Below are 230686 nucleotides of genomic sequence, written 5' to 3'. Positions count from 1 at the left end.
ACACGATGTTCTTCCGTCTGTTAACCGCGTGCTGGGTGCTTCAGCTTTTGTCTATTGGAGGGACCCGTATTTTATCTAGAGTATTAAACGAAAGCATCAGGAAAAAACGCTGCGCCTCGTCCCGCGCGCTGATTATCGGGGCGGGCTCAGGTGGGACTCTGATGGTCAGGCAGCTGCTTTCGAAAGATGAACCTGATATCATACCTGTCGCTTTTATTGATGACGACCAAACGAAGCATAAATTAGAAATTATGGGACTGCCCGTAATCGGCGGTAAAGAAAGTATCATGCCTGCGGTGCAAAAGCTCAAAATTAATTATATTATTATTGCCATTCCTTCACTCCGCACCCATGAGCTTCAGGTGTTATATAAAGAATGTGTGCGAACCGGAGTAAGCATTAAAATTATGCCTCATTTTGATGAAATGCTGCTTGGCACACGAACTGCCGGACAAATCAGAGATGTAAAAGCTGAGGACTTGCTCGGCAGAAAGCCGGTAACCCTCGACACTAGCGAAATTTCGAACCGCATCAAAGGAAAAACAGTTCTCGTCACGGGAGCGGGCGGATCCATCGGCTCGGAAATCTGCCGTCAGATAAGCGCGTTTCAGCCTAAGGAAATTATTCTGCTCGGCCATGGGGAAAACAGCATTCATTCGATTTATACAGAGCTGAATGGACGATTCGGCAAACACATTGTGTTCCATACGGAAATCGCTGATGTGCAGGACCGCGATAAAATGTTTACCTTGATGAAAAAATACGAGCCGCATGTTGTCTATCATGCAGCTGCCCATAAGCATGTGCCTTTAATGGAACACAATCCAGAAGAGGCGGTCAAAAACAATATTATCGGAACAAAAAATGTCGCGGAAGCAGCCGATATGTCGGGAACTGAGACATTCGTGCTGATTTCATCGGACAAAGCGGTGAACCCAGCCAATGTAATGGGGGCGACAAAACGATTCGCAGAGATGATTATTATGAATCTTGGGAAAGTCAGCAGAACCAAATTTGTCGCTGTTCGCTTCGGCAATGTACTCGGGAGCCGCGGCAGCGTCATTCCAATTTTTAAAAAACAAATTGAAAAAGGCGGCCCAGTCACAGTAACACATCCGGCAATGACTCGCTATTTCATGACGATTCCCGAGGCATCAAGGCTTGTGATTCAGGCTGGGGCACTGGCGAAAGGGCGCCAGATTTTCGTTCTCGATATGGGAGAGCCCGTAAAGATTGTAGATCTTGCCAAAAACCTCATTCATTTGTCCGGCTACACGACTGAGCAGGTTCCAATCGAATTCACAGGCATTCGTCCGGGCGAAAAAATGTATGAGGAATTACTGAACAAAAATGAAGTCCACGCTGAACAAATCTTTCCAAAAATTCACATCGGTAAAGCGGTGGACGGCGATTGGCCGGTGCTGATGCGCTTTATCGAGGATTTTCATGAGCTGCCGGAAGCCGACCTGAGAGCGAGGCTGTTTGCTGCAATCAATACATCAGAAGAAATGACGGCTGCCAGCGTTCATTAGGGGGAGTGAAAATGACGAAAAAGATATTGTTTTGCGCGACTGTTGATTATCATTTTAAGGCCTTTCACCTCCCTTATTTTAAATGGTTCAAGCAAATGGGCTGGGAGGTTCATGTCGCCGCGAACGGACAAACCAAGCTGCCGTATGTGGATGAGAAATTCTCCATCCCGATTCGCAGGTCACCTTTTGACCCTCAGAACCTGGCCGTTTATAGGCAGCTGAAGAAAGTGATTGACACCTATGAATACGACATTGTCCATTGCCATACACCGGTCGGCGGCGTTCTCGCCAGACTGGCGGCGAGGCAGGCACGGCGGCACGGAACAAAGGTGCTGTACACAGCGCACGGATTTCACTTCTGCAAAGGGGCACCGATGAAAAATTGGCTTCTTTACTATCCGGTTGAGAAATGGCTTTCAGCATATACAGACTGCCTGATTACGATTAATGAAGAGGATTACATACGGGCGAAAGGACTTCAAAGGCCGGGCGGAAGGACGCAGAAAATTCACGGCATTGGCGTCAATACCGAGCGTTTCCGGCCTGTCAGTCCGATAGAGCAGCAAAGACTCAGAGAAAAGCACGGGTTCCGTGAAGATGATTTTATATTGGTTTATCCGGCTGAGCTCAATCTGAACAAAAACCAGAAGCAGTTAATTGAAGCCGCAGCCTTGCTAAAAGAAAAAATTCCCTCACTCCGCCTTGTGTTTGCCGGGGAAGGGGCAATGGAACATACGTATCAAACGTTAGCTGAAAAGCTTGGTGCCTCCGCCAATGTCTGTTTTTACGGCTTTTGCAGCGACATACATGAGTTGATTCAGCTTGCGGATGTATCTGTCGCATCCAGCATTAGAGAAGGCCTCGGTATGAATGTGCTTGAGGGAATGGCGGCAGAAAAACCGGCGATCGCCACAGATAATCGCGGGCATCGGGAAATCATCCGCGACGGAGAAAACGGTTTTCTGATCAAAATCGGTGACAGTGCTGCTTTTGCCCGCCGGATTGAACAGCTTTACCATAAGCCGGAGCTCTGCCGAAAGCTGGGACAGGAAGGCCGAAAAACAGCCTTGCGCTTCTCGGAGGCGCGAACGGTGGAAGAAATGGCAGATATTTATTCCGCGTACATGGATATGGATACAAAGGAGAAAAGCGTATGAACTCAGGACCGAAAGTTTCTGTCATTATGGGCATTTATAATTGCGAACGCACTTTGGCAGAAAGCATAGAATCCATACTCAGCCAATCCTATAAAAATTGGGAGCTGATTTTGTGCGATGATGCGTCAACAGACGGCACGCTCCGCATCGCGAAGCAGTATGCCGCTCATTACAGCGACCGCATCAAACTGATTCAAAACAAAACAAATAAGCGGCTTGCCGCATCATTAAATCATTGTCTTTCGCATGCGACAGGAGATTATATCGCACGTCAGGACGGAGATGATCTTTCGTTCCCGCGCCGCCTGGAAAAGCAGGTCGCGTTTTTAGAAAAGCACCGACACTATCAGGTGGTTGGCACCGGCATGCTTGTGTTTGATGAATTTGGCGTAAGAGGCACCCGCATTCTGCCTTCTGTTCCGGAGCCGGGCATCATGGCAAAAGGGACTCCATTTTGCCACGGCACGATTATGATGAGAGCGAGTGCCTACCGCACGCTGAAAGGCTACCGGTCGGTGCGGCGGACGAGACGAATGGAAGATATTGATTTGTGGCTTCGCTTTTTTGAAGAGGGCTTCAGGGGCTATAATCTCCAGGAAGCCTTGTATAAAGTGAGGGAAGACAGCGATGCATTCAAACGGCGGTCATTTACGTATTCAATCGACAATGCCATTCTTGTCTATCAGGCGTGCAGACGCTTGAAGCTTCCTTTATCTGATTACATATATATCGCAAAACCGTTAATCCGCGCGTTTATGCCTGCAGCCGTGATGAATCGCTACCACAAAAAAAGAGTGATGAACCAAAAGGAAGGGCTTGTCAAGCATGAATAGCAGCCAAAAACGCGTGCTCCATGTTCTCAGCGGCATGAACAGGGGCGGCGCGGAAACCATGGTGATGAATTTATATCGGAAAATGGACAAAAGCAAAGTGCAATTTGACTTTTTAACGTATCGAAATGATCCGTGCGCTTACGATGAAGAGATTTTATCTTTAGGCGGGCGGCTTTTTTATGTCCCGAGCATTGGGCAAAGCAATCCCCTTACATTTGTGAGGAATGTGAGAAACGCGATAAAAGAAAACGGGCCGTTCAGCGCCGTTCATGCGCACACGGATTTCCAAACAGGCTTTATCGCCCTTGCGGCAAGGCTCGCCGGAGTGCCGGTCAGGGTATGCCATTCCCACAATACGTCTTGGAAGACCGGCTTCAATTGGAAGGATCGCTTGCAGCTGCTGGTGTTCAGGCGGCTCATCTTGGCGAATGCGACAGCGCTGTGTGCCTGCGGAGAGGATGCGGGCAGGTTTTTATTTGGACAGTCCAACATGGAGCGGGAGCGTGTTCACCTTCTTCCGAATGGGATTGACCTTGAGTTGTTCGCCCCAAATGGGCAGGCGGCTGATGAAGAAAAAGCAGCACGCGGCATTGCAGCCGACCGGCTCATCATTGGCCATGTGGCCCGGTTTCATGAAGTGAAAAACCACGCGTTCCTGCTGAAACTTGCCGCACATCTCAAAGAAAGAGGCGTTCGCTTTCAGCTCGTTCTGGCGGGAGACGGGCCGTTGCGCGGGGAGATAGAGGAGGAGGCGCGGCAGCAGAATTTGCTATCAGACGTCCTCTTTTTAGGCACGGAAGAACGGATCCATGAACTGATGCGAACATTCGATGTATTTGTCATGCCGTCTCTGTACGAAGGCTTGCCGGTTGTGCTTGTGGAAGCGCAGGCGTCGGGGCTTCCATGCATCATTTCAGACAGCATTACAGAAAAAGTCGACGCCGGTCTCGGGCTTGTCACAAGATTAAGTCTTTCTGAGCCGTTCAGCGTCTGGGCTGAAACCATTGCAAGGGCGGCCGCCGCAGGCAGGCCGAAGCGTGAGTTCATCAAAGAAACACTCGCTCAACTTGGCTACGATGCACAGCAAAATGTAGGAGCGCTGCTGAATGTATACAACATCAGCACGGAAAAGGACCATGACCGATGATTGTATATGCCGTCAATATGGGGATTGTATTTATTTGGTCTTGGTTCGCTAAAATGTGCGGCGGCCGTGACGATTCGCTTGCCACGGGGTATCGGCCGAATAAGCTTTTGATCTGGATTCCGCTCGCTTCACTTGTGCTCGTGTCAGGTCTCCGCTATCGAGTCGGCACGGATTTTCAGACGTACACGCTGCTGTACGAATTGGCGGGCGATTATCAAAATGTGTGGCAGATATTCGGTTTCGGCACTGCGAAAACAGCGACAGATCCGGGGTTTACCGCACTCCTTTGGCTGATGAATTTCATCACGGAAGATCCTCAAATCATGTATTTTACGGTGGCGGTCGTGACCTACAGCTTTATTATGAAGACACTCGCCGACTATGGCAGGCCGTTTGAGCTGAGTGTCTTTTTGTTTTTGGGAACCTTTCATTACTACGCGTCTTTTAACGGCATCAGGCAATACATGGTCGCAGCTGCTTTGTTTTGGGCGATCCGTTATATCATCAGCGGGAACTGGAAGCGATATTTCCTGATTGTGCTGGTCAGCTCGCTCTTTCATTCGTCGGCGCTGATTATGATTCCAGTGTACTTTATTGTCAGAAGAAAAGCCTGGTCACCGGCGATATTCGGCCTATCCGCTTTATTTCTCGGCATGACATTTTTATATCAAAAATTTATTTCTGTGTTTGTCGTTGTACTTGAAAACAGCTCATACAGCCATTATGAAAAATGGCTCATGACGAACACAAATGGAATGAATGTGATCAAAATCGCTGTTTTGGTTCTGCCGCTGTTCCTTGCATTTTGCTATAAAGAACGATTGCGGAGTCTGTGGCCGCAAATTGATATTGTCGTCAATTTGTGCCTGCTAGGTTTTTTGTTCGGCCTTTTGGCCACAAAGGATGTGATTTTTGCCAGATTCAATATTTATTTCGGTCTGTATCAAATGATCCTAGTCCCTTATTTCGTCAGGATATTTGATGAAAAATCGAACGCCCTTATCTATATCGCTATCGTTGTTTGTTATTTTCTTTACAGTTATTTGCTTATGCCGGTCGATTCATCGGTTCTGCCTTACAGAACGATTTTTTCCCGGTAATTTATGCACGAGGAGCCGGTCATTATGGAAACACCTGCGGTTAGTCTGTTAGTCGCTGTTTATAACACAGAAACATATATCAGAACGTGTCTCGAATCACTGCGGAACCAGACAGTGGACAATATTGAAATCATCATTGTCAATGACGGTTCAGCTGACGCCAGCCCGGATATCGCAGAAGAATACGCCAAAATGGACAACAGGTTCAAGGTGATTCATCAGGAAAACCAGGGACTCGGTGCGGTTCGGAATAAAGGCATTGAAGCGGCACGCGGCGAATTTATCGCGTTTATCGATTCAGACGATTGGATTGAGCCTGATTATTGCGAGCAGATGCTCCGGGCAGCAGGCGATGAAACTGATCTGGTCATTTGCAATTACGCCGCAGAGTTTGAGGACACTGGCAAAACCATGGACTCAGACATTGCCCAAACCTATCAGGATCAGCCGAAGGAGCACTATATCAAGGCGTTATTCGAAGGGAAGGTCAGAGGGTTTTCATGGAACAAACTGTACAGAAGAAGCATGATTGAAGCCCATCGGCTGTCGTTTCCGCTCCGAGGCGAGCTGGAGCATGTCGAGGATCAGTTTTTCAGCTTCAGGGCTCACTTTTTCGCCCGCTCAGTATCCTACGTAAAAACGCCGCTCTATCATTATCGAATTCACCTTTCCTCCATTGTGCAGCGCTATCAGAAAAAATTGTTTGAATCAGGACTTGCGCTGTATGAGGCGAATGCGGCGTTTTTACAGGAGAACAACAAACTGGAGGAGTATCGCAAGGAGCTTGATACCTTTATCGTTCTTCACAGCAGCATCTGCATGCTGAATGAATGGAAAACGAGCGGCAGCCGCCGGCTGTTTGAAAAGCTTAGAAATGTTGGCGTGATATGCGCGGACCCGGTGTTTCAAGAAAGTCTTTCAAAAACGGGTACCGCTCCTTTTGACGCAAAACGGTCATGCCTGCTTCTGATGGCGAAATACAGAATGATTCCGTTCGTCGCTATGGCATCGGCTGTGTATCAGCGGGTGATCGAGTACAAAATGAGAAACAGAGGGTGAGGACATGTCGTTACAATCGTTGAAAATCAATTTTGCAGAATGGCTGCTGCTAAAGGTCAAATACCCGTCCCAATATTGGCTGGGAGCGGCAGATCAACCGGTAAAGGCCGCAGCACATCAGAAAAAAATCATACTGACCCTGCTGCCGTCCCATGACAATTTGGGAGATCACGCAATTGCTTATGCCAGCAAGGCATTTCTTGAGCAAGAATACCCGGACTTTGACATCGTCGAGGTTGATATGAAGGACATTTACAAATCAGCAAAAAGCCTGATCCGCTCGCGCCATCCGGAGGATATGGTCTTTATCATCGGCGGCGGAAACATGGGGGATTTATACCGTTATGAGGAGTGGACGCGCCGCTTCATCATTAAAACATTCCGTGACTATCGGGTTGTCCAGCTTCCGGCAACGGCTCATTTTTCTGACACGAAAAAGGGGCGCAAAGAGCTGAAACGGGCACAGAAAATTTATAATTCGCACCCCGGCCTGTTGCTGATGGCACGGGATGAAACAACGTATCAATTTATGAAACAGCATTTTCAAGAAAAAATAATTTTGAAACAGCCGGACATGGTGCTGTATTTAGACAGAAGCAAGACCCCCGCAGAACGCGAAGGGGTTTATATGTGTTTGCGCGAGGATCAGGAAAGCGTGCTTCAGGAGGACCAGAGGAACCGGGTCAAGGCTGCGCTATTTGAGGAATTCGGCGAGATCAAATCCTTTACGACAACGATCGGCCGCCGGGTCAGCCGCGATACACGCGAACATGAACTTGAAGCACTGTGGTCTAAGCTGCAAAGCGCAGAAGCCGTCGTCACTGACAGGCTTCATGGCATGATTTTTTGCGCGCTGACAGGAACGCCGTGTGTTGTCATTCGCTCCTTTGACCATAAGGTAATGGAGGGCTATCAATGGCTTAAAGACATCCCGTTCATGAAGCTGATAGAACATCCGGAGCCAGAGCGCGTAACAGCCGCAGTCAATGAGCTTTTAACAAAAGAAACACCCCGTGCAGGCTTTCCGAGAGATGTGTATTTTAAAGGTCTGCGTGACAAAATCAGCGGTGAAGCGCAATGATCCCGCTCGTCAGCATTATTGTCCCGATGTATAATGTTGAACCATTTATAGAAGAGTGCATTGATTCTTTGCTTCGTCAAACGCTTTCTGATATTGAAATCATCCTCGTGAATGACGGAACACCGGATCGTTCAGGCGAAATTGCAGAGGACTATGCAAAACGGGATGCGAGAATCCGGGTCATTCATCAGGCAAATGGCGGGCTTAGTTCAGCGCGAAATACGGGAATACAGGCCGCGCGGGGCACTTACATCGGCTTTGTAGACGGAGACGATTATGTATCATCCGCCATGTTCCAGAGGCTGGCTGAAGAAGCGGAGCAAAATCGGCTCGACATCGTCGGCTGCGGTTTTTACAAACAGTCATCGGACAGGCGGACATATGTGCCGCCGCAGCTTGAGGCAAACCGCGTGCTGACAAAACGAGAAATGACTGAACGGCTTAAACATGCTCACGAAACGAGATTTATCTGGTATGTATGGCGTTATCTTTACCGTCGTGAGCTTTTTGAAAGGGCGAATCTGTTGTTTGATGAAAACATCCGTTTTGCTGAAGACTCTCCCTTCAATTTGTCCGCTTTTTGCGAAGCGGAGCGGGTGAAAATGCTGGATGAAGGATTGTACATTTATCGTGAAAATCCGAACAGCCTGACAGAAATCCCTTATAAGCCGGCGATGGATGAACATCTTCAAAAACAATATCAAGCTAAAATCGCATTCTACAATCACTATGGCTTAGCAGGCGCATGCCAAGAAGATTTGAATGTGTACATTTGCAGGCACCAGCTTCCGATGCTTTTGGCAAATGCCTGTGCTTCTCCGAATTCGCCGAAAGACATCAAAAAGAAGATCAGACAGATTTTATCCTATGACATGGTGCGGCAGGCTGTCAGACATACACCGTTTCAGCATGAGAAATTATTAAGAGGAGAGCGCTTGGTATTAGCACTGTGTAAATGGCGGCTCACTTTTCTCATCAAGCTGTTTTTCGAGCATCGGGGGATAATGAAAGGCAGTGCGAAGCAAGCATGAAATTCACAATAAACTTCAGCGCTAATCTCACGGCTTTTCTCTTGTCCGTTTTCCTATCGGTTTGGATGACGCCTTTTATTGTCAAAACGCTCGGTGTGGAAGCGTTTGGCTTTGTTCACTTGACACAAAATGTGATTAATTACTTTTCGATTATTACCGTGGCGCTCAGCTCGGTTGTCGTTCGATTCTTTTCTGTTGCTGCCCACAGGGGAGAGCGGGAGAAAGCAAATGCGTATATCAGCAATTATTTAGCGGCCTCTGTTTTGATTTCATTGCTGCTCTTGCTGCCGCTTGCGGGTTCGGCTTTTTTTATTGACCGCGTCATGAATGTGCCGCAAGCGCTTTTGGCTGATGTGCGTTTGTCGATTTTAATCGGCAGTTTGCTGTTTATTTTAACGTTTCTGATGGCGGGCTTCGGCGCTGCACCATTTTATGCCAACCGCCTTTATATCACCAGTTCCATTCAGGCGGTGCAAATGCTTATACGGGTGCTGTCTGTGCTGCTCCTGTTTGCATGCTTTGCGCCGAAAATCTGGCAGATCCAGCTTGCAGCTTTAGCTGGTGCTGTTATTGCGTCTGTGCTGTCTTTCTATTTCTTCAAAAAGCTGATTCCGTGGTTTTCGTTTCGTATGAAGGATCTTTCATTCCGTACAAGCAAGGAGCTGTTTCAAGCGGGCGCATGGAGCTCCGTCAATCAAATCGGCGTCCTGCTTTTTTTGCAGATTGATCTGTTAACCGCCAATTTGATGCTGGGGGCGTCTGCATCCGGGAAATACGCGGCGATTATCCAGTTTCCGCTGCTTTTGCGCAGCTTGGCCGGAACGGTCGCATCCCTGTTTGCGCCCATCATGACTTCATATTATTCAAAAGGCGATATGGAAGGATTGATGAATTACGCCAATAAGGCAGTAAGGCTCAATGGTCTTTTGCTTGCACTTCCTGCTGCCTTATTGGGCGGATTGGCGGGACCTTTTCTGACAATCTGGCTCGGACCGTCCTTTTCAACGATAGCACCGCTTTTATTTATTCATGCCGGATACTTGGTTGTCAGCCTCGCCTTTATGCCGCTGTTTTATATATGGACCGCTTTTAATCAACAAAAAACACCGGCGATTGTTACCCTGCTGTTAGGTGCGGTGAATGTGGTGCTGGCGGTCACGCTGAGCGGGCCGGCTCATCTCGGTCTGTACGGCATAACATTGGCAGGGGCCATTTCTCTTATTTTAAAAAATGCCATCTTTACGCCGCTTTACGTATCCCGCATTACAGGCTACAAAAAGCACGTGTTCTTTAAAGGCATAATCGGGCCTCTTTCAGCCGCTGTATTTGCCTGGACGGTCTGTAAGGCAATTCAGTTCATTGTGAAGATTGACAGCTGGCCGTCATTGATAGCGACGGGAGTGACAGTCAGCTTTTTCTACGCTGTTTTCGCTTTTATGCTCGTTTGTACAAAAGAGGAAAGACAGCTGGTATTAAAACGGTTTCGAAAAACGAAAGGAGCTGTGAATCTTTGATCCTGAAACGACTTTTTGATCTGACGGCCGCCATTTTTTTGTTGTGCTGTACGAGTGTGATCATTCTGTTCACCATCGCCGTTGTCAGGCTGAAAATAGGATCACCTGTCTTCTTTAAGCAAGTAAGGCCAGGCCTGCACGGCAAACCGTTCACCCTATATAAGTTCCGGACAATGACGGATGAACGGGACAGTGAGGGAAATCTGCTGCCAGATGAAGTCCGGCTGACGAAAACGGGCAGGCTGATCAGAAAGCTGAGCATTGATGAGCTTCCGCAGCTCCTGAATGTCCTGAAGGGCGATCTTAGCCTTGTCGGGCCACGGCCGCTTTTGATGGACTATCTGCCTCTTTATACAGAAAAACAGGCACGGCGCCATGAGGTGAAGCCGGGTATCACAGGCTGGGCGCAAATCAATGGCAGAAACGCGATTTCCTGGGAAAAGAAATTTGAATTAGATGTATGGTACGTTGACAACCGGTCATTTTTTCTCGATTTGAAAATTTTATGTTTGACGGTGCGAAAGGTCCTTGTTTCAGAAGGGATTCAGCAAACCAATCATGTGACCGCAGAACGGTTTACCGGAAGCGGAGATGTGTCCTCATGAAAAACGTGGCCATTGTGGGTGACGGCGGACACGGAAAGGTGATCAGAGAGCTGATAAACGCCCGCTCAGATACGCGCTTAGCCGCGGTGCTGGATGATAAATTCAAAACGTTCGAAGGCGGAAAAGAATGGTACACAGGACCGCCGGAAGCCGTTACTGAACTGCGCAGGCTCATTCCTGATGTGCTGTTTCTGATTGCTGTTGGGAAGAACAGTGTCAGAAAACAGCTGGCGGAGCGACTGGGACTGAGGAAAGATGATTTTATTACATTGATTCACCCGTCAGCCATCGTCAGCAAGTCGGCTGTCATCGGGGAAGGGACAGTGATTATGGCGGGCGCGATCATTCAGGCGGATGCGCGCATCGGCGCTCATTGCATCATCAATACGGGTGCAGTGGCAGAGCACGACAATCAAATCAGCGATTACGTTCATCTGTCCCCGCGTGTCACGCTGTCAGGAGCGGTTTCCGTTCAGGAAGGCGCTCACGTCGGAACTGGTGCATCCGTCATACCGCAGATCACAATCGGGGCTTGGAGCATTGTCGGCGCCGGCTCCGCGGTGATCCATCCCATACCGGACAGGGTAACGGCGGCCGGTGCTCCGGCACGCATCATTTCTTCCATTCAAACATCAAACAAAGGATGATTCTATGCATAAAAAAATCTACTTATCTCCCCCTCATATGAGCGGCAGGGAGCAGCACTATATTTCAGAAGCCTTTCGCTCAAACTGGATCGCGCCGCTTGGGCCGCTCGTGAATTCATTTGAAGAACAGCTGGCAGAACGAGTCGGTGTAAAAGCAGCAGCTGCGGTCGGCTCAGGAACGGCGGCGATTCATCTCGCCCTGCGTTTGCTTGAGGTAAAAGAAGGTGACAGCGTGTTTTGCCAGTCCTTCACATTTGTAGCAACCGCCAATCCGATTTTATATGAAAAAGCGGTGCCCGTTTTTATTGATTCTGAGCCTGATACGTGGAATATGTCGCCGACAGCCCTTGAAAGAGCATTGGAGGAAGCGAAAAGAAATGGAACACTGCCAAAAGCGGTTATTGCCGTCAATCTATATGGGCAGAGCGCGAAAATGGATGAAATCGTAAGCCTGTGCGATGCATACGGAGTTCCTGTCATTGAGGACGCAGCCGAATCTCTCGGAACAGTCTATAAAGGGAAGCAAAGCGGAACATTCGGGCGCTTCGGCATTTTTTCATTTAACGGGAACAAAATCATTACCACATCAGGGGGAGGGATGCTCGTTTCAAATGATGAAGCCGCAATTGAAAAAGCAAGATTTCTCGCTTCGCAGGCACGAGAGCCGGCTGTTCATTATCAGCACAGTCAAATTGGACATAATTACAGGCTGAGCAATATCTTAGCCGGCGTCGGCATTGCCCAGCTTGAGGTGCTGGATGAGCGAGTGGAGAAAAGAAGGACCATTTTCACGAGATACAAAAATGCGCTCGGTCACTTAGACGGCGTCCGCTTTATGCCAGAGTACGCAGCAGGCGTATCCAATCGCTGGCTCACCACGCTCACACTTGATAACGGGCTCAGCCCATATGACATAGTTCAACGTCTTGCTGAAGAAAACATTGAAGCCCGTCCGCTGTGGAAGCCGCTCCATACCCAGCCGCTGTTCAATCCGGCTTTATTTTATTCTCATGAAGATACAGGAAGCGTATGCGAAGATTTGTTCAAGCGAGGAATCTGTCTCCCATCGGGGTCCAATATGACAGAAGATGAGCAAGGCCGGGTCATTGAAGTGCTACTGCACTTATTCCAAACTGCCGAGGTGAAGAAATGGACAGCAAGCATTCGATGATCAGCCTGAAACAGAAACTGTCCGGGCTGCTCGACGTCATTCCGAAACAATCAGAGATTATATATGCTGACTATCCTCTATATGGGAATGTAGGGGATTTATTTATTATGAAAGGAACAGAAGCCTTCTTTAAAGAACACGGGATTCGGGTCAGAAAACGCTGGAATCCTGACAATTTCCCAATCGGGCGAAAGCTTGATCCGAATCTCATCATCGTCTGCCAGGGAGGCGGAAACTTCGGGGATCTGTATCCGTACTATCAAGGCTTTAGAGAGAAAATCGTTCAAACCTATCCGAACCACAAAATTGTGATCCTGCCGCAATCGATTTATTTTCAAAACAAAGACAACCTCAAACGGACGGCAGAGATATTTTCTAAGCATGCGAACCTTCACATCATGACAAGGGAAAAAGCCTCCTATGCTACGGCACAGGCCTATTTTACAACAAATCACATTCAGCTTCTGCCTGATATGGCTCATCAGCTGTTTCCCGTCATTCCCACGCAGCAGCCGTCCAATCAAAAGCTGAGATTTATCCGAACAGATCATGAAGCAAACCAGGCGCTTCAGGAACACGCAGAAGCGGAAAGCTACGACTGGCGCACGGTGCTGTCAGCTTCAGACCGCCGGACGATTGCTTTTCTCCAAACGCTGAACGTCTTGAATAAAAAAGCAGGCAACCCTTTGCCCATTGCGTATATATGGGAAAAATACTCGGATTATATCGTCCAAAAAGCGATTCGGTTTTTCAGCCGTTACGAATCGGTGGAAACATCAAGGCTGCACGGCCACATCCTGTCTTCTCTTCTTCAAAAAGAAAACACGGTCATTGATAATTCCTACGGGAAAAACGCCAATTACTTTCATACCTGGATGGAAGGCGTGCCAAGCACCCGTCTCATCCAGCACACCTCAAAGAAGGAAAACCTTCCTGCTCACATGTGAGCGGAAGGTTTATTTTGATTCTCCACGTTTGACTTTGTTGTATGCTTCATCTAAATGCTGAATCCGTTTCAGGACAACTGCGTTTTTCGTCAGCTGGTCCTGCACTAGTGTTGAGACGACGGAACGGTAGTAGCTGTTCATCGCGTGGATTTTATCCTCAGACTGATTCATTTCAATATGCTGTTTTAAATTCTCAATAAAATAAGGGACGGAAAAAAGTTCAGACATTTCTTTGGCAGCTCCTTTTTCATAAATGTATACGGTGTGATCTCAATCATGTACAATGAAGAAAGGGGAGTGAGCAAGATGGATATGAAACTTCAGCAAGTACAAGTATTAAAGCCTCAACTGACACAGGAGCTCAGGCAGGCCATCACGCTGCTTGGCTATCATTCGGCAGAACTCGCCGAGTACATTGATGAGCTCTCACTGGAAAACCCTCTTATTGAACGAAAGGAAACAGACACACCGCCACTATCTTACCATAAAACAAACAAAAACAGGATGAATGCACAGGAAGCGGGCCTTCAATTAAGTAATCCGCAAAAAACATTGCAGGATGCGTTAAAACAGCAGTCACTCGATATGAATCTGACCAACACTGAAAAAAAGATTTTTAATTATCTGATTCATTCGCTTGATTCAAACGGGTACTTGGAAGAAGATGTGGAGGAGGCAGCACGGCGCCTATCTGTATCGGCTAAGGAAGCGGAGGCTGTTTTGGCAAAACTCCAGTCATTAGAACCGGCTGGAATCGGTGCGAGATCTTTGCAGGAATGCATCCTTCTTCAATTACAGCGGCTGCCGAACAGAAATGAACAAGCGGAAATGCTGATTTCAGCTCATTTTGATGCTTTTGCGCAAAAAAAATGGAAAGCGCTTTCAGTAGAGACGGGAATTCCGCTCCATACCATTCAAGATATCTCAGATGATATCGCGGCTCTTCATCCTAGACCTGGCCTTCTGTTTGCCCGGCCAGAGCAAGATGTGTATATTGAGCCTGACATTTTTATCACCGTAAAAAACGGGCACATTGCAGCGGAACTGAATACCCGCTCGTTTCCCGAGATCGATCTGCATCCGCAGTACAGAACGCTTTTATCATCCGGCTCCTGTCAGGATACTGTCTCCTATTTATCTGCGAAATATCAGGAGTGGCGCTGGCTGAGCCGCGCGCTGCGGCAGCGAAAACAGACAATCACGAGAATTATCAATGAACTGATCACACGCCAAAAGGATTTCTTTCTGAAAGGGCGAAGCGCAATGAAGCCGCTGACTCTCAGAGAGGTGGCGGACTGTCTAAGCCTTCATGAATCAACTGTGAGCCGGGCCATTAAAGGGAAAACAATACAAACGCCTTACGGGCTGTTTGAGATGAAACTCTTTTTCTCAGCAAAAGCCGAGGCTTCAGGAGAGGGAGATGCGTCGAATTATGCAGTCAAAATGCATCTTGAAGACCTGATCAATCAAGAGGACAAAACAAAACCGCTTTCAGATCAAAAGCTTGTCGATTTGCTGTATGAACAACACGGCATCCAAATCTCGAGACGCACCGTGGCAAAATATCGCGATCAAATGAATATTCCTTCATCGGCAGCGAGAAAGCGATATAAATAAAATCCTCCCTAGACGGGAGGATTTTTTTAAGGAATCATCCAGCTGAATACGTGATGCTGCAAAAAGGTGATGATACAAACGAGCAGCAGCAAAAACAGACTGTGTTTAATGGTAAAGCGGAAAAGATCTGATTCCTTTCCGGCGAGTCCTACCGCGGCGCACGCCACCGCTATCGACTGCGGCGAAATCATTTTTCCTGTGACACCGCCTGAAGAGTTGGCGGCGACAGACAGAACAGGGTCCATACCGACCGATAACGCGGTGACTTTCTGCAGGTTGCCGAACAGCAGGTTGGCGGAAGTATCCGAGCCGGTAATGAAGACGCCGAGCCAGCCGAGGACGGGCGAAAAGAAGGTAAACATCGAACCTGTCAGCGCGAGTGTCATCCCGAGTGTCGTGCTCATTCCCGAGGAGTTGGTGACATAGGCAAAACCAACGACAGAAGCAATGGTCAAAATCGGAAGCTTCAATTCTTGGACTGTTTCTTTAAAAACGGTTCCCCAGTCTTTCCATGAAATCGCCGTGATGAACTTTGACAGCACTGCGGCAATCAATATCGCGGTGCCGGCTGAACCAAGCACCTCCAGCTTGTAAACCGCTTCAATCGGCGTACCGTCAGCATTGACAATCTGATTGTTCAAAAAAGGCACACCGGGGGCAAAAGTCAGTTTTTCTCCAACTGCATTGAGCCACTTCAAGAACACCGCAGAGCCTTCATAATGCCCGGTCAGTGCAGATTTGACAGATGGAATGCCCCATACGGAAATCATCGCCGTCAGCAGCAGAAATGGCGACCAAGCCTTAAAAATCTGTCCGCTGCTGTACGCAGGCGCCGCCGGATTTGTGCGCGCCGTTTCAATTGAGGCGGCCGACTCTTGTTCACCGGCAAACCGGAATGTTGTTTTCGGCTTCCACCATTTCAAAAACACAGCAAGTGCAGCCATTGAAACAAGAGCTGACAAAACATCGGGCAGCTCAGGTCCTAAAAAATTGGAACTGAGATATTGAACAACGGCAAAGGAAACACCGGATACGAGAATCGCCGGCCAGACCTCCAAGGCTCTCCTGAAACCGCTCATGATGATGATTAAATAAAGAGGAATAAATACGGATAAAAACGGCAGCTGCCGCCCGACCATTTGCGAAATCTCCATCGCCGGAATCCCTGTCGGCCCTTCTACGGCTGTAATTGGAATCCCAATCGCCCCAAAGGCAACCGGCGCCGTATTGGCGATCAAACAGATCCCCGCAGCATAAAGAGGATTAAAGCCGAGACCGACCAGCAGCGCGGCAGAAATGGCGACCGGCGCTCCGAAGCCTGCTGCCCCTTCTAAAAAAGCCCCGAATGAAAAAGCGATCAAGAGAGCTTGAAGCCGTCGGTCATCAGTAATTGAGAGAACAGAGCTGCGAATGATATCAAACTGTCCCGTTTTCACAGTGATTTTATACAAAAAAACAGACGTCACAATGATCCAGCCGATCGGCAACAATCCGTATACGGCTCCTTGTGTCGCGGACATCAGCGCTTTTTCCGCCGGCATCCGATAAACCAATACAGCAATGATAAGGGCGATCCCCAATGTGGCCAAGCCTGCTGTATACCCCTTCATCCGTTTAATCGCGAGTGCCCAAAAAAAGAAAATAATCGGTACAAGTGCGGCAAGCGCTGATAATAGCAAATTTCCCCCTATAGGCGTATATGCCTGTGTCCATTGCATCCCAAACCCCTCCTTGAAACATAAACTGGCGCTATATGTAAGCGGTTTCTATAGATGATATGATCATCTGATGACTGGGTAATAAGACCAGTTACCTAGCATTATATTTTGAAAAAAATCAAAGTACAAGACTTTTTGACAAAATAGTCAAAATCTTTTGGCGCCCCACAAAACAGAGTATAATAGATCGTAAACAGCCAGACCTACAAGTTACGGGGTGAATTGCATTGAAATACAAACAGATTAAAACAAAAAAAATATATGAAGAAGTAGCGGATGCCCTATTAGATATGATCAAAAACGGCGAATTGAAGCCGGGGGATAAACTGGACTCTGTTCAGGCGCTTGCTGAGAGCTTTCAAGTCAGCCGTTCAGCGGTTCGCGAAGCACTTTCTGCGCTAAAAGCGATGGGACTTGTCGAAATGAAACAGGGAGAAGGCACGTACCTGAAGGAATTTGAGCTCAATCAAATTTCTCAGCCGCTCTCAGCCGCCCTTCTGATGAAAAAAGAGGACGTCAAGCAGCTGCTTGAGGTCAGAAAACTGCTTGAAATCGGCGTGGCTTCACTAGCGGCTGAAAAAAGGACAGAAGCAGATCTCGAAAGAATTCAGGATGCACTAAAGGAAATGGGCAGCATTGAAGCGGACGGGGAGCTGGGAGAGAAAGCAGACTTTGCATTTCATCTTGCGCTTGCGGACGCTTCTCAAAATGAACTTCTTAAACACTTGATGAATCACGTGTCATCATTGCTGCTGGAAACAATGAGGGAAACGAGGAAAATCTGGCTGTTTTCCAAGAAGACCTCCGTTCAGCGGCTGTATGAGGAGCACGAACGGATTTACAATGCTGTGGCTGCCGGGAACGGTGCACAGGCGGAAGCCGCCATGCTGGCGCATTTGACGAATGTGGAAGATGTGCTTTCGGGATATTTCGAGGAAAATGTGCAATAACCAACTCATTTCCCGGGCAATTCCGCCGGTTCCGAATGGCACGAACAACTGAGACTGAGCCGCAAATGGTTCAGTCTTTTTACATGAGGCAGCCAGAGGGCTTTGTGCACTTGACATTTGCGAAAAAGAAAGTAAAATATTTTACTAAAACAATGCGAGCTGAATAATGGAGGCAGATGCAATGGCGACAATTAAAGATATCGCGCAGGAAGCGGGATTTTCAATCTCGACCGTTTCCCGCGTTTTAAATAACGATGAAAGCCTTTCTGTTCCTGATGAAACACGGGAGAAAATCTATGAAGCGGCGGAAAAGCTCAATTACCGCAAAAAAACAGTAAGGCCGCTGGTGAAACATATTGCGTTTTTATATTGGCTGACAGATAAAGAAGAATTAGAAGATGTCTATTTTAAAACGATGAGATTAGAAGTAGAGAAACTGGCGAAAGCATTCAATGTCGATATGACCACTTATAAAATAGCGGATGGAATCGAGAGCATTCCTGAACATACGGAAGGGTTTATTGCCGTCGGCACATTTTCAGATGAAGAGCTGGCTTTCCTCAGAAATCTCACTGAAAACGGCGTGTTCATCGATTCAACTCCTGATCCCGATCATTTTGACTCGGTAAGGCCCGATTTGGCACAAATGACAAGGAAGACGGTAAACATCCTGACTGAGAAGGGGCATAAGAGCATCGGTTTTATCGGCGGCACTTACAAAAATCCGAATACCAATCAGGATGAAATGGACATCCGTGAACAAACCTTCAGATCCTATATGAGGGAAAAAGCCATGCTGGACGAGCGCTATATTTTCTGTCATCGCGGATTCTCTGTAGAAAACGGCTACCGCCTGATGTCAGCAGCGATCGACACATTAGGCGATCAGCTTCCGACTGCTTTTATGATTGCAGCGGACCCGATTGCAGTGGGCTGTCTGCAAGCCCTGAACGAAAAAGGAATTGCCATACCAAACAGGGTAAGCATTGTAAGTATCAACAACATCAGCTTCGCGAAGTATGTCTCGCCTCCTCTGACGACGTTTCATATTGATATACATGAATTATGTAAAAATGCTGTTCAATTACTGCTTGAACAAGTGCAGGACAAGAGAAGAACGGTAAAAACATTATATGTGGGCGCGGAATTAATCGTCAGGAAGAGTATGAATTAAGAATGACTTAGGACACTAAGTCATTTTTTATTTAAGTAAAAAAATTTACTCTATAAGGTAAATAGTTTGTTTACACATTTTCTCAGGCGTGCTATATTATCTTTAAAGCGCTTTCATTCCTACCGAAAGGGTGACAATCAATGAAAATGGCAAAAAAGTGTTCCGTATTCATGCTCTGCGCAGCTGTCAGTTTATCCTTGGCGGCTTGCGGCCCAAAGGAAAGCAGCAGCGCCAAATCGAGTTCAAAAGGGTCAGAGCTTGTTGTATGGGAGGATAAAGAAAAGAGCAACGGCATTAAAGACGCTGTGGCTGCATTTGAAAAAGAGCATGATGTGAAGGTCAAAGTCGTTGAAAAACCGTATGCCAAGCAGATTGAAGATTTGCGAATGGATGGACCGGCCGGCACAGGCCCTGACGTGTTAACAATGCCAGGGGACCAAATCGGAACCGCTGTCACGGAAGGATTACTCAAGGAATTACATGTCAAAAAAGACGTTCAATCACTTTATACTGACGCTTCCATTCAGTCTCAAATGGTAGATCAAAAGCTTTATGGACTGCCAAAAGCGGTCGAAACGACTGTGCTTTTTTACAACAAAGATCTCATCACAGAAAAGGAATTGCCCAAAACGCTGGAAGAGTGGTACGACTATTCCAAAAAGACTGCTGACGGCAGCAAATTTGGCTTTTTAGCCCTATTCGATCAAATTTATTATGCAGAAAGTGTGATGAGCGGATATGGCGGATACATTTTTGGAAAGGCCAAAGATGGGAGCTATAATCCGTCAGACATTGGAATCAATAATGAAGGAGCTGTCAAAGGTGCGGCGCTGATTCAGAAGTTTTACAAAGATGGCCTGTTCCCAGCTGGCATTATTGGAGAACAAGGGATTAACGTATTGGAATCGCTGTTCACAGAAGGAAAAGCCGCCGCAATTATTTCTGGTCCATGGAATGTAGAAGCTTTTTCGAAAGCAGGAATCAATTATGGCATTACGAAACTGCCGAAGCTGGAAAATGGGAAAAACATGAGCTCCTTTATCGGCGTCAAAAGCTACAACGTTAGTGCATTTACAAAGAATGAAGAACTGGCGCAAGAATTAGCCGTTTTCCTGGCAAATGAAAAAAATTCTAAAACACGATATGAAGAAACGAAAGAAGTTCCTGCTGTGAAATCCCTAGCCAATGACCCGGCTATTATGAAAAGCGAGGCGGCACGGGCTGTTACTGAACAATCCCGTTTCTCAGAGCCAACACCAAATATTCCGGAAATGAATGAAATATGGACGCCGGCTGATTCAGCATTACAGACGGTTGCAACAGGGAAGGCGGATCCGAAACAAGCATTGGATCAAGCTGCTGAAACCGCCAAAGGACAAATTAAGGCAAAGCACAGCGGAAAATAAAGAGGAAGCTAGATTTGTATTGTAAGAGAGGTGAAAACGGTGCAGCATCGTCAAGTCGCTTTGTTGCTTTCTATCATCCCGGGGCTCGGGCAATTTTATAACAAGCAATGGATAAAAGGTATTGTCTTTCTTTTCTTAGGCGCATCGTTTTTTGCGGTCTTTGGAGATCTGCTCAATATGGGGTTTTGGGGAATCTTTACACTGGGAACAGAAGTGCCGCGGGATAATTCCGTTTTTCTGCTGGCGGAAGGAATTATCGCTGTCATCGTGACCTGCTTTGGCCTTGCGGTGTATTATGTGAATCTTCGCGATGCGTTCCAAAGCGGAAAACAGCGTGATGAAAATAAGCCATTAAGTTCCTTAAAGGAACAATACCAACATATCATTTCTGAGGGCTATCCTTATGTCGTCAGCGGCCCCTCTTTGTTTATTTTAATTTTCGCCGTGATCTTTCCTATCTTATTCAGCTTTGCATTAGCGTTTACAAACTATGATTTGTATCATTCTCCTCCTGCAAAATTAATTGATTGGGTCGGTTTTCAAACGTTCGCAAATATTTTCACAGTTGATATTTGGAGGTCGACTTTTTTTGATGTACTGGCTTGGACGGTGGTTTGGACACTTGCTGCATCCACACTGCAAGTCAGCTTGGGGATTTTTCTCGCGATCATTGTTAACCAGAAAGACCTTCGGTTTAAACGTTTTTTTCGGACGATTCTGATTTTGCCATGGGCCGTTCCCGGTTTTGTGACGATTTTAATTTTTGCGGGACTGTTTAATGATAGCTTCGGTGCGATGAATCACGACATCTTGGCTTTCTTCGGGATAGATCCGCTTCCGTGGATGACAGATGCCAATTGGTCGAGGCTTGCGTTGATTCTCATGCAGGGCTGGCTCGGATTTCCGTACATCTTTCTCGTCTCAACAGGCGTATTGCAATCCATCCCGGACGATCTGTATGAAGCAGCTACGATTGATGGCGCTTCTGTCTTTTCAAAGCTGAGATACATCACGCTTCCGATGGTGTTCATTGCAATGGCTCCGATTATCATTACCCAGTTTACGTTTAACTTTAATAACTTTAATATTATCTATCTATTCAATGGCGGAGGTCCGGCTGTAACCGGATCAACAGCCGGCGGGACAGATATCCTCGTTTCATGGATTTATAAATTGACAATGCAGTCCAGCCAATATTCTCTTGCTGCGGCTTTAACCATTTTATTATCTGTATTTGTTATCTCCATCGCATTGTGGCAATTCAGACAGACAAAGTCTTTTAAAGAGGGGGCATAAGGTATGCTGGCAGATATGAAAGTCAGAAAATATATCCGTCTCCTTTTCTCTTACTTGTTGCTAGCCTTTATGGCGGTCATCATTGTGTATCCTCTCCTTTGGACGGCAGGCGCAAGCTTTAACCCTGGCAACAGCTTAATCAGTACATCCATCATTCCGAAGCATCCGACATTCGACCATTACAAGGAATTATTTGCGGGCAAAGAAAGCCTTCAATATGTGCAGTGGTATGTCAACTCAATGAAGATCAGCCTGTTTACAATGGCAGGGTCTTTGCTCTGTGTGACATTTACAGCCTATGCGTTTTCGCGCTTTCGCTTCAAAGGCAGGAAATACGCTTTAACGCTCTTTTTATTGCTGCAGATGATTCCTCAGTTTTCAGCTTTAATTGCCTTGTTTGTGCTGGCGCAAATCTTGGGAATGATCAATAGCCATTGGCTGCTAATCTTGCTTTATATCGGCGGCCTGATCCCGATGAATACGTATTTGATGAAAGGGTACATGGATTCCATTCCGATGGATTTAGACGAAAGCGCCAAGATTGACGGAGCCAGCAGCACCAGAATTTTCTTCCAGATCATTCTGCCATTATCAAAACCGATGGCGGCAGTCGTGGCCATGAACGGCTTTACCGGTCCGCTCGGAGATTTTGTGCTGTCCTCAACCATATTGAGAACGCCTGAATCATATACATTGCCCGTCGGTCTATTCAATTTAGTGAATGATGTCATGGGGGCCAGCTATACGACATTTGCGGCCGGAGCCCTGCTTATCAGCATACCGGTGGCCATCATCTTTATCATGCTGCAAAAGAATTTTGTGTCCGGACTAACCGCAGGCGGAACGAAGGGCTAAGAGAAAAAGGAGGAGAATGTGATGTCAAAGCTTGAAAAAACGCACGTAACAAAAGCGAAATTTATGCTCCATGGGGGAGACTACAACCCCGATCAGTGGCTGGATCGGCCCGATATTTTAGCTGACGATATCAAACTGATGAAGCTTTCTCATACGAATACGTTTTCTGTCGGTATTTTTGCATGGAGCGCACTTGAGCCGGAGGAGGGCGTATATCAATTTGAATGGCTGGATGATATTTTTGAGCGGATTCACAGTATAGGCGGCCGGGTCATATTAGCAACGCCGAGCGGAGCCCGTCCGGCCTGGCTGTCGCAAACCTATCCGGAAGTTTTGCGCGTCAATGCCTCCCGCGTCAAACAGCTGCACGGCGGAAGGCACAACCACTGCCTCACATCTAAAGTCTACCGAGAAAAAACACGGCACATCAACCGCTTATTAGCAGAACGATACGGGCATCACCCGGCGCTGTTAATGTGGCACATTTCAAACGAATACGGGGGAGATTGCCACTGTGATTTATGCCAGCATGCTTTCCGGGAGTGGCTGAAATCGAAATATGACAACAGCCTCAAGGCATTGAACCATGCGTGGTGGACTCCTTTTTGGAGCCATACGTTCAATGACTGGTCACAAATTGAAAGCCCTTCGCCGATCGGTGAAAATGGCTTGCATGGCCTGAATTTAGATTGGCGCCGCTTCGTCACCGATCAAACGATTTCGTTTTATAAAAATGAAATCATTCCGCTGAAAGAACTGACGCCTGATATCCCTATCACAACGAATTTTATGGCTGACACAGCGGATTTGATCCCGTACCAGGGCCTCGACTACAGCAAATTTGCAAAGCATGTCGATGTCATCAGCTGGGACGCTTATCCTGTCTGGCACAATGACTGGGAAAGCACAGCTGATTTGGCGATGAAGGTCGGTTTTATCAACGATCTGTACCGAAGCTTGAAGCAGCAGTCTTTCTTATTAATGGAGTGTACGCCAAGCGCGGTCAATTGGCATAACGTCAACAAGGCAAAGCGCCCGGGCATGAATCTGCTGTCGTCCATGCAAATGATTGCCCACGGTTCGGACAGCGTTCTCTATTTCCAATACCGCAAATCACGGGGGTCATCAGAAAAATTACACGGAGCGGTTGTGGATCATGACAATAGCCCGAAGAACCGCGTCTTTCAAGAAGTGGCCAAGGTAGGCGAGACATTGGAACGGCTGTCCGAAGTTGTCGGAACGAAGAGGCCGGCTCAAACCGCAATTTTATATGACTGGGAAAATCATTGGGCGCTCGAGGATGCTCAGGGGTTTGCGAAGGCGACAAAACGTTATCCGCAAACGCTTCAGCAGCATTACCGCACATTCTGGGAACACGATATCCCTGTCGACGTCATTACGAAAGAACAAGACTTTTCACCATATAAACTGCTGATCGTCCCGATGCTGTATTTAATCAGCGAGGACACCATTTCCCGTTTGAAAGCGTTTACAGCTGACGGCGGCATCTTAGTCATGACGTATATCAGCGGGATTGTGAATGAGCATGACTTAACATACACAGGCGGATGGCATCCGGACCTTCAAGCTATATTTGGAGTTGAGCCTCTTGAAACGGACACCCTGTATCCGAAGGATCGAAACGCTGTCAGCTACCGCAGCCAAATATATGAAATGAAGGATTATGCAACCGTGATTGATGTAAAGACAGCTTCAGTGGAAGCGGTGTATCAAGAAGATTTTTATGCGCGCACGCCAGCGGTCACAAGCCATGAGTACCAGCAGGGCAAGGCGTATTTTATCGGCGCGCGTATGGAGGATCAATTTCAGCGTGATTTCTATGAGGGTCTGATCACAGACCTGTCTCTTTCTCCAGTTTTTCCGGTTCGGCACGGAAAAGGCGTCTCCGTACAAGCGAGGCAGGATCAGGACAATGATTATATTTTTGTCATGAATTTCACGGAAGAAAAACAGCTGGTCACGTTTGACCAGAGTGTGAAGGACATGATGACAGGAGACATATTGTCAGGCGACCTGACGATGGAAAAGTATGAAGTGAGAATTATCGTAAACACACATTAGGCTGATGCTCCGCTCGATATGGGCGGATTCTTTTTTCTATAGAATGAAACCGCTTACTAAGTCTTTGGGGGATGAAATCATGAAAAGCAAAGTGAAAATGTTCTTTGCGGCTGCCATCGTGTGGATTGCATGTAGTTCAACAGGATATGCCGCTGCCATTGAGAAGGAGAAGCACGTGTCAGAGCTTCGGGCAGAGGATCTTTTTGTTAAAAAAGTAGAGGGGATGAACAAGGATTTTATCAAAGGGGCAGATGTATCCAGCGTTATTGCTTTGGAAAACAGCGGTGTCATCTTTTATAATACAAGCGGAAAACGCCAGGACATCTTTACAACCTTAAAACAGGCTGGCGTCAACTATGTTCGCGTCCGCATCTGGAATCACCCGTATGATTCAAATGGCAATGGGTATGGCGGGGGAAACAATGATGTTCAAAAAGCCATCGAAATCGGAAAAAGAGCGACAGCGAACGGAATGAAGGTGCTGGCCGACTTTCACTACTCTGATTTCTGGGCCGATCCAGCGAAACAAAAGGTGCCCAAAGCCTGGGTGAATCTCAGCTTTGAAGCAAAAAAAGCAAAGCTCTATGAGTATACGAAACAAAGCCTGCAAAAGATGATCAAGGAAGGCGTTGACATCGGCATGGTCCAGGTCGGAAATGAAACAACAGGAGGATTTGCCGGTGAGACTGATTGGACGAAGATGTGCCAATTATTTAATGAAGGAAGCCGAGCGGTCAGGGAGACAAATTCAAATATTTTGGTCGCCCTGCATTTTACCAATCCTGAAACGGCTGGAAGGTATTCATTTATTGCGGAAACACTCAGCAAAAACAAAGTGGATTATGATGTGTTTGCGAGCTCCTATTATCCTTTCTGGCATGGCACATTACAAAATTTGACCTCCGTGCTGAAGGCTGTTGCCAATACGTACGGTAAAAAAGTCATGGTGGCGGAGACATCGTACACCTATACCGCTGAGGATGGAGATGGGCATGGAAATACAGCACCAAAAAGCGGGCAGACGCTGCCATATCCAATTTCTGTTCAAGGCCAGGCAACTGCAGTAAGAGATGTAATGGAGGCAGTGGCGAATACGGGCAAAGCAGGACTTGGTGTTTTCTACTGGGAGCCGGCGTGGATTCCAGTCGGACCGAAGACACAGATAGAGAAAAACAAAGTGTTATGGGAAACATACGGGTCAGGGTGGGCGTCCAGCTATGCTGCTGAATACGACCCTGAAGACGCCGGGAAGTGGTATGGGGGAAGTGCTGTAGATAATCAAGCTTTATTTGATTTTCATGGACACCCGCTGCCTTCCTTGCAGGTGTTTCAATATGCGGAGTCAGGACATATTCCAAAGAAACGCTGAAACAAAAAAATCCATGAGATGTAACAAATCATTGTTATGTCTCATGGATCATTTTATTTTACATCAACTAATATAAAACATTCGTCATCACTCTTATGATGAGCTTCCTTTTGATGCTGCAGTGATGTAAGGATTTTCTCCTTCAGGTCAGCGATCGGCGAAGCAGCCGGAAAGTAATATAAAGTTCAATAGATCTATCATAACACTCGGATGGTTTGAAGAGTGTATCTTTCTATGAATGTCACAGCAGTTTAAAAGAAAGAGGACATGGGAGATAGAAAAGATGGATGAATTGGAAGATGCAGGAGGAGGATTGCCTAGACACCGGGGTGAGAAAAAAATGACATTTGTCACTCCATCATCATGACACCCCATACTAACATCGTCTTCTCCGTCATTTTACAATCAATGTAAACGATCAGGAGGTGCTCATGTGATGAAAGAAGCAGTAACAGTAAGCAACGTGACAAAACATTTCCAGCGAAAAACCGCTGTAAACCACATCAGCTTCAGTATTGAAAAAGGAGAAATTGCAGCCATTCTCGGGCCAAATGGGGCAGGGAAGACGACCGTCGTCTCGATGATATTAGGATTGCTGAAACCGAGTGAGGGAGAAATCAAACTATTTAACCGGGTTCCCGATGATCAACAGGTTCGTGAAAAAATAGGTGTAATGCTTCAGGAAGTAAGTGTCATGCCGGGCCTTAAGGTGGATGAAATCCTTGAACTCTTCCGGAGCTATTATCCGAATCCATTGTCCATGAAAGAACTCGTTTCGTTAACAGCACTCACCAAAGAAGATTTGAAAACAAGAGCAGAAAAATTATCCGGCGGACAAAAACGCCGTTTGAGCTTTGCTTTGGCTCTTGCCGGGAACCCGGAGCTGCTTATACTTGATGAACCGACAGTCGGCATGGACACTTCATCAAGACACCGATTCTGGCAGACCATTCACGGACTGTCGGACCAAGGAAAAACGATTATTTTTTCAACTCATTATTTACAGGAAGCAGATGATGCCGCACAGCGAATCCTATTTTTTACTGAAGGACAGCTTGTTGCAGACGGCTCACCAATGCAAATCCGCTCAAGAATTCAAAAACAGTCTGTTTCCTTTACGCTTCATTCAAGTGAATCATTGGAAAGGCTGTCTTGTCACCCGGAAGTCGAGAGAGTGATCCACGAGCATGAGAGAACCATCATCCAGACATCAAATACAGACAAAGTGTTGGCGCTGATCTTTCAAGAAAACATACATGCACGGGATATTCGAATTGAGCAAGCAACGCTCGATGAGGCATTTCGCCAGCTGGCTGACGGCAACAGGGAGGCGATGTGAGTGAACGTGCTGCAAAAGCAAAGCATCGCTGAAATGAAAAGGGTGCTTAGGAACAAGTACTTTGTGCTTTGGTCTCTGATCATGCCGATTGCCTTTTATTATTTCTTTACAAATGTAGTGAATACCAACGTCCCTGATCAACGTGCATGGGAAGCCCATTACCTGATGTCGATGACAGTCTTCAGCGTGATGGGTTCCTCTATCATGACGCTTGGCATCCGAATGGTACAAGAACGGTCACAAGGCTGGGCCGCCTTTATCCGCCTTACGCCTCTTCCGGATCATATCTATTTATCAGCTCAGATGATCGGCCAAAGTGTCATTCACGTTTTATCAATTACCGTCATATTTCTGTTCGGCGCAATCATCAATGATATTGCCTTGTCACCGTTTGAATGGATGATGAGCGGACTGTGGATTTTGTTTGGCGCATTGCCTTTTTTAGCATTAGGCACACTAATCGGCCTCATGAGAAAAGTAGAAACAGCGGCCGGAATCAGTAATGTGCTTTATATGCTGCTGGCTTTAGGCGGAGGGATGTGGATGCCGTTTGAGGTCATGCCTGACATGATGCAGAGCATTGGCCAGTGGCTTCCGTCTTATCATTTCGGGAGCGGAGCGTGGGAACTTGTCCGGGGTGGGAGTCCGACTTGGAAAAATATTCTGATATTAATCGCTTATATGATGCTCTTCATGCTACTATCTAAATATATAAGAAGAAAACAAGAAGCGGTGTAATACATGAAAAAGGCAATATCTATTTTCCCGAAGGAATTCGGGTTTTTCCCTTATATCTTTCTGGTGTATACGATTATGCCGTTCCTCTCTTTATTAAAAGAATCAGGGGTCAAACAGGGGATCGGATATGGTATGCTGCTCCTTTTTGTAGCGGCATATCGCCAGTTATTCTGCAGCGTGGGCAAAGCTTCGTTTACATATTGGCTTATCGTGCAAATGGCGGTTATTTTGATGTATAGTGTGTTTTACAATATCACCTATATATACTTAGGTTTTTTTCCGGCAAACTTTGTTGGTTATTACAAAGAGAAAACGAATTTTAACCGTGCGTTCTGCGCTTTAATCTTTATACTGCTTTTTCCATGCCTATACCAATTTATCGCGAATTCGGTCTCGCTTCGGGAGCTTTTTTCTGTTCTCCCGTTTCTCGTCATTATGCTCATTTCTCCATTCGGCATTCGTTCTATGTTTCGGAGGATTGAGCTTGAAAATAAGCTTGCACAAGCCAACGAACAGATAAAAGAACTCTCTAAAAGAGAGGAGCGTGTTCGAATCGCCCGTGATCTTCACGATACCCTTGGCCACACCCTGTCGCTGCTTACATTAAAAAGCCAGCTCATTCAGCGGCTGGCTGCATCTGATCCAGAACGGACCAAGCTTGAGGCAAAAGAAATGGAAACCAGCTCACGCTCCGCACTCAAGCAAGTTCGAGAGCTGGTTTCTGATATGAGGACGGTCACGATAACAGAGGAGCTCGTAAACATTCAGCACATATTAAGAGCGGGGAACATTACCTTTCAATACGAAGGAGCCGACGACTTTTCAGCGATATCTCCCGTCACTCAAAATATTATCAGTATGTGTATGCGGGAAGCCGTGACTAACATTATCAAGCACAGCAAAGCAACCCACTGTGCCATCACCATTTCTCAATTTGCTGACAAAATGAGGATCGTAATACGGGATGACGGAAAGGGAGCGCCGAAGGAGAAAATGTTTGGGAATGGCCTGTGGGGAATGGAAGAACGGCTCATGCTCATTGAAGGGGGATTAACGGTTTCAGATCATAACGGAACGGTTGTGGCACTGACGATTCCGCTTATTAAAAAAGCAGAATGATTGGAGGACGAAAAGAATGATTCGTCTGTTTATTGCTGAGGACCAGCGCATGCTTTTAGGCGCTTTGGGATCTTTGCTTGATTTAGAAGAGGATATGACAGTCATCGGACAAGCATTAAACGGGGAAGAGGCGCTACATGCTATTTTGAAGCTGGAGCCGGATGTATGCATTATGGACATTGAAATGCCGGTTCGAAGCGGGCTGGATGTGGCAGAGGAATTAATGAAAAAAGGCTGCGTCAGCAAGGTCATTATTTTAACCACCTTTGCTCGCCCCGGATATTTTGAACGCGCCGTAAAGGCCGGTGCACATGGCTATCTGCTGAAAGACGGCGAAATTGACGATCTGGCCGATGCCATTCGAAAATGTGTAAAGGGAAAACGTGTCTTCAGCCCTGAGTTGACGTTTAATATGATGCGAGACGAAAATCCGCTAACCGTTAGAGAGCAAGAAATTCTGAGGCTTGCGGCTTTAGGCAAGACAACAAAAGACATTACGCTGGAGCTCTATTTATCTCAAGGCACAGTTCGAAACTATATCTCAGAAATCATCCAAAAGCTTAATGCGAAAAATCGGACAGAAGCCGCCAGCATCGCTGAGGAAAAAGGCTGGATCTAACCATATACTGCACTCCTGGGAGATCGGGAGTGTTTTTATATGCCACAAATGAAAATATCCCTAGAAAACCCTTCCCTTCCATTGTCAGAATAGTGTACGATATTCATATAGTTATTTTAACTCAGGTCATCAGATGACCTGATCATATATTGGGGATGAGAGAGGGGTTCATCATGAAAGTCTCACTTTTTGTCACTTGTCTTGTTGATATGTTTCAAACAAATGTCGGAAAAGCAACGGTTGAGCTGCTGGAGCGGCTTGGGTGTGAGGTTGATTTTCCGGAAGGGCAGATTTGCTGCGGGCAGCCGGCTTACAACAGCGGCTATGTAAATGACGCCAAAAAAGCAATGAAACGGATGATCGAAACGTTTCAGGATTCCGAATATGTTGTCAGTCCTTCCGGTTCCTGCACAACGATGTTCCGGGAGTATCCGCACCTGTTTCAGGATGATCCGAAATGGGCCGATAAAGCGCAAAAGCTGGCGGATAAAACGTATGAATTGACAGATTTTATTGTGAACGTACTTGGAGTAGAGGATGTCGGCGCGACCCTTCATACAAAAGCGACCTTACATACGTCGTGCCATATGACAAGGCTGCTGGGTGTTCGGGAGGAGCCGATGAAGCTGTTGAGCCATGTGAAGGGCCTGCAGTTTACAGAGCTTCCGGGCAAACATAACTGCTGCGGATTCGGAGGAACGTTCTCCGTCAAGATGGCGCAGATTTCTGAGCAGATGGTCGATGAAAAAGTCGAATGTGTGGAGGAAACGGGAGCAGAGGTGCTGATCGGTGCTGACTGCGGCTGTTTGATGAATATCGGGGGACGGCTTGGCCGAAAAGATAAGAATGTCAAAGTGATGCACATCGCCGAAGTGCTCAACAGCAGATAAAACTGGATTCAGAGGGGGAAAGGATCATGGCGATGAAAATTGGTACTGACGCTTTTAAAGAGCGGGTATCACAGGGGATTGATAATGAATTTATGAGAGGCGCTGTTTCGGGTGCACAGGAGCGTCTGCGGACGCGGCGCCTAGAGGCAGCAGAAGAACTGGGAAACTGGGAGGAGTGGCGCTCATTATCAGAGGAAATCAGGCAGCATGTCCTTGAAAACCTTGATTTCTATCTCGGACAGCTTGCCGAAAATGTGGCGAAAAGAGGCGGACATGTCTATTTCGCGGAAACAGCGGAAGAGGCGTCTTCCTATATTCGGGATGTCATTCAAAAGAAGAACGGGAAGAAAATTGTGAAATCTAAATCAATGGTCACAGAGGAAATCAATCTGAATGAGGTGCTGGAGAAGGAAGGCTGTGAAGTCGTAGAAACCGATCTCGGGGAGTATATTTTGCAGATTGATGATCACGATCCGCCGTCACATATCGTAGCGCCCGCCCTTCATAAAAATAAAGAGCAGATACGCGATGTGTTTAAAGAAAGACTGGACTATCAACATACAGAAAAACCGGAAGAGCTGGTGATGCATGCGCGCGCCATTCTCCGGAAAAAGTTTCTGGAAGCGGATATCGGCATTACCGGTTGTAACTTCGCCATCGCTGACACGGGTTCCGTCAGCCTTGTGACCAATGAAGGAAATGGACGGCTTGTGAGCACCTTGCCGAAAACACAAATTACCGTCATGGGAATGGAGCGGATTGTCCCGTCATTTTCTGAATTTGAAGTGCTAGTCAGCATGCTGACAAGAAGTGCTGTCGGACAGCGGCTGACAAGCTATATTACAGCTTTGACGGGTCCGAAGCTGGAAGGTGAAGTGGACGGTCCGGAAGAATTCCATCTTGTCATCGTTGACAATGGACGATCCAATATCCTTGGAACGGAATTCCAGTCTGTGCTGCAATGTATCCGCTGTGCCGCCTGTATCAATGTCTGTCCTGTGTACCGCCATGTCGGCGGACATTCATACGGCTCAATCTACTCGGGGCCGATCGGAGCGGTTTTATCGCCGTTGCTCGGCGGTTATGACGATTATAAGGAGCTGCCGTACGCATCTTCACTGTGCGCTGCTTGTTCAGAAGCCTGCCCGGTCAAAATCCCGCTTCATGAGCTGCTACTCAAGCATCGTCAGAATATCGTCGAAAAAGAAGGCAGGGCGCCGATCAGTGAAAAGCTTGCAATGAAAGCATTCGGACTTGGCGCATCCTCCTTATCGCTTTACAAAATGGGCTCAAAATGGGCGCCGGCCGCCATGACGCCTTTTACAGAGGACGAAAAAATTTCGAAGGGGCCCGGCCCGCTTAAAAATTGGACCCAGATCCGCGACTTCCCGGCACCGCATAAATCGAGATTCAGAGACTGGTTTGCGGACAGAGAAACAAGTGAACGCACGAAGGAGGAGCAGTGATGACGAAGGGAACCATTCAGAATCAAGAGAGCTTTTTAAACCGAATCGTATCCAGCCTGGGCCGTGAACGAAGAACAGGAGGCGTGGCAGTCCCTGAATGGGCGCATCAGCCGCAATATAAAACACTTGAAGGTTATTCAGCGGATGACTTAGTCACAGTGCTCAAAAACCATTGTGTCAAAATCCATACAGAGCTGATTGAAACGGATTCAACCGGCCTTTACGATGCCCTGCGCGAGCAAGTCAGCCGCTTTTCCGGAGGCCCTGTCATCATTCCGAAGGATCCCCGCTTTGAAGAATACGGACTGAAAAGCCTGCTCACCAAGGAATGGCCGAGTGAAGGAACGCCGGTCTGGGAGTGGGATGCTGACAAAGGCGAGGAAAATATCAAAAAAGCGGAGCAAGCCAATGTAGGGATTACATTCAGCGAAATTACATTGGCTGAGTCGGGGACGGTTGTCCTCTTCTCCTCAAAAGACATCGGCCGATCTGTCAGCCTTCTGCCGACGACTTATATTGCGATCGTGCCGAAATCAAGCATTGTACCGAGAATGACACAAGCCAGTGATATCATCCGCCAAAACATTGCGAACGGTGACACTGTTCCTTCATGTATCAACTACATTACCGGACCGAGCAACTCAGCAGACATTGAAATGGATTTAGTTGTGGGAGTGCACGGACCTGTAAAGGCAGCATATATTCTCGTCTCTGACCGCTGAACTCAGGAAGCCCGGCAGGCATATGCCGGGCTTTTTGCTTGAAAAAACTTCAACTTCCAATTTTTTGGCCGATGAGAAGAGTATGACTTGATACAGGAGGAAATGCGATGAAAAAATGGCTGATCATAGCGGTTTCACTGGCGATTGCGATTGTTCTGTTTATGTATACAAAAGGAGAAGCGAAGGCAGCCGGAATGACACTAGGCTACACGACTGGGGATACGGCTTCATACAATTCTCTTACGAAATATCATACATACATGAATGCCATCGCAACCGATACATTTGCGTTTGAAAAAAACGGACGAATCATTGGCGATGCCCCAAGCAAGCAGCTGACATATGCGAAAAAGAAAAAAATCAAGACATGGGCTGTCATTTCAAACTATAATGATGCCATTTATGATTTTGACGGAGATTTAGCGAGTCGAGTCATGAGTAATAAAACAGCGAAAAAACGATTCACAGATCAGTTAATTACACTGGCCAAAAAGCACTCATATTACGGAATTAATATCGATTTTGAAGCAGTAAATCCAGAAGACCGCGCTGCATACTCGAACTTCATTCAATATGTATCACAGGCTTTGAACAAGAAACATATTAAAACAATGGTATCCGTTCCGGCCAAAAGCGCCGATGATAAAAATGATGACTGGAGCTGGCCGTATGATTATGCGAAAATCGGCAAATATGCAGACTTCGTACAAGTCATGACCTACGACGAACATGGCATTTGGGGTGAGCCGGGGTCAGTGGCAAGCACAAACTGGATCAAAAGCTCTCTGCAGTTTTCAGTCAAAAAGATCAAAGCCAATAAAGTCATCATGGGAATCCCTGCGTACGGCTATGACTGGGATGTAAAAGACGGAAGTACCAGCACAATAAGGGAATGGAATGAGCTCAAATCCCTCATCAAAAAACAAAAAGCAAAGCCGGCATTCAACAAAAAATCAGGCTCGATGACATTTTCTTATGTTGACAAAAAGAAGCATAAACATGTCGTGTGGTATGAAAACGAAAAAACCGTTCAAACGAAAAGCCATCTGGCAAAGCAATATAAAATAGCAGGTGTTTCAGTTTACGCATTAGGAAACGAGTCAGAATCCTTTTGGAAAGCCATTCGAAAAGGGACAAAATAACAGTTTCTTTTTTCTCTGAAGTTATTGACAGTTAAATGAGAAGCACGTATATTATGTTAATATATTCAGATCATAAAATTTGAGTTTTTCAGAAAACTAAAACACATAGATTGGGAGCAGTAAAAGAAAGTGGTCAGAACAGAGAGCTGCGGGGTGGTGCGACGCAGCCTGATTCTTCTTTGAACTCGCCCGGGAGTGGTAAGACGGAACGGAATAGATTGAATATTCCCTATGTTTTAACGGCTAACCTTCGTTACAGGTCAAAAGCAGGATTCTTCATGAAGAATCAACAAGAGTGGTACCGCGGTCAGCCGAAGGCTCGTCGTCTCTTTATCTATTAGATTAGGTAGGAGACGGCGGGCTTTTTTGTTTTTGAAAACGAGAAGGAGAGGTAGAAGAGGATGAAAAACGACAATCAAACGTTAAAACGCACGATGACGTCCCGCCATATTATGATGATGGCGCTGGGCGGAGCAATCGGCGCAGGTTTATTTAAGGGGAGCAGCTCAGCGATCGATGTGGCAGGGCCATCTGTCATTATCGCATATCTGCTCGGCGGGATTATTTTGCTGTTTATTATGCAGGGGCTGGCGGAAATGGCTGTTCGAAACCGTAACGCCAGAACCTTCCGTGATCTTGTCCAGCAGGTATTGGGAAATTACGCCGCTTACTTTTTGGACTGGATCTACTGGAAAATGTGGGTGCTTAACATTGCGGCTGAAGCTGTTGTAGCTGCGATTTTCATTCAATATTGGCTGCCGGGCTGCCCGATCTGGGTATTGGCATTAGGAATTTCTCTTATCGTCACGATTGTAAACTTGCTTTCTGTTAAAATCTTCGCCGAAACTGAATATTGGCTGGCAATGATCAAGATTACCGTTATTATTATCTTTATTATTCTGGGATTGCTGCTCTTATTTGTATCATTCGGTGATCATACAGCATCCGGATTTTCCAACCTGACAGACCACGGCGGATTTTTCCCGCACGGCGGCACAGGGCTGATCACGGCGATGCTTGTCGTCATCTACTCTTACGGCGGTACAGAAATTATCGGTGTAACGCTTGCAGAGACAAAAAATCCGGAAAAGGTTGTCCCGAAAGCTGTCCGCAGCACACTGACACGGATTGTCGCGTTTTACCTGCTGCCGTTTTTCATCATCGTCAGCCTGATTCCATGGAACCAAGTCAATTCCGTTCCGGAAAGTCCTTTCGTGATGGTCTTTAAAATGGTAGGCATTCCGGGCGCGGATCATATCATGAATGCAGTCATCCTGCTGGCGATCATTTCTTCTATGAATTCAGGTTTATACGGATCATCACGCATTTTGTATACACAGGCAAGTGACGGAAGGCTTCCAAAGGTCTTCTCGAAGCTTTCATCGAAAAACGTACCGATGTTTGCGATTCTGATGTGCACTTCTTCTCTCTATATTGGCGTATTGATTTCTCTGTTCGCAGGAAGCCAAACATTTAATTATTTAATGGGATCATTGGGATATACCGTTTTATTCATTTGGCTGATCATCGGATTCGCTCATTTAAAATCGAGAAAACAGCAAACGGAAACACCGGCCTATTATGTAAAATGGTTCCCGTACACGACATGGTTTGCGATTGTGGCATTACTCGCCATTCTGATCGGGGTCATCATGACAACATCAATTGTCATTACCGGCATTACTGCGGCGATCTACCTTTTGATTACAGTTGCATATTTGGTCAAAGGACGCAAGCATCAGTAAATAAGAAACCCTCTTGCCGCATCCGGCAAGAGGGTTTTTATTATTGTGCAGCTTTCTCGTTTATACCAATCGCCGCAGCTTTCTGCGCTTTTGATTTTGTATTCACGAGACAGATGCTCGTGACAATCAGCAGCAGCCCTGCCAAGAGGCTAAGGGTGAGCGGTTCATGCAGGAAAATGGAGCTGGCCACGATTGATATGAGCGGAATCAAAAAAGTATAAGATGCGACCTTGCTTGCTTCGCCTGAACCGACAAGCGTAAAAAAGACAAGCCAGCCGAGCGCGATAACGAATACGGAGATGAACAGCAGGCTCGTGATAAACGGAGCTGTCCATTGGATCGCCGAAAAACTTTCTGTCCAAAAGCCGGATATAAGCAGAAACACGCTTCCGATCGTCAGCTGCAGAGCGACCATCCAGATGGAATCGACGCGGCTGCCTGTTTTTTTCATATATACCGTCCCGAGCGCCCAGCTGACTGCGGAGCCGAGAGCCAGCAGAACCCCAATGACAGAAATATGCCCGCCAAAGCCCGCAGCACTAATGACGGCTACTCCCGCAAAACCGAGGATGAGTCCGATCACTTTCATTACAAACATGGATTCGCCGAGCCACAGCCAAGAAAATACACCCATCAGAACAGGCTGGAAGAAGACGATTGCAGAAAACAGGCCGGCCGGAAGATAATTTAGCCCGATCGTTTGCAGGCCGTAGAATAACGTAATATTTAAAAGAGCAGAAACAAGATAAATCGGCCACGTTTCTTTTAAGCGTAATTTATGAATACGCGGCAGTGCGACAATGACTAATAAAAGCCCGCCGATCAGCGTTCGGATGCCCGCGAACAATAATGGCGGAGAATAGGCGAGCGCGGCTTTGGACAGCGGCCAATTGACGCCCCACATGATGACGAGAAATGCGAGCAGGAGAGCTGTCCGCGTTTTTGAGAGCTGCTTCATTGTTCATTCACTCCTTGTAGAACTTTTCCATCATATGATACGGTAGAACATAAGATAAATAAAATGAATCTTTTTTATAAGGAGCATAAGTAAATTGTTATGACCATTACACAATTAAAGGTTTTTGTGAAAATAGCTGAAACGGGAAGCTTTACAAAAGCGGGTCAGGCGCTGAACATGACACAGCCGGCTGTCAGCCATGCGATTTCTGCGATCGAAGCTGAGCTTGATGTAAAGCTGATCATTCGTGACCGCCGCAATGGCCTGATGCTGACGGATACGGGAAAACAGATCTTAGTACACATTAGAGAAGTCTTAAAAGGCATTGAAAAAGTTGAGCAGGTAGCAGCAGCAGAAAAAGGGCTTGAACTGGGAACGATCCATATCGGCACATTCTCAACTGCCTCGGCTTATTTTATGCCGAAGCTGATCAGTGCATTTAAACAAAAATATCCGAAACTTGAGCTCGTGCTGCACGAGGGAACTGTAAATGAAGTCAAGGAGTGGCTTCATACGCGGATGATAGATGTCGGGATTCTTCTGTATCCAACAGAGGAGATGGAGTACATTCATTTGAAAAAAGACAAAATGGCTGTCGTGCTCAGGGACGATCACCCGCTTGCCAGTCATTCGGCCATTACGCTGAAAGATCTTGACCATGAACCGATGATCGTCTGTGACGGAGGCTATGAATCACCATTTGTCGATATGTTCAGGCAGGCGGGCGCTACGCTGCACCCAGCTTTCACGGTCTATAACATCAACACCTCGATCAGTATGATCAGAGAAGGACTGGGCCTGGCCATTTTATCAGAAATGTCCATGTCGGGGATGCCGCTGCCGGAGCATGTGGTGACCCGGGAATTGGACCCGCAGGTATACCGTGATGTGCAGCTTGCTGTTCCGTCGCTAAAGGAGGCTTCTCTGGCGGCTAAGCTCTTTATTGAGATGGCTAAGGAGTTGTTTGGAGCAGAATAATGTTCCAAACCGTTCGTTTTATATTGTTCGAATTTCATCGAATCAAATTCTTTTATTCCTGAATGCAGTTGTGTTATGGTGTGATAGAAGTTCTTTCAATCATGACCTGACAGCTTTGGGCTGTTTACTGATAACACATTTGCAAAGGAGAACAATATGTCTAACAACCAACGCAAAGATACCTTGCTTTCTGTCTTGAATTTATCTCCGGTTGTTCAGGGAGGAACGATTGCAGAATCATTCCGAAACAGTATGGACTTGGCGCGCCGGGCAGAGGAATGGGGCTATCACCGTTACTGGCTTGCTGAACATCATAATATAGAAGGTGTTGCAAGCTCTGCCACCGCAGTTTTGATTGGCCATATTGCCGGAGGCACGAAGAAAATCCGCGTCGGTTCCGGCGGCATTATGCTCCCGAACCACTCTTCATTAGTCATTGCTGAACAATTCGGCACACTGGAAACACTGTATCCCGGGCGGATTGATCTGGGGCTTGGACGTGCGCCGGGAACAGACCAGTTGACAGCCAGAGCACTCCGCAGAAACATCAACAGCGGGGAGGATTTTCCAGAACAATTAGAGGAACTGCGCAATTATTTTAAACCGTCAGGAAATGTGCGCAATCAAGTTCGCGCCATTCCCGGAGAGGGCATAGATGTGCCGATTTGGCTGCTGGGCTCAAGCGGCTTCAGCGCCCGTCTGGCAGGTGAATTAGGTCTTCCGTTTGCCTTTGCCGCTCATTTCTCACCGGCGAATACGGTTCCCGCTTTGGAGCTGTACCGCAATTCCTTCACGCCGTCAGACGTGCTCGACGAACCGTATGCGATGGTCGGTGTCACCATTATCGCGGCAGATACAAACGAGAAAGCGCAGCACCTTGCGACTTCGCATTATCAAAGGTTTCTTGATCTTGTCCGCGGTACGCCGAACCAGCTTAAACCGCCTGTTGAGGATATGGACCAAATCTGGAGCCCGTATGAAAAAGCGATGGTCAATGAGCAGCTGAGCTCCACGATTGTCGGAGGTCCGGAAGAAGTGAAGGCGAAGCTTGAAGATTTCGTCAAAACGACACAGGCTGACGAAATTATGGTTAACTCAGAAACCTTTGAACACGCAGACAGAATGCGTTCGTTTGAAATCATCGCTGACGTTTGGAAAAACAGATAACAGCTATAAAAAAAGCAATGTAGCGGGGAGACCCATACATTGCTTTTTTTATTCATTCAGTTTTCGTGCGGACTGGCGAATGATCAACTCAGGCTCAAATATGACATCCTCTTGCTTCGGCTTTTTATGCTCTAAGCAGTCAATGACATATTTGGCGGCTGCTTTTCCAAGCACTGATTTCGGATGTTTGACAGAGGTTAGTTTCACTTCTGAGATTTGGGCGAAATGTGAATCATCATACCCGACGATAGACATATCTTCCGGCACTTTAAGATCCATCTCCCTCAGCATATCAATCACCTTCAGCGCAATTTCATCGTTATAACAAAGAATGGCTGTCGGCATGTGCTTGCTGTTTTTCTCCAGTGTGGCTTTTACTTTCTCCAGAAGTTTTGATTCTTTTTCTTCCGTTGTAAATGTCACGATCATATCCGGAGAAGGAAACAACTCACGCTCCCGGTGCGCCTGTATAAATCCGTTCATCCGTTTCACGCCTTGTGTGTCATCAGCTTTAAAAATACCCATCATATGCGTGTGGCCGAGAGAAAGCAAATGCTCCGCCGCCATCATCCCGCCTTTCACATCATCCAAGGTAAAACTTGGCGCGGCAAGCTCGGCATATGACGCGTTAATCATCGCAAAAGGAATGCCGTTTTTCTCCAAGTTCAGATAATAGCCGATGTTTGGGGTTTGAAGGGCGCTTTTTGTCGGTTCTACGATGAGTCCGTCAATATGCTGGGACAGCAGGTTTTCTAAGCCTCTTCTTTCGTTGTCCGGGTTGTTGTTCGTGCTTGTCAAAAGCATAGAATACCCCTGCTCGCTTAAATAGGACTCGATTCCTCTGATGATGCTCGGGAAAATATAGTCTGATATGTAGGTTGTCAAAACACCGATCGTTTTATTGGAATGCAGCGCTGACTTAGCAGAGCGTGAAGCGACAAAGGTGCCTCCGCCTTGCACGCTGTACAGCAGACCTTGTGATACGAGGTCTCCGATCGCTTTGCGGATGGTATGCCGGCTGACGCCGAATTGCTGCATTAATTCGTTTTCGGTAGGGATTTTTTGATCGGGCAGTATTTTGCCTTGATTAATCCAAGAACTGATTTCTTCTTTTACTTGCGCGTATTTTGGTAACATATCCATTCCTCCAAAATGTATACGGACAAATTCCAGTATATCACAGCGTTCTTTGTAAGAAAACATTGACAGAAAATGCAAACAAGATTATTCTATATTTGTACGTACTAATTAAATGTAATTTTCGTTAAATTTTAATATAAGTACGTACAATTAAAAAGTATAATGTAAACGCTTTACTCAACATTCGGGAGGGCAGGGAAATGAAGAATACTCCAACTCAATTAGAACCAAATGTTCCTGTAACACGAAGCCATTCAATGGGATTTGTCATTTTGATCTCATGTGCGGCGGGGCTTGGCGGCTTATTGTATGGCTATGACACGGCAGTGATTTCTGGCGCCATCGGTTTTCTGAAAGATTTATACAGCCTGAGTCCGTTTATGGAGGGACTTGTCATTTCAAGCATTATGATTGGAGGAGTTGTGGGCGTCGGGATATCCGGATTTTTAAGTGACAGATTCGGCCGGAGAAAAATTTTAATGACAGCCGCTTTGTTATTTGCGATATCAGCAATCGTTTCAGCGCTTTCTCAAGACGTGTCCACCTTAATCATTGCAAGGATTATCGGGGGGCTGGGAATCGGGATGGGCTCATCGCTCTCTGTTACGTATATTACAGAAGCGGCACCGCCCGCCATACGCGGAAGTTTATCTTCCTTATATCAGCTCTTTACGATACTGGGGATTTCCGCAACATACTTTATTAATCTAGCTGTGCAGCGGTCCGGAACATACGAATGGGGTGTGCACACCGGCTGGAGATGGATGCTTGCTTATGGAATGGTGCCGTCCGTCATTTTTTTCCTTGTCCTGCTCGTCGTCCCGGAAAGTCCGAGATGGCTGGCGAAAGCGGGCAAAACAAATGAAGCTTTAAAGATACTGACACGTATTAATGGAGAAACTGTTGCAAAAGAAGAATTAAAGAACATTGAGAACTCTTTAAAAATAGAACAAATGGGGTCGCTCTCCCAGCTGTTTAAGCCGGGGCTCAGAAAGGCGCTTGTCATTGGAATCCTGCTGGCGCTGTTTAACCAAGTCATCGGCATGAACGCGATTACTTACTACGGGCCGGAAATCTTTAAAATGATGGGATTCGGGCAAAACGCCGGATTTGTGACGACTTGTATCGTCGGGGTTGTAGAAGTTATTTTTACCGTTATTGCGGTGTTGCTGATTGATAAAGTCGGACGAAAAAAACTGATGTCCATCGGTTCTGCTTTTATGGCTATTTTTATGATTTTAATCGGGACGTCGTTTTATTTTGAGTTAACAAGCGGGATCATGATGATCGTCCTTATATTAGGTTTTGTCGCTGCTTTCTGTGTCTCGGTCGGACCGATCACATGGATTATGATTTCTGAAATCTTCCCGAACCATCTGCGTGCGCGGGCCGCGGGCATTGCGACCATCTTTTTATGGGGAGCAAACTGGGCGATCGGACAGTTTGTGCCAATGATGATTGATTCTTTCGGGCTCGCCTATACATTTTGGATCTTTGCGGTGATTAACATCCTTTGTTTCCTGTTTGTCGTTACGATCTGTCCGGAAACGAAGAACAAATCGCTAGAAGAAATTGAAAAGCTTTGGATAAAATGAAAACGCTTTAATGAAACAGCCCTTTCTACGGGAAGGGCTGTTTATATTGGGATGCACCATTTGGCGCTTTCTGTATAAGATAAAGATATATAGGATAAAATATTGCTGGATAAAACGACGCGGCATGAAAACTCTGCGAATATTGTCGATGAATTGGCTCTTAACAGTTGAATAAACAATTCCACCCTGTTAAAATAATTAAAGAAAGCAGAAATGATTTTTTTTGGCTATGACGGGACGTTTTTTGTCATAGCGGGACATATAATGTCCAGCAAAAAAGGAAGGAACGTTTGAGTCATGAACCAGTTAATACAAGCTCAAAAAAAATTATTGCCTGATCTTCTGCTCGTTATGCAAAAGAGGTTTGAAATCTTGCAGTATATCAGGCTGACAGAACCCATCGGGCGAAGAAGCCTGTCTGCCAGTCTCGGAATCAGCGAGCGTGTGCTGAGGGGCGAGGTTCAGTTTTTAAAGGAACAGAACCTGGTCGATATTAAGACAAACGGCATGACATTGACAGAAGAGGGCTATGAACTGCTTTCTGTTTTGGAAGATACGATGAAAGATGTTTTAGGTTTGACTCTTTTGGAAAAGACATTAAAAGAACGTTTAAATCTAAAGGATGCCATTATCGTATCCGGAGACAGCGATCAATCCCCATGGGTCAAAAAAGAAATGGGAAGAGCGGCTGTCGCATGTATGAAAAAAAGATTTTCAGGCAAAAATATCGTCGCTGTAACTGGCGGTACGACAATTGAAGCTGTCGCCGAAATGATGACGCCGGATTCTAAAAACCGCGAGCTTTTGTTTGTGCCTGCAAGAGGCGGTTTAGGCGAAGACGTGAAAAACCAGGCGAACACCATATGCGCGCATATGGCGGAGAAGGCTTCAGGCACTTACCGGCTTTTGTTTGTTCCGGGACAGCTGTCACAAGGCGCCTATTCATCTATTATTGAAGAGCCTTCTGTCAAAGAGGTGCTGAACACCATTAAATCAGCGAGTATGCTGGTTCACGGAATCGGCGAAGCTAAAACTATGGCTCAGCGCAGAAACACGCCTTTAGAAGACTTAAAGAAAATAGATGATAACGACGCGGTGACGGAAGCGTTCGGCTACTATTTTAACGCGGACGGCGAAGTGGTTCACAAAGTGCATTCTGTCGGAATGCAGCTGGATGACATAGATGCCATTCCCGATATTATTGCGGTAGCGGGCGGATCATCAAAAGCCGAGGCGATCGAGGCTTACTTTAAAAAGCCACGCAACACGGTTCTCGTCACAGACGAAGGAGCCGCAAAGAAGTTATTAAGGGATGAATAATCCCTCAATATAAATATCTCTCACTTATTTAAAGGAGGAAACAATCATGGCAGTAAAAGTCGGTATTAACGGTTTTGGTCGTATTGGACGTAACGTATTCCGCGCAGCATTAAACAATCCTGAAGTTGAGGTAGTAGCGGTTAACGATTTAACAGATGCTAACATGCTGGCTCACCTTTTACAATATGATTCTGTACACGGAAAATTAGACGCTGAAGTTTCAGTTGACGGTAACAACCTTGTTGTTAACGGCAAAACAATTGAAGTTTCTGCAGAACGCGATCCTGCTAAACTTAGCTGGGGCAAACAAGGCGTTGAAATCGTAGTTGAATCTACTGGTTTCTTCACAAAACGCGCAGACGCTGCGAAACACTTAGAAGCTGGCGCGAAAAAAGTAATCATCTCTGCTCCTGCTAACGAAGAAGATATCACAATCGTTATGGGTGTTAACGAAGATAAATACGATGCGGCTAACCACGATGTTATCTCTAACGCATCTTGCACAACAAACTGCCTTGCGCCGTTTGCAAAAGTACTTAACGATAAATTCGGCATCAAACGCGGTATGATGACAACTGTTCACTCTTACACAAACGATCAGCAAATCCTTGATCTTCCGCACAAAGACTACCGTCGTGCGCGTGCAGCAGCTGAAAACATCATCCCAACATCAACTGGTGCTGCTAAAGCAGTTTCTCTAGTTCTTCCTGAACTAAAAGGCAAACTGAACGGTGGAGCAATGCGTGTTCCAACTCCAAACGTTTCTCTAGTTGACTTGGTTGCTGAACTGAACCAAGAAGTAACAGCTGAAGAAGTAAACGCAGCTCTTAAAGAAGCGGCTGAAGGCGACCTTAAAGGAATCCTTGGCTACAGCGAAGAGCCATTAGTTTCTGGCGACTACAACGGAAACAAAAACTCTTCTACAATCGATGCTCTTTCTACAATGGTTATGGAAGGCAGCATGGTAAAAGTAATCTCTTGGTACGATAACGAAAGCGGCTACTCTAACCGCGTTGTTGACCTTGCAGCTTACATCGCAAAAAAAGGTCTTTAATTTATAGCTGAAAAAGGACCTGACTTGGTTCTTTCGAATAGAAGCGCTATAATGAAAGCGGACAAGGGAAGGGGACGGACTCCCTTTCCCTTTTTCCATGAAGACCGGCTTTCAGAAAACGCTCTGTGATAGAGAAACGACCGCGTTTTAAGCAGCTTTGCCGGCGCTTTCGCCTAAGGCCGCTGCCCTGGCTTTTAGACGAACTGCCCTGTGCCGAAAAAGACTGCGATCTGCCCTAGCGGAGTTATCGCTTGAACAGACGGTTTCACGTTTTTCGTGCTGTATGCAAACCATTTTGAAGGAGGATCTCCTAGGCATGAATAAAAAAACTCTCAAAGACATCGACGTAAAAGGCAAAGTTGTATTCTGCCGCGTTGACTTTAACGTTCCAATGAAAGACGGGGAAGTAACAGACGATACACGTATCCGTGCTGCGCTTCCAACAATCAAACACCTTGCAGACCAAGGCGCAAAAGTCCTTCTTGCGAGCCACTTAGGCCGCCCGAAAGGCGAAGTGGTTGAGGAGCTTCGTTTAACTCCTGTCGCTGCACGTCTCGGCGAACTGCTTGGCAAAGAAGTGAAAAAAGCGGATGAAGCATACGGCGATGCTGTAAAAGCACAAATTTCTGAGATGAAGGACGGAGACGTTCTTGTATTGGAAAACGTACGTTTCTATCCTGGTGAAGAGAAAAATGACCCTGAGCTTGCAAAAGCATTTGCTGAGCTTGCAGATGTATATGTAAATGACGCATTCGGTGCTGCCCACCGTGCTCACGCATCTACAGCTGGAATTGCCGAGCATCTGCCAGCAGTTGCAGGTTTCTTAATGGAAAAAGAGCTTGATGTACTTGGAAAAGCGGTTTCCAATCCTGACCGCCCGTTCACAGCGATCATCGGCGGAGCGAAAGTAAAAGACAAAATCGGTGTAATCGAAAGTCTTCTTGATAAAGTAGACAACCTGATCATCGGCGGAGGTCTTGCTTATACTTTCGTAAAAGCGCTTGGCTATGAAGTCGGGAAATCTCTTCTTGAAGAGGATAAAATCGAGCTTGCGAAATCATTTATGGACCGCGCTAAAGAAAAAGGCGTTAACTTCTACATGCCTGAAGATGTACTCGTTGCAGATGATTTCTCTAACGATGCAAACGTGAAAATTGTGCCGATCTCTGAAATCCCTAGTGATTTAGAAGCAATCGACATTGGTACGAAAACACGCGAAACGTATGCTGACGTCATCAAAAACAGCAAACTTGTCGTGTGGAACGGACCAATGGGCGTATTCGAAATCGACTTGTTCGCTCAAGGAACAAAAGCGGTTGCGGAAGCATTGGCAGAGGCGAAAGATACATACTCTGTCATCGGCGGAGGAGACTCTGCGGCAGCGGTTGAAAAATTCGGCCTTGCTGACAAAATGAGCCACATCTCAACAGGCGGCGGCGCATCCCTTGAGTTTATGGAAGGCAAAGAGCTTCCAGGGGTAGCTGCACTGAACGATAAATAATCTCAAAACTGCTATAAGGAAGTGGAACAGATGAGAAAACCAATTATCGCCGGTAACTGGAAAATGAACAAAACACTCGGCGAAGCTGTCAGCTTCGTTGAAGAAGTGAAATCTTCCATTCCAGCAGCAGACAAAGCTGAAGCTGTTGTTTGCGCGCCAGCGCTTTTCTTAGAAAAGCTTGCTTCTGCTGTGAAAGGCACTGACCTAAAAGTCGGCGCTCAAAACATGCACTTCGAAGAAAGCGGCGCGTTCACAGGCGAAATCAGCCCGGTTGCTCTGAAAGACCTTGGCGTTGACTACTGCGTCATCGGCCACTCTGAGCGCCGTGAAATGTTCGCTGAAACTGATGAAACAGTTAACAAAAAAGCACACGCAGCTTTCAAACACGGCATTGTGCCGATCATCTGTGTAGGTGAAACGCTTGAAGAGCGTGAAGCCGGCAAAACAAATGATCTTGTTGCTGACCAAGTGAAAAAAGGCCTTGCTGGTCTTTCTGAAGAACAAGTTGCTGCTTCTGTTATTGCGTATGAGCCAATCTGGGCAATCGGAACAGGCAAATCTTCTACAGCGAAAGATGCGAATGACGTGTGTGCGCATATCCGTAAAACCGTCGCTGAAAGCTTCAGCCAAGAAGCTGCAGACAAGCTTCGCATCCAATATGGCGGAAGCGTAAAGCCTGCAAACATTAAAGAATATATGGCAGAGTCCGATATTGACGGTGCTTTGGTCGGCGGCGCGAGCCTTGAGCCACAGTCATTCGTTCAATTATTGGAGGAAGGTCAATATGAGTAAAAAACCAGCTGCACTCATCATTCTTGATGGGTTCGGATTACGTAACGAAACAGTAGGGAACGCAGTCGCTTTAGCGAAAAAACCGAATTTTGACCGCTATTGGAACCAGTATCCTCATCAAACATTGACTGCTTCAGGCGAGGCTGTAGGTCTTCCTGAAGGGCAAATGGGGAACTCCGAAGTAGGTCACTTAAATATCGGTGCGGGACGTATTGTGTACCAAAGCTTAACACGCGTAAATGTTGCCATTCGCGAAGGAGAGTTCGAACGCAATCAAACATTCCTTGACGCGATCAGCAACGCGAAAGAAAACAACAAAGCCTTGCACCTGTTCGGTCTTTTATCTGACGGAGGCGTGCACAGCCATATCAATCATTTATTCGCACTGTTAAAGCTTGCGAAAAAAGAAGGGCTGACAGAGGTTTATATCCATGGCTTCCTTGACGGTCGTGATGTAGGTCCGCAGACAGCGAAAACGTACATCAACCAGTTGAACGATCAAATCAAGGAAATCGGTGTAGGTGAAATCGCCAGCATTTCCGGACGTTACTACTCTATGGACCGCGACAAACGCTGGGACCGTGTAGAAAAAGCGTACCGCGCAATGGCGTACGGCGAAGGCCCATCTTACCGCAGCGCCCTGGATGTTGTTGATGATTCATATGCAAATGGTATCTACGATGAATTCGTGATTCCATCTGTCATCACAAAAGAAAACGGTGAGCCTGTTGCGAAAATCCAAGACGGCGATTCTGTGATTTTCTATAATTTCAGACCGGACCGCGCCATCCAGATTTCCAACACGTTCACAAACAAAGACTTCCGTGACTTCGACCGCGGCGAGAATTATCCAAAGAACCTGTATTTCGTCTGCCTGACTCACTTCAGTGAAACAGTTGACGGCTATGTAGCGTTTAAACCGATAAATCTTGATAACACAGTCGGAGAAGTATTATCTCAGCACGGGTTAAAACAGCTTCGAATTGCAGAAACTGAAAAGTATCCGCACGTCACGTTCTTTATGAGCGGAGGCCGTGAAGCTGAATTCCCGGGTGAAGAGCGTATTCTCATCAACTCGCCTAAAGTTGCAACGTATGACTTGAAGCCTGAAATGAGTGCGTATGAAGTGAAAGACGCGCTTGTCAAAGAAATTGAAGCTGACAAGCATGACGCGATCATTCTTAACTTCGCAAACCCTGATATGGTCGGCCACTCCGGAATGGTTGAACCAACAATTAAAGCAATTGAAGCAGTGGACGAATGCTTGGGCGAAGTCGTTGACGCGATTCTTGCTAAAGGCGGACATGCCATCATTACCGCTGATCACGGTAATGCTGACATTCTGATTACAGAATCAGGCGAACCGCACACTGCGCATACAACAAACCCAGTCCCTGTGATTGTAACGAAAGAAGGCATTACGCTGCGTGAAGGCGGAATCCTAGGCGACCTTGCACCAACGTTATTAGACCTTCTTGGTGTTGAAAAACCGAAAGAAATGACAGGAACATCTTTAATTCAAAAATAATTTGAAAATCAAAAGGAGAGACAAAACTCATGCCATACATTGTTGATGTTTATGCACGCGAAGTATTAGACTCCCGCGGCAACCCAACAGTTGAAGTTGAAGTATATACAGAAACAGGAGCTTTCGGCCGCGCATTAGTGCCAAGCGGAGCTTCTACAGGTGAATACGAAGCGGTTGAGCTTCGTGACGGCGACAAAGACCGTTACCTTGGAAAAGGCGTGTTAACAGCTGTTAACAACGTAAACGAAATCATTGCTCCAGAGCTTCTTGGCTTTGATGTAACTGAACAAAACGCAATCGATCAGCTTTTAATCGAGCTTGACGGTACTGAAAACAAAGGCAAACTTGGTGCGAACGCAATCCTTGGCGTATCTATGGCTTGTGCGCGGGCTGCTGCTGATTTCTTACAGATTCCTCTTTACCAATACCTTGGAGGATTCAACTCAAAAACGCTTCCTGTACCGATGATGAACATCGTAAACGGCGGAGAGCATGCTGATAACAACGTGGATATTCAAGAATTCATGATCATGCCTGTAGGTGCTCCTAACTTCCGTGAAGCACTTCGCATGGGCGCTCAAATCTTCCACAGCCTGAAATCAGTATTAAGCGCAAAAGGCTTAAACACTGCTGTAGGTGACGAAGGCGGATTCGCTCCAAACCTTGGTTCTAACGAAGAAGCGCTTCAAACAATCGTTGAAGCAATCGAAAAAGCCGGTTTCAAACCTGGCGAAGAAGTTAAACTTGCTATGGATGCTGCATCTTCTGAGTTCTACAACAAAGAAGACGGCAAATACCATCTGTCTGGCGAAGGCGTTGTGAAAACATCTGCTGAAATGGTTGACTGGTATGAAGAGCTTGTTTCTAAATACCCAATCATCTCTATCGAAGACGGACTTGACGAAAACGACTGGGAAGGCCACAAGCTTCTTACTGAGCGTCTTGGCAAAAAAGTTCAGCTTGTTGGTGACGACCTCTTCGTTACAAACACGAAAAAACTTTCTGAAGGTATTAAAAACGGCGTAGGCAACTCTATCCTGATCAAAGTAAACCAAATCGGTACATTGACTGAAACATTCGATGCGATCGAAATGGCGAAACGCGCAGGCTACACAGCTGTTATCTCTCACCGTTCTGGTGAAACTGAAGACAGCACAATCGCTGACATCGCTGTGGCAACAAACGCAGGACAAATCAAAACAGGTGCTCCGTCTCGTACGGACCGTGTTGCGAAATACAACCAGCTTCTTCGCATCGAAGATCAGTTGGCTGAAACTGCTCAATACCACGGTATCAACTCTTTCTACAACTTAAACAAGTAATAAAAAAACCGCCGAGATAAATCTCGGCGGGTTTTTTTATGCTTTCAGAGATCCAAATAAAGCCTCACCATATCACGGCATTGAATGCCGTTTTCAAAAATCTCCTCGTCGTAGTGTCTGATAAAAAAATCATGGTCGATCGCTTGAAGGCGAAATCCGCATTTTTGATATAGAGACAATTGATGGATGCTTGAATTTCCAGTACCTATTTCAATCACCTTTGCTCCCATGTGTTTCGCTTTTTCAATGGCGTCGAGGATAAGAAGCTTGCCAATGCCCTGTTTTTGCATTGTTTGTTTTACTGCGATGTTAACGATTTCTACCGTTTGTGGCCTAGTTGTGATGATCACGTATACACCAGCTAATTCGCCTGATATATAACCTGTGTAGCATTCTCCTCTGACCAAGTAGTCATCAACAATTTCTTTTGACGGATCGGCGAGCAGCAGAAGCTCATACAGCGGTTGATCAAAGTTTGTTGCTTTTTGAATGGTGAGGTGTTGCATTATCATTCCACCTTTTCATAGTTTATAGAGATATTTTCATGATTTTCTCCAATTTCTTACCATTCTATTATAAAATATGTAACATAGGAAATAAGCACAAAATATAGCGGGTAACAAACAGGAGGAAAGCCACATGTTTTGTAAGGAATGCGGTCAAAAAAATAATGAAGGATCCAAGTTTTGTAAACAATGCGGCACCCCGATCGGAGGGGGCAGCAAACAGGCAAATCAAGAAACAGCTAGCACTGCAGAAACGAGGCAGGCTCCGCGAAAACCGATCCCTAAGAAAACCATCATTTTATGGAGCAGCATTGCCGCGGCGTGCGTTATATTATTCGCCGCATATAAAACCGGAGCGTATTTTACTTCAAAGGATAGGTTAGTAGACAAGTTTGAACAGGCCGTAAATGATGGGGATCAGGACCAAATCGCGACTCTCCTTACACCGGTAAATGACAATCTTAAACTCACTAAAAATAATGTAAAACCGTTTCTTACATATTTGAAGGATCATCCAGACAAAAAAGATGAACTTTTTGCATCGCTGCGTGATGAAACAGCCCAGAAGGATATCGTATATGCGGAAAAAGACGGGAAAAGCCTGCTGGTATTTGACCATTATGACTTAAAGGTAGCACCTGTTTATTTTGAAGTGAGCAGCAATTATAAAAATACCGATCTATATGTCAATAAAGAGGAAGCCGGATCTGTAAAGAAAGCAGATCAAGCACAAACCCTCGGTCCGTACATTCCCGGCGAATATACAGTCTCAGCCAAACTGAAAAACGATGTCGTTGACCTTGTGAAAAAGGAAGACATTCAGGCGATTGGCGATAGCAGCTTTCGTGTTGATCTCTCATTGGAAGCAGACGATGTGACATTCAGCTTAGCGGATGACATCAAGAGCGGGAAGGGAGATTTGCTGATTAACGGTAAATCAATTCATAAAGATCCGTTCAAATCCGTAACATATGGTCCGCTGCTGACAGATGGATCAATGACAGCTTCAGTCGAGGCAGAATTTCCGTGGGGAAAAACAAAAACTGCCGGCGTTCCGATCGATGATAAAGAAATGGAGTTAACGTTAATTCCTGATCAAGATACACAGGAACAGATTATGAACACAATTGTCAAAACAACAAAACAATACTCCAAAGCTCTATCTGATGGGAATACAGCCCAGATGACAGAGGCAAGTGCCAATTGGAAGGCGGAGACGAAGGACACCGTCGATTCTATGAAAAGCGCGGATTCATACTTAAAAGATAGATACTTGGAAACTGATTTTGACCTGGACACATTTGCCCTCTCTCAGAAAAACGACGGAACGTGGCAGGTATCGGTAACAGGAAAAGAACTTCACCAGTCTTCTTCGTATAACGACTATACAAAATCTGAAATGACTGACGAAAGTCCGAGTTATGAATATCTTCTTTCATATGATAAAAAACAGAAAAAGTGGATTTTCGAAGATGCAGAATCAACATTCCAATCTGCAGGCACAAATATAAAGAAAATCAAAAATGATAAACCAGAGACATACACTTCCGCCTGGGCTGGCTCGAAAAACAAAGGCAGTGAAAGCTCTGCAAGCGGCGATGTTACAGATGAACAAGTGACATTATTTATGGGCAGTTATCTGCAAAGTCAGGCAGATGCCGTGAATCAAAATAATTTCTCACTGATGGAAGACAGCCTTGAAAAAGGCAGTTCCCTTTATTCCGACCAGCAGCATCTCGTGTCGAAATTAAATAAAGAGGGGACAACAGAAGACTTTAATAACTATGAAGTGAAAAGCTGGAGCCAAAATGGGTCGGCTATCACGATTAAGACGTATGAAGAATTCTATATCACAAAATCAGGCGGCAGTCCAAAGCTCAGAACATATAACTGGACCTACACCGGCGTAGTGAAGAACGGAAGAATTTACTTAACGTCTATTCAATAAAACAACCCCATCACCAGCAGGTGATGGGGTTGTTTTTAAAAGAGCATATAACGGAAAATTTCTTTGACATAGTGTTCGATAATAAGCTGAAATGTAACGCAGATGATCAGATAAATCACAATCGTTAAGTAAATGACATCAATTTTCCCTTTATATGAATGCTGGTAACTGCTCAGCATCGCAGGAGGAATGGCGAAGAATGCACCGATTAAACCAACGGCTAATATGGTAAAGCAAATGTCTGTATGTAATAAAAAGAAGAAAAGGGCAAGAATCAAAATAGCCGTAAACGGTATGAGAAACGCTCCGAATCTTGAGAATGAATCCTTGAAAGATACTTGGTTTCCCGCGATTTTCAGGGCGAAAAAGATGCATGCATGCAGGCCAAATAGAAATAAAATAAAATAAATGGTTGGCTCTAAGAAGATTGCTGTAAAGCTTACGCTTCCGGGACCGTCTGAAAAAAGAATATAAAACATCAAAGGGGTCAGCAAACTGAAAAGAACCATCGTAATGATTGCGCTGATCAGCTGTTCTCCGCCTGTTGTTTTACATTCCTGAAAAGGGCGTTTCAGGACGGATAAGACAAATGAACCGAACTGTTTTGCTGCTTGCTTTGCAGCGGCTCCAGTTTGAGCTGCATGCTGGTAGCCTGATTGACCGGGGAGCGGTGATCCGCATTTCTCACAAAAATTTCCGCCATCTGTTTGATGGCCGCATTGAGGACAATACATAAAATAACTCCTTTATCTGTAATATAGGGAAAATAGACTAATAGTTTTATTATAAAAGAAAAAAGTTGTAAAGTAATCAATATTCATACAAAAAAAGACACGTGCCCGATAGCAGCTGTGTCTTTTTTTTATGCTAGTTATTAATATATTTCTCAAATACATCTCCAAAATCCTTAATATGATACTGCGAGCGAACGGATGTCAGCCAAGTGAATCCGAATTCGGTCAGTTCTTTATATTGCGTTTCAATATTGACGTGCTCAGGGCGGGTATGGTGAAGAATCGTCACTGCTTTATCTAAGCTTTGCTCCGCTTGATTGATTAAAATGTCATTTTCATAGGTTGTTTCAGCGATGCGAAGCAGTGCTTTATAAAGGTCTTTTAACTTTTCAATCTGGTCTTTGTGGACATCAATGTCGAATTGTTCTCCGCCTAGCTTAAACTTTATTTCAACATCCAAATCCACTTTTCCGGCAGTTTCAAGAAAAACGTCAGAGATTTTATATTGCGAATAAGGATAGCGTTTCAACGTTCGTTTCGAGGAAGTGGCGCGTTCGCCGTCTACATGGATCAGGGCCAGGTTCGTAAAGCAATACTCGTCTGCTTTTGTTTTAATCAAGAAATAAATTTTCTCATTATCTTCATGCATGACATAATCATCTGCGTCTGTTTTGTCATAGTCCTGAGGTTCGATAATTTTTCCGATATCAGATAAGCCCAAGGCATCTGCCGCAATTTTTTTGAACATCTGTATACGTCCTTCCTATTCAATTTGTCACTTCATTGTAGCATGGCGCGTTTCTGACAGGCTATAAAGGTTTACCGGGAAATCGCCTCCGGGTAAAAGGGTGGAGAATCATTCTATTTCCTGTGCAGAGACTATCAACAAGGAGGTATATGATGTTCTCATTCATCGTTCACGTCTTCATTTCTTTATTCGCAGTATCGAATCCGATCGGAAACGTACCGATATTTCTGACGCTGACAGAAGGCTATACTGCAGCGGAAAGAAAAGCGATTGCCCGGAAGGCAGCTATTTTATCCTTTTTTATTCTCGCGGCTTTTTTGGTTTTCGGCCATCTTATCTTTAAACTGTTTGATATCAACATTCACGCGCTCCGAGTGGCGGGCGGCATATTCATTTTCGGCATTGCCTATAATCTATTGAATGCGAAAGAATCACACGTGCAATCTCTTCACCATGATGAACATAAGGAAAGCAAGGAAAAAGCGGATATATCAGTCACACCTTTATCCATTCCGATCATTGCTGGGCCCGGAACGATTGCAACAGTAATGAGCCTTTCCGCCGGTCATAGCGGCATTGGTCATTATGCGGCTGTCACGATCAGCATAGCCGCCGTTATTGCCCTGACCTTTCTCTTTTTCCACTATTCTGCTTTTATCAGCAGCAAACTCGGAAAAACCGAGATGAATGTGATTACCAGACTGATGGGATTAATCTTAGCCGTGGTTGCGGTCGGGATGATTGGTGCGGGGCTGAAAGGCATGTTTCCGATCTTAACCTCATGATGCAAAAAGCAGCTCCCTTATTTTAGAGAGCTGCTTTCTTTTGTTTTTGGCACATACCGAAAGACTTCCTCACTCTCAAAAAATTCAATCAACCTGCTCAGCCAATCATAGTAATGAAGCCATTCTTTTAATTCATTCAGCAGCTGATTGACTTTCTCTTCCGCTTCCGGGGTAAGCCCGTCCCTTTGTAAAAGATCACTCAGCTCCCGGTTTAATTTTTTATACAGCACTTTGTTTTTGCTCACGACCTTTGTCCAATTCGCCGCGAATAAAGAAATGAAGGTTTGATAATAATCCTGCTCGACGTCATAAAGGTCTTTTCGTACGCCTTTTTCAAACACCTTTTCGGCGATATTGGCATCGATCATTTCCCGGACAACCTGGCTCATCCGTGTTTTGCTCATGCCCGTTGCCTCAGAGAGCTCGCTTAAGGTCATTGGTTTTCGATTCATATAAATAATTCCGAGCACACGTCCGACAGTTGAAGGCATTCCAAACGTATGCATATTTTCGGCAATCTTCTCAATGAGATGCTCTTCAGCATGTTCAATGATGTCGAGAGCGGTTTTTTTCACAGCTGATCATCCCTTCAAATGGCAATTGATGGTGTCAATATATCATATTTCTTCCTAGTGTTGAAAATAGCTGAATGCAGAGGAAGTGGGAGGTATCCGGCGTAATTGTAAGAACACCCTTTCCGTCTCGGTCATAACAATAAATAATCTATAAATAACATATAATTTCAACACATTGTAAACTTTTTATTTTACAAAGTTCAAACTATAATAAGGATTATACTTTTCAGAAAATTTAAAGGAAACCTGCGGAGGTGCACGGATTGCTGAAATTGGAACAAGTGTCAAAAGTATATAAAGGCGGCAAAAAAGCTGTGAACAGCATTGATTTAGATATTGCCAAAGGTGAATTTATCTGTTTTATCGGCCCGAGCGGCTGTGGAAAAACGACGACGATGAAGATGATCAACAGGCTGATAGAACCATCGTCTGGAAGGATCTTTATCGACGGAGAAAATATTATGGAACAGGACCCGGTTGAGCTGAGAAGAAAAATCGGCTATGTGATTCAGCAGATTGGTTTGTTCCCCCATATGACCATCCAGCAGAACATCTCACTCGTACCAAAGCTGCTGAAATGGCCTGAGGAAAAACGGAAAGAACGGGCGCGCGAGCTGTTAAAGCTTGTGGATATGGGCCCAGAGTATTTAGACCGTTATCCGCATGAGCTCAGCGGCGGACAGCAGCAGAGAATCGGCGTGCTGCGCGCCCTGGCAGCGGAACCCCCTCTCATTTTAATGGATGAACCGTTCGGAGCGCTTGATCCGATTACGCGTGATTCCCTTCAGGAAGAATTCAAAAAACTGCAGAGAACCTTAAACAAAACGATTGTGTTTGTAACCCACGATATGGATGAAGCGATTAAGCTTGCTGACAGGATTGTGATATTAAAAGCGGGAGAAATCGTTCAAGTCGGCACACCTGATGAGATTCTTCGAAACCCGGCAAATGAGTTTGTTGAAGAATTTATCGGGAAAGAGCGCCTGATTCAGTCAAGACCGGATATCGAGCGGGTAGAGCAAATGATGAACAGAACGCCGGTGACGGTATCTGCGGACAAAACGCTTTCTCAGGCGATTCAGCTGATGAGAGAAAAACGTGTTGACTCGCTGCTCGTTGTGGACCGGCAAAACGTGCTGAAGGGCTATGTTGATGTGGAAATGATTGATCAAAACCGCAAAAAAGCGAGCATCGTTGGCGACGTATACCGTTCAGATATATATACCGTTCAAAAAGGGGCGCTTCTTCGCGATACAGTCCGAAAAATTTTGAAGCAGGGGATCAAGTATGTTCCGGTCGTCGATGAACAGAACCATTTAGCAGGGATTGTAACAAGAGCGAGCCTCGTTGATATCGTATACGATTCCATTTGGGGCGACGAGGAAAACCAGCTCATGACGATCTGACCAGGGGAGGAGCTCTTTTAAGATGAATCAAATGATGACTTTTTTGCAAACAAACGGCGGAGAGCTGCTGTATAAAACAGGAGAGCATTTATATATTTCACTCATAGCCGTTGTATTGGGCATTATCGTTGCAGTGCCGCTCGGCGTTGCTCTTACCAGAATGAAAAAAGGCGCAGGTGCGGTTATCGGTTTCGTAAACATTGTGCAAACCCTGCCGAGTCTGGCGATTTTAGCCTTTTTTATTCCGCTTCTCGGCGTAGGAAAAGTGCCTGCGATTGTCGCTTTATTTTTCTATTCGGTACTGCCGATCCTGCGCAATACGTATACCGGCATCAAAGGTGTAAATAAAAACCTCCTGGAATCGGGGAAAGGGATTGGCATGACCGGCTGGGAGCAGATTCGGCTCGTTGAAATTCCGCTGGCGATTCCCATCATCATGGCGGGGATCCGCACATCAACGATCTACCTAATTGGCTGGGCGACACTTGCGTCGTTTATCGGGGGAGGCGGCCTCGGGGACTATATTTTTATCGGACTGAACCTATACCAGCCTGAATATATCATTGGCGGTGCCGTGCCTGTCACAATTCTGGCAATTATTATTGATTATGTGCTGGCTGTGACAGAACGAAAGGTGACGCCGAAAGGCTTGCAAGGGATGAAGGAAGTTTCGTAAGGAGTTGGCACTGTTGAAAATGACAAAAATCAAATGGCTTGGCGCGTTTGCTCTCGTCTTTGTCATGCTGCTAGGCGGCTGCTCTCTGCCGGGTCTCGGCGGCGCTTCTGACGATACGATCAAAATCGGGGCGCAGAGCATGACAGAATCAGAAATTGTAGCGAATATGATCGCGCAGCTTATTGAACATGATACAGATTTGAATACTGCTTTAGTGAAAAACCTCGGCTCAAACTATGTTCAGCACCAAGCGATGCTGGGCGGTGACATTGATATTTCAGCCACGCGCTATTCCGGAACAGATTTAACAAGCACCCTCGGCAAGGAAGCGGAGAAAGATCCGAAAAAAGCGCTGAACATTGTGCAGAACGAGTTTCAAAAGCGCTTTTCTTATAAATGGTTTGATTCCTACGGCTTTGATAACACATATGCCTTCACCGTAACAAAAAAGTTTGCGGAAAAGGAGCATATTAACACCGTGTCTGACCTGAAGAAAAATGCCTCCCAATATAAATTAGGCGTCGACAATGCTTGGCTGAAACGAAAAGGCGACGGGTATAAAGGCTTTGTCAGCACATATGGCTTTGAGTTCGGCACAACTTATCCAATGCAGATCGGGCTTGTCTATGACGCAGTCAAAAACGGGAAAATGGATGCGGTTTTGGCTTATTCAACGGATGGACGGATTAAAGCATATGATCTGAAAATCTTAAAAGATGATAAGCGTTTCTTCCCGCCGTATGACTGTTCACCGGTGATTCCGGAAAAGGTGCTTAAGGCGCATCCGGAACTTGAGGGTGTGATCAATAAGCTGATTGGGCAAATCGACACGGAAACGATGCAGGAACTTAATTATGAGGTGGATGGCAAGCTGAAGGAGCCGTCTGTCGTAGCAAAGGAATTTTTAGAGAAACATCATTATTTTGACTAAGAAAAGAGGTGGATCATATGGAAGTACTACAGCAGCTTGGCACATACTATTCGCAAAACGGCGGTTACGTGATGCAGGAATTTTACCGCCATTTTCTGATGTCGGTATACGGCGTTTTATTTGCCGCCATTGTTGGAATTCCGCTCGGCATCCTGATAGCCAGATACAGAAGATTAAGCGGATGGGTTTTTGCGGTCACGAACGTCATTCAGACGATCCCGGCTCTCGCCATGCTTGCCGTGCTGATGCTTGTCATGGGGCTGGGCGCTAATACGGTGATATTGTCATTATTTCTGTATTCTCTTCTGCCGATTATCAGAAATACGTATACAGGGATTATCAGTATTGAGCACGCCTATCTTGAATCCGGAAAAGCAATGGGGATGACAAAATTTCAAGTGCTGAGGATGGTCGAGCTTCCGCTTGCGCTTTCGGTCATAATGGCCGGCCTGCGCACCGCGCTTGTCATTGCCATCGGCATTACGGCCATCGGGACATTTGTCGGTGCAGGCGGTCTCGGGGACATCATCGTCAGGGGATCAAACGCCACAAACGGAACCGCGATTATATTAGCGGGAGCGATCCCCACAGCTTTGATGGCGGTGATTGCCGATTTGGTCATGGGCTGGCTTGAACGAGCATTAAGCCCGATTAAAAAGAGAAAGAAGAAAAACTTGGCAGGTGCCGCATAAGAAAAAACGCCTTGTAATGACAGGGCGTTTTTTACGGCTTCGGCACATATTTAAAAATTTCTTCGCTCTCAAAAAACTCAATCAAACGGCTGAGCCAATTATAATAATCAAGCCATTCCTTTAATTCTTTCAGCAGTTCATTCACTTTTTCTTCCGCTTCAGGAGTAAGCTCTTCATCCAACACGCTAAGCAGTTCCCGATTGAGTTTTTTATGCATCATTTTGTTTTTGCTGACGACTTTGCTCCAGGTGGCTGAAAACAGCGTGATAAATGTTTGATAGTAGTCCTGCTCAACCTCATATAAATCTTTTCGCACGCCTTTTTCGAATACCTTCTCGGCAATGTTGGCATCAAGCATTTCCCGCACTACCTGGCTCATGCGTGTTTTACTCATGCCGGTGGCCTCAGATAATTCCGTAAGCGTCATCGGTTTTCGATTCATATAAATAATGCCCAGCACTCGTCCGACGGTAGAGGGCATTCCGAATGCATGCATGTTTTCCGCGATTCTTTCTATAAAATGGTCCTCGGCTTGTTCAATGATCGTTAACGGATCTTTCTCCAACGGTTTCATCCTTTCAGCTAACAATTCCGATGTCAATATACCACATTTTTGATACGGCGAAAATGCTGTCAAAAGAGAATTTGGCAGGAAATTGGAGCAATAAGGAGATCAACACACGTCAATGCGGGTAAATCAGCGTTTACACATACTTTATAAATAATATGAACAAATTGTAAACTTTTTATTTTATAAACTTTATTCTATAATGGGAAGCATTCAATTGTCTGAAAAATTAAATTTAAACTGAACAAATTGAATAAACTTAACTTTGGAGGTGCGATGTTTGCTGACATTAGAAAATGTCTCAAAAACATACAAGGGCGGCAAAAAAGCCGTGAACAACGTAAATCTTAAGATTGCAAAAGGCGAATTTATCTGCTTTATCGGGCCGAGCGGCTGCGGAAAAACGACAACAATGAAAATGATTAACCGATTAATTGAGCCTTCCGCCGGGAAGATTTTCATTGACGGCGAAAACATCATGGACCAGGATCCTGTAGAGCTCAGGCGCAAAATTGGCTATGTGATTCAGCAGATCGGCCTGTTTCCCCATATGACCATTCAGCAGAATATCTCACTCGTCCCAAAACTGCTGAAATGGCAGGAGCAACAGCGGAAAGAGCGGGCGCGTGAGCTTTTAAAATTGGTCGATATGGGGCCTGAATATTTAGACCGTTACCCTCATGAATTAAGCGGGGGGCAGCAGCAGCGAATTGGTGTATTACGGGCACTTGCCGCGGAGCCGCCGCTTATCTTAATGGATGAACCGTTTGGGGCACTCGACCCGATTACGAGGGATTCCCTCCAGGAAGAATTTAAAAAACTGCAAAAAACCTTACATAAAACCATCGTATTTGTTACCCATGATATGGATGAAGCGATTAAGCTGGCAGACCGGATTGTGATTTTAAAAGCGGGAGAAATCGTTCAAGTTGGAACGCCCGATGACATTTTAAGAAATCCGGCAGACGAATTTGTTGAGGAATTTATCGGCAAGGAGCGGCTGATTCAGTCATCCAGCCCGGATGTTGAACGGGTTGACCAGATTATGAACACACAGCCTGTAACGATCACCGCGGATAAAACGCTTTCTGAGGCCATTCAGCTGATGAGGCAGGAACGGGTCGATTCATTGCTGGTCGTCGATGACGAGCGCGTTCTGCAAGGCTATGTCGATGTTGAAATCATTGATCAATGCCGGAAAAAGGCCAATCTCGTCAGTGAAGTTTTACATGAAGATATATATACAGTACTGGGCGGCACACTGCTGCGCGACACGGTCCGCAAAATTTTAAAACGGGGTGTCAAATATGTTCCCGTTGTGGATGAAGACCGACGCCTGATCGGAATTGTGACGAGGGCAAGTCTGGTCGACATCGTGTATGACTCCCTCTGGGGAGAAGAAAAGCAGCTCGCAGCATTGTCATAGGGAGGGGCGATAAGTCATGCATCATATTGTTCAATTTTTGCAAACCAATGGGGGCGAGCTTCTTTATAAAACATACGAGCATATTACGATATCGCTCATTGCTGTGATCTTAGGCGTGCTGGTTGCCGTCCCCCTCGGAGTTGTACTTACCAGAATGAAAAAAGGAGCCGGCACCATTATCGGCATTGTCAATATTATTCAGACGCTGCCGAGTCTGGCCATCCTCGCTTTTTTTATCCCGCTCCTTGGTGTAGGGAAGGTTCCGGCCATTGTGGCTTTGTTTTTCTATTCCGTATTGCCGATTCTTCGCAACACGTATACCGGCATTCGCGGCGTCAACAAAAATCTGCTCGAATCTGGTAAAGGCATAGGAATGACGCCGACTGAACAAGTCCGCTTGGTGGAGCTGCCGCTTGCCGCGCCAGTGATCATGGCGGGAATCAGAACATCGACGATTTACTTAATCGGCTGGGCCACGCTTGCTTCCTTTATCGGAGGCGGCGGATTGGGTGATTACATTTTTATCGGGCTGAATTTATATCAGCCGGAATATATCATCGGGGGCGCGGTACCTGTCACGATATTGGCAATTGTGATTGATTATGTGCTGGCAGTTGCTGAACGAAAACTGACACCTGCCGGCATGCAGAGATTGAAGGAATTGTCATAAGGAGGCGGCTCATGAAAAGAAAATATCTCAAATTAATGATAGGTTTAGCACTTGTGGCAACGCTGACGCTGAGCGACTGTTCGCTTCCTGGTCTCAGCGCTGCTGCAGACCAGACCATTAAAATCGGCGCGCAAAGCATGAGCGAATCAGAAATCATCGCCAGCATGCTTGGCCAGTTGATCGAACACCATACTGATCTCAAAACAACAACGATTAAAAATCTTGGCTCCAACGCGGTGCAGCAGCAGGCTTTAATGAATGATGAAATCGACATTGCGGCCACAAGATATACGGGAGACGCGCTGACAGGCACGCTGAGAATGGAACCTGAAAAAGATCCGGACAAAGCGCTGGCGCTTACTCAGCGGGAGTTTAAAAAAAGATATGATTTAAAGTGGTATGACTCCTACGGGTTTGATAATACATATGCCTTTACAGTCAGTAAGGAGCTGGCCGACCAATACCATTTAGAGACCGTATCAGACGTTAAAAAATGGGCGCCGCAATTAAAGCTGGGCGTTGATAACTATTGGATGAAGCTCAAAGGAAACGGCTATCAGGATTTTACGAAAACCTACGGCATGACATTCGGCGGCACGTATCCGATGCAGATCGGCCTTGTGTACGACGCGGTGAAAAGCGGAAAAATGGACATTGTGCTTGCGTATTCAACCGATGGAAGAATCAAGTCCTATGGTCTCAAAATGCTAAAGGATGATAAACAATTTTTCCCGCCGTACGACTGTTCTCCGGTTGTTCCGGAAAAGGTGCTCAAAGAACATCCTGAGCTTGAAGGCATCATCAAGAAAATGCTCGGAAAAATCGACACAGCCACGATGCAGGAGCTTAACTATGAAGTCGACGGCAATCTCAAAGAACCGTCTGTCGTTGCCAAGGAATATTTAGAAAAACATCACTACTTCGAATCGTGAAAGGGGGAAGAGGTCAATGAACGTGCTTGAACAGTTAATGACGTATTACGCGCAGAATGGCAGTTACGTCATGGATGAATTCGGCCGCCACTTTCTCATGTCGGCTTACGGCGTATTGTTTGCCGCTGTCGTCGGGGTTCCGGCCGGAATCCTCATCGCGCATTTTCGCCGTTTGTCAGCCTGGGTGTTTGCCGTAACAAACGTTATTCAAACAATCCCGGCGCTCGCTATGCTGGCCGTCTTAATGCTTGTTATGGGGCTCGGCGCAAATACCGTGATTCTATCATTATTTCTGTATTCCCTGCTGCCGATTATTCGAAACACGTACACAGGCATTATCAGTATTGAACATGCCTACTTAGAATCGGGTAAAGCAATGGGCATGACGAAATTCCAAGTGCTCAGAATGGTTGAGCTCCCGCTCGCACTTTCTGTCATTATGGCGGGCCTTCGCACGGCTCTCGTCATTGCCATCGGAATTACAGCGATCGGCACATTTGTCGGTGCCGGAGGCCTCGGGGATATGATCGTCCGCGGCTCAAACGCAACAAACGGAACTGCGATTATTCTAGCCGGAGCGATACCAACTGCGGTGATGGCGGTAGGGGCGGATTTGCTCATGGCCTGGCTGGAGCGGGCATTAAGTCCGGTGAAGAAAAAAAGAACCGGGGCGAAACACGTTCAATCAGCTGCATAGAATAGAAAAAGAGGCTGGACTCCAGCCTCTTTTTTCTATATTAAATTGTAAACTGATCCATCTTTGCATTAAGCTCCTTAGCCAGCTGCTCCAACTCCTCAGCATTTTGAAGCACTTGATCCATCGAATGGGCGGATTGCTCGGTAATTGAAAATGTTTCTTCAATGCCGGCGGCAGACTCTTCGGATACAGAAGCGATATTTTCAATCGATTGATTGATGGTAATCGATTGGTTTGTTAACTGCTTCAGGCCATCCGTTACTTCCTTAATGCTGTCTGCAACATGGGTGACGGATTGTTTGATATGCTGCATAGCCTGTCCGGTGTCTGTCAGGTTTTCCGTTCCTTTTTCGACTTCTGTAAAGCTGCTTTCCAAGTACTTAATAACGGAGTGGATTTCCTGCTGTGTCCCGTTTACAATCCGGGTAATGTCCTGCACAGAATCAGAAACGCCGTCAGCCAGCTTTCTGACCTCCTCTGCCACAACGGCGAAGCCTTTGCCGCTTTCTCCTGCGCGGGCAGCTTCAATCGCGGCGTTAAGGGACAGCAAATTCGTTTGCTCGGCAATTCCGTTGATGACTTGAACGAGCTTGTTGATATCCTGAGAATGCTGTTCCAGTGATCTCACTTTATGCACGGCTTCTTCAACAATATGATGGATGGTTTTCATTTGCTGTAATGACGTAGCCATATTTTCGTTTCCGCTTACTGCGAGTTCGAGAACGTTTTGAGACGTATCGCTGATGGTGATGCCGTGATTATAGGCTTTATCAATGTTTTCAGTGAACTCATTCATCGATTCGGCAATCGTCACCGCGTCTTGGGCCTGCTGTTCAGAGCCCTCAGCCATTTCGTTCATCGTTTCAGTAATATGTTTGCTGCCGGATCTTGTTTCATTCGTTGCGGTTGCAAGCACCTGCGAAGAAGAAAGAACCCGGCTTGATATGTCTTTAGAATATCCGACAATATCTCTCAGATTCCCTACCATTTTTTGCAGCGCTTCATTCAGATCACCCAGCTCGTCTTTTGAGTTGAGCGGCTCCATATCGTTCGACAGATCGCCTTCGGCAATATGATTGGCAGATTCCTTCATGCGAATGATAGGCTTTACAATGTTTCGCGTGATATAAAGCCAGATGAAAATGCTGATGAGGGTCGAAGCTGCCACAAGCAAAGTAGTGTAAATGAGCCCTTTATGATAGACGGCCTTCGTTTCTTTTACCGCTGTGTTGCTGCCTTCTTGATTTAAGTCAACAAGCTGAGTGATTGTTTTTTTCATATCCTCAAAGCTGGCCTCAGTCTGAACCAATAAACCTCTTGCTTTGTCCATGTCATTTGTGCGGCCGCTTTCGATAATTTGCGCATGAATATCCATATAGGTGTTCACTTCAGTTTGAAGCTGCTCGAACAGTTTCTGCTCTTTATCAGTGGAGATCGTTTTTTCGTAGTTATCGAGCTTTTGGTTAATGTCTTCCATGATTTGATTCATTTCTTGATCAAGTATATCCATTTTGCTTTTGTCTGTATAAATCAGAAAGTCCTTTTCTTTAGAAGACAGGTGCTCGGTTACATAATTAATTGAAGTGATTCCTTTGATGCCGTCAATCCATTTTGTGTTGATTTCATCTGTTTTTTGAATGATATGCTGCATATTAAGAACGCCTATTCCGCCTACAAGTAAATTGATCAGGATCAGTGTCAAAAATACCAGGCTGAATTTGCGGGAAATCGTCAGTCGCATATAGTGGTCTCCTTTAAAAATGTAATGTGTGGATGTACTATATATCGGCTGAGAAATCGTTTTTTCACCTGGGAAAAAATAAAAAACGGCTCTTTTCTCGTCTTTGAGATCAGAACCGTTTTAGCAATTAGTCAAGAAAGGAAGGGTCAATCCATTCAGTCGCCCATTTAGAAATTTCACCTAATATGGGTGCTAGTGCCTTTCCTTTATCAGTCAATGAATATTCGATGCGAACCGGAGTTTCAGGGATGACATCCCGCTTCACTACTCCTTCAAGCTCAAGTTCTTTCAGCCGTTCTGACAGAACTCTGCCGCTTAGATTTGGAAGTGCTGCTTCAATTTCGCTAAATCGCTGAGACCCGTTCAAGAGCTGAAATACGATTAAAGCGACCCAGCGTTTACTTAAGATGTCGACTGCTTTTTCAAATCTAGGACACATTTCTGATTGGTTCATACTTTTCACCTCGTCTGTCACTATTATAACGCAAATAACGAGGGAGGGCATGCAAGCGTGATTGATAAAATATAGAAAGAGAAACAGGGGATTATGAGGAAGAGGCGCGTTTTTTTGCTTCTGAAGACAAAAAATCGAAGTATTTGCTGAGATTTTCAATATCCTGCTTTGAGAGATGTTCCCATTTTTGACTATTGAAAATCGGGAGGTGCTCCGCTCCGCGTGTGACAGCCGTCTGGTAAATTTCATAAACGGATTGATAGCCTTCAGATGCTTCGCGGATTTCTTCAGGAAAGGCCTGAATATGGCCTGCGGCGGCCATTAGGTTTTCGTACGGCACTTTCAGGACGGCTGCCAGTTTTTTAATCGTGGCGGGTTTTGGCGTCCCGCGTTTGCCGTTTTCAATTTTTGAAATGGTGGCCGAGCTGATGCCTGAGTACACCGCAAGCTGATTCACTGTCAGTTTGCGGGCGCGGCGCAGCTCCCGTAATTGCTGTCCGAACGGTGACATGGTCTATCGCCTCACATTTCTATCAAGAGTCAGTCATCAGCAGACCGTTTTTTCGCTTCATCTGAAATAAACGAAAAATAATGATCCAGCATGAGCAAATCTTCTTTATTGAGATATTGCCACTTTTCGTTCTCAAGAAGCGCAAGGTTTTTCAGGTCATAGGCCTCCGCTTTTTCAAGCAGCTTGCACTTCGTTTCATAAGGGGCCCTGGCTTCATGCACTTCTTCGATGTAACCAGCCTTGTACATAAGCCCCTCATAAGGAATTTTTAAGGCCTCTGCCAGTTTTTTGATGGTGGCAGGTTTGGGAACGCCCCGTTTTCCGTTTTCGATTCTGGAGATGCCGGCCGCGCTTACGCCTGAATAAGTCGCCAGCTGGTTGACTGTTAACTTTCTCTCTTCACGCAATGCCCGTAATTGTTCGCCAAAGCTTTCCATATATCTCACCCCGTCCCTCACTGTTACTCATATTTTAGTATGTTTATTGACTAAAGGGAATAGGTAGACTGGAAATGTATTGACAAAAGTTAACATAAGCCGTAATGTAAAAGTATAGAAAAAAGTTTTTCAGGAATGGAAGGTGAGGAAAGTGCCAGTAGAAAAGATACAGATTAGACGTGATTATGTCTTGCAGTATATGGTTAATAACGATTATTCCCTTAATCAGCTTGCGCTGGAAATCGGAGTCTCACCCGCCACACTGAGCCGCGTGCTGAATGGAGAAAGAAGGCCGGGGCAGCTTGTGATTGGTAAAATGCTTCACTATTTTAATTTGAAATTTGAGGATCTTTTTTACTATGATTTCGTTGACAAAAGTCAATAAAGTAACAAAAAACGCAAGGAAGCCAAGCGTTTTCTATTCCTATGAATGATGTGTCAGCACAAACCCTGTCACCAGCTCATTGCACGTTTTCCATTGTTTTGTCGGCAATTGATGTCCCTGATATTCCAATCTGAAAAATTCGGCATGTCTGCACGATCTTCGGTAATAGCCTGCGTTTGTAAAGGTCCAGTCCCGCAGGCCGCCATACATAAACAGCATTGGCATTTCTAGGCGGGGCAGCTGTTCAATGCAGTTGTAGCCAAGCGAATCCAGATAATACTGATGCCAATGGGCCTGGTCTGCTTTTTTCATATGGTCTGTTAATATGCTGCGAAGCTGTCTGTCTTTTGTGTGGCTGCCAGCGAGGATTTTCATGAGCAAACCGGGGTTTTTTTCAAGCAGATACATTCCCAGTTTGTGCAGCTTCTGGCCGATTACGTTATGAACAGCGGGGTAGGCGCCGGACAGAATAAGGTGTGACACTTTGTCCGGGCGGGTGAAGCCGATATGCTGCGCGATTAAGCCTCCGGCAGAATACCCGAATAACACAGCTTTATCAATGTGCAAAGCGTCCATGAATTGCGCGATCTCGTTTGCGTAATAGGAAATAGACGCTGGCTGATCGATGTGATCACTATCACCGTGGCCACTTAAATCCGGAAAAATCACCCTGAAATGCTTGGATAGAAGGCGCTGATAATAAAAAACCTTTCGTCCCATGCCCGGCGGGTGGATAAAAATGATAGGGATTCCCTGTCCATATTCTTCATAAAAAAGATGTTTCCTGCTGTCTATGCTGATAAGCGGCATCGCTTTTCTCCTTTGACCTTTTCATATGAATAGGGTAACCAAGATAAAACGTCTTATCCGGCCTTTTGGCGTCTGATACAGCGTGACATGCCAACCCTTTTCATGTAAAATAGAAGTAATGTAGCCAGTGAGTCTGGAGGTGTATGGGATGCACGCAGTTTTGATTACCTTATTGGTTATCGTCAGCATTGCACTTATTATTGTCGTTTTGCTTCAATCCAGTAAAAGTGCCGGATTATCTGGTGCGATTTCAGGCGGAGCGGAGCAGCTCTTCGGGAAACAAAAAGCAAGAGGTCTTGATTTAATTTTGCACCGCATTACGGTAGTGCTGGCAGTCTTGTTTTTCGTGTTAACGATTGCGCTTGCTTATATCCTATAGGGCAATGTTTGTATAAGGTCTGATGTGAAGTCAGGCCTTTTTCACGTTTCTGGATGATATTCAAAACGTTTTTTTCTGATTAAACTGTGGAAAACTAAAATGATCGTGCAGATAGAAAGGGAGACATGAGCATGAAAGTTGTGACACCAAAACCATTTACATTTAAAGGCGGAGACAAAGCGGTGCTTTTGCTGCATGGCTTTACAGGAAATACAGCGGATGTAAGGATGCTGGGACGATATTTGAATGAACGCGGCTATACGTGCCACGCGCCTCAATATGAAGGACATGGCGTCCCGCCTGAAGAACTTGTACATACGGGGCCCGAAGACTGGTGGAAAAACGTAATGGATGGCTATGAATATTTAAAATCTGAAGGTTATGAGAGCATTGCTGCCTGCGGACTGTCGCTTGGCGGGGTTTTTTCGCTGAAATTGGGTTACACTGTACCCATAAAGGGAATTGTCCCAATGTGCGCACCGATGCATATTAAGAGTGAAGAGGTCATGTATCAAGGCGTTCTTTCATACGCTCGCAATTACAAAAAGTTTGAGGGGAAAAGCCCGGAGCAAATTGAAGAGGAAATGAAAGAATTCGAAAAAACGCCGATGAATACCCTCAAGGCGCTGCAAGACTTAATTGCTGATGTGCGGAATAATGTCGATATGATTTATTCACCGACATTTGTGGTGCAGGCCCGTCATGACCACATGATTAATACCGAAAGCGCCAATATTATTTACAACGAAGTGGAAACTGATGATAAACAGCTGAAATGGTACGAGGAATCAGGGCATGTCATTACACTCGACAAAGAACGTGACCTCGTCCATCAGGATGTGTATGAATTTTTAGAGAAGCTCGATTGGTAATCAACAGGAGGTCGGATAATGGAAAAAGAAGCATTTATGGAAAAGCTTCTCTCGTTTATGAAGGAAGAGGCGTACAAACCTCTGACCGTTCAGGAACTTGAGGAGATGTTAAATATTACGGAAGCCGAGGAGTTTAAAGAGCTCGTCAAAGCGTTAGTCGCCTTGGAAGAAAAAGGGCTTATCGTACGGACGAGAAGCGACCGCTACGGCATTCCGGAGAAGATGAATTTAATAAAAGGAAAGATTTCAGCCCATGCGAAAGGATTCGCCTTTTTGCTGCCTGAGGATACGTCGTTAAGTGATGTGTTTATTCCGCCTAATGAGCTAAATACGGCAATGAACGGCGATATCGTCATGGTGCGTCTGAACTCACAATCAAGCGGCTCCAGGCAGGAAGGAACCGTCATACGGATTTTAGAAAGAGCGATTCAGCGGGTTGTCGGCACGTATACAGAAACGAGAAACTTCGGCTTTGTCATTCCGGACGACAAAAAAATCACGAGTGACATCTTCATTCCGAAAAATGGGAAAAATGGAGCTGCGGAAGGGCATAAGGTTGTTGTCAAGCTGACGAGCTATCCTGAAGGCCGCATGAACGCAGAGGGTGAGGTTGAAACCATTCTCGGCCACAAAAACGACCCGGGCATTGATATTTTATCGGTCATTCATAAGCACGGCCTGCCGGGAGAATTTCCAGCTGACGCGATGGAACAGGCATCAAGTACGCCTGACACGATTGATGAAAAAGATCTGAAAGACCGCCGTGATCTCCGTGACCAGGTGATTGTCACCATTGATGGTGCGGATGCGAAGGATTTGGATGATGCAGTTACCGTGACGAAGCTTGATGATGGAAGCTACAAGCTTGGCGTTCACATAGCTGATGTCAGCCATTACGTAACCGAAAACTCGCCGATTGACAAAGAAGCGCTTGAAAGAGGGACAAGTGTGTATCTGGTTGACCGTGTCATCCCGATGATTCCGCACAGATTGTCAAACGGCATCTGCTCCTTAAATCCAAAGGTTGACCGCCTGACGCTTTCTTGTGAAATGACAATTAACAGTCAGGGACAGGTGACAGAGCACGAGATCTTCCAAAGTGTCATCAAAACAACGGAAAGAATGACATATTCAGATGTGAATAAAATTCTTGTTGATGATGATGAAGAGCTGAAACAAAAATACGAGCCTCTTGTTCCGATGTTCAAAGACATGGAGCGTCTGGCTCAAATTCTGCGCGATAAGCGGATGGACCGCGGCGCCGTTGACTTTGATTTCAAAGAAGCAAAGGTGCTTGTTGATGACGAAGGAGCGGTTAAAGACGTTGTGATCAGAGAACGCTCTGTCGCCGAGAAGCTGATTGAAGAATTTATGCTTGTAGCAAACGAAACAGTTGCGGAGCATTTCCATTGGATGAATGTCCCGTTTATATACCGGATTCACGAAGAGCCGAATGCTGAAAAGCTGCAAAAGTTTTTAGAATTTGTGACGACATTTGGCTATGTGGTGAAAGGAACGGCGGGGAATATTCATCCGCGCGCGCTGCAAAGCATTCTGGACGCTGTGCGTGACAGACCAGAGGAAACGGTTATATCTACTGTTATGCTCCGTTCGATGAAACAGGCGAAATACGACCCGCAAAGCTTGGGGCACTTCGGTCTGTCAACGGAATTCTATACGCATTTCACATCACCGATCCGCCGTTACCCGGACTTAATCGTTCACCGTCTGATCCGAACGTATTTGATCAACGGCAAGGTCGATGAAGCGACACAGGAAAAGTGGGCTGAACGCCTGCCGGATATCGCCGAACATACATCATCTATGGAGCGCCGTGCAGTTGACGCCGAGCGTGAGACGGATGATCTGAAAAAAGCGGAATACATGCTTGATAAAATCGGTGAAGAGTTTGACGGCATGATCAGCTCTGTGACAAACTTCGGAATGTTCGTCGAGCTGCCGAATACAATTGAAGGACTCGTCCATGTCAGCTTTATGACAGATGACTACTACCGCTTTGACGAACAGCATTTCGCAATGATTGGCGAGCGGACAGGCAACGTCTTCCGCATCGGGGATGAAATCACAGTCAAGGTTGTCGATGTCAATAAAGATGAGCGCAATATCGACTTTGAAATTGTCGGCATGAAAGGCACTCCGCGGCGTCCGAGAGAATTGGACAGCAGCCGGAGCAGAAAACGCGGAAAGCCTGCCAGAAAACGTGTTCAAAGCACCAATACACCTGTTTCTCCAGCTCCGTCTGAGGAAAAAGGGGAGTGGTTCACTAAGCCGAAGAAGAAAAAGAAAAAACGCGGCTTCCAGAATGCTCCGAAACAGAAACGGAAAAAGAAGAAATAGCAGCTCAACCAGCAAATAGGGCCGCAGCGCTCTATTTGCTTTCTTTCGGAAACAGCTTTTCATTGTAGCGGTACGTGACATTTGGTAAAATAGAGCGTATCGCAAAAGGTGGACAGTTTTTCCTTAGAGAGAGGAGGTTCTGGCATGCCAAAAGGGTCAGGAAAAGTATTATCTCAAAATAAGAAAGCCAACCACGATTATTTTATAGAAGAAACCTATGAAACAGGCATCGTTCTGCAAGGAACCGAAATCAAATCGATTCGCGCCGGCCGCGTAAACCTTAAGGATTCCTTCGCCAAAATCGAACGGGGAGAAGTGTTTCTCCACAATATGCACGTCAGCCCATATGAGCAGGGAAACCGCTATAACCACGATCCGCTCCGGACAAGAAAGCTGTTAATGCACCGCAAGGAGATTAATAAGCTGATCGGGTTAACAAAGGAAAAAGGCTATTCTCTCGTTCCGCTGAAGCTGTATTTAAAAAACGGCTTTGCCAAAGTGCTTCTCGGCCTTGGAAAAGGGAAGAAGAACTATGACAAACGGGAAGATCTGAAGCGCAAGGACGCGAAGCGGGAAATCGAAAGAGCGTTCAGAGACAGTCAAAAAGGCTTCTAAAGGCATAGTGCTTGATTCGAAAATCAGGCCTGTGCTATACTGTGTTCACGATCAGATCACGACGCCATTCATTTGAAGGATTTGACAATTGAAAAGAGCCGTGATCATGTTATAATAAGACTATAGCCAGTTTGAGTGAGAGCTTGATATTTTCTCCCGTATTTCCCTTATACCAAGGGGACGTTACGGATTCGACAGGGATGGATCGAGCTTGAGCTGCGAGCCGAGAGGCGATCTCGTAAACACGCACTTAAATATAACTGGCAAAACTAACAGTTTTAACCAAAACGTAGCATTAGCTGCCTAATAAGCGCAGCGAGCTCTTCCTGACATTGCCTATGTGTCTGTGAAGAGCACATCCAAGTAGGCTACGCTTGCGTTCCCGTCTGAGAACGTAAGAAGAGATGAACAGACTAGCTCTCGGAAGGCCCGCCCGCAGGCAAGAAGATGAGTGAAACCATAAATATGCAGGCTACGCTCGTAGACGCTTAAGTAATCGATGTTTCTGGACGTGGGTTCGACTCCCACCGTCTCCATACATACTGACAATAAAGCAGAACCTCTTAAGAGGTTCTGCTTTATTTTTTCTCCAAACCACAGGCACCAAAAAGTGCGTACTTCCATTTCAATCCCAGCTGTTTCATACTGATTGCAGAGCAGATGTTTCACCAATCAGATTTCTGTCAATAAATAAGAGGAATCAAAAACGGAGGGATGAATAATGAAGCTGAATTTACAAGGAAAAACCGCACTGGTGACCGGTTCGACATCAGGGATCGGAAAAGCTATTGCCTCTTCGTTAGCTGAAGAAGGTGCGGCAGTGATCATTAACGGACGCCGGGAAGAGAAAGTGAATCAAACGATAGATGAACTGAAAACACAACATGCTGAAGCGGTTCTTTATCCGGCTGCATTTGATTTGGGAACAGAAGAAGGCTGCAATGAGCTGTTTCAGGCATATCCAGAGGTTGATATTTTGGTCAACAATTTAGGGATTTTTGAACCGGCGGAGTACTTTGATATTCCCGACGATGAATGGTTTCGTTTTTTTGAAGTGAATATTATGAGCGGTGTAAGGCTGACACGCAGGTATTTGCATAACATGATAGAGAAAAAAGAAGGGCGTGTGATTTTCATTGCCAGTGAAGCGGCGATTATGCCGTCACAGGAAATGGCCCATTACAGTGCGACAAAAACGATGCAGCTGTCCATTTCCCGCAGTTTGGCGGAGCTGGCAACCGGCACGAATGTCACAGTCAACACCGTCATGCCGGGCTCTACCTTAACAGAGGGTGTGGAAACCATGCTGAACTCGCTGTATCCTGGTGAAAACCTGACTGTTCAAGAAGCTGAGGCACGTTTTATGAAAGAAAACCGGCCGACATCTATTATTCAAAGACTGATCCGTCCGGAAGAAATCGCCCACTTCGTTACATTTTTAAGCAGTCCGCTTTCCTCTGCGATCAATGGCGCGGCACTTCGGGCGGACGGCGGTTTGGTCCGCAGTGTCTTTTAAACCTCTCCCAATAGGAGAGGTTTTTTTATATATTGTTGATTTCCATAAATTTCTGCCGTATAATATTGGTACCGAAATAGTTTTCTTGGTACCGAAAGCGGGGGATTAATATGGATAAAAGAATTCTGGCGGAAACCTTCCGGCTGATCAAGCAGAAAGGATTTTCATTTACGATGAATGATTTGGCGGCAGCGCTGGGAACGAGCAAGCGGACGCTCTATGCATATTATTCATCTAAAGATCAGCTTGTTGAGGCGGTTGTCGAACAATTTATAGCTGAAATGAAGCAAATAGAAAGAGACATCTATGAAAATGAAAGTTTAAATGTGCTCGAAAAGGTGAAACAAATGCTGATCAGCCTTCCGCAGGGGATGGAACTGCTGAACATGGGATTATTAAATGAACTAAAGAAATACCATTACGATGCGTGGCTTACATTAGACGCGTTTATTAAGGAAGAATGGGCGATTGTCCTAGCATTATTAAATGAGTGCAAACAGCAAAAGAGAATCAGAAACATCAATCCGGACCTGTTTGTTCACATGTATATAGGGAGCATCAATCAAGTGTATGACCCTGAATATCCGCTGAAACATCAGTTCACGACAGGAGAGGTACTTGAATCAATTGTAGATGTTTTGTTTAACGGTATAACAGCTGATGAGGAGGCTGATGCCACATGAATTGGGTGTTTCTATGCTTGGCGATTTTGTTTGAGGTTGCGGGAACTGTCAGCATGAAGCTATCGTCTGGTTTTACAAAGCTTATTCCCAGTTTGCTGTTGATTTTCTTTTATGGAGGGAGTCTTTTCTTTCTGACGCTTACGCTTAAATCCATTGATGTATCAGTTGCTTATGCTGTATGGTCAGGGATGGGAATTGTCTTGATTACAGTCGTTGGTTTTTTGTTTTTTCAAGAACATGTGAGTGTCATGAAAGTCATTTCAATTGGATTGATTATTGCCGGTGTTGTGTCTTTAAACCTGATCGAGCATGCTGCGGTGTCTGAGCCGGTACATAAAAGCGGGCAGTACAAATGAGATATATGAAGCTGTTTTTTCTCGTGACTGATATCGGTTTTATCTTGTACTGGCTGTCAGCCGGGTTTTCGCTCATACCGGAAAGCTGGGCTTTTAAACATCATGACCATCCGTTTATGATCGCTTGGAACTGGTCTTTTTTTCCGCTGGATATCCTGATTTCTGTCACAGGGTTGTACAGCTTGTACCTACAGCGGGTGAATCGTGCTGACTGGAAGCTGATGGCGCTGATTTCTCTTGTGCTGACCTGTTGTTCAGGTCTGCAGGCGCTATCATTCTGGACATTCAGCAGGGACTTTGATCTTGTGTGGTGGCTGTTTAATGGGTATCTATTGATTTATCCTTTATTTTTTATTCACCTGCTCTTAAAGGAAGGCAGAAGGACAAAACAGTCCTGACAGGTGCCGCTTTTATGATAATAAACTGATGTCATGCAAGCAGAGACGGTATAAGTCTCTGTTTTTTTATCGGGCGCACCAATTGAGAAGCTAACCGCGTTTTTGGGCATACTAAAGCGAAGAAACGGGAAAAGTTCTACACATTCATTGAAAAGGATTTTGTCAAATGAACAAAACTGCTGCGAACAATCAAAGAATCATGCCTATCGTGAAGGATGCCTTTCGCATTCATGCAAATCCATTTCCTTGGAAAAAGGCTATCGGATCAGGTTTCGCTTCAGGGTTTCCTGTGCTGGTCGGTGCATTGGCAGGTCACACGGATTACGGATTAATTGCAAGTATCGGAGGCTTTGTTTATTTATATGCGGGCGGTGAATCGTACAAAAAGCGCGCCTTGAAGCTGCTCTTGGTTTCTATTGGGATCGCCCTCTCATTTGGTTTAGGGACACTTTTGTCCGGGATGCTTTGGATGATGGCGGCTGTTTTGGGGCTGATCGGTGCAGCGGCGATGTTTATTTTTAGCGCGCTCGGCATTCAAGGCCCTGCGCCGATGTTTTTTGTCCTTGCCTTTTTAGTCAGTTCCGGGCTGCCGGCCGATCCTTCACAAGCGCTGTTCAGAGCGGGACTGACGTTTCTCGGCGGCATTTTCGCCATGGGTATCGCTTTAATCGGCTGGTTATGGAACAAACATGGACCGGAGGGAGCGGTGCTGCAAAAAACATATCATCAGCTGGCTGCATGTCTTTCAGCCGTCGGAACGCCAGGTTTTCATCATGCGCAGCATCAGACGGTGCTCATGCTCAGAACAGCCCGCCAAACCGTTCTGGGGAAAGGGAACGGACGGAAAAAATCGCGGCATGATGAACGATTTTTCCGCCTCCTTGAAAAAGCTGACGACATATTCATTGCCATTATTCATTTTTCAGCTGAAACGCCGGACAGAGAGACCGCGCAGATTGAAAAGGCACTTCGCCAAACCGGAGATATGCTTGCGCATGCACGGGTTTCCGGTACGTTTCAGATTAATGAGAACGAATCTGAGCCTAGGCGGAAGCTGTTTGAAGAAATCAATGAGGTTTTGCATATCGCTTCAGGACGTTTTGATAAGCAGCTTGACGGGGAACCGAGCCGCCTGCCATCCTCTTTTTACTTTTTGAGAAATGCTTTTGACTGGAAGTCTCCAGTTTTGATTAGAGCGTTAAAGTACGGAATTGTTCTGTTTGCCGCCGATATGTTTGCCCTCGCATTCGGTTTTGCACGTTCCTATTGGATTCCGCTTTCGGCAGCAGCGGTCATGCTTGGCACTACTGTTGTTTTTACGCTTCACAGGGCTATTCAGCGTTCGGCCGGAACGGTAATCGGTGTTATGCTGGCAGGCGCAATCCTGTTTTTTAAGCCGGGCGGTGTTTATATTGCGTTTTGTATTGCAGCGCTGCAATGTCTTCTTGAGATGCTGATCGTCCGCAATTATGCGCTGGCTGTTCCCTTTTTAACCGCAAATGCGCTTGTTATCACAGAAAGTATGCATGGCGGCGCGGGTGCCGGTTATTTTATGATAGCGAGGCTGACTGATGTAGCTGTCGGCAGCGTGATCGGGCTGTTGGGAACAATACTTTTGTGGCGGCGGTTTTCAACGAAGCGACTGCCTGAACTGATGAGGAACGTCATCCGGCTGGAAGGGCAGTTTATGGAGAAACTGTTAACCGGGCAGAATGCCGACGAACACAAGTTAAGGGTGAGCCTTGTCAGGCTTCGGGATGCGTATGACAAGGCCCTTGGAGAGTTTCCTCATGCGAATGCGGAGGCGCTCTGGCCTGCCATTTCCGGTGCTCAGCACTTAGGGTACTATTTGCTCTCGGCGCAAGCTCACCGCCGTCCGCCTGCTCCGTTTTCTGATGAAGAGATCAACCAGCTGCGGGCGTTTTTTGAACAGGCTGAGCAATCCTTTATAGTGAAAAGGATGCCTGCGGATATTCAAGTGCCGCATGTCCCTCATTATCCTCGAATCAGTAAAGAACTGTCCGCGCTGTATTCCGGCTTGAGAACAGCTTTTGAAAAGAAAGCTGTTTGGAAAGTTAAATAATCTTTAATTCGAGATGTTTTACTTGAAAGTAAATTTCTTTGTCTCTATAATAAAGTCTAAGAGAGACAGAATAATCATTATGCATCTGTATGATAATAATTGATGTGTGATTTTTAAAAACGAAAGGGCTGGTAAAAATGGCAAAAGTATTATATATCACTGCTCATCCGCATGACGAAGCAACTTCGTACAGTATGGCAACAGGTAAAGCATTTATCGAGTCTTACAAAGAAGCGAATCCAAATGATGAAGTTGTACATATCGATTTGTACAAAGAAAATATCCCGCACATTGACGCAGATGTATTTAGCGGATGGGGAAAGCTTCAGTCAGGTACAGGCTTTGAAGAGCTTTCTGAAAGCGAAAAAGCGAAAGTAGGCCGTTTGGGAGAGCTTAGCGATCAATTTGCATCAGCTGATAAGTACGTATTTGTTACTCCTTTATGGAACTTCTCATTCCCGCCAGTGATGAAAGCGTATCTCGATTCTGTTGCTGTTGCAGGAAAATCATTCAAATACACAGAACAAGGTCCTGTCGGCTTATTAACTGATAAAAAAGCAATTCATATCCAAGCGCGCGGCGGCTACTATTCAGAAGGCCCTGCGGCCGAGATGGAAATGGGGCACCGCTACATCGGCATCATGATGAACTTCTTCGGCGTACCATCCTTCGATGGCATTTTCGTAGAGGGACATAATGCGGAGCCTGATAAAGCACAGCAAATCAAAGAAGACGCGATTGCGCGTGCGAAAGAAGCAGGAAAAACATTCTAATGAAAAAGCCTCCCCTTATTTGGGGAGGCTTTTGTTTTATTGCTCCAGCATAATGGTTCGTTTCTCTTTACTGCTTTTCATCGCGGCTTCAATGATGCGGATGACATTAATACCTTCCTCAGCAGTGACTGGCAGCGCAGCACCTTCTCGTATGCTTTCCGCTATTTTACGGTAATAAGTAAGGTAGGAGCCATTTACTGATGGAATCGTTTCTGTTTTTTTGTCGGAGCCACGAATGGTTGTAAGCTTTCCGTAAAACTCCGGATCATCCGCACCCCAGCTGTCATCCTCTGGTTTTCTTCCCGCTCTGAGTGCGTCTTCCTGTCCGTCAATTCCATATTTGATAAAGCTAGAATCTTTTCCATGGATTTGATAACGAGGTCCGTTTGCCGGAACGATTGATCCTCCGTATAGAATGGCTTGAAGCTTGCCATAATCCAGGGTTAAATGAAAATAGTCAACCGTTTCAGCATTTTCCCGCTGGGCTATCACGTTTGCAGTCACGGCTTTAGGCATCCCAAACAAATGCAGGGTTTGGTCTATGATGTGGGAGCCGAGATCATACAGCGTACCAGTGGCAGTGCCTTCTTTTTCCCGCCACCGCGCTTGAACTTCAGGTCTGTAGCGGTCATAGGAAACTTGATATGTATTGATATCTTCAAGAGATCCCTCAGAGATCAGCTTTTTAATCGTTAAAAAGTCGTTATCCCAGCGTCGGTTATGATATACGCTTAATAATACGCCTTTTTCATCGGCAGCCCTTTTTAATGTTTCCCCCTCTTCGGCTGTTGCTGTCATTGGTTTTTCCATCACAACATGTTTTCCGGCCTGTATGCATGCCATAGCATGCTCGTAATGAAGGCCGCTCGGGGTGGTGACAATGACAAGCTCAATGGCAGGGTCATTTGTGATTTCCTCAAGCTCATGTACAACCTCAGCATCTGGAAAATCCCGTTTCACTTCTTCTGTCCGAGATGTCATGATTTTGCTGATTTGATATTCATCCAGAACATCCAGCAGCGGCCCGTGAAAAACAGAACCGGACAATCCGTATCCTAATATTCCAACCTTGATCGTGTCCACTTTTCTTCTCCCCTTTAAAAGCGTTATCAACAGAAGTATATACCCTCCTGATCAAATGGTAAAACCTAACTGATTCATTTTTGCGTCGGCATGCTTAGACAACCGTTTGGACAATCAGTATAATGGGAATTAATATCATTAAACAGAGGTGTACGCATGGAAAAGCATAACGAACATAAAACATTAAACCATAAAAGCTCGAAAGAAAAGGATCAGATTACAAACCGGCTTAAGCGGATTGAGGGCCAGGTCAGAGGCATTCAAAACATGGTGGAAAACGACAGATATTGTGTAGATATTCTTGTGCAAATTTCAGCTGTTCAGGCGGCAATGAAAAATGTGGCGCTTCATTTGCTTGAGGATCATGCCCATCATTGTGTAGCAGATGCCATCAAAAGCGGAGACGGGGAACAGGCCATTTCTGAGCTTTTGGACGTATTTAAAAAGTTCACAAAATCATAAAGCGTTTTTTTATTGTAATACCCTACGGGGGTATGGTAGGATGAAAATAGAAAGAATAAACAGGAGGAATTGATATGGAACAAAAAACATTGCAAGTTGAAGGAATGTCTTGTCAGCACTGCGTCAAAGCAGTAGAAACAAGCGTAGGAGAACTGGACGGCGTCAGTGCCGTTCATGTCAATCTGGAAGCGGGTAAAGTCGATGTTTCGTTTGATGCTGACAAAGTATCAGTCAAAGATATTGCGGATGCGATAGAAGATCAGGGCTATGATGTAGCCAAGTGATTCAAGGTATCGCGCCTTTAGGGAGGCGCGATATTTCTTTCATTTTTATATACCCCCCAGGTGTATATAAAGGAGTGAGTATGTTGAGTGAACAAAAGGAAATCGCGATGCAGGTCTCTGGTATGACCTGTGCGGCATGTGCTGCCAGAATTGAAAAAGGCCTGAAGCGGATGCCCGGTGTCACGGATGCAAATGTTAATCTGGCAACGGAAACATCAAATGTAATCTACGATCCTGCTGAAACAGGGACTGCAGCGATTCAGGAAAAAATAGAGAAGCTGGGCTATCAAGTCGTTACAGAAAAAGCTGAATTCGATATTGAGGGCATGACCTGTGCGGCTTGCGCCAATCGGATTGAAAAACGGCTTAACAAAATAGAAGGCGTCGCAAATGCTCCAGTAAACTTCGCTTTAGAAACAGTTACGGTCGAATACAATCCAAAAGAAGCGTCTGTCAGCGATTTGAAAGAAGCGGTAGATAAGCTTGGATATAAGCTAAAGTTGAAGGGGGAACAGGACAGTGAGGCTGCTGCTGCTAAAAAGAAAGAAGAACGGAAGCAAACGGCGAGACTGATTTTTTCAGCTGTCCTGTCATTTCCATTGCTTTGGGCGATGGTGAGCCATTTTACATTTACATCATTCATTTGGGTACCGGATATATTTCTCAATCCGTGGATGCAATTTGCGCTGGCGACACCAGTCCAATTTCTGATCGGCTGGCCGTTTTATGTGGGTGCTTATAAGGCGCTCAGAAATAAAAGCGCCAATATGGATGTATTGGTCGCCCTCGGTACGACGGCTGCTTACGCTTATAGTCTTTATCTAACTTTTCAAAGCATTGGCTCTCACGGGCATACAGACGGCCTTTATTATGAAACAAGCGCGATTTTGCTGACGCTGATTTTATTAGGCAAGTTGTTTGAAACAAAAGCAAAAGGCCGTTCCTCGGATGCGATTAAAAAGCTGATGAAGCTTCAAGCGAAAACAGCTACTGTTGTAAGAGACGGACAGGAGCAAATCATCCCGATCGACGAAGTGCTTGTTAATGACATTGTTTACGTCAAACCTGGCGAACGAATTCCTGTCGACGGAGAAGTGGTTGAAGGCCGTTCAGCGGTTGACGAATCGATGATTACAGGAGAAAGTCTTCCTGTTGACAAAAATCCTGGTGACAGCGTGACAGGTTCAACCGTTAACGCAAACGGCTTTCTGAAAATTAAAGCTGTCAACGTCGGAAAGGATACTGCGCTTTCTCATATCATCAAAATTGTTGAGGAAGCACAAGGGTCAAAAGCGCCGATCCAGCGTCTCGCTGACCAGATTTCAGGCATTTTTGTGCCCATTGTATTGGGGATTGCCGTTCTCACTTTTCTCATTTGGTATCTTTGGGCGGCTCCTGGCGATTTTGCCGAAGCGATCAGCAAGTTCATTGCGGTTCTTGTCATTGCCTGTCCTTGCGCCCTCGGTCTTGCCACTCCGACGAGCATAATGGCTGGATCTGGACGCGCTGCTGAATTCGGGATTTTATTTAAAGGCGGCGAGCATTTAGAAAAAACACATCGTCTCGATACCATTGTTCTTGATAAAACCGGAACCGTGACAAACGGGAAGCCGCGTCTGACGGATGCCATTCCATTCGGCCGTTTTGAAGAAAAAGATTTGCTTCAATTTGCAGCGGCAGCCGAAACGGGATCAGAGCATCCGCTTGGCGAAGCGATTATTGCTGGCGTGAAAGATAAAGGGCTTGAGATACCGAAGCTAACCCGTTTTGAAGCAAAAGTCGGCGCAGGCATTTTGGCTGAAGCCGGAGGAAAAAGCATTCTCGTCGGCACAAGAAAATTAATGGAGAGCGAACAGGTTGAGCATGGGGCTCTTCTCGCCCAAATGGAAGAGCTAGAGGCCGAAGGGAAAACAGTTATGCTTGTATCCATTGATGGAGAAGCAGCGGGGCTAGTAGCAGTTGCAGATACGATTAAGGATACGTCGCGGAAGGCTGTTGCCCGTCTGAAAGAGTTGGGTCTTGATGTCATCATGATGACAGGAGACAATCGCAGAACCGCAGAAGCCATTGCGAAGGAAGCGGGAATTGCGAATATCATTGCGGAAGTCCTTCCTGAACAAAAAGCGGCGGAAATCGCCCGCTTGCAAAAAGAAGGCCGCCAGACAGCAATGGTAGGCGACGGAATTAACGATGCGCCGGCGCTTGCCACAGCTGACATCGGCATGGCGATTGGAACTGGCACGGACATTGCCATGGAAACAGCAGACATTACACTGATTCGCGGCGATCTAAACAGCATTGCAGACGCAATCCGCATGAGTAGATTGACAATGAAAAACATTAAACAAAACTTATTCTGGGCGCTTGGCTATAACAGCCTCGGCATCCCAATCGCAGCACTTGGATTTTTAGCACCGTGGATAGCAGGAGCAGCAATGGCATTCAGCTCCGTTTCCGTTGTTCTGAATGCTCTTCGCCTGCAAAAAGTAAAATGAAAAACCGGCTATATGCCGGTTTTTGTTTTTCATTGACACTTTCTTGGAAAACAACATATAATAGGTGTAACTTATATATGAGTATATGCTCATATATGTAAAGTAAATAGAATACTCATTGATACGCTTTGAAAAGGGAACCCTAAATCGGAAGGTAAGGTGAGACTAGTGAAACAGGAATACGTTCTGGACGGTTTGGATTGCAGCAATTGTGCCCAAAAAATCGAAAATGGAGTCAAAGGCATAAAAGGCATTGACGGATGCGCGGTAAATTTTGCGGCAAGCACCTTAACTGTCTCAGCCGATGGGAAAGAAGAGCAATGGGTCACGAATAAAGTAGAGAAAAAAGTGAAATCAATTGATCCGCATGTAACGGTTCGCCAAAAGCATATAAAGAAATCAGCTGATGATGGCTATCGTAATCGAATGGTCAATATGCTGATCAGAATGGCGGCGGCTGTCATTCTCGGCGCAGCGGCATATTTGGTTCATTCGGGAACCATTGAATTTTTCCTTTTCCTCGGTGCTTATTTAATCATCGGCGGTGACATTATGATCCGCGCAGTTAAAAATATCATCCGCGGTCAGGTGTTTGATGAGCATTTCTTAATGGCTCTTGCTACAATCGGCGCCTTTCTGATTCAGCAATACCCTGAGGGCGTCGCCGTTATGCTGTTTTATCAAATCGGTGAGCTTTTTCAAGGAGCCGCGGTCAGCCGTTCCAGAAAATCAATTAGTGCGTTAATGGACATACGGCCTGATTACGCCAATCTCAAAACAAAGAACGGCATTGAACAGGTTTCCCCGGAGGACGTTCAGACAGGAGACATCATTGTGGTTAATCCGGGAGAAAGCATACCCCTGGACGGTAAGGTCGTGCAAGGGTCAGCGATGGTTGATACATCTGCGTTGACAGGTGAGTCCGTTCCGAGAAAAACTCAGGAAGGACAAGATGTAATGTCAGGCTTTATCAATCAAAACGGCGTTCTGCATATTGAAGTCACAAAGGGCTATCAGGAATCAGCAGTATCAAAAATATTAGACTTGGTTCAGAATGCGAGCAGCCGTAAAGCCCGGACAGAAAACTTTATCACGAAGTTTGCCAAGTATTATACACCTGCTGTTGTGATCATCGCGGTATTGCTGGCCTTTGTTCCGCCGCTTGTTCTTTCTGGCGCCGCGCTTTCCGATTGGGTGTACCGCGCGCTTATCTTTTTAGTGATTTCTTGTCCTTGTGCGCTTGTTGTCTCTATTCCGCTCGGTTTCTTCGGCGGAATCGGAGCGGCCTCAAAGGCCGGAGTGCTTGTAAAGGGAAGCAATTATTTAGAAGCCTTGAATCAAGTCAAATACGCGGTGTTTGATAAAACGGGAACACTAACAAAAGGCAGCTTTGAAGTGACAGAAATCAAACCCGCGGAAGGTTTTACAAAGGATAGATTACTTCAAGCGGCGGCATACGCTGAGCTTCATTCACAGCATCCGATTGCTGAATCTGTGCGTAAAGCTTACGGGAAAATGCTTTCCTCCGATGAGATTGAGTCATACGAAGAAATCTCTGGCCACGGCATTTTTGCAAAGGTAAATGGAACTGAGATCCTTGCTGGGAATAAAAAGCTCATGGAAAGAGAACAAATTGAGGATGTCCCGGATGAAAATGCTGGAACAATCGTACACGTTGCTGTTGATCAACGCTATGCCGGAGCAATCATCATAGCGGATGAGATAAAGGAAGACGCAGCACAGGCGGTTGCTGATCTGAAGTCGCTTGGGATCAAACAGACAGCTATGCTGACGGGTGATTCGAAACAAACGGGAGAAGCCGTCGGAAAACAGCTTGGGATTGGTGAGGTATATGCAGAGCTGCTGCCGGAAGATAAAGTCGCGCAGGTCGAAGCATTAGAAGCTAAGCTTTTGCCTAATGAAAAACTCATTTTTGTCGGTGACGGTATCAATGATACGCCGGTGCTTGCCCGCGCAGATATAGGGATCGCGATGGGAGGCCTTGGCTCAGATGCCGCAGTAGAAGCCGCAGACATCGTGCTAATGACAGATCAGCCGTCAAAAATTGCGGAAGCGATTCGGATTGCGAAACGGACACGGCGTATCGTGTGGCAAAACATCGGATTTGCTTTAGGTGTGAAAGCGATCTTTCTCATTCTTGGTGCATTTGGAATTGCGACCATGTGGGAAGCGGTTTTCTCAGATGTCGGCGTTACACTGCTTGCTGTGGCGAACGCCATGCGCGTCATGCGTCTCAAAAACAAATAAATTGTCGGAGAGAATTCATTTTTTCGGGGTTTTCTTATCAGCGCTTGTCTTGTTAAAATAAAGAAGTGGGTCAATTGCGATCCGCTTCTTTTTTAATTTTAAAACGATGAGGTGTCGGAGTGAAAAAGAAACAGCAGTCTTCTGCGAAATTCGCGGTCATCCTTACGGTTGTGGTTGTTGTATTGCTAGCAGCCATTGTCATCATTAATAACAAAACGGAACAAGGCAATGATGCGGTTTCCGGACAGCCGTCTATCAAAGGGCAGCCTGTGCTTGGCAAGGACGATGCACCGGTAACTGTAGTAGAATTCGGAGATTACAAATGTCCGTCTTGCAAGGTGTTTAACAGTGACATCTTTCCAAAAATACAAAAAGACTTTATTGATAAGGGCGATGTGAAATTTTCTTTCGTGAACGTCATGTTCCATGGAAAAGGTTCAAGATTAGCGGCTCTTGCATCTGAAGAAGTATGGAAGGAAGACCCTGACTCTTTCTGGGATTTCCATGAAAAGCTGTTCGAAAAACAGCCGGATACGGAACAGGAATGGGTAACCCCAGGCCTCCTTGGTGATCTTGCAAAAAACACCACAAAGATAAAACCTGAGACACTCAAGGAAAATCTTGATAAGGAAACATTCGCTTCTCAAGTGGAAAAGGATTCTGACCTTAATCAAAAAATGAACATACAGGCAACACCGACGATTTACGTCAATGATAAAGTGATCAAAAATTTTGCGGATTATGATGAAATCAAAGAGACAATAGAAAAAGAGCTGAAAGGGAAGTAACGATATGAAAAATAGAATCGTATTTTTATATGCTTCCTGGGTTGTGGCTCTTATCGCTATGCTGGGCAGCCTGTATTTCAGTGAAATCAGAAAGTTTATTCCATGTGAACTGTGTTGGTACCAGCGTATCCTCATGTATCCGCTCGTCCTGATTTTAGGCATCGCCACCTTTCAAGGGGACATACGAGTGAAAAAATATGTGCTCCCGATGGCGATTATAGGGGCATTCATTTCGACTATGCATTACTTAGAGCAAAAAGTGCCCGGTTTTAGCGGCATTAAGCCGTGTGTAAGCGGCGTGCCGTGCTCGGGCCAATATATTAACTGGTTTGGTTTTATTACGATTCCATTCCTGGCCCTGATTGCTTTTATCCTGATTATCATTTTTATGTGCCTGCTGAAAGGCGAAAAATCTGAATAACAAAAAAAGCGCCCGCGTATGCCGGGCGCTTTTTTAATTTCGCAAACTCATGTCCATCAGCAATAGCCGTATTCCCTCTAAATTTATCTTTTTTTCTCATAAAAATGTTATTGATTTTACGCTGGAGCGATTATAAAATCTAGAGGTCGTCAGAAAATTTAACAAACATAAAAGGGAGTCATCAGAATGGCTTGGGAGCTGCTCAGTGTGATTGGCATCATTGCGTTTGCAGTCAGCGGCGCAATTGTTGCGATGGAAGAGGAATATGATATTTTAGGAGTTTATATATTAGGGATTGTCACAGCTTTTGGAGGAGGAGCGATCCGCAATTTGCTGATCGGTGTTCCGGTGTCAGCGCTATGGGAGCAGGGAGCGTACTTTCAAATCGCGCTTTTATCTATTACAATTGTGTTTCTGTTTCCGAAGCTGCTGCTGAAGCATTGGAATAAGTGGGGCAATTTATCAGATGCGATCGGCCTCGCTGCCTTTGCTATCCAAGGCGCACTGTATGCTGTCAAAATGGGCCATCCGCTTAGTGCCGTGATCGTAGCTGCGGTGCTGACGGGAAGCGGGGGCGGAATCATCCGTGACCTTCTTGCCGGGCGCAAACCGCTTGTACTGAAGGCGGAAATTTATGCGGTCTGGGCGGCTCTCGGCGGTTTAATCGTCGGCTTGGGCTGGCTGGGGAACTCGTTTGGCTTGTACGTTCTGTTTTTCGTGCTCGTTGTTTGCCGGGTTTGTTCCTATATGTTTAATTGGAAGCTGCCAAACCGTTCTTTTCGCTTAGATAATTAATAGCAAAAAAACCGATTTCGAAGTGAAATCGGTTTTTTTCTGCATAATATAAATAACCCAAACCTTGATTGGTATTGGGTGAATGTGCTATTATAAATTGTATTTGCCAGTTTACATCATATAATTTAATATATGTATCCAATTATATTTTACAGTATTTCATCTATGTTTGTCAACTATTTTCTGGAGGTGCCGTTCATGAATCAGCAGGATAAGGAATGGAAGGAAGAGCAGTCGAGAATAGATGAGGTGCTGAAGGAGCTCGAAAAAAAAGAGCGGTTTCTGGAAACGTCTGCGGGCGGGTTGAAGCATGATATCATCGGATTAAGAAAAAGCTTTTGGGAGGATGTTAAGGTTAATTTTGATGATGCCCATGAAGCGATTGAAACGATGGCAAGCATTAAGCAGCAGGCAGAGCTGCTGTCTGATCGGGAACAGAATCATCGGCGCATGGATCAGCAGCTCAAACGAATTCATCAATTGAAAAAATCGCCTTATTTCGGCCGGATTGATTTTATTGAAAACGGCGAGGCGGAGGCAGAGCGAATTTATATCGGTTTAGCTTCCTGTTTGGATGAGAAAGAGGAACACTTTCTGATCTATGACTGGAGGGCGCCGATATCAAGTTTGTACTACAATTATTCTCCAGGAAAAGCGGAGTACGAGGTGCCCGGTGAAACGATAGAAGGGGAAATGGTGCTGAAACGCCAGTTTATGATCAAAAACGGCACTCTCAAGGCGATGTTTAATACCGATATGACGATTGGCGATGAAATGCTGCAAGAGGTATTAAGCCATCACTCCGATACCCAAATGAAAAACATCGTGTCTACGATTCAGAAAGAACAAAATCAGATTATCCGTAATGAAAAAAGCAAGATCCTGATCGTGCAGGGAGCGGCTGGCAGCGGGAAAACATCGGCTGCGCTTCAGCGTGTCGCTTATTTGTTATACAGGCACCGCGGCGTCATTGATGCCGGACAAATCGTTTTGTTTTCTCCCAACTTCTTATTTAACAGCTATGTCTCCTCTGTTTTGCCGGAGTTAGGAGAAGAGAATATGGAGCAGGCGACGTTTCAGGAATATATCGAGCATCGTCTTGGCCGCAAGTTCAAATGTGAAAGCGCCTTTGATCAGCTCGAATATTGCCTGACCGAAACTAAGGAAGGCGATTTTCCAACAAGGCTCGCGGGAATCACATGGAAGGCGGGTTTATCCTTTCAGCAATTCATTAATGAATACGTCACACGGCTTTCCTCTGAAGGGATGATTTTTAAAAATATCATATTCCGCGGACAAAAGCTGATCACAAAGGAGCAAATTCAATCCTATTTTTACTCATTGGATCAAAATCACTCCATTCCGAATCGGATGGAGCAAACCGCGAAGTGGCTGCTGAGTGAGCTTAACAAGCTTGAGAAAAAGGAACGGCGAAAGGATTGGGTTGTTCATGAAGCTGAGCTGCTTGACAAAGAGGACTACTTGGACGTGTACAAAAAGCTGCAGGAAAGGAAACGGTTCAGCGAGAGTACGTTTAACGATTATCAAAGAGAGCAGCAGCTGCTTGCCGCCATCATTGTGAAAAAAGCTTTCAAACCGCTCAAACAGGCGGTCAGACTCCTTGCATTTCTTGATGTGAAACAGCTGTACCTGCAATTGTTTTCTGGCTGGGGAGGAAAATTTCAGGATGAGAAGAAGGCCGCGATAGGTGAACTGACCCGTTCGGCATTTACGGATAATAAATTGCTCTATGAGGACGCGGCACCGTTTCTTTATATGCAGGATCTGATTGAGGGCAGAAAGAAAAATACGAAGATCAAACATCTATTTATTGACGAAGCCCAGGACTATTCACCGTTTCAGATGGCTTACATGAGAAGCATTTTTCCGGCTGCCAGCATGACAGTGCTCGGTGATATCAATCAGTCCATCTACGCGCATACCATACACGGGGATCAGCGTATGGATGCGTGCTTTGAGGATGAGCCTGCTGAGTATGTTCGTTTAAAGAGAACATACAGATCAACAAGGCAGATTGTCGAGTTTACCAAAGCGATGCTTCAAGATGGAGCGGATATTGAGCCGTTTAATAGAAGCGGGGAAATGCCGCTCGTTGTCAAAACTGAAGGACATGAGAGCCTTTGCCAAAAGCTCGCGCAAGAAATTGGCCGGCTCAAGAAAAAAGGGCACGAAACAATAGCCGTCATCTGCAAGACTGCGCAGCAATGCATACAGGCGCACGCCCACATGAGTGAATATACAGATGTTCGCCTGATTCATAAAGAAAATCAACCATTTCAAAAGGGTGTTTGCGTGATTCCGGTGTATTTAGCAAAGGGAATTGAATTTGACGCAGTGCTTGTCTATGATGCATCTGAAGAACACTATCATACAGAGCACGACCGCAGGCTTTTATATACTGCGTGCACCCGTGCGATGCACATGCTGGCGGTATTTTATACAGGTGAAGCCAGTCCGTTTGTAACCGCTGTGCCGCCTCGCTTATATCAGAATGCTGAATGAAGAGAAGGAAGTCCTTCTCTTTTTTTATTTATATGAAACATAGCCGTTTTATCATTAGGATTCTTAATAGTTATCATCATGTAAATATATTTTACTTAAGCCTAGTATTCCGGTAAAGTTCAATTAGATGCAATTTTCGATCAGTTTATAACTTTGTGAGGTGGATACGTTGCAACTTCAGGTAATGAACAGTCCGTTTAATCAGGAGCAGGCAGAGCTCCTTAACCGCCTTCTGCCGACCTTGACCGAATCCCAGAAAATCTGGCTGAGCGGATATTTATCCGCGCAATCTGTTTCCGCCCAAGAAGCTGCGGGTACGCCGGCGGCAGCTGTGTCTGCGGAAGCACCGGCACCGGCCGTTTCAAAAGAAGTGACCGTTCTTTATGGTTCGCAGACGGGAAACGCACAGGGGCTTGCAGAAAATGCCGGCAAGCAGCTTGAACAGAGCGGTTTTCAAGTGACCGTCTCATCCATGAGCGATTTTAAGCCGAATCAGCTGAAGAAGGTAACCAATCTTTTAATCGTCGTCAGTACGCATGGAGAAGGAGAGCCGCCTGATAACGCGCTGTCGTTTCATGAATTTCTGCACGGAAGACGGGCGCCTAAGCTTGAAGATCTGCGTTTTTCCGTTTTGGCGCTTGGTGACAGTTCGTACGAATTTTTCTGCCAGACAGGGAAAGAATTTGATCAGCGCTTAGAAGAACTCGGCGGAAAACGGATTTCTCCGCGCGTTGATTGCGATCTTGACTATGATGAACCGGCAGCCGAATGGCTTGAGGGTGTATTGAAGGGATTAAATGAAGCTGGGGGCGGAAGCGCCGCGCCTGCGCCGGCGGCTGCGTCTCAAACCGGTGAGTCTTCGTATTCCAGAACAAACCCGTTTCGGGCTGAAGTGTTAGAAAATTTAAATTTAAACGGCAGAGGATCAAATAAAGAAACACGCCATGTGGAGCTGTCTCTTGAAGGATCAGGCCTGACTTACGAGCCTGGTGACAGCCTTGGCGTCTATCCAGAAAACGATCCGGAACTTGTCGAGCTGCTCCTTAAGGAAATGAATTGGGACCCGGAAGAAATTGTGACGCTTAATAAGCAAGGTGATGTCCGTCCGCTGAAAGAAGCGCTGATTTCTCACTATGAGATTACCGTTCTCACAAAACCGCTTCTTGAACAGGCAGCCCAGCTGACAGGGAACGATGAGCTTAGAGAGCTTTTAGCCCCGGGAAATGAGGAGAATGTAAAAGCCTATATTGAAGGGCGCGATTTGCTTGATCTCGTCCGTGACTATGGCCCATTTAGTGTATCTGCGCAGGAGTTTGTCTCGATTTTGCGAAAAATGCCTGCCCGCCTTTATTCGATTGCAAGCAGTTTATCCGCAAATCCGGATGAAGTGCATTTAACAATCGGCGCAGTCCGCTACGATGCGCAAGGCCGTGAACGAAAAGGCGTCTGCTCGATTTTGTGCGCGGAACGTCTGCAGCCAGGAGACACACTGCCGGTTTATGTACAGCACAATCAAAACTTTAAGCTTCCAAAAGACCCTGAAACACCGATTATCATGGTGGGCCCTGGGACAGGCGTCGCACCTTTCCGTTCCTTTATGCAGGAGCGTGAGGAGACGGGAGCGGAAGGAAAGGCATGGATGTTCTTTGGCGATCAGCACTTTGTCACGGATTTCCTTTACCAGACAGAGTGGCAGAATTGGCTCAAAGACGGTGTGCTGACAAAAATGGATGTGGCGTTCTCACGTGATACGGAAGAAAAAGTATATGTGCAGCACCGCATGCTTGAACATAGCGCAGAATTGTTTGAATGGCTTCAAGAAGGAGCGGCTGTTTACATTTGCGGAGATGAAAAGCATATGGCGCATGACGTCCATAACACATTACTTGAAATTATCGAAAAAGAAGGCAATATGAGCCGCGAAGAATCGGAGGCTTATCTTGCCGATATGCAGCAGCAAAAACGCTATCAGCGTGATGTATATTGATTTGACTTGAAAGGAGTTTTTCAACATGGTGACCAAAATTCTAAAAGCACCGGACGGCTCTCCAAGTGATGTTGAACGCATTAAAAAAGAAAGTGATTATTTGCGCGGCACGCTGAAAGAAGTGATGCTCGATCGAATCAGTGCCGGAATTCCGGATGATGATAACCGCCTGATGAAACACCACGGCAGTTATTTGCAGGATGACCGCGACCTCCGAAATGAACGCCAAAAGCAGAAGCTTGAGCCCGCATATCAGTTCATGCTGCGCGTGCGTATGCCCGGGGGCGTCTCGACGCCTGAACAATGGCTTGTCATGGATGACCTGTCCCAGAAATACGGGAACGGCACATTAAAATTGACGACACGTGAAACGTTCCAAATGCACGGGATTCTGAAATGGAACATGAAGAAAACCATTCAGACGATCCACTCAGCACTTTTGGATACGATCGCAGCCTGCGGAGACGTAAACCGTAACGTCATGTGTGCATCAAACCCTTATCAATCTGAAATCCACTCAGAGGTATACGAGTGGTCTAAAAAATTAAGTGATGATCTGCTGCCGCGGACGAGAGCATATCATGAAATTTGGCTTGATGAAGAAAGAGTTGCCGGCACGCCGGAGGAAGAAGTCGAGCCAATGTACGGACCGCTCTATCTGCCGCGGAAGTTTAAAATCGGTATTGCCGTTCCGCCGTCTAATGATATTGACGTCTTTTCACAAGATCTCGGATTCATTGCGATTGTCGAGGATGGCAAGCTGATCGGTTTTAACGTGGCGATCGGCGGCGGTATGGGAATGACGCATGGCGATACTGCGACATATCCGCAATTAGCCAAGGTCATCGGATTCTGCCGGCCCGATCAAATGTATGACGTTGCTGAAAAAACGATTACGATTCAGCGTGATTACGGCAACCGTTCTGTCCGTAAAAATGCGCGGTTCAAATACACAGTTGACCGCCTAGGTTTAGAAAACGTAAAAGAAGAATTGGAAAACCGTCTCGGCTGGAGCCTGGAAGAAGCGAAGCCTTATCATTTCGATCATAACGGCGACCGCTACGGCTGGGTGGAAGGCATCGAGGATAAATGGCATTTCACGCTGTTTGTCGAAGGCGGCCGTATAACGGATTACGATGATTATAAGCTGATGACAGGCTTGCGGGAAATTGCCAAAGTTCATACAGGCGAGTTCCGGCTGACAGCCAATCAGAACTTAATGATTGCGAACGTTTCAAGCGATAAAAAAGAAGAAATCAGTGCTTTAATTGAACAATACGGACTAACTGACGGCAAGCACCATTCAGCGCTCCGCCGCAGCTCGATGGCGTGCGTCGCTCTTCCGACCTGCGGATTGGCAATGGCTGAAGCAGAACGTTATTTGCCGACCCTGTTAGATAAGATTGAAGAGATTATTGACGAAAACTGCCTTCGTGATCAGGAAATCACCATTCGCATGACAGGGTGTCCGAACGGCTGTGCACGTCATGCACTCGGTGAGATCGGATTTATCGGAAAGGCGCCGGGCAAATATAATATGTATCTTGGCGCTGCGTTTGACGGAAGCCGTTTAAGCAAAATGTACCGTGAAAACATCGGTGAAGCAGACATTTTAAGCGAGCTTCGCGTCCTTCTTTCCCGCTATGCGAAAGAACGTGAGGAAGGCGAGCATTTCGGTGACTTTGTCATCCGCGCGGGCATTATCAAAGCAACAACTGACGGTACGAATTTTCATGATTGAGAAAGAAAGACGAGAGACAGGGAGTAGCTTCCTGTCTCTTTTTTCTGTAATTTGCTCTGCTGCAAAAAAGTTCACTGTGAGCATATCATGAGAAAAAATACCCTAAAAAGGGTACTATAAAAGAAGACAAGTGTGGAGAGAACTCCTGCGAAACCACATAGCGGATGCAAGGCCACCCTAGCTCAAGGGCTTTTAGACAAACAGATTTTTTGGCTCATCATGCCGACACATAACAGACGAAGGAGGTCATGCATTTGGACATATTTTTAGTTGTGCTCGTATTATTAACGATTATTGCGATTTCTAATATCGTGAACCGGTTTATTCCGTTTATTCCGGTGCCGCTGATTCAAGTGGCTCTTGGGATTCTTGCCGCCTCATTTCCACAGGGACTTCATTTTGAATTAAACACCGAATTGTTTTTTGTTCTGTTTATCGCCCCTCTGCTATTTAATGATGGAAAGAGGACACCGCGGGCAGAGCTTTGGAATTTAAGGGCTCCGATTTTATTGCTTGCACTCGGCCTTGTATTTGCGACTGTGATTGTAGGCGGCTACACGATTCACTGGATGATTCCTGCTATTCCGCTGGCAGCGGCCTTTGGACTTGCGGCCATTCTTTCACCGACTGATGTCGTCGCTGTCAGCGCATTATCAGGAAGAGTGAAAATGCCAAAAGGGATTCTTCGCCTGCTGGAAGGTGAGGGGCTGATGAATGACGCATCAGGTCTGGTGGCCTTTAAGTTTGCGATTGCAGCGGCAGTGACTGGTGCATTTTCATTAGCACAAGCGGCTGTTAGCTTTGTCTTTATTTCTCTCGGAGGCTTGCTGTGCGGGGTTGTCATTTCATTTTTGATTATTCGCTTTCGCCTATTTCTGCGCCGCCTTGGCATGCAGGATGTCACGATGCATATGCTGATTCAAATTCTGACGCCGTTTGTGATTTATTTGGCAGCTGAAGAAATCGGCGTTTCGGGCATTTTAGCTGTTGTGGCTGGCGGTATTACCCATGCGGTTGAACAGGATCGCCTGGAATCTACGATGATCAAGCTGCAAATCGTCTCCTCAAGTACGTGGAACATTATTTTATTTATTTTGAACGGCCTGGTCTTCGTTATTCTCGGCACGCAAATCCCTGATGTTATTTCTGTTATCTTTAACGACACTGCCATCAGCAACATGAAGGTGATCGGCTATATCCTAGTTATCACATTTACGTTAATGCTCCTCAGATTCCTGTGGGTGCTGTTCTTCTGGAACGGCAAATGGTTCTTTAATAAAGATCAGAACATCTATAAACCGGGTCTTCGTTCGACGCTGTTAATTTCGATTTCCGGTGTGCGTGGAGCAGTAACGCTTGCAGGTTCTTTTTCCATTCCGTATTTCCTGGAGGACGGTACGCCGTTTCCGGAAAGAAATCTGATTCTCTTTTTAGCAGCCGGCGTCATTTTATGCACGCTTGTCATTGCCACCGTTGTGCTGCCAATTCTGACTGAAAAAGAAGAAGAGGACGAGGAACGAAACAAGAAGCTGCTGACGGCGAGACGCAAGTTGATCAAAACAGCCCTTCAAACGATTAAAGAGGACATGAATGAGACAAACAAAACGGCCTCTCTTGCGGTGATAGCTGAATACAATGAGAAAATGAAAAATCTTCGTTTTCAGCAGTATACATCATCTAATCGCATTAAGAAGCACGAGCGAAAAGTCCGTGCGCAGGGGGTTAAGGCTGAGCAAGAGGCGCTGATGAAAATGCTGGAGCGGGGAGACATCCCGGAAGAAACAGCAAATGTGCTGCAAGAACGATTTAACGAGTTGGAAATTTTGTATGCGAACCCGTTTAAAGTCGGATTATCAAAAACAAGGCTCAAGAGGCTGATGTATTGGATTTTCTTCGGTGAACATAAAAAGCCGGAGATGTCGATTTTAAATGAAGCGGGATTGATACGGGCAACAAGAGTGAAAACGGCAAAAGCAGCGATAGAATATCTGGAAAAACATAAGACGGATGAGCATAAAGAAGTGTTTTTATCTGTCATTACATTCTATAAGCAGTTAATTTTCAGGCTGGAGCACAGCCATCATGAGTTAAAATCAAGTGCCCATTTTGAAAATCAGAAGCTGGAAGTGAAGCTGAAGGCTGTGCAGGCGATCAGAAATGAAATTCAAACGCTCTTTGAGGAGAGGGAAATTTCCCGGGACATTTCCCATGAGCTTCGCCAATACATTAATGATGTCGAAGCCGCCATGCTTGAAGGCGGCGAATAAATGCAGCAAAAAAGCTGGTGCGTTAGAGCGCCAGCTTTTTTCTATATTAAGGGCGATGAAATGCGACAGTGCTGCCATCCCGGTCGAACCAGCCTCTGAAGGCCCAGTTGATCCAGCCGCCATCGCCTTTGTTTGTAAAGGTTCCATCTTCAAATACCCAAATGCCATACGTAATGCCGTCGTAAACGGCTGAGCCGTAAAATTGCACACCGTTTAAATGATCTTCATATTCCTGGCTTAAATTAAAGACCATGACATTATATTTTTGGCCGGATGCGTAGAAGGAAGACTCCATGAGGTTTTTCACAAACCCATCCCTGTTCTGTGCGGATTTGATGGCATCAGCGATCTGGTTGGCAATTCCAAGTACATCCAGGTTGACGTTTAAACCTACATCAGCGGCAGTTGTTCCAGCAGTAGTTGTCTGCGACATCTTCGGAGCAGGATTTTCTTCAGCGGAAGCAAAGGACAAAGGGGCAATTGTCAAAGCGGCACCAAGAGCAAGTGTCATTGGGATACGAATACGTTTCAAGTTGTTTCCTCCTTTGTTTTCATTTGGTTACACTACACGCATACCCTGCTCAATGTATTTGTAATCTCAATATTGTTAAAATAGGAAAAAAATAGTGTTTGAATTTGCCTGTGCTGTGAAAAAAGAAGCAAAAAGAGGGACTTAAGCGTATTATTGGTATCGGCTGAGAGGAATGTGAGATAATATAGACGCTTACATTTCAGTGAAAGGGTGGATGTTCAAGTGCCAACAAGTTTAAAAGATACTGTAAAGTTACATAACGGAGTTGAAATGCCTTGGTTCGGTCTGGGTGTTTTTAAAGTAGAAAATGGTAATGAAGCGACTGAATCAGTGAAAGCGGCAATTAAAAATGGCTATCGCAGTATTGATACAGCAGCGATCTACAAAAATGAAGAAGGCGTTGGCATCGGGATTAAAGAATCCGGTGTGGCAAGAGAAGAGCTCTTCATCACATCAAAAGTGTGGAATGAAGATCAAGGCTACGAAACAACGCTTGCTGCCTTTGAAAAAAGCCTGGAAAGATTACAGCTTGATTACTTAGATTTATATTTGATCCATTGGCCTGGCAAAGATAAATATAAAGATACATGGCGCGCGCTTGAAAAGCTGTACAAAGATGGCAAAATTCGCGCGATCGGCGTCAGCAACTTCCAAGTTCATCATTTAGAAGAGCTGTTGAAAGATGCTGAAATCAAACCGATGGTGAACCAAGTTGAATTTCACCCTCGTTTGACGCAAAAAGAATTAAGAGATTACTGCAAAGCGCAAGGCATTCAGCTGGAAGCGTGGTCTCCGCTCATGCAGGGACAGCTTTTGGATAACGAAGTGCTGACACAGATTGCTGAAAAACACAATAAATCTGTGGCTCAAGTGATTTTGCGCTGGGATCTGCAGCATGAAGTTGTAACCATTCCAAAATCCATTAAAGAACACCGTATCATCGAAAACGCTGATATTTTTGATTTCGAATTGTCTCAAGAAGATATGGACAAAATTGACGCATTAAATAAAGATGAGCGTGTCGGCCCAAATCCTGATGAGCTTCTGTTTTAATCAAAAAACTCCCCGTTATGGGGAGTTTTTTTTAGTGCGTTTTTTTCTGTTGAATGAAAAACAGCATCAAAAAGGAAATGACAACAATACAGACGACCCACGCCCAGGCAAGGGTATTGTTGCCGGAATCCAATGCGACATATATCGCCGTCGGCAGTGTTTGCGTAACACCGGGGATGTTCCCTGCAAACATGAGTGTTGCGCCAAATTCTCCGAGCGCCCGCGCAAGGCTGAGGATGCTTCCGGTCAGCAATGAAGGATAGGCAAGCGGGACGGAGATATGGATAAACACTTTCCATCTGCTAGCGCCGTCTACCATGGCCGCACCTTGTATATCGGGGTCAATGTCAGCAAATCCGGTTTTGGCTGATTGGTACATAAGCGGAAAGGCTACAACAGCCGAGGCGATCACAGCGGCCCACCAGGTGAAAATGACAGGCTGCCGGAAGATCCACTCGATGGCTTGTCCGATGAAGCTGTGCTTTCCGAAAATGACGATCAAAATAAAACCGACAACAGTAGGCGGAAGAACGAGCGGAAGCATAAAACATGTTTCGAGTGCCGTTTTTCCGAAAAATGATGCCCGTGACATCCATGCTCCAGCAAGTGTTCCGAGAATAATGACAGCAATTCCGGCAACTGCCGCCACCTGAAAGGAAAGCACAACGGGTGTGAAAAATTCTGAAGCGCTTATGCTACTTGGCAGTAAAGCCATATTTCTCAAATACTTTCATTGCTTCATCAGATTGCAGGTATTCGTAAAATTCCTTCGCTTCCTTACGGTGTTTTGTATCTTTTACGATTCCTAACGGATAGACAATTGGGCTGTGTGTATCTGCTTTTGCCTCGTCGATAATGTTGACCTTTTTCGAGACCAGGGCATCTGTTTTATAAACAATACCTGCGTCTACATTGCCGGTTTCAACATAAGAAAGAACTTGGCGAACGTCTTTTCCATACACAATTTTATCCTTCACTTTGTCCCATAGAGACAGCTTTGTCAGTGATTCTTTCCCATAAGCTCCTGCCGGTACGGATTCCGGCGTGCCGAGAGCGATTTTTTCTGATTCAGCCAGATTGCTGAAGCTTGTCACAGGTGAATCTCCGTTTTTCGGTACGACCAGCACAATTTCATTACCGACTAAATCAGTGCTGTCTTTTTTTGCGATATCTCCATCATCCACCAGCTTTTTAAATTTATCCTCAGCAGCTGAGAAGAACAGATCTGCTCCTGCTCCTTGAGAAATCTGTTTTTGCAAGGCGCCGGATGAGCCATAGTTATCTTGGATGGTAATACTTTGATGCTCTTTTTCATAATTTTTTTGGATTTCCTCAAGTGCATCCTGCGCGCTGGCGGCAGCTGAGATGGTTAACATTACTTTTTTCTCGCTGTCCGTTGAAGACTGGTTTGAAGAACAGCCTGCTGCAAGCAGAAAAGCGGTTAAGGCTGCGATGAAAATAGAATACTTCTTAAACATGATTGCACCCCTTATCATTAGATATAACTAATTATAACTGATTATGTTTGGTTTATGTGGGTTTTTTTACATTCAACGAAAAGGTATAATAAAATAGGAGAGTGATGATGATGAATGAAACCTCTTCCTATACGATAGAAGAAGTTGCAGGTCTGCTGAAGGTATCAAAGCTGACCGTTTATGATTTGATTAAAAAAGGCGTGCTGCCTGCTTACCGTGTCGGAAGGCAGATGCGTGTGGATGAAGAAGATTTAAAGCAATATAAAACAAATATGAGAATGTCTCAGCCCATCGCTGCAACTGAAGCGCCGAAACAGGTGCAGGAGGCTGAGCCGGACGGCAGACCGAATGTCATGATCAGCGGACAGGATATTTCGATGGATATCCTCAGCAAGCATTTGGAGAATGCCATTCAGGAGACGCCGCTCCGTAAATACAAAGGAAGCTTAAACAGCCTGATTGATATGTATCAAGGCAAGTGTGACATTGTCAGCCTCCATTTGTACGATGCAGAAACCGGCCAGTATAACGCGCCTTATGTGAAACGGATCTTGACAGGTGAACCGTTTTGTCTCATCAATGTCGTTCTCCGCAAAGCAGGACTGTATGTGCAAAAAGGGAATCCGAAAAACATTCAAGGCTGGAAAGACTTGAAAAGAGCCGATATCCGGCTCATCAACAGGGAAAAGGGTTCTGGCGCAAGGGTGCTCCTTGATGAACAGCTTGGCTTGCTTGGTGTGAATCCGGCTGATGTAGTGGGATATGGCGATATCGTGACTGATCATTACGCTGTAGCTTCACAAGTTTCAAGCGGACAGGCTGACGCGGGAATCGGGGCACAGCACGCGGCACATATGGGCAGTGTTGATTTTATCCCGCTCATCGACGAACAATATGATATTGTCGTTTTGAAAAAACATGAGCAGCTGCTCAAAGTCGTGAAGGAGATTTTGAATTCTGAGGACTACAAGGCGAATTTGTCTCATTTAAACGGCTATGAAACAAAGCTGACTGGCAAGGTGATATTGGAAACGTAAAAAATCCCTCTTGATAGAGGGATTTTTTTCATTCGGAAAACCTGAGCAGGTCACCATTTAAAATTTTATCGGAGAGAGACAGTTCTTCGTTTGCTTTCTCCTTATAAGGGAGGCACGCATCCTGATCTTCCAGCACTTCACCTGTTTTTTGGCTATAGCACGTGTTCTTTGTGTATATATAATCGTTCGTAATAAAGCTGCCGTTTCGCAGAACGGCGAATGGGGTGCGGTCGCTGGACAGCAAATCATTGCCGAATTGGATATCGCCTTTTGTCTCAACGCCGAGCAAATGCATCAGCGTCGGCCTGACGTCGACCTGTCCCCCGGCATCAGGGATGGTTTCCGGCTGTTGATCGGTGATTCCCGGGATATGTATGATAAACGGCACCCGCTGGAGCTGAACGTTGTCATACGGTGTGATTTCGTCTTTCCCTAAAAACTCAGCCATTGCCTCGTTATGGGCTTCAGAAATGCCGTAATGATCTCCCATAAATACGATCATCGAATTTTCGTATAAGCCTTCGTCCTTCAGTTTTTTGATAAAATGCTTCAATGCTTCATCCTCATAGCGAACCGTGGTCACATAGCGGTTTAACAGATCACTGCTTGAATCGAATTCATCTATCAGCTGATCCTTTTCATCAATCTCAAACGGAAAATGATTCGTTAACGTGATAAAACTGCTGTAGAACGGCTGCGGCAGGCTTTTCAGCTTTTCGGCGGACTGCTCTAAAAATTCTTTGTCTTTTAAGCCCCAGCTTGTCGATGTCCCGGGAGTGACATGAAAATCATCAACATCAAAAAAGCGGTCAATGCCAAACGTATCGTACATGACATCTCTGTTCCAAAATGTTTTATGGTTAGCATGAAAGACGGCTGAATAATAATCGTGCTGTTTCAGCGATTTATACATCGTATGAAATTGATGGTCGCTTTTCGTGAAAAAGACGGCGCCGCTAAGGGAAGGATACAGTGAGTTAGCGACGATAAATTCTGAATCTGATGTTTTTCCTTGTTCTGTTTGCTGATAGAAATGATCAAAGGAATAGCTTTTTTTTATGAGATCATTCATAAATGGGGTAATTTCTTTTCCATTTACTTTTTCATTCAGAACAAAGCTTTGGGTCGATTCAAGTGTTACAAAGATGACATTGCGCCCCTTTGCAAGACCGAATTTGCTTTGATCAGGCTTGCTGTAATCAGCCTCTGTGTAGTTTTTAATGGCAGTTATACTGTCTTCATCGGCAAAAGCTTTCGCGCTGATATTAACAGTCTGAGAAATTGTATCGTAAATATGGAACTGAAACAGACCGATGCTTTTGACTAGCATTTCCCGGTCAAAAGAATGTGCCAAAAGCTTCGGCTGCTGTACTTCTGCAAGTGCCAGTGTGCATAAAAGCATGCCGCAGGAAGCTGCATAGTACCGTTTGATCGTGCGGGGAGCGGCTTTTGTCTGTGGGTGTTTGGTTTTTCTGACGAACAGCAGCAGAAAAACCAAATCCACAAACAGGGCGATAAACAGAGGATGGAACAGTTCTTTTACACTGCTGCCCATATCGCTCATGTTGCTGGCCTGAAATAAAACCGGGATGGTAATAAAATCGATATAAAAGCCGTAAAAAATCGTATTAGAGATCAAGATGACAGTCAGAACCAAATTGGCAATCAGCAAAAAGGCCCGCTGCTTGTTTTCTTTTAGAAACAGGCCGATCCCGAATAAAGGAAGAATAAAGCTGAGCGGGTTGACCAGCAGCATTAGCTCCTCCAACAGAGTATCGATTTGCAAATCAAAGCCGAGTTTATATATCACATACGTTTTGATCCACATAAATAAGATCGAAAAACATAAAAACCGCTGATTGTGAAAAAAGGTTCCTTTCATCAATATGACTCCTCGCGTTTTCTTGATCATCTGCATGAAATGCTTCTTAAGTAAAACCTACTAAAAACAGCCGGTTCAGACAAGTCTCAGCACTCATGTTTAAAACATGCGCCCATGAAACAGCATATAAAAGTAGTAACATGAAGCAAGGGTCAGGCCAGCTAGCACGAGCTGCTCAGAAAAACTGCCTGTCTTCATATATAATGGAAGCCGAACGCGGATCGTTGAAGGGAATAATAATTTGATTCCGTTCACCGTCCAAGCGTCAAGAATCAAGTGGCTTGCCATTCCGATCATCAGGCCGGCTGATATGTTTTTATCTGGAATGTATGTAGAAGTGATAAAAAACATGATGAGCATAAACAGCAAGCTGTGTGTAAATGTACGATGGCCAAAAACGGAGCTGACCACTTTCGATAAAATAGGAAATTTTCTCCCGATTTTGCTTTGTGTGTGGCAGATATCGGGTATTAATGCTCCAACCGCGCCTGACGCAGCCATAAGCACTGGATCAAATCCATAATAATAAGCCGCTGCCGTACAAGAAGCGATGCCTCCCATGATGTGTGTTTTTCCTGTCATTTGCCGCTTCTCCTTTTATCTTTTGCAAAAAATCTCTGAATTACAAATATATCAAGAGAATGTATGTTTGATCAACAGGACTTTGGACGATAAAAAATATCCCGCATAATTTTTCATAAAAGAGGCATCTTAAACATGTACCTATTTTTTAAAAGAGGTGATACGAATGGGTTTCTTTAATAAAGATAAAGGAAAACGTTCCGAAAAAGAAAAAAACGTAATCCAAGGAGCTCTTGAAGATGCTGGTTCAGCTCTAAAAGATGATCCGCTTCAAGAAGCTGTGCAAAAAAAGAAAAATAATCGATAATCACATGCGGATAGGGCTTGGCTCTATCCGTATTTTCCATCTGTTCCCTTTGACAGATCATCCTTTCTTTGATAACCTTCTGGGAGTAACTGAATAATTAAATCCTCACTCTTTCTCAGTGAGGTAGAGGTTGCGCGGATGATAAGTCACACATGCCAGGCTGACAGGGGCTGTTAAACATGTGTAAAAGGCATCAGCGCCGAAGTGTGGAGAAAGCCGATCCTTCTCTATGCTGGGACTGTATCTGAATAAGTGCAGGACTGCCGCGTGCTTTTTCGCGGAGGGCTATCCGGAGATCAAGGGTGTGTGTTTCTTTAAGCATGGACTTTTGTTCAGGCTTTTTTTGCGTTTATATGATCTCGGGGTCTGGTCCGTACAAAGAATCATGGAGGTACTGGAATGGAACAGACAAAAAAATGGGGTTTTTGGTTATTAACGGCGTTTGTCGTTGGAAATATGGTTGGATCAGGAATTTTCTCCTTGCCGAGCTCGCTTGCTTCAATTGCGAGTCCGTTTGGAGCTACGTCCGCCTGGCTTTTGACAGGTGCCGGCGTGCTGATGATTGCACTTGTGTTCGGACACTTGTCCATTCGCAAGCCTGAACTGACAGCGGGACCGCAAAGTTATGCAAGAGCGCTGTTTTCTGACCCGAAAAAAGGCAACGCTGCCGGTTTCACAATGGTGTGGGGCTACTGGGTGGCGAGCTGGATCAGCAACGTGGCGATCATCACAAGTCTCGCCGGTTACTTGACTTCGTTCTTCCCGATCTTGGTTGATAAACGTGAGATGTTTTCGATCGGCGGGCAAGAGGTGACACTCGGCCAATTACTGACGTTTGCCGTATGTACGATCTTGTTATGGGGAACGCACGCGATTCTTGTTGCCAGCATTAACGGCGCAAGTAAATTAAACTTTGTCACAACGCTTTCTAAAGTATTAGGTTTTGTCTTCTTTATCGTTGCCGGTTTATTTGTGTTTCAAACGACATTATTCGGTCATTTTTATTTCCCGGTTCAAGGAGAAAACGGCACAAGCATTGGAATTGGCGGCCAGGTTCATAACGCCGCGATTTCTACACTGTGGGCGTTTGTCGGAATTGAATCCGCGGTGATCCTGTCCGGCCGTGCGCGCTCTCAGCGTGATGTGAAACGTGCGACAATTACCGGCTTGCTGATTGCCTTGAGCATATATATTATTGTGACTTTAATTACGATGGGTGTTCTGCCGCATGATAAGCTTGTCGGCTCTGAAAAACCATTTGTTGATGTACTCTATGCGATTGTTGGAAACGCGGGAAGCGTGATTATGGCGCTTTTGGCTATCCTTTGTTTATTCGGAACGATGCTCGGCTGGATTTTGCTTGGCTCTGAGGTGCCATACCAAGCCGCTAAAGCAGGAGATTTCCCGGCATTTTTTGCAAAAACGAATAAAAAGGGAAGTCCGGTCATTGCACTCATTATTACAAACGTCATGTCACAGGTCTTCATTTTCTCGGTTATTTCCCGGACAATAAGTGACGCATTTACATTTTTAACGACAGCGGCTACACTCGCATATTTAATTCCGTATCTGGTATCTGCAATCTACAGCTTGAAGGTAGTCATCAAAGGTGAAACGTATGACCAGCTGAAAGGCTCCCGTGTAAGAGACGGATTGATCGCGATACTGGCGTGTGCATACTCCGTGTTTGTTATCGTAACAGGCACAGCAGATTTAACGACATTTATCCTCGGCATCGGTTTATTCTTTGTCGGCTTAATCGTTTATCCATTTGTGAGTAAAAAGTTCCAGAAAGAAAAACAAGCATAATGAAAAGACACCTGATTTGCTCAGGTGTCTTTTTTATAAAATCACAATTTCTCCTGTTAGGAATCCGTTCGTTAAATATGCAAAAAACGTTTTTCAGTCTCTCCAGCATAAAAAAACTGATCGTGATGAGGATGCAGCTTAATATGAATGGCTCAAAGAAAATATCCGATATGATTCAAATTGAGCCGTTCCTTATAAATAAGCAAAAGAGCTGCGGGCAGGCGGCTCTTTTGTTTATTTAGTCAAGCTTTCCGTAATATACTCCAGTTGTCCTTCTAATGAAATCGGGTCTGTGAAATAGAAGCCAATCGGATCCATCTTGTATACATGGCCATTTTTAACGGCATTCAGGTTCTTCCAAATGGAGCTGTCAAATACGCCGCCATCATCACCGCCTGATTGCCATGGGCCCGCGAAAATGTAATCTCCGGCGAAGTCAGGGAGCTTCTCTAATGAAATACTTGTATAACCTGGCCCCTGGTCAATGGCTTTTTCTTTTGTCAGCTTTGTAGCCTGCAGGCCGAGGTCTTTGTAAATGATGCTTCCGCCTCTTCCAAAGTCTTTACCGAATACGTAAATGTCTTTTCCGTTCGTTTGCATAATGGAAATGGTTTTGTCACCGACCGCTTTTTTGATTTTTGTTTTAGCGGCAGTAACTTTTTTATCCCACTCGGCCAGCCATTTTTCAGCTTTATCTTCAGTTCCCGTCATTTTTGCAAATTCTTTCAGCTGTTCGATGTTGTCGAGCTTATCGTATTTTACTGCGACAGTCGGCGCAATTTTTTCAAGCTTTTTAATATCAGCGCCCTGTGTTGTCCAGACGATAATCAGGTCAGGATTCAAATCAATAACCTTTTCAACCGAAGTGCCGTCTCCGATGTTTTCAACGCCGTCGGTTTTTCCTTTGTAGTAAGGGTTTTTAAATACATTCTCAGGCGCACCGACAACGTTGATGCCGAGTGTTTTGAAGTAGCCGTAATAGCCGTCTGCCATGACAACCACCCGTTTAGGATGCTTCGGGATTTTTACATTTCCGTTTTCAGCCTTGTATGTATAGGTTTCTGCGCCTTTTGAATCAGAGGCAGAACCTTTGCTTTCTGAGTTATTCCCGCAGGCTGCCAGCGCTGCAATCAATAACAGGGCAAAAAACGCGGCTCCGAGTTTCTTGTATATATGGGTCATATCTCATACCTTCTTTCTAAAAGATAGATGAAAAAGAGAATCATTATCATCTGTGATTATACCACTGCAAGTGCCGGTTGACACTATATTTTTGCAAATGCATTTTCATTTTTGTTCAAAACACTCTATTAAATCAGCTGAAAAAAGTGATATACTGAAACAGCAATTGATAATCATTATCAGTAACAGAAAGGAAGTACGGCAGTTGAGTCAACATAAAAATATACGGACTGCATCAGAAGAAATCCAATGGACGTCAAGGACATATGGCGCGATCATCGTCCTTATTGCAGGTCTATGCCTGCTTTGCCTTGGCGCATTTTTATCCATATCCCTCGGTGCAGCGGATATTCATTTGCGCACTGTATGGGACGCCATTTTTCATTATCAGCCGACAAAGACATCTCACCAAATTATACATGATCTTCGGCTTCCGAGAACGGCGGCTGCCGCGCTTGTAGGCGCATTGTTGGCAGTGTCGGGAGCAATCATGCAGGGGATGACGAGAAACCCTTTGGCAGAGCCTTCGATTATGGGTGTGACATCAGGCTCTGCGTTTGCAGTTTCGATTGCGTTTGCCTTTTTTCCCGGGCTTTCTGCAATGGGGCTTGTGCTATGGTCCTTTGCGGGAGCGGGGCTGGGGGCATCGACGGTAATGGGCATCGGCATGTTTTCAAGGGGCGGACTTACGCCTGTAAAGCTTGCTCTGGCGGGTACGGCAGTTACTTATTTCTTTACCGGCATTTCAACTGCCATTGCAATACGCTTTGATGTCGCTCAGGATATCAGCTTTTGGTACGCAGGCGGGGTAGCGGGTGTGAAATGGTCAGGGGTCCAGCTTTTGCTTATCTCAGGAGCTGTCGGTTTAACGCTGGCGTTTTTCATCGCCCGATCTGTGACAGTGTTAAGTCTCGGTGACGATCTGGCAAAAGGGCTTGGACAATATACATCAGCGGTGAAACTGGTTGGCATGCTTATTGTAGTAATTCTGACCGGAGCTGCGGTTTCCATTGCCGGCACCATTGCATTTATCGGGCTGATCATTCCGCATATTACCCGTTTTTTGGTCGGTGTGGATTATCGGTGGATCATTCCTTGCTCGGCGGTGCTCGGTGCTGTTTTGCTTGTTTTTGCTGACATAGCGGCCAGACTCGTAAATGCGCCCTTTGAAACGCCTGTCGGCGCGCTGACTTCTCTGATCGGCGTTCCCTTTTTCTTTTATTTGGCACGTCGTGAAAGGAGAGGGCTGTAATGAAAACAAAAACAAACAAACCGCTTATTGTAATGGCTGTGACCTTTTTGCTTATCGTGGTGGTCTTTTTTATCAGTCTCAATTTGGGCGTTATCAAAATTGCACCGCTTAAAACGCTTCAGGTCTTTTTCGGCCAAGGAACGGCGCGTGATGAACTTGTCTTATTTGAGTTCAGGCTGCCTCGGATCATCCTTTCTTTGCTTGTTGGAGCAGGGATCTCCGTAGCTGGAGCCATTTTGCAAAGCGTGTCTCAAAATGAACTTGCCGAGCCTGGTATTCTCGGAATTAACGCCGGCGGTTCACTTACTGTAGTGCTTTTTATATACTTTTTTCAAGGGTCAGCTTCAGATCTCAGCTTTTTCGGAACATTTATGCTGCCGTTCAGTGCTTTGGCAGGAGCAATCCTCGCTGCGTTTCTCATTTATATTCTGGCATGGAAAAAAGGCGTGACACCGATTCGGCTGATTTTAGTCGGCATAGGGGTGAATGCCGGATTCAACGCCCTGTTGCTGATTTTTCAGCTCAAGATGGACCCTCATGATTTTATGCAAGCCGCGGTTTGGATATCCGGCTCAATATGGGGGGCGAACTGGAATATGATCTGGGCGATTCTCCCTTGGATTGTGATCTTGCTTCTGTTTACTTTATATAAGGCACGCTATTTGAACATTATGCAGCTCGGAGACCAATTGGCGACCGGCCTGGGCACCGCTGTTGAAAGGGAAAGACGGATTCTTCTTCTGGCAGCGGTCACTCTTGCCGCTTCATGCGTGGCAGCTGCGGGGGGCATTGCGTTTCTCGGATTGATCGCGCCGCATGTGGCTAGAAGGCTGACCGGTCCACGTCACCAGACGCTGATACCGGTCTCCGCCTTCATCGGCTCATTCCTGTTTTTGCTTGCTGATACGCTGGCGAGAAATGTATTGGCACCATCAGAAATTCCGGTCGGACTTGTCATTTCCGTGCTAGGTGCGCCTTACTTTATTTATTTATTGATGAAAGCGAATTAGAGGAGGGGCCGAATATGAATTCATTATCAACGGAACAGCTTGGAATCGGTTATGGCGACAGGGTGATTGTAGAGGATTTAAATATATCGATTCCTAAAGGGAAAATTACCACCTTAATTGGCCCGAACGGCTGCGGGAAATCAACGATTTTAAAAACAATGTCCAGAATTATGCGTTCACATGCAGGTGCCGTCTATTTAAACGGCAAAGCGATTCATAAAATGTCTACAAAGGACATTGCAAAAGATATGGCGATTCTTCCACAGACACCTGAAGCGCCGAGCGGCCTAACAGTGCACGAATTGGTGTCGTACGGCAGGTTTCCGCATCAATCAGGATTCGGCAGATTAAATGACGAAGACCGCCGGATTATCAAATGGGCGCTTGAAGAAACAGGCATGGCTGAATATGCTGAACGGCCGATTGAGGCATTGTCAGGCGGACAGCGTCAACGCGTGTGGATTGCCATGGCGCTTGCGCAAGGGACGGAACTGCTTCTGCTGGATGAACCTACAACGTATCTTGATCTTGCACATCAGCTTGAAATTCTGCAGCTGCTTGACAGACTCAACAAAGAGCAAGGGCGGACGATTTTAATGGTCATTCATGACCTTAACCATGCAGCTCGTTTTTCTCATTATATGATCGCGCTCAAAAAAGGCACGGTCATCAAGGAAGGAACTGCTCTGGAGGTCATGACACCAGACATTTTGAAGCAGGTATTTCAGATTGATGCCGAAATCGTGACTGATCCCCGTACAAATAAACCTGTATGCTTGACATATGACTTGATTAAAAATGAAAAAGAGCTAGTTACTGTATGAAAAAATCCCGGTTTGAAGCCGGGATTTTTTTTATTCGGCTTTGAAAATACAATTTTTCTATTTGATTCCGTCATTTCAATAAAAGGATTGCAAGTCTTTTTGAATTAATAGATAATATTGGTTAGAATGTTTCGAAAATATTACATAGTTTACAGAAAGAGGAGATCGTGGATGTCCAAGAAGAAAAAATGGCTTATTGGCGGTGCGATATGTGCCGGTGTGCTTGTATTGGCTGGGATCGGCGCTGGCGGTTTTTACTTTTTTACCCACATGAACCAAGTTGCCGTATCATCAGAGCCCTATGCTGAATCGGTAGCGGTATACATGGGCGGAGAATCAGAATCAGGCCAAACGTTTTCTGGAAAGGTTGAACCTGAGAAACAGCAGAAAGTATACATAGATTCAGAAAAAGGCAGCATTAAAAAAACATACGTCAAAGAAGGCGATCAGGTTAAAAAGGGCGATAAGCTTTTTGAGTATGAGGGCGAGGATCATTCTGATGAAGTGGAGCAAGCCAATTTGCAAATTGAAATGACAAATCTGCAAATCAACCGTTTGCAAAAATCAATAACGGAAACGGAAAAGAAGCTGAAAGTTGCTGGAAAAGAAGAGAAAACCCAGCTTCAAGATGAACTTGATCAGTCCAATTTCGATTTGAAAACAAGCCAGCTTGAACTGAAGCAGCATCAAAAAGAACTGGCTGGCCTGACGAAAAACAAAGGTTCCAATGTCATTACAAGCAAGCATGACGGAATCGTTCAAAGCGTCAATCAGGATATCGCTGACGGTGCAACAGGCGACCAGGCAACAGGCCCGTATATCCAGATTGTTTCGACAGGCAAATATCTGGTCAAAAGCCAAATCAATGAGCTGTTAATGGACACGATCAAAAAAGGCAGCAAAGTCAGGGTCACGCTGAAAACAGGCGGTGAGGGCGAGTGGAAAGGAAAGGTCACCTCGATCGGCAAGCTTCCAGCGGGAGCAGGCGAGGGTGAAGAATCAGAAAGCTTTGCTGATGAAGAAATGAACCCCCAGTCCTCTAACTATCCTTTCACCATTTTATTAGACAGCCATAAAGGTCTTGAAGTCGGCTATCATGTCAACATCGAAGTGATGAGTGATAATGCTGATGCGGACACGATCAAGCTGCCGTCCGACATGGTCATTCAGGATGACGGCGAACCGTATGTGTGGAAAGCTGATGAGAATCAGAAAGCGGTTAAGCAGCCTGTTGAAATCGGAGAGACTGATGAAAATGACATGGTGGAAATTAAGAGCGGCCTGACGCCGGAAGATTATGTGATCTATCCTGATCCCGCGGTCAAGGAAGGAAAGCAGGTTACAGTCAATGCTGACACTGAATAATATTTCAAAGTCGTACAAGCTGGGAAAAGAAGAAGTTCCAATCTTGAAACATATCAATCTGACTGTTCAGGCGGGGGAGTTTTTAGCTATTATGGGGCCTTCGGGTTCTGGAAAGTCAACGTTAATGAATATTATCGGCTGTTTGGACAGGCCAACCTCAGGAACCTATACGCTTGACCAGATCGATATATTGAAAGGGAAAGACGGGGCTTTAGCCGAAATTCGCAATGAATCAATCGGGTTTGTGTTTCAAACTTTCCATTTGCTGCCGCGTCTCACCGCGCTGCAAAATGTCGAGCTGCCGATGATCTACAATAAAGTGAAGAAAAAAGAGAGAAGGCAACGGGCATATGAAGCGCTGGAAAAGGTCGGATTAAAAGACAGGATCTCCTACAAACCGCCTAAGCTGTCCGGCGGCCAAAAGCAGCGGGTGGCGATAGCGAGGGCCCTCGTCAATCAGCCGAGGTTTATTTTAGCTGATGAACCGACCGGGGCGCTTGATACCAAATCAAGTGAACAAATTTTGTCACTGTTTTCTGAACTGCATCGGGAAGGCAAGACCATTATTATGATAACCCACGACCCGGACGTAGCCAAAAAAGCTGACAGAACCGTTTTTATCAGAGACGGAGAGTTGGTATTAGATGAGAGAGGGGATATCAGCCATGCTTGAACATATTCGAATCTCCATTCAATCCATTTTCTCTCATAAATTAAGATCCATTCTGACAATGCTCGGCGTGATTATCGGCATAGCGGCAATCATCGCGATTGTTTCAATGCTGAAGGGCCAAAGTGAGCAATTAAAGCAAAGTATGATCGGCATGGGAAACAACGCGATCAACGTTGTCTACCAGCCGTCTGGCGGAGAAGAGGAGAGCGGCGGCCCTCAGGTGTCGTATGCGTCCGCGCCGCCTGTAGCCGAAGAAACAGTAAAGGCGATCAAATCAGATCCGATGGTCAAAGGATTATCCTTATATTACTTGTCAGAAGGCGCGAGCGTTTTTCATTTAACAAACGTTTCGTATCCCCAAGTGTATGGAGTGGACGATGATTACTTTGACATGTTTCCAATCCGAATAACCGAAGGGAGAAAGCTGACGGAAAACGATTTAAACAGCACACACCAAGTAGTGATGATCAATGAAGCTGTCAGAGATGAACTGTTTCCAGACGGAGAAGCTCTGCATAAAAACATTGAGATGAATGGTGTGCCGTTTAAGGTCGTCGGTGTTTTTAAAGAAAAAAATCAACAGGAAAGCATGTTTGAAGGCGACTATGCGAACCCGGTTTTGTACGTGCCGAAAAAAGTGTGGCCGCTTATTGAAGGGTTTGACGCGCCAACGCAGATTGCCGTGCAGGCTGATTCTTCTGAGCATATCCAAGAAGCGGGTGTAATGGCTGCAGATCTTTTAAATCAGGGACTGTCAGAAGCTGAGCTGGAAAAAGCAGAGTACAGTGTAATGGATCTTCAGGAGATCGCGCAGGAAGTGGAGTCCTTTAATCAGTCATTTGCATTGCTGCTTGGCGGAATCGCCAGTATTTCACTTTTGGTGGGCGGTATCGGCGTCATGAACATTATGCTCGTTTCCGTAACGGAGCGCACGAGGGAAATCGGAATTAAGAAAGCGCTCGGTGCTAAGCGGCGTGTGATTTTATTTCAATTTTTAACCGAGGCTGTCGTGCTGACAAGCATTGGCGGAATACTCGGTGTGCTGGCGGGCTTCGGCATCGCCAAGCTGCTGACGGTCATTTTTCCGATGCCTTTTATCGTCTCCATTCCAGCTGTTGTCGGAGCACTCATCTTTTCAATGGCAGTCGGCATTATCTTCGGCTTGCTTCCGTCCATCAAGGCTTCGAAGCTTCAGCCTGTAGACGCGCTTCGCTATGAATAAAAAGAACGCATCCAATTGGAATGCGTTCTTTTTTTTAGCTGGGAAGAGCCGAGTTGCATTTGTCTAAAATCAAAAAAACGGCTGCGACAATCATTTCTTCTGTGGTGGACAGCCAGATGTCGCTGATCAATTGGTCTGTTGTGTGAGCAGTCATCCACAAAAACAGCAGCTGGACGATGCCGGCAAGGAGAATGAATAGACGTTTTCCTGTCTTGAAAAATGTAAAGCTATGTATCATCAGCCGTTCAAATGGTTCAAAGCATAATCCGAGAACAAGGAATACCATGGCAAAAAGCAGGACATGAGCTGCTGAGCGGTAGCTCGTTCCCGCTAAAGAAAACAATATATAGATGACAGCAAAATAGGTCAACACCACTGCTGCTGCGGCCAGCAAGTACTTTATGGAGAGCCGCAATAAGCGTTTTGAAGGGTTTTGATGTTTCACTGGTTCAGCTCCTTATGAAGGCTTGCAGAGAACGAGTGCTCTCTGCAAGCCGCAAGTCTTTTATTTACTGCATTTCTTTTTCACTACTGGGTGCTTTTCTTTTGAAAGCACATCAGTAAAGTCTTTGCCCAAGTCAAGGTGCGCTTGAACAAATGTTTCAGGAAGCATGGCAAGCCATTGGTTTAAAGATACATCAGCATAATGGTCGTCTTTGAAGATTTCTAAAAAGACAAGCGGTTCATCCCCGATGTTTTCAACGTAATGACCCATTGCAAATGGTACATATCCGACATCACCGGCTTGGTAATTAAACGTTCTGGCATGGCCGTCAGATGCAAAAACGGTCATTCTAGCTTTACCAGAGATGTAGTATTGCCATTCGTGTGTATTCGGATGCCAGTGCAGTTCCCTCATGGCGCCGGGTTCTACTGTTACGAGCGCTGATGCGATGGTTTTAGACACTTTGAAGTTTGTCGAATCTGCAATGTATACTTTTCCTCCCTCAGATTCGATCGGCTCTTGTTCAAGAAGGCGGTAAGTAAATGGATAAGGCACTTCGCCATTCGGCCCTTCCACAATATCATCTTTTAAACTGCCAGGGAGTTGGTTTTCAAATATATATTTTTCTTTGCCAGGCAAATTGGCAATCTCTTCTTTTGTCACGCCGAAGTTCGCAGCAATGACTTCTTTTGGAGTGTGGGCAAGCCAATCTGTCAGCTGAAACGTGCTGTTTTCAGAGAATGATCCATCGTCAAACACGAGCAGGAACTCAGCTCCCTCATCCAGCGCTTGTATGGAGTGCGGCAGGCCTGACGGGAAGTACCAAAGGTCTCCTTCACCTACATCGTCAATAAAGCTGCGCCCTTTTTCATCTACAATTGTGACTCTTGCACTTCCGTAAATCATATAAGCCCATTCTGCTTCTTTATGCCAGTGAAGCTCGCGAATGGCGCCTGGCTTCAGCCGCATATTTACGGATGCAAGGTTTTCTGAAATCGGCAATTCACGTACTGTCACTTCACGGGCATATCCGCCCTTTTCTAATCGGTTATGAGTATCAGAGAACGAAAACTTCATATTGCTGACGGTGCCATGATCGGTTTCAGGCGGAACGAGCATATCAGGGTTTTGCCGGTCTCTTTCAATATTGCGCGGGATTTTTACCGTTGCTCCTTTGTCTCCTCTAATTGGCTGCGGAATGTCATTTTGTTTTTTCATGAAATGTTTCCTCCTTAAATTTAATGTGATAGCAGAAAGAGAAGGTGAAAGGCCTTTCGTTTTCCCTTCTGTTTTGTTAAGTGAAAAAAACCAGTGAAAAGTCAACTTCGATTGAAAAATTATTTTTTTGCATGATCTTTCAGTTCTGTCATTAGTTCTATTAGTTGATCAAACTTCTTTTCGAATCGGGTCAGCAGATACATTGCAATCAGCGCGGGAAACCCCAAATTGCCGATCTGTTTTACGACTTCCTCTATAAAAACCTGATCCATAGGAAAATACCTCCCTTCTTTTTCTGCAGTCATGTATGTAAGTGAAGGAAATCCGATAAAACGTAAACTGCTGCAAAGTATTTTGGAAGACACTAGTCGGAAAGTAGTAGTTTACTTTTTTTTGCTTTCCTTCATTTAATTTAGTAGGGAGGCGGTTTGATGGACTATCAAAGTCTTTTACGGTCAAAATGTAAGGAGATAATGAAGCATCCCATCGTGAAGCATTTTTTGAGCAATCCTCAGCATTACCGTTTGTTCAAAAACGTAATGGAAAGCCCTAACGAAAAAGATGCAAAATCATTGGACGAGCTATTTAAGCAGTTTTATAAAGAAATCCGCATCGTCAAGTATATGAATTCAATGATTCGCATCTTTTCTATTGATTTTGATAAGCGGGTTCGCAAAAACCAAAAACGGTATCCGCTGACGGTTGATCATCCGGAGGCGGGAGATCGGCTTCCTTCCGAAACAGGAAGCGATGCATTTGAAGAATTTTTAGACAGGCAGGATGATTTGAGCCAGCATGTCCAGGATTACCAGCTCTACCAAGCGATCCAGAAGCTGACTGACAAACAAAAAAGTGTGCTGACGAAAGTGTATCTTCACGGTGCCACGATGCAGGAGATTGCAGATTCATTAGGGGAGTCCCGACAAAACATTTCCAACATTCATAAAAAGGGGCTGGAGAATATCAGAAAGCAGCTAGCGGCGCAAAAAAAGGGGGAAAAGTAAGCTGTGGACGGCCAGTTTGAACAAAAAAAGAAACAAAAAGACGAGACTTATGACATTGAGCACCTGATTGCATGCTTTTCACCGATGATCAGAAAAAAACTCAGCAATACGTCCTATCAAGAAAGAGAAGATTTAGAGCAAGAGCTGAAGATCAAAATGTTTGAAAAGGCTGATATGCTTTTGTGTCAGGATGTCCCGGGGTTTTGGGAGTTTATTTTGTACATGGTGGATGAGAACTCATAATATTTTCATATGAAAAAACATCAAAAGGGAGCGCTTGTTTGCTCCTTTTTTGCTGTTTTGATTTGCCAAGCTCCAATGTATTCAAAAATGTACCATAAATAAACGATATAATGATAAGATGAAAAAAACAGTGACAGAAAGGAACATAAAAGTGGAAAATGCGTCAATTTTAATCGTAGACGATGAGAAAGCGATTGTGGACATGATCAAACGCGTTCTCGAAAAAGAAGGTTATCGAAATATACTGGATGCGGCAAGCGCAGAAGAAGCGATTCCCGTTGTGAAGGCCAATAAGGTTGACTTGATTGTGCTGGATGTCATGATGGGCGGAATGTCCGGTTTTGAAGCCTGCACATTGATCAGAGAGTATTCAGACGCTCCGATTTTTTTCCTGACGGCAAGATCATCCGACGCGGACAAATTATCGGGCTTTGCGGTTGGAGCTGATGACTATATCACAAAACCATTTAATCCGCTGGAATTAGCGGCGCGGATCAGAGCGCATCTCAAGCGTACATATCAATCGAAAGAAACGAGTTCAAATCAAACCTACACATATGATTACTTTACTTTTTCTCCGCAAAATGCCGAGCTGATCGTAGGCGGGGAAGCCGTTGCCTGTTCAGCCCAGCTTCTGCAGCTTTTGCAGTATTTTTGTGAACACCCTAACGTGGTGCTTTCCAAAGATCAAATATATGAAAAAGTATGGGGCTATCCTTCCTACGGTGACAACAATACCGTCATGGTTCATATTCGCAAGCTTAGGGAGAAGATTGAGCGCGATCCGAGCAATCCGGAGTATATTGTAACCGTTCGAGGTCTCGGCTATCGTTTTATCCCAAATCCTGAAGGCAAGCGGTCATGAGGTTAAGATGGAAGTTTTTGTTTCACTTTTTCGGTCAGATGCTGATTGTGATCCTGCTGCTTACGGTTATGCTTGTTGCGTCGTTTTTCTATTTAGACGCTCGTTTTAGCGATGCGGAATCCAATTCAGGGCTGACGAAAGCAACGACCGACACACTTGAGGCATATCTCGATGTAAACGAAGACGGGACATGGGAAGTGGATAATTTCCTGAAGAAATCTGTTGATAAACAGCACGGCTGGATGCAAATCATTGATTCGGAAGGAAACACTGATTATTCCTACAGCGTGCCAAAAGACGTGCCTGGCACCTATACCAAGAAAGAGCTTTTGTCTATTTATAAAACCAAAAAGCTTCATAACTATAAACTGAATTATTGGGCCATCAATATTGAAGATAAGTCGTATCTTCTATTGTCCGGCTGGAAATCAAAAAGTGAACAGCTCCTGACTTCCGTTGAAAAGCGCGAACAAAAGATAGACTCACTAGCGCACTATAAGTCTAGTACCATCGACTATATTAAACGGAAAAAAGGCGCCATTTACCTGTTAGACAGCAATGGAAAGATTCTCGACAGCATCAACAGCACAAAAAGCGAAAGAAAAACGATGAACCAGCTGGAGCTGCTTAAATACAGCTCTAAACCTTGGAACTATAAGCGGGAAATTTCCGTTAAGATCCTCAATAAAGACAGATGGATGGTCGCTACGGTGCCGAACCCTGTCTATGTAACCGATCAGGAGTTTAACAAATCGTTCCTGAAGGTTGTATTAAAAGCGATGTTTCTCGTGATGGCCGTTTTGTTCATGTATATCATTTGGATGACCGTTTGGTATATGTTCCGATTCGGGCTGCCGATTTTTCATACGATTAGATGGCTGGTCAATCTGTCAAAAGGGAAGCTTGAGGAACCCAGAAACCGGGACGGCCGTCCTGTCAGCAAAAATAAAAAGGGAAAAATCAAACAGCCGTACCGCTTCTTCGGTGAGATATTTGAATCAATGGATCAGCTGACTGAAACGCTGAGAAGGGATAAAAGAAACAGAGAAAAAATCCAGGCGACAAGGGAAGAATGGATTGCCGGTTTGTCACATGACTTAAAAACACCGCTCAGCAGCATTTACGGCTACAGCATGATGCTCGAGTCGAAGCAGTATGACTGGTCGCCGGAAGAAGTGAAAGAAATGGGGCAGGTTGTCAGAGAAAAATCTGAATACATGTCTAAGCTGATTGAAGACTTAAATTTAACGTATCGGCTGAAAAATGATGCTCTTCCTATTGAGAGAAATCTCACTAGCCTTATCCCGTTTTTTAAAAATGTCATTGAGGATTTTAAGAAAAATCCGTTTTCTGAAGGCTATGATATCTCGTTTGTATCCAAAGAAGAGCATATTGAATTTGCCCTTGATGAAGCGTGGTTCAGGCGCATATTAGAAAACCTCCTTGGGAATGCCGTGAAGCACAACGACAAAGGAACAGAGATTCAAGTCATTCTGGAGCAAACAAAAAATCATATATCTTTAAAGGTGAAGGACAATGGGAAAGGAATGGATGAAGAAACGATTACCCATTTGTTTAACCGTTACTACAGAGGGACGAACACAAAAGATTCAACTGCCGGAACGGGTCTCGGGCTCGCGATTGCCAAGGAGCTTGTCCATCTGCATAACGGAACGATACATGTGAACAGCAGAATGAACATTGGAACGGTCATTACCATCCTTTTTAAAAAACAATAAACATCAAGTGGTTTGGACACCTCTTTGCCGGGAATAACAATATATAGACTGAAGCTAAAGAGGTGTAACACATGGATGCAGTATTGGAAGCAGACACTCGGGCAGTGATTGGAGAAGGCCCGTTATGGGATGAAGAAAACGGCCGCTTATATTGGGTTGATATCCTGGGGAGCGAGCTCCATATCTTTGACCCTGAAGAAAAAATCAACCGATCAATCAAATTCAAATCCTTTGTGACGGCGCTTGCGAAATATTCAAAGGATGAACTGATTATGACGATGAAGGACGGGTTTTACCTGTATCATCTTCGGGATGACAGCTTGGAAAAAATTAAACAGCCGAAGGACATGCATGAGAGCCTGAGATTTAATGATGCTAAATGTGACCCGTACGGAAGGCTTTGGGCGGGGACGACGAGCATGGAAGGCGAGCAAAAACAGGCGTCGCTGTACCGTTTGAATCTAGACGGCAGTCTTGTCAAAATCAAGGATCAAGTCTCCACCTCAAACGGTTTGGATTGGGACCGCGAGCGGAATTTGATGTATTATATCGATACGCCGACGCAGGAGATTGTGCGTTACAGCTATGATCCTCAAAGCGGAGATGTTTCGAATCCAGAACCTGTCTATCGTTTTGATCAGTCGGACGGATTGCCGGACGGCATGACAATTGACCAAAATGGCATGCTGTGGGTGGCGCTGTTTCGCGGCAGCCGCGTTGTTCACATTGACCCGTTTCAGAAAAAAGAAATCAATTCAATCAGCGTGCCGGCTAAATATGTCACGTGCTGCGCGTTCGGCGGCAAAGACTTAAAAACCCTTTACATTACAACGGCAACAGAACAAATGACAGAAAAAGAGAGATACGAGCAGCCTCACGCTGGAGGGTTGTTTTCAGCACAACTGGAAACAGGCGGATATCAGCCGGTACCATTTGCTGGAGACGTATAAAAAAAACGCATCCGAAACAACGGATGCGTTTTTTATACTACAGAGAACGGATAATGCCGCCTTCCACACGCTGTGCCGTGCCGTTAATGGCGGATGCGGCGTCAGACGCGAGGAATACGATTGTGTTGGCGACTTCTTCTGCTGTCGCGTATCGCTGAATAAGCGAGGTTGGCTCATTGACCTTGAAATAGTCTTTGATAAATGTATCTGTATCCTGTCCGGCTGCTTGTGCGGCGCCTTCCATATAGGAGGCCACGCCCTCTGTCCAAGTAGGTCCCGGGAGCACTGAGTTGACCGTCACATTTGTGCCTTTTGTCATTTCAGCCATTCCTCTTGAAAGGCTGATCAGCGCCGTTTTTGTCATTGAGTATGGAATCATCGTTGGCAGCGGTTTGACGCCTGCTTCACTTGCAATATTTAAAATGCGGCCGCTGTTTTTGGCAAGCATTTTTGGAAGGAAGTGACGGCTTGTCCGAACGGCGCTCATCACGTTCACTTCGAAATATTGATTCCACTCTTCATCTGTCACATCGGCGAAGTCTTTTACCTCGAAGAAACCAAGGTTGTTGACAAGGATATCGATATCACCGATTTCATTTACTTTTTCGATAAAAGCCGCTGCTTCATCTGTTTTTGACAAATCGGCAGCAGCACCGTGCACTGTTCCATAGCCAGAAAGCTCGTCAATCGTGCGATCGACAGTCTCCTGTTTGCGTCCGTTGACAATGACTGCCGCACCCTCTTGCAGAAAGCTTTTTGCGGCGGCTTTCCCGATACCGGACGTCGAGCCGGTGATTAAGACGAGTTTGTCTTTTAGCTGTAAATCCATAAGAATCATTCCTTTTGATTGATGATGGTATTAAGTATACAAGATTAAATTTAGTGTTTACGAGGATTTTGCTCCCATGCACAATACGGGGAAAAGTCATTCAGGACGCATATACAAGCCTGTCAGTCATATAGTATAATTACTCCGAAAAAAGGATACGAATGTCAAATAGGTGCCGGTCCGTTAACAACAGCCGGCTTAAAAGGGAAACCGGTAAAAGCCGGTGCGGTCCCGCCACTGTAATTGGCCAAGCGCCAAGAGCCAGGATACCTGCCTGTTTGATCAGCACGAATTCTGCGAGGACAGATGATGTGTAAACAATAGGCTTTTTTGTGTTGTTTACAGCATCTTTACCGTCGTAGAGATGCTTTTTTAGTTCGTTTAGGAGGAAAAGATTATGAAAAAACGAGCCGGGATATGGACTGCGCTCCTGTTGGCTGTTGTTATGCTGGCAGGCTGCGGCAATCCTGCGGATCAGAAGGATTCAAAGGCAAAACCAAAAACAGAAGCGTTCCCTGTCACCATTGATGATGCGTCAAACCAAGATGTAACCATCAAAAAAGAGCCAAAAAAGATTGTTTCATTAATGCCGAGCAACACAGAAATTACATACGCACTCGGCCTTGGTGACAAAGTGGTCGGTGTCACCACAAACGATACCTATCCAAAGGAAGTCAAAAAGGTTGAGAAAGTCGGAGATATGAATGTAAACGTTGAAAAAGTCATTTCTCTAAAACCAGATCTCGTTCTGGCCCATGAGTCTTCCATGTCAGCATCAGCAGATGCCATCAAACAGCTGAAGGACGCGGGCATTACAGTGCTGACTGTCAATGATGCACAATCATTCTCCGAGGTGTACAAATCAATCGAAATGATCGGAGAAGCTGGCGGGGCGGAGAAAAAAGCTGATCAGCTCGTGAAACGCATGAAATCAGATCTAAAGGATATTAAAGAAAAAGCGAAAACCATTTCAAAAGACGAGGAGAAAAGCGTATTTATCGAGGTTTCTCCTGATCCTGACATTTATACAACCGGAAAAGATACGTTTATGAATGAAATGCTGAATGTCATCCATGCTAAAAACGCAGCTGCGGATCAGACAGGATGGGTGCAAATGACAGACGAGGCGATCGTAAAACTCAATCCTGATGCAATTGTTACAACGGACGGTGTGAAAGCGAAAGCTGTGGAAAAACGCGATGGCTGGAGCGAAATCAATGCTGTGAAACATCATCGTGTATATGATGTGGACCCTGATCTTGTGACACGTTCCGGTCCCCGTCTGATCGAAGGGGTCGAAGAACTTGCGGAAAGCATTTACCCGGATACGTTTAAGGAATAATCGTTATGCCGCATATATCATTGGTTTCTCATTTTTAGCCGTGAGCATCATCTTAGGAATTTCTTGCGGCAGCCTGCATATTCCTATTCCCGCTGTTTTTCGTGTCTTTTGGCATCAAGGTTTCGGCGGCTCTATCGGTTCTGATGATCCGATGTACACTAATATTATGATGAATATCAGACTGCCGAGAGTTGTGCTGGCCGCCCTTGTGGGGGCGGCTCTTTCTATTGCAGGGGCCGCTTTTCAAGGATTATTGAAAAATCCACTTGCTGATCCCTATACGCTAGGTGTGTCATCCGGTGCTTCAGTCGGAGCTGTTGTGACTCTGTTCTTAGGTCTGCACCTTCCTGTCATCGGAGAGTTTACACTCCCGGTTGTGAGTGTTGCCGCGGCACTTGCCACGATGGCGGCGGTCCTTTTCTTCAGCCGCCTCGTTCATGCTTCGATGTCTGTTTCCACCCTCATTTTGACCGGTGTCATCACTAACTCTTTTTTGGGCGCATTTATTTCTCTTATCATCGCCTTGACAGGAGACAACCTGCTTCCGATTGTGCATTGGCTGCTTGGCAGCGTCTCAATGAGGGGCTGGAGCTATGTTATTTTGTTTCTCCCGTTTTTTCTTTTGGGAATCACTTTATTGATTATAAACGGAAGGGAACTGAACGTGATGACATATGGAGAAGATAAAGCAAAGCTTCTTGGAGTCAGCGTTCAGCAGAGGAAGATGATGATTTTAATAGCCGGATCTCTTTTGACGGGAAGCGCTGTGGCAGTATCGGGTACGATTGGCTTTGTCGGCCTTGTGATTCCGCATATCACAAGGCTTTTGTGGGGAACCGACCATCGGCATTTACTGCCGCTGTCCGCCTTGCTCGGGGCAGGGTTTCTCGTTTTAGCCGATCTGCTTTCCAGAACCATCATTGAGCCGATTGAACTGCCGATCGGGATCATTACGTCCTTGGCGGGAGCGCCTGTGTTCGCTCTTATTTTAATTCGGCAGCACCGCGGGGGGAGAAGCTTATGATGAAGGCAGAAGGGCTGTCGGGAGGATACGGGGACCGCCGCCTAATCAACAATGTCAGCTTAACAGTGGAGAAGGGAGATTTTCTCGGAATTCTCGGCCCCAATGGAAGCGGAAAAACCACGCTTTTGCACTTGCTGACAGGCACGCTGCCGGCCAAGGAAGGCAGCGTTTATCTGGCCGGAAAACTGCTGGCGGACTATAAACCGAAGGAACTGGCGCAAATCATGGCCGTCCTGCCACAAAAAACGGATCAAGCCTTCACCTTTACCGTCGAAGAAACTGTAGCCTTTGGCAGATATCCATTCCAAACGGGGCTGTTCAGACAGCAGACTGAAAAGGATGAAGCCATTGTACAGGAAGCAATGGAGCAAACAGGAGTGGCCGCTTTTGCACAAAAGCCGATTCGCGAACTAAGCGGAGGGGAACAGCAGCGGGTGTATTTGGCACAAGCTTTGGCGCAGCAGCCGCGTATTTTATTTTTGGACGAGCCGACTAGTTTTCTCGATCTGGCTTATCAAAAAGACCTGCTTGATCTGATCAAACGCCTGACGAGAGAAAGCGGATTGGCAGCTGTCAGTGTTTTTCATGATCTGAACACCGCAAGCCTGTACTGTGATGAGCTCATGTTTATGAAAAACGGTACCGCTGGGCCTAAGCAAAAACCGGAATATGTTGTTACAGAACAAAGCATAAAGGCGGTGTACGATACAGATGTCACCGCCTTGGTTCATCAAAGCTCACCTAAACCGATGATTGTGATTCAGCCTGAAAAAGATAGCGTGAAGCGGCAGTCTATCCCATTTGAAGCATTGCTCCAAGCGGGGCGTGATGACATTCTTCTGCAAACGGAAATCCCGCTTCGAACATTGTCCTCGACGCCTATCGGTGCAGGGTTTTCGTGGAGCAGGACGCTGATCCATAAACGGCTGCCAGATCAGCCAGATCCGATAGAAGGACTTACGGCCTGTCTTTCAGAAAGCGGTTTTCAACTGCAGGAGACGTGTGCGATGGCTTCTTCAGAAAGACTTGACCGTTTCGTGTATCGAACTTATGAAGACGGAGAGTTATCCGTTTTCATATGCGTTCAGACCGGCTTTTCGATTTGGATTTTGATTAACGGCTATGCGGCAGATCAATTCTTCATCAAAGCTCTTATGGCTGCCGAAGCAGAACGGACGAAAGTGCTGGGAGACGGAGGAGGCACAGGTGATATTCTCATCGCCGCGACTCAAACTCAGCAATCCGAAAACATAGAACAGCGGCTGAACCAATTGATAAAGAAAGGGACAGCTGAATGTGTAAAAGAGGCTGCTGAGTTGTTTGAATAAGTCTGTAAAGGAGATTCAGGGTATGAAACTATATACAAAAACAGGCGATAAGGGACAAACGGGCTTAGTCGGGGGCAGAACGGACAAGGACAGCTTACGCGTCGAAAGCTACGGCACGATTGACGAGCTTAACAGCTTTATCGGGCTTGCTTTGGCAGAGCTTTCCGGGCAGCCCGGCTTTGAAGATCTGACAGCCGAGCTGCTGACCATCCAGCATGAGCTGTTTGACTGCGGAGGCGATCTGGCAATCGTCACAGAAAGAAAAGACTATAAACTAACGGAAGAATCTGTTTCCTTTTTAGAAACGCGCATTGATGCCTATACAGCAGAAGCGCCGGATCTGAAGAAATTTATTCTTCCAGGCGGATCAAAGTGTGCTTCGCTTCTCCATATCGCACGCACCATTACAAGGCGGGCAGAACGAAGAGTGGTGGCGCTGATGAAATCGGAGGAGATTCATGAAACAGTGCTGCGTTATCTCAATCGTCTGTCCGATTATTTCTTTGCCGCCGCCCGGGTTGTGAATGCAAGAAGCGGTATTGGCGATGTAGAATATGAAAGAAGTGCCATTGTGTTTCGGGACCGAAACAGCAGCGAATCATAAAAAGTGAAAAGGAAAGCCGGCGTGTTCAAATACATGCCGGCTTTTTTTGTTTTTCACTCTGTCAATTTCCCATTTTACGACAAAAAATGAACCTTATGAATTATTGACTGAAAAATGGAAAAATGAGATATTGTAATAAATAGATGTAAAAAATAGGCAACGGGGGGCTCTGATGGATGGTGAATTTAATTGAAAGTGATAGCATCTGGAAGAGAAATTTCAATTATCTGTTTTTCTCAAGAATAGTCAAGATATCCGGCGATATGTTCGCATTTAATTCAATATTATGGTTTTTAATTTATGACGGCAAAGGTGCGATCGGCACTGCTTTATTGATTGCTGTCACGTTTTTGCCGGAAGCCGTTCTGGCGCCTGTGACGGGGCCTTTTATGAAACAGACCACGCTGAAATTTTGGATGTACTTTTCAGATCTGACAAGGGCGGCGATTGTTTTGATTATCCCTCTATGTCATTTTGCGGGCTTCTCTCCGCTGTGGTTTGTCATGACGCTTATGATTGTGCATTCAGCTACTGGAGCTGCCTACAATCCCGCCTCTATCGCTTTGATTCCTCAAATCGTAAATGAACAGGGCATTCAAAAAGCAAATGCTGTGCTGCAGTCCTCCGCTCAAATTGTCAGGCTCGGGGCTGTCACATTATGTGGCGCTTTTCTCACATTTATCAGTCCTTCTTATACCATGCTTATCGCACTTGTGCTCTATTTGGTGTCAGGTTTTCTCGTTCTTTTTATTAAGTACACTGCGGTTGAATCTCAATCAGAGTCTGCGGTTGTTACACAGAGAGGCACATATATCGGAAGACTGAAACGCGGCTTTAGGCTCGTCAGAAAACACCAGATTTTATATCCGCTCGCCATTTACTGTATCTTTATGAATTTCGCGGCTGCCCCATGGGAAGCGCTCTCTGCCGTATACGTTGCGGAAGATTTAAACGGCCAGCCGATCGTATACTCGCTTTTAAAGGCCACCACCGCCGCGGGCGCGTTTTTATTAGGGTTTGTGCTGGCGAAAGTCAAGGTAAACAGGTACGGCTTGTTATTCGTCACTGCCGGTATTATTGAAGGATTTGCTTTCTTTATTACCGGGATGAATACCTTTTTGCCGCTCGTCTTTTTCGCTGCTTTTACCTTTGGCGCCGCAGTCAGTGCTGTTAATGTTCCTGAGTACACGATTATCCAGACGTCTGTGGATAGTGAGGATCAGCCGCAGGTTTACGCCGTTATACATATGATCTCCAATATTTCGATCCCAGCCGGAGCTGTCATTTGCGGGTATGCCGCTAATGCTTTCGGCTCAGGTAAAGTGATCGCTGCCGGCGGGATTGTCGAAATTATTGCGGGTATCGGAATTTTGCTGTTTACAAAACTGGCCAAAGCAGAAAGGTCCGACCTGATTAAAGAAAGGGAAGCAAGTGTTCATCTGTAAAGGGTTTTAAAACGCCATGCCTCGTGCATGGCGTTTTTTTGTGCCAATGGGTCCGGTGCGAGATACGACTCCGGTCTTATATAAAAATCAATCTCTGATTCGTTTTGCATATCTTCCAACTTGTATAAGATGAAGACAAGGAAAACGAAAGGAGGATCTGCATGAAGATAAACAAGAAAACAATAGGCGGATTCTTATTAATTGTATTTGGGATCTCTGTCTTTTTTGGAGGAGGAAGCTTCGGCTTTATCATCCCGCTCGCCATCGGGAGCTTGATGACATACGCAGGAATCAAAAGGTTTGCCGCGGGAAAAACCATCACGGGAATCATCGTGGGCGGTATCGGAGCCATTATGCTCATCTGCTCACTTCCGTTTGTCGTCGGAATCGCGTTGGCGGCCGCTATGGTGTATTACGGCTGGAAGCTGATGAAAAACGGATCAGCTGATAACGGTGTATCATCTTTTGATCCTGAACCGGCTTCTGCTGCTTACCAATCTCACTTTGATGACGAATGGGAAGAATTTTTGAAGAAAAAATAATATCAATATATTAGGAGGAATTAGGTATGGTATTAAAAAGAATCAGAGACATGTTTGTTGCGTCAGTTCATGAAGGACTTGATAAAATGGAGAATCCGAAGGTGATGCTGAATCAATATGTACGCGATATGGAAAGCGACATCGCAAAAGCAAAGCAAACAATTGTGAAACAGCACACGATTGCCTATCAATTTAAGAAAAAATATGAAGAAGCCGCTGAAGTTGCTGGCAAACGGAAAAATCAGGCACAGCTCGCATTTGACGCAGGTGAAGAAGAACTGGCGAAAAAGGCGCTGACTGAAATGAAGTATTTAGAAGGGAAGGCGGCTGAGCATAAAGCTTCCTATGAACAGGCAAACAGTCAGCTGGCTGATCTGAAAGAGCAGCTGGCTGCACTTGAAACAAAGCTTCAGGACGTAAAGGATAAAAAACAGGCGCTGATTGCGCGGGCAAATGCGGCGAAAGCTAAAGAGCATATGAATACGACATTTGACAAAATTGACAGTGAAAGCGCGTATCGTGAATTTTTGCGTATTGAAAATCGTATTGAAGAAATGGAAATCCGCGCGAATTATTCAAAGTCAGCGGAAGCCGGTGCAGAACTTACACGTAAAGAATTCGCAGACGATGTGGAAGCGGAGATTGAAAAAATGCGGACACTTTCACTGCAAAAATCAGACCAGACACAAGCGGCAAATGAATAAGCGGAACGGGGAAGGATTTGCGGTCAAGTCCTTCCCTTCCGCACGTATCAATTCGCAAGCTTTTCCTTTATAATAGAATGAATGAGAAGGATGAAACCGAATGAAAAAAATGCTTGGCAAACTGTTGATCACTGCCGGTATTCTGATTTTTTTCGCTGTTGTCGTAAAAGATGTGTTTGCTGCAGGCTTAGGTTTCATAAATGGCACAGAAGCCGATTCAGCCAGCGCATCGCCGCGGGACATTGACAGCATGGTCATTGAGTCGGATAGCAAGGATGTCCGGATTATAGCGGAAGAACGAAGTGACATATCGGCAGGCATTTCAGGAGACTCAGGAAAGTTATTTGTTACTGAAAACAAAAGAAAACTGGAGCTGACCGTAAAGGAAAAAGAATTTCAATTTTTGAATGGATTTAACCGTTCAACTCTTATCGTCAGGCTTCCGTATGATTATAAAGGTGATCTGGCAGTACGAACCTCAAGCGGTGACGTGTCTGTGGCCGGGAATGACCATCTTGCGCTTTCCGGGCTGAACGCAGTATCTGCGAGCGGAAATACGAGCGTGACGGACGTCCGCATTCAAGATCTGAAAGTGAAGGCATCATCGGGGGATGTTTCCATTTCAAATACCGTCTCCAAAACAGCCGGCATTGATTTAGCTTCAGGGGACGCAAATCTGGTTCATGTATCAGGCTCTCTTGATGTGAAAATGACTTCAGGAGATTTTAATGCTGTATTGAAAAAGGTAACCGGTCCCGTATCTGTCACGCTGACAAGCGGTGATGCTAATGTAAGCCTTCCCCAAAACGGCAGCTTTGCAGTCAATGCTTTATCAGCAAGCGGTGACGTCAGTTCGCCGTATTCATTTGCTGATAAAGCACATAAAGAACAGCATCACATCACAGGCACGCAAGGAAGCGGCCAGCATCCAATCGACATCAAAACGGACAGCGGGGATCTAGCGATACGGTAGCACTAGGCAGAAGAAAGGAGGCGGACACCAGGAATGACAAAAAAACAGCTTCTCGGATTGATCATTGCTTTATTCGGCATCAGTATGTTTTTGCAAATTATCGGAATAGGCGATCTGCTGTTTTGGCCGCTCTTTTTTCTGATTGCCGGCTATTTCCTTAAAAAATATTCCCGTGATTGGCTTGGCTCCGTCATGTATATCTTTGCCGCGTTTCTATTTTTGAAAAACCTCTTCAGCATCACCTTTAATTTATTCGGCTATGCGTTTGCTGCATTTCTGATTTACGCCGGCTACAGGCTTATCAAAGGGAAGCCGATATTTGAACCGAATGAGAAACAGGTCAATCTCAATAAAAAAGAACATCATGATCCGCCAAAAGATGTAAAACATCCCGACATGCGCAGCTTTTTTATCGGTGAGCTGCAAATGATGAAGCAGCCGTTTGACCTGAATGATTTAAATGTCTCTGGTTTTATCGGTGATATCAAAATCGATTTATCTAAAGCGATGATTCCCGAGGGAGAAAGTACAATCGTCATTAGCGGAGTCATTGGTAACGTTGATATTTATGTACCATCGGACCTTGAAGTGGCTGTCAGCTCAGCTGTTTTTATAGGTGACATCAATCTGATCGGCTCGAAGAAAAGCGGATTAAGCACGAAGGTATATGCCGCGTCAACCGATTTCAGCGAGTCAAAGCGCCGTGTCAAAGTGTCCGTTTCCTTATTTATCGGTGATGTGGATGTGAAGTACGTATGAGAAAAAAAATGCTTGCCAGCCTCCAATGGCGCGCCATCCGCATGACAACGGGAATCAGCCTGCTCCTTTTTGCCTGCCTGATTTCCTTTATGATGTTTTACTATCGGCTCGATCCGCTTGTTTTGCTGTCATCAAGCTGGTTCGGAATTCCGTTTATCCTGATTTTGCTTCTGATCAGCGTGACAGTCGGTTTCGCCTCAGGGTATATGTACGGCAACCGGTTGAAGACAAGGATTGATACATTAATTGAATCCATTTTAACCTTTGAAAACGGCAATTTCGCTTATCGGATACCTCCGCTCGGTGATGATGAAATCGGCCTGGCCGCTGATCAGCTGAACGAAATGGCGAAGCGCGTGGAGCTTCAAGTCGCATCCCTGCAGAAACTTTCCAATGAACGTGCGGAATGGCAGGCTCAAATGAAGAAGTCGGTTATCTCAGAAGAACGCCAGCGATTGGCTAGAGATCTTCATGATGCGGTCAGCCAGCAGCTCTTTGCAATATCGATGATGACATCAGCCGTGCTGGAACATGTCAAGGATGCTGATGACAAAACAGTCAAGCGGATCAAGATGGTCGAGCATATGGCAGGCGAAGCCCAAAATGAGATGAGGGCGCTGCTGCTCCATTTACGGCCTGTTACCCTTGAAGGAAAAGGGCTGAAGGAGGGCCTTACGGAGCTTTTGGACGAGTTCCGAAAAAAGCAGCCGATTGATATTGAGTGGGATATACAGGACACAGCGATATCCAAGGGTGTTGAAGACCACTTGTTCAGAATCGTGCAGGAGGCCCTTTCAAACGTATTTAGACATTCAAAAGCGTCAAAAGTAACCGTGATTCTGGGCATAAAGAACAGCCAGCTCCGTCTGAAGGTGATTGATAATGGAAAAGGCTTCAAAATGGACCAGGTGAAAGCATCCTCATACGGATTGAATTCTATGAAGGAACGTGCAAGTGAAATCGGCGGGGTCGCCGAAGTGATTTCAGTAGAAGGAAAAGGCACCCAAATCGAAGTGAAGGTCCCGATTTTCCCGGAAGAAAAAGGAGAGAACGAACGTGATTCGAGTATTATTGATTGATGATCATGAAATGGTCAGAATGGGGCTCGCGGCTTTTTTGGAGGCGCAGCCCGATATTGAAGTCATCGGCGAAGCATCGGACGGCAGCGAAGGTGTTCGGCTTGCTGCGGAACTGTCGCCTGATGTCATTTTAATGGACCTTGTCATGGAGGGCATGGATGGCATTCAAGCTACAAAGCAAATTTGCCGGGAGCTTTCTGACCCGAAAATTATTGTGCTCACTAGCTTCATTGATGATGACAAAGTGTACCCGGTTATTGAAGCTGGCGCGCTCAGCTATCTGTTGAAAACCTCAAAAGCGGCAGAAATCGCCGATGCCATCCGCGCCGCAAGCAAGGGAGAGCCGAAGCTGGAGTCAAAAGTGGCGGGAAAAGTATTATCCAGGTTGCGCCACTCAGGTGAAAACGCGCTCCCGCATGAATCGCTTACAAAACGGGAGCTCGAAATACTCTGCCTGATCGCAGAAGGAAAGACAAACAAAGAAATAGGCGAGGAACTGTTTATTACGATTAAAACAGTCAAAACACATATTACGAATATTTTATCAAAGCTGGATGTCAGTGACCGGACGCAGGCGGCGGTGTACGCACACCGAAATCATCTCGTGAATTAGGCGGCTGCTATTTGTTTGCGCCTTTCGTTCCGAAGTCTCTGACAATCACATTGACCCGGTAGTCTATTTCCGCATTGCTGAAATAATCATCATCCCATTTTCTTGAAATCTTTTTCCACTTTTGAGGATAATGAATTCTGACCTCGTTTCCCAGCCCGGTTACGTCCGCTTTGATCTCTTTCTGCAGCTTCTCTGTAATAAATGACGTTACTGTTTCGTGTACTCGTTTTTCGACTGTCTTTTCAATACTTTTAATATATGAATCCTTAAACGAGTCTTCATTGGGATTCCAGTCCTCAGATAGACGACCTTCAATATTGCGGGTAACGGTGAATTTGAACTTTCCGTCCTTGTATGCCGTCTTGATCTTCCGATTGCTTGAATATACTTCATAAGAAAAGAGATGGCCATCGCGCTTCAAGTCAATGACGCCTCCCTCGACAGTGCCTGAAAATAAGCTGATATTTTGAACCTCAATCGGGGTGAGGTCCCGGTGCCATAATTTATTTTTTATGATAGAGGCTCCGTTTATCGCGAGCTTGCCGTTTTCCTTACCGACATGAGGGATGAGGAATGAATCGTTAGAGGTTAAGTGTTCTGAGATCTCCCCCAATGTAACTGGCTCCATCGTTCTGATCGTCACCTTATTATTCTCTGTCAGATCATATATCACGTTGGATGCGGGTTCGCCTTCATCATTCATGTTAAATATATCCTTAGTTCGGCCGTTGGTGATAAAGACGTAGGAACTCCTCCTTGTTCCGTTGTCTCTGACAAACTGGTTAATGATGGCGTCCATTCCAATTTGATCCGCAATCACGCTTTTGGAAAGCAGAATGAGACGCAAATGCTGTGAAAACGTAGGCTTTTGCTTTAATGCAGAGGTTCTCATCATTTGATGGACAGTTTTACCCTTTGTGATAGAAAGCTGTGTCGGATCAGATGAAGAGCCCTCCTTGGCGCTGATTATTTTCGGCACGAGAATTTGCTGTGTCAGCTCTAAATTTTCATCGTCAGGCTTGTCTAGCCCTACTCCGATCACTAAGCTTAATTCCTCGATATTCTCACTGTCCCAGCATCCGGACAGCAATAGGGTGCATATAAACATACATAAAATCCGGATTTTCATTTTGTTGTAATCCTCCTCTTGAGAGCTACAATGAAAAAGAGAATGAACGGAAGCAGAAACAGGGAGACAAAAATATAGCCAAGATAATCGCTATACATCATGACTTGATTGGCGTCATCCGGCCAGAGAGAAAAATAAAAGACCGTTATGCCGATAATCACCATGCTTGTTTTAGTCGATAATCCAAATGTCTTCTTTAGCCCGTTAGCGGCAAAGTATCCGTAAATGACAAATGTGGTGAAAAACTGGATAATCCAGACCACCAGTAAAAAGGATTCAAACCGTTCAATAAATATGCCTTTAAGCTCAAAGGACTGAAAGAGAGAAATAGTCGGCCAAATCAGCGTTTTCACCTCGGGAGCGGTCAAAGCTCCGACAACGATAATATACGTAAGGATATATAAGATAATCGGAATCAGAAATCCTAGAGACGCATATCTGAACGTGTATTTCTTTTTCTTCATATGTTCAGGAAGAAACAGCATCACTTCCATTCCTAAAAAAGAGATGGAAACGACGGTAAGGGAGTTTGCAATGGGTCCAAGGCCTTCGCCTAAAACAGGACGCAAATTATTGATATCAAAAATTTTAAAACTGATCCCGAACACAATCAGCAAAATAATAATGGTTACCGTTAAATAAAAGGGAAACAGCCGCGACACATCGCTTAAGCCCCCAACCATTAAATAAATGCCGCAGCAAATAAACGTTAAAATAATGACTTGAATTGGGGTTCTCTCCAACAGGAAAAACTTCACCATTTCAGCCATTGCCCGGGTCTCGAAGCTGGCTACGCCGAGGAAATAGCCGCAGATCAAAAGGCCGATGATGCTGCCGATCCATTTCCCAAGCCCTTCCTTCAAATATTCAAAGAGTGAAGGGTATTGATGTTTTTTCTGAATGAGCGTGTTTAAATAAATGAAGAAAATAAAAATGAAACCTTCTAATATCAGCGTGATCCAGCCGTCAGGCGTATTAGCCTTAGTGGTCAGCGCTCGCGGCAATGTTAAAAGTCCGGCCCCAAGCATTGTATTTGCAACAATAGAAATACCTTGAAAGGTATTAAGTTTCAGTGGAGTCTGTTTTTGGCTCATTTGGATTATTCGCCTCTTTTGGTTTGTTTTTAATTGGGAGACGGATAATGGAGTCATCCGTATTTTTCAGGCTAAAGAATCCGTTTGGCGAAAAATACGGAGACCCAAAGCTCGTTTGTCTCGTTAAGTGCGTATAAACGACAAGCATAAATAAAATAATGCCGTACAGCCCTAAAATAGCGGCGGAAAACATCGAAATAAAACGCAGCACCCGGAAAGACAGACCCATTCCGTATTGAGGAACGGTAAAGGATGCCAGGGCAATGACACTGACGACAATGACCATAATCGAACTGACGAGATTCGCTTCTACAGCAGCCTGTCCGATGACTACGCCCCCAACGAGGCCGATCGTCTGTCCGAGCGGATTGGGGAGTCGCAGTCCGGCTTCCCTTAGCAGCTCGATGGTGACTTCCATCAGCAGGGCTTCAAATATCGGAGGGAACGGCACGTTTTCCCTGTTCGCCGAAATCGTGACGGCGAGTGCGGTCGGCAGCAGCCCCTGATGGAAGGAAACGAGTGCAATATAAATCGATGACAAAAACAAGGTGATGAAGATAGAAGCAAAGCGCAGCGACCGGATAAGAGATGCTGAAATCCAGCGTTCATAGTAGTCATCCGGGGATTGCATCAGGATGCCGAGAGAAACCGGCACCAGCAGCACAAATGGTGAACTGTCGACCAAAATTGCCACACGGCCGTTAAACAGGGCTGAAGATACTTTGTCAGGTCTTTCCGTATTTTGAATCTGCGGAAATGGTGAATATTTATTATCTTCAATGAGCTCCTCGAGCGTTCCGCTGTCCTGGATATCTTCCAGCTGGATATTTTTAAGCCGCGCCTTCACTTCTTTTATGACGGACTTTTTTGCTTTGCCTTCAATGTACATAATGGCTGCAGGCTTCAGCTTGTTTTCGCCGATCATGATTTTTTTGGTGATCAATTTCGGATGAGAGGTTCTTTGTCTGATCAGAGCGAGATTTGTATCAATATCCTCTACAAACGCTACTTTTGGGCCGCGAACCACTTTTTCAGTTGTCGGCTCTGTCAGGCTTCTTGTTTTTTTCTTTCCTGTGGTCAGAATATAGGCTTTATCCAATCCGTTGATAAACACAGCACAATTGCCGTTGAGAATCGATTCAATCGTTTTTTTTGCAGTTTCAACAGGTCTTGCGTCAAGCTGGTCAAGGCGTTTTTTGACCTGGTCAAGCGTTAAGGTCTCCTCATCTTTAATCAAAGTTTTAATGGCTTCTGACACCTTATTCTCATCAGTCATTTCACTGAAATAGAGATAGTAAAAAACCAGTCCGTTCGCAAGCATTTTTTTGTTTTTCACCAGATCATCGTTTTCTTTTAATTTTGGCAGCACCAATGCTAAATTATCGTGTATATATTCCTTAAACTCTGTTTGTTCCAATGAGGTCACCTCTTATCCAAAACCTTAGTAGAGGTTATCTTTTCCTGTTAAAAAAATGATATACTGTGTTAGAGTATTTCATGGAGTAAGTTTTTTTATGAAAGCGGAGGATACGAAGTGGCACAGGTAAGGCTAGCTGGAAAACAAGAAGAAATTGAACAGCTCATTAGATCATTTGAACAGCATTATGATGTCTCTTATACATCAAAGGAGTACGGAAGGACGAATCCAAAATACAAATATTCAAAGGATTCCCGCGTATATCTTGAATTAAAATTAAAATCTGCCAAGATCGAAAAATAAAAAGGATTTTTTGTGTCATTGGCGAATTATGATCTATTGAAGCAACCGTTATGGAGGGATACATAAATGGAATACAGAATTGAACGAGACACCATGGGAGAAGTAAAAGTTCCTGCTGATAAATTTTGGGGCGCCCAAACACAGCGAAGCAAGGAGAACTTTAAGATCGGTTCTGAAAAAATGCCGATGCGTGTTGTGAAGGCGTTTGCAATTTTAAAACGAAGCACTGCTCTAGCTAATAAACGCCTCGGCAATCTGGATGCTGAAAAAGCAGAAGCGATTGCAGCGGTTTGTGATGATGTGCTCAAAGGCAAGTACGATGACAACTTCCCGCTTGTCGTATGGCAGACCGGAAGCGGCACACAAAGCAATATGAACATGAACGAAGTGGTAGCCAACCGTGCGACTGCTTTATTAAAAGAGAAGAACTCTGATCAAACGATTCATCCAAATGATGACGTGAACCGAAGCCAAAGCTCAAACGACACATTCCCGACTGCGATGCATGTTGCCGCTGTTTTGGCTGTTTACGAGCAGCTTGTGCCGGCGCTTGATCAGCTTCGCAATACACTGGATGAAAAAGCAAAAGCATACAATGATATTGTCAAAATCGGACGCACGCATCTTCAGGATGCTACGCCACTGACCCTCGGACAGGAAATCAGCGGATGGGTTCACATGCTGGACCGTTCGAAGGAAATGATTTTGGAAGCGACAGATAAAATGCGTGCGCTTGCAATTGGTGGAACGGCTGTCGGAACGGGTATCAACGCTCACCCAGAGTTTGGAGAGCTTGTCTCAGAAGAGATCACTAAGCTGACCGGCCAAACGTTCAGCAGCTCGCCGAATAAATTCCACGCGCTGACAAGCCATGACGAAATCACTTATGCGCATGGCGCATTAAAAGCGCTTGCGGCTGACTTAATGAAAATCGCGAACGATGTCAGATGGCTCGCAAGCGGACCTCGCTGCGGCATCGGGGAGATCGTCATTCCTGAAAATGAGCCGGGAAGCTCCATTATGCCTGGTAAAGTCAACCCGACACAAAGCGAAGCGTTAACAATGATCGCAGCGCAAATCATGGGGAACGATGCGACAATCGGCTTTGCGGCGAGTCAGGGGAACTTTGAACTGAACGTGTTTAAGCCTGTTATTATTTACAACTTCCTGCAATCTGTGCAGCTGCTCAGTGACGGCATGAATTCATTCCATGATAAATGTGCTGTCGGTATTGAGCCTAATAAAGAAACCATTCAGGAAAACCTGTCAAATTCATTAATGCTTGTTACGGCGCTGAACCCGCATATCGGTTATGAAAACGCGGCGAAAATCGCCAAGCTTGCCCATAAAGAGGGATTGACGCTCAAAGAAGCAGCTTTGAAGCTTGAATTGCTGACAGAGGAGCAATTTAACGAAATGGTTAAGCCGGAAGACATGGTAAAACCAAAGGCGTAATAGAAAGAAAGAACGGCTGCTTTTTAAGCAGCCGTTCTTCTAAATATGTTGCTGTTTTAATAAATATTTAAGCTGCTGCGCATCTTTGGCGAGAGCTTCAGACTCCGTCAGATTATGAATCATTCCTTTTATGATCGCCAGCTTCGGTGTTTTTTTCTTCATTTCTGCTTCAAGTATGTCCAAGCTCTCCGATAATTCAAGAGAGGAGTTTGTGTTTAAGCTGTTAATTTTGTCACGTAGGCTTTTCACAATCGATTCAGTCAGCGGGTCAGGCCGTCCGTGCGTAAGAGGTCCGAATAAAGAGCTCGCCTCTTCCAATGTGATGAAAGGCTTATCGTTTCGTTCAGACATGCCTTTTACCATATCATCAATTCGATTCATAATGATATCAGCTAATTGAGACGGCTTCACAGTGTACCCGAGCAAAATCATGCATTCCAGGTAAATCTGGCTGATGCCCTCTATTAAAAAACAAAGCTCAGCAGTGTAGGGTTCCGCTTTTTTTCCATAGATGTTCAGCAGGCTGTCGATATGAAATTGAAGTGAGGACTGGCGGATTTTTTTTGCGCATTGCTCCACTTCTTCTGTGTAAGGCAGAGAACCCTCCTTCAACTGCATGCTGATAAAATCTTTGTGTTCAAGAATGTTTTCATAGAGGACGGTCAGCTGTTTACGGTAAGCCGTTCTGGGGCTGTCGCCCTTCGTTTTAATATTTAAAATTCGGGTAAACGTTTTATCATAATAGTAGTTCAGCATAGAGAGAAGAAGCGCTTCTTTCGAAGGAAAATAAATATAAAAAGCGCCTTTAGATATTTTGCATTCTTTTGCGATTTCCTGGACTGATGTTGAGTTGTATCCTTTTTGGGCAAATAGTTTTAAGGCTGTTTCAATAATCAGTTTTTCTTTTTCCTTCAATGGTTCCACCCTTTCGGAGCCCGGAGGCCTGCTAGGATATGACCATATAGTCACACCGTCTGTTATAAAATTAACCTTATTGTAACTTGTTTTTTTATCATGTATTATTTATATTATAAATTGAGATGACCGAATGGTCAAAGCTCAAGCGAAAGGGTGAATCTAGAATGAGAGAATTGGACGAAATGATCAGCCGCTTGCGAAACAGAGGAATCAAAGTGGAGAAAGTCAAATATCCGAAGCAGACCTTGTCAGAGAAAAAATGGGTTCATCAATGCAAACAGCCGCTCAAAACAAATTACAGAGATTTTAACGGCTATTCTTTCACATAAAAAAATAGACTGCAAAACATCTACAGTCTATTTTGGCACTGCTATGCGGTATGTTACACCCGTTTTGTCATTTTCAATTGAGATAGATGCCTTATGAAGAGTTAAAATTCGTTTTACGATGCTTAGACCAATGCCGAATTCGCCTTTCTTCCCTTTATTAAAAGGCTCATAGAGGCTGGAGAGCATCTCATCTTCTATATGCGGACCGTCATTTTTAATGGTGATCACGATATTTCGATCATCTTGTTTCATGCTGATTTCTATTTTTGTCTCAGCATAGCGGATTTGATTTTCCAGAATGTTTTCGAGGAGTTTGTTCCATTGCTCCGGATCGCCCGGCATCAAAATATCCTCTTCTACATCAATTTCCCACGATAGTTCTTTCCGCGCCCACTTCAATCGTTCGATGACTTCTTCTGTCACTTCCACAATACTGAACATGTCGTGCTGCACTTTTTGCTTCGCTAAATAATCTAGCTTCGTTAAATATAATAAATCCTTTATTTTTTTCTCCAGCTTAAGAGCTTCGCATTCAATAACATCTACAGTGTTTTCAAGGTCTCCTTTAGGAAAAATCCCGTCTTTAATTGATTGTGTATAGCCTCTGATGACCATGACCGGCGTTTTTAAATCATGAGAGATATTTTGCAATAGAGTTCTTTCTGTTTCATCCTTTTGCACAAGCTTTTGGCGCATCTCTTCGATGGTATGGCCCAATTTGCCGATTTCATCTTTCCGGTCCACTTTTACTGGGTCATCCCAATCCTGTTCAGAAATCCGTTTGACGTGTTTTTCAAATGATACAAGAGGCCTTGATAAATACTTTGCAAGCCAAATAGCCGGAATCCAGCTTAATAAAATGACGACAGCTATAATAAACAGAAGCTGTTTGAACAAGGTATAGGCCAAATCGTCCCGATAAGAATCAAGCGCGTAAGAGAGCATCATCGCTGATTGTCCATTGACGGAAAGTCCCTTTTTAATGACAAAAAACACTTTCTCTCCATTGACGTCGGCGCTGTAACGTTTCTTTTTAGCTTCCTGCTTATCAGCCAGCTTGTACACCTTGTGGATAAATGAAGATGACAGAATGCTTAAATCCTTGTCTGAAGAAGCCTCTTCATTTTCAGGAAGGAGCACGTGCTGTACGGAGCGGACAGTTGTCGGCGCCGTCGCTTCCTCGCTGTAATAGCGCCTTTCAATCGAACCTGGCAGGCGGTACTCTGTCAGAACATGCTGCTCATTTTCAATCGTCGTATACGTTTCATTAGTGAAAAAATCTCGCAACGTGTTTGAAAATAACACAAGCAGTAAAATCGATATCGCTAACAGGATGCCGGATATGACAACCCATATCTGAAACGCGAGCGGCTTGTTTTTCATGATGACATCATCCTGTAGCCGAAACCGTAAATCGTCTCCACCTTCAATTCAGGCATCTTTCTGCGCAGTCTCCGGACGAGATCATCAACTACCCGGTCTGTTCCGAAGTAGTCATGTCCCCACACTTTTAGGAGGATATCCTCACGAGAGTATGGATGCCCTTTATGATGGATAAATAATAGCAGCAGATCAAATTCCTTTGACGTCAAATTGATGATATTCCCGTTTTCGTCATAGACCTCGCGGGCGTCTTCAGCGACCCGATACGAGGAGACGGCAATTTCATTTTTTTGGACAGGAGGAGCTTCCTTATATACGAGCTGCAGCAGCTTTTGCACACGGATAATCAGCTCCCGCGGCAGAAACGGCTTTGAAATGTAGTCATTGCTGCCAAGCTCTAAGCCAAGCACTCTGTCAATATCCGCATCTCGGGCGGAAATAAAAATGACCGGCACGTCAGGATCTTTCGCCTTGATTTCTTTTATTAATGTATAGCCGTCGGTATCAGGCAGCATGATATCGAGAATCCATAGGTGGGGAGACGGTGTCATTTTCTTTCTGGCGTCTTCACCTTTCGTAAAAGATGTAATGTTCCAGCCCTCATTCTCTAAATACTTCGTCAGCAGTTCATTCAGGTTATCCTCATCTTCAACTAGATAAATGGTGTATGACAAGGCTCTTCACATCCTTTCAACGTCATTATAAACTAGTTTTAACATACGGCAGGCAATTTTCATAATTTCACATATTCTTTTCATTTTTATCCCACAATGTTTGTTTATGATATGGTTAAGGGAAGAAAGGAAGAGAAAAAGAGCGAGGAAGATGTAAGATGATCAAACATATTCTATTTTGGTGCTTTGCTTTTCTCCTCATTATTGGGACAATTGAACTTGTACATGCGATGAATATGTAACGATAAATGAATAACCGTTAAAGGAGTGCAAGAACATGGATTATCGACGTGATGACCAAAACGATCAACATCAAACAGAACCTTCACATACAGAACAGCAGAATACAGAAAACCAGAAGCTGATTGGACATTCTGAACAAGAATTGCTTGACGCGCCTGTGTCGTATGAAGCGGGACGGCAGGAAACGGCTTCTGCACTAGAAATGGAAAAGCAAGAAACGGCTGTGAAAAAAGAAAAGAAAAGGAGAGCCGCATGGCTGAGCCCGATTTTAGGCGGTATTATCGGCGGGGGCCTCATGCTTGGCATCGCGCCTTATCTGCCGTCAGACCAAAATCAGGCGACCGAGACCGCTTCCGCAAATAAACAGGTGCAGTCTGATAATTTTACAACGGCGCCGATAACGAACGCATCAAACATCGCTGATATGGTAGAGGATTTAGAGCCTACGATTGTCGGAATCTCAAATATCCAAACCTCTCAAAATAACACATTCGGCACGGGAGGAGGCTCCAGCTCAGAAAGTGAAAGCGGAACCGGGTCAGGTGTTATTTTCAAAAAAGACAGCAATAAAGCGTATATCATTACAAACAACCATGTCGTTGAAGGCGCGAACAAGCTGACTGTTACGCTATACAACGGAGAAACTGAAACTGCCAAGCTTGTCGGCAGTGATACCATTACTGATTTGGCAGTTTTGGAAATCAGCAGCAAGAACGTCAAAAAAGTGGCGAGCTTTGGTGACTCTTCACAGCTGCGCACGGGCGAAAAGGTAATCGCTATCGGTAACCCGCTCGGACAGCAGTTTTCCGGTACAGTGACACAAGGTATCATTAGCGGACTGAACCGGACAATTGATGTGGATACAACACAGGGGACGGTGGAAATGAACGTGCTGCAAACCGATGCAGCGATCAATCCGGGGAACAGCGGAGGCCCATTAATCAATGCAAGCGGCCAGGTCATCGGCATCAACAGCTTGAAGGTGAGCGAAAGCGGCGTGGAATCACTTGGATTTGCGATCCCAAGCAATGATGTCGAGCCGATTGTTGACCAGCTGTTGCAAAACGGGAAGGTGGACCGTCCGTTTTTAGGCGTGCAGATGATTGACATGTCACAAGTTCCTGAAACCTATCAGGAAAATACGCTCGGCCTGTTTGGAGATCAATTGGGCAAAGGTGTTTATGTAAAAGAAGTTCAAGCAAATTCGCCGGCAGAAAAAGCAGGTATTAAATCTGAGGATGTCATTGTCAAACTAAACGGTAAAGACGTGGAAAGCAGTGCGGATATCCGTCAGATCCTTTACAAAGACTTAAAAGTCGGAGATAAAACAACAATCCAAGTGCTGCGAAAGGGAAAAACGAAAACGTTGAACGCGACACTGACCAAGCAGACAGAAAGCAGTTCAAGCTAAGAAAAAAACAAAAAGCTGAACCCAAATAGGGTTCAGCTTTTTTTATCCTAAGTAAGAGGAAAGCATCCACACTTGTTTTTCAACTTCTTCAATTAATCCGACAAACAAGTCCGCTGTCGCATTGTCTTGATTTTCTTCAGCCAGGCCGATCACGAATTTAGATTCGCTGCTGATTTGTTTGTAGTCGTTTACCAATGCTTGTACCATTTCTGAAGCTGATGTTTCGTTTCCGCCGTCTGTGATAGATGCATGCTCAGTGTATTCTTTCACTGTGGCAACAGGCTGTCCGCCAATCGCCAGCAGGCGCTCAGCGATGGTATCCACTGTTTCAGCCGCATGGTCATAAAGTTCTTCAAATTTCTCGTGCAATGTAAAGAAATGAGGCCCTTTCACATACCAATGGAAACGGTGGAGCTTAGAGTATAAAAGAAACCAGTTTGATAATTGTGTGTTCAGTGAATTCTCAACTAATGTTTGATTTGTTTTTGCGTTTTCAGTTTTCATAAGATAACGTCCTCCTTGTGATCTGTTGTTTTAATTATATCATATACTAAATAAAAATCAATACTAAATTATAATGATTATAATTTAGGTTATTTGAATAGCTTTTTCTTCAGGATAGACTCCCACGCAGACCAAGGAAAAAGCGATCGGAATAGCAGGGTGAGCTTGATGCCCTTTCCGATCGGGTATCGCAATTTCTTTATGTGCTGTTTTGTTGCCAATTGATAAATGAGGTCGGCAACCTCTTGGGGATCTCCGCTTTCTTCTCCGTTTTTTTGAACATAGGAAAGGATCTTTTTATAGTATTGATGATAGGCTGAATCGTCAGCAGGCACCGACATAAAATTTGATAATGACGTTGACCAGATCGATGTCTTGTATGAGCCCGGCTCGATCAAAGCGGTTTCGATACCGAACGGAAGCAGCTCGATACGCAGGCTTTCAGAAAAACCTTCCAATGCATGCTTGGAAGAAACATATGGCGACAGCGCTGGGAATCCGGTCAGTCCGCTGATGCTGCTCACGTTTATAATCTTTGCGCCGCCATGCTTTCTTATGTAAGGCAGCACGGTTTTTGTCACATGGATCACACCGAAGACATTCGTTTCAAATTGTTGTCTGAAATGTTCCATCGGCACATCCTCGATAAATCCTCCATAAGCCGTTCCGGCGTTGTTAACGAGTAAATCGATCGGGGCGTAAGCACTAACAGCTTTTCCGAATGAGACTATAGATTGTTCATCGGTGACATCGAGAGCTGTAATGTGAATAGAATCAGACACATTGTGTGCTGCAGCCAATTCCCGCAGCTGTTCCGCTTTTTCAGGCTGTCTTGATGTGGCTATCACGAAAAATGATCGGGCAAGCTTTACAGCTGCCAGCAGACCGAAGCCGCTGGAGGCTCCCGTTACGATGGCTATTTTTTTATTCATCCTAACCCTCCTATTAAACTGCTACAGCTATTGTACTATCCTGAACAGGAGATGACGCCTGTAAAAAGAAATTTTTATACAACAATTCAGAATTGTTCTATAATAGAACGAAAGAAGGAAAGGGGTTTTGTGAAATGGCGTTGGAAGGGGTAGGCCAAAGATGGGATCTTGATTCATTTTTTAAGGGCGGGAGCCAATCGGAAGAATTCAAAGGTTATATTGAGAAGCTGTCACAAAGTCTGCGTGCATTTCAAGACAGGACTGATGCGTTTCAGGTGCCTGAATCGCCTGAAGAGGCTGAAGGACTGACCGCGTTGCTTGATTTATTCGAACAGACATCCGTCAAGCTTCAGCAGGCCGGCGCGTTTGTTGCCTGCCTTCAGGCCCAGAATATCAATGATCAAAAGGCTATAGAGCATCAGTCGCTTATGAATCGGCTTTCCGCGGATTTTCAATCGTCGCTCGTTACATTAGATCATAAACTTGTGGACATTGATCAAGACGTGTGGAATGAATTGTTAACAAAACCGGGATTGCGCGATGTTTCTTACATATTAAATGAAAGAAGACAGAGGGTTGCCGAAAAGCTTAGCCCCGGTAAAGAAAAACTGATCGGGAATCTTGCCGTGGACGGATATCACGCTTGGAGTGACTTATACAATATGGTTGTCGGGAAAATGACGATCCCGTATGAGGAAAACGGTGAAAACAAGCAATTGTCTGTCGGTCAGGCGGAGAATATGATGGACCATCAAGACCGTACTGTCAGAAAAACAGTATATGAACGTTTCCGCCAAGCTTGGGAGAGCAAGCAAGATATTTTCAGCAGCACGCTGAATCATTTGGCGGGATTCCGGCTTGAAACCTATAAAGCGCGCGGCTGGGAGAATGTCCTGAAGGAACCGCTGCAAATTAACAGGATGAAAAAAGAAACACTTGATACGATGTGGCAGGTCATCACTGAAAACAAGCAGCCGTTCGTTCAGTTTTTGAACCGGAAAGCATCCATGCTCGGCCTTGAAAAGCTTAGCTGGTACGATGTTGAGGCGCCGATCGGTTCTAACGGAAAGGCCTATTCGTATGATGAAGCCGCAAATATCATTACCAGCCAGTTTTCAACGTTTGGCAAAAAGCTGTCCTCATTCACTGAAAAAGCGTTTCGGGACGGCTGGATTGAGGCGGAAGACAGGAGTGGAAAAAGAGTCGGCGGCTTTTGCACCAGTTTTCCTGACAGCGGGGAATCCCGGATTTTCATGACATTTTCGGGCAGCGCCTCAAATGTCTCTACTCTTGCGCATGAACTCGGGCACGCGTTCCATCAGGAAGCAATGCTCGACGTCAGGCCGTTAAACCGCTCCTATGCCATGAATGTTGCAGAAACAGCTTCAACGTTTGCAGAGATGATAGTCGCGGACGCGACTGTCCAGCAGGCCGAGACGAGGGAAGAAAAGCTTGTTCTTCTGGAGGATAAAGTGCAAAGAAGTGTTGCGTTCTTCATGAACATTCACGCAAGATTTCTATTTGAAACGAGATTCTACGAGGAACGAAAGCGGGGAGTGGTACCGGCCAGCCGCTTGAATGAGCTGATGGAAGAGGCGCAAAGAGAGGCATACTGCAATGCGTTAGAAGAATATCATCCGCTTTTTTGGGCATCAAAGCTTCATTTTCACATCACGAGGGTGCCGTTTTACAATTTCCCTTATACATTCGGCTACCTGTTTTCTCTTGGCATTTACGCGCTGGCGCTTGAAGAAAAAAATGCATTCGAAGAGAAGTATATGGCGCTATTGCGCGATACGGCTTCTATGACAGTGGAGGATTTGGCGATGAAGCATTTGGGCGCTGACATCACAAAGCGCGATTTCTGGGAGAATGCCATCAAGCTGACTGTGCGTGACGCCGAAACCTTTTTACAAATGACCGAATCTTAAAGAAAAAGCCGTGGCGTTAAATGCCCCGGCTTTTTCAATTCTTCTCTGAATGAGGATTTCATTCTCTGGATATACCTAAAATAAATGGAATCCTACAGGGGGGAAACATATGCATTTGATCAGAGCAGCCGGGGCTGTATGTCTCGCAGTGGTTCTGATTGCGGGCTGCCGTTTCAATGAAGACCAGCAGCAGGCAGAAGGAGAAAATACAGCCGTCACCCAGCTGAAGTCCGTTCCCTACAGTAATTTTTCGCTTCGTGTGAGCTACGGGGATGGTGAGCATAACCGTTATGAAGGAATCTATACAAAGAACGGAACTCAGGAAAAAGCGGAAATACAGGATAAGCTCTCCGGTGTCAATCAGGAGGGAGAAGAAGCATTGGATGAGATGAAAATGATTTTGAGCGAGCTTTCCGTAACAGACCAAATGGCTGAAACAGAAGTGATACACAGTGTGCTGGCAGCATTTAATCTGGACAGTCATTATGATCATATCGATTTAAAATTGAAGCTGAAGGACGGCTCCATCAGAGAAATCAAGAAGTAATCTTGTGATAAAAAACCCATAAACGTCAATTATGTCCATAAAACTAATTGAAAATGATTTTCAAAGTCAGTGTTTTCTGCTACAATGAGGGATATATGACCATATCAAATGGCTGAATATCGGAATCACTTGCATTGATGATAATTGACTTAAAAGCATGTATATAGAAAACGTGCAATACATAGTGCTGCTAAAAAGCCAGCAAAAAGGAGCGGTTATGGGTATGAGTGCAATTTCTACAGAAACGCTGAGCTTAGGATACGGGGATGCCGTTATTATTGATGAGTTGAATTTAACAATTCCCAAAGGTGAAATTACCGTATTTATTGGCAGCAATGGCTGCGGAAAATCGACACTTTTACGTTCATTAGCGCGCCTGATGAAGCCGAGAGGCGGTTCAGTGCTGCTGGAAGGAAGAGCGATTGCCAAGCTTCCGACGAAGGAAGTCGCAAAAGAGCTCGCAATCCTGCCCCAAGGTCCTTCGGCTCCAGAGGGGCTGACGGTGCATCAGCTGGTGAAGCAAGGAAGATATCCTTACCAAAACTGGCTGAAGCAGTGGTCAAAAGAGGATGAGGAAGCAGTTGAAAGAGCGCTTAAAGCAACAAAGCTTGAGGACATGGCTGACCGTGCCGTTGATTCTTTGTCAGGCGGACAGCGCCAGCGGGCTTGGATCGCGATGACGCTTGCCCAGGAAACGGATATCATCCTTCTTGACGAGCCGACGACGTATTTAGACATGACGCATCAAATTGAAATTCTTGATTTGCTGTTTGAACTGAATGAAAAGGAAGACCGGACGATTGTTATGGTTCTCCATGACTTAAACTTGGCGTGCCGCTATGCGCATCATCTTGTGGCCATAAAAGATAAACGGATTTATGCAGAAGGCCGACCGGAAGAGGTCATCACTTGTGATCTTGTGCAAAATGTGTTTTCTATGAACTGTCAGGTTACACAGGACCCGCTCTTCGGAACGCCTCTTTGCATTCCTCATGGCAGGGGCAGATGCATTGTCCAGGAAGCGGCTTTCACATCACATGGATAAATAACGCAGCGAAGGAGCTTTCAATTGAGAAAGCTCCTTGCTGTTTTTTCGAAAGGAAGATGGAAAATGGAACAAAAACTTCAGGAGCAGCTGGATGGATTGCTGGAGAAGTATACTGAGCTTCTGCTTGGTGAAACAAACGATGAGCTAAAAGAAGAAGTGAAGCAATGGATTTTGTACACCCATATAGCCAAAAGCATGCCTCCGCTCGCTAAGCATTGGAATGCGACATACCCTGATGCAAAGCAGGGCATTAAAGAGATCATTCAGCATATTAAGGAATTAAATGAAGCGCATCGAAACAAACAATAGCCAAAAAGCAGTCTGTTCATTATAGCAGACTGCTTTTTTGTGATTCAGCCGTTTTATCTGGCGTAAAGGAATCCATAAAGGTTCTCAGCGCGCTGCTGATAAACGAATCTTTTCGAACAATAAACTCTGTTTTCATCTGGCTGAGCGCTTCAGGCAGCGGGTACAATCGAATTGATCCTTCTGCTTCATGTTTCTGCACAACCGTTCTTGGCAGCAGCGAGATGCCAAGACCTGCTGTAACCCCGCCGATAATTGCTTCAAGCGTCCCAAATTCCATAATGACCGGCTGTGTGACACCGACGGAACGCAGCCATTTTTCAAGTGTTTCTCGATACGAACAGCCTGTGCTGTAAACGAGAATCGGCTTTGTGATGGCTTCCTCAACATCGGGCACGGAGGCAGCCGAAACAACTACTGGTTCTTCCTCAAACGCAGGATAGGATTCGAGCTCAGGATGATGGCATTCGCATCCGATAAACGCGCCATCCAATTCATAACGAAGAACTTTATCAAGGAGAAATTGCGTATGTCCTGTTGTTAAAGACAGCTGGACGTTTGGATGTTCTTCATAATAAGATGCCAGGAGCTTTGGAAGCCTTACCGCGGCGGTTGTCTGAGTGGAGCCGATCATAAGCGGCCCGCTTGGTTCTGCGGAGGATGAGAGCGCTTTAGACGCTTCATCAAGCAGGCCGATAATTTTATTTGCGTAATCCAGCAGCAATTTTCCGCTTGCAGAAAGTGTCATGCCCCGATTATGGCGCAAAAACAGTGTGGTACCCAGCTCAGCTTCCAATTGCTGAATTCTGGCCGTGACATTCGATTGTACATAGCCAAGCTGCAGGGCTGCTTTCGTAATGGTTCCTTCACGGGCTACCATTTGAAACACACGTAAATCTCCGCTTTCCATTTTGAACTCCTCCGTTCGTTTGCTATCAATCTAAGTGATATCTAGTATCTTTAACAATCATTATACGCAACATCAAAGCTGGATTACAATGGAATCAGAAATATACTTTAGTCAACAGCAAGGAGTGGCGGCAATGAATGTCTTGAACAAAATAGCTCTCGTAACGGGGGGCGGCACAGGAATCGGAAAAGCAGCCAGTATGGAATTGGCAAAGCGCGGGGCGATTGTGGCGGTGAATTATTCACGCTCGCAATCAGAAGCGGAGGAAACAGTGGAAATGATTCAAAAAGCTGGCGGGCAAGCCTTCGCCATCCAAGCAGATGTATCCAAAAACAGCGACGTGCAGGATATGATTCAAGCAATCGTGAGCACACACGGCACGGTTGATATTTTAGTCAACAATGCCAGCATTACACGGCATATTCCAATGGATGATCTTGAGGCTGCGACAGAAGACATATGGGATGAGCTGTATGCCGTCAATGTGAAAGGGATGTTTTTCTGCGCGCGGGCAGTGGTTCCGTTCATGAAGAAAAGCAAGGCCGGGGCGATCGTAAACGTCGGCAGCATCGCAGGGGTAACTGGTGCCGGCTCATCTATGCCTTACGCAGTATCAAAATCAGCGGTGCACGGTTTAACGAAATCATTGGCCCACGCCTTAGCGCCTGAAATCAGAGTGAGCGGTGTAGCACCAGGAGCTGTGGCAACGAGATGGTGGGCCGGCCGGGAAGAAAAAATGAAAAGCATGATCGGCTCTTTGCCGCTGCAGTGTATTGCTGAACCAGATGATGTTGCCAAATTGATTTGTTCACTAATTGAACAGGAATCACTCACAGGCCAAATTATCACAATTGACAGCGGACAGACGCTGTAAAGAAAGGGATGCAGGGAGATGCCATTTGTACAGATTCATTTACGGTCGGGAAGAAGCGAAGCGTGGCTTCAAAAACTGAGCAGGACTGTCCACCAATCGATGATTGAAGAAATCAATGTGCCGGAAGATGACTATTTCCAAGTCATCAGACAATATGAAAAAAGCGAATTTTTTTATGATCCATTTTATCTCCAAGTCGAGCGAACTGATGAACTGATATACATTCATTTTACACTGAAACAGTCAAGAACAACTGAACAGAAAAAAGCACTTTACCGCTCAATCGCGAGCCGGATTCATTCCGAGCTTGGCGTCAGAAAAGAAGATGTGTTTATCATGCTGGCCGGAAATCAGGCTGAGGATTGGTCTTTCGGAAATGGAAGAGCCCAGATGATTGAATAAAAAACCCCGCGGATTGATACCCGCGGGGTGCTCTATTAATGGGAAGGTGATTCAACGGCTTTTGCCGCCTTCTCTTTTTCTTGTTGGTCTTCCGTTTTCTTATTTGATAGCTTGATAGGTTTTAAAAACAAGGTGAATACGGCTCCGACTGCGATAAAGATCAGGCCCGTATAAAACACGCTGTGAAGCGAATCCATCAACGATGTTTTTAAAATCGGCACAATATGGGATGAGAAAGCCGCAGGGATTTGTTTGACCGCGTCCGGACTGAACAGTGATTGCAGCAGCCCTTGCGGATTTGTATCAATCATACCCTTTAGCTGGGCGGCAAACGAGCTTGCCTGTGCCGGAAGAGAGTCTAAATATGGAACCAATTTATCTGTTAATAGATTTCCTGATCTCGCATTCATTACGGCTCCCAGCATGGTAATGCCGAATGTTCCGCCGATAGAACGGAAGAATTGGCTGGATGAAGTGACAACTCCAAGCTCCTCCTTCGAAAAGCTTTCCTGTAAAGCCAATGTCAGAATCGGCATAACAAGACCCATTCCCAGACCAATAATCGCCATAAAAGATGTAGCGACAAGCTTGCTCGTGTCGAGATCCAATGTCGTTAACAGCAGGAATCCGCCGGCCATAACCAGCATGCCTGTAATGATTTGCGGTTTAATCCCAATTTTATAAACAAGCTGTCCGCCGATGATACTTGTGATAATCATAGAAATCATCATCGGTGTCATAATTGTACCCGATTCAGACGCACTTACACCGACAATTCCCTGCATAAAGAAAGGAACAAACGTAATGGCGCCAAACATACCGATACTCATAAAGAAGCCGATCAAGTTTAGAAATGTAAATGTTCTGTTTTTAAATAAATACATTGGCAGGATTGGCTCTTTTGCTTTTGATTCTACGATGATAAAGCTGACAATGCCGATCAGTGCGAGAGCGAACAACCCAAGAATCTGCCATGAATCCCATGCATAATCTTTTCCGCCAAAGCTTAAGGCGAGCAGGAGGCTGACCACACCGACAATCATTGTGAAAATACCAGCGATATCGAAGTTGATCGGACCAGTCTGCTGGCGTCCCTGTAATCCCCTGGCAATAAAAATAACCGCAATAATTCCGACTGGCAGGTTAATATAGAAAACCCATTTCCAGTTTAACGAGTCTACAATCCAGCCGCCGATTTGCGGCCCAATCACTGAAGCCAGCCCGTAAATTGCGCCAAAGACACCTTGGAATTTAGCACGCTGTTTTCCTGTGAACAAGTCACCGATGACAATCATCGCCATCGGCATCATGATGCCTCCGCCGATGCCCTGCAGTCCACGGAAGATAATCAATTCCGTCATGTTGTTGGCCATTCCGCACAAAGCAGAAGCGGCCATAAAAATAATCAAACCTGATACATAGACAATGCGGCGTCCCAATAAATCAGCCAGTTTACCGGCAATTGGAACAATGGTTGTTGATGTTAACAAATATGCAGTTGTCAGCCAGGTCATCATGCTCAAACCGCCCAGATCACCGACAATTTTCGGCATGGCCGTTCCGACAATGGTACCGTCAAGGGCTGAAAAAAACATGGCAATAATTAAGCCTGTTATTAATAACGTTCGTTTTGATTGTTTGCCTTCTTTACTCATTTTCATCCGTTTCCTCTTTTCATGTTTTGCTTTTCATCCGTTTCTGCTGCTTGTGCGAGCTTTGCTGTAATATGCGCCGCCTGCAGCATCTCCTCCTCCGTCAAAAAGGAAAGATAGCGCGCCATAATGGCCTTTCTGCCTGCCAAAACCTCCTCGAACTTTCTGTCTCCTTCGTCAGTAAGACTGAGATCAATCACTCGCCTGTCTTTTGTGTTGTGTGTTCTGGCGATAAGATTTTTTTGTTCAAGGCGATCTGCCATCAGCGTCACCGCGCTTGGCTTTACCTCCATACGCTCGGCAATTTCAGAAATTTTGAGGCTGCCGTGTTTCTTTAGGCTGGCCAGCACAAACAGCTGCGCTGGGGTGACACCTTGTTTTTCCATGCTTTCCAGCATTTCAGGCTGTATCTTTTGAAAGAGCGCCTGAAGCGATAATTGAATATCGGACATTAACTGATCCGCACTCTTCATATTCATTTCCCCTCTGTTACATACACTGTATATATATTTTGATGACAAAATAGTTAATGCTTATTAAATATAAATAAGCGTAAATGAAAAGTCAACTGATTTTACACAAAAAAAGGATAGATGCCCGAAAGAACATCGTATCCTTTTTACTGATATTGTTATTGCTGATAAGGAGACTGCTGCTGAATGGTCTGCTGGAATTTTTGATAGGACTGCTGCAGCTTTTGTGCATCCTCCGCTTCAACAGAATACCATCCATATTGGAACATGAGATCATATAGTTTTCTTTGCGCTTTTTGTGACTCATCAAAAATGGATTGAATATCCTGATAAAGAGACTCGTGGCTGAATTCGTGCAAGGCAGTACAATAAGCTGTTGTCATGTATTTTTCGGTTGTCAGCAATTCGTTGACGAAATCTCTGTCATTCATTTCCGATGTTGTCGGTACAGGTGTCTGCGGGTTGCTGATTTTTTGATTTTGCTGATTCATTCTGGCGCCTCCTTATTGGATGTAGCCGGACTGCTGCTGGCCTGGCTGCAGGTGCTTTAATATTCTTTGATAGTGATCATGATGCATGTGTCCGACGCGGTCGAGTTCTTGCTTTAACGTTTGATCCTGGCACTGCTGCGCCATGAAATGCGCTTTCTTCATCGCGAGCAAATTCCAGTTCAGCATGTCATTGAGATACAAATGATCCTTTGTCGAAATAACGGAAGGCGGCATTTGAGATTGCTGCTGATTATCCATTGTGATCCTCCTTTGGTTTCTGTTCATTTTATAGTTTCCTTCAGACTGGGAGTTATATACAGGTGTTTTGAAGATGACGGCGGGAGGGAGTCGGATGTTGAGACATGTGTTTTTATTCTTATCTCAAAATAAAACACTTACCAAGTTCGCAAAAGCATACGGAACGCGGCTTGGAGCACGAAGGTTTGTCGCAGGGGATACGATTGAATCGGCGGTTAAGACCGTCAAAAGGCTAAACAGATCCGGTTTGTGTGCAACAATTGATTATTTAGGCGAGTATGCAGCTTCGGAAAAAGAAGCAAACCAAGTCGCAGAGGAATGCAAGAAAGCCATTCAAGCCATTGCCGAACATCAATTGGATTCAGAGCTTTCGCTTAAGCTGACCTCAATCGGGCTCGATCTTTCAGAAGAACTTGCTCTTACTCATTTGCGCGCCATTCTTTCCGTTGCGAAGCAATATGATGTTGCTGTGACCATTGATATGGAAGACTATTCTCATTATGAACAGACACTTTCTATTTACAGGCAATGCAAACAGGAATTTGAGAAGCTCGGCACGGTCATTCAGGCGTATCTGTACCGGGCGGCAGAAGATATCAGAAAGATGCGGGACTTAAAGCCGAATCTCAGACTTGTAAAAGGCGCTTATAAAGAATCTGCGGCTGTAGCGTTTCCCGACAAAAGAGGAACGGACCTTCATTTTCAGAGCTTAATAAAGCTGCAGTTGTTAAGCGGGAACTACACGGCTGTCGCCACACATGACGATGACATCATTGCATTTACGAAACAGCTTGTCACCGAACATCAAATCCCCGCGTCGCAATTTGAGTTTCAAATGCTATACGGCATCAGGCCGGAGCGTCAGAAGGAACTCGCCAAGGAAGGCTACAGAATGCGTGTGTATGTCCCATATGGAACGGACTGGTTCAGCTACTTTATGAGAAGAATTGCCGAGCGGCCTGCCAATGCAGCGTTTGTGTTAAAAGGAATTTTGAAAAAGTGAAAGCAGCCGCGGGAAGCAGCTGCATTATGATTGTTCCATGTTATGTTTTTTATACTGCTGATTTTGACTTGTCCGTTTTCCGCCGCCGTAATGCTGACTCGGACCGGCATCTCCCTTTACGCTCGCCGCGCTGACTGCCGCTGAAGACGGATTTTTTTTCTCTCGTACCATTCCCTTCACCTCCGGGCTTAAGTTGCCCGACTTTTATAGGCTTCATACAAAAAAATAACAAATTAGCTATTGAAGTCGAACCGGAAATCTTTTAAGATGAAAGAAGAAACGGGTTTCATTTTTTTTGGTCAAAAAATGAATGACTATTCATTCAATGTTCAAGGGGGATATCTCATGCACAAACACATTCGAAAGGCAGCCGTTTTAGGATCGGGGGTAATGGGCTCCGGGATTGCGGCGCATTTGGCTAACATCGGAATACCTGTCCTGCTGCTAGATATTGTGCCGAACGATTTGACAAAGGAAGAGGAAAAAAGGGGGCTGACGAAGGACAGTCCGGAGGTGCGCAGCAGGCTGAGCCGGCAGGCGGTGAAAAAACTGCTGAAACAAAAGCCCGCTCCCCTCACATCAGCGAAAAATACCTCCTATATTACACCGGGCAATCTGGAGGATGATGCAGAAAAACTGAAAGAAGCAGATTGGATTATTGAGGTCGTTGTCGAAAACCTTGAAGTCAAAAAGAAAATTTTCGCTCTTGTGGATGAACATCGAAAGACTGGAAGCATCGTCTCAAGCAACACATCCGGCATATCAGTGCAGGAAATGGCTGAAGGCCGGTCGGATGATTTTAAAGCCCATTTTCTCGGAACGCATTTTTTTAATCCCGCACGCTATTTAAAGCTGCTGGAGATCATTCCGATTAAGGAAACGGATCCTGATATTTTAAAGTTTATGACAGCTTTCGGAGAAAATGTCCTCGGGAAAGGTGTTGTTACAGCAAAGGACACACCGAACTTTATCGCAAACCGCATCGGGACGTACGGGCTTCTCGTGACAGTCCAAGAAATGCTGAAAGGCGGCTATCAGGTCGGGGAGGTTGATTCGATCACAGGACCGCTGATCGGCAGGCCGAAAAGCGCTACCTTTAGAACGCTTGATGTGGTCGGTCTCGATACATTCGCCCACGTTGCCCGAAATGTGTATGACAAAGCTGATGGCGATGAAAAAGAAGTGTTTCGCCTTCCAAGCTTCATGAACGATATGCTGGAAAAAGGGTGGATCGGAAGTAAGGCCGGCCAAGGCTTTTATAAAAAAGAAGGAAAAACGATTTATGAGCTTGACCCAGTGACGCTTACTTACGGCGAGCGGACAAAAATGAAAACACCGGCACTTGAAGCGGCAAAACAGGCAAAAGGGACAAAAGCCAAAATGAAAGCGCTTATTTATTCGGATGACAGAGCCGGCCGATTGCTGTGGAATATCACATCTCAAACCCTGCTTTACTCAGCCGAGCTGCTTGGCGAGATTGCCGATGATATTCATGCGATTGACCAAGCCATGAAGTGGGGATTCGGCTGGGAACTGGGACCTTTTGAGATGTGGGACGCCATCGGCCTCAAGCAGTCAGCGGAAAAGCTTGAGCAGCTTGGAGCAGATATGCCTGGCTGGATAAAAGAGATGCTGGACAAAGGAAATGAAACCTTCTACATCAAAGAGAACGGAACGGTATTTTATTATGACCGCGGCGAATACAGAGCTGTGAAAGAAAACAAAAAACGAATTCATTTACAAGCACTTAAAGAAACAAAAGGCGTGATTGCGAAAAACAGCGGAGCAAGCTTAATTGACCTTGGAGATGATGTGGCCCTTCTTGAATTTCATTCGAAAAGCAATGCGATCGGCCTTGATATCATTCAAATGATCCACAAAGGATTAGAGGAAACAGAACGGAATTACAAGGGGCTTGTCATCGGCAATCAAGGGAAAAATTTCTGCGTCGGCGCGAATCTCGCCATGATCTTAATGGAAGTCCAAGATGACAACTTTTTGGAAGTTGATTTTGTGATCCGCCGTTTTCAGGAGACGATGATGAAGATCAAATACAGTGCGAAACCGGTCGTCGCCGCGCCATTTGGCATGACGCTCGGCGGAGGAACGGAAGTATGCCTGCCTGCGGCGCGTACTCAAGCGGCAAGCGAAGCCTATATGGGCCTTGTTGAATCAGGTGTCGGCCTCATCCCTGGCGGAGGGGGAAACAAAGAGCTGTACATCAATCATCTACGCCGTGGCCTTGATCCGATGAATGCGGCAATGAAAACATTTGAAACGATTGCGATGGCGAAAGTGTCCGCTTCCGCTCAAGAGGCTCGTGAGATGAACATCTTAAAAGAAACGGATCAGATCAGCGTGAATCAAGACCACCTGTTATACGATGCGAAGCAGCTGGCCGCATCTTTATACGATACCGGCTGGCGGCCGCCTGTAAAAGAAAAGGTCAAGGTGCCGGGAGAAACCGGTTATGCGGCACTCTTGCTTGGCGCTGAGCAGATGAAGCTGTCCGGCTATATATCTGAGCATGATTTCAAGATCGCGAAAAAACTCGCTTATGTCATTGCGGGCGGAAAAGTGCCGTTTGGTACAGAGGTTGATGAAGAGTATTTATTGGAGATCGAAAGAGAAGCGTTTTTGAGTTTGGCAGGAGAGGCAAAATCTCAAGCGAGAATGCAGCATATGCTTGTGAAAGGTAAACCTTTACGGAATTAGGAGGGAGCTTATGAAAGAGGCAGTCATTGTGTCAGGTGCAAGAACACCGGTTGGAAAAGCAAAAAAAGGATCGTTGGCCACCGTTCGCCCGGATGATTTGGGAGCGATTTGTGTAAAAGAGACGCTGAAACGGGCAGGCGGCTACGAAGGCAATATTGACGATTTGATTATTGGCTGTGCAACGCCTGAAGCGGAGCAGGGGCTTAATATGGCGAGAAATATCGGTGCGCTCGCGGGCCTGCCGTACACGGTTCCGGCGATTACAGTTAACCGTTATTGCTCTTCAGGCCTTCAGTCTATTGCATATGCAGCAGAAAAAATTATGCTGGGCGCCTACGATACAGCGATCGCCGGCGGAGCAGAATCCATGTCGCAAGTTCCGATGATGGGGCATGTTACCCGTCCGAACCTTGCTTTGGCAGAAAAGGCACCGGAATATTATATGAGCATGGGCCACACAGCCGAGCAAGTCGCGAAAAAATACGGCGTCTCCCGTGAGGATCAAGACGCGTTTGCCGTTCGCAGCCACCAAAACGCTGCTAAAGCCCTTGCAGAAGGAAAATTTAAAGATGAAATTGTACCCGTAGAAGTGACGGTGACAGAAATCGGAGAAGACCATAAGCCTATGGAAAAACAGTTTGTGTTTTCACAGGATGAAGGTGTTCGCCCGCAAACGACTGCAGACATCTTATCGACATTGCGCCCGGCCTTTTCCGTTGACGGGACGGTGACTGCGGGCAATTCCTCACAGACAAGTGACGGAGCGGCGGCTGTCATGCTGATGGACCGGGAAAAAGCCGATGCTCTTGGCCTGGCGCCGCTTGTGAAATTCCGCTCCTTTGCAGTAGGCGGCGTGCCGCCGGAAGTCATGGGAATCGGACCGGTGGAAGCGATTCCGCGCGCTTTGAAGCTTGCCGGACTTCAGCTGCAGGACATTGGCTTGTTTGAACTGAATGAAGCTTTTGCCTCACAGGCCATTCAAGTAATCAGGGAATTGGGAATTGATGAAGAAAAAGTGAATGTCAACGGGGGCGCAATCGCGCTTGGACACCCGCTTGGCTGTACGGGCACAAAGCTTACACTCTCACTCATCCATGAAATGAAACGGAGAAACGAGCAATTTGGAGTCGTGACCATGTGTATCGGCGGCGGGATGGGAGCGGCCGGTGTATTTGAATTATGCTAAAGGGGGAAAAACAAATGGCAAAAAAAACGGCTGACGTACAAAAAGGCGGCGGATTTTTAATCGAGGATGTCACATACGATCAAATGTATACACCGGAGGATTTCACTGACGAGCATAAAATGATTGCGAAAACAACAGAGGATTATATCGAGCAAGATGTTCTCCCTCATATAGATGATATCGAAAACCATCAATTCGAGCATTCTGTCAGACTGTTGAAGAAAGCGGGCGAACTAGGGCTGCTTGGCGCCGATGTGCCGGAAGAATACGGCGGGCTCGGCCTTGATAAAATCAGCTCGGCACTCATCACTGAGAAATTTTCGCGTGCGGGAAGCTTTTCTCTTTCTTATGGCGCGCATGTCGGTATCGGTTCCTTGCCGATCGTCTTTTTCGGGTCAGAAGAACAAAAGAAAAAATATTTGCCTGGACTCGCTTCAGGCGAAAAGATCGCCGCTTATGCTCTGACTGAGCCTGGCTCTGGATCTGATGCACTTGGAGCAAAAACAACAGCTGTGCTGAATGAAGCAGGAACCCATTATGTATTAACAGGGGAAAAACAGTGGATTACCAACTCTGCTTTTGCCGATGTATTTGTGGTTTACGCCAAGATAGACGGCGACAAGTTTTCAGCCTTTATTGTAGAAAAAGAGTTCCCGGGTGTCTCCACGGGACCGGAAGAAAAGAAAATGGGAATCAAGGGATCATCGACAAGAACCCTCATTCTGGATCAAGCTGAAGTGCCAAAGGAAAACCTGCTCGGAGAAATCGGCAAAGGGCATGTCATCGCCTTTAATATTTTAAACATCGGCCGTTACAAACTGGCGGTTGGCACAATCGGCGCATCTAAACGCGTCATCGAGCTGTCTGCGGCATACGCAAATCAGCGCCGCCAATTTAAAACGCCGATTGCTGGTTTTTCATTGACACAGGAAAAAATCGGGACAATGGCCTCAAGGCTGTATGCGATGGAAAGCTCTGTATACAGAACCGTCGGACTGTTTGAAGACAATATGAGCCAGTTCACGGCCGAAGATCTCAAGGACGGCCGGCAAATCGCCAAATCGATTGCGGAATACGCCATCGAATGCTCTCTGAATAAGGTATTCGGCTCTGAAACGCTTGATTATATCGTTGATGAAGGCGTGCAGATTCATGGAGGCTACGGCTTTATGCAGGAGTACGAAGTAGAAAGGGCCTATAGGGATTCAAGGATCAATCGGATTTTTGAAGGCACAAACGAAATCAACCGGTTAATCGTGCCAAGCACCTTCCTGAAAAAAGCGCTTAAAGGCGAGCTGCCTTTATTCGAAAAAGCGCAGTCGCTGCAGGAAGAACTCATGATGCTTATGCCTGAAGAGCCTGGAAGCGGCGTCTTAGAGCAGGAGAAATATATCGTCAAGCAAGCCAAAAAAATTGCGTTGTTTGCTGCCGGCCTAGCCGCGCAAAAATACGGAAAAGCCATCGATCGTGAGCAAGAAATTCTCGTGAACGTAGCGGATATCGTCAGCAATGTATACGCAATGGAATCAGCCGTGCTTAGAACGGAAAAGGCCATTGCCGCACAAGGCGCTGAAAAAGCAGCACAAAAGGTGCTGTACACAGAAATTTTCGTTCAAGAGGCCTTTAACGAAATTGAAGCGCATGCGAAGGAATCCCTTATCGCAATGGAAGAAGGAGATTCACTCCGCATGATGCTTTCCGCTCTGCGCAAGCTGACACGCGTAACGCCTAAAAACGTGATTCAGAAAAAACGCGAGGCGGCGGCAGGCATTTTTGAGGCTGAGAAATATATTGTCTGATTGGCCATGAGCTCCGCATGCGCGGAGCTCTTTTTTAAGAAGCACTGTTTTAGGTTTTTAAAACAAACTGTGTTAAAATAACCTCGATTATTTTATTGAGGGGGAAGAAGATGTCGTTAACTTTTTACTGGTACCCTAAATGCGGAACGTGCCGCAAAGCAAAGAAGTGGCTTGAAGAGCATGGGAAAGAAATAAACGAAATACATATTGCTGAGCAGCCGCCAAGCAAAGAAGAATTAAAAGCGCTTTATGAAAAAAGCGGGCTGGATCTCAAGAAATTTTTCAACACGAGCGGCATGAAATACCGCGAGCTCAATCTCAAGGAAAAGCTGTATCACATGTCAGAGGACGAACAGCTCGAACTGCTGGCTTCAGATGGTATGCTGATCAAACGCCCGCTTACAACAGACGGCGAAAAAGTGACTGTCGGATTTAAAGAAGACCAATTTGAAGAAAACTGGGCTTAATGTAAATTTTTTTTGAAAAGTGTGGTATCTTCTTATTGTAGTGCTGTAAAAAATGGAGGGATTCAATTGAGCATACCAAAAGATTTGCGTTACTCAGGAGAACACGAGTGGGTAAAAGTTGAAGGAGAAAAAGCCAGAATCGGAATTACGCATTTTGCCCAGTCCGAACTAGGCGACATCGTGTTTGTCGAACTTCCTGAAGTGGGCGCTGAAATCAAAGCGGACGAGCCATTCGGCAGTGTTGAATCCGTTAAAACGGTATCTGAGCTTTATGCACCGATTAACGGAACGGTTGTGGAAGTAAACGAAGATCTTGATGACAGTCCGGAATTCGTCAACGAATCTCCGTACGAAAAAGCATGGATGATCGTCGTTGAGCCATCTGACGCTTCTGAAATTGAAAAACTGATGACAGCAGAGCAATACGAAGAGATGACACAAGAAGACTAAAACAGGATAGCCGTAAAAGCAATTGGACACGCTAACGTTATGGGAGGTGTCCAATATGGCTTTCGACAAACAAAAGCTCGATGTCACCAATGATGTGACAGGCCGCTTTCAAAATGGCCGGCTCTCGTTATATCATGATAATGAGATGATCGGCCAAATGACAAGCATGAATGAATATGAGCTTAAGTCTGGTTATTCCTTTGAAAATGAGAAATTTTATAAGACAGCCGATGTGGTCTCTGGAGACGACGCAAAATATGTAGATTGTGACTACGAAAACGGCTGGTGTTAATGTTGGCGGTGAATTTCACTGCCTTCTTTTACAATCTGAACGTTTCAAATTTGACGCGGCAGGTGAACAAGATGAAGATGGATGAGCTGGAAAAGGTTATGATTGTCGAGGGGAAATCAGATAAAGAGAAAATCGAAAGCGTCCTGAATGAACCGGTGCGCATTATCTGCACAAACGGAACAATCAGCCAGCTGAGGCTCGAGGAATTGGCTGACGAGCTTTATGATAAAGACGTCTATATATTAGTTGATGCTGATGAATCAGGTGAGAAATTGAGAAAACAGCTGAAGCGTGAATTTAATGAAGCCTGCCATCTCCATATCGACAGAGCCTATAAGGAAGTAGCGGCTGCGCCCAGGCACCATGTCGCCTCTGTATTGCTGCGTGCGAATCTGAATGTCCATACTATTTTTCTTGAAAGAAAGTCCCGAGGTGTATAGCATGAAAGAACTCCAAGAACACGAACTTGATCACATTGAAGATGATGTGTACCTTCTATATTTATATACTCCGTTTTGCGGCACCTGCCAGCTTGCAAGCAAAATGCTGACAGTGGTGAAAGAAATGCTGCCGGATGTCGCCTTCTATCAAAACAATGTCAATTACTCTCCGACATTCGCAAAAGCGTATCAAATTGAAAGCGTCCCTTGTTTTCTGCTGTTTAAAGGCGGAAAGATGGTCGAAAGAGGATATGCATTTCATTCCGTTTCTTATTTATATGAGCTGATCAAACAAAAATCATCTTCCGCATCCCATTTATGACATATTTCTCAGCATATCCAATGAAATTGTCGTTCGTTTTATAAAGGGGTTCTTGCGACAAAGAGAGAAATGTGTATGTATGACCAACAAATAGGAGGTTGTACATATGGAGAAAGCGGAAGTTTTAGAAGATGAGTATCAGCATCTGTTTTTAAAACCCCTTTTGAATGCCTCAACATTGCTCATTACCTTCCAAGGAGAAGCAGAAGCCTTAACCGTCTCAATAAACGAACAGGGAGAAATGAAAAAAGTTTCTCCGCCCCAAACGTCCAACCTGACCTTTTACGGAAACCAAACGGAAATTATTGATTTATTGCACGGAGACATTTCCCTTCAGCACCTTATTCAGAGCGGAAGCCTCAAAGTAAAGGGGTCATTCAGGGCCCTGTTAAAGCTGGAAGCCATTCTCTGGCTGACAAATGGATTTTTTCAGAGGATTTTAAAAAATTAAAAAATAATAAATTATTATAATAGTAAAAGTTGACATCATTTATTTTATTGACATTTAATCATTCGCCGTGCTATTCTACATTAAGAATTTCCGGACGAAAAAGACTATATATTTCTCTTATCAAGAGAGGTGGAGGGAAGTGCCCTATGAAGCCCGGCAACCATCAACACTGTTGAAATGGTGCCAATTCACACGAAGCGTTCAGCTTTGAAAGATGAGAGAAAGGCATTTTATATAAGCCTTTCTGCTCAAGTGTGCAGAAAGGCTTTTCTTTTGCAGAAAAAACCGGAAGATTTCTTAGAATAGTGTTAAGGCAGGTGATTGCTTTGATCAATCTTCAGGATGTTTCAAAAGTTTACAAGTCGAAACATGGAGATGTCAATGCTGTCCAAAACGTCTCGCTTTCCATTAAAAAAGGTGAGATTTTTGGAATTATAGGATATAGCGGAGCTGGTAAGAGTTCCTTAATCCGTCTGCTGAACGGCCTTGAGAAACCAACCTCAGGAACCGTGGAAGTGGCGGGAACCAAGATTAATGAAGTAAATGGACGCGGTTTAAGAAAAGCACGCCATGAGATCAGTATGATTTTCCAGCATTTCAATTTGCTTTGGTCGCGGACTGTCAGAGATAATATCATGTTTCCTTTAGAAATTGCCGGGGTGAAAAAGAGCGAGCGGATCAAGCGCGCCAATGAACTGATTAAACTGGTAGGTTTAGAAGGAAAAGAAAAATCTTATCCGTCCCAGCTGAGCGGCGGTCAGAAGCAGCGTGTCGGAATTGCCAGAGCGCTTGCAAACAATCCGAAGGTTCTTCTTTGTGACGAAGCGACATCAGCATTAGATCCGCAAACGACAGATTCAATTCTGGATCTATTGTCCGATATTAATGAAAGACTCGGTTTGACGATTGTGCTGATTACGCACGAAATGCATGTCATACGCAAAATCTGCAACAGAGTCGCCGTCATGGAAAACGGCAAGGTGGTCGAAGAAGGCGAGGTTCTCGATGTCTTCAAAAATCCAAAGGAACAAATGACAAAACGATTTGTTCAACAGGTGACAGAGCCGGAAGAAACGAAAGAGACGCTTCAGCACCTTCTTGATGATACAGCATCAGGAAAAATGGTTCAGCTCACATTTGTCGGTGAGTCAGCTGAACAGCCTCTGATTACAGAGATGATCAGAAACTTCAATGTCAGCGTCAATATTCTGCAAGGGAAAATTTCGCAGACGAAGGATGGGGCTTACGGTTCACTGTTCATCCACATTGACGGGGACGAGGAAGAAGTGCAAAACGTGATCCGATTCATTAATGACAAACAGGTGAAAGCAGAGGTGATCACGAATGTTTGAAAAATACTTCCCGAACGTTGATTTAACTGAATTATGGAACGCGACATATGAAACACTTTATATGACGCTGATTTCTTTACTGTTTGCTTTTGTCATCGGGGTCATCCTCGGCTTGCTGCTCTTTCTGACGAGCAAAGGAAGCCTCTGGCAGAATAAAGCGGTCAACTCAGTGATTGCAGCCGTTGTTAACATATTCAGATCGATTCCGTTCCTTATTTTAATTATTTTACTATTAGGTTTTACGAAATTTTTAGTCGGCACGATCTTAGGGCCAAACGCCGCATTGCCGGCGCTGGTAATCGGCTCGGCACCATTTTACGCGCGCCTTGTTGAAATCGCGCTGCGTGAGGTGGATAAAGGTGTGATTGAAGCAGCTAAATCAATGGGCGCGAAAACGTCTACGATTATTTTCAAAGTGCTGATTCCGGAATCAATGCCTGCTCTTATTTCTGGCATTACGGTTACAGCCATCGCTTTAATCGGTTCAACGGCAATTGCCGGAGCCATTGGTTCAGGAGGCCTTGGAAACCTTGCGTACGTAGAAGGATATCAGTCTAATAACGCTGATGTTACCTTCGTTGCTACTGTGTTTATTTTAATCATCGTGTTTATTATTCAAATCATCGGTGATCTAATAACAAATATTATAGACAAACGATAAGGGAGGATTTACATTGAAAAAGCTATTTTTGGGTGCATTACTGCTTGTATTTGCAGGAGTTATGGCTGCCTGCGGTTCGAATAACGGCGCTGAATCCGGCAAGAAAGAAATTGTCGTTGCGGCAACAAAAACACCGCATGCGGAAATTTTAAAAGAAGCTGAACCATTGCTGAAAGAAAAAGGCTATACGCTGAAAGTGAAAGTGCTAAGTGATTACAAAATGTACAATAAAGCTTTAGCTGATAAAGAAGTGGACGCGAACTACTTCCAGCACATTCCTTACCTTGAGCAAGAAATGAAAGAAAACACAGATTACAAACTTGTGAATGCCGGTGCTGTTCACTTAGAGCCATTCGGTATTTACTCTAAAACATACAAATCACTGAAAGACCTTCCAGACGGTGCGACAATCATTCTGACAAACAACGTTGCTGAACAAGGCCGTATGCTTGCAATGCTTGAAAACGCTGGATTAATCACTCTTGATTCTAAAGTGGAAACAGTTGACGCAACATTGAAAGACATTAAGAAAAACCCGAAAAACCTTGAATTCAAAAAAGTAGCGCCTGAATTAACGGCAAAAGCATATGAAAACAAAGAAGGAGACGCGGTCTTCATCAATGTAAACTATGCGATCCAAAATAAATTAAATCCTAAAAAAGACGCAATTGAAGTAGAATCAACGAAAAACAACCCATACGCTAACATCATCGCAGTAAGAAAAGGCGAAGAAGATTCTGCAAAAATCAAAGCGCTGATGGAAGTTCTTCACTCTAAAAAGATCAAAGACTTCATCGAGAAAAAATACGACGGAGCTGTGCTTCCTGTATCTGAATAAGACTGAAACCCCGGATGAGAAATCCGGGGTTTTTTCGCGTATTTTCCTAAAAGCTGTTCATAATAAAAAGGAATGTTAAACAGATGGAGGGATTTTCTTTGAATCAAGACAGAGGAAGCATGCAGGACGCGTTAAAACAATATAAACATGGTTTAGGTACATTTGAACAAAAGATGCCGCTGATGGGAAGAAAATTTAACGAATTTACTGAACAGTGCTTTGCCGGGAATTCTCTGACTGAAAGAGAAAAACAGCTGATCGCCCTCGGAATTGCCATCAATGCTCAGGACGAATATTGCATGATCTATCATACAAAAGGCTGTCTTGATCAGGGAGCGTCAGAAGAAAACATTCTCGAAGCCGTCAGTGTGGCAGCGGCATTTGGAGGCGGCGCAGCTTTCAGCCAAGGCGTGACAGTCGTTCAACAGTGCATTGAGGAATTCGGAAACACCACGCATTAAGAGAAGGAATATTCCGAAAAACCATTCTCATTTGTTCTGAAAGGATGCTTTCGTCTCATCTGCCGCTATTTCACGCCAAATCGTTTTTGCGGCATCCAACGCAGCACTGGTACAATAAAAAGCAAATATATGAAGGGATTGATTCATTATTTGCAGCAGCCAGGACAGACTGAACCTCGATTATACGTCAGAAATGGAAAAAGCGATGCAGCTGTCACACGGAATTGGATACGAGGAATATGGACGCCGGCTGGAAACAAGAATGAAAGTAGAGCGGCAGAGAGAGCTTGATTATGAAAAAAGCAAGCGGATTTCTGCGGGAGCTTATTGAGAAAATCAATCTTTTAAAAAAGGGTGGGAATCCACTCTTTTTCTTTTTCAATCGCTTTAATAAAGTGCTGATCTTTGTTAAACTTGAGGAATGTGCAAGGCACGATAAAAAGTTGTATTTACTTTTCATTTGTTATAAAATTAGAATGAGAATAAAATGAGAATAATGATTATATATTTTTGGAGGTATAGATATGGCTGCTTCAACATTAACGATCAAAGATCTTCACGTTGAAATCGAAGGGAAAGAGATCTTAAAGGGTGTAAACCTTGAAATAAAAGGTGGAGAATTCCACGCAGTAATGGGCCCGAACGGAACTGGTAAATCCACTTTATCAGCTGCTATTATGGGGCATCCTAAATATGAAGTAACAAAAGGCAGCATCACGCTTGACGGCAAAGATGTACTGGAGATGGAAGTGGACGAGCGTGCGCAGGCAGGCTTATTCCTTGCGATGCAGTACCCAAGTGAAATCAGCGGTGTGACAAATGCCGACTTCCTTCGCTCAGCAATCAACGCGCGCAGAGAAGAAGGCGATGAAATTTCTCTCATGAAATTCATCCGCAAAATGGACGAAAACATGGAGTTCCTTGAAATGGACCCTGAAATGGCTCAGCGCTATCTTAACGAAGGCTTCTCAGGCGGGGAGAAAAAACGCAACGAAATCCTTCAATTAATGATGATTGAACCGAAAATCGCCATCCTTGATGAAATTGACTCAGGTCTTGATATTGACGCTTTGAAAGTTGTATCAAAAGGGATCAACAAAATGCGCAGCGAAAACTTCGGCTGCTTGATGATCACTCACTATCAGCGCCTGTTAAACTACATCACTCCGGATGTTGTTCACGTTATGATGCAAGGCCGCGTTGTCAAATCCGGCGGTGCAGAGCTTGCACAGCGTCTTGAAGCAGAAGGTTATGACTGGATCAAACAAGAACTTGGCATTGAAGACGAAACTGTTGGCCAAGAAGCGTAAGCGTTAGGGGGATTAATATGACACTAGGTACAAAACTATCCGTAGATCAGGAGTATCTCAAAAGCTTTTCCGAAAAGCACCAAGAACCTGCCTGGCTGAAGAACCTGCGCTTACAGGCTCTTGAACAAGCTGAGGATCTGCCGATGCCGAAACCTGACAAAACAAAAATCACAAACTGGAACTTCACGAATTTCGCGAAGCATACAGTAGATAACGAACCGCTTTCTTCATTAGAAGATTTGACTGATGAAGTAAAAGCGCTGATCGACATTGAAAACGAAGATAAAACATTATACGTACAGCGTGACCAGACGCCGGCACATCTTTCTCTTTCTCAAGAATTGAAAGACAAAGGCGTCATCTTCACTGATATTCTGACTGCTGCACGCGAGCACAGCGACTTGGTGGAGAAATACTTTATGAAGGACGGCGTGAAGGTTGACGAACATAAGTTAACTGCACTTCACGCGGCTCTTGTTAACGGAGGAGCATTCCTTTATGTTCCGAAAAATGTTCAGGTGGAGACGCCGGTTCAGGCTGTTTATGTCCACGAAAGTAATGATACAGCTCTATTCAACCACGTGCTGATTGTGGCTGAAGACCACAGCTCTGTAACATATGTAGAAAACTACATCAGCACTGTAAACCCGAAAGACGCTGTCTTCAATATTATCAGTGAGGTCATCACAGGTGATAATGCCAGCGTGACATACGGTGCGGTGGATAATCTGTCAAGCGGTGTGACAACTTATGTGAACCGCCGCGGTGCTGCGCGCGGACGCGACAGCAAAATCGAGTGGGCTCTCGGCCTGATGAACGATGGCGACACGATTTCCGAAAACACAACAAACCTTTACGGTGACGGCACATACGGCGATACGAAAACGGTTGTTGTCGGAAGAGGAGAGCAAACAGAAAACTTCACAACACAAATCATCCATTTCGGTAAAGCTTCTGAAGGCTATATCTTGAAGCATGGTGTGATGAAGGATTCCGCTTCTTCTATCTTTAACGGAATCGGCAAAATCGAACATGGCGCTTCTAAAGCGAATGCGGAGCAAGAATCACGCGTGCTGATGCTCAGCGAAAAAGCACGCGGAGACGCAAACCCTATTCTTTTAATTGACGAAGACGATGTAACTGCAGGACATGCGGCATCTGTCGGCCGTGTGGACCCTATTCAGCTTTACTACCTGATGAGCCGCGGAATTCCGAAAGAAGAAGCAGAACGCTTAGTCATTTACGGATTCCTTGCACCGGTAGTAAATGAACTTCCGATTGAAGGCGTTAAGAAACAATTAGTTTCTGTTATCGAAAGGAAAGTGAAGTAATGAATATCACAGATATACGTGAACAGTTCCCGATCCTTCATCAGCAAGTGAACGGACATGATCTCGTTTATCTCGACAGCGCGGCGACTTCCCAGAAGCCGCGTGCTGTCATTGAAACACTGGATAAGTATTATAACCAATACAATTCCAATGTTCACCGGGGCGTCCATACACTTGGAACCAGAGCGACAGATGGTTATGAAGGAGCGCGTGAAAAAGTCCGCAAGTTTATTAACGCGAAGTCAATGGCTGAGATTATTTTCACAAAAGGCACGACCACATCACTGAATATGGTGGCGTTAAGCTATGCGCGCGCCAACCTGAAACCTGGTGATGAAGTGGTCATCACCTACATGGAGCATCATGCGAATATCATTCCGTGGCAGCAGGCTGTAAAAGCAACTGGCGCCACATTAAAATATATTCCGCTGCAGGAAGACGGAACGATTTCTTTAGAAGACGTCAGAGAAACGGTCACAAGCAACACAAAAATTGTTGCGGTGTCTCATGTATCTAATGTTCTCGGCACGGTCAACCCGATTAAAGAAATGGCGAAAATCGCTCATGACAATGGGGCTGTCATTGTGGTGGACGGTGCACAAAGCACGCCTCACATGAAAATTGACGTGCAGGATCTCGATTGCGACTTCTTTGCGCTTTCTTCCCATAAAATGTGCGGACCTACCGGTGTTGGTGTGCTGTACGGAAAGAAAGCCCTGCTGGAAAACATGGAGCCTGCCGAATTCGGCGGTGAAATGATCGACTTTGTCGGGCTTTATGAATCAACTTGGAAAGAGCTTCCGTGGAAATTCGAAGCGGGTACGCCGATTATTGCAGGAGCAATCGGCCTCGGTGCCGCCATTGATTTTCTCGAAGAAATCGGTCTTGATGAGATTTCCCGCCATGAGCACAAGCTTGCAGCTTATGCGCTTGAACGCTTCCGCCAGCTTGACGGCGTAACGGTTTACGGGCCGGAAGAGCGTGCCGGGCTTGTCACATTTAACCTTGATGATGTTCATCCGCACGATGTGGCGACTGTGCTTGATGCGGAGGGAATCGCAGTCAGAGCCGGCCACCATTGTGCGCAGCCGCTGATGAAATGGCTGGATGTAACTGCTACTGCAAGAGCAAGCTTTTATCTGTATAATACAGAGGAAGAGATTGATAAGCTTGTGGAAGCTCTTCAAAAGACAAAGGAGTATTTTACAAATGTCTTTTAATGCAAACTTAGATACATTGTACAGACAGGTGATTATGGATCATTACAAAAACCCGCGAAATAAAGGGGTTTTAAATGACAGCATTGTCGTGGATATGAACAATCCGACATGCGGCGACCGCATCAGACTGACAATGAAGCTTGACGGAGACATCGTGGAAGATGCGAAGTTTGAAGGGGAAGGCTGTTCCATTTCAATGGCATCCGCTTCGATGATGACTCAGGCGATTAAAGGGAAAGATATTGAAACTGCCCTTTCCATGTCTAAGATTTTCTCGGATATGATGCAAGGGAAAGAGTATGATGATTCTATAGATCTCGGGGATATTGAAGCCCTTCAAGGCGTTTCAAAATTCCCTGCCCGTATCAAATGTGCAACCCTGTCATGGAAAGCACTTGAAAAAGGAGTCGCGAAAGAAGAAGGCGGCAATTAAAAGGATTGGAGTGAAAATGGATGGCTAAAAAAATGCCTGATATTGGTGAATACAAGTATGGTTTTCACGACAAGGACGTTTCCATTTTCCGTTCAGAGCGCGGATTGACAAAAGAAATCGTAGAAGAAATTTCTCGCATGAAAGAAGAGCCTCAATGGATGCTTGACTTCCGCTTGAAATCACTTGAGCATTTCTACAATATGCCGATGCCTCAATGGGGCGGAGATTTAAACTCACTGAACTTTGACGAAATTACGTACTACGTAAAACCGTCTGAGCGTTCAGAGCGTTCTTGGGATGAAGTTCCTGAAGAAATTAAACAAACATTCGACAAGCTCGGTATTCCTGAAGCTGAACAAAAATACCTTGCGGGTGTTTCTGCTCAGTACGAATCTGAGGTTGTATACCACAACATGAAAGAAGATCTTGAAGCACAAGGCATCGTCTTTAAAGACACTGACAGCGCGCTGAAAGAGAATGAAGATATTTTCCGTGAGCACTGGGCAAAAGTAATCCCGCCGACTGATAACAAGTTTGCGGCGCTTAACTCAGCTGTTTGGTCCGGCGGTTCTTTCATCTACGTGCCTAAAGGCGTGAAGGTTGAAACACCGCTACAAGCTTACTTCCGTATCAACTCTGAGAACATGGGTCAGTTCGAACGTACACTGATCATTGTTGACGAAGAAGCAAGCGTTCATTATGTTGAAGGCTGTACTGCGCCTGTTTACACAACAAACTCACTTCACAGTGCGGTCGTTGAGATCATCGTGAAAAAAGGCGGCTACTGCCGTTATACAACGATCCAAAACTGGGCGAACAACGTTTACAACCTTGTAACAAAGCGTACAGTCTGTGAAGAAAACGCAACAATGGAATGGATCGACGGCAACATCGGTTCTAAGCTGACAATGAAATATCCGGCTTGTATCCTAAAAGGCGAAGGCGCGCGCGGTATGACGCTTTCTATCGCTCTTGCGGGTAAAGGCCAGCATCAGGATGCAGGTGCGAAAATGATTCACCTTGCACCAAACACATCATCTACAATCGTATCAAAATCGATTTCAAAACAGGGCGGAAAAGTAACGTACCGCGGAATCGTCCACTTCGGACGCAAAGCGGAAGGCGCCCGCTCTAACATCGAGTGTGATACGCTCATTATGGATAACAAATCAACTTCTGACACAATTCCTTACAATGAAATCTTAAATGATAACATTTCATTGGAGCACGAAGCGAAAGTGTCTAAAGTATCTGAAGAGCAGCTCTTCTACTTGATGAGCCGCGGTATTTCTGAAGAAGAAGCAACTGAAATGATCGTAATGGGCTTTATCGAGCCATTCACAAAAGAGCTTCCGATGGAATACGCAGTTGAAATGAACCGTTTGATTAAGTTCGAAATGGAAGGTTCTATCGGTTAATGATGAAAACTCCTTTGTTTATCAAGGGGTTTAGAGATAGTTATCAACTTTAAAATGGCCGGCGTGCCGAATTTGATTGTAGAAGACGAACTTTTGAAGTTCGTCTTCTTTTATTTTTCAGAGACATATCCACTGTTATTTTAATGGTTTTAATTCCTTATCGATTAGAATATTTCAGACCTGCGCCGGATAGGTTCAGTTTCTATATCACGCAACCATACAGTTGCTTATACTTGACATGCAACTAATGGGTTGCTTATACTCAATATATGAATGGGAACAAAGACGCTATATTCAAAGCACTCGGCGATTCGACTCGGCGGCTTATATTAGACGAATTATCTGAACGCAACGAGCTGACGTTGTATGAACTTACGATACGTCTTATTACAAAGTACGACCTTTCTATTACGCGACAGGCGATAGCTAAACACCTTTCTGTACTGGAGGATGCAGGACTCGTAACATCAAAACGAAAGGGAAAATATCGAGTACTTATATTCAACAACGAACCGCTTAAAAATTTGCTGAAAGGATGGATAGAATAATTTTATAAAATCAGAACAGGGCCTCTGATAAATGTGTGGGTTGTTTTGCTTGTAGCCAGATTGTTAGCATAGTACCATGCTTCATTCATATCGAAGGAGGGAAAAACAGTATGAAAATCGTTGTTACCAGTATATTTGTACAAGATCAAGACATGGCACTGGAGTTTTATACAGAAAAACTTGGGTTTATAAAAAAGGAAGACGTTCCCATGGGGAAATTCAGGTGGATAACGCTTGTTTCTCCAGATGATCAAGACGGAACCGAGCTTTTACTCGAACCGAATGAACATCCTGCCGCCAAGGAGTATCAAAAGAAGATATTCTCCGAAGGCCTCCCGGCCACAATGTTTGGCGTTGCAGATATTCAAAAAGAGTACAACCGATTAAAGGAAAAAGGCGTGACGTTTACGACGGAACCGACAAAAATGGGCGAAGTCACAATAGCTGTCTTCGACGATACATGCGGTAACCTTATTCAAATTGTACAGAAGTAACCGATTCAGTCGCGTCCTTTTTGTATGCAGAAGAAAAACCGCTGGCCGAGGGGCCGCGGTTTTTTACTCTTCTTCTGTCTCTTGATTGATAATTTGCTTTACAGATGATCTGCTGTTATTTTCTCTGTTCATCTCTCGCAATTGAGTATAAGCCATATCGAATTCCTCTTTTGTCATCTGCTTTGCGGCTAATGCAGAGCATAATATAGCAAAAGCAATTGGCATTGTATCAATGTGAATGTCGATATGGACCTCTGAGTTGCCGCTGTTTTTGATAACAGATTCAGTAGTGGGTATCTCTTGAGTATGTCTGTTAAGAGGAATGATGTTTTCGTTCATTAGTCTTCTCCGTCTTGTGACTGCGCCTGTGCCTGATCCTGATCTGTGTTCACGCTGACCACGACTTTTGCATTACCGCTGTTTTGGACTTTTGCCACTGCCGCATCGCGTCTGTTTTCTTCATTTTCATGACGATTTTCGCTCATGGTATCATCCTTTCTCTATTGATAGTGACAGGATATTCGATAGGAGAGTAAAGAGATTGGACGAACTTCGCGGTTTTTCCACATTAGGGCAAAAGGTCGAAGGAAAGCATTTGATTTGGTAAAATGAATAGACATTATAATAGAAAAGGTGTTTGCATATGAAATCGTACATCATCGTCGGCGCAGGGATTCTGGGCGCGTCGACGGCTTATCATCTCGCAAAAACAGGCGCTCGCGTTACTGTCATTGATCGGAAAGAGCCGGGACAAGCGACTGATGCGGCGGCGGGGATCGTCTGTCCTTGGCTCTCGCAGCGCCGTAATCAGGATTGGTACCAGCTTGCTAAGGGGGGAGCGCGGTACTATAAGGATTTAATCCATCAATTGGAAAAAGACGGTGAATCGGATACAGGATACAAACGTGTCGGTGCCATCAGCATTCATACTGACGCGTCTAAACTCGATAAAATGGAGGAAAGGGCGTATAAGAGACGGGAGGATGCGCCGGAAATCGGCGACATTACCCGCTTGTCTGCAAGTGAAACGAAAAAGCTGTTTCCGATTTTAGCTGACGGCTATGAATCGGTTCATATCAGCGGTGCCGCCCGTGTGAACGGAAGAGCGCTGTGCCGGTCGCTTTTAAGCGCTGCAGAGAAACGCGGCGCAACGGTCATCAAAGGAAATGCGTCCTTGCTTTTTGAAAACGGAACAGTCACCGGCGTGCAAACAGATACAAAGCAGTTTGCGGCTGACGCGGTCATTGTGACGGCGGGAGCATGGGCCAATGAGATATTGAAGCCTCTTGGCATTCATTTTCAAGTGTCATTTCAAAAAGCGCAGATTATGCATTTTGAAATGACAGATGCAGATACAGGATCGTGGCCGGTTGTAATGCCGCCGAGTGATCAGTACATTCTGTCGTTTGATAACGGCAGAATTGTAGCCGGCGCCACACACGAAAACGATGCCGGTCTTGATGATCTTCGTGTGACAGCCGGAGGCCAGCACGAAGTATTGAGCAAAGCGTTAGCCGTTGCACCGGGTCTTGCTGATGCGGCTGCTGTTGAAACAAGAGTGGGCTTCAGGCCGTTTACACCGGGATTTCTGCCGGTCGTAGGGGCCGTGCCGAATGTTCAAGGCCTGTACGCTGCAAACGGTTTGGGTGCTTCTGGACTGACGATGGGGCCGTTTTTGGGTGCAGAGCTCGCAAAGCTAGTTCTCGGAAAGCAGACAGAATTAGACCTTAGTCCTTATGATCCAGCCGGAGCACTTGCATAATAAGTAAGAGCATGACAAACAAATATAATAAAGCTGTTCTAGCTTTTCTTTTCTGTATGTGTTAGCATTTATCTTTAATGAAAAAGAGGACGTGAACTGATTTTGATAAAAATTGATATACCCGCACCGAATGTCACCATCACTGAACGACAGCAGTCAGCTAATGATAACGAGCCGAAGATAAAACCGATTCACGGATTCATCGACTTTCACCAGATCCCAAGGGACAAAGGCGGCATTTTTATGTTTTACAACATTCATGACGAGCTGCTGTTTGTCGGTAAAGCCAGAAAGTTAAGACAGAGAATTAAGAAGCATTTCGAAGACACTGTTTCACCGATCAAACATCACAGAGATGAAGTTTATAAAATTGAGGTATGTGTAGTTGATGATCCAATGGAAAGAGAGATTTACGAAACATATATCATCAATACACAGCACTCGAAGTACAATATAGACAAGGTATTTTTTAAATAAGACGTCAGTCTGCGGATTGAACAGCGAAGCCAGAGCTTAAGTCAAGTTCTGGCTTTTGATTTGGGCATTTTTTCGCATATAGACCCTTTGTCTGTCATCCGAATAAATTATTGAGAAATTTCAGAAAATAATATTGACAATCCTACCCGCGGACTTTAATATAACAATATATAATGTTATATAACGTTATATAATAAAAACGAGGAGTGAAGGATTTGAGTCAGGCCACAGCAAAAGTAAATCGTGAGGTTCAAGCTTTCTTGCAGGATTTGAAAGGGAAAACCATTGATCATGTATTCTTTGTCGCATGCGGAGGGTCTTCTGCCATTATGTATCCGAGTAAGTATGTGTTTGACAGAGAGTCAAAATCAATAAACTCCGATCTCTACAGCGCCAACGAATTTATTCAGCGCAACCCTGTTCAGCTTGGTGAAAAGTCTCTTGTTATTTTGTGCTCGCATTCGGGAAATACCCCGGAGACAGTCAAAGCTGCTGCGTTTGCAAGGGGCAAGGGCGCACTTACGATTGCGATGACGTTTAAACCGGAGTCTCCTTTAGCGCAGGAAGCGCAATATGTTGCCCAGTACGATTGGGGTGATGAGGCGCTTGCGATCAATACAAACTATGGCGTTTTGTATCAAATCGTTTTTGGAACCCTGCAAGTATTAGAAAACAATACGAAATTTGAGCAAGCAATTGAAGGCTTAGATCAATTGCAGGCTGTATATGAAAAAGCCCTTAAGCAGGAAGCTGACAACGCCAAGCAATTTGCAAAAGCCCATGAAAAAGAAAGCATTATTTATACCATGGCAAGCGGTGCAAACTACGGTGTCGCTTACTCCTACAGCATCTGCATTCTCATGGAAATGCAATGGATTCATTCCCACGCCATTCATGCCGGAGAATATTTTCACGGACCGTTTGAAATTATTGATGAATCCGTGCCGTTTATCATCCTGCTCGGTTTAGATGAAACAAGACCTCTTGAAGAGCGGGCGCTTACCTTCTCGAAAAAGTATGGCAAAAAGCTCACTGTGCTTGATGCTGCATCTTACGACTTCACTGCAATTGACGATTCAGTTAAAGGCTATCTTGCTCCGCTCGTTCTCAATCGTGTGCTGAGAAGCTATGCAGACGAGCTGGCAGAGGAGAGAAATCATCCTTTATCTCATAGAAGATACATGTGGAAAGTTGAGTATTGATCTGAAAATGAAGAACCATTATGCATTAGACTATAATGTTATATAACATTATAGTCTAATGTCCAGAGGAGGCCAACCCTTTGAAGAAAATGTTGTTGTTCTTGATCATTGCAGCTGTCAGTATGCTCACCATCGCAGGCTGTTCGAGCCAAAGCAGTTCAGCGGACGGAAAGGTGACATTGAAATTTTTCCACAGATGGCCAAAGGAGCCGGAAAAAAGTTATTTTGAAGAGGTTGTTAAGGAATTTGAAAAAGATCACCCAGATATCGACATTCAAATTGAAGCCGTTTTAAATGACTCCTATAAAGATAAAATTAAGGTCATGCTGGGAACCACCAGCCCTCCTGACATTTACTTCTCTTGGAGCGATGAGTTTGCTTTTAAATTTATCAGAGGCAATAAAGCACTTGATCTCTCGTCCTACTACAAAAATGACACCGATTGGTCATCACAGCTCGTTCAATCGCAAATTACACCATTTACTTATGAAAACAAGCAATATGGCGTACCGTGGCAAATGGACGCTAAATCATTCTTCTATAATAAAGACATTTTCCAAAAGCTGAATCTTGATCCCCCGAAGACGTGGGATGAATTAATCGATGTGTCAAAAAAGCTGAAAGAACATGGCTACACACCGATCAGCTTTGGAACAAAGGCGACTTGGACAATCTCGCACTATATCGGCACGCTTAATCAGCGGATGGTCGATGAAAAAACACGGGAAAAGGACTATAACGCCAAAACGGGTGAATTTACTGATGAAGGCTACGTAAAAGCACTTGAAAAGCTTCAAGAGCTGATGCCTTACTTTAATAAACATGTAAACTCCGTCGACCACGAATATGTGAGACAGCAATTTAAGAGCGGAAAGTCGGCGATGATATATGCGGAAACAGCGGAAATCAAGCTGGTTGAACCGGTTAATCTCGGGATGTTCCCATTTCCTGAAATCAGCGGGCAGAAAGGATCTTCAGAAGCGTTAACGGGAGCGCCGGAAGGATTCATGATCTCCTCAAGAACAAAACATCCGAAGGAAGCGATGGAATTTTTGCAGTTCTTGACGTCGAAAAGAATGGGCGAAAAGCTCGTGAAAGATGTCGGGAAATACAGTGCAGTGCAAGGTACGGCTACTGAAGAAAATGCAACAGCCATTCAGCGTGAAGCCGTTCAGCATATTGTTGATGCCAAATCAATGGTTCCATGGTTTGATATGGATGTCGATGTTGAAGTCGCAGATGCGTACCTAACGGGCGTCCAGCAAATGCTTGGCGGCGACATGACACCGCAGCAGGTGATGAAAGCCGTTCAAAAGGCAGCAAAGCAGGTGAGGGCGTCAGCTGAATAAATCAAAGAAAAGGTGAAGCTTCGCACCTTTTCTTTTTATAAAGGAGATGAGATACCCTTGGTCAATCAGAATAAAATAATCCCCTATTTGTTTTTGGTGCCCGCTCTCGTTTTTTTACTTTTCGTTTATATCCCGATTTTTGAGAATGTATTCCTCAGCCTGTTTCAGTGGAGCTCATTTTCTCCGGAAAAAACGTTTATCGGCTTAAAAAACTATGTTGAATTATTTCATGATCCTGTCTTCTATCAGGCACTTACCAATAATGTGCTTTATGCAGTGATCTCAATTGTATGCCAGGTATTTGGCGGTTTGATTTTGGCGGCGGTGCTTGAGGATAAGCTGGTCAGAAAATGGTCGCCGTTTTTTCGTACCGTTTTCTTTTTGCCGGTTGTCATCTCAATGACGGTGATCGCGCTTTTGTTTGATTTTATTTACAATCCGGAGACAGGGCTGTTGAATCAGCTGCTTCAGGCCATCGGTCTTGATCAGCTGACGAGGGCCTGGCTCGGGGATGACAGCACAGCTATGCTTTCTGTCATTTTTGTGTCCCAGTGGCAATCTGTCGGTTATATTGCGATGCTGTACATCGTGTCGATTCAAAAAATACCGGATGAACTGTATGAAGCGGCCCGGCTTGACGGCGCGGGTAAAATTCAGCAGTTTTTTCATATTACTGTTCCCCAGACGAAAGAGATGTCTTTTGTTGCAGTGGTCATGACGCTGACCGGGGCCTTTACGGTCTTTAATGAGCCGTACATTTTGACAGGCGGCGGGCCGGGAAACGCGTCAGAAGTCTTGAGCACGTTTTTATATAAAAGCGCCTTTACAAAGGATATGATGGGCTACGCCTCAGCGATTGCCACTGTCGTGTTAATCATTACGCTTGCATTATCGCTCATGCAAATGAAGTTCTTTAAAACCGGAAAGGAGGAGTAACTGATGCTGCCTCAGAAGAAGACAGATTCGTTCAGATTGGAGCCTGTGCCTGACCAGCACATTGAGGTTAAAGATAAGCCTAGACGAAAATGGTATATCGGAGAAACGTCTGTGTGGGTTTTTCTGTTTCTTTATCTGATTGCGATTGCCTATCCGCTTCTCTGGATGGTGATGAGCGCCTTTAAAAACTCTGACGATATTTTTGAGCACAGCTGGTCGCTGCCGTCTTCGTGGCATCCGGAAAATTTTGTTTCCGCCTGGAATCAGGGGATTTCTTCTTATTTTATGAACAGTGTCATCGTTACGGCGCTGACGTGTGTGATCACTGTCTTTATCAGTGCATGGGCAGCGTATGGCCTTTCCCGGTTTGAGTTTAAAGGAAAAGGATTCTTTTTGGTGCTATGTCTTGGCGGATTGATGCTGACGCCGCAGGTCAGTCTTGTGCCGCTTTATTCTATTATTCAGTCGCTGGGCCTGTACAATACGTATTGGGCGTTAATCTTGCCGTATGCGGCTTATCGGATCCCATTCACCATCATTTTGATCCGCTCTTATTTTCTTTCTATTTCAAAAGAATTGGAGGAGGCGGCCTATTTGGATGGGTGTACAAGTTTTGGGGTATTTTTCAGAATTTTCTTACCAATGAGCGTGCCGATTTTGGTGACATCCGGCATTTTGACGGCTTACCATACATGGAATGAGTTTATGTTTGCGATTATTTTCATAGATGATGAGAATTTACGGACCATTCCAGCCGGGCTGATGCAGTTCAGAGACGCGCTGCAGACAGACTGGGGCGTCCTGCTGGCGGGGTTAACGATTTCAGCCGCGCCGATTATTATTCTATTTTTATTGATGCAGAAATATTTTGTCCGCGGGATTGCAAGCGGCAGTGTAAAAGGATAAAGGAGGAAGCGCTATGAAATTGATTGCGGTTGGAGATAATGTTGTAGATTACTACCAGGATCAAGAAACATTTTACCCGGGAGGAAATGCCTTAAACGTTGCTGTGCTTGCCAAGCGGCTCGGGCATGAGTCTTCCTATATCGGAATCGTCGGCAATGACGAAGCCGCGGCGCATCTGTTGAACGTTCTCAAGCTGGAGCAGGTCAATGCAGATTATATCCGCCAGGCGCACGGAGAAAACGGGATGGCGATTGTCACCCTTGATGAACAGGGGGACCGCATTTTTGTCAGATCAAATAAAGGCGGCATTCAGTCCCGGCTTCGCCTCGCGTTTCAGGAGAAAGATGTATCTTTTATCAGCGGGCATGATCTGCTGCATACGAGCGTGTACAGCAGGCTTGAGAACGATCTTCCGCAGCTGTGCGGGCTGGTCCCGGTCTCATTTGATTTTTCAACCAATCGGGAGGATGATTATTTGAGGAGGGTCTGTCCTTATGTGACGTATGCGTTTTTTTCAGGAAGCGATTTGAGTGAGTCGGAATGCGGTGAGCTTGCCAAAACAGCTCATGGGTACGGAGCCAAAATGGTTTGTATGACCCGAGGGGGCCAAGGAGCAATCCTGTCTGCGGGTGATCGAGTCTATCATCAGCCGATTGTGGAAGCTGATATAATAGATACACTTGGAGCGGGAGATTCTTTTATAGCAGGCTTTTTGACTGCCTTTTGCGTGAAGCAGGATATAACGTATGCTTTGCGCCAGGCTGCTGAAACGGCTGCGAAAACTTGCGGTGTGTACGGAGCTTTCGGCTATGGCTATCCTTATCGCTTGGAGGACGGGGGAAGCAGTGAAAAAACGAGAATACTATAAGCAGTGTCTCGTTTTTTATGCCTGTTATGTGTAGGGGCTGTTGATGGTAAAAGTGACACGGTTTGTGTGCATCAAAAACAATGAGCAATAGATTGGCTGGTCGTTTGATGTAAAAGCCGTTTTATCAATTTCAAACAGCGCATCCCCGATATCACAATCCAGGTATTTGCTTTCCTCCTGTTGGGCATATACAACGTTTAATAGCTTCGTATTGTGCGTGGGTACAACTTTGTATTGCTGTTTCAAAATATCATGCATGGAGACGCCGTCAGCAATAAAGGTATCAATGCCGGGAAACAAATCAAGCGGATAATGCGTCACTTCAAAGGTGAGAGGCTGATCATCATTATATAAAATCCGTTTTAATTCAACCACAGGGCTCTCGGGTTGGATTTGAAGCTTTTCGGCGATGGGTTTTGACGCTGGAATGATGTCATGGGACAGCACATGATGCTTCGGTTTTTTGCCGGTTGATTCCATAAATTCCGAGTAGCCGTTTACAGCGATCAGCTCTCGTTTTAATTTAGGGCTTTTAACGAACGTTCCCTTTCCCTGCTGCCTGATCAGATAGCCTTCTTCGACTAAATCGAGAATGGCTTTCCTGACGGTGATGCGGCTGACGTTATACTTGGTGCAAAGCTCGTTTTCGGTAGGCAGCTTGGCAGTTGGGGAATACACGCCCTTTTTGATGTCATCAGTGATGATTTGTTTTAGCTGAATGTATAAAGGTGTAGAACTTCCGTTGTTTAACAAAGGGTAGCCTCCTTTTAACCTATTATTTATATTATAATGTATTATGACGTTATAATACAAATTTACATTTTTTATTTTAGAAATATAGCAAAAATGGGAATCGATTACTCTAAAAATAACAGAAAGACCAAGTTGTTTCCAGTGACGAAATAACGGGTCAAAAGATAGGGGGACTTTTCTGATGGCTTCATTAACATTTGAACACGTCAAAAAATCATATCACTCACAATTAACCGTGAAGGACTTTGATTTAGATGTAAAGGATAAGGAGCTTTTGGTGCTGGTGGGGCCGTCAGGATGCGGAAAATCAACAACGCTGCGGATGGTGGCTGGATTAGAAAGCATTTCTGAAGGAAATCTTCTTATTGATGGGGAGCGGGTCAATGATCTTCCGCCGAAAGAACGTGATATTGCGATGGTATTCCAAAACTATGCGCTTTATCCGCATATGACGGTTTTTGATAATATGGCGTTTGGATTAAAGCTCAGAAAGATGGCGAAACAGGAAATTGCCGAGCGGGTTCATGCGGCAGCCAGAATTTTAGAAATTGAACATTTGCTGAAGAGAAAACCGAAGGCGCTCTCCGGCGGGCAGCGGCAAAGGGTGGCGCTTGGCAGGTCGATTGTGAGGGAGCCGAAGGTCTTTTTAATGGACGAGCCGCTTTCTAATCTGGATGCAAAACTAAGAGTGACGATGCGGACAGAAATCAGCAAGCTGCACCAGCGATTAGAGGCAACGATCATTTATGTCACGCATGACCAGACCGAAGCAATGACAATGGGAGATCGGATTGTCGTCATGAATGAAGGGGAAATTCAGCAAGTGGCGAAACCTCATGACATTTATCATTACCCGGCCAATTTGTTTGTCGCAGGCTTCATTGGCTCTCCCGGAATGAACTTTTTGAAAGGCATCATAGAACAGCAGCATGGCGAGCTGTTTTTCACAAATTCTTCGATCCGGCTTCATATTCCTGAAGAAAAAGCAAAGCGGCTGAAGGAAAAGGGATATGCCGGAGAACAGATGATTGCCGGTGTACGGCCGGAGCACATCACACAAATGACAGGAAATGACCAGTTGTTTGATTCAGTGTTTCAAGCGAACGTGGAAGTGAATGAAAATCTGGGCTCGGAGCTCATAGTGCATGTCATGGCTGGGGACGAGCGGCTCAAGGTCCGCCTGGACGGAAACACGCGAATCGATGCAGGCGATTCAATCCAGCTCTCAGTGAAAATGGACCACGTCGTCTTTTTCGATGCGGAAACGGAAGAGGCTGTGTATTAGAAAAAGGTGCTCCTCAAAAGGAGCACCTTTTTCTTACGGCCAAATCTCATCCGCCCATTCAGGGTGGTCGATAAATGGATTGCGGTTGTGCTGATATTTTTCATAAATGATTTCATTTCTTTTCCGCTCGCGGTCGTCAACCGGATCCTGCTTATTCCATTCGAGCAGGACAGATTGTTTGCCATGATAAGGAGCTGAGCCGTTGCCTGTCTTATCATTAAGCTCAAGATCAGGATAGCCGTCATCACCCTCGTAACGGACAGCCATGTAAAACAGCATGCGGGCAACATCGCCTTTCACATCATCGCGGGGCTCCCATGAATCGCCGTCATAATAATTTCCGGGTGCCTTCGCATATTCAGTGCCGCCATTGTCAAAATCCATATTTCCTCTGGCGCTGTTAACTTGAACATCAGCCGGGCGCAAATGATGAATATCAGTACCAGGTCCCTTGCTCGTACCAAAATCGCCATGGGATTTCGCCCAGACATGCTCGCGGTTCCAATCGCCGACATTGCCGCCGTTCAGGTTTTTGGAACGCGATTCATTCGTATAGAGCAGGATGACGTTATTCGGATTTCTTGGGTCTTCATCCGTTTCTTTCAGCGCGTTCCACACTTCGCTGTAGGACAGCATCGTGTGTCCGCTGATAATACGGTGCAGGGTGCTTTTTAGCGAGTCTCCTGTTTTACCTTCAGCCCCTTCATAATAGGTATCTGTGTCAGCATAGGGTGCAGCGGGGGCGGCTAATGAGAGAAGGCTTCCCGTTCCTGAAGGGGAAGACGCCAATCGGTCATTAAGGCTTAATGTGGTTTGCGCGCTTGCTGAAGCTGCTGGCGCAAGCCATCCGGAAATCAGTAATACACAGACGAGCGGCAGAAACCATGCTTTTTTTGTCATCACTTGCCCTCCTTTTATCAGATCATATCTATTATCTAAAATTGAAATAAAGGATAGAAGTGTCATTTTGTATATTTTTCATTAAAATTGTAAATTAGTCCCTTTGGAGGAGGCGGAAATCTCCTGTTTCCATATCTTTAGGTCCTGTTTTTGCGGGCTGCCGGCATTTCTGTTTTCATCCGTTCCGCGAACATCGCCTCTCCAGCTTAGCTTGTTCATATGAAAGGCATTTTGACCCTCTCTTTCGCTCTTGCTGGCTCTCTTCCTTACCGTGTTTTCTTTTGACCTTTACATCAAAATAGTTGTGACATGTAGGGTGTATCTGGTTGCTGGATGGATACTGTGGCTAAAAAATAAACGTTTTTTTGGTTAATCTGTCAATGAACTATCATGTTGCTCCTTCTATAATGAAGTCACCATAGCGGCCAGAGGGGGGAGTACATGGAAAAGCAGAAGCTTTCAGTAAAAAACAGCATCACAGATTATATTGAATGGCTCGCCCAATACGGTGCGTCTGCGGATGGCGGCGTAACGAGGCTTTTATACACAAAAGAGTGGATGGACGCACAGCTTGCTGTGAAAACGGAAATGTCTTCTTTCGGGCTTGAAACAAGATTCGACGATGTCGGCAATGTGTTTGGAAGGCTTTCGGGCACCCAGTCTCCGGATGAAGTCATTGTAACCGGTTCACATATCGATACTGTCATCAATGGAGGAAAATACGACGGCGCCTATGGCGTTCTGGCGGCAATGCTCGCGTTAAAGCAGCTCAAGGAAACATACGGAGCGCCAAAAAAAACGCTCGAGGCGGTCTCCTTATGTGAGGAGGAAGGCAGCCGTTTTCCAATGACCTATTGGGGGTCGGGGAATATGACGGGTGTTTTTTCAGAACAAGATGCAAAAGAGCCAAGAGACGAGTCGGGAGTCTCCCTCCAAACAGCGATGCATGAGAGCGGTTTTGGCAAAGGTGTGTTTCAGTCAGCATATAGGACAGATATCAGCGCGTTTGTTGAGCTGCATATTGAACAGGGGAAGACGTTGGAAATGTCAGGCCGGGATCTCGGCATCGTGACAAGTATTGCGGGGCAGAGACGATATCTCGTCACGCTCGAAGGAGAATGCAATCACGCAGGAACCACCTCCATGAAATGGCGCAAGGACCCGCTCGCAGCCAGCAGCCGTATCATTCATGAGCTGCTGCTGCGGTCGGATGAGCTGCCGGATGAGCTCCGTCTGACATGCGGAAAAATAACGGCAGAGCCCAATGTAGCCAATGTCATACCGGGCCGCGTCCAGTTTTCAATCGATATTCGCCATCAGCATCAGCATGTGCTGGAACAGTTTCATCAAGACATGGTTGCTTTGATCAACGGCATTTGCCTACAAAAAGGAATTCGCGCTGTGATTGATGAATATATGCGGATAGAGCCTGTGCCGATGGACGAAAGGCTGAAGGCTGCGGCTTTTGAAACAGCATTAGAAAACGGCTTCAGCTGTGAGGAAATGGTGAGCGGAGCAGGGCATGACGCGCAAATGATCGGAAGGCGCTATCCTGCTTGTATGCTGTTTGTGCCGAGCCGAGGCGGCGTCAGCCACTCACCGAAGGAATATACGTCAGCCAGACAGCTTGAGATCGGCGTCCGCGCACTGACTGATTTATTATACAAACTGGCTTACTGATAAAGGAGGAATGGCTGTGTCAGGCAGAAGAGAATTATGCACCCCGTTAAGAACGATTATGACACCGGGGCCTGTTGAGGTTGATCCGCGTGTATTAAGAGTAATGAGCACCCCGGTTGTCGGCCAATTTGATCCGGCGTTTACAGGTATTATGAATGAAACGATGGAGATGCTTCGGGAGCTGTTCCAAACAAAAAACCGCTGGGCATACCCGATTGACGGCACTTCACGGGCGGGAATTGAAGCAGTGCTGGCTAGTGTGATAGAGCCGGAAGATGATGTGCTCATTCCCATTTACGGCCGTTTCGGTTATTTGCTGACTGAAATCGCCGAGCGATATGGGGCAAATGTTCATATGCTGGAGTGCGAATGGGGAACGGTTTTTGACCCGGAGGACATCATACGGGAGATAAAAAAAGTGAAGCCGAAAATTGTGGCCATGGTGCATGGAGAAACATCGACAGGACGGATTCACCCGCTGAAAGCCATCGGCGAAGCCTGCCGCACCGAGGATGCATTGTTTATCGTCGATGCAGTCGCAACGATTGGGGGCTGCGAGGTTAAAGTCGATGAATGGAAGATTGACGCTGCCATCGGCGGAACGCAAAAATGTTTGTCTGTGCCTTCAGGAATGGCGCCGATTACATATAATGAGCGGGTGGCGGACGTGATTGCAGCTCGCAAAAAGGTGGAACGCGGGATTGCGACACAAGCTGACAGGGCAGCACTTTCGGGAAATCGGCCAATTACAAGCAACTACTTTGATTTGAGCCAGCTTGAGGATTATTGGAGCGAAAGACGGCTCAATCATCATACAGAAGCGACGACGATGCTGTACGCCTTACGTGAGGGAGTCAGACTGGTGCTTGAAGAAGGTCTTGAGACGCGTTTCGAGCGGCATCGGCACCATGAAGCCGCATTAGCAGCAGGGATAAAGGCAATGGGGCTAAGATTGTTTGGAGATGACAGCTGCAAAATGCCTGTTGTCACCTGTGTCGAAATTCCCGGCGGCATTGACGGCGAGTCTGTCCGTGACATGCTGCTGGCACAATTCGGCATTGAAATCGCCAGCTCATTCGGCCCGCTTGCAGGGAAGATCTGGAGGATCGGCACGATGGGGTACAGCTGCAGAAAAGAAAACGTGCTATTCGTGCTTGCCGGGTTAGAGGCTGTGCTTCTCAGACATAACGCAGGAATCGAAGCAGGAAAAGCGCTCCAAGCAGCGCTGGATGTGTATGAAAACGCTGGCCGCCAGGCAGCGGTGTAAAGAAAAGCTTGCGGAACTCCGCAAGCTTTTTAACGATATGATTTCGTGTTTTCTCCAATCTGATTTTCTTCGTTTGACTCTTTTTACAAATCCTCTTTCTATGTGTTTCATTTTCTGACAAATCATGAGTCATTTTTTCTTCCATCGTCTATTCTTTATACAAGTTACCTATAAAATCACGCTGAACTAGTTGTTTCTCACGGCAATTTTCGAGAGGAGGATGCGGCATTGGGGAATTTTCACACGATGTTAGATGCGCTCCTGGAAGACCAGGAGGAGGCTGTACTGGCGACAATTGTTCAAGTTGAAGGCTCCGCGTATCGAAAAGCAGGCGCCTCTATGCTCTTTAAGAAAAAAGGCAGACGGATTGGCTTGCTGAGCGGCGGGTGTGTGGAAGAAGATGTATTCCAAAGAATCAGTGCGCTGGGCGATCAGCTCACATCAACGCTGATTCCCTACGACATGCGGTCGGAGGACGATCTTTCTTGGGGCATGGGAGCCGGGTGCAATGGCATTATTCATGTTCATGCAGAGCGAATCACTCAGGAAAAAAGGCGGCACTATGAGAAAGTGAGGGACTGCCTTCATTCAGGCAAAGCTGTCACTTCCGTTATAAAGATTGAATCCTCCCATTATTTATTTCTGACGGAGAACGGACATTTTGGGAACTGGCCGGACGCGCCTCTGCAAGATATTCAACGTACTGTTTCAACGCTTCATTTACCGCATTTCGATCAAACCACTAACATGTTTATTCAGCGAATTGAACCGAAGCCGCGTCTCATTCTGTTTGGGGCGGGACCGGATAATGTACCGCTGGCCAATTTGGCGGCTGACACAGGGTTTTCTGTTATCGTGACGGATTGGCGGCCCGCTTATTGTACATCCTCTCTTTTTCCAAAAGCGGATCAGCTGATCACCGCTTTTCCGGAACAAATGCTTAGCGAATTTCAATTTTTTCCGCATGATGCAGCTGTTGTGGCAACCCATCATTATCAGCACGATCAAACGATCATCAACTTCTTATTTTCTCAAAACCTCCATTATATTGGACTGTTGGGTTCGGCAAACCGCACGAAACGGCTGCTGAGCGGAAAACATCCTCCGTCTCACTTTTACAGTCCGGTCGGGCTGAAAATCGGTGCGGAAGGTCCCGAGGAAATTGCGGTAAGTGTAGTTGCAGAAATCATTCAAACAAGAAAACGGGTGGCGGTTGTATGAGAAGCCCCTATCTGATCGGCGTGTTTCTCGCTGCCGGCAAAAGCAGAAGAATGGGACAAAACAAGCTGGCTTTGCCGCTAAAAGGAGAAAACATAGGCTCACTTTCCTTGAAAACTGCTCTGTCGTCCCGCCTTGATCACGTGCTGGTCGTCGAGCGGACAGAACATGCCTCCCTTGAGTGGATAGGAGCGCCGTATCACGCTCCGCCTTTTCAAAAACGCTGGAGCCTGCACGTTTGCCAAGACGCAGAAAAGGGTCAGGGGCATTCAGTCAGCAGCGGGGTGAGAAAAGCAGAAAGCATGGGGGCGGACGGCATTGTCATTTTGTTAGCCGACCAGCCTCAGCTTTCCGTCGATCATCTCAATGCCCTTGTGGCTCTGGCTCCTGAGTCATTTGCCGTGTCATCGTTTTTAGGGGCGTTCACCCCGCCAATCTACTTCTCGTCGACATGTTTTCCTTATGTAAAGGGATTAAAGGGAGATGAAGGGGCTCGCAGGCTCCTGAAAAGCGGACAGCTTGGAGCAGGAGCGGTTTTGGAGGCAAAGGATAGCGGTGAGTTGGACGATATTGATACACCCGAGGAATATGACATGGTAAGGAGGGCGATGTCTTGAACGGCCAAGTGACAAAAGCAAGGATGAATATTCAATTATGGAGACCGGCAGCGCTTGATGAGGCCTATTCGCTTTTAGAGAAGCTTGCTCCGGATGTGTGTGCCGCATCGGGAAGCACGCTCCTTCAGCTTCAGTGGGACAAAGGAACTCTACCGAAACAGCACCTTGTCAGCCTTGAAGGGATTGACGAAATGCGAGGGATCAGCACCAGTGACACCCACGTGTCGATCGGGGGGCTCACATCACTGAATGAATGCAGAAAGAACCCTTTGATTAAGAGAGCGCTTAGCTGTTTCAGTGACGCTGCTTCCGCTGTCGCTGCACCGGGGATTCGCAGCCGTGCCACGATTGGCGGCAACATAGCGAGTAAAATCGGTGATTTCATTCCGCTTCTGCTTGTGCTTGGTGCTGAGCTTATCGTATATCAAAAGGAGCTAATCAGGCTGCCGCTTGGCGCTTGGCTCAGTGAGGAAGACTTTAGAACGGCTATCGTCACGCGTGTCATCATCCCGCGGGCGGAGGGAGAGCGTGTATTTTATCACAAGCTTGGAAGGCGCCAGGCTTTTACCGGAGCGGCTGCTGTTGCAGCTGGACGTTTTTTGAAAGACGGCAGCATTCGCCTCGCCGCTGGCCATGCCGATATCACTCCTAGGAGATTATTGGACAGCGAAGCGAAATGGATGGCACCAGGGTGGGACCCGCATGAGCTGTACAAAACACTTATCCATGAGCTGCCGTTTTCCTCAGATGTTTTTATGTCAGCGGCATACAGAAAAAAAGCCGCTGCCAACGTCATCATGGCAGAGCTGATGGCTGAGGGAGGGGAATAAATGATCATCAACAAACCGTCAAGAGTCAGGCCGGATGGAAGGGGTAAGGTCACAGGGGAATTGAAATATATGACCGATCTCAGCTTTCCAGGAATGCTGTATGGCAAGGTGCTGAGAAGTGCTTATCCTCATGCAGAGATTGTGTCGGTTTGCACCATAAAAGCTGAGAAAATGGAAGGCGTGCAGGCCGTCGTCACACATAAAGACGTTCCCGGCTTAAACCGATTTGGCATTGTCATCCCTGATCAGCCGGTTTTATGTGAGGACAGGGTGCGGTATGTCGGGGATGCGATCGCCGCAGTTGCTGCGGAAACGGAAGAAATCGCGGAAGCGGCGCTGGAGCTGATTCAAGTTGAGTATAAAGAGCTGGAAGTCATGGATTCACCAGAAAAAGCGCTTCGGCCGAATGCGCAAAGACTGCATGAGGACGGGAATATCCTGCACCGCGCATTTTTTTCAAACGGTGATGTGGAAGAAGGGTTTCAAGCATCTGACACAGTCTTTGAAGAAACCTATGAGCTGCCGCGGCAGATGCATACGTATATGGAAACGGAGGGAGGTGTAGCCGTTCCGGAAGACGACGGGGGTTTTACGATGTATGCAGGAACCCAGCACGGCTATAAAGACCGTTTCCAGCTTGCCCGTATTTTTGATATTCCTGAAGAGAAGATCAGAATTGTGTCAAGTCCGATGGGCGGCTCGTTCGGAGGGAAGGATGAGCTGAATATTCAGCCGTATGCTGCGCTTTTGGCCCTGAAAAGCGGACGCCCTGTCAAAATTCATCAGACACGAAAGGAATCTGTACGTTCTGGCATTAAGCGCCATCCGATGAAGATTACGATAAAAACGGGTGCAGATCATTCGGGAAATCTATTGGCGCACGACGTGAAAATTGTGGCGGACACAGGCGCTTACGCTACGCTCGGACCGGCTGTTCTTGATTTTTCTGTCGAGCATGCCGCGGGGCCGTACCGTATTCCGAATATCCGGACTGAAGGAATATCAGTATTTACGAACAACGGGGTGGCGGGGGAATTTCGGGGCTTTGGCGGCAACCAAATCACATTTGCACTCGAAACCCATCTCGATCGTCTCAGCGGCATGCTTGGCATCGACCCGCTCGAGCTGAGAAGAAAAAATATCAGAAAACCGCATGACTTGGGGCCGCTTGAGCATCGAATTGCACCAACTGACGGAGCGGCACAGGTGTTGAATGCCATATCTAAATCTCCCATTCTTAAAAAAACAAGCCGGAACTGCGGGTATCTGCAAAGAGGCACGGGAGCGGCAATTACAATGCACGGCGGCGGGCTGGGGTTTGGCCGAATGGATGCGGCAGGAGGCCGTTTGTCTCTTTCGAGTGAAGGCAAAATCACTGCTTCGTTTGGATTTGAAGAATGCGGACAGGGGATTCTAGCAGCGATTGAACAGATTGTCATGGAGGAGCTGGGTTGTGCCGCAGAGGATATTTCCATTGTTATTGGGGATACCGCAAAAGTGCCGAAGTCAGGCTCCTCCACAGCATCCCGCGGCACAAGCATGGTGTGGCACGCGATCCAGCGTTTGAAGAAGCCGTTTCTATCTCAGTTGAAAAAACGGGCGGCAGAATGGAGCGGCTGTTCAGCGGAAAACCTTATTCCCGGCGCTGCAGGCTTGCGTGACAAAAACACAAAGGCGCTCGTAGTTACGTATAAGGAGCTGGCTGAAAAAGGCCCTTTGGCAGAGGAAACGGCCTTTGACTTTCCAACAACGCCTGACCCTGTGGTGGGCGGCCATTTCCTCTACTCATTTGGAGCGGCTGCCGTTGAGGTGGAGGTAGATCTGTTAACAGGCGAAGTCAAATTGATAGATTGTGAGCACGCTATTGCGGCAGGTCCGGTTGTCAGTCCGCAGGGATATCGAGGTCAAATTGAAGGCGGCGCTGCCATGGCACTCGGCTATACGCTGATGGAGGAAGCGAAAATGACGGACGGCCGTTATGCCGCAGAAAATCTAGATCACTATTTGATCCCTGGAGTCAAAGACGTTCCTGACATGAAGGTGATCGCAATAGAAGAACTAATGAAGGGTGATGCATATGGACCGCGCGGTGTTGGCGAAATTGGAACAATCGCCATCACTCCGGCGATTGTAAAGGCAGTACATGATGCGGTCGGATGCTGGATAAACAAGCTGCCAATTTCAAGAGAAGAGCTGCTTGAAGCGATCGACAGAAAGGGGCTGAAGCAATGGACGTAAAAGAGGCCGGGCCATTTCCTGTAAAAAAGGAACAGTTCCGGATGACCGTGAATGGGCAGGAGTGGGAGGTTGCTGCCGTTCCTACGACACATCTGAGTGACTTGCTTAGAAAGGAATTTCAGCTGACCGGGACAAAGGTGTCCTGTGGAATCGGCCGCTGCGGAGCCTGCTCTATTTTAATCGACGGAAAACTGGCCAATGCGTGTATGACCATGGCTTATCAAGTGGACGGCCACTCCATTACAACAATCGAGGGCGTACAAAAAGAGGAACTGGATATCTGCCAAACCGCTTTTCTGGAAGAAGGAGGCTTCCAATGCGGCTACTGTACCCCAGGAATGATAATTGCGCTTAAAGCACTGTTTCGGGAAACCCCTCAACCTTCTGACAAAGATATAGAAGAAGGGCTGGCGGGGAACTTGTGCCGGTGTACCGGGTATGGCGGGATTATGCGGTCAGCTTGCAGGATTAGAAGAGAGTTGAACGGGGGTAGTCTGGAGTCCGGCTTTTAAGAGCCGGACTTTTTTAGCCTCAGTCAGACAGCGCGATCAAGTCGCAGAAGCGTTGTGGGAAAACACACGATAAATCTCGTAGAACTTGACAGCTTCTGGATTAGAAAATGATTAGTGAATCCATAGCAAAGACGCCATAAAAACTTCTTATGGCGTCTGTCGGACAGGGAGGTGTTGGATACGGCGGAGGCAAGGAAAGTTAAACTTAATAATTAAAGATAGCTGCTCCAACAATGATCAACAAAATGAATAGCACCACGATCAAAGCGAAGGAGCTCCCGAAACCGTTTGAGTAACCAGAGTTTCCACTGTATCCACCAGAATTGTAGAATCCCATAATGTCACCTCCTTAGTGGAGATAGTATAAGATATGCCAACGATCATTTTCGACATAGATTTAAGTCTAAAAAAGAAAAAATGAATATTTTGTCTAAAGGTGTAAGAGAGAACGCGTTATCAAAACTATTAAAAACGCAGCAATTGTCTTCAGAGTATTTTTTCGAGAAAAAACGCGGTCTGTTTATAGGATTGGAGAAGGGAGCTCGGCTGCTAAGAGCTGACTTATTAGTTTGAAACCTCGATTTATAAATGAAAGGACTACAGGATATTTTTCTCGTAGGCAATTATCCTGAAAAATATAGGTGAATGTTTATTCTAGCTGTTGTTTCACTAAGTGTGGGGATCACTTCAAGTACTGTCCTAGGATCAAAAGTTTATTGAAGTGCAAATAGAAGCCCGCCGGTGAGGCGGGCTTCCTTCTTAACTCCCCCTATACACCTGATAACCAAACGGCGACAGCAAGAGCGGGATATGATAATGTGCATCTGGATCTGCTAGCTGAAAACGGACGGTGACTATGGTTAAAAACGGCTGGTCGACCGTATTCACGTTTTTATTCGCAAAATAGTCTCCTGCATGAAATTCCATCACATACTCTCCGGAAACCAGCTCTTCACCAGCCAGCAGAGGGACATTGGCTCTGCCGTCATTGTTAGTGTAAACCTCTTTCATAATACTTTCGCCCAGCCGCTTCAATTCAATTTTTACGTTCGCCGCTGGTTTGCCGCTGGTTAAATCTAAAATATGGGTTGTCAGTTTTCCCATCAGGCTTTCAGGCTCCGACATTTTTCAGCGGCTTTCTGTTTTTCTTTCTCGGCGTCTTCTCTTGTCACGGTAAAATGTTGGAAACCGTATGGCGGGCGCGGTTCGGTGTAGACTTTTCCTTTTGAGCCCGGGATTTCTTCGACAACCGTATCCCACGTGTGATTTTGAGATTGGAAGCTGACATCAGTGAGCTGCGGGAACCTCGCTAATATTCTGCAGCCGATATGATAGATTAAGTTTTGGATTGAAGGGGTTTCGAGCTCGTGAAAAACGGTGCTCGCCAAGTCGCGGACTTGTTCAGCCGCGACGTAGCGGGCTGGATCAAAAGCGTATGCGTCATTGGTATTTTCATATTGCCAGCTGATGTTTAAATAGACAAACAGCGGGCGGTTGCCGTCTTCGGGGAGAGTCGTATATTCGTCCCGGATGAAGCCGACGAAGGAGTTGCCGCTCACCTTGACGAGCTGAAGATCCATGATTTCGCTGTATTGCTCTGTAATCGTTATGGTATTCCCGCTTCGTTCTGCTTTCAGCACAGAGCGGCTTCGTTCATTACGCGATCTTCTGAAGACGAGGCGGCTTGTGCTGAGCTCTTTCTCCTCGTATGCAGGCATTGCTTCAAACGGAATGTCTTCGCCAGTCAGAGTGATCGTGTCCATATGAGAATAGGTATCTAAAAATCGGTGAGCTACATAGTGTAGGAACCCCTCGGTTGTCGTTCCTTCATAGGATGCGAGATGGCGCTGGATAAAGTTTTTCATTGAATCCGTTGCCACGACGAGAGTGTTGTCTCCGTCTGTAAATGATGGCAGGAAGGCTTCTCCGCCAATTTCGCATGTCACATCAACGCCGACAACGGTATTATCTCTTCCGGCAAAAGATGATTCCGGGATTTGCTTCACTCCAGTGAGCGGTTTTAAATACGTTCGGTATGCAAATACATTTCCTTTGCCATAAGACATGGTTCTTTTCATTTGCGTCTCTCCTTTTTCAGTGATGATGTCAGCCAGACGAAAGCGGGCGATTCGGTAAATTTCTATAAGGGCCTGCTGGAACTCCGTTTCTCGTTCGCTCTCAAGCCTTGCCAGCAGGGCTTGGTGAATGTCCTGTTTCGTCTTTCCCTTCACCGCTAAAATAAAAGGAAAGCCGAAGCGATCATAATAGTGTTCATTCAGCATGAGAAACTCCTCGTATTCCTGCTGTTCTAATTTGCCGAGCCCTGCGTTCTGCTGCTCTCGTACCGAGTCATCGCTCATTGTTTTCTTTGTTCCGAGCCGGGGATGCTTTTTGATTAAATCAAGCTGTGTCTCGCGATCCGCAGCTTTTACAATGCCAGTCATTTTGCGGTGAAGATCAGAAAGGGACGAAAACGGCCGTAGTGCTGCGGATCTCTCCGCAATCCATGAAGAGTGTTCAAAAATAGAGCCAAGTGTGTCTGTCAGTGTTTGTGTGTCCATTTGGTTCAGGTCATCCATTGTGAACATTGGCATCTTCCTTTACGTTTTTATGTCTGCGCTATTCGGCTGTTTGGTTTGAAAAAAAGCGTGCAGTGCAATGGCCGTCAAACTGCCGATCACAATTCCGCTTCCTGCCAAGACAGAGGCCGCGCCCGAAAGAGATGAAAACAACGCGGGAACTGTTGTAGCGCCAAGCCCCAAGCTGACGGAAGAGGCGATAATCAGCAGGTTGCCTTGCGAATCAAGGTCAACGCTGGATAGCATTTTGATCCCGTAAGAAATAACCATGCCGAACATGACGATCATTGCGCCGCCGAGAACTGGGGTGGGGATCACTGTTGTCAGGGCCGCTGCTTTTGGAACCAGCCCGATCGCGACCAGTATGATTCCTGTGATGGCGATGACGTTGACACTTTTCATCTTTGAGAGCTGAACGATGCCGACATTCTGCGAGAAAGCTGTATAGGGAAACGCGTTAAATAAGCCGCCCAGCAAAATCGCAAGGCCTTCTGCCCGGTAGCCCTTTTCCAGATCCTTCTCCGACAGCCTGCGGTTTGTGATATCAGCGAGGGCAAAATAAACGCCTGTCGATTCAACGAGGCTGACAATCGCAACGAGAAGCATCGTGACAACAGCCGGCAGCTCAAAGGTTGGCGGTCCGAAATAAAACAGAGACGGAACATGAAGCCAAGACGCTTCCAAGACCTCAGAAAAATCGACCTTTCCCATCAAATATGCAGCCGTTGTTCCTGCGATAAGACTGAGTAAAATCGCTATGGAGCGGATAAAGCCTTTAAAGAAATAAAATAGCAATAAGATAAAAGCTGTGACGCCAAACCCGAGGAGCACGTTGTCGAGTGAGCCGAATTCTTTGCTTCCTTCACCTCCGGCCAGGTTATTCATTGCCGTTGGAATCAGGCTGATGCCGATGATCATGACGACTGATCCGGTTACGACAGGCGGAAAAAAACGGACAAGCTTCCCGAAGAAGCCCGCGGCTAAGACGACAATCAGTCCTGCGGCGATAATGGCACCATATATCGCTGGGACACCGTAAGTGCTTCCGATGGAAATCATCGGGCCGACTGCGGTAAACGTGCATCCGAGCACAACGGGAAGGCCGATGCCGAAATATCGGTTTCTCCAGAGCTGCAAAAGAGTTGCCGCCCCGCACATAAACAAATCAATCGCGATTAAATACGTCAGCTGCCCCGCATTCAGCCCGATCGCTGCTCCGACGATCAACGGAACGAGAATGGCTCCCGCATACATGGCAAGCATGTGCTGAAGCCCCAGCATCATTAGCTGTAAGGCATTGTGCTGTTCCTTCATCTTTTTTACACCTCTTTTTCTAATGCGAGTGTATGTTCTAATACCGGAAGTTCTGTTTGCTGTGCTGTTAATTCTTTTTTGTCGCGCAAGCTGAAAAATAGATTCAAAAAGATGGCGGTTAGGCTTCCGGTGATGGTGCCGTCACTGACCAGAATCCGGATCGGAGCGGGGAATTCAGCAAAAATCCCGGGGGCCGTGCTGGCGCCGATGCCGAGTGCGATTGAGCATGCGATGGTCAGGAGGTGGTATTGATTTTTGAGATCCGCTGTGCTGAGCATTTTGACGCCGGAGGCAATCACCATGCCGAACATGACGACGGTCGCGCCGCCAAGTACAGCAGCAGGAACGGCAGATGCAAGGGCGGCAATCTTCGGAATCAGTCCGAGACAGACAAGGATACAGCCTGCGGTAACGACGATGTTTCTTGTTTTCACTTTGGTCAGCTGCAATAAGCCGGCGTTTTGCGCAAAGGTATTATAAGGAAAGGCATTGAACAGCCCGCCGATGAGAATGGCGATTCCTTCCGCTCGATAGCCTTTGACGAGGTCTTTTTCAGTTAAAGGTCTGCCGCATATCTTTCCGATTGCGTAGAAAACGCCGGTTGATTCCACAATAATGACGATTCCGACGATCAGCATCGTTAAGATCGGACCGATTTCAAACGTTGGGGCTCCGAAGTAAAAAGGCTTCGGGATATGGAAGAACGGTGCTTCTGTAACAGAAGAAAAGCTGACTTTGCCCATGATCGCTGCTGCCGCTGTTCCGGCGGCGATTCCGATCAGAACGGACAGTGTTCGGGCAAATCCTTTGAGAAAGCGGTTGAGGACTAAGATCAGAACAAGGACACCGACAGAGAGAAGAAGGTTTTCGAGCGAACCGTATTCGGGGTTGGCACTGCCGTTTATTTTTTCGCCGCCAGCCATATTTTTCACACCTGTCGGAACAAGTGAAAGGCCGATCAAGGTCACAACGGTACCTGTTACGACAGGAGGAAATAACACAGTCAGCTTGCCGAAAAAACGCGCAAACAAAAAGATGAACACACCGGCCGCGATGATGGAACCGTAAATCGCGTGAATGCCGTAATTGCTGCCGATTGCAATCATCGGGGTGACGGCCACAAATGAACTGCCAAGCATGACGGGAAGCCCGATGCCGATGTATGCTCCGCGCAAGGTTTGCAAAAGCGTCGCGATGCCGCACGTTAACAGGTCAATCGCCAATAGGTAGGACAGCTGTTCAGTTGTTACATTCAGCGCCCTGCCGACAAGCAGGGGCACCAAAATCGCACCTGCATACATGGCGAGCACATGCTGCAGGCTAAGCGTAAACACCTTAAACGATCTTTTTTTCACTATAGTCCCTCCTTGTATGTGAACTTTAGTAACATGATATCGTGCCGATCGAGGGGTGTCATTGGATACAGTAGCTGAAAAAGACAGGTGTGATTGCTGAAAGTGACGAAAAATGATTCGTTTTGTAAGAAAATGTAACGAGCATTAGCTGATCAGCCGCTGCATACGTAAGGCAAGCCGCAAACGCATCGTTGTTTCAGGATCTTTTAAGCTTTTACCCAGAAGCTCTTCGCATTTTTCAAGGCGGTATATGACCGTATTGCGATGAACGTACAGACGCTTTGCCGTCTCTGAAATTTGGCAGTGTGTCTCTAAATAGACGGAAAGCGTATGAAGCAGGCTTTGATCCTCCTGCTGTTTTTCAGCGAGGCTCTGAAGCGTGGAGTTGTAAAATTTCTTCAAATCCTCAACCGGGAGCAAGCGCAGAAGCTCAGGCACATCTTTGGCGTGATACACCTGGATAAATGCGGTGCTTCTCGACAAATGCCCCGATTGCAGAGCATCAGAAGCTTCTGTGAAAGCGTCGGGAACATCAATGAGCTTTTGGCAGATATTGCTGATGCCAAAGGACACGGTTCGTTTAAATTGAGCGCTGACCTGTGTTTGGAACTGTTCTAAAAAGCTGATCACCGAGGCGTGCATTTCACTCCAGCTGTCTGTCGCTTCGATTAGAATAATGCCGACGTTTCCTTTCATAAAGAAGTGAGGCGGAAACGGGAAGGCTGATAATTCACCTTCAAGAAATTCGAATACGCTGTCGGAAGCGAGCTGATTTTCTGTAAAGCTGATTGATTCGTCATTGCGATCGAGTTTGCCGGCGATGCACATGTATTTTTGATCCCAGCGCAGCTTGAATTCTTTCGCCCGGTTTTTGATTTCGTCATCTGAAGAAAAGGTCCGCTCAATAAAATTGTTGAAAAACTCATTGCGGGCCCGCCGGCTGAACTGCTTCAGCGCATTTTCCTTCAGCAGTTCAAAGGAAATGACGTTGGCCGCTTGTTCAATCGTGAGGATCAATCCTTTGTCGCCTGCCTGCACCATGTCCGGTATCAGCAGGTAGCCGCAGTTTTTTTCGTGATTATAAATAGGCAGGACAGAATATGTTTTCTGATCTGAGATTGTAGAGAAACAAGTGAAAAATGGCCCGGATACGGTATTCAGGGTGCCTTTCAGCTTTTCGGTCTCAACTGAAATCTGATGAGACGCAGACAGCATTTTGGCATGCTGGTCAAGCAGCAGCACGGGAAGCTGAAGGAGGTCTGACACCTTTTTGAGGAGGGATTGCAGCCCCTTGCCGCTCATAATGTGGTTTGTGAATTTTTTGTGCGCGTAAATAGCTTGCTGCAGCTCGTTAGAACGCATATCGAGAATATGGCTGAGTGTGGCATTCACAATATCGCCGAGTCGGATGTGTTCCGGAAGCTCAATGATCGGAAACGCATATGAATCGGCCAGTTCGATGATTTCCTTCGGGATATCTTCCAGATAGCGCTTTGTTTTAATGCCGAGGCCCGCGCAGCCGCGTTTTGCCATTTGCCGAATCAGTTCAGATAATTGATGCGGGTGATCCTTCAGGTGATAGGCGGTGGTGACGAGCAATTCATTCTTATGCAAAAAGTCTGCGATATCCGGAGCGTCCATCATATTGACATGCTGAACCTCTCTTTCCCCTCCTGCTTTTCCAGCGATTAAATTGGCGTTTTCAAAAGCCGGTATTTTCATCACATCAAGAATATTCATAGCGCATTCTCCTTTTCTATAAAAACATTGGTTAAGGTGAATAATTTTCAATAGGAATTCTAGCGGTTTTGCTGATGTAATACGATCATAGTAGCAGTAAACTGTTGAAAATAGAACTGGTTGTGTTACATAAACTGACATGGAAAATCGTCATCCTGACATGGGGGGATCAATATGGCTTACGATATGGTGATAAAAGGTGCGAAGGCAGTTACGCCAGATGGCGTTATAGAAGCTGATATTGTAGTTCAAAACGGTGTCATTGCCGAGATAGGTTCTGACATTGAAGCAAGCGGGACGGAAATCATCCAGGCAGACGGGAAATACGTGTTTCCTGGTGTGATAGATTGCCATGTTCATTTTAATGAACCGGGCAGGGAGGATTGGGAGGGGTTTGAAACAGGTTCTCAAATGATGGCCGCAGGCGGTTGCACTACCTATTTTGATATGCCGCTCAACTGTATTCCATCAACCGTGACGGCAGAGCATCTTCTCGCAAAAGCTGAGCTAGGCAGGCAAAAATCTGCCGTGGATTTTGCGCTATGGGGCGGCCTTGTGCCAGGCCATATCGAGGACATCCGTCCGATGGCTGAAGCGGGAGCGATCGGGTTTAAAGCGTTTTTATCAAAGTCAGGCACTGATGAGTTCCGCTCTGTTGATGAACGGACATTGCTCAAAGGCATGGCAGAAATCGCGGCTGCAGGAAAAATCCTCGCTCTCCACGCGGAAAGCGACGCGATCACAAGCTACTTGCAGATGGTTTTGGCCAATAAAGGAAAGGTGGATGCGGATGCGTACGCCGCCTCCCGCCCGGAGGAAGCAGAAGTTGAAGCGGTGTATCGCACGATTCAGTATGCGAAGGTGACAGGCTGTCCGGTTCATTTTGTCCATATCAGCACGGCGAAAGCGGTCCGGCTGATCAGAGAGGCGAAACAGGAAGGTCTTGATGTTTCGGTTGAAACATGTCCGCATTATGTCTTGTTCAGCCATGACGATTTACGGCAAAGGGGCTCTGTCGCAAAATGCGCGCCTCCGCTCCGGTCACGGCAATCAAAAGAGACGCTGATCGAGACGCTCATTGCCGGGGACATTGACATGGTTTCCTCAGACCATTCCCCTTGCCGTCCATCCTTGAAGCGGGAGGATAACATGTTTTTATCATGGGGCGGAATCAGCGGCGGGCAGTTCACTTTATTAGGAATGCTGGAACTGGCGCTTGAGCATCAGATTCCATTTGAAACCATCGCAGAATGGACAGCGGCGGCCCCTGCAAAACGATTCGGCCTTCAGAAAAAAGGGCGGCTTGAGGCGGGGTGTGATGCAGATTTCGTGCTCGTCAGCATGGAGCCGTACACTGTTACAAGAGAATCGATGTTTGCAAAGCATAAAAAAAGCATTTACGAAGGACATACATTTCCCTGCAGCATTTCGGCCACTTACAGCAAAGGCCGGTGCGTGTACAATGATGGGGAAAAAGTCACTGAAATTGACGGAGCTCTGGTCGTTCCTTCGTAAGCCCGGCGGATTTTACCGCCGGGTTTTTTGATTTCCTCCGTTCTAGTTTTTAAAATCTCATCAACGTGGTATCTTTTTTTAAAGGAGGCGGAGGCAATGGAGCATGTCAAATACATACTTAAGCAATCCTGGTCGCGCCATTCGAGCTCTAAATGGACGGAAGAATGCCCGTCATGCGGCCAATGCGGCGTGACGGCATTGGTGATTCAAGACCATTTCGGCGGCACGATTTTCAAAACAAGAGTCGATGAGAGCTGGCATTTTTATAACAGCATCAATGGTGTGGTGTACGATTTTACGAGTGAGCAGTTTCAGGCGCCTATTGAATATCAGCACATTCCTTCCTCAAGAGAAGAGGCGTTTTTAGATACGAATGAGGAACAATATCAGCATTTGCGTGAGGCATTTTCCCGCCATATGAACAGCATTTCCGAGGAAACCTGAAAACACGTGTGATAAACTGGAAGAGAGGTGAATGAGTGTGATTTATATCGGACTGACGGGATGGGGGGATCATGACAGCATCTATCCGCCGAAAACGGCCAGCCAGAAAAAATTGCAGGCCTATTCCTCCCATTTTCCGATCGTGGAATTAGACGCGAGCTTTTACGCGATTCAGCCGGCGCGCAATAATGAAAAGTGGGTGAAGGAAACGCCCGAAACCTTCCAATTTATCGTGAAAGCATATCAGGGCATGACAGGGCATCAGCGCGGCGAAATTCCCTTTGACTCAAAAGAGGAGATGTTTGATGCGTTTAAGGTGTCTTTAACGCCATATTTACATAGCAATAAGCTCGCCATGGTGCTGTTTCAATTTCCGCCGTGGTTTGACTGCAAGAAGGAGAATGTCGCCTATTTGAGATGGTGTAAGCACCAAATGGGAGATATTCCTTGCGCGCTTGAATTCAGAAACCGTTCCTGGTTCTCGCCGCCATTTTATGAGCAGACGCTTTCATTTATGAAAGCGGAAGGCTGGATTCACAGTGTCTGTGATGAACCGCAAATCGGAGAAGGCAGCGTTCCGACCGTGTTGCGCGCGACCGATGAAAACAAAACGCTCGTCAGGTTTCACGGACGCAACAAGCAGGGCTGGATGAAGCCTGATGGCGGGAAAAACTGGCGGGAGGTCAGGTACTTATACCGCTACAACCAACAGGAGCTGGAGGATTGGAAAAAGCACCTGAATGAATTGCAGCAGCAATGTAAGGATGTTTTTGTCCTGTTCAACAACAATTCCGGCGGTGACGCTGCGGATAATGGCAAGCAGATGCTTGAACTGCTTGATATCGAGTACAGCGGACTTGCTCCGAGACAGCTCGATTTATTTTAGAAAAGAGGTTTTTAATGATGTCGTTTGTGATTTTGGTCGTCCTGGGATTAATCGCAGGTACGGTAGGAAGTCTGATCGGGCTTGGCGGCGGAATTGTCATTGTGCCATCTCTGATGTTTTTAAGCACAGTGACGCAGCTGTTTCAGGATGTGACGCCGCAGGTTGCGATTGGAACTTCGCTTTTGGTCATTATTTTTACGGGCCTTTCTTCAACTTTGGCTTATATTAAATATAAAACAGTTGATTATAAGAGCGGGCTCATTTTCTTTATCGGTTCGGGTCCCGGCAGCATGATCGGGGCTTACGTGTCAAAGCTGTTCAATTCAAACTCGTTTTCCGTTTGGTTTGGCATTTTTATGATTCTGATTTCATTATCCTTAATGCTGAAAGCGAAAGCCCGGCCAATCAACAAAGCGCACAAAGGAATTATCCGGACATTTCAGGATGATGCCGGTGAGCCTTATACGTACTCATATCAGGCCTCTGTCGGTATTGCCATTGCCTTTGTTGTCGGTTTTTTAGGCGGACTTTTCGGTATAGGCGGCGGATCACTGATGGTTCCGGCGATGATGCTGTTATTTCTGTTTCCGCCGAAGGTTGCGGTGGCAACGTCCATGTTTATTATTTTCCTGTCTTCTATGACAGGGTCTGTTTCACATATGATTTCCGGGCACGTCAATTGGCTGTACGCCCTCGCGCTTGTGCCCGGCGCTTGGTTCGGCGGAAAGCTTGGCGCCGCCATCAACAGAAAAATGCAGACGAAAACGATCGTTATGATCATGCGGATCGTATTGATTTTGATCGGCTGCCAGCTCATTTATGAAGGCATTTTCAGCTGAACGATTAGGGAGAGATATTATGAAGGAGAAGCTCCGCTTATATCATACAAATGATTTGCACAGCCATTTTGAAAACTGGCCGAAAATTGTAGATTATATCGAGCAGAAAAGAAAAGAGCATCAGTCAGACGGCGAAGAGACGCTCGTTTTTGATATTGGCGATCATCTTGATCGTTTTCAATTCGTGACAGAGGCGACATTCGGAAAAGCGAATGTCGATCTCTTAAACCGCCTTCACATTGATGGAGCGGCGATCGGCAATAACGAAGGGATTACGCTTCCGCATGAAGAGCTTGCTGCCTTATATGATCATGCTGAATTTCCTGTCATCGTCTCTAACCTGTTTGATAAAAATGGAAACCGTCCGTCCTGGGCGGTGCCTTACCATATCAAATCATTGAAAAACGGTATGTCCATTGCTTTCTTAGGTGTAACTGTGCCGTATTATCCTGTATATGACAAGCTGGGATGGACAGTTACGGATGCCCTTGAAAGCATAAAGGAAACCATTCTGGAAGTGAAAGGGCAGGCTGATATTATCGTTCTGCTGTCACATTTAGGCATTCTTGATGATCAAGCAGTGGCTGAAGCGGTGCCTGAGATTGATGTAATCCTCGAATCACATACCCATCATTTGCTCGAAGATGGACAAGTGGTTAATGGGGTACTGCTGGCCAGCGCCGAGAAATACGGGCATTATGTCGGCTGTGTAGAAATCACGGTGGACAGCGTACAGCGAAGCATCAACAGCAAAACGGCTTCTGTGCAGAACATGGCGGAATGGACAGGAGAATCCGCAGAAACTAAAGCGTTTCTCAATGAAAAAGAACGTGAAGCCGAGGAGAAACTGTCCGATGCCGTTGCAGAGCTTGCACAAGATGCTGAGGTGAAGTGGTTTGAAGAATCAGAGCTGCCTTTGCTTTTGGCATACGCCTTAAAGGAATGGTGCGAGACGGACATCAGTATGGTCAATTCAGGTGTCATTCTCGGTCCGCTAAAAGCAGGTCCTGTGACAAAGCTGGATCTGCACCGCATCTGTCCGCATCCGATCAACCCGGTGGCTGTCCGCCTGACGGGAGAAGAACTGAAGGAAACCATTGTCCATGCCGCTTCCGAACAAATGGAGCAGCTCCGGATCAAAGGACTCGGCTTCCGCGGAGAAGTGATGGGGAAAATGGTGTATGCCGGCGTTGAGGTAGAAACGAAACGGCTCGATGACGGGATCACCCACGTCACTCGGATCACACTGAACGGGGAAGATATTGAAAAACATAAACAATACTCCGTTGCGGTGCTTGATATGTTTACGCTCGGCAAACTGTTTCCGTTGATTCGCGACGCTGCAGAAAAAGAATATTTTATGCCGGAATTTTTGCGGGATCTGCTTGCTTGGAAGCTTGCACAATAAGGCAGTCAGCCCACAACAAGCTGTGCCCTTCATCATAAAGTGATGAATGAAGGGAGTGGTTGACGTGGTAAACCTGACACCGATCATGATAGAAGGACAGCCTTTTACAGCTGTGACAGTAAAGCTTCCCAAAACGAATTTTATGGCCGTCGCCAATGATCACGGATACATTATGTGCGGCGCGCTTGATGTGGCGCTGCTGAATGAAAAATTAAAGGAGCGCGGCATCGTGGCGGGACGCGCAGTTGGTGTCCGCACCATTGACCAGCTGTTAGACGCACCTTTAGAATCCGTCACGTACGCTGCGGAAGATCTTGGCATCAAAGTCGGCATGAGCGGCAGAGAAGCGCTTTTAAAAATGATGAAATAAAATAAATTGGCCCCGGCTATTACTATGTCCCCTCTTACAAGCATACATTGTGATATGTAAGGGGGGATTTTCTTGCCAAGATATCGCGGCCCTTTTCGCAAGAGAGGACCTTTGCCTTTCCGTTACGTGATGCTCCTGTCCGTTGTCTTTTTTATCCTGTCAACAACGGTCAGCCTTTGGATGATCAATGGCTCGATCAAACCTGTTTTAATGGACATCGGCGAGATGGAAACGAAGCGTATAGCGACAGAGGTGATCCAGGATTCGATTGAGGACTATATGTCTGACAGTGAAAATATGAAAGATATGTTTCAAATGAATTCTGATGAAAACGGAAACTTAACGACAATCGATTTTAATACACAGGTTGTAAACAGTGTGAAAACAAAAGTGACAAAGCAGCTTCAGGCTCATTTGAAAGAGATGGAAACCCATACCGGACACAGCGGCGCCAGTGAAAACATTATGATCAACATTCCGCTGGGACAGGTAACCGGCAACAGCCTTCTTGGAAACCTCGGGCCGAAAATCCCGGTCCGGTTCAATTTAATCGGTGACGCTTTTACAGATGTCAAAACCAAAATCAAGCCGTATGGCATAAATAACGCACTTATTGATATCAGCATCTTTGTCGAAATTAAAGTGAAGGTCATCATTCCATTTGCCAGCAAAACCGCTGTCGTCACAAATAATGTTCCTGTATCGATTAAAGCAGTGCAGGGCGAAGTGCCGCAGTTTTATAATGGAAGCGGCGGCTCGGGTGTCACGCCTTCTGTCCAGCTTCCGAGCAGCAAAGAAAACGGTGCCGATTCAAAAAAAGAAAAAAGCAGCAAATAAGCCGCCTGTTGAAGCGGCGGCTTTTTGTTACTTCTTTTTTTGGTATTCATATCGCTCCCACGCCCTCAAATGCGGGTATGGATCAAATGACCATTCGGTTCTTCCGTTATCTTTGTACATGCCATAGTGCAGATGCGGCGGGAACTTCCCGGCGGTTCCCGGCGGGCCGTATCCGGAGCTGCCGACTGATCCGATCACTTGGCCAGGCTCAACGATTTGTCCTGTTTTAATCCCTTTGGCAAACCCATTGAGATGGGCAAAATAATGATACGTATTGTTAATGTCCCTGATGCCGATTCTCCATCCTCCGAAGCGGTTCCAGCCCTTCATTTCAACTACGCCGTAACATGTGGATTTGACAGGAAGGCCGTAATGGGCAAAGATATCCGTACCTTCATGAATCCGCCTTCCACCGAAGCCGCGGGCATCTCCCCACGTGCTTCGGTAGCTGTAATCGGTTCTGATCGGAAGCGGGAATGCATGCTCGCCCAGATCAATATGGCCGTAGGCTTTAAACAGCTTCATGAATTCAGATATAATCCCCACTGTCTGATCACGCCGGTAATAATTCCAAAGCCCGATCCGGATGTTGTCTTCATCTGTGCCATACGACAGTAAGTATTGGCTGAACGTATACAAGATATCTTCATCGTTGCTGACCTCGGCTTTCCCGTCTCCATCGCCATCCATTCCGATTCCGTCAAACACTTTAATGCTTAACGGCGCATCGTCTTTCGGATTCGGGTTTTCAGGCCCGCTCCAGATATCATCGGGTATATAGATGCTGATGATTCCCGCCTTTTCAGGCAGATCTTTCCGGTTGCTCCGCACGTTTTCTTCGTATTGATCAACAGCGGCGAGCGCATACCAAGGGATCTGCGTCACAGCTTCGATTTTATGATATAATTCCATCCGTTTCGACAGCACTGGATCTGAAAGTTTTTTTCCAGACGCAGAAGGCTCAAATGCAAACAAAAGGAGAAGAAGAGCGGATAACAAAACTTTCACAAAATAATCTCCTTTCATATTGAATACACATAGTTTGCGGCAACCCGGCTTAAAAATGTCAGTAATCATCTTCCCTTGTCGAGAAATTTTTCCTATGTTAAAGTGTCTAAAGAAAAGACTTTCTTTAGTTAGAAAAACATTATTTTTGTTGCAGAACTAAAACCTGCACCTTTCTCGTTTTCAGAATGTTTCGTGTCAGAAATTGAGTATATTGGATATTGGAGATGATGGGAATTGGCAAAGAAAGACGAACACCTCAGAAAGCCCGAATGGCTTAAAATTAAATTAAATACAAATGAAAACTATACAGGGCTCAAAAAACTCATGCGGGAAAACAACCTGCATACCGTATGCGAAGAAGCAAAGTGTCCGAATATTCATGAATGCTGGGCGGTCAGACGTACAGCGACATTTATGATTTTAGGTTCTGTTTGTACAAGAGCATGCCGTTTCTGTGCTGTCAAAACAGGCCTTCCAACTGAGCTTGATCTGCAAGAGCCGGAACGCGTAGCGGATTCAGTCGCGCTTATGAATTTGAAACACGCGGTCATTACGGCTGTTGCGCGTGACGATCAGAAAGATGGCGGGGCAGGCATTTTCGCGGAAACTGTCCGTGCGATCCGCAGAAAAAGCCCGTTCACAACAATTGAGGTGCTGCCGTCTGATATGGGCGGAAACTACGATAACCTAAAAACCTTGATGGATACACGCCCAGACATCCTGAATCACAATATCGAAACGGTTCGCCGCCTGACGCCAAGAGTCCGCGCGCGTGCGACGTACGACCGTTCATTGGAATTTTTGCGCCGTGCGAAGGAAATGCAGCCTGACATTCCGACAAAATCAAGTATCATGATCGGACTCGGCGAAACAAAAGAAGAGATTATTGAAGTAATGGACGACCTCTTGGCGAACAACGTGGATATTATGGCAATCGGCCAATATCTGCAGCCGACGAAGAAACACTTGAAAGTCCAAAAATACTACCATCCTGATGAATTTGCAGAATTAAAAGAAATCGCGATGCAAAAAGGCTTCAGCCATTGTGAAGCCGGTCCGCTTGTCCGTTCCTCTTACCATGCGGATGAACAAGTAAACGAAGCATCTAAAAAGCGTCAAGCACAAGCATAATGCCAAAACGCCAGATCATCTGGCGTTTTTGTCATTCCTATCGATTTTCATGTCCTGACGCGTTTCTCCATTGGCATTTTCATTCTCTGAGACAGGGCTTCCTTGCGGGGAGGTTTTCATTTCTTGAATCGTCCCCGACATGATCTCTCTAATATCCCTTGAACCAGAGCCGAGATTGCTGTAATTTTCGACGGATTGCATATGGTTTGGATTATCGGAAATATACACGTGATAGTATCGCGGTATCACAGAAGCCGCTGTTTTTTTCACCTGATCGGCGGTCAGCTCCCGGTTTTTAGAATCGGTTTTGTATACGACAAGCGCTTCTCGGTCAGTCACCAATGTCGCAGCATCTTGAATATGGGGGAGCTGAACCGTTAAACTTGATATCATGTGAGCGGTTTCTTCCCGGTTCATCACCGGCGTTTTCTGCTGTTCTCCGTCAAATTGTTCTTTTTGATAGCGGACATAGCCAAATTGTTCGTTCTCATTATGCCTGTTAAAAGCCTCGTTGCGGTCCGACACATGAATGGGTTTGGTTTGATTCTGCGTCTGATTCCGGACATTTTGGGCATTATCCAATCCTGCGCCTCCGCACCCGGATAATAGTCCGGTCAGCAGGCAGAGGCTGACAGCGGTTCGTTTCATTTATCAATCCCTCCTCATGTGTAGGGTAGCCAAATCGCATGATTTATTCTTTAGCAATTGATGGGGACGGGGCAATGAATTATGATAGGAATGAGTGAAAAAAGAGGTGAGATCATGATTCTTATTCAAAATGCCGAATTTGAATTGGTGCACAATTTCAAAGACGGCTTCAACGAAGAGGCTTTTAAAGCCCGCTACTCCGATATATTAAATAAATACGATTATATTGTGGGAGACTGGGGATACGGTCAGTTAAGGCTCAAGGGCTTCTTTGACGACCAGAATCAAAAGGCAACCTTCGAAACGAAAATCAGCACATTAGATGAATATATTTACGAATACTGCAATTTCGGCTGTGCGTATTTTGTCTTGAAACGGATCAGAAAATAAATATACACAAAGGGGATGCTGTCATGTATTTTGTTGACAGAAGCAAAATCGAAAAAACACTAGGGTTCTTCGAGCACCAGCTGGCGCTATTTGACTCACAAACAGACTGGCAGTCTGAAATCGGGGAATTGGCACTTCAGCGTATAGGCCATCTGTTAATCGAATGCATTTTGGATACAGGCAATGACATGATTGACGGCTTTATTATGCGGGACCCGGGCAGCTATGACGACATTATGGATATACTTGTTGATGAGAAAGTTGTCACGGAAAAAGAGGGTGATGAGCTCAAAAAATTGATCGCCTACCGCAAAACGTTGGTTCAACAGTATCTGCTCGCTGACAGCGGCGAGCTTTACAGGCTGATCAAGGCGCATCAAACAGCTCTTCAGGACTTCCCGAAACGGATCAGAAGCTATTTGGAAACAGAGCTAGGACCTGTTTCCGCGTTTAAATAACAACTGGAAAGCCACAGGAGTGTTGGATATGAAAACATATAAAGGGTATTTAATTGATTTAGACGGAACGATGTACAATGGCACGGAAAAAATCGAGGAGGCGTGTGAATTTGTCAGAACGCTGAAAGATCGCGGCGTTCCTTATCTTTTCGTGACAAACAACTCTTCGCGCACACCGAAGCAGGTAGCGGACAAGCTCGTGTCTTTTGATATTCCGGCAACAGAAGAGCAGGTCTTCACGACCAGCATGGCAACTGCCCAGCACATTGCACAGCAGAAAAAAGACGCGTCTGTGTATGTGATTGGGGAGGAAGGAATCCGCCAGGCGATTGAAGAAAACGGCCTGACATTTGGCGGAGAAAACGCGGATTTTGTCGTTGTTGGCATCGACCGTTCCATTACATACGAAAAATTTGCTGTTGGCTGCCTGGCAATCAGAAATGGCGCCCGCTTTATTTCCACTAACGGAGATATTGCGATTCCGACTGAAAGAGGGCTCCTGCCGGGAAACGGCTCACTGACATCGGTGTTAACCGTATCTACAGGTGTACAGCCTGTATTTATCGGCAAGCCGGAATCAATTATTATGGAGCAGGCGATGCGCGTTCTCGGCACAGATGTGTCTGAAACACTCATGGTCGGCGACAACTACGCCACTGATATTATGGCCGGCATTAACGCGGGTATGGATACGCTGCTCGTTCACACAGGCGTAACGAAAAGAGAACATATGACAGACGATATGGAAAAACCGACTCACGCCATTGACTCTCTGACTGAATGGATTCCATACATTTGAAAAAAGGGCGCCCTAAAAGGGTGCCCTTATTCTGTATGCCGCGCGCGGTGAGCAAGTCTGCTTGAAGCCGCGGCGGAAATCGCTCCGACGATGTCATCTAAAAAGGTATGGCATTCACCGGTTGATTTATCATTCAATCGTTTAAGGATTCCGGGTTTTTCTTTGTCGATGTAACCGTAGTTCGTAAACCCGATCGATCCGTAAATGTTCACAATGGAAAATGCCAGAACTTCATCTACTCCATATAGGCTTTCATCTATTTCCAGCATCGTTTGCAGCGGTTCAGACAATTTTTTCTGCTCAGCAAGAACATCCAATTCAATGCCCGTTAAAATCGCGTTTTGCACCTCGCGTTTTGCGAGAACACGATTGACGTTCAGCGTGCATTCATCAATGGTTAAATCCGGATGATATTTTTTCTGCAGAAAAAAGACAAGCTCGGCAATGTCTGATACCTCAACGCCGCGCTCCTTCATCCGTGCTCTTGCTTTAGCTTCCATCTGACTGAATTGTTCGTTTTCTGACATCAGCTTCACCCAATCTTTTTTACTAGTTTATACAAAATGCTTGAGAAGTTTACGACTTTTTCTTGCGCCTTCTTCGGATTAAAATATGTATTCATAATTCCGGCTGTGTATGACTACGATGTGATGAGCCCTAATTCAACAGGCAGGTGATCATGGTGAAAGGTACAATAAAAGAAAAATACGGCATTCACATCAGGCAGCTTTCCATGTACCAGCACACATATCAATGCTTTCAGACGCCTAATTCATACTTTCTGATTGTCCCCGTTTCCCAATTCTCAGAAACAGAGCTGGCGGAGCTTTATTACATGAGTCAGTATTTACAAGAACAAAGTGACCCATACGTTTCGGTTTTTATCTTTACAAAAGAAGGTGAACTGACATTTGAACATGAGGGAAAAACGTACGCTCTGCTGAAGGCGGCCCCCCCTTATTCAAACAGGGCGTTCTCCATTGGAGCGGAGCTTGCGGAATTTCACCGAAAAGGCCGAGGATATCCATATGAGGTGAAGGCGGCCGGAAGAATCGGCCAGTGGAAGGATCTGTGGGGAAAACGAATTGATCAGCTGGAAGCATTTTGGCAGAGAAAGGTTCAGACCCCTCCGCATGAGCCATTCGATAAAAAAATGATCGAATCATTTCCATATTATTTAGGACTGTCAGAAAACGCGATACAATATTTAGTGGACACTGAGCTGGATGACAAGCCCCAAGCCGCTGATTCAGGAACGATATGCCATCAGCGGATGGAAAGGCATACATGGTCACCGGAATCATTGATCAGGATTCCGGCGGATTGGGTGTTTGACCACGCTTCCCGTGATTTGGCTGAATATATGAGGCATACGTTTTTGCATCACAGACAAGATTTTAATCAGCAGGGCTTTCTCTTTTTACAGGAATACGAGCAAGTCACACCGCTGTCTTCATTTTCGAAACGCCTTTTATACAGCCGTCTGCTTTTCCCGCTTCATTATTTTGAAATCGTAGAAAGCTATTACATGTCATCAGAATCAGAAAAGCATTATTTTGAAGAACAGCTTGACTTCATTCTTAATGACTGTGGGCGTTATGAACAATTTCTCAATACAGCGCAGGAATTCATGAATATGCGGGCGCAGAAGCTGTTTGTTCCACGCGTCAGCTGGCTCGGCAAAGGCAGCTCAAGGTGAGGAGAAAATCTGACAAAAATAATTAGAAAATAAAGAATCTTGTCATATCAATGCGTTAAGCGTTTACATTCGCAAAATTCAGCCTAATGCTGTCTTGTCAAAACAGGAGCGGGCTTATATAATGTTTGTAACTTATATGTCTGTGTTGAGTTAACAATTGTCTTTTCCAAGAGGACAATCAAAAGAAAGGTGGAGTTTTTTTGAAAGCGATTCGTGTAGGGCTTTTAGGTTTAGGTACCGTCGGAAGCGGTGTCGTTAAAATTATTCAAGACCATCAGGATAAGCTTATGCATCAGGTCGGCTGTCCGGTTACGATAAAAAAAGTGCTTGTAAAAGATTTAGAGAAAAAGAGAGAAGTAGATTTGCCGAAGGAAGTGCTCACGACAGAAGTGTATGATGTCATTGATGATCCAGATGTTGATGTCGTCATCGAGGTGATCGGCGGCGTTGAACAGACAAAACAATATTTGGTCGACGCGCTGAGATCGAAAAAGCATGTTGTCACAGCAAACAAGGACTTAATGGCTGTGTACGGCTCCGAGCTGCTTGCCGAAGCGAAGGAAAATGGATGCGATATCTACTTTGAAGCCAGTGTTGCCGGCGGGATTCCGATTCTGCGCACGTTAGAGGAAGGCCTCTCATCAGATCGAATTACAAAAATGATGGGAATTGTGAACGGCACAACAAACTTTATCTTAACCAAAATGATCAAAGAGAAAAGCCCATACGAGGAAGTGCTCAAGGAAGCGCAGGATCTCGGTTTTGCCGAAGCTGATCCGACTTCTGACGTGGAAGGGCTTGACGCCGCACGGAAAATGGCGATATTGGCGCGCCTCGGCTTCTCGATGAACGTGGATCTGGAAGACGTCAAAGTAAAGGGGATCTCCCAAATTACAGACGAGGACATCAGCTTCAGCAAACGCCTCGGCTATACAATGAAGCTGATCGGGATTGCTCAGCGTGACGGCAGCAAAATCGAGGTCAGCGTACAGCCGACACTGCTTCCTGACCATCATCCGCTTTCTGCTGTTCATAATGAGTTTAACGCTGTTTATGTATACGGCGAGGCTGTCGGTGAGACGATGTTCTACGGGCCGGGAGCCGGAAGCATGCCGACAGCGACATCCGTTGTTTCTGACCTCGTCGCTGTCATGAAAAATATGCGCCTAGGTGTAACCGGCAACAGCTTTGTCGGACCGCAATATGAGAAAAACATGAAATCGCCGTCTGACATTTATGCACAGCAGTTTTTAAGAATTCATGTAAAAGATGAGGTTGGTTCATTCTCGAAAATTACATCTGTGTTCTCAGAGCGGGGCGTGAGCTTTGAAAAAATCCTTCAGCTGCCAATTAAAGGCCATGATGAGTTAGCTGAAATCGTAATTGTCACACATCATACATCAGAAGCTGATTTCAGTGATATCCTGCAAAACCTAAATGATTTGGAAGTCGTTCAAGAAGTCAAAAGCACATATCGTGTAGAAGGGAACGGTTGGAGCTAATGTGGAAAGGACTTATCCATCAATATAAAGAATTTTTACCTGTAACAGATCAAACACCGGCGCTAACTTTACATGAAGGAAACACACCTCTTATTCACCTGCCGAAGCTGTCTGAGCAGCTCGGAATTGAGCTTCATGTCAAAACGGAAGGCGTCAATCCTACGGGATCATTTAAAGATCGCGGAATGGTTATGGCTGTGGCAAAGGCAAAAGAAGAAGGCAATGACACGATTATGTGCGCGTCAACAGGTAACACTTCCGCTGCTGCGGCAGCATATGCAGCCCGTGCTAACATGAAATGCATTGTCATCATCCCGAACGGAAAAATTGCATTTGGAAAACTCGCTCAAGCTGTCATGTACGGAGCCGAGATTATCGCAATTGACGGAAACTTTGACGATGCGCTTAAAATTGTCCGTTCCATCTGTGAGAAATCACCGATTGCCCTTGTCAACTCAGTCAACCCTTACCGCATTGAAGGCCAAAAAACTGCTGCCTTCGAAGTGTGCGAACAGCTGGGGGAAGCGCCTGATGTTTTAGCGATCCCGGTCGGAAATGCTGGAAACATCACTGCGTACTGGAAGGGCTTCAAGGAATATCATGAGAAAAACGGCACAGGCCTTCCGAAAATGCGCGGCTTTGAAGCTGAGGGTGCGGCGGCAATCGTGCGCAATGAAGTGATTGAAAATCCGGAAACAATAGCGACAGCCATTCGTATCGGAAACCCGGCAAGCTGGGACAAAGCTGTAAAGGCAGCCGAGGAATCCAATGGGAAAATTGACGAAGTCACTGATGATGAAATCCTTCACGCATATCAGCTGATCGCCCGTGTAGAAGGCGTGTTTGCAGAACCAGGTTCTTGCGCGTCTATCGCAGGAGTGCTGAAACAGGTGAAATCCGGAGAAATTCCGAAAGGCAGCAAGGTCGTAGCTGTGTTAACAGGAAACGGACTGAAAGATCCGAACACAGCGGTCGACATTTCAGAAATCAAGCCTGTCACATTGCCGACTGATGAAGACAGCATCCTTGAATATGTAAAAGGAGCGGCCCGTGTATGAACGAAGCCGACATGCTGTTCTCTGTCACTGTTCCCGGAAGCACAGCTAACCTAGGCCCCGGCTTTGATTCAGTCGGAATGGCGCTCAGCAGATATTTGAAGCTGACCGTCTTTGAAAGCGACAAATGGTCTTTTGAGGCTGAAACAGAAACAGTCGCCGGAATTCCGGCGGGTACAGATAACCTGATCTACCAAGTGGCTAAACGGACCGCAGATTTGTACGGAAAAGAAATGCCTCCTGTCCATGTGAAGGTGTGGAGCGACATCCCGCTTGCACGCGGCCTTGGCAGCAGCGCCGCAGCGATTGTAGCGGCCATTGAACTGGCTGATGAATTATGCGGCTTAAAGCTGTCTGAAGCGGACAAGCTGCATTTAGCGAGTCTAGAAGAAGGACACCCGGACAATGCTGGCGCTTCTCTCGTCGGCGGACTTGTGATCGGCCTGCATGAGGATGACGAGACCCAAATGATCCGCGTCCCGAATGCTGACATTGACGTAGTCGTTGTCATTCCTTTTTATGAAGTGCTGACAAGAGACGCGAGAGACGTGCTTCCGAAGGAGTTTCCATATGCCGATGCCGTAAAAGCAAGTGCTGTCAGCAATATCCTCATTGCTGCGATCATGTCCAAGGATTGGCCGCTTGTCGGGAAAATCATGAAGAAGGATATGTTCCATCAGCCGTACCGGGCGATGCTTGTGCCTGAGCTGTCAAAAGTAGAGCACGTCGCCGAGATGAAGGGCGCATATGGAACGGCTCTCAGCGGAGCAGGCCCAACGATTCTCGTCATGACCGAAAAAGGAAAGGGAGAAGAGCTAAAAGAACAGCTCGCGCTTCATTTCCCTCATTGTGAAGTAGACGCTTTGACCGTTCCGAAAGAGGGAAGTATAATAGAGCGAAATCCTTTATATCAAGTAAAAAGTGTATAGATCATGCCAAGCGTTCCTCAGCGTCAGCGGAGGGCGCTTTTTTTTGCTGGAGATAAAGGAGTTTTTATTTAGAAAAACGAAATACATGTAAAAAGGAGGAGATGAATATGAAAAAGCTGATAACCGCAGACGACATCACAGCGATTGTCTCTGTGACCGATCCTCAATACGCCCCAGACGGTACCCGTGCCGCATATGTAAAATCACAAGTAAATCAAGAGAAAGATTCGTATACATCAAATATATGGATCTATGAAACGAAAACGGGAGGATCTGTTCCTTGGACACATGGAGAAAAGCGAAGCACCGACCCAAGATGGTCTCCGGACGGGCGCACGCTTGCCTTTATTTCTGATCGAGAAGGCGATGCGGCACAGCTTTATATCATGAGCACTGAAGGCGGAGAAGCAAGAAAACTGACTGATATCCCATATGGCGTGTCAAAGCCGCTATGGTCCCCGGACGGTGAATCGATTCTGGTCACTGTCAGTTTGGGAGAGGGGGAAAGCATTGATGACCGAGAAAAAACAGAGCAGGACAGCTATGAACCTGTTGAAGTGCAAGGCCTCTCCTACAAACGGGACGGCAAAGGGCTGACGAGAGGTGCGTATGCCCAGCTTGTGCTTGTCAGCGTAAAGTCGGGTGAGATGAAAGAGCTGACAAGTCACAAAGCTGATCATGGTGATCCTGCTTTTTCTCCTGACGGCAAATGGCTTGTTTTCTCAGCTAATTTAACTGAAACAGATGATGCCAGCAAGCCGCATGATGTTTACATAATGTCACTGGAGTCTGGAGATCTTAAGCAGGTTACACCTCATCGCGGCTCATTCGGATCAAGCTCATTTTCACCAGACGGAAGGTATCTTGCTTTGCTTGGAAATGAAAAGGAATATAAGAATGCTACGCTCTCAAAGGCGTGGCTCTATGATATCGAACAAGGCCGCCTCACATGTCTTACTGAGATGCTGGACGTTCATTTAGCGGATGCGCTGATTGGAGATTCATTGATCGGTGGTGCTGAACAGCGCCCGATTTGGACAAAGGACAGCCAAGGGTTTTATGTCATCGGCACAGATCAAGGCAGTACGGGCATCTATTATATTTCGATTGAAGGCCTTGTGTATCCGATTCGTCTGGAAAAAGAGTACATCAATAGCTTTTCTCTTTCACCTGATGAACAGCACTTTATTGCCAGTGTGACAAAGCCGGACAGACCGAGTGAGCTTTACAGTATCCCGCTTGGACAGGAAGAGAAACAGCTGACTGGCGCGAATGACAAGTTTGTCAGGGAGCATACGATATCAATACCTGAAGAGATTCAATATGCTACAGAAGACGGCGTGATGGTGAACGGCTGGCTGATGAGGCCTGCACAAATGGAAGGTGAGACAACATATCCACTTATTCTTAACATACACGGCGGTCCGCATATGATGTACGGACATACATATTTTCATGAGTTTCAGGTGCTGGCGGCGAAAGGATACGCGGTCGTTTATATCAATCCGAGAGGAAGCCACGGCTACGGGCAGGAATTTGTGAATGCGGTCAGAGGAGATTATGGGGGAAAGGATTATGACGATGTGATGCAGGCTGTGGATGAGGCTATCAAACGAGATCCGCATATTGATCCTAAGCGGCTCGGTGTCACGGGCGGAAGCTACGGAGGTTTTATGACCAACTGGATCGTCGGGCAGACGAACCGCTTTAAAGCTGCCGTTACCCAGCGCTCGATATCAAATTGGATCAGCTTTCACGGCGTCAGTGATATCGGCTATTTCTTTACAGACTGGCAGCTTGAGCATGACATGTTTGAGGACACAGAAAAGCTCTGGGACCGGTCTCCTTTAAAATACGCAGCAAACGTGGAGACACCGCTTTTGATACTGCATGGCGAGCGGGATGACCGATGCCCGATCGAGCAGGCGGAGCAGCTGTTTATCGCTCTGAAAAAAATGGGCAAGGAAACCAAGCTTGTCCGTTTTCCGAATGCATCGCACAATTTATCACGCACCGGACACCCAAGACAGCGGATCAAGCGCCTGAATTATATCAGCTCATGGTTTGATCAACATCTCTAATAAAAAAGCCAGGCTGATCAAATATCAGCCTGGCTGCTTTATTAAAAGACTTGTTCTACTTCAACGACACCCGGCACTTCTTCAAGAAGAGCGCGCTCAATTCCGGCTTTCAACGTAATTGTTGAACTTGGGCAGCTGCCGCATGCGCCTAGAAGACGAAGCTTAACGATACCTTCATCTACGTCTACAAGCTCACAGTCACCGCCGTCACGAAGTAAAAACGGACGAAGTTTGTCCAGTACTTCCTGCACCTGTTCTTTCATTTCAACTTCAGTCATGACATTCGCTCCTTTCGTCGTCATAAAACCATTATATTCAGTGTAACAATAAAAATCTATTGTTTGGTTTGCAAAGTTGCTTTCCCTATTATAGCACATTCAGACTTCAACACAAAAACGGTTTTTTTCTATAAAAACGCCCTTAGGCTCTGTATACTTAAAAGAAAGGACTTACATAGGAGAAGGGGGCGTCTACAAGTGATGAAACCAGTCATGCTAAGCGTGTACGGGGCAGAAAACGTTTGTGCGAGCTGTGTAAATATGCCGACAGCCAAGGATACATACGAGTGGCTTGAGGCTGCGCTGAAAAGAAAATATCCAAATCAGCCTTTTGAGATGCAGTACATCGATATTCATGAGCCGCCTGACAATGAACATGCGAAAGAGCTTGCGGAAAAAATCAGAAATGACGAGTATTTTTATCCGCTTGTGCTTGTAGAAGACAAAATTGTCGGTGAAGGCAATCCAAAATTAAAAGACGTTTATGAGGAAATGGAGAAGCATGGGTATACAGAAAACCGCTGACTTGATCAGCGGTTCTTCTCTATCATTAACCGTTATGGTGTTTATACATCCACAGCAAGCCGGATTTCAGCATACGCGGAACACGGCCGATCAGCGGACGGTCAGCAACAAGCCCGAAGCCGGCTTTTTTTCCGAGTGAACCGAGGACGCCTTTCAGCTTAAACTGCGGCATTGATTCAGGCAGGGCTTCTCCATTCCAGCGTTTTTGCAAGATTTGGACAATCTGCTCTGCTTGAGCCTCTGCCAGCTGGGCGCTCGGTGCATGAGGAAGACTGGCGCAATCGCCGACAACGTACAGATGTTCATCACCTGGAAGATTATGATGAGGCGTTAATACAATACGCCCTTGTGCGTCCTTCTCCACATCTAAGTCTCTGACGACTTTGTTTGGCTGGATGCCGGCTGTCCACACGATGGCGTCTGCAGAAATCGGATCATCGTGGTTATACACAACGCCTTCTTCTACTTTTGTGATATTTGCCCTGTTAATAATGCGGACACCGTGCTCTTCGAACCATTTTTGCACATATTTGCTTAAACGCTCGGGAAAGCTTGATAAAATGAGATTACCGCGGTCGAACAAAATAATGTTCAGGTCATCACGGCTTTCTCTCAATTCACTTGCAAGCTCAACGCCGCTTAAGCCCGCTCCGACAATGGCGACGGTGGCATTAGCGCTCAGATTATTCAGCTTTTGGTAGGTTTCGCGGGACTGATCGATGGTTTGAATACTGTAGGTGAATTCAGGCGCTCCCGGCACGTTGTGATATTTATCCTCACAGCCGAGCCCGATTATGGCGTCATCGTAAGAAATCGGTTCACGATCTTGGAACAGCACTTGTTTTTGTACAATATCAATTGATGTGATATCACCGTATTGGACATCCAGGCGAGGGTGCTCTGGGAATGACACTCTGATATGATGGTCAGAAATTGTGCCTGCGGCAAGGGCATAATATTCTGTTTTCAAGCAGTGATAAGGATTTCTGTCAATTAACGTGATTGAAACATCATCAGGCAGCTGGTTTGGCAATAAGCGATGAAGAACGCGCATGTTCCCGTAACCTCCGCCGATCAAGACCAATTTTTTCATTTGAATTCCCCTTTAATCCGAAGAGTATGATAGATACATTGAAGAAAATACGAACTATGTAAAATAACATCTAGAATTATATCGAATTTGATCTAAAATCACAATAATAGTTTCAAAATAACCTACAATTTAGCCTGAAAACACAAATTAGTAAAACGTTATTTGAGAAATAATATGTTACGATAATAAATTTTGAATCATCCGTTGTCTTTGACGAATAGTGAAAAATTCGCGATAATGGACATATGTGAGGTGAAACCGCATGAATCCAATGATTGAATTTTGTGTCAGCAATCTGGCTCACGGCTCTCAGGAAGCCCGGGCGATTTTGGAGAAGGATCCCAACCTTGATGTCCTTGAATATGGCTGCTTAAGCTACTGCGGGACATGCATGGAATCGCTTTTCGCTCTGGTAAACGGAGAAGTCGTCATGGGTGAAACGCCTGCTGAGCTTGTTGAGAATATATATACCTTTATTGAAGAAAATCCAATGTTTTAAAGAAAAGGGCCTGGACAGGCCCTTTTTTATTTTGCCGTACAAAAGAACTAAAAAAATGTGTAGACATCAAAAAATATTATTGTTATCGTATAAAAGATATTTTTTTAAATAAAATTTAAGAGGTGTACGAGTATTCATGAATGTTCTGTGGGGGCTGCTGGGCGCAGTTGCGATCATTGCTATCGCGTTTTTATTTTCAGAAAAGAAAAGCAATATTAAGATAAGAACCGTCATCGTTGGTTTATGCACACAGGTGGCGTTTGGATACATCGTGTTGAAATGGGAAGCGGGACGCGCTGTTTTTTTATGGTTTTCAAGCCGTGTACAGCTTCTGATTGACTATGCGAATGAAGGCATCAGTTTTATTTTTGGACCGCTTCTAAAGGTCGGAGACAGTCCGGCATTTGCATTAAGTGTACTGCCCGTTATCATTTTCTTCTCAGCACTGATTGCAGTTTTATATCATTTGAAAATCATGCAGCTCGTTTTCCGTGTCATTGGCGGCGGATTGTCGAAGCTCCTTGGAACAAGCAAAACGGAATCTCTGGCGGCTGCTGCCAATATTTTTGTAGGACAATCAGAATCTCCGTTAGTGATCAAACCCCTGATTGCCGGGCTGACGCGCTCTGAGTTGTTTACGATTATGACGAGCGGTCTATCGGCAGTTGCGGGATCTACCTTGTTTGGGTACGCGCTTCTCGGTATTCCGATTGAGTACTTGCTGGCGGCCAGCTTTATGGCTGCTCCAGCTGGACTAGTCTTTGGTAAATTGATTATACCCGAAACGGAAAAAACGCAAACCGTAAAAAGCGATTTCAAAATGGATGAAGGCGAAGGCGCAGCCAATGTCATTGACGCAGCTGCAAAGGGAGCGTCAACAGGACTGCAAATTGCGTTAAATGTTGGGGCGATGCTGCTTGCGTTTGTTGCGTTAATCGCTGTAGTAAACGGTATTCTCGGCGGGGCTTTCGGCTTGTTCGGTTTAAAAGGCGTAACATTAGAATCCATTCTCGGCTATGTGTTTTCTCCTATCGCCTTTTTGATTGGCGTGCCTTGGCATGAAGCATTGCAGGCGGGAAGCTATATCGGCCAGAAATTGGTGCTGAATGAGTTTGTCGCTTATTCTAACTTCGGTCCGCACATCGGCGAGTTTTCTAAGAAAACTGCTACCATTATCAGTTTCGCGTTATGCGGATTCGCCAATTTTTCATCAATTGCGATTATGCTTGGTACGCTTGGCGGTTTAGCGCCCAGCCGCCGTTCAGATATCGCACGTCTCGGCCTGAAGGCTGTTCTTGCAGGAACATTAGCCAATCTGCTCAGCGCAGCCATTGCCGGCATGTTTATATAAACGATAAAAGCTCCTTGCGTCAGTGCAAGGAGCTTTTATGTATGAAAAACGGGGGATAATTGTATTGTGTCCGCTTATAATAGCTTTTATACTAAGAAAAAGAAAAAAAGTTGGAGGCACCTATGAACTCATTTCGATTTACCAAAATGCACGGCCTGGGAAACAGTTATATTTATGTGAATCAATTTGAAGAACAGCTTCCAGAAGAAAAACTGTCAGAGATTGCAATTCAGGTTTCTTCTGTTTATACAGGGATCGGATCCGACGGAATGATCCTGATATGCCCATCAGACCAAGCGCCTGTTAAAATGCGGATTTTTAATAATGACGGGTCTGAAGGGAAAAACTGCGGCAACGGCCTGCGCTGCGTCGCAAAATACGCATATGAGCATAAGCTGGTTGAGGAAACATCTTTTCTGATTGAAACTCTCTCCGGGCTTGTGAAAGCGGAGGTTCAAGTCGAAAACGGAAAAGTGAATGTGGTCACTGTCGATATGGGCGAACCGCGCTTGACAAAATCCGAGCTTCCTATGCTTGACGGCGGGGAAGAGCACACAATCAATGAAACGATGGCATTTGGTGAAGTAGAACTAACAGGCACTGCCGTTTCAATGGGAAATCCGCATATCGTTTTTCCGATCGCAGACATTGAACAGGCACCCTTAACGACACTGGGGCCGGTGATTGAGAAAGATCCGAGATTTCCGGAAGGCATCAATGTGGAATTCGTTGAAACCGTGAATGAACAAGAATTGCATTTCCGCGTCTGGGAACGGGGATCAGGGATTACTCAGGCATGCGGGACAGGAGCATGTGCAGCGGCAGTCGCATCTGTATTAAACGGCGTATCAAAGCGAAATCAAGACATCACGGTGCATTTAGCAGGCGGGGATTTGGTGATAAACTGGAAAGATAACGGCCATGTAATGATGACAGGGCCGGCTGAAACCGTTTGTGAGGGTGTCTATTTCTTGTAAAACACCTTGTTTGAGAATTGGAACGATCATGTTTATAATAAAAGACAGCAACCGGTTTTTAAAAGGAGGTTCATAATGATGAGCAACCCGGTAACAATTACAGAAGCAGCAGCTTTGCATATAAAAGATATGATGAAAGAGCATGAAGAAGAAAACGCGTTTCTGCGTGTAGGCGTCAAAGGCGGCGGCTGCAGCGGACTTTCTTACGGCATGGGCTTTGAGCATGAAAAGAGTGAATCAGACAGTGTGTTTGATCAGCACGGCATCACTGTTCTAGTTGACAAAGAAAGCCTTGACATCATGAACGGCACCGTGATTGATTATAAACAATCCATGCTCGGCGGCGGCTTCACCATCGACAATCCAAACGCCATCGCTTCATGCGGCTGCGGTTCTTCGTTCAGAACAGCAACGAATGCAGGCAAGCCTGAAGAGTGCTAAGCACTAAAAACGGATAGCAACTATTACTGACGCTTTTCTTAGCGATAAATCATCGTTAAGGGAGGCGTTTTTATTATGGGGAAATGATGCAGAGAGTTCCGGGGACTTCGGCAAGAGAAACGCTGCTTTGTTGTTTGATTTTTGTTGTAAATACAGCAAAGTTACGCTATATTTAATGTGGGGTATATTTTATTGCATTTGCAACAAAATCACGATAGGGAGTTGATGATGAAGAAGATTTTTGGAATGGTAACAAGGTCAGTATCTGTTCCGTGTTTAAATATATTAAAAAAGGGACACAAGACAATTGAATTTTAAATAAAGGGGCTGAATCCGAACAATGAGTGTAAAAATGAAAAAATGCAGCCGGGAAGATTTACAAACACTTCAACAATTGAGTATTGAAACATTCAATGACACTTTTAAAGAACAGAACTCACCTGAAAATATGAAAGCCTATTTAGAAAGCGCATTTAACACTGAGCAGCTGGAAAAAGAGTTATCCAATATGTCTTCGCAATTCTTTTTTATTTACTTTGATCATGAAATCGCTGGATATGTAAAGGTCAATATCGATGATGCTCAGTCTGAAGAAATGGGTGCTGAATCACTTGAAATCGAGAGAATTTATATAAAGAACAGCTTTCAAAAACATGGGCTTGGCAAACATCTGTTGAATAAAGCGATAGAAATTGCGCTGGAACGTAATAAAACGAACATTTGGCTAGGTGTGTGGGAAAAAAATGAAAATGCCATTGCCTTTTATAAGAAAATGGGGTTTGTTCAGACCGGCGCCCACTCTTTTTATATGGGTGATGAAGAACAAACGGATTTAATCATGGCTAAAACACTCGTATAATATTTTTCGAAGGGTGGATGATGATGTATATTCCAAAATATTTTAAAGTCACAAATGCTGAAGAAATTTGGAATTTTGTACAAGAAAACTCCTTTGGTACGGTTGTCACAACAGAACAAGGAAAACCAATTGCCACACATTTGCCGTTAGGATTCAATAAAAAAGATGATCATTACTATATTACGGGGCATTTCGCTTATGGAAATCCTCAGTGGAGAACGTTTGAAGCCTGTGAAGATGTGCTTGTGATGTTTCAGGGACCGCACGCTTATATTTCTTCTTCCTGGTATTCGCGCGAAAATGTTCCGACGTGGAATTATCAGGCTGTCCACATGTATGGAAAAGCAAGTATGTTAGAGAAAGATGAATTAGCAGAAGAATTAACAATCATGCTGGAGAAATACGAAAAACATCGTGACAATCCTGTTTTATGGGATAAGCTTTCTCCAAAACTCTTAGAACGTGAATTGAAAGGTATCGTTGGATTTAAGATTAAGGTGGAAGACATTCAAGCGGCATATAAATTAAGCCAGAACCGAAATGAAACGGATTATATGAACATCATTGAACAGTTGCAAAATGAAGAAAATCCAAATGCAAAACAAATGGCAGAACTGATGGAAGATAAATTCAAAAAGCAAATATAAGCTTACTTTGCTGAAGAAGTAGCAGAAAACGCCAACTCAAGCGGAGAACCGCTGACTTGGCGTTTTTTTATGATTAATATTTATCCCCATTAAAAATGGAATTCTTCACAATCACATAATCCACATTGCGGATGGCGTCAAGTTTTGTTCCGCCTGCATAAGAAATAGAAGATTGAAGATCCTGCTCCATTTCAATCAGTGTATCCTTGATCGAGCCTTTATGCGCCACGTGCATTTTTTTGCCTTCGACATTTTTCTTTTCGCCTTTTTGGAATTCAGAGGCTGAGCCGAAGTACTCCTTGTAAAGCTTTCCGTCTTTTTCGATCGTTTGGCCTGGCGATTCTTCGTGTCCGGCAAATAGTGAACCGATCATGACCATCGTTGCGCCGAATCGGATTGATTTTGCGATGTCGCCATGGGTGCGGATGCCGCCATCCGCGATAATCGGTTTGCTGGCAGCCTTGGCACACCAGCGCAGCGCCGCTAATTGCCAGCCGCCTGTGCCGAAGCCGGTTTTGATTTTCGTAATACATACTTTTCCCGGTCCGATGCCGACTTTAGTGGCATCCGCTCCCGCATTTTCAAGCTCTCTGACCGCTTCCGGCGTTCCGACATTGCCAGCAATAACAAAGCTGTCCGGCAAATGTTTTTTAAGGTGCTGGATCATTTCAATGACAGCATTTGAGTGCCCGTGAGCAATGTCAATTGTCACGTATTCAGGCGTCAGATTTTCTTCTGCCAGCTGGCGGACAAATTCATACTCCTCATCTTTGACGCCCACGCTGATAGAAGAGAATAACCCGCGTGCGTTCATATCTTTAATAAAATCAATTCGTGTCTCAGGCTCAAATCGGTGCATGACATAAAAGTAGCCATTTTCGGCTAATTGAATCGCTAGCTTTTCATCTATAATCGTCTGCATATTGGCAGGGACGACGGGTAATTTAAATGTACGTCCGCCTAAACGTACGGATGTATCACATTCTGAACGGCTATTTACAATGCATTTTGCAGGAATTAGCTGAATATCTTCGTAATCAAATACGTTTTCCATGGTTTTCACTCCTAAAAACGAATATTTAAAAGTATAATATATGAAATGTTCGCCTTCTATAATGTACTCTGTTTTATTTAGGATGTCAAACATTATGATTTGCTGGCAGGTGTGGTGCAAGTGCCGAAGCTTGTCATGCAGGGTGAGTTTAGGTATCATAGTTTTAACGAATGGTCTTAGAGAGCGGATCAAAACGCGAATGATATACGTTCAGCAAAGCTTGGTCGTTCAGCACCAGGCTTTCTTTATGGCATGGACATGGGAAAGGAGCGAATAAGATGGTCCAAAACGAAGAAAAAACACCGAAGTCCCAAAAGATTCAGGACCGCATTATTATGGCAATGATCTGGGTAGTCGCAGCCCTTGTGATTGCGCTGGTTGTAGGAACTGCATTGAATTATATAAATATCTTCAAATAAAAAAGGAGCTGTGTCGCAGACACAAGCTCTCTTTTTTTATTATTTATTTTCAAAAAGACTTGTTGAGTGAAGAGGCTGTACGCGGGCTTTCGGGTCCATGTAAGCCTTGGCGTTGTTCACTGCTGTCGGTGCCTCACCGAAGCCGCTGGCAATCAGGTTGACTTTTCCTTCGTATGTACAAATGTCACCTGCTGCAAAGAAGCCTTCGATATTTGTTTCCATTGTTGATTTCACGACAATGGAATTTTTCTCGATGTCCAGGCCCCAGTTTTTGATCGGTCCAAGAGATGAAACGAAACCGTAGTTGACGATTAAGTCATCAATTTCTAAAATCTCTTTGCGGTCGCCTTTCACTTCTTCAAGCACTAGCTGTTCGATTTTGTCTTCGCCGATCAGCTCCGCAGGGACGAATGGTGTCAGGACATTAACCTTCGACGCATGAAGGTTTTCCACACTGTGCTCGTGCGCTCGGAACTTGTCGCGGCGGTGAATGATCGATACTTCTTTTGCGATTGGCTCAAGCATAAGCGCCCAGTCAACCGCGGAATCTCCACCGCCAAGGATCGCAACGCGTCTGCCGGCGAATTTTTGCAGATCATCAACGAAGTAATGGAGGTTTTTGCCTTCATACTGCTCGGCATTTTCAAGTTCCAGCTTTCTCGGTTTGAATGCGCCGTTTCCTGCAGTTATGATGACCGTTTTAGAGTAGTGGGTTTCTTCATTTGTTACAAGCTTAAACACGCCGTCCGCTTGTTTCTCAACAGATTCAACCGCTTGCTCCAGACAAATGGTTTGGTCGAATTTCGCCATTTGCTCTTTTAGGTTATTGATAAGCTCTTGCGCGCGGATTTTCGGGAATCCCGCTACATCATATATATACTTCTCAGGGTATAGGGCGCTAAGCTGTCCGCCGAGCTGAGGCAGGCTTTCGATAATTTTGACGCTTGCCTGTCTCATCCCGCCGTAAAAAGCGGTGAATAAGCCGACCGGTCCCCCGCCTATAATTGTAATATCATAAACCTTTGTATCCTCTCGCATACGAAAATTGCCTCCTAAATGAAAATTGTTATTAATTATACCATATTGCCGTTCAAATTGACGAGTCAGCAGAAAAAATCGTAAGGATCTAACGTGCCCATCCGTTCTTGAAAATATTTCCGCAGGCCGCTACGATAATAACCAAATGAAATGATCTTTTTCTGAATGTTTCTTGGGCCAGCCGGATAAACATGATAATAGTGCTACGGGTAAGGACTTCACAAAAAACTTTTCAATATATTTCATAAAATCCCGCCAATAAGCTGAAGCTAACACAAATGATGATTTTATTATGGGTCTAACAAAAGCAAAAAAAGAGAAGGTGGATGTGATGGCATTGAATAAGCCCAAAATCGTGATTTTAGGTGCAGGATATGGCGGATTGATGACGGTGACAAGGCTGACGAAGTATGTCGGGCCGAATGATGCTGACATTACGCTTGTAAATAAACACAATTATCATTATGAAACGACATGGATGCATGAAGCGAGCGCGGGTACGCTCCATCATGACCGCTGCCGTTATCAGATAAAAGATGTAATCAACCAGTCACGGGTGAATTTTGTACAGGATACCGTAAAGGCAATCAAAATTGATGAGAAAAAAGTTGTGCTTGCGAATGGAGAATTGCAGTACGATTATTTAGTCATCGGGCTCGGCGCCGTGCCTGAAACGTTCGGCATTAAAGGCTTAAAAGAATATGCGTTTCCGATTGCCAACATCAACACGTCGCGCCTGCTGCGGGAACATATTGAGCTGCAGTTTGCGACTTACAATACGGAAGCGGAAAAACGGCCGGACAGGTTAACGATCGTTGTTGGCGGTGCCGGATTTACGGGAATTGAATTTCTTGGCGAACTGGCTGCTCGCGTGCCGGAGCTCTGTAAGGAATATGACGTTGACAGAAGCCTTGTCCGCATCATTTGTGTGGAAGCAGCGCCGACCGTTTTGCCGGGCTTTGATCCGGAACTTGTTGATTACGCCGTACATTATCTTGAGGAAAACGGAGTTGAGTTCAAGATCGGAACGGCTGTACAAGAATGTACACCAGAAGGAGTCAGAGTCGGCAAAAAAGATGAAGAACCAGAGCAGATCAAATCGCAAACCGTTGTATGGGCGGCAGGTGTCCGCGGCCATCCGATTGTGGAGGAAGCCGGTTTTGAGAATATGCGCGGCCGAGTCAAAGTCAACCCTGATCTCCGCGCCCCGGGACATGACAATGTCTTTATTCTCGGCGACAGCTCGCTGTTTATGAATGAAGATACAGAGCGCCCGTATCCGCCGACTGCGCAAATTGCAATGCAGCAGGGCATAACGGTCGCTAAAAACCTTGGCAGGCTTATTAAAGGCGGAGAGCTTGAGGAATTCAAGCCGGACATTAAGGGAACAGTGGCTTCTCTTGGCGAGCATAACGCGGTTGGGGTTGTTTATGGCAGAAAGCTGAAAGGCACGCCCGCTTCGTTTATGAAAAAAGTCATTGATAACCGCTCACTGTTTATGATTGGCGGACTCGGACTGACATTGAAAAAAGGCAAGTTCAAGTTTTTCTAAAAACCCGCGGAAGCGGGTTTTCTTTATTAAAAAACGCCAAAATAAAAAGAGAACGAGAGGAAAACAAGTATGTTTCCGCTTACATCAAAAGATTTGTCACATGATCTGACTTTATTGTTGACAGCTTGATATGGTATATTATCAGAAAATTAAGAAAAAGGGTGATGATTAGATGAAAACTGCAACGACAACCGCTTCACATGCATGCCCATTTTGTTCAGGGAAAGGATATTTTCAATTGATTCTCGGCGGTTCAGAGACTTGTCCGTCTTGCCAGGGGACAGGAAAAGACAGTCATTCTTTTTCCAGCCGTTGACTTTATTTCAGCCCCCGCGTTACACTAAAAACAACGCAGGGGGGTGGAATAGGTTGATTAGTCTGCCAGTCGTAATCATCTCAATTGTTTTGTTTTTTGTCTTGTTTTTTGGAATCGGTTTCTTATTAAACATGCTGCTGAGAATGTCTTGGATTATGGCTGTGATTTATCCAATTGTATGCCTTTTCATTATCAGCAAAGAAAAGCTGATCAGCTATGTCCAGTCGCCGGGAGAATCCTTTGCCAGCCTGTTTCATCGTGTCTTATCATTAGCGGCTGCTGATGTGCTGATTTTAGTCAGCGGTTTGGCCGGCGCCATCGTGTCCGGTATAGCGATCAACATGCTTAGAAAAAGAGGATATCAAATGTTTTAAATGCCGCTTTCTTCTAAAGAAAGCTTTTTTTATGCGTTCAGCTCATTCACCATTTTGAATAATGCTCTCTCCACTTGGGAACAATGATTCGGAGGAGAGGTGAATGATGTTGAATATGATCAGACGTTTGCTGATGACCTGTTTATTTCTGCTTGCATTTGGCACGACATTTTTATCAGTGTCAGGAATTGAAGCGAAGGACTTGTCAAAATGGGTGCAGGAACATCAGGAAAAGCACTTGAAGCATGCAGGACTGAGATTAAAAGCATTGCAGCAGAAACAAACACAAACCACGTCCGCGGCTGAGGATAAAACAAAACCGTTAGAAGAGGCATTTGATTGGGATGAATATCCAGTCCAAAGAGTAACAGCAACAGGCTACACAGCAGGAGCTGAGTCGACGGGCAAAAATCCCGGTGATCCATTATACGGGCTTACATATTCAGGTGTGAAAGTGAAACGGGATTTATATTCCACGGTTGCTGCTGACCCGTCCGTTTTCCCGATCGGAACAATTTTATTCATTCCGAACTACGGTCTCGGAGTTGTGGCCGACACAGGATCAGCTATTAAGGGAAACCGCCTTGATCTGTACTTTGAGACAGTCAAAGATGTATACAATGAATGGGGCAAAAAAACCCTTGATGTATATGTGATTAAAAAGGGAACGGGAAAGATTACCGAGGATGAGCTTGAGAAGCTCAATGAAACAAAATCTTTGCAAGTGTTCAGAAATCAATATAAAACTGTGAAAGAATAAAACGCTCCAGCGAAAGCAGGAGCGTTTTTTTACATGAAAAAGTAAGCGAGTACCAATGTCAGTAAAATACCTGTTAATCCTCCGAAAAAGACTTCGATCGGCTGATGTCCGAGAAGCTCTTTCAGCTTTTTTTGCTTTTCTTTCTCTGCAGCCTTAGGGAAGTCCTTCGCTTCATTTACGAAACGGTTAAAATCAATAACAAGCTTATTAATGACTGTTGCCTGCTCACCGGCGTGGCGTCTGACGCCAGTTGCGTCAAACATGGTTATGACGGCGAAAATGGCGGAAACCGCAAAGAGTGAGGAGTCTAATCCATGCTCCAAGGCTACGCCTGTAGAAAGCGCAGTGACCGCTGCGGAGTGAGAGCTGGGCATGCCGCCTGTGCTTGTGACCAGCGACCAGTCCAGTTTTCTGGACACGATAAACTGTATGGGCACTTTGATGACCTGAGCAAAAATAATTGCGGCCAGGCTTGATAATAAAGGAAAATTCGTTAAAAGTTCCATCGGCGACATCCTTTCTATTTGAAAAATCCTTCGTGTTTCAAAAGAAAAAAGCAAGTCTTAGACTGTTGTTTGTTAAAATAAGTATAGTGGAAAGAATGTTTTTCCTATTATACCATTGTTCATTACAAATACCCATTACGTTAGGAGTGTAAGCCTCATGTTTTATGCGGTTCAACAATCAGAGCATACAGAAACCCTTGTGGTCGGGCTTTTTCAAAAAAGCCAGCTGACAGGAAAAGCGTTGGAAATTGATGAAATGCTCGAAGGCCATCTGACACAGCTTTTAAAAGAGGGTGATGTCTCTGCGAAACCGAATCAAGTATCAAAAGTATTCCCTCCATCTTCTGCGGGTATGAAACGGATTTATTTCGTTGGCCTGGGGAGAGAAGCAAATTATTCGTTTGAACAGGCGAAGGAACGTTTTGCTCATGTTTTTCAAGCCATTCATAAAGATCGAAAACAAGAAACTGCTGTTCTGCTTGATACGTTTATTTCGGAAGACGTGCCTCCAGCCGATGCCGCTCATGCTTTAGCTGAGAGCTGCCTGCTTGCTTCCTATGAGGTGCAGGATTATAAGCACAAATCAAATGAGCCTGACAAACAAATTGAAGCCGTGTATGTTGTAACAGATGAAGATACACAGGAAGTGCAGGCAGGGCTTCGCGTCGGCCAGGCATACGGACAAGGGACAAATTCGGCTAGAACGCTGGTGAATATGCCGGGAAACATGCTGACAGCGACTGACCTCGCTTCGTATGCTGAAGAGCTTGCGGCGAAATATGATTTTGAGTGTGAGATATTGGAGAAATCAGAGATGGAAGAGCTCGGTATGGGCGGAATACTTGCGGTAAACCAAGGCTCCACCGAACCGCCGAAAATGATTGTGTTGAAATATCAGGGCAAAAAGGAATGGGAAGACGTCGTCGGACTAGTCGGGAAAGGAATTACCTTTGACACAGGCGGCTACTCCATTAAAACGAAATCTGGAATTGTCGGCATGAAATCAGATATGGGAGGAGCAGCTGCGGTTCTCGGGGCTATGGAAACGATCGGAGAGCTTCGTCCTGAGCAAAACGTGCTGTGCGTTATTCCATCAACCGATAATATGATCTCCGGCGGGGCCATGAAGCCGGATGACGTGATCGTATCTTTAAGCGGAAAAACAATAGAAATCCTTAATACGGATGCTGAAGGAAGGCTAGTGCTTGCAGATGGCATTACATACGCGAAACAGCATGGCGCGTCAGTTCTTGTCGATGTAGCTACGCTTACCGGCGGCGTCGTTGTGGCATTAGGAACAGAAACAACCGGTGCAATGACAAATGATCAAAGCTTTTACCAGCAGGTAGCTGATGCTGCACAAGAGTGCGGCGAGGCGATCTGGCAGCTGCCGATAACAGAGAAGGATAAAAAACGCGTGAAAAGCAGCCAAATGGCGGATCTCAACAATTCACCGGGACGCGAGGGACATGCGATTATGGCAGGAACGTTTCTTGGTGAATTCGCTGAGTCAACACCTTGGGTTCACCTTGATATTGCAGGCACAGCGACTGCCAATAAAGCAACCTGCTTCGGACCGGCCGGGGCTACTGGCGTTATGGCAAGAACACTGGCTACACTTGCGGAGCGATTTACATTGGAAGAAGATAAAAACGAGTAATGAAAAATCCCTGCTGTATGATGAGGCAGGGATTTTTTCTTCCGAGATCTTTAGTTGACTAAAGTGGATCGGTTATGATACGATACGTTCGTACTTTATTTATCTACTACATTAGCAAACTAAAGGATTTTTGGAGGGGTATCATCATGAATGCAGTCGTCATCGCAGTCCTGCTTATGCTTGTATTAAGCCTGCTGCGTGTCAATATTGTTATCGCATTAATTATAGGCGCCTTGGCCGGCGGGTTAACAGGCGGGCTCGGTCTTGGCGAAACGGTTAAAGCTTTCACAGACGGTCTCGGCGGAAATGCCACCGTTGCAGTCAGCTATGCCATGCTTGGCGCGTTTGCCGCCGCTTTGACGAAAACAGGTCTTCCGGACGCAATGGTGGAAGCCTCCGTTAAATTAATCGGAAATAAAGAAGATTCTCGAAAAAAAGCACTGTCTAAGGTGCTGATTGTGCTGATTATTTTAATTGTATCTTGTTTTTCGCAAAACGTTGTTCCGGTTCACATCGCGTTTATTCCGGTGCTGATTCCGCCGCTTTTGAAAATCTTTAATGAACTTGAAATGGACCGCCGTCTGATCGCGTGTGTAATTACATTTGGCTTAACGGCTCCTTATATTTTGCTTCCGGTCGGTTTCGGCCAAATCTTCCAAGGCATGCTGAAGGACAATATGGCGGATGCCGGGTTAAACGTTCCGCTTGCTGATATTCCGTACGCACTGATTATTCCAGTTGCAGGTATGGTTGTCGGCCTTATTTTATCAGTGATCGTATACCGTAAACCGAAACAATATGAAACAAAAGACATTTCAGGTGCAGAAGCATCGCCATATACGAGAAAAAGTATTGGTATCGCGGTTCTAGCCATTGTTGTGTCACTCGGCGTCCAGCTTTACTTATCTCAGACTTTGGGAGTAGAAGGAATGATTATGGGGGCGCTCGCTGGTCTGATTGTTCTGTTTGTCAGCGGTGTGATGAAGCGTGATGAAGCGGACTCACTGATTACTGATGGAATGGTTTTAATGGCCTTTATCGGCTTTGTCATGCTTGTTGCAGCCGGGTTTTCAAACGTATTGACGAAAACCGGGGATGTCGAGTCACTGGTCAAAACGTCAGCTGGTTTTATCGGACACAGTCAGTCCTTGGGCGCATTGCTGATGCTCATTGTCGGCTTATTAATTACAATGGGGATCGGATCTTCTTTTGCGACCATTCCTGTTATCACAACCATTTTCGTGCCTCTATGTATGCAGCTTGGATTCAGCCCGATGGCAACGATTGCGATTATCGGGGCTGCTGCTGCGCTTGGCGATGCCGGTTCACCTGCCAGTGATAGTACGCTTGGGCCGACTTCAGGTTTGAGTGCGGACGGCCAGCATCACCACATTTGGGATACTTGTGTGCCGACATTTATATTTTATAATATTCCGCTTGTCATCTTTGGCTGGATTGCAGCGCTTGTTTTATAGGAAAAAGGCTCCCCTTTACTGGGGAGCCTTTTCTCGTTATGATAAAAAAACCGTCCAATAGAACGGTTTTACATGGACGATATGTGATTTCTGTTAAAGCCGGTTGCTTTATGAATAGAGCGGTAGATTGCTGGTGCGAAAAACGACAGTATCACAGCCAGCGCTGTATCTTTTACCATAAACCAAATCATAAAGCCCCAAGCCGTGCCGTAGCTCACTGGCGTATGAATCCACAGCTTCAGTGCAAGATACATATAGGTAGTGCCGATGAGATACATGATCGCCGTTCCGATAAGTGAAGCAATGAGAAATCGAATTTTACTTGGCTGAATGTTTCGTTCTAAAAACCAACCCGCTGCAAATGCTGCCGGGATGTATGAGATAATAAACCCGCCGCTTTTCCCTGCAAACGGTGCGAAGCCTGCTGAAAATTGAGCAAACACAGGCGCTCCGGCCAATCCGACAAGTGCATATACAATCATGGCAATCGCTGCTCGTTTGCTGCCAAGAAGCAAAGCAGCCAAGAGACAGAAAAACGGCTGCATCGAAAGCGGAATGCCGGCTACTTGTAAAAAGGGTGCTACTGATGTAATGTTGGCCCCGACAGCCATAAGTGCGGCGAACATGCCAATCAGCGCCATATCTCCCGCACGAAGTTTACGTTGTTTCATCGTTGTTCCCCCTTAGGTTGACATACACAATCATAGAGTAATAAAGAACAAAAAGATTGTCAACATGATTTTAAATTAGGTTAACAAAAAGGAGGCCCATATGTATTTCGGAAAAACAAGACAATCCGATCAATCTGGAAGAGTGCCGCCAAATCAAAACGTCACCACTTCATTTCCTGTGCTTCATACCGGAGATGTCCCATATTACGAAGATATGACGAAATGGAATCTTCAAGTATACGGTTTGGTTGACCATCCGATGCTGCTAAGCTTTGAAGATGTCAAAGCCTTTCCACGGTATGAATCGAAAAATGACATTCATTGCGTCACGGGATGGTCAAGGCTTGATAATGTGTGGCAAGGCGTGCGGGCTTGTGATATAGCGGAAAAAGCGGGTGTAAAAGAAGAAGCGGGCTACGTCATTTTACATGCTGAAGAGGGCTGGACGACCAATCTGCCGCTTGATGATTTCTTAGCGGAAACTTCCCTTCTGGCTTATGCGCATAATGGCGAACCTTTAACCCCTGAACACGGCTTTCCGCTGCGGGGTGTATTTCCGCATCTGTATTTTTGGAAAAGCGCCAAGTGGCTGCGCGGCATCCAATTTACGAAAGAAAATCACCCTGGCTTTTGGGAGCGGAATGGCTATCACATGAGAGGCGACCCTTGGCAAAATCAAAGGTTTACATGGGATTAAGGTTCTATTTCAAATAGGACAATACGCATCTTTATTAGGTTTTTACTTCCATATTGATAGTCTGCAGGTACCTTATTTGATCAAGGTGCCTTTTTTATTCGGGAAAAAGTTGACTTTCTTTGGAAGAAAACCTATTATTTGAGGTGTCTAGTTGATAGTGAAAATCATTATCATACATTGCGGTTTAGTTTAAGGAGAGGAATGTCGTACTGCATGAAAGAACAAACAACAGACCGGACAAATGGCGGGACATCAAACGCATTTACGATTCCTGGTACGGAAGTGCGTATGATGTCTTCACGCAATGAAAACCGTACCTATCACATTTTTATCTCGAAACCTAGTACGCCGCCGCCACCCGCTGGTTATCCTGTGATTTATCTGCTGGATGCCAATTCTGTCTTCGGAACGATGACGGAAGCCGTTCGAATACAGGGACGCCGACCCGAAAAAACCGGGGTGATCCCTGCAGTGATCGTCGGCATTGGCTATGAGACAGCGGAGCCGTTCTCCTCAGCACGCCACCGGGATTTTACAATGCCAACAGCCCAATCGAAGCTGCCGGAAAGGCCCGACGGCAGAGAATGGCCGGAGCATGGCGGAGCGGAGGGCTTTTTCAGATTTATTGAAGAGGATTTAAAACCGGAGATAGAACGAGATTACCAGATTGATAAAAAAAGACAAACAATCTTTGGCCATTCGCTCGGAGGGCTTTTCGTGCTGCAGGTGCTGCTAACAAAGCCCGATGCGTTTCAAACGTATATCGCGGGAAGTCCGTCCATTCATTGGAATAAACCGTTTATTCTCAAGAAAACGGACCATTTCGTCTCTCTCACCAAGAAAAACAATCAGCCTATCAATATCCTGCTTGCCGCAGGAGAATTAGAGCAGCATCATAAAAGCCGGATGAATGATAATGCAAGGGAGCTTTATGAGCGGCTGGCCGTTTTATCTGAACAAGGTATACGGGCAGAATTTTGCGAGTTTTCAGGAGAAGGACATATTTCAGTTCTTCCTGTTTTGGTCAGCAGGGCGCTGCGTTTTGCGCTTCACCCTGACGGACCGCATCTATCAATGGGCTGAGACATACTCAGCCTTGCCTTTAAAAAAATATTTGTCACTGAAATTATATTTGACTGTCACATGACATTTGGATATGATTATTTTTATAATTGATAATGATAATCATTATCAATAGATTGCGTTTTTCAAGGCGCAGCAGTCTTTTTCGCTGGATGTCTGTTTGGCATTTAGAGCGAAGAAAGGAATTGATGATATGAATGCAAAGGGTATAGAGGGAAAAATTGCTTTTATAACAGGGGCTGCCCAAGGAATAGGCGAAGCTGTTGCGCGGACGCTTGCCAGTCAAGGCGCACATATTGCGGCAGTTGATTATAATCCTGAAAAGCTGGAAAAGGTTGTGAGCAGCCTCAAAGCAGAAGGCCGCCATGCAGAAGCTTTTCCTGCGGATGTGAGAGACAGCGCGGCGATTGACGAGATCACGGCGCGCATCGAACGTGAAATGGGGCCGATTGATATTTTAGTGAATGTAGCGGGTGTCCTTCGCCCGGGACTGATCCATTCGCTTAGCGATGAGGAATGGGAGGCGACGTTCTCAGTGAATTCGACTGGCGTATTTAACGCCTCGCGTTCAGTCAGCAAATATATGATGGACCGAAGATCGGGTTCGATTGTAACAGTCGGATCGAATGC

Annotated in this window: 236 protein-coding genes, 1 other RNA gene, 1 pseudogene, 3 riboswitches and 1 other annotated feature (2 of these 242 only partly in view); of the genes and pseudogenes, 178 read left to right on the top strand and 60 right to left on the bottom strand. The window is 45.6% G+C overall.

Translation table 11 applies throughout. From position 1 onward, the window contains the following. The 13 genes in view from bslm_RS16825 to bslm_RS16765 are tightly spaced (at most 24 nt apart) and all read left to right on the top strand, a layout consistent with a single transcriptional unit that may run on beyond the window. On the top strand, nucleotides 1-1532 hold the 3' portion of the coding sequence (locus bslm_RS16825; RefSeq protein ID WP_186302388.1) for a polysaccharide biosynthesis protein. Its footprint begins 289 nt before the window's first position; the window shows 1532 of its 1821 coding nt (coding positions 290-1821); its start codon lies off the left edge, out of view; the stop codon is at nucleotides 1530-1532. Nucleotides 1533-1543: 11 nt separating this feature from the next. Beyond that, on the top strand, nucleotides 1544-2689 hold the full coding sequence (locus bslm_RS16820) for a glycosyltransferase family 4 protein (RefSeq protein ID WP_033883461.1): 1146 nt from the start codon (nucleotides 1544-1546) through the stop codon (nucleotides 2687-2689). Continuing rightward, entirely contained in the window at nucleotides 2686-3522 is an 837-nt protein-coding gene (gene epsE / locus bslm_RS16815; RefSeq protein ID WP_003228255.1) for a glycosyltransferase EpsE, read from the top strand. Before bslm_RS16820 ends, epsE begins: the two co-directional genes overlap by 4 nt. Beyond that, on the top strand, nucleotides 3515-4669 hold the full coding sequence (locus bslm_RS16810) for a glycosyltransferase family 1 protein (protein WP_046381350.1): 1155 nt from the start codon (nucleotides 3515-3517) through the stop codon (nucleotides 4667-4669). The genes epsE and bslm_RS16810 overlap by 8 nt, the downstream gene beginning before the upstream one ends. Beyond that, nucleotides 4666-5769 carry a biofilm exopolysaccharide biosynthesis protein EpsG gene (gene epsG / locus bslm_RS16805; RefSeq protein WP_015714749.1) on the top strand — a complete coding sequence of 368 codons (1104 nt, stop codon included), beginning with the start codon at nucleotides 4666-4668 and terminating at the stop codon, nucleotides 5767-5769. Before bslm_RS16810 ends, epsG begins: the two co-directional genes overlap by 4 nt. 24 nt (nucleotides 5770-5793) lie before the next feature. Next, nucleotides 5794-6828: a glycosyltransferase family 2 protein gene (locus bslm_RS16800; protein WP_032726900.1), complete on the top strand. Its 1035-nt coding sequence runs from the start codon at nucleotides 5794-5796 to the stop codon at nucleotides 6826-6828. Nucleotides 6829-6832: 4 nt separating this feature from the next. Beyond that, entirely contained in the window at nucleotides 6833-7909 is a 1077-nt protein-coding gene (locus tag bslm_RS16795; protein ID WP_046160874.1) for a polysaccharide pyruvyl transferase family protein, read from the top strand. Next, on the top strand, nucleotides 7906-8940 hold the full coding sequence (locus tag bslm_RS16790; RefSeq protein WP_046381349.1) for a glycosyltransferase: 1035 nt from the start codon (nucleotides 7906-7908) through the stop codon (nucleotides 8938-8940). The genes bslm_RS16795 and bslm_RS16790 overlap by 4 nt, the downstream gene beginning before the upstream one ends. Continuing rightward, nucleotides 8937-10454 carry an MATE family efflux transporter gene (locus bslm_RS16785; RefSeq protein WP_029725955.1) on the top strand — a complete coding sequence of 506 codons (1518 nt, stop codon included), beginning with the start codon at nucleotides 8937-8939 and terminating at the stop codon, nucleotides 10452-10454. The genes bslm_RS16790 and bslm_RS16785 overlap by 4 nt, the downstream gene beginning before the upstream one ends. Then, on the top strand, nucleotides 10451-11059 hold the full coding sequence (locus bslm_RS16780) for a sugar transferase (RefSeq protein WP_014480945.1): 609 nt from the start codon (nucleotides 10451-10453) through the stop codon (nucleotides 11057-11059). The genes bslm_RS16785 and bslm_RS16780 overlap by 4 nt, the downstream gene beginning before the upstream one ends. Next, entirely contained in the window at nucleotides 11056-11706 is a 651-nt protein-coding gene (locus bslm_RS16775; protein WP_029725954.1) for an acetyltransferase, read from the top strand. The genes bslm_RS16780 and bslm_RS16775 overlap by 4 nt, the downstream gene beginning before the upstream one ends. Before the next feature lie 4 nt (nucleotides 11707-11710). Then, nucleotides 11711-12877: a DegT/DnrJ/EryC1/StrS family aminotransferase gene (locus bslm_RS16770; RefSeq protein ID WP_029725953.1), complete on the top strand. Its 1167-nt coding sequence runs from the start codon at nucleotides 11711-11713 to the stop codon at nucleotides 12875-12877. Then, entirely contained in the window at nucleotides 12856-13824 is a 969-nt protein-coding gene (locus bslm_RS16765) for a polysaccharide pyruvyl transferase family protein (RefSeq protein ID WP_038429669.1), read from the top strand. The genes bslm_RS16770 and bslm_RS16765 overlap by 22 nt, the downstream gene beginning before the upstream one ends. Before the next feature lie 9 nt (nucleotides 13825-13833). On the opposite strand, the gene yvfG is transcribed toward bslm_RS16765, so the two are convergent. Further along, the gene (yvfG, locus tag bslm_RS16760) at nucleotides 13834-14052 is read right to left on the bottom strand and encodes a protein YvfG (RefSeq protein ID WP_003219905.1); all 219 of its coding nucleotides are present in this window, start codon (nucleotides 14050-14052) and stop codon (nucleotides 13834-13836) included. A gap of 78 nt (nucleotides 14053-14130) precedes the next feature. Between yvfG and rpoN the strand changes: the two genes are divergently transcribed. Beyond that, nucleotides 14131-15441, top strand: coding sequence for an RNA polymerase factor sigma-54 (gene rpoN / locus bslm_RS16755; protein ID WP_038429667.1), 1311 nt, complete (start codon nucleotides 14131-14133; stop codon nucleotides 15439-15441). 26 nt (nucleotides 15442-15467) lie between these two features. Here the strand turns inward: rpoN and lutP are convergent, their stop codons facing one another. Next, nucleotides 15468-17159, bottom strand: a complete 1692-nt coding sequence (lutP, locus tag bslm_RS16750; RefSeq protein WP_046381348.1) for an L-lactate permease LutP — start codon at nucleotides 17157-17159, stop codon at nucleotides 15468-15470. Between the two features lie 227 nt (nucleotides 17160-17386). On the opposite strand from lutP, the gene lutR reads away from it, so the two are divergent. From lutR to ganB, 7 genes are all read left to right on the top strand, one after another. Further along, nucleotides 17387-18109 (top strand): L-lactate utilization/bacilysin biosynthesis transcriptional regulator LutR, encoded by a 723-nt coding sequence (gene lutR / locus bslm_RS16745; RefSeq protein WP_003228277.1) that lies wholly within the window; start codon nucleotides 17387-17389, stop codon nucleotides 18107-18109. Nucleotides 18110-18290: 181 nt separating this feature from the next. After that, complete coding sequence (gene ganR, locus bslm_RS16740) at nucleotides 18291-19283, top strand: galactan degradation operon transcriptional regulator GanR (RefSeq protein WP_003244199.1); 993 nt, start codon at nucleotides 18291-18293, stop codon at nucleotides 19281-19283. A 140-nt stretch (nucleotides 19284-19423) separates the two neighbouring features. Next, nucleotides 19424-20689 carry an arabinogalactan oligomer ABC transporter substrate-binding protein GanS gene (gene ganS, locus bslm_RS16735; RefSeq protein ID WP_038427925.1) on the top strand — a complete coding sequence of 422 codons (1266 nt, stop codon included), beginning with the start codon at nucleotides 19424-19426 and terminating at the stop codon, nucleotides 20687-20689. Nucleotides 20690-20728: 39 nt separating this feature from the next. Further along, a complete protein-coding gene (gene ganP / locus bslm_RS16730; protein ID WP_015714738.1) occupies nucleotides 20729-21985 on the top strand; it encodes a galactooligosaccharide ABC transporter permease GanP in 1257 nt (418 codons plus the stop codon). 3 nt (nucleotides 21986-21988) lie between these two features. Continuing rightward, entirely contained in the window at nucleotides 21989-22840 is an 852-nt protein-coding gene (ganQ, locus tag bslm_RS16725) for a galactooligosaccharide ABC transporter permease GanQ (protein ID WP_015714737.1), read from the top strand. 18 nt (nucleotides 22841-22858) lie between these two features. After that, nucleotides 22859-24922, top strand: a complete 2064-nt coding sequence (gene ganA, locus bslm_RS16720) for a beta-galactosidase GanA (protein WP_082098083.1) — start codon at nucleotides 22859-22861, stop codon at nucleotides 24920-24922. Nucleotides 24923-25001: 79 nt separating this feature from the next. Continuing rightward, nucleotides 25002-26291: an arabinogalactan endo-beta-1,4-galactanase gene (gene ganB / locus bslm_RS16715; RefSeq protein ID WP_038429659.1), complete on the top strand. Its 1290-nt coding sequence runs from the start codon at nucleotides 25002-25004 to the stop codon at nucleotides 26289-26291. 53 nt (nucleotides 26292-26344) lie between these two features. On the opposite strand, the pseudogene bslm_RS21720 reads toward ganB, so the two are convergent. Then, nucleotides 26345-26452 (bottom strand): annotated as a pseudogene (locus tag bslm_RS21720) (hypothetical protein); the annotation flags it as partial. A 272-nt stretch (nucleotides 26453-26724) separates the two neighbouring features. Here bslm_RS21720 and bslm_RS16710 point away from each other — a divergent pair. The 9 genes from bslm_RS16710 to bslm_RS16670 all read left to right on the top strand — a co-directional run bounded on the left by bslm_RS16710 (nucleotide 26725) and on the right by bslm_RS16670 (nucleotide 36071). Beyond that, nucleotides 26725-27630, top strand: a complete 906-nt coding sequence (locus bslm_RS16710; RefSeq protein WP_072692770.1) for an ABC transporter ATP-binding protein — start codon at nucleotides 26725-26727, stop codon at nucleotides 27628-27630. Continuing rightward, a complete protein-coding gene (locus bslm_RS16705) occupies nucleotides 27631-28368 on the top strand; it encodes an ABC transporter permease (protein WP_003228297.1) in 738 nt (245 codons plus the stop codon). It begins immediately after the preceding gene. Between the two features lie 3 nt (nucleotides 28369-28371). Next, nucleotides 28372-29487, top strand: a complete 1116-nt coding sequence (gene yvfT, locus bslm_RS16700) for a two-component system sensor histidine kinase YvfT (RefSeq protein ID WP_038429658.1) — start codon at nucleotides 28372-28374, stop codon at nucleotides 29485-29487. A 16-nt stretch (nucleotides 29488-29503) separates the two neighbouring features. Then, nucleotides 29504-30106 (top strand): two-component system response regulator YvfU, encoded by a 603-nt coding sequence (gene yvfU, locus bslm_RS16695; RefSeq protein ID WP_015251201.1) that lies wholly within the window; start codon nucleotides 29504-29506, stop codon nucleotides 30104-30106. 173 nt (nucleotides 30107-30279) lie between these two features. After that, nucleotides 30280-30996: a lactate utilization iron-sulfur protein LutA gene (gene lutA, locus bslm_RS16690; protein ID WP_024573483.1), complete on the top strand. Its 717-nt coding sequence runs from the start codon at nucleotides 30280-30282 to the stop codon at nucleotides 30994-30996. 26 nt (nucleotides 30997-31022) lie between these two features. Further along, complete coding sequence (gene lutB, locus bslm_RS16685; protein ID WP_014480926.1) at nucleotides 31023-32462, top strand: lactate utilization iron-sulfur protein LutB; 1440 nt, start codon at nucleotides 31023-31025, stop codon at nucleotides 32460-32462. Continuing rightward, nucleotides 32462-33184, top strand: a complete 723-nt coding sequence (gene lutC / locus bslm_RS16680; protein ID WP_038429656.1) for a lactate utilization protein LutC — start codon at nucleotides 32462-32464, stop codon at nucleotides 33182-33184. Before lutB ends, lutC begins: the two co-directional genes overlap by 1 nt. 107 nt (nucleotides 33185-33291) lie before the next feature. Then, nucleotides 33292-34326, top strand: coding sequence for a glycosyl hydrolase family 18 protein (locus bslm_RS16675; RefSeq protein ID WP_046381346.1), 1035 nt, complete (start codon nucleotides 33292-33294; stop codon nucleotides 34324-34326). A 97-nt stretch (nucleotides 34327-34423) separates the two neighbouring features. Continuing rightward, nucleotides 34424-34659, top strand: a binding site (T-box leader). A gap of 68 nt (nucleotides 34660-34727) precedes the next feature. Then, entirely contained in the window at nucleotides 34728-36071 is a 1344-nt protein-coding gene (locus bslm_RS16670; protein ID WP_003228313.1) for an amino acid permease, read from the top strand. 40 nt (nucleotides 36072-36111) lie between these two features. Here the strand turns inward: bslm_RS16670 and bslm_RS16665 are convergent, their stop codons facing one another. Then, nucleotides 36112-37029 carry a DMT family transporter gene (locus bslm_RS16665; RefSeq protein ID WP_003228315.1) on the bottom strand — a complete coding sequence of 306 codons (918 nt, stop codon included), beginning with the start codon at nucleotides 37027-37029 and terminating at the stop codon, nucleotides 36112-36114. Between the two features lie 99 nt (nucleotides 37030-37128). On the opposite strand from bslm_RS16665, the gene bslm_RS16660 reads away from it, so the two are divergent. Together bslm_RS16660 and bslm_RS16655 are read left to right on the top strand one after the other, a co-directional pair. Further along, nucleotides 37129-38007: a LysR family transcriptional regulator gene (locus bslm_RS16660; protein WP_038429652.1), complete on the top strand. Its 879-nt coding sequence runs from the start codon at nucleotides 37129-37131 to the stop codon at nucleotides 38005-38007. 156 nt (nucleotides 38008-38163) lie between these two features. Next, nucleotides 38164-39174 carry an LLM class flavin-dependent oxidoreductase gene (locus bslm_RS16655; RefSeq protein WP_003228318.1) on the top strand — a complete coding sequence of 337 codons (1011 nt, stop codon included), beginning with the start codon at nucleotides 38164-38166 and terminating at the stop codon, nucleotides 39172-39174. A 48-nt stretch (nucleotides 39175-39222) separates the two neighbouring features. Here the strand turns inward: bslm_RS16655 and araR are convergent, their stop codons facing one another. Further along, nucleotides 39223-40311, bottom strand: a complete 1089-nt coding sequence (araR, locus tag bslm_RS16650; protein WP_003243070.1) for an arabinose utilization transcriptional regulator AraR — start codon at nucleotides 40309-40311, stop codon at nucleotides 39223-39225. A gap of 203 nt (nucleotides 40312-40514) precedes the next feature. Between araR and araE the strand changes: the two genes are divergently transcribed. From araE to eno, 7 genes are all read left to right on the top strand, one after another. Next, the gene (gene araE, locus bslm_RS16645) at nucleotides 40515-41909 is read left to right on the top strand and encodes an arabinose-proton symporter AraE (protein WP_003243899.1); all 1395 of its coding nucleotides are present in this window, start codon (nucleotides 40515-40517) and stop codon (nucleotides 41907-41909) included. Nucleotides 41910-42206: 297 nt separating this feature from the next. Further along, a complete protein-coding gene (cggR, locus tag bslm_RS16640; RefSeq protein WP_009968188.1) occupies nucleotides 42207-43229 on the top strand; it encodes a gapA transcriptional regulator CggR in 1023 nt (340 codons plus the stop codon). Between the two features lie 46 nt (nucleotides 43230-43275). Further along, nucleotides 43276-44283 (top strand): type I glyceraldehyde-3-phosphate dehydrogenase, encoded by a 1008-nt coding sequence (gene gap / locus bslm_RS16635; RefSeq protein WP_003219957.1) that lies wholly within the window; start codon nucleotides 43276-43278, stop codon nucleotides 44281-44283. A gap of 316 nt (nucleotides 44284-44599) precedes the next feature. Further along, on the top strand, nucleotides 44600-45784 hold the full coding sequence (locus bslm_RS16630; protein ID WP_003243051.1) for a phosphoglycerate kinase: 1185 nt from the start codon (nucleotides 44600-44602) through the stop codon (nucleotides 45782-45784). Between the two features lie 30 nt (nucleotides 45785-45814). Further along, on the top strand, nucleotides 45815-46576 hold the full coding sequence (gene tpiA / locus bslm_RS16625) for a triose-phosphate isomerase (protein WP_003243394.1): 762 nt from the start codon (nucleotides 45815-45817) through the stop codon (nucleotides 46574-46576). Further along, a complete protein-coding gene (gpmI, locus tag bslm_RS16620) occupies nucleotides 46569-48104 on the top strand; it encodes a 2,3-bisphosphoglycerate-independent phosphoglycerate mutase (protein WP_014480918.1) in 1536 nt (511 codons plus the stop codon). The genes tpiA and gpmI overlap by 8 nt, the downstream gene beginning before the upstream one ends. 29 nt (nucleotides 48105-48133) lie before the next feature. After that, nucleotides 48134-49426 carry a phosphopyruvate hydratase gene (gene eno, locus bslm_RS16615; protein WP_003228333.1) on the top strand — a complete coding sequence of 431 codons (1293 nt, stop codon included), beginning with the start codon at nucleotides 48134-48136 and terminating at the stop codon, nucleotides 49424-49426. Between the two features lie 44 nt (nucleotides 49427-49470). On the opposite strand, the gene bslm_RS16610 is transcribed toward eno, so the two are convergent. Then, nucleotides 49471-49938 (bottom strand): GNAT family N-acetyltransferase, encoded by a 468-nt coding sequence (locus bslm_RS16610; protein WP_072592558.1) that lies wholly within the window; start codon nucleotides 49936-49938, stop codon nucleotides 49471-49473. Between the two features lie 127 nt (nucleotides 49939-50065). On the opposite strand from bslm_RS16610, the gene bslm_RS16605 reads away from it, so the two are divergent. Beyond that, complete coding sequence (locus tag bslm_RS16605; protein ID WP_046381345.1) at nucleotides 50066-51880, top strand: zinc ribbon domain-containing protein; 1815 nt, start codon at nucleotides 50066-50068, stop codon at nucleotides 51878-51880. A gap of 35 nt (nucleotides 51881-51915) precedes the next feature. Here bslm_RS16605 and bslm_RS16600 read toward each other — a convergent pair whose 3' ends face one another. After that, complete coding sequence (locus tag bslm_RS16600) at nucleotides 51916-52614, bottom strand: zinc ribbon domain-containing protein (RefSeq protein WP_046381344.1); 699 nt, start codon at nucleotides 52612-52614, stop codon at nucleotides 51916-51918. Between the two features lie 133 nt (nucleotides 52615-52747). Continuing rightward, nucleotides 52748-53362: a PH domain-containing protein gene (locus tag bslm_RS16595; protein ID WP_003243118.1), complete on the bottom strand. Its 615-nt coding sequence runs from the start codon at nucleotides 53360-53362 to the stop codon at nucleotides 52748-52750. A 149-nt stretch (nucleotides 53363-53511) separates the two neighbouring features. Between bslm_RS16595 and bslm_RS16590 the strand changes: the two genes are divergently transcribed. Then, a complete protein-coding gene (locus bslm_RS16590) occupies nucleotides 53512-54147 on the top strand; it encodes an NAAT family transporter (RefSeq protein WP_080481002.1) in 636 nt (211 codons plus the stop codon). A 17-nt stretch (nucleotides 54148-54164) separates the two neighbouring features. Here bslm_RS16590 and opcR read toward each other — a convergent pair whose 3' ends face one another. Beyond that, nucleotides 54165-54722, bottom strand: coding sequence for an opuC operon transcriptional regulator OpcR (opcR, locus tag bslm_RS16585; protein WP_003228345.1), 558 nt, complete (start codon nucleotides 54720-54722; stop codon nucleotides 54165-54167). Between the two features lie 263 nt (nucleotides 54723-54985). Between opcR and opuCA the strand changes: the two genes are divergently transcribed. From opuCA to opuCD, 4 genes are read left to right on the top strand one after another with little or no spacing between them, the layout of a single operon-like run. After that, a complete protein-coding gene (gene opuCA, locus bslm_RS16580; RefSeq protein WP_003243370.1) occupies nucleotides 54986-56128 on the top strand; it encodes an osmoprotectant ABC transporter ATP-binding protein OpuCA in 1143 nt (380 codons plus the stop codon). A gap of 22 nt (nucleotides 56129-56150) precedes the next feature. Continuing rightward, nucleotides 56151-56804 (top strand): glycine betaine/carnitine/choline/choline sulfate ABC transporter permease OpuCB, encoded by a 654-nt coding sequence (opuCB, locus tag bslm_RS16575; RefSeq protein ID WP_003228349.1) that lies wholly within the window; start codon nucleotides 56151-56153, stop codon nucleotides 56802-56804. Nucleotides 56805-56823: 19 nt separating this feature from the next. Then, nucleotides 56824-57735 carry an osmoprotectant ABC transporter substrate-binding lipoprotein OpuCC gene (gene opuCC, locus bslm_RS16570; protein ID WP_015384655.1) on the top strand — a complete coding sequence of 304 codons (912 nt, stop codon included), beginning with the start codon at nucleotides 56824-56826 and terminating at the stop codon, nucleotides 57733-57735. A 17-nt stretch (nucleotides 57736-57752) separates the two neighbouring features. Continuing rightward, nucleotides 57753-58427 (top strand): glycine betaine/carnitine/choline/choline sulfate ABC transporter permease OpuCD, encoded by a 675-nt coding sequence (opuCD, locus tag bslm_RS16565; RefSeq protein ID WP_015714713.1) that lies wholly within the window; start codon nucleotides 57753-57755, stop codon nucleotides 58425-58427. Nucleotides 58428-58458: 31 nt separating this feature from the next. Here opuCD and bslm_RS16560 read toward each other — a convergent pair whose 3' ends face one another. After that, nucleotides 58459-58992, bottom strand: a complete 534-nt coding sequence (locus bslm_RS16560; RefSeq protein WP_014478002.1) for a GbsR/MarR family transcriptional regulator — start codon at nucleotides 58990-58992, stop codon at nucleotides 58459-58461. A gap of 283 nt (nucleotides 58993-59275) precedes the next feature. Here bslm_RS16560 and opuBA point away from each other — a divergent pair, with 283 nt between their 5' ends. Genes opuBA through opuBD form a run of 4 tightly spaced genes read left to right on the top strand, consistent with a single transcriptional unit; the run spans nucleotide 59276 to nucleotide 62720 of the window. Continuing rightward, complete coding sequence (opuBA, locus tag bslm_RS16555; RefSeq protein WP_046381342.1) at nucleotides 59276-60421, top strand: choline ABC transporter ATP-binding protein OpuBA; 1146 nt, start codon at nucleotides 59276-59278, stop codon at nucleotides 60419-60421. A 16-nt stretch (nucleotides 60422-60437) separates the two neighbouring features. Continuing rightward, nucleotides 60438-61091, top strand: a complete 654-nt coding sequence (gene opuBB / locus bslm_RS16550; protein ID WP_046381341.1) for a choline ABC transporter permease OpuBB — start codon at nucleotides 60438-60440, stop codon at nucleotides 61089-61091. 11 nt (nucleotides 61092-61102) lie between these two features. Next, complete coding sequence (opuBC, locus tag bslm_RS16545) at nucleotides 61103-62023, top strand: choline ABC transporter substrate-binding lipoprotein OpuBC (RefSeq protein ID WP_046381340.1); 921 nt, start codon at nucleotides 61103-61105, stop codon at nucleotides 62021-62023. 16 nt (nucleotides 62024-62039) lie between these two features. Then, entirely contained in the window at nucleotides 62040-62720 is a 681-nt protein-coding gene (gene opuBD / locus bslm_RS16540; RefSeq protein ID WP_003228374.1) for a choline ABC transporter permease OpuBD, read from the top strand. Between the two features lie 40 nt (nucleotides 62721-62760). Here opuBD and bslm_RS16535 read toward each other — a convergent pair whose 3' ends face one another. From bslm_RS16535 to rghR, 4 genes are all read right to left on the bottom strand, one after another. Continuing rightward, nucleotides 62761-64461 (bottom strand): methyl-accepting chemotaxis protein, encoded by a 1701-nt coding sequence (locus bslm_RS16535; protein ID WP_046381339.1) that lies wholly within the window; start codon nucleotides 64459-64461, stop codon nucleotides 62761-62763. A gap of 127 nt (nucleotides 64462-64588) precedes the next feature. Further along, nucleotides 64589-64915 (bottom strand): catDE operon transcriptional regulator CatR, encoded by a 327-nt coding sequence (gene catR, locus bslm_RS16530; protein ID WP_003242888.1) that lies wholly within the window; start codon nucleotides 64913-64915, stop codon nucleotides 64589-64591. Between the two features lie 91 nt (nucleotides 64916-65006). Continuing rightward, nucleotides 65007-65426, bottom strand: coding sequence for a helix-turn-helix domain-containing protein (locus bslm_RS16525; protein ID WP_003228377.1), 420 nt, complete (start codon nucleotides 65424-65426; stop codon nucleotides 65007-65009). A gap of 29 nt (nucleotides 65427-65455) precedes the next feature. Beyond that, on the bottom strand, nucleotides 65456-65863 hold the full coding sequence (gene rghR, locus bslm_RS16520; protein ID WP_003220034.1) for a transcriptional repressor RghR: 408 nt from the start codon (nucleotides 65861-65863) through the stop codon (nucleotides 65456-65458). Between the two features lie 151 nt (nucleotides 65864-66014). Between rghR and bslm_RS16515 the strand changes: the two genes are divergently transcribed. After that, nucleotides 66015-66248, top strand: a complete 234-nt coding sequence (locus tag bslm_RS16515) for a helix-turn-helix domain-containing protein (RefSeq protein WP_009968172.1) — start codon at nucleotides 66015-66017, stop codon at nucleotides 66246-66248. A 39-nt stretch (nucleotides 66249-66287) separates the two neighbouring features. Here bslm_RS16515 and bslm_RS16510 read toward each other — a convergent pair whose 3' ends face one another. Next, nucleotides 66288-67058, bottom strand: a complete 771-nt coding sequence (locus tag bslm_RS16510; protein ID WP_003228381.1) for an alpha/beta fold hydrolase — start codon at nucleotides 67056-67058, stop codon at nucleotides 66288-66290. A gap of 148 nt (nucleotides 67059-67206) precedes the next feature. On the opposite strand from bslm_RS16510, the gene secG reads away from it, so the two are divergent. From secG to azoRB, 11 genes are all read left to right on the top strand, one after another. After that, nucleotides 67207-67437 carry a preprotein translocase subunit SecG gene (gene secG, locus bslm_RS16505; protein ID WP_003220028.1) on the top strand — a complete coding sequence of 77 codons (231 nt, stop codon included), beginning with the start codon at nucleotides 67207-67209 and terminating at the stop codon, nucleotides 67435-67437. 131 nt (nucleotides 67438-67568) lie between these two features. Continuing rightward, nucleotides 67569-68309: an alpha/beta hydrolase gene (locus bslm_RS16500; RefSeq protein ID WP_003242610.1), complete on the top strand. Its 741-nt coding sequence runs from the start codon at nucleotides 67569-67571 to the stop codon at nucleotides 68307-68309. Nucleotides 68310-68327: 18 nt separating this feature from the next. Next, nucleotides 68328-70667 (top strand): ribonuclease R, encoded by a 2340-nt coding sequence (gene rnr / locus bslm_RS16495; RefSeq protein ID WP_003228386.1) that lies wholly within the window; start codon nucleotides 68328-68330, stop codon nucleotides 70665-70667. Nucleotides 70668-70811: 144 nt separating this feature from the next. Further along, complete coding sequence (gene smpB, locus bslm_RS16490) at nucleotides 70812-71282, top strand: SsrA-binding protein (protein WP_003220025.1); 471 nt, start codon at nucleotides 70812-70814, stop codon at nucleotides 71280-71282. Nucleotides 71283-71458: 176 nt separating this feature from the next. Beyond that, nucleotides 71459-71821, top strand: a transfer-messenger RNA (tmRNA) gene (gene ssrA / locus bslm_RS21080). Between the two features lie 182 nt (nucleotides 71822-72003). Beyond that, entirely contained in the window at nucleotides 72004-72798 is a 795-nt protein-coding gene (locus bslm_RS16485) for an SDR family NAD(P)-dependent oxidoreductase (RefSeq protein WP_003228388.1), read from the top strand. Nucleotides 72799-72908: 110 nt separating this feature from the next. After that, nucleotides 72909-73481, top strand: coding sequence for a TetR/AcrR family transcriptional regulator (locus bslm_RS16480; protein ID WP_003243160.1), 573 nt, complete (start codon nucleotides 72909-72911; stop codon nucleotides 73479-73481). After that, nucleotides 73478-73837, top strand: coding sequence for a DMT family transporter (locus tag bslm_RS16475; protein ID WP_003228392.1), 360 nt, complete (start codon nucleotides 73478-73480; stop codon nucleotides 73835-73837). The genes bslm_RS16480 and bslm_RS16475 overlap by 4 nt, the downstream gene beginning before the upstream one ends. Then, complete coding sequence (locus tag bslm_RS16470; RefSeq protein WP_017695155.1) at nucleotides 73834-74235, top strand: YvaD family protein; 402 nt, start codon at nucleotides 73834-73836, stop codon at nucleotides 74233-74235. The genes bslm_RS16475 and bslm_RS16470 overlap by 4 nt, the downstream gene beginning before the upstream one ends. A gap of 166 nt (nucleotides 74236-74401) precedes the next feature. Then, the gene (locus bslm_RS16465; RefSeq protein ID WP_046381338.1) at nucleotides 74402-76318 is read left to right on the top strand and encodes an FUSC family protein; all 1917 of its coding nucleotides are present in this window, start codon (nucleotides 74402-74404) and stop codon (nucleotides 76316-76318) included. A gap of 137 nt (nucleotides 76319-76455) precedes the next feature. Further along, nucleotides 76456-77091 (top strand): FMN-dependent NADH-azoreductase AzoRB, encoded by a 636-nt coding sequence (gene azoRB, locus bslm_RS16460; protein ID WP_003243587.1) that lies wholly within the window; start codon nucleotides 76456-76458, stop codon nucleotides 77089-77091. A 36-nt stretch (nucleotides 77092-77127) separates the two neighbouring features. Here azoRB and iolW read toward each other — a convergent pair whose 3' ends face one another. Then, nucleotides 77128-78204 carry a scyllo-inositol 2-dehydrogenase gene (gene iolW / locus bslm_RS16455; protein WP_046381337.1) on the bottom strand — a complete coding sequence of 359 codons (1077 nt, stop codon included), beginning with the start codon at nucleotides 78202-78204 and terminating at the stop codon, nucleotides 77128-77130. 126 nt (nucleotides 78205-78330) lie between these two features. Between iolW and csoR the strand changes: the two genes are divergently transcribed. The 11 genes from csoR to bslm_RS16400 all read left to right on the top strand — a co-directional run bounded on the left by csoR (nucleotide 78331) and on the right by bslm_RS16400 (nucleotide 94205). Next, complete coding sequence (gene csoR, locus bslm_RS16450) at nucleotides 78331-78636, top strand: copper-sensing transcriptional repressor CsoR (protein ID WP_003228404.1); 306 nt, start codon at nucleotides 78331-78333, stop codon at nucleotides 78634-78636. 74 nt (nucleotides 78637-78710) lie between these two features. Next, a complete protein-coding gene (gene copZ / locus bslm_RS16445; RefSeq protein WP_003244260.1) occupies nucleotides 78711-78920 on the top strand; it encodes a copper chaperone CopZ in 210 nt (69 codons plus the stop codon). 83 nt (nucleotides 78921-79003) lie between these two features. Continuing rightward, on the top strand, nucleotides 79004-81415 hold the full coding sequence (copA, locus tag bslm_RS16440; RefSeq protein ID WP_046381336.1) for a copper-exporting P-type ATPase CopA: 2412 nt from the start codon (nucleotides 79004-79006) through the stop codon (nucleotides 81413-81415). Between the two features lie 159 nt (nucleotides 81416-81574). After that, nucleotides 81575-83683 carry a heavy metal translocating P-type ATPase gene (locus bslm_RS16435; protein WP_128484064.1) on the top strand — a complete coding sequence of 703 codons (2109 nt, stop codon included), beginning with the start codon at nucleotides 81575-81577 and terminating at the stop codon, nucleotides 83681-83683. A 119-nt stretch (nucleotides 83684-83802) separates the two neighbouring features. Beyond that, nucleotides 83803-84471, top strand: a complete 669-nt coding sequence (bdbD, locus tag bslm_RS16430; RefSeq protein ID WP_046381334.1) for a disulfide bond formation protein BdbD — start codon at nucleotides 83803-83805, stop codon at nucleotides 84469-84471. Nucleotides 84472-84475: 4 nt separating this feature from the next. After that, nucleotides 84476-84892 (top strand): disulfide oxidoreductase, encoded by a 417-nt coding sequence (locus bslm_RS16425; RefSeq protein WP_046381333.1) that lies wholly within the window; start codon nucleotides 84476-84478, stop codon nucleotides 84890-84892. Nucleotides 84893-85078: 186 nt separating this feature from the next. Next, nucleotides 85079-85687: a trimeric intracellular cation channel family protein gene (locus tag bslm_RS16420; protein ID WP_003219999.1), complete on the top strand. Its 609-nt coding sequence runs from the start codon at nucleotides 85079-85081 to the stop codon at nucleotides 85685-85687. A gap of 198 nt (nucleotides 85688-85885) precedes the next feature. Continuing rightward, on the top strand, nucleotides 85886-88210 hold the full coding sequence (gene helD / locus bslm_RS16415) for a DNA helicase IV (RefSeq protein WP_046381332.1): 2325 nt from the start codon (nucleotides 85886-85888) through the stop codon (nucleotides 88208-88210). A gap of 169 nt (nucleotides 88211-88379) precedes the next feature. After that, nucleotides 88380-90197, top strand: coding sequence for an assimilatory sulfite reductase (NADPH) flavoprotein subunit (locus bslm_RS16410; protein WP_046381331.1), 1818 nt, complete (start codon nucleotides 88380-88382; stop codon nucleotides 90195-90197). Between the two features lie 25 nt (nucleotides 90198-90222). Beyond that, the gene (gene cysI, locus bslm_RS16405) at nucleotides 90223-91938 is read left to right on the top strand and encodes an assimilatory sulfite reductase (NADPH) hemoprotein subunit (protein WP_046381330.1); all 1716 of its coding nucleotides are present in this window, start codon (nucleotides 90223-90225) and stop codon (nucleotides 91936-91938) included. A 254-nt stretch (nucleotides 91939-92192) separates the two neighbouring features. Beyond that, nucleotides 92193-94205, top strand: coding sequence for a Na+/H+ antiporter (locus bslm_RS16400; protein ID WP_003243269.1), 2013 nt, complete (start codon nucleotides 92193-92195; stop codon nucleotides 94203-94205). 46 nt (nucleotides 94206-94251) lie between these two features. Here the strand turns inward: bslm_RS16400 and yvgO are convergent, their stop codons facing one another. Next, nucleotides 94252-94737 (bottom strand): stress response protein YvgO, encoded by a 486-nt coding sequence (gene yvgO / locus bslm_RS16395; protein WP_003243913.1) that lies wholly within the window; start codon nucleotides 94735-94737, stop codon nucleotides 94252-94254. A gap of 222 nt (nucleotides 94738-94959) precedes the next feature. Here yvgO and pgoN point away from each other — a divergent pair, with 222 nt between their 5' ends. Next, nucleotides 94960-95790, top strand: a complete 831-nt coding sequence (gene pgoN / locus bslm_RS16390; RefSeq protein WP_015483687.1) for a glyoxal/methylglyoxal reductase — start codon at nucleotides 94960-94962, stop codon at nucleotides 95788-95790. A 31-nt stretch (nucleotides 95791-95821) separates the two neighbouring features. On the opposite strand, the gene modB is transcribed toward pgoN, so the two are convergent. Next, nucleotides 95822-96514 (bottom strand): molybdate ABC transporter permease subunit, encoded by a 693-nt coding sequence (gene modB, locus bslm_RS16385; RefSeq protein ID WP_124059094.1) that lies wholly within the window; start codon nucleotides 96512-96514, stop codon nucleotides 95822-95824. Beyond that, nucleotides 96486-97268 carry a molybdate ABC transporter substrate-binding protein gene (gene modA, locus bslm_RS16380; RefSeq protein WP_046381329.1) on the bottom strand — a complete coding sequence of 261 codons (783 nt, stop codon included), beginning with the start codon at nucleotides 97266-97268 and terminating at the stop codon, nucleotides 96486-96488. The genes modB and modA overlap by 29 nt, the downstream gene beginning before the upstream one ends. A gap of 110 nt (nucleotides 97269-97378) precedes the next feature. Here modA and bslm_RS16375 point away from each other — a divergent pair, with 110 nt between their 5' ends. Continuing rightward, nucleotides 97379-98305: a substrate-binding domain-containing protein gene (locus bslm_RS16375; RefSeq protein WP_046381508.1), complete on the top strand. Its 927-nt coding sequence runs from the start codon at nucleotides 97379-97381 to the stop codon at nucleotides 98303-98305. A gap of 28 nt (nucleotides 98306-98333) precedes the next feature. Here bslm_RS16375 and bslm_RS16370 read toward each other — a convergent pair whose 3' ends face one another. Continuing rightward, the gene (locus bslm_RS16370; protein ID WP_046381328.1) at nucleotides 98334-100187 is read right to left on the bottom strand and encodes an LTA synthase family protein; all 1854 of its coding nucleotides are present in this window, start codon (nucleotides 100185-100187) and stop codon (nucleotides 98334-98336) included. A gap of 99 nt (nucleotides 100188-100286) precedes the next feature. Then, nucleotides 100287-100769, bottom strand: coding sequence for a metal-dependent hydrolase (locus bslm_RS16365; RefSeq protein ID WP_003228444.1), 483 nt, complete (start codon nucleotides 100767-100769; stop codon nucleotides 100287-100289). Nucleotides 100770-100935: 166 nt separating this feature from the next. Between bslm_RS16365 and sspJ the strand changes: the two genes are divergently transcribed. Together sspJ and bslm_RS16355 are read left to right on the top strand one after the other, a co-directional pair. Next, on the top strand, nucleotides 100936-101076 hold the full coding sequence (gene sspJ, locus bslm_RS16360; protein WP_003221612.1) for a small acid-soluble spore protein SspJ: 141 nt from the start codon (nucleotides 100936-100938) through the stop codon (nucleotides 101074-101076). Nucleotides 101077-101192: 116 nt separating this feature from the next. Continuing rightward, a riboswitch (Lysine riboswitch) is annotated at nucleotides 101193-101372 on the top strand. A 103-nt stretch (nucleotides 101373-101475) separates the two neighbouring features. Further along, the gene (locus bslm_RS16355; RefSeq protein WP_021480593.1) at nucleotides 101476-102885 is read left to right on the top strand and encodes an amino acid permease; all 1410 of its coding nucleotides are present in this window, start codon (nucleotides 101476-101478) and stop codon (nucleotides 102883-102885) included. 234 nt (nucleotides 102886-103119) lie between these two features. Here the strand turns inward: bslm_RS16355 and bslm_RS16345 are convergent, their stop codons facing one another. Continuing rightward, a complete protein-coding gene (locus bslm_RS16345) occupies nucleotides 103120-104067 on the bottom strand; it encodes an iron-hydroxamate ABC transporter substrate-binding protein (protein ID WP_046381326.1) in 948 nt (315 codons plus the stop codon). Nucleotides 104068-104272: 205 nt separating this feature from the next. Here bslm_RS16345 and bslm_RS16340 point away from each other — a divergent pair, with 205 nt between their 5' ends. The 6 genes from bslm_RS16340 (at nucleotide 104273) to bslm_RS16315 (ending at nucleotide 110413) form a co-directional block, all read left to right on the top strand. Beyond that, complete coding sequence (locus tag bslm_RS16340; protein ID WP_046381325.1) at nucleotides 104273-105319, top strand: FecCD family ABC transporter permease; 1047 nt, start codon at nucleotides 104273-104275, stop codon at nucleotides 105317-105319. Beyond that, nucleotides 105319-106329, top strand: a complete 1011-nt coding sequence (locus tag bslm_RS16335) for a FecCD family ABC transporter permease (protein WP_046381324.1) — start codon at nucleotides 105319-105321, stop codon at nucleotides 106327-106329. The genes bslm_RS16340 and bslm_RS16335 overlap by 1 nt, the downstream gene beginning before the upstream one ends. Before the next feature lie 14 nt (nucleotides 106330-106343). Next, entirely contained in the window at nucleotides 106344-107153 is an 810-nt protein-coding gene (locus bslm_RS16330) for an ABC transporter ATP-binding protein (protein WP_003243882.1), read from the top strand. Between the two features lie 171 nt (nucleotides 107154-107324). Next, the gene (locus bslm_RS16325; RefSeq protein WP_046381323.1) at nucleotides 107325-108518 is read left to right on the top strand and encodes an efflux RND transporter periplasmic adaptor subunit; all 1194 of its coding nucleotides are present in this window, start codon (nucleotides 107325-107327) and stop codon (nucleotides 108516-108518) included. Continuing rightward, nucleotides 108502-109191, top strand: coding sequence for an ABC transporter ATP-binding protein (locus bslm_RS16320; RefSeq protein WP_041333113.1), 690 nt, complete (start codon nucleotides 108502-108504; stop codon nucleotides 109189-109191). The genes bslm_RS16325 and bslm_RS16320 overlap by 17 nt, the downstream gene beginning before the upstream one ends. Further along, nucleotides 109184-110413 (top strand): ABC transporter permease, encoded by a 1230-nt coding sequence (locus bslm_RS16315; RefSeq protein ID WP_024572128.1) that lies wholly within the window; start codon nucleotides 109184-109186, stop codon nucleotides 110411-110413. Before bslm_RS16320 ends, bslm_RS16315 begins: the two co-directional genes overlap by 8 nt. A 34-nt stretch (nucleotides 110414-110447) precedes the next feature. On the opposite strand, the gene rsiO is transcribed toward bslm_RS16315, so the two are convergent. The 3 genes from rsiO to bslm_RS21070 form a co-directional block, all read right to left on the bottom strand. Next, on the bottom strand, nucleotides 110448-110858 hold the full coding sequence (gene rsiO, locus bslm_RS16310) for an acid stress-sensitive anti sigma factor RsiO (RefSeq protein WP_046381322.1): 411 nt from the start codon (nucleotides 110856-110858) through the stop codon (nucleotides 110448-110450). Between the two features lie 60 nt (nucleotides 110859-110918). Further along, the gene (gene oxdC / locus bslm_RS16305; protein ID WP_014477958.1) at nucleotides 110919-112076 is read right to left on the bottom strand and encodes an oxalate decarboxylase; all 1158 of its coding nucleotides are present in this window, start codon (nucleotides 112074-112076) and stop codon (nucleotides 110919-110921) included. Between the two features lie 119 nt (nucleotides 112077-112195). Further along, a complete protein-coding gene (locus bslm_RS21070; RefSeq protein ID WP_003244090.1) occupies nucleotides 112196-112348 on the bottom strand; it encodes a YvrJ family protein in 153 nt (50 codons plus the stop codon). Between the two features lie 201 nt (nucleotides 112349-112549). Between bslm_RS21070 and sigO the strand changes: the two genes are divergently transcribed. The 5 genes from sigO (at nucleotide 112550) to bslm_RS16280 (ending at nucleotide 116877) form a co-directional block, all read left to right on the top strand. Then, complete coding sequence (sigO, locus tag bslm_RS16300; RefSeq protein WP_014477957.1) at nucleotides 112550-113080, top strand: RNA polymerase sigma factor SigO; 531 nt, start codon at nucleotides 112550-112552, stop codon at nucleotides 113078-113080. A 3-nt stretch (nucleotides 113081-113083) separates the two neighbouring features. After that, nucleotides 113084-113323 carry a sigma-O factor regulator RsoA gene (rsoA, locus tag bslm_RS16295; RefSeq protein WP_003228484.1) on the top strand — a complete coding sequence of 80 codons (240 nt, stop codon included), beginning with the start codon at nucleotides 113084-113086 and terminating at the stop codon, nucleotides 113321-113323. A gap of 151 nt (nucleotides 113324-113474) precedes the next feature. Then, nucleotides 113475-114188 (top strand): two-component system response regulator YvrH, encoded by a 714-nt coding sequence (gene yvrH / locus bslm_RS16290; RefSeq protein WP_003243545.1) that lies wholly within the window; start codon nucleotides 113475-113477, stop codon nucleotides 114186-114188. Further along, nucleotides 114185-115927 (top strand): two-component system sensor histidine kinase YvrG, encoded by a 1743-nt coding sequence (yvrG, locus tag bslm_RS16285; protein WP_046381321.1) that lies wholly within the window; start codon nucleotides 114185-114187, stop codon nucleotides 115925-115927. The genes yvrH and yvrG overlap by 4 nt, the downstream gene beginning before the upstream one ends. Nucleotides 115928-115998: 71 nt before the next feature. Continuing rightward, the gene (locus bslm_RS16280) at nucleotides 115999-116877 is read left to right on the top strand and encodes an SMP-30/gluconolactonase/LRE family protein (RefSeq protein ID WP_046381320.1); all 879 of its coding nucleotides are present in this window, start codon (nucleotides 115999-116001) and stop codon (nucleotides 116875-116877) included. 37 nt (nucleotides 116878-116914) lie between these two features. Here bslm_RS16280 and bslm_RS16275 read toward each other — a convergent pair whose 3' ends face one another. Continuing rightward, nucleotides 116915-117706 (bottom strand): SDR family NAD(P)-dependent oxidoreductase, encoded by a 792-nt coding sequence (locus tag bslm_RS16275; RefSeq protein ID WP_046381319.1) that lies wholly within the window; start codon nucleotides 117704-117706, stop codon nucleotides 116915-116917. 153 nt (nucleotides 117707-117859) lie between these two features. Continuing rightward, a riboswitch (cobalamin riboswitch) is annotated at nucleotides 117860-117998 on the top strand. Nucleotides 117999-118103: 105 nt separating this feature from the next. On the opposite strand from bslm_RS16275, the gene bslm_RS16270 reads away from it, so the two are divergent. The 11 genes from bslm_RS16270 to liaR all read left to right on the top strand — a co-directional run bounded on the left by bslm_RS16270 (nucleotide 118104) and on the right by liaR (nucleotide 128119). Further along, entirely contained in the window at nucleotides 118104-119048 is a 945-nt protein-coding gene (locus bslm_RS16270; RefSeq protein ID WP_046381318.1) for an ABC transporter substrate-binding protein, read from the top strand. Continuing rightward, on the top strand, nucleotides 119011-120072 hold the full coding sequence (locus tag bslm_RS16265) for a FecCD family ABC transporter permease (protein ID WP_046381317.1): 1062 nt from the start codon (nucleotides 119011-119013) through the stop codon (nucleotides 120070-120072). Before bslm_RS16270 ends, bslm_RS16265 begins: the two co-directional genes overlap by 38 nt. Then, nucleotides 120072-121400, top strand: coding sequence for an ABC transporter ATP-binding protein (locus bslm_RS16260; RefSeq protein WP_080481007.1), 1329 nt, complete (start codon nucleotides 120072-120074; stop codon nucleotides 121398-121400). Before bslm_RS16265 ends, bslm_RS16260 begins: the two co-directional genes overlap by 1 nt. A gap of 22 nt (nucleotides 121401-121422) precedes the next feature. After that, nucleotides 121423-122004 (top strand): cob(I)yrinic acid a,c-diamide adenosyltransferase, encoded by a 582-nt coding sequence (locus bslm_RS16255; RefSeq protein ID WP_046381315.1) that lies wholly within the window; start codon nucleotides 121423-121425, stop codon nucleotides 122002-122004. Between the two features lie 176 nt (nucleotides 122005-122180). Next, nucleotides 122181-123449, top strand: a complete 1269-nt coding sequence (locus bslm_RS16250; protein WP_015714685.1) for an MFS transporter — start codon at nucleotides 122181-122183, stop codon at nucleotides 123447-123449. A 161-nt stretch (nucleotides 123450-123610) separates the two neighbouring features. After that, entirely contained in the window at nucleotides 123611-123991 is a 381-nt protein-coding gene (gene liaI / locus bslm_RS16245) for a cell envelope stress-induced membrane anchor protein LiaI (protein ID WP_003243447.1), read from the top strand. Between the two features lie 26 nt (nucleotides 123992-124017). After that, nucleotides 124018-124695, top strand: coding sequence for a stress responsive protein LiaH (gene liaH / locus bslm_RS16240; protein WP_015714684.1), 678 nt, complete (start codon nucleotides 124018-124020; stop codon nucleotides 124693-124695). Between the two features lie 100 nt (nucleotides 124696-124795). Then, on the top strand, nucleotides 124796-125668 hold the full coding sequence (gene liaG, locus bslm_RS16235; protein WP_029318424.1) for a LiaG family protein: 873 nt from the start codon (nucleotides 124796-124798) through the stop codon (nucleotides 125666-125668). Between the two features lie 33 nt (nucleotides 125669-125701). Further along, nucleotides 125702-126427, top strand: coding sequence for a LiaRS two-component regulatory system accessory protein LiaF (gene liaF, locus bslm_RS16230; RefSeq protein WP_014480832.1), 726 nt, complete (start codon nucleotides 125702-125704; stop codon nucleotides 126425-126427). Continuing rightward, nucleotides 126424-127506, top strand: coding sequence for a two-component system sensor histidine kinase LiaS (gene liaS / locus bslm_RS16225; RefSeq protein ID WP_015251253.1), 1083 nt, complete (start codon nucleotides 126424-126426; stop codon nucleotides 127504-127506). The genes liaF and liaS overlap by 4 nt, the downstream gene beginning before the upstream one ends. Next, entirely contained in the window at nucleotides 127484-128119 is a 636-nt protein-coding gene (gene liaR, locus bslm_RS16220; protein ID WP_046160834.1) for a two-component system response regulator LiaR, read from the top strand. The genes liaS and liaR overlap by 23 nt, the downstream gene beginning before the upstream one ends. Nucleotides 128120-128126: 7 nt before the next feature. On the opposite strand, the gene gerAC is transcribed toward liaR, so the two are convergent. From gerAC to gerAA, 3 genes are read right to left on the bottom strand one after another with little or no spacing between them, the layout of a single operon-like run. Then, the gene (gene gerAC / locus bslm_RS16215) at nucleotides 128127-129248 is read right to left on the bottom strand and encodes a spore germination receptor protein GerAC (RefSeq protein WP_046381314.1); all 1122 of its coding nucleotides are present in this window, start codon (nucleotides 129246-129248) and stop codon (nucleotides 128127-128129) included. Further along, on the bottom strand, nucleotides 129245-130342 hold the full coding sequence (gerAB, locus tag bslm_RS16210) for a spore germination receptor protein GerAB (protein WP_009968145.1): 1098 nt from the start codon (nucleotides 130340-130342) through the stop codon (nucleotides 129245-129247). Before gerAB ends, gerAC begins: the two co-directional genes overlap by 4 nt. Continuing rightward, nucleotides 130311-131759 carry a spore germination receptor protein GerAA gene (gene gerAA, locus bslm_RS16205; RefSeq protein WP_033884692.1) on the bottom strand — a complete coding sequence of 483 codons (1449 nt, stop codon included), beginning with the start codon at nucleotides 131757-131759 and terminating at the stop codon, nucleotides 130311-130313. Before gerAA ends, gerAB begins: the two co-directional genes overlap by 32 nt. A 117-nt stretch (nucleotides 131760-131876) precedes the next feature. On the opposite strand from gerAA, the gene bslm_RS16200 reads away from it, so the two are divergent. After that, on the top strand, nucleotides 131877-132062 hold the full coding sequence (locus bslm_RS16200; RefSeq protein WP_003244599.1) for a YvzF family protein: 186 nt from the start codon (nucleotides 131877-131879) through the stop codon (nucleotides 132060-132062). A 66-nt stretch (nucleotides 132063-132128) separates the two neighbouring features. Further along, nucleotides 132129-133517: a class II fumarate hydratase gene (gene fumC, locus bslm_RS16195; protein ID WP_003228523.1), complete on the top strand. Its 1389-nt coding sequence runs from the start codon at nucleotides 132129-132131 to the stop codon at nucleotides 133515-133517. A gap of 39 nt (nucleotides 133518-133556) precedes the next feature. On the opposite strand, the gene bslm_RS16190 is transcribed toward fumC, so the two are convergent. Continuing rightward, nucleotides 133557-134432, bottom strand: a complete 876-nt coding sequence (locus bslm_RS16190; RefSeq protein WP_015714681.1) for a TetR/AcrR family transcriptional regulator — start codon at nucleotides 134430-134432, stop codon at nucleotides 133557-133559. Nucleotides 134433-134599: 167 nt separating this feature from the next. Between bslm_RS16190 and spxO the strand changes: the two genes are divergently transcribed. Continuing rightward, nucleotides 134600-134764, top strand: coding sequence for an anti-adapter protein SpxO (gene spxO, locus bslm_RS21065; RefSeq protein ID WP_003221681.1), 165 nt, complete (start codon nucleotides 134600-134602; stop codon nucleotides 134762-134764). A gap of 27 nt (nucleotides 134765-134791) precedes the next feature. Here the strand turns inward: spxO and cssS are convergent, their stop codons facing one another. Together cssS and cssR are read right to left on the bottom strand one after the other, a co-directional pair. Then, nucleotides 134792-136147 (bottom strand): two-component system sensor histidine kinase CssS, encoded by a 1356-nt coding sequence (gene cssS / locus bslm_RS16185; RefSeq protein WP_003228527.1) that lies wholly within the window; start codon nucleotides 136145-136147, stop codon nucleotides 134792-134794. Next, nucleotides 136144-136821 carry a two-component system response regulator CssR gene (gene cssR / locus bslm_RS16180; protein WP_003228529.1) on the bottom strand — a complete coding sequence of 226 codons (678 nt, stop codon included), beginning with the start codon at nucleotides 136819-136821 and terminating at the stop codon, nucleotides 136144-136146. The genes cssS and cssR overlap by 4 nt, the downstream gene beginning before the upstream one ends. A 277-nt stretch (nucleotides 136822-137098) precedes the next feature. Between cssR and htrB the strand changes: the two genes are divergently transcribed. After that, nucleotides 137099-138475: a serine protease Do-like protein HtrB gene (htrB, locus tag bslm_RS16175; RefSeq protein ID WP_046381313.1), complete on the top strand. Its 1377-nt coding sequence runs from the start codon at nucleotides 137099-137101 to the stop codon at nucleotides 138473-138475. Between the two features lie 42 nt (nucleotides 138476-138517). Here htrB and mrgA read toward each other — a convergent pair whose 3' ends face one another. After that, nucleotides 138518-138979 (bottom strand): metalloregulation DNA-binding stress protein MgrA, encoded by a 462-nt coding sequence (gene mrgA, locus bslm_RS16170; protein ID WP_003228537.1) that lies wholly within the window; start codon nucleotides 138977-138979, stop codon nucleotides 138518-138520. 89 nt (nucleotides 138980-139068) lie between these two features. Beyond that, the gene (locus bslm_RS16165; protein WP_029725911.1) at nucleotides 139069-139911 is read right to left on the bottom strand and encodes an oxidoreductase; all 843 of its coding nucleotides are present in this window, start codon (nucleotides 139909-139911) and stop codon (nucleotides 139069-139071) included. A gap of 134 nt (nucleotides 139912-140045) precedes the next feature. On the opposite strand from bslm_RS16165, the gene bslm_RS16160 reads away from it, so the two are divergent. The 4 genes from bslm_RS16160 (at nucleotide 140046) to bslm_RS16145 (ending at nucleotide 143746) form a co-directional block, all read left to right on the top strand. Further along, entirely contained in the window at nucleotides 140046-141842 is a 1797-nt protein-coding gene (locus tag bslm_RS16160) for a M3 family oligoendopeptidase (protein WP_046381312.1), read from the top strand. Nucleotides 141843-141951: 109 nt separating this feature from the next. After that, the gene (locus bslm_RS16155) at nucleotides 141952-142389 is read left to right on the top strand and encodes a YusW family protein (RefSeq protein WP_014477935.1); all 438 of its coding nucleotides are present in this window, start codon (nucleotides 141952-141954) and stop codon (nucleotides 142387-142389) included. 217 nt (nucleotides 142390-142606) lie between these two features. Further along, nucleotides 142607-143434, top strand: a complete 828-nt coding sequence (locus bslm_RS16150; RefSeq protein ID WP_010886609.1) for an ABC transporter ATP-binding protein — start codon at nucleotides 142607-142609, stop codon at nucleotides 143432-143434. Between the two features lie 24 nt (nucleotides 143435-143458). Next, a complete protein-coding gene (locus tag bslm_RS16145) occupies nucleotides 143459-143746 on the top strand; it encodes a YusU family protein (RefSeq protein WP_003228549.1) in 288 nt (95 codons plus the stop codon). Nucleotides 143747-143765: 19 nt separating this feature from the next. Here bslm_RS16145 and bslm_RS16140 read toward each other — a convergent pair whose 3' ends face one another. Next, nucleotides 143766-144653, bottom strand: coding sequence for a LysR family transcriptional regulator (locus tag bslm_RS16140; RefSeq protein ID WP_015714676.1), 888 nt, complete (start codon nucleotides 144651-144653; stop codon nucleotides 143766-143768). 133 nt (nucleotides 144654-144786) lie between these two features. Between bslm_RS16140 and bslm_RS16135 the strand changes: the two genes are divergently transcribed. Further along, nucleotides 144787-145527 (top strand): SDR family NAD(P)-dependent oxidoreductase, encoded by a 741-nt coding sequence (locus tag bslm_RS16135; protein WP_033884687.1) that lies wholly within the window; start codon nucleotides 144787-144789, stop codon nucleotides 145525-145527. 18 nt (nucleotides 145528-145545) lie between these two features. After that, nucleotides 145546-145929 (top strand): tautomerase family protein, encoded by a 384-nt coding sequence (locus tag bslm_RS16130; RefSeq protein ID WP_015251261.1) that lies wholly within the window; start codon nucleotides 145546-145548, stop codon nucleotides 145927-145929. Nucleotides 145930-145964: 35 nt separating this feature from the next. On the opposite strand, the gene mdtP is transcribed toward bslm_RS16130, so the two are convergent. The 4 genes from mdtP to bslm_RS16110 all read right to left on the bottom strand — a co-directional run bounded on the left by mdtP (nucleotide 145965) and on the right by bslm_RS16110 (nucleotide 148803). Continuing rightward, a complete protein-coding gene (gene mdtP, locus bslm_RS16125) occupies nucleotides 145965-147590 on the bottom strand; it encodes a multidrug efflux MFS transporter MdtP (RefSeq protein WP_015384597.1) in 1626 nt (541 codons plus the stop codon). Beyond that, nucleotides 147587-148054 (bottom strand): MarR family transcriptional regulator MdtR, encoded by a 468-nt coding sequence (gene mdtR / locus bslm_RS16120; protein WP_014480800.1) that lies wholly within the window; start codon nucleotides 148052-148054, stop codon nucleotides 147587-147589. The genes mdtP and mdtR overlap by 4 nt, the downstream gene beginning before the upstream one ends. A 158-nt stretch (nucleotides 148055-148212) precedes the next feature. After that, nucleotides 148213-148545 carry a spore coat protein gene (locus bslm_RS16115; RefSeq protein WP_003222766.1) on the bottom strand — a complete coding sequence of 111 codons (333 nt, stop codon included), beginning with the start codon at nucleotides 148543-148545 and terminating at the stop codon, nucleotides 148213-148215. A 12-nt stretch (nucleotides 148546-148557) separates the two neighbouring features. Further along, nucleotides 148558-148803 carry a hypothetical protein gene (locus bslm_RS16110; RefSeq protein WP_003228567.1) on the bottom strand — a complete coding sequence of 82 codons (246 nt, stop codon included), beginning with the start codon at nucleotides 148801-148803 and terminating at the stop codon, nucleotides 148558-148560. Nucleotides 148804-148897: 94 nt separating this feature from the next. Between bslm_RS16110 and bslm_RS16105 the strand changes: the two genes are divergently transcribed. Then, on the top strand, nucleotides 148898-149806 hold the full coding sequence (locus bslm_RS16105; protein WP_046381311.1) for a proline dehydrogenase family protein: 909 nt from the start codon (nucleotides 148898-148900) through the stop codon (nucleotides 149804-149806). A 24-nt stretch (nucleotides 149807-149830) separates the two neighbouring features. Here bslm_RS16105 and bslm_RS21060 read toward each other — a convergent pair whose 3' ends face one another. Next, a complete protein-coding gene (locus bslm_RS21060; protein WP_042974692.1) occupies nucleotides 149831-149977 on the bottom strand; it encodes a YuzL family protein in 147 nt (48 codons plus the stop codon). Nucleotides 149978-150151: 174 nt separating this feature from the next. Here bslm_RS21060 and bslm_RS16100 point away from each other — a divergent pair, with 174 nt between their 5' ends. The 21 genes from bslm_RS16100 to glxB all read left to right on the top strand — a co-directional run bounded on the left by bslm_RS16100 (nucleotide 150152) and on the right by glxB (nucleotide 167994). Continuing rightward, nucleotides 150152-152521, top strand: coding sequence for a 3-hydroxyacyl-CoA dehydrogenase/enoyl-CoA hydratase family protein (locus bslm_RS16100; protein WP_044052668.1), 2370 nt, complete (start codon nucleotides 150152-150154; stop codon nucleotides 152519-152521). Between the two features lie 10 nt (nucleotides 152522-152531). Continuing rightward, a complete protein-coding gene (locus bslm_RS16095) occupies nucleotides 152532-153707 on the top strand; it encodes an acetyl-CoA C-acetyltransferase (protein ID WP_003228574.1) in 1176 nt (391 codons plus the stop codon). 14 nt (nucleotides 153708-153721) lie between these two features. After that, nucleotides 153722-155506 carry an acyl-CoA dehydrogenase FadE gene (gene fadE / locus bslm_RS16090; protein ID WP_046381310.1) on the top strand — a complete coding sequence of 595 codons (1785 nt, stop codon included), beginning with the start codon at nucleotides 153722-153724 and terminating at the stop codon, nucleotides 155504-155506. A gap of 110 nt (nucleotides 155507-155616) precedes the next feature. Beyond that, entirely contained in the window at nucleotides 155617-155973 is a 357-nt protein-coding gene (locus tag bslm_RS16085; protein ID WP_003222779.1) for an arsenate reductase family protein, read from the top strand. A 66-nt stretch (nucleotides 155974-156039) separates the two neighbouring features. Continuing rightward, complete coding sequence (gene gcvH, locus bslm_RS16080) at nucleotides 156040-156423, top strand: glycine cleavage system protein GcvH (RefSeq protein ID WP_003222781.1); 384 nt, start codon at nucleotides 156040-156042, stop codon at nucleotides 156421-156423. Between the two features lie 55 nt (nucleotides 156424-156478). Further along, entirely contained in the window at nucleotides 156479-156715 is a 237-nt protein-coding gene (locus bslm_RS16075; RefSeq protein WP_003228581.1) for a YusG family protein, read from the top strand. Between the two features lie 77 nt (nucleotides 156716-156792). After that, a complete protein-coding gene (locus bslm_RS16070; RefSeq protein WP_015483668.1) occupies nucleotides 156793-157155 on the top strand; it encodes a toprim domain-containing protein in 363 nt (120 codons plus the stop codon). A gap of 1 nt (nucleotide 157156) precedes the next feature. After that, nucleotides 157157-157477: a thioredoxin family protein gene (locus bslm_RS16065; RefSeq protein ID WP_003228585.1), complete on the top strand. Its 321-nt coding sequence runs from the start codon at nucleotides 157157-157159 to the stop codon at nucleotides 157475-157477. A gap of 106 nt (nucleotides 157478-157583) precedes the next feature. Continuing rightward, nucleotides 157584-157928, top strand: a complete 345-nt coding sequence (locus tag bslm_RS16060) for an SCP2 sterol-binding domain-containing protein (protein WP_003228587.1) — start codon at nucleotides 157584-157586, stop codon at nucleotides 157926-157928. Between the two features lie 114 nt (nucleotides 157929-158042). Beyond that, nucleotides 158043-158149: riboswitch (SAM riboswitch) on the top strand. Between the two features lie 105 nt (nucleotides 158150-158254). Then, nucleotides 158255-159280 (top strand): methionine ABC transporter ATP-binding protein MetN, encoded by a 1026-nt coding sequence (metN, locus tag bslm_RS16055; protein WP_003242531.1) that lies wholly within the window; start codon nucleotides 158255-158257, stop codon nucleotides 159278-159280. After that, entirely contained in the window at nucleotides 159273-159941 is a 669-nt protein-coding gene (gene metP, locus bslm_RS16050) for a methionine ABC transporter permease MetP (protein WP_003228593.1), read from the top strand. The genes metN and metP overlap by 8 nt, the downstream gene beginning before the upstream one ends. Before the next feature lie 13 nt (nucleotides 159942-159954). Further along, nucleotides 159955-160779: a methionine ABC transporter substrate-binding lipoprotein MetQ gene (gene metQ, locus bslm_RS16045; RefSeq protein WP_003228595.1), complete on the top strand. Its 825-nt coding sequence runs from the start codon at nucleotides 159955-159957 to the stop codon at nucleotides 160777-160779. Between the two features lie 83 nt (nucleotides 160780-160862). Then, nucleotides 160863-161240 (top strand): carboxymuconolactone decarboxylase family protein, encoded by a 378-nt coding sequence (locus bslm_RS16040; RefSeq protein WP_003228596.1) that lies wholly within the window; start codon nucleotides 160863-160865, stop codon nucleotides 161238-161240. A 193-nt stretch (nucleotides 161241-161433) separates the two neighbouring features. Further along, on the top strand, nucleotides 161434-161571 hold the full coding sequence (locus bslm_RS21055) for a YuzK family famiily protein (protein WP_003228600.1): 138 nt from the start codon (nucleotides 161434-161436) through the stop codon (nucleotides 161569-161571). Nucleotides 161572-161764: 193 nt separating this feature from the next. Beyond that, nucleotides 161765-162550, top strand: a complete 786-nt coding sequence (gene sufC / locus bslm_RS16035) for a Fe-S cluster assembly ATPase SufC (protein ID WP_003151872.1) — start codon at nucleotides 161765-161767, stop codon at nucleotides 162548-162550. Nucleotides 162551-162567: 17 nt separating this feature from the next. Next, nucleotides 162568-163881, top strand: coding sequence for a Fe-S cluster assembly protein SufD (gene sufD / locus bslm_RS16030; protein WP_003228602.1), 1314 nt, complete (start codon nucleotides 162568-162570; stop codon nucleotides 163879-163881). Further along, nucleotides 163881-165101: a cysteine desulfurase SufS gene (gene sufS / locus bslm_RS16025; protein WP_003228604.1), complete on the top strand. Its 1221-nt coding sequence runs from the start codon at nucleotides 163881-163883 to the stop codon at nucleotides 165099-165101. The genes sufD and sufS overlap by 1 nt, the downstream gene beginning before the upstream one ends. Then, nucleotides 165091-165534: a Fe-S cluster assembly sulfur transfer protein SufU gene (gene sufU, locus bslm_RS16020; RefSeq protein WP_003222809.1), complete on the top strand. Its 444-nt coding sequence runs from the start codon at nucleotides 165091-165093 to the stop codon at nucleotides 165532-165534. Before sufS ends, sufU begins: the two co-directional genes overlap by 11 nt. A gap of 20 nt (nucleotides 165535-165554) precedes the next feature. Beyond that, nucleotides 165555-166952, top strand: coding sequence for a Fe-S cluster assembly protein SufB (gene sufB, locus bslm_RS16015; protein ID WP_003228608.1), 1398 nt, complete (start codon nucleotides 165555-165557; stop codon nucleotides 166950-166952). Nucleotides 166953-167221: 269 nt separating this feature from the next. After that, nucleotides 167222-167500, top strand: a complete 279-nt coding sequence (locus bslm_RS16010) for an ArsR/SmtB family transcription factor (RefSeq protein ID WP_009968126.1) — start codon at nucleotides 167222-167224, stop codon at nucleotides 167498-167500. A gap of 110 nt (nucleotides 167501-167610) precedes the next feature. Further along, nucleotides 167611-167994, top strand: a complete 384-nt coding sequence (glxB, locus tag bslm_RS16005) for a methylglyoxalase (RefSeq protein WP_003243237.1) — start codon at nucleotides 167611-167613, stop codon at nucleotides 167992-167994. A gap of 63 nt (nucleotides 167995-168057) precedes the next feature. Here glxB and bslm_RS16000 read toward each other — a convergent pair whose 3' ends face one another. After that, nucleotides 168058-168333, bottom strand: a complete 276-nt coding sequence (locus bslm_RS16000; protein ID WP_003243521.1) for a hypothetical protein — start codon at nucleotides 168331-168333, stop codon at nucleotides 168058-168060. After that, nucleotides 168333-168479 carry an acid-soluble spore protein SspG gene (gene sspG / locus bslm_RS15995; RefSeq protein ID WP_003228613.1) on the bottom strand — a complete coding sequence of 49 codons (147 nt, stop codon included), beginning with the start codon at nucleotides 168477-168479 and terminating at the stop codon, nucleotides 168333-168335. The genes bslm_RS16000 and sspG overlap by 1 nt, the downstream gene beginning before the upstream one ends. A gap of 158 nt (nucleotides 168480-168637) precedes the next feature. Here sspG and bslm_RS15990 point away from each other — a divergent pair, with 158 nt between their 5' ends. The 7 genes from bslm_RS15990 to frlD all read left to right on the top strand — a co-directional run bounded on the left by bslm_RS15990 (nucleotide 168638) and on the right by frlD (nucleotide 175494). After that, nucleotides 168638-169756, top strand: coding sequence for an NAD(P)/FAD-dependent oxidoreductase (locus bslm_RS15990; RefSeq protein ID WP_003228615.1), 1119 nt, complete (start codon nucleotides 168638-168640; stop codon nucleotides 169754-169756). Between the two features lie 102 nt (nucleotides 169757-169858). After that, nucleotides 169859-170233, top strand: a complete 375-nt coding sequence (locus bslm_RS15985; protein WP_003228617.1) for a nucleotide excision repair endonuclease — start codon at nucleotides 169859-169861, stop codon at nucleotides 170231-170233. Between the two features lie 215 nt (nucleotides 170234-170448). Continuing rightward, nucleotides 170449-171435, top strand: a complete 987-nt coding sequence (gene frlB, locus bslm_RS15980; protein ID WP_003243688.1) for a fructosamine deglycase FrlB — start codon at nucleotides 170449-170451, stop codon at nucleotides 171433-171435. 80 nt (nucleotides 171436-171515) lie between these two features. Then, entirely contained in the window at nucleotides 171516-172784 is a 1269-nt protein-coding gene (locus tag bslm_RS15975) for an ABC transporter substrate-binding protein (protein ID WP_003243455.1), read from the top strand. Between the two features lie 57 nt (nucleotides 172785-172841). Continuing rightward, nucleotides 172842-173720: a carbohydrate ABC transporter permease gene (locus bslm_RS15970; protein WP_014477910.1), complete on the top strand. Its 879-nt coding sequence runs from the start codon at nucleotides 172842-172844 to the stop codon at nucleotides 173718-173720. 3 nt (nucleotides 173721-173723) lie between these two features. Further along, nucleotides 173724-174626, top strand: coding sequence for a carbohydrate ABC transporter permease (locus bslm_RS15965; protein WP_003228625.1), 903 nt, complete (start codon nucleotides 173724-173726; stop codon nucleotides 174624-174626). A gap of 13 nt (nucleotides 174627-174639) precedes the next feature. Further along, the gene (gene frlD, locus bslm_RS15960; protein WP_003228626.1) at nucleotides 174640-175494 is read left to right on the top strand and encodes a fructosamine kinase FrlD; all 855 of its coding nucleotides are present in this window, start codon (nucleotides 174640-174642) and stop codon (nucleotides 175492-175494) included. A gap of 24 nt (nucleotides 175495-175518) precedes the next feature. On the opposite strand, the gene frlR is transcribed toward frlD, so the two are convergent. Continuing rightward, on the bottom strand, nucleotides 175519-176247 hold the full coding sequence (gene frlR / locus bslm_RS15955; protein WP_003228628.1) for a transcriptional regulator FrlR: 729 nt from the start codon (nucleotides 176245-176247) through the stop codon (nucleotides 175519-175521). 181 nt (nucleotides 176248-176428) lie between these two features. Between frlR and bslm_RS15950 the strand changes: the two genes are divergently transcribed. After that, nucleotides 176429-177532 carry an ABC transporter ATP-binding protein gene (locus bslm_RS15950; protein ID WP_003228630.1) on the top strand — a complete coding sequence of 368 codons (1104 nt, stop codon included), beginning with the start codon at nucleotides 176429-176431 and terminating at the stop codon, nucleotides 177530-177532. A 33-nt stretch (nucleotides 177533-177565) separates the two neighbouring features. Here bslm_RS15950 and bslm_RS15945 read toward each other — a convergent pair whose 3' ends face one another. Continuing rightward, nucleotides 177566-178432, bottom strand: coding sequence for an endonuclease I family protein (locus tag bslm_RS15945; protein WP_009968119.1), 867 nt, complete (start codon nucleotides 178430-178432; stop codon nucleotides 177566-177568). Nucleotides 178433-178513: 81 nt separating this feature from the next. Next, on the bottom strand, nucleotides 178514-178651 hold the full coding sequence (locus bslm_RS21450) for a hypothetical protein (RefSeq protein ID WP_003228634.1): 138 nt from the start codon (nucleotides 178649-178651) through the stop codon (nucleotides 178514-178516). Nucleotides 178652-178873: 222 nt separating this feature from the next. Here bslm_RS21450 and allC point away from each other — a divergent pair, with 222 nt between their 5' ends. The 7 genes from allC (at nucleotide 178874) to pucE (ending at nucleotide 186794) form a co-directional block, all read left to right on the top strand. Further along, complete coding sequence (allC, locus tag bslm_RS15940; protein WP_003228640.1) at nucleotides 178874-180112, top strand: allantoate deiminase; 1239 nt, start codon at nucleotides 178874-178876, stop codon at nucleotides 180110-180112. A 16-nt stretch (nucleotides 180113-180128) separates the two neighbouring features. Further along, nucleotides 180129-181379: a (S)-ureidoglycine--glyoxylate transaminase gene (gene pucG, locus bslm_RS15935; protein WP_003244520.1), complete on the top strand. Its 1251-nt coding sequence runs from the start codon at nucleotides 180129-180131 to the stop codon at nucleotides 181377-181379. A gap of 228 nt (nucleotides 181380-181607) precedes the next feature. Further along, complete coding sequence (locus bslm_RS15930) at nucleotides 181608-182600, top strand: XdhC family protein (protein ID WP_003243519.1); 993 nt, start codon at nucleotides 181608-181610, stop codon at nucleotides 182598-182600. Continuing rightward, nucleotides 182597-183214: a xanthine dehydrogenase accessory protein PucB gene (gene pucB / locus bslm_RS15925; RefSeq protein ID WP_003228645.1), complete on the top strand. Its 618-nt coding sequence runs from the start codon at nucleotides 182597-182599 to the stop codon at nucleotides 183212-183214. The genes bslm_RS15930 and pucB overlap by 4 nt, the downstream gene beginning before the upstream one ends. Next, the gene (gene pucC, locus bslm_RS15920; RefSeq protein WP_003228646.1) at nucleotides 183211-184044 is read left to right on the top strand and encodes a xanthine dehydrogenase subunit C; all 834 of its coding nucleotides are present in this window, start codon (nucleotides 183211-183213) and stop codon (nucleotides 184042-184044) included. Before pucB ends, pucC begins: the two co-directional genes overlap by 4 nt. Continuing rightward, nucleotides 184045-186282, top strand: coding sequence for a xanthine dehydrogenase subunit D (gene pucD, locus bslm_RS15915; RefSeq protein ID WP_019712946.1), 2238 nt, complete (start codon nucleotides 184045-184047; stop codon nucleotides 186280-186282). It begins immediately after the preceding gene. Then, nucleotides 186273-186794, top strand: a complete 522-nt coding sequence (gene pucE / locus bslm_RS15910; protein ID WP_003228648.1) for a xanthine dehydrogenase subunit E — start codon at nucleotides 186273-186275, stop codon at nucleotides 186792-186794. The genes pucD and pucE overlap by 10 nt, the downstream gene beginning before the upstream one ends. 205 nt (nucleotides 186795-186999) lie before the next feature. Here pucE and yuzJ read toward each other — a convergent pair whose 3' ends face one another. The 6 genes from yuzJ to pucR all read right to left on the bottom strand — a co-directional run bounded on the left by yuzJ (nucleotide 187000) and on the right by pucR (nucleotide 193782). Further along, nucleotides 187000-187131: a YhzE/YjcZ family sporulation protein YuzJ gene (gene yuzJ, locus bslm_RS21045; RefSeq protein WP_009968115.1), complete on the bottom strand. Its 132-nt coding sequence runs from the start codon at nucleotides 187129-187131 to the stop codon at nucleotides 187000-187002. Nucleotides 187132-187553: 422 nt separating this feature from the next. Continuing rightward, nucleotides 187554-187898, bottom strand: coding sequence for a hydroxyisourate hydrolase (gene uraH, locus bslm_RS15900; RefSeq protein ID WP_003228653.1), 345 nt, complete (start codon nucleotides 187896-187898; stop codon nucleotides 187554-187556). Beyond that, nucleotides 187898-189382, bottom strand: coding sequence for a factor-independent urate hydroxylase (gene pucL, locus bslm_RS15895; protein ID WP_019712945.1), 1485 nt, complete (start codon nucleotides 189380-189382; stop codon nucleotides 187898-187900). The genes uraH and pucL overlap by 1 nt, the downstream gene beginning before the upstream one ends. Before the next feature lie 12 nt (nucleotides 189383-189394). Then, nucleotides 189395-190687, bottom strand: a complete 1293-nt coding sequence (gene pucK / locus bslm_RS15890) for a uric acid permease PucK (protein WP_046381309.1) — start codon at nucleotides 190685-190687, stop codon at nucleotides 189395-189397. 5 nt (nucleotides 190688-190692) lie between these two features. Beyond that, nucleotides 190693-192042, bottom strand: coding sequence for a uric acid permease PucJ (pucJ, locus tag bslm_RS15885; RefSeq protein ID WP_046381308.1), 1350 nt, complete (start codon nucleotides 192040-192042; stop codon nucleotides 190693-190695). 144 nt (nucleotides 192043-192186) lie between these two features. After that, a complete protein-coding gene (gene pucR / locus bslm_RS15880) occupies nucleotides 192187-193782 on the bottom strand; it encodes a purine catabolism transcriptional regulator PucR (RefSeq protein WP_046381307.1) in 1596 nt (531 codons plus the stop codon). A gap of 174 nt (nucleotides 193783-193956) precedes the next feature. Between pucR and bslm_RS15875 the strand changes: the two genes are divergently transcribed. The 7 genes from bslm_RS15875 (at nucleotide 193957) to yunB (ending at nucleotide 200081) form a co-directional block, all read left to right on the top strand. Beyond that, complete coding sequence (locus bslm_RS15875; protein ID WP_003243112.1) at nucleotides 193957-195297, top strand: allantoinase; 1341 nt, start codon at nucleotides 193957-193959, stop codon at nucleotides 195295-195297. Between the two features lie 96 nt (nucleotides 195298-195393). Continuing rightward, nucleotides 195394-195741: a YunG family protein gene (locus bslm_RS15870; RefSeq protein ID WP_003242865.1), complete on the top strand. Its 348-nt coding sequence runs from the start codon at nucleotides 195394-195396 to the stop codon at nucleotides 195739-195741. A 37-nt stretch (nucleotides 195742-195778) separates the two neighbouring features. Then, nucleotides 195779-196627: a DUF72 domain-containing protein gene (locus bslm_RS15865; RefSeq protein WP_003243895.1), complete on the top strand. Its 849-nt coding sequence runs from the start codon at nucleotides 195779-195781 to the stop codon at nucleotides 196625-196627. Nucleotides 196628-196644: 17 nt separating this feature from the next. Continuing rightward, a complete protein-coding gene (locus tag bslm_RS15860; RefSeq protein ID WP_003228670.1) occupies nucleotides 196645-197466 on the top strand; it encodes a sulfite exporter TauE/SafE family protein in 822 nt (273 codons plus the stop codon). A 19-nt stretch (nucleotides 197467-197485) separates the two neighbouring features. Then, nucleotides 197486-198874: a bifunctional metallophosphatase/5'-nucleotidase gene (locus tag bslm_RS15855; RefSeq protein ID WP_003242525.1), complete on the top strand. Its 1389-nt coding sequence runs from the start codon at nucleotides 197486-197488 to the stop codon at nucleotides 198872-198874. A 64-nt stretch (nucleotides 198875-198938) separates the two neighbouring features. Continuing rightward, nucleotides 198939-199244, top strand: a complete 306-nt coding sequence (locus bslm_RS15850) for a YunC family protein (RefSeq protein WP_003242587.1) — start codon at nucleotides 198939-198941, stop codon at nucleotides 199242-199244. Nucleotides 199245-199316: 72 nt separating this feature from the next. Further along, the gene (gene yunB / locus bslm_RS15845) at nucleotides 199317-200081 is read left to right on the top strand and encodes a sporulation protein YunB (RefSeq protein ID WP_009968113.1); all 765 of its coding nucleotides are present in this window, start codon (nucleotides 199317-199319) and stop codon (nucleotides 200079-200081) included. Nucleotides 200082-200108: 27 nt separating this feature from the next. Here yunB and lytH read toward each other — a convergent pair whose 3' ends face one another. Continuing rightward, nucleotides 200109-201089, bottom strand: coding sequence for an L-Ala--D-Glu endopeptidase (gene lytH / locus bslm_RS15840; RefSeq protein WP_003243462.1), 981 nt, complete (start codon nucleotides 201087-201089; stop codon nucleotides 200109-200111). Between the two features lie 234 nt (nucleotides 201090-201323). Between lytH and lipA the strand changes: the two genes are divergently transcribed. Next, the gene (gene lipA, locus bslm_RS15835) at nucleotides 201324-202220 is read left to right on the top strand and encodes a lipoyl synthase (RefSeq protein ID WP_003222888.1); all 897 of its coding nucleotides are present in this window, start codon (nucleotides 201324-201326) and stop codon (nucleotides 202218-202220) included. A 15-nt stretch (nucleotides 202221-202235) separates the two neighbouring features. On the opposite strand, the gene bslm_RS15830 is transcribed toward lipA, so the two are convergent. Then, the gene (locus tag bslm_RS15830; protein WP_003243821.1) at nucleotides 202236-202868 is read right to left on the bottom strand and encodes a YhcN/YlaJ family sporulation lipoprotein; all 633 of its coding nucleotides are present in this window, start codon (nucleotides 202866-202868) and stop codon (nucleotides 202236-202238) included. A 114-nt stretch (nucleotides 202869-202982) separates the two neighbouring features. Here bslm_RS15830 and bslm_RS15825 point away from each other — a divergent pair, with 114 nt between their 5' ends. From bslm_RS15825 to nucF, 3 genes are read left to right on the top strand one after another with little or no spacing between them, the layout of a single operon-like run. Continuing rightward, nucleotides 202983-203258 (top strand): YutD family protein, encoded by a 276-nt coding sequence (locus tag bslm_RS15825; protein WP_003228682.1) that lies wholly within the window; start codon nucleotides 202983-202985, stop codon nucleotides 203256-203258. Between the two features lie 23 nt (nucleotides 203259-203281). Next, nucleotides 203282-203716 (top strand): DUF86 domain-containing protein, encoded by a 435-nt coding sequence (locus tag bslm_RS15820; protein ID WP_003228684.1) that lies wholly within the window; start codon nucleotides 203282-203284, stop codon nucleotides 203714-203716. A gap of 28 nt (nucleotides 203717-203744) precedes the next feature. Further along, a complete protein-coding gene (gene nucF, locus bslm_RS15815) occupies nucleotides 203745-204515 on the top strand; it encodes a 5' nucleotidase NucF (RefSeq protein ID WP_003243196.1) in 771 nt (256 codons plus the stop codon). Nucleotides 204516-204541: 26 nt separating this feature from the next. Here nucF and bslm_RS15810 read toward each other — a convergent pair whose 3' ends face one another. Further along, entirely contained in the window at nucleotides 204542-205042 is a 501-nt protein-coding gene (locus tag bslm_RS15810; protein ID WP_003243814.1) for a phosphatidylglycerophosphatase A family protein, read from the bottom strand. Nucleotides 205043-205194: 152 nt separating this feature from the next. On the opposite strand from bslm_RS15810, the gene cotNH reads away from it, so the two are divergent. From cotNH to bslm_RS15785, 5 genes are all read left to right on the top strand, one after another. Then, nucleotides 205195-206214, top strand: a complete 1020-nt coding sequence (cotNH, locus tag bslm_RS15805; protein ID WP_003242649.1) for a spore coat-associated protein CotNH — start codon at nucleotides 205195-205197, stop codon at nucleotides 206212-206214. Between the two features lie 200 nt (nucleotides 206215-206414). Further along, nucleotides 206415-207716 carry a homoserine dehydrogenase gene (locus bslm_RS15800; protein WP_003228694.1) on the top strand — a complete coding sequence of 434 codons (1302 nt, stop codon included), beginning with the start codon at nucleotides 206415-206417 and terminating at the stop codon, nucleotides 207714-207716. Continuing rightward, a complete protein-coding gene (thrC, locus tag bslm_RS15795; protein ID WP_003228697.1) occupies nucleotides 207716-208774 on the top strand; it encodes a threonine synthase in 1059 nt (352 codons plus the stop codon). The genes bslm_RS15800 and thrC overlap by 1 nt, the downstream gene beginning before the upstream one ends. Further along, on the top strand, nucleotides 208771-209700 hold the full coding sequence (thrB, locus tag bslm_RS15790) for a homoserine kinase (protein WP_003228699.1): 930 nt from the start codon (nucleotides 208771-208773) through the stop codon (nucleotides 209698-209700). Before thrC ends, thrB begins: the two co-directional genes overlap by 4 nt. A 107-nt stretch (nucleotides 209701-209807) precedes the next feature. Next, on the top strand, nucleotides 209808-211781 hold the full coding sequence (locus bslm_RS15785) for a S9 family peptidase (RefSeq protein WP_003243690.1): 1974 nt from the start codon (nucleotides 209808-209810) through the stop codon (nucleotides 211779-211781). A 41-nt stretch (nucleotides 211782-211822) separates the two neighbouring features. On the opposite strand, the gene bslm_RS15780 is transcribed toward bslm_RS15785, so the two are convergent. Further along, on the bottom strand, nucleotides 211823-212158 hold the full coding sequence (locus tag bslm_RS15780; RefSeq protein WP_010886606.1) for a NifU family protein: 336 nt from the start codon (nucleotides 212156-212158) through the stop codon (nucleotides 211823-211825). Nucleotides 212159-212257: 99 nt separating this feature from the next. Here bslm_RS15780 and bslm_RS15775 point away from each other — a divergent pair, with 99 nt between their 5' ends. Beyond that, the gene (locus bslm_RS15775; protein ID WP_003242597.1) at nucleotides 212258-212584 is read left to right on the top strand and encodes a YuzD family protein; all 327 of its coding nucleotides are present in this window, start codon (nucleotides 212258-212260) and stop codon (nucleotides 212582-212584) included. A gap of 25 nt (nucleotides 212585-212609) precedes the next feature. Here bslm_RS15775 and bslm_RS15770 read toward each other — a convergent pair whose 3' ends face one another. Then, nucleotides 212610-213677 carry an NAD(P)/FAD-dependent oxidoreductase gene (locus bslm_RS15770; protein WP_003242518.1) on the bottom strand — a complete coding sequence of 356 codons (1068 nt, stop codon included), beginning with the start codon at nucleotides 213675-213677 and terminating at the stop codon, nucleotides 212610-212612. Between the two features lie 262 nt (nucleotides 213678-213939). Between bslm_RS15770 and bslm_RS15765 the strand changes: the two genes are divergently transcribed. From bslm_RS15765 to paiB, 6 genes are all read left to right on the top strand, one after another. Beyond that, nucleotides 213940-214176 carry a YuzB family protein gene (locus bslm_RS15765; RefSeq protein ID WP_003222913.1) on the top strand — a complete coding sequence of 79 codons (237 nt, stop codon included), beginning with the start codon at nucleotides 213940-213942 and terminating at the stop codon, nucleotides 214174-214176. A gap of 136 nt (nucleotides 214177-214312) precedes the next feature. Next, entirely contained in the window at nucleotides 214313-215527 is a 1215-nt protein-coding gene (locus bslm_RS15760) for a NupC/NupG family nucleoside CNT transporter (RefSeq protein ID WP_003228710.1), read from the top strand. A gap of 122 nt (nucleotides 215528-215649) precedes the next feature. Next, nucleotides 215650-216504 (top strand): diaminopimelate epimerase, encoded by an 855-nt coding sequence (dapF, locus tag bslm_RS15755; RefSeq protein WP_003243745.1) that lies wholly within the window; start codon nucleotides 215650-215652, stop codon nucleotides 216502-216504. Between the two features lie 78 nt (nucleotides 216505-216582). Then, nucleotides 216583-216945, top strand: a complete 363-nt coding sequence (locus bslm_RS15750; RefSeq protein ID WP_003244166.1) for a HesB/IscA family protein — start codon at nucleotides 216583-216585, stop codon at nucleotides 216943-216945. Nucleotides 216946-217285: 340 nt separating this feature from the next. Continuing rightward, entirely contained in the window at nucleotides 217286-217804 is a 519-nt protein-coding gene (gene paiA, locus bslm_RS15745) for a spermidine/spermine N(1)-acetyltransferase (protein WP_046381306.1), read from the top strand. 23 nt (nucleotides 217805-217827) lie between these two features. Beyond that, entirely contained in the window at nucleotides 217828-218451 is a 624-nt protein-coding gene (gene paiB / locus bslm_RS15740; protein ID WP_032726806.1) for a protease synthase/sporulation negative transcriptional regulator PaiB, read from the top strand. A 73-nt stretch (nucleotides 218452-218524) separates the two neighbouring features. Here paiB and guaC read toward each other — a convergent pair whose 3' ends face one another. After that, entirely contained in the window at nucleotides 218525-219505 is a 981-nt protein-coding gene (guaC, locus tag bslm_RS15735) for a GMP reductase (protein ID WP_029725886.1), read from the bottom strand. A 278-nt stretch (nucleotides 219506-219783) separates the two neighbouring features. Here guaC and bslm_RS21040 point away from each other — a divergent pair, with 278 nt between their 5' ends. Continuing rightward, nucleotides 219784-219924: a hypothetical protein gene (locus bslm_RS21040; protein WP_061891019.1), complete on the top strand. Its 141-nt coding sequence runs from the start codon at nucleotides 219784-219786 to the stop codon at nucleotides 219922-219924. Between the two features lie 39 nt (nucleotides 219925-219963). On the opposite strand, the gene yumC is transcribed toward bslm_RS21040, so the two are convergent. Then, nucleotides 219964-220962, bottom strand: coding sequence for a ferredoxin--NADP reductase 2 (yumC, locus tag bslm_RS15730; RefSeq protein ID WP_003220618.1), 999 nt, complete (start codon nucleotides 220960-220962; stop codon nucleotides 219964-219966). A 331-nt stretch (nucleotides 220963-221293) separates the two neighbouring features. On the opposite strand from yumC, the gene bslm_RS15725 reads away from it, so the two are divergent. From bslm_RS15725 to spsC, 4 genes are all read left to right on the top strand, one after another. Beyond that, nucleotides 221294-222514 (top strand): NAD(P)/FAD-dependent oxidoreductase, encoded by a 1221-nt coding sequence (locus bslm_RS15725; protein ID WP_010886605.1) that lies wholly within the window; start codon nucleotides 221294-221296, stop codon nucleotides 222512-222514. 172 nt (nucleotides 222515-222686) lie between these two features. Then, nucleotides 222687-222830 (top strand): YuiA family protein, encoded by a 144-nt coding sequence (locus bslm_RS21035; protein WP_003243733.1) that lies wholly within the window; start codon nucleotides 222687-222689, stop codon nucleotides 222828-222830. A gap of 53 nt (nucleotides 222831-222883) precedes the next feature. Beyond that, nucleotides 222884-223204: a YuiB family protein gene (locus tag bslm_RS15720; protein WP_003243877.1), complete on the top strand. Its 321-nt coding sequence runs from the start codon at nucleotides 222884-222886 to the stop codon at nucleotides 223202-223204. 103 nt (nucleotides 223205-223307) lie between these two features. Continuing rightward, nucleotides 223308-223964, top strand: coding sequence for a stationary phase survival protein SpsC (gene spsC, locus bslm_RS15715; protein WP_009969090.1), 657 nt, complete (start codon nucleotides 223308-223310; stop codon nucleotides 223962-223964). A gap of 29 nt (nucleotides 223965-223993) precedes the next feature. On the opposite strand, the gene bslm_RS15710 is transcribed toward spsC, so the two are convergent. Then, nucleotides 223994-224470 carry a divergent PAP2 family protein gene (locus tag bslm_RS15710; protein ID WP_003244337.1) on the bottom strand — a complete coding sequence of 159 codons (477 nt, stop codon included), beginning with the start codon at nucleotides 224468-224470 and terminating at the stop codon, nucleotides 223994-223996. A 157-nt stretch (nucleotides 224471-224627) separates the two neighbouring features. Here bslm_RS15710 and bslm_RS15705 point away from each other — a divergent pair, with 157 nt between their 5' ends. Together bslm_RS15705 and bslm_RS15700 are read left to right on the top strand one after the other, a co-directional pair. Then, on the top strand, nucleotides 224628-226130 hold the full coding sequence (locus bslm_RS15705) for a leucyl aminopeptidase (protein WP_015251314.1): 1503 nt from the start codon (nucleotides 224628-224630) through the stop codon (nucleotides 226128-226130). A 146-nt stretch (nucleotides 226131-226276) separates the two neighbouring features. Continuing rightward, nucleotides 226277-227605 carry a Na+/H+ antiporter family protein gene (locus tag bslm_RS15700; protein WP_003228736.1) on the top strand — a complete coding sequence of 443 codons (1329 nt, stop codon included), beginning with the start codon at nucleotides 226277-226279 and terminating at the stop codon, nucleotides 227603-227605. A 68-nt stretch (nucleotides 227606-227673) separates the two neighbouring features. Here the strand turns inward: bslm_RS15700 and bslm_RS15695 are convergent, their stop codons facing one another. After that, on the bottom strand, nucleotides 227674-228276 hold the full coding sequence (locus bslm_RS15695) for a biotin transporter BioY (RefSeq protein WP_046381305.1): 603 nt from the start codon (nucleotides 228274-228276) through the stop codon (nucleotides 227674-227676). A 100-nt stretch (nucleotides 228277-228376) separates the two neighbouring features. On the opposite strand from bslm_RS15695, the gene bslm_RS15690 reads away from it, so the two are divergent. The 3 genes from bslm_RS15690 to bslm_RS15680 all read left to right on the top strand — a co-directional run. After that, the gene (locus bslm_RS15690) at nucleotides 228377-228973 is read left to right on the top strand and encodes a sulfite oxidase-like oxidoreductase (protein ID WP_003228739.1); all 597 of its coding nucleotides are present in this window, start codon (nucleotides 228377-228379) and stop codon (nucleotides 228971-228973) included. Between the two features lie 213 nt (nucleotides 228974-229186). Beyond that, nucleotides 229187-230056: a ferri-bacillibactin esterase BesA gene (besA, locus tag bslm_RS15685; RefSeq protein ID WP_003228740.1), complete on the top strand. Its 870-nt coding sequence runs from the start codon at nucleotides 229187-229189 to the stop codon at nucleotides 230054-230056. 193 nt (nucleotides 230057-230249) lie between these two features. Continuing rightward, a protein-coding gene (locus bslm_RS15680; protein WP_003244476.1) for a 2,3-dihydro-2,3-dihydroxybenzoate dehydrogenase crosses the window boundary here: on the top strand, nucleotides 230250-230686 show its 5' portion. 349 nt of this gene lie beyond the right edge of the window; only the first 437 of its 786 coding nucleotides appear in the window; it begins with the start codon at nucleotides 230250-230252; the stop codon falls past the right edge of the window.

The sequence above is a fragment of the Bacillus sp. LM 4-2 genome, from assembly GCF_000978495.1.
Lineage (GTDB): Bacteria > Bacillota > Bacilli > Bacillales > Bacillaceae > Bacillus > Bacillus subtilis.
Note: the sequence above shows the minus strand (reverse complement) of the source record. Positions and strands in the feature narration are given on the sequence as shown.

What these genes read in the sequence shown, in the direction of transcription:
- bslm_RS15950 (WP_003228630.1), top strand. Translation starts at nt 176,429, where the DNA reads ATGGCTTCATTAACATTTGAACACGTCAAAAAATCATATCACTCACAA.
- catR (WP_003242888.1), bottom strand. Translation starts at nt 64,915, where the DNA reads ATGAACCAATCAGAAATGTGTCCTAGATTTGAAAAAGCAGTCGACATC.
- bslm_RS15700 (WP_003228736.1), top strand. Translation starts at nt 226,277, where the DNA reads ATGAATGCAGTCGTCATCGCAGTCCTGCTTATGCTTGTATTAAGCCTG.
- bslm_RS16500 (WP_003242610.1), top strand. Translation starts at nt 67,569, where the DNA reads ATGAAAGTTGTGACACCAAAACCATTTACATTTAAAGGCGGAGACAAA.
- bslm_RS15770 (WP_003242518.1), bottom strand. Translation starts at nt 213,677, where the DNA reads ATGAAAAAATTGGTCTTGATCGGCGGAGGTTACGGGAACATGCGCGTT.
- cotNH (WP_003242649.1), top strand. Translation starts at nt 205,195, where the DNA reads ATGGTGAAAGGTACAATAAAAGAAAAATACGGCATTCACATCAGGCAG.
- guaC (WP_029725886.1), bottom strand. Translation starts at nt 219,505, where the DNA reads ATGGAAAACGTATTTGATTACGAAGATATTCAGCTAATTCCTGCAAAA.
- bslm_RS16365 (WP_003228444.1), bottom strand. Translation starts at nt 100,769, where the DNA reads ATGACAGGAAAAACACACATCATGGGAGGCATCGCTTCTTGTACGGCA.
- bslm_RS16800 (WP_032726900.1), top strand. Translation starts at nt 5,794, where the DNA reads ATGGAAACACCTGCGGTTAGTCTGTTAGTCGCTGTTTATAACACAGAA.
- lutC (WP_038429656.1), top strand. Translation starts at nt 32,462, where the DNA reads ATGACGAAGGGAACCATTCAGAATCAAGAGAGCTTTTTAAACCGAATC.
- bslm_RS16110 (WP_003228567.1), bottom strand. Translation starts at nt 148,803, where the DNA reads ATGGATAATCAGCAGCAATCTCAAATGCCGCCTTCCGTTATTTCGACA.
- bslm_RS16160 (WP_046381312.1), top strand. Translation starts at nt 140,046, where the DNA reads ATGGCGTTGGAAGGGGTAGGCCAAAGATGGGATCTTGATTCATTTTTT.
- bslm_RS15965 (WP_003228625.1), top strand. Translation starts at nt 173,724, where the DNA reads ATGCTGCCTCAGAAGAAGACAGATTCGTTCAGATTGGAGCCTGTGCCT.
- bslm_RS16595 (WP_003243118.1), bottom strand. Translation starts at nt 53,362, where the DNA reads ATGTTCAAAAAAATTGCGGCAGATGCCTTGGGCTTATCTGATATCGGA.
- bslm_RS16330 (WP_003243882.1), top strand. Translation starts at nt 106,344, where the DNA reads ATGAATTCATTATCAACGGAACAGCTTGGAATCGGTTATGGCGACAGG.
- smpB (WP_003220025.1), top strand. Translation starts at nt 70,812, where the DNA reads ATGCCAAAAGGGTCAGGAAAAGTATTATCTCAAAATAAGAAAGCCAAC.
- bslm_RS16130 (WP_015251261.1), top strand. Translation starts at nt 145,546, where the DNA reads ATGCCATTTGTACAGATTCATTTACGGTCGGGAAGAAGCGAAGCGTGG.
- bslm_RS16810 (WP_046381350.1), top strand. Translation starts at nt 3,515, where the DNA reads ATGAATAGCAGCCAAAAACGCGTGCTCCATGTTCTCAGCGGCATGAAC.
- bslm_RS21055 (WP_003228600.1), top strand. Translation starts at nt 161,434, where the DNA reads ATGGAAAAAGCGATGCAGCTGTCACACGGAATTGGATACGAGGAATAT.
- sufS (WP_003228604.1), top strand. Translation starts at nt 163,881, where the DNA reads ATGAATATCACAGATATACGTGAACAGTTCCCGATCCTTCATCAGCAA.
- fumC (WP_003228523.1), top strand. Translation starts at nt 132,129, where the DNA reads ATGGAATACAGAATTGAACGAGACACCATGGGAGAAGTAAAAGTTCCT.
- metP (WP_003228593.1), top strand. Translation starts at nt 159,273, where the DNA reads ATGTTTGAAAAATACTTCCCGAACGTTGATTTAACTGAATTATGGAAC.
- csoR (WP_003228404.1), top strand. Translation starts at nt 78,331, where the DNA reads ATGGAAAAGCATAACGAACATAAAACATTAAACCATAAAAGCTCGAAA.
- bslm_RS16655 (WP_003228318.1), top strand. Translation starts at nt 38,164, where the DNA reads ATGTCTAACAACCAACGCAAAGATACCTTGCTTTCTGTCTTGAATTTA.
- bslm_RS16100 (WP_044052668.1), top strand. Translation starts at nt 150,152, where the DNA reads ATGCACAAACACATTCGAAAGGCAGCCGTTTTAGGATCGGGGGTAATG.
- sufB (WP_003228608.1), top strand. Translation starts at nt 165,555, where the DNA reads ATGGCTAAAAAAATGCCTGATATTGGTGAATACAAGTATGGTTTTCAC.
- pucR (WP_046381307.1), bottom strand. Translation starts at nt 193,782, where the DNA reads ATGAATATTCTTGATGTGATGAAAATACCGGCTTTTGAAAACGCCAAT.
- sspG (WP_003228613.1), bottom strand. Translation starts at nt 168,479, where the DNA reads ATGAGCGAAAATCGTCATGAAAATGAAGAAAACAGACGCGATGCGGCA.
- gerAC (WP_046381314.1), bottom strand. Translation starts at nt 129,248, where the DNA reads ATGAAAATCCGGATTTTATGTATGTTTATATGCACCCTATTGCTGTCC.
- mdtP (WP_015384597.1), bottom strand. Translation starts at nt 147,590, where the DNA reads ATGAAAATGAGTAAAGAAGGCAAACAATCAAAACGAACGTTATTAATA.
- gerAB (WP_009968145.1), bottom strand. Translation starts at nt 130,342, where the DNA reads ATGAGCCAAAAACAGACTCCACTGAAACTTAATACCTTTCAAGGTATT.
- eno (WP_003228333.1), top strand. Translation starts at nt 48,134, where the DNA reads ATGCCATACATTGTTGATGTTTATGCACGCGAAGTATTAGACTCCCGC.
- yuzJ (WP_009968115.1), bottom strand. Translation starts at nt 187,131, where the DNA reads ATGGGATTCTACAATTCTGGTGGATACAGTGGAAACTCTGGTTACTCA.
- opuCC (WP_015384655.1), top strand. Translation starts at nt 56,824, where the DNA reads ATGACAAAAATCAAATGGCTTGGCGCGTTTGCTCTCGTCTTTGTCATG.
- bslm_RS21035 (WP_003243733.1), top strand. Translation starts at nt 222,687, where the DNA reads ATGAAAACTGCAACGACAACCGCTTCACATGCATGCCCATTTTGTTCA.
- gpmI (WP_014480918.1), top strand. Translation starts at nt 46,569, where the DNA reads ATGAGTAAAAAACCAGCTGCACTCATCATTCTTGATGGGTTCGGATTA.
- bslm_RS16770 (WP_029725953.1), top strand. Translation starts at nt 11,711, where the DNA reads ATGCATAAAAAAATCTACTTATCTCCCCCTCATATGAGCGGCAGGGAG.
- bslm_RS16345 (WP_046381326.1), bottom strand. Translation starts at nt 104,067, where the DNA reads ATGACCCATATATACAAGAAACTCGGAGCCGCGTTTTTTGCCCTGTTA.
- bslm_RS15695 (WP_046381305.1), bottom strand. Translation starts at nt 228,276, where the DNA reads ATGAAACAACGTAAACTTCGTGCGGGAGATATGGCGCTGATTGGCATG.
- ganR (WP_003244199.1), top strand. Translation starts at nt 18,291, where the DNA reads ATGGCGACAATTAAAGATATCGCGCAGGAAGCGGGATTTTCAATCTCG.
- bslm_RS15820 (WP_003228684.1), top strand. Translation starts at nt 203,282, where the DNA reads ATGTATTTTGTTGACAGAAGCAAAATCGAAAAAACACTAGGGTTCTTC.
- bslm_RS16765 (WP_038429669.1), top strand. Translation starts at nt 12,856, where the DNA reads ATGGACAGCAAGCATTCGATGATCAGCCTGAAACAGAAACTGTCCGGG.
- bslm_RS15855 (WP_003242525.1), top strand. Translation starts at nt 197,486, where the DNA reads ATGAAGGAGAAGCTCCGCTTATATCATACAAATGATTTGCACAGCCAT.
- sufD (WP_003228602.1), top strand. Translation starts at nt 162,568, where the DNA reads ATGACACTAGGTACAAAACTATCCGTAGATCAGGAGTATCTCAAAAGC.
- bslm_RS16610 (WP_072592558.1), bottom strand. Translation starts at nt 49,938, where the DNA reads ATGATAATGCAACACCTCACCATTCAAAAAGCAACAAACTTTGATCAA.
- liaI (WP_003243447.1), top strand. Translation starts at nt 123,611, where the DNA reads ATGAAGATAAACAAGAAAACAATAGGCGGATTCTTATTAATTGTATTT.
- cysI (WP_046381330.1), top strand. Translation starts at nt 90,223, where the DNA reads ATGGTGACCAAAATTCTAAAAGCACCGGACGGCTCTCCAAGTGATGTT.
- bslm_RS16665 (WP_003228315.1), bottom strand. Translation starts at nt 37,029, where the DNA reads ATGAAGCAGCTCTCAAAAACGCGGACAGCTCTCCTGCTCGCATTTCTC.
- modA (WP_046381329.1), bottom strand. Translation starts at nt 97,268, where the DNA reads ATGTTTAAGAAGTATTCTATTTTCATCGCAGCCTTAACCGCTTTTCTG.
- nucF (WP_003243196.1), top strand. Translation starts at nt 203,745, where the DNA reads ATGAAAACATATAAAGGGTATTTAATTGATTTAGACGGAACGATGTAC.
- ganB (WP_038429659.1), top strand. Translation starts at nt 25,002, where the DNA reads ATGAAAAGCAAAGTGAAAATGTTCTTTGCGGCTGCCATCGTGTGGATT.
- yvfT (WP_038429658.1), top strand. Translation starts at nt 28,372, where the DNA reads ATGAAAAAGGCAATATCTATTTTCCCGAAGGAATTCGGGTTTTTCCCT.
- bslm_RS16600 (WP_046381344.1), bottom strand. Translation starts at nt 52,614, where the DNA reads ATGTATTGTCCTCAATGCGGCCATCAAACAGATGGCGGAAATTTTTGT.
- bslm_RS16255 (WP_046381315.1), top strand. Translation starts at nt 121,423, where the DNA reads ATGAAACTATATACAAAAACAGGCGATAAGGGACAAACGGGCTTAGTC.
- rpoN (WP_038429667.1), top strand. Translation starts at nt 14,131, where the DNA reads ATGGATATGAAACTTCAGCAAGTACAAGTATTAAAGCCTCAACTGACA.
- cssS (WP_003228527.1), bottom strand. Translation starts at nt 136,147, where the DNA reads ATGAAAAACAAGCCGCTCGCGTTTCAGATATGGGTTGTCATATCCGGC.
- spsC (WP_009969090.1), top strand. Translation starts at nt 223,308, where the DNA reads ATGATGTTGAATATGATCAGACGTTTGCTGATGACCTGTTTATTTCTG.
- liaH (WP_015714684.1), top strand. Translation starts at nt 124,018, where the DNA reads ATGGTATTAAAAAGAATCAGAGACATGTTTGTTGCGTCAGTTCATGAA.
- bslm_RS15870 (WP_003242865.1), top strand. Translation starts at nt 195,394, where the DNA reads ATGGAGCATGTCAAATACATACTTAAGCAATCCTGGTCGCGCCATTCG.
- araR (WP_003243070.1), bottom strand. Translation starts at nt 40,311, where the DNA reads ATGTTACCAAAATACGCGCAAGTAAAAGAAGAAATCAGTTCTTGGATT.
- opuCB (WP_003228349.1), top strand. Translation starts at nt 56,151, where the DNA reads ATGAATCAAATGATGACTTTTTTGCAAACAAACGGCGGAGAGCTGCTG.
- bslm_RS16135 (WP_033884687.1), top strand. Translation starts at nt 144,787, where the DNA reads ATGAATGTCTTGAACAAAATAGCTCTCGTAACGGGGGGCGGCACAGGA.
- bslm_RS16075 (WP_003228581.1), top strand. Translation starts at nt 156,479, where the DNA reads ATGGCTTTCGACAAACAAAAGCTCGATGTCACCAATGATGTGACAGGC.
- bslm_RS15810 (WP_003243814.1), bottom strand. Translation starts at nt 205,042, where the DNA reads ATGTCAGAAAACGAACAATTCAGTCAGATGGAAGCTAAAGCAAGAGCA.
- bslm_RS16270 (WP_046381318.1), top strand. Translation starts at nt 118,104, where the DNA reads ATGAAAAAACGAGCCGGGATATGGACTGCGCTCCTGTTGGCTGTTGTT.
- yvrG (WP_046381321.1), top strand. Translation starts at nt 114,185, where the DNA reads ATGAGGTTAAGATGGAAGTTTTTGTTTCACTTTTTCGGTCAGATGCTG.
- bslm_RS15785 (WP_003243690.1), top strand. Translation starts at nt 209,808, where the DNA reads ATGAAAAAGCTGATAACCGCAGACGACATCACAGCGATTGTCTCTGTG.
- bslm_RS15705 (WP_015251314.1), top strand. Translation starts at nt 224,628, where the DNA reads ATGTTTTATGCGGTTCAACAATCAGAGCATACAGAAACCCTTGTGGTC.
- helD (WP_046381332.1), top strand. Translation starts at nt 85,886, where the DNA reads ATGAATCAGCAGGATAAGGAATGGAAGGAAGAGCAGTCGAGAATAGAT.
- cggR (WP_009968188.1), top strand. Translation starts at nt 42,207, where the DNA reads ATGAACCAGTTAATACAAGCTCAAAAAAAATTATTGCCTGATCTTCTG.
- mdtR (WP_014480800.1), bottom strand. Translation starts at nt 148,054, where the DNA reads ATGAAGAGTGCGGATCAGTTAATGTCCGATATTCAATTATCGCTTCAG.
- bslm_RS16370 (WP_046381328.1), bottom strand. Translation starts at nt 100,187, where the DNA reads ATGAAAGGAACCTTTTTTCACAATCAGCGGTTTTTATGTTTTTCGATC.
- bslm_RS16670 (WP_003228313.1), top strand. Translation starts at nt 34,728, where the DNA reads ATGAAAAACGACAATCAAACGTTAAAACGCACGATGACGTCCCGCCAT.
- bslm_RS21450 (WP_003228634.1), bottom strand. Translation starts at nt 178,651, where the DNA reads ATGAACAAGCTAAGCTGGAGAGGCGATGTTCGCGGAACGGATGAAAAC.
- bslm_RS16060 (WP_003228587.1), top strand. Translation starts at nt 157,584, where the DNA reads ATGGAGAAAGCGGAAGTTTTAGAAGATGAGTATCAGCATCTGTTTTTA.
- bslm_RS16355 (WP_021480593.1), top strand. Translation starts at nt 101,476, where the DNA reads ATGGAACAGACAAAAAAATGGGGTTTTTGGTTATTAACGGCGTTTGTC.
- pucD (WP_019712946.1), top strand. Translation starts at nt 184,045, where the DNA reads ATGATCATCAACAAACCGTCAAGAGTCAGGCCGGATGGAAGGGGTAAG.
- bslm_RS16325 (WP_046381323.1), top strand. Translation starts at nt 107,325, where the DNA reads ATGTCCAAGAAGAAAAAATGGCTTATTGGCGGTGCGATATGTGCCGGT.
- bslm_RS16085 (WP_003222779.1), top strand. Translation starts at nt 155,617, where the DNA reads ATGTCGTTAACTTTTTACTGGTACCCTAAATGCGGAACGTGCCGCAAA.
- rghR (WP_003220034.1), bottom strand. Translation starts at nt 65,863, where the DNA reads ATGGAAAGCTTTGGCGAACAATTACGGGCATTGCGTGAAGAGAGAAAG.
- bslm_RS15825 (WP_003228682.1), top strand. Translation starts at nt 202,983, where the DNA reads ATGATTCTTATTCAAAATGCCGAATTTGAATTGGTGCACAATTTCAAA.
- thrB (WP_003228699.1), top strand. Translation starts at nt 208,771, where the DNA reads ATGAACGAAGCCGACATGCTGTTCTCTGTCACTGTTCCCGGAAGCACA.
- copZ (WP_003244260.1), top strand. Translation starts at nt 78,711, where the DNA reads ATGGAACAAAAAACATTGCAAGTTGAAGGAATGTCTTGTCAGCACTGC.
- thrC (WP_003228697.1), top strand. Translation starts at nt 207,716, where the DNA reads ATGTGGAAAGGACTTATCCATCAATATAAAGAATTTTTACCTGTAACA.
- lutB (WP_014480926.1), top strand. Translation starts at nt 31,023, where the DNA reads ATGGCGATGAAAATTGGTACTGACGCTTTTAAAGAGCGGGTATCACAG.
- bslm_RS15760 (WP_003228710.1), top strand. Translation starts at nt 214,313, where the DNA reads ATGAATGTTCTGTGGGGGCTGCTGGGCGCAGTTGCGATCATTGCTATC.
- bslm_RS16040 (WP_003228596.1), top strand. Translation starts at nt 160,863, where the DNA reads ATGGAGGGATTTTCTTTGAATCAAGACAGAGGAAGCATGCAGGACGCG.
- paiB (WP_032726806.1), top strand. Translation starts at nt 217,828, where the DNA reads ATGTATATTCCAAAATATTTTAAAGTCACAAATGCTGAAGAAATTTGG.
- bslm_RS16475 (WP_003228392.1), top strand. Translation starts at nt 73,478, where the DNA reads ATGAATTGGGTGTTTCTATGCTTGGCGATTTTGTTTGAGGTTGCGGGA.
- secG (WP_003220028.1), top strand. Translation starts at nt 67,207, where the DNA reads ATGCACGCAGTTTTGATTACCTTATTGGTTATCGTCAGCATTGCACTT.
- tpiA (WP_003243394.1), top strand. Translation starts at nt 45,815, where the DNA reads ATGAGAAAACCAATTATCGCCGGTAACTGGAAAATGAACAAAACACTC.
- bslm_RS16510 (WP_003228381.1), bottom strand. Translation starts at nt 67,058, where the DNA reads ATGCCGCTTATCAGCATAGACAGCAGGAAACATCTTTTTTATGAAGAA.
- bslm_RS15830 (WP_003243821.1), bottom strand. Translation starts at nt 202,868, where the DNA reads ATGAAACGAACCGCTGTCAGCCTCTGCCTGCTGACCGGACTATTATCC.
- liaG (WP_029318424.1), top strand. Translation starts at nt 124,796, where the DNA reads ATGAAAAAAATGCTTGGCAAACTGTTGATCACTGCCGGTATTCTGATT.
- pucL (WP_019712945.1), bottom strand. Translation starts at nt 189,382, where the DNA reads ATGTTCACAATGGATGACCTGAACCAAATGGACACACAAACACTGACA.
- opuBB (WP_046381341.1), top strand. Translation starts at nt 60,438, where the DNA reads ATGCATCATATTGTTCAATTTTTGCAAACCAATGGGGGCGAGCTTCTT.
- bslm_RS15710 (WP_003244337.1), bottom strand. Translation starts at nt 224,470, where the DNA reads ATGGAACTTTTAACGAATTTTCCTTTATTATCAAGCCTGGCCGCAATT.
- epsG (WP_015714749.1), top strand. Translation starts at nt 4,666, where the DNA reads ATGATTGTATATGCCGTCAATATGGGGATTGTATTTATTTGGTCTTGG.
- bslm_RS16000 (WP_003243521.1), bottom strand. Translation starts at nt 168,333, where the DNA reads ATGAACGAAAACATCATTCCTCTTAACAGACATACTCAAGAGATACCC.
- pucK (WP_046381309.1), bottom strand. Translation starts at nt 190,687, where the DNA reads ATGAAGGAACAGCACAATGCCTTACAGCTAATGATGCTGGGGCTTCAG.
- paiA (WP_046381306.1), top strand. Translation starts at nt 217,286, where the DNA reads ATGAGTGTAAAAATGAAAAAATGCAGCCGGGAAGATTTACAAACACTT.
- bslm_RS16065 (WP_003228585.1), top strand. Translation starts at nt 157,157, where the DNA reads ATGAAAGAACTCCAAGAACACGAACTTGATCACATTGAAGATGATGTG.
- epsE (WP_003228255.1), top strand. Translation starts at nt 2,686, where the DNA reads ATGAACTCAGGACCGAAAGTTTCTGTCATTATGGGCATTTATAATTGC.
- bslm_RS16790 (WP_046381349.1), top strand. Translation starts at nt 7,906, where the DNA reads ATGATCCCGCTCGTCAGCATTATTGTCCCGATGTATAATGTTGAACCA.
- bslm_RS16280 (WP_046381320.1), top strand. Translation starts at nt 115,999, where the DNA reads ATGGATGCAGTATTGGAAGCAGACACTCGGGCAGTGATTGGAGAAGGC.
- bslm_RS21040 (WP_061891019.1), top strand. Translation starts at nt 219,784, where the DNA reads ATGGTCCAAAACGAAGAAAAAACACCGAAGTCCCAAAAGATTCAGGAC.
- gap (WP_003219957.1), top strand. Translation starts at nt 43,276, where the DNA reads ATGGCAGTAAAAGTCGGTATTAACGGTTTTGGTCGTATTGGACGTAAC.
- bslm_RS16785 (WP_029725955.1), top strand. Translation starts at nt 8,937, where the DNA reads ATGAAATTCACAATAAACTTCAGCGCTAATCTCACGGCTTTTCTCTTG.
- bslm_RS16465 (WP_046381338.1), top strand. Translation starts at nt 74,402, where the DNA reads ATGAACAAAACTGCTGCGAACAATCAAAGAATCATGCCTATCGTGAAG.
- bslm_RS16375 (WP_046381508.1), top strand. Translation starts at nt 97,379, where the DNA reads ATGAATGAAACCTCTTCCTATACGATAGAAGAAGTTGCAGGTCTGCTG.
- bslm_RS16275 (WP_046381319.1), bottom strand. Translation starts at nt 117,706, where the DNA reads ATGGATTTACAGCTAAAAGACAAACTCGTCTTAATCACCGGCTCGACG.
- bslm_RS16820 (WP_033883461.1), top strand. Translation starts at nt 1,544, where the DNA reads ATGACGAAAAAGATATTGTTTTGCGCGACTGTTGATTATCATTTTAAG.
- htrB (WP_046381313.1), top strand. Translation starts at nt 137,099, where the DNA reads ATGGATTATCGACGTGATGACCAAAACGATCAACATCAAACAGAACCT.
- bslm_RS16605 (WP_046381345.1), top strand. Translation starts at nt 50,066, where the DNA reads ATGTTTTGTAAGGAATGCGGTCAAAAAAATAATGAAGGATCCAAGTTT.
- yvfG (WP_003219905.1), bottom strand. Translation starts at nt 14,052, where the DNA reads ATGTCTGAACTTTTTTCCGTCCCTTATTTTATTGAGAATTTAAAACAG.
- bslm_RS16425 (WP_046381333.1), top strand. Translation starts at nt 84,476, where the DNA reads ATGAAAAATAGAATCGTATTTTTATATGCTTCCTGGGTTGTGGCTCTT.
- bslm_RS15690 (WP_003228739.1), top strand. Translation starts at nt 228,377, where the DNA reads ATGTATTTCGGAAAAACAAGACAATCCGATCAATCTGGAAGAGTGCCG.
- bslm_RS15875 (WP_003243112.1), top strand. Translation starts at nt 193,957, where the DNA reads ATGGCTTACGATATGGTGATAAAAGGTGCGAAGGCAGTTACGCCAGAT.
- lutA (WP_024573483.1), top strand. Translation starts at nt 30,280, where the DNA reads ATGAAAGTCTCACTTTTTGTCACTTGTCTTGTTGATATGTTTCAAACA.
- bslm_RS15725 (WP_010886605.1), top strand. Translation starts at nt 221,294, where the DNA reads ATGGCATTGAATAAGCCCAAAATCGTGATTTTAGGTGCAGGATATGGC.
- dapF (WP_003243745.1), top strand. Translation starts at nt 215,650, where the DNA reads ATGAACTCATTTCGATTTACCAAAATGCACGGCCTGGGAAACAGTTAT.
- besA (WP_003228740.1), top strand. Translation starts at nt 229,187, where the DNA reads ATGAAAGAACAAACAACAGACCGGACAAATGGCGGGACATCAAACGCA.
- bslm_RS16010 (WP_009968126.1), top strand. Translation starts at nt 167,222, where the DNA reads ATGAATGGGAACAAAGACGCTATATTCAAAGCACTCGGCGATTCGACT.
- fadE (WP_046381310.1), top strand. Translation starts at nt 153,722, where the DNA reads ATGGCAAAAAAAACGGCTGACGTACAAAAAGGCGGCGGATTTTTAATC.
- opuBC (WP_046381340.1), top strand. Translation starts at nt 61,103, where the DNA reads ATGAAAAGAAAATATCTCAAATTAATGATAGGTTTAGCACTTGTGGCA.
- bslm_RS16105 (WP_046381311.1), top strand. Translation starts at nt 148,898, where the DNA reads ATGTTGAGACATGTGTTTTTATTCTTATCTCAAAATAAAACACTTACC.
- bslm_RS15990 (WP_003228615.1), top strand. Translation starts at nt 168,638, where the DNA reads ATGAAATCGTACATCATCGTCGGCGCAGGGATTCTGGGCGCGTCGACG.
- sufC (WP_003151872.1), top strand. Translation starts at nt 161,765, where the DNA reads ATGGCTGCTTCAACATTAACGATCAAAGATCTTCACGTTGAAATCGAA.
- bslm_RS16315 (WP_024572128.1), top strand. Translation starts at nt 109,184, where the DNA reads ATGCTTGAACATATTCGAATCTCCATTCAATCCATTTTCTCTCATAAA.
- spxO (WP_003221681.1), top strand. Translation starts at nt 134,600, where the DNA reads ATGAGAGAATTGGACGAAATGATCAGCCGCTTGCGAAACAGAGGAATC.
- araE (WP_003243899.1), top strand. Translation starts at nt 40,515, where the DNA reads ATGAAGAATACTCCAACTCAATTAGAACCAAATGTTCCTGTAACACGA.
- bslm_RS15750 (WP_003244166.1), top strand. Translation starts at nt 216,583, where the DNA reads ATGAGCAACCCGGTAACAATTACAGAAGCAGCAGCTTTGCATATAAAA.
- bslm_RS16320 (WP_041333113.1), top strand. Translation starts at nt 108,502, where the DNA reads ATGCTGACACTGAATAATATTTCAAAGTCGTACAAGCTGGGAAAAGAA.
- frlD (WP_003228626.1), top strand. Translation starts at nt 174,640, where the DNA reads ATGAAATTGATTGCGGTTGGAGATAATGTTGTAGATTACTACCAGGAT.
- bslm_RS16115 (WP_003222766.1), bottom strand. Translation starts at nt 148,545, where the DNA reads ATGAATCAGCAAAATCAAAAAATCAGCAACCCGCAGACACCTGTACCG.
- mrgA (WP_003228537.1), bottom strand. Translation starts at nt 138,979, where the DNA reads ATGAAAACTGAAAACGCAAAAACAAATCAAACATTAGTTGAGAATTCA.
- glxB (WP_003243237.1), top strand. Translation starts at nt 167,611, where the DNA reads ATGAAAATCGTTGTTACCAGTATATTTGTACAAGATCAAGACATGGCA.
- bslm_RS16485 (WP_003228388.1), top strand. Translation starts at nt 72,004, where the DNA reads ATGAAGCTGAATTTACAAGGAAAAACCGCACTGGTGACCGGTTCGACA.
- azoRB (WP_003243587.1), top strand. Translation starts at nt 76,456, where the DNA reads ATGGCAAAAGTATTATATATCACTGCTCATCCGCATGACGAAGCAACT.
- yumC (WP_003220618.1), bottom strand. Translation starts at nt 220,962, where the DNA reads ATGCGAGAGGATACAAAGGTTTATGATATTACAATTATAGGCGGGGGA.
- bslm_RS15860 (WP_003228670.1), top strand. Translation starts at nt 196,645, where the DNA reads ATGTCGTTTGTGATTTTGGTCGTCCTGGGATTAATCGCAGGTACGGTA.
- bslm_RS15765 (WP_003222913.1), top strand. Translation starts at nt 213,940, where the DNA reads ATGAATCCAATGATTGAATTTTGTGTCAGCAATCTGGCTCACGGCTCT.
- yvfU (WP_015251201.1), top strand. Translation starts at nt 29,504, where the DNA reads ATGATTCGTCTGTTTATTGCTGAGGACCAGCGCATGCTTTTAGGCGCT.
- bslm_RS16155 (WP_014477935.1), top strand. Translation starts at nt 141,952, where the DNA reads ATGCATTTGATCAGAGCAGCCGGGGCTGTATGTCTCGCAGTGGTTCTG.
- rnr (WP_003228386.1), top strand. Translation starts at nt 68,328, where the DNA reads ATGGAAAAAGAAGCATTTATGGAAAAGCTTCTCTCGTTTATGAAGGAA.
- bslm_RS16095 (WP_003228574.1), top strand. Translation starts at nt 152,532, where the DNA reads ATGAAAGAGGCAGTCATTGTGTCAGGTGCAAGAACACCGGTTGGAAAA.
- bslm_RS16420 (WP_003219999.1), top strand. Translation starts at nt 85,079, where the DNA reads ATGGCTTGGGAGCTGCTCAGTGTGATTGGCATCATTGCGTTTGCAGTC.
- allC (WP_003228640.1), top strand. Translation starts at nt 178,874, where the DNA reads ATGGAAAAGCAGAAGCTTTCAGTAAAAAACAGCATCACAGATTATATT.
- opuBD (WP_003228374.1), top strand. Translation starts at nt 62,040, where the DNA reads ATGAACGTGCTTGAACAGTTAATGACGTATTACGCGCAGAATGGCAGT.
- bslm_RS21060 (WP_042974692.1), bottom strand. Translation starts at nt 149,977, where the DNA reads ATGGTACGAGAGAAAAAAAATCCGTCTTCAGCGGCAGTCAGCGCGGCG.
- bslm_RS16165 (WP_029725911.1), bottom strand. Translation starts at nt 139,911, where the DNA reads ATGAATAAAAAAATAGCCATCGTAACGGGAGCCTCCAGCGGCTTCGGT.
- bslm_RS16630 (WP_003243051.1), top strand. Translation starts at nt 44,600, where the DNA reads ATGAATAAAAAAACTCTCAAAGACATCGACGTAAAAGGCAAAGTTGTA.
- ganQ (WP_015714737.1), top strand. Translation starts at nt 21,989, where the DNA reads ATGCTGGCAGATATGAAAGTCAGAAAATATATCCGTCTCCTTTTCTCT.
- bslm_RS16150 (WP_010886609.1), top strand. Translation starts at nt 142,607, where the DNA reads ATGGGTATGAGTGCAATTTCTACAGAAACGCTGAGCTTAGGATACGGG.
- sigO (WP_014477957.1), top strand. Translation starts at nt 112,550, where the DNA reads ATGAAGCATCCCATCGTGAAGCATTTTTTGAGCAATCCTCAGCATTAC.
- bslm_RS16335 (WP_046381324.1), top strand. Translation starts at nt 105,319, where the DNA reads ATGAAAACAAAAACAAACAAACCGCTTATTGTAATGGCTGTGACCTTT.
- bslm_RS16535 (WP_046381339.1), bottom strand. Translation starts at nt 64,461, where the DNA reads ATGCGACTGACGATTTCCCGCAAATTCAGCCTGGTATTTTTGACACTG.
- opuCD (WP_015714713.1), top strand. Translation starts at nt 57,753, where the DNA reads ATGGAAGTACTACAGCAGCTTGGCACATACTATTCGCAAAACGGCGGT.
- bslm_RS16250 (WP_015714685.1), top strand. Translation starts at nt 122,181, where the DNA reads ATGGTGAATTTAATTGAAAGTGATAGCATCTGGAAGAGAAATTTCAAT.
- bslm_RS16660 (WP_038429652.1), top strand. Translation starts at nt 37,129, where the DNA reads ATGACCATTACACAATTAAAGGTTTTTGTGAAAATAGCTGAAACGGGA.
- ganS (WP_038427925.1), top strand. Translation starts at nt 19,424, where the DNA reads ATGAAAATGGCAAAAAAGTGTTCCGTATTCATGCTCTGCGCAGCTGTC.
- bslm_RS15945 (WP_009968119.1), bottom strand. Translation starts at nt 178,432, where the DNA reads ATGACAAAAAAAGCATGGTTTCTGCCGCTCGTCTGTGTATTACTGATT.
- bslm_RS16070 (WP_015483668.1), top strand. Translation starts at nt 156,793, where the DNA reads ATGGATGAGCTGGAAAAGGTTATGATTGTCGAGGGGAAATCAGATAAA.
- bslm_RS16775 (WP_029725954.1), top strand. Translation starts at nt 11,056, where the DNA reads ATGAAAAACGTGGCCATTGTGGGTGACGGCGGACACGGAAAGGTGATC.
- bslm_RS16525 (WP_003228377.1), bottom strand. Translation starts at nt 65,426, where the DNA reads ATGTCACCGTTCGGACAGCAATTACGGGAGCTGCGCCGCGCCCGCAAA.
- pucE (WP_003228648.1), top strand. Translation starts at nt 186,273, where the DNA reads ATGGACGTAAAAGAGGCCGGGCCATTTCCTGTAAAAAAGGAACAGTTC.
- liaF (WP_014480832.1), top strand. Translation starts at nt 125,702, where the DNA reads ATGACAAAAAAACAGCTTCTCGGATTGATCATTGCTTTATTCGGCATC.
- bslm_RS16675 (WP_046381346.1), top strand. Translation starts at nt 33,292, where the DNA reads ATGAAAAAATGGCTGATCATAGCGGTTTCACTGGCGATTGCGATTGTT.
- bslm_RS16140 (WP_015714676.1), bottom strand. Translation starts at nt 144,653, where the DNA reads ATGGAAAGCGGAGATTTACGTGTGTTTCAAATGGTAGCCCGTGAAGGA.
- liaS (WP_015251253.1), top strand. Translation starts at nt 126,424, where the DNA reads ATGAGAAAAAAAATGCTTGCCAGCCTCCAATGGCGCGCCATCCGCATG.
- sspJ (WP_003221612.1), top strand. Translation starts at nt 100,936, where the DNA reads ATGGGTTTCTTTAATAAAGATAAAGGAAAACGTTCCGAAAAAGAAAAA.
- bslm_RS16795 (WP_046160874.1), top strand. Translation starts at nt 6,833, where the DNA reads ATGTCGTTACAATCGTTGAAAATCAATTTTGCAGAATGGCTGCTGCTA.
- lutP (WP_046381348.1), bottom strand. Translation starts at nt 17,159, where the DNA reads ATGCAATGGACACAGGCATATACGCCTATAGGGGGAAATTTGCTATTA.
- bslm_RS16590 (WP_080481002.1), top strand. Translation starts at nt 53,512, where the DNA reads ATGATGTTCTCATTCATCGTTCACGTCTTCATTTCTTTATTCGCAGTA.
- bslm_RS15780 (WP_010886606.1), bottom strand. Translation starts at nt 212,158, where the DNA reads ATGTGCTATAATAGGGAAAGCAACTTTGCAAACCAAACAATAGATTTT.
- bslm_RS16260 (WP_080481007.1), top strand. Translation starts at nt 120,072, where the DNA reads ATGAAGGCAGAAGGGCTGTCGGGAGGATACGGGGACCGCCGCCTAATC.
- sufU (WP_003222809.1), top strand. Translation starts at nt 165,091, where the DNA reads ATGTCTTTTAATGCAAACTTAGATACATTGTACAGACAGGTGATTATG.
- pucB (WP_003228645.1), top strand. Translation starts at nt 182,597, where the DNA reads ATGAGAAGCCCCTATCTGATCGGCGTGTTTCTCGCTGCCGGCAAAAGC.
- bslm_RS16470 (WP_017695155.1), top strand. Translation starts at nt 73,834, where the DNA reads ATGAGATATATGAAGCTGTTTTTTCTCGTGACTGATATCGGTTTTATC.
- uraH (WP_003228653.1), bottom strand. Translation starts at nt 187,898, where the DNA reads ATGGGAAAACTGACAACCCATATTTTAGATTTAACCAGCGGCAAACCA.
- bslm_RS16480 (WP_003243160.1), top strand. Translation starts at nt 72,909, where the DNA reads ATGGATAAAAGAATTCTGGCGGAAACCTTCCGGCTGATCAAGCAGAAA.
- bslm_RS21070 (WP_003244090.1), bottom strand. Translation starts at nt 112,348, where the DNA reads ATGGATCAGGTTTTTATAGAGGAAGTCGTAAAACAGATCGGCAATTTG.
- oxdC (WP_014477958.1), bottom strand. Translation starts at nt 112,076, where the DNA reads ATGAAAAAACAAAATGACATTCCGCAGCCAATTAGAGGAGACAAAGGA.